Here is a 227,495-nt window from a genome sequence, read left to right on the forward strand (position 1 = left end):
GAACGCCATGACGACGCAACAAAGCAAGAGCGCGAACCCGATCGCCAACATGACCCAATAGCCGTACGGCGCGAACATCAAGCCGGTGTGCGCACCCACGAACGTGATCACCGGCATCGCGAGTGCGAACGCGACGCCCCATCGGAGGCGTTGCACATAGGCGAACGCCGCAGGCGCGGCGAAATACGCGCCAATCACCGCCAGCAGACTGTTCCGCCGGCGCAGGCCGGTGGTCGCGACGACCTCGCTCACAGCGTCGCCCGACGCATGTCGCCGAGCAGTTGCGCCAGGAACGCGGTGAATCGCGCGGCGGCGGCGCCGTCGATCACGCGGTGGTCGTAGCTCAGCGAAAGCGGCAACACCAGGCGCGGCTGGAATTGCTTGCCGTCCCACACCGGCCTGGTCGACGACTTCGACACGCCCAGGATCGCGACTTCCGGCGCGTTGACGATCGGCGTGAACGCCGTGCCGCCGATGCCGCCGAGCGAACTGATGGAGAAGCAACCGCCGCTCATGTCGGCGGGCGAAAGCTTGCCTTCGCGCGCCTTGCCCGCGAGTTCCGCGGTTTCCTTCGCGATCTGCAGCACGCCCTTCTTGTCGACGTCGCGCACGACGGGCACGACCAGGCCGTTCGGCGTGTCGGCGGCGAAGCCGATGTGGAAGTACTTCTTGAGCGTGAGGTTCTCGCCGCTGGCGTCCAGCGATGCGTTGAACGTCGGGAACTTCTGCAGCGCGACGACCGAGGCCTTCATGATGAAAGCGAGCATCGTCAGCTTGAGACCGGCCTTCTCGTTTTCCTTGTTGAGCGCAACGCGCAGCGCTTCCAGGTCGGTGATGTCCGCGTCGTCGTGTTGCGTGACGTGCGGGATCATCGCCCAGTTGCGCGCGAGGTTGGCGCCGGCGATCTTCTGGATGCGCGTGAGCGGCTTGGTTTCGATTTCGCCGAACTTGCTGAAATCGACATGCGGCCACGGCAGCAGGTTCAAGCCGCCGCCCGCGGGCGCGGCACCGGACGACGGTGCGACACCACCGGCCAGCGCACGCTTCACGAAATTCTGGACGTCTTCCTTTTCGATGCGCCCCTTGCGGCCACTGCCCTGCATCTGCGTGAGATCCACGCCGAGTTCGCGCGCGAACAGGCGCACGGCGGGACTCGCATAGGGCACCTTGTCGGGCAGCAGACCATCGGCGTCGAACGCGACCGGCGGCGAACGCGGCGGCTGCGCTTCGGCATCGATGCCGGGCTTGCTGTCGAGCGTGGCGGCCTGGATCGACTGCTGCGCGATGCGATCGGGTTGCGTGGAAGGGGCGACGGGTTCGACACGCTCGCCTGTTTCCGACGTCGCCTTTGTCGGCGGTGGCGTGGCCGGGGCGGGCGCTGCGGGCGCGGGCGCCTTCGCTTCCTCAGGCTTCGCGCTCGCCGCCGCATCCGCGGCTTCGATCAACGCGACGACGCTGCCTTCCGACAACTTGTCGCCCACCTTCACCTTCAACTCGCGCACCACGCCGGCGAACGGCGCGGGCACTTCCATCGTCGCCTTGTCCGATTCGAGCGTGACCAGGCCCTGGTCGGCCTTCACGGTGTCGCCGACGGCAACGAGCAACTCGATGACGGGCACGTCGTCGTAACCGCCGATGTCGGGGACTTTGGCTTCCTGGGTTCCGGCCATGGCTGGCGACTTCCGTGGAGATTGGCCGTCTATTGTGGCCGCCACGGGACAGCGCGCCAACCGTTGCACGCGAGACCAAAAAAAACGCCCGCGGGGGAGGCACGGGCGGTGGGGGAAGCGCCGGGGTCAACCGGCGCGATTGGGGCCTGACGCGAGGTCAGTGGTAGTCGTTGCGAACCTTCATCCTGGCGTCGATCAGGTCCAGGCGGCTGCCGTCGGGCAGGCGATACACGAGCGCGTTGTCGATCGCGTCGAGCGCTTCCATGCGGCGGCACAGGGCTTCGGCGCGCTTTTCCAGCTGGTTCGCACGCGGCTGGACGCGGCGCTCGATTTCCTTGTCGAGGTTGTTCATGCGCTCGATGCGCGCATCGTCGCCGCTGAACGCGGCCGAGATCGCGCCGCCCACGATGTCGCCGATGACCGGCGGCAGCACTTCGGAGATGGCGTGCGAAATGCTGTTGCCGAGTTCGTTGCCGTTGAAACGATTCGCCGACACGGCCTTCGCCATGTGCTTGTCGATGTCGGCCCGCGACTTGGCCAGGGCCGCGCGGGTCTGTTCGGGATGGGCGCTCAGGCCGGTGGCGACTTCGCCCAGCGCGGTGAAGGCGATGTCCGCCGCGTCGCGGCCGATCTGCGCGGCCAGCGGCAGCGTGGCGCGGACGTGCTTCTCGTAATCGGCGATGCGCCGGCTGTCGTCCTTGCTGAGGTTGACCCAGGCGTTGTCGATGAACATGCGTCCATCGCGCATGACGATCGCCTTGGGCGTGCCCGTTTCCTTCGTCAGGATCACCGACTTGTCGGTGACGTTGAGGTCGTAGTCGCTGTCGACATCGCACTGCAGGTCTTTCGCCGCTGCACTGCCGCAGGCCATGGCGAGCGCCAGTGCCAGGCCGCTGTTCAACGCAAGCTTCATGCCACGCATCGGTCCATCTCCTCGTCGATGGGGCGATCATGCAACCGTCGTGCCGGAACTTCACGTGCCGGTGGGAGCCATGACTGACGTCATGGTGGCGCATGGGACTGCAACCATCCGCAAGGAAGGCGCATCTTCCCTACCGTGGCAAGCAAATCCCCCTCCTGCCACGGTGCGAGGTCCGTCATGTATTCCGTTCAACATGTCCTGTGGCGCGGCGTAATGGCACTCAGCCTGCTGGTCGTCGGTGGCGTTGGCGCCGGCGTGTCCGAGCAAGCCGCCCCCGCTGCTTACGATGAAGTCGCTTGCGAAGACGCCGCGTTCGTCTTCCATGGCGTGCAGGGTTCGATGAAATCCGAATTCGTGTTCGTGCAACCGCAACAGTCGTTGCAGGTGTTCGACACGGTCGTGATCCAGGCCATCCACCCGGTGCCCGAAAACGCGTGAGGCCGATGTCGCGCGACGCGGTGCGTCGCGCGCGAAGCTGAACGCTTGCGTCATCGAGTTGCGTTCGCGGTGAAATTCCGCCACTGATCGCGCGGCGCGCGCACGCCGCATCCGTTGTGGTTCATGCAGGCCTCGCAAGGATGGCCTCGCCCCATCTCCCCGGGGCCCAGAACACAACGAGGAGATTCCATGCGCAAGACTTATCAGGCCCTCGCCATCGCCGCCGCATTTGCGGCCACGTCGATGGCTTTCGCACAAGACACCAGTTCCACCGAGACCACGACGACGACGTCGACCACGACGCCCAAGCGTTTCAGCGTGGTGGGTGGTTACGCACACATGGTGCCGAAGTCGAATCCGGGCACGATCGCCGGGCAGTCGGCGGACCTGGATGGCAACGGCGCCGCGACGCTGAGCGGTGCATGGCACGTCGACGATCATTGGGCAGTCGAGCTGTGGGGCACGCCCGACAAGTTCAAGACGGACGTCAATCTCGCAAACGGTGGGCGCGGTTCCTACAAACAGCAGCCGATCGCGGTGAGCGGCCAGTATCACTTCGGGCAGGCATCGCAGCCGATTCGCCCGTTCGTGGGCCTGGGTTACTACGAATCGAACATCGACGATGAGCGTTTCGACCCCACGGTCGCGGGCGGCAACCATGTCGGCATGGACACGCCGAAGGGGCCGATCGCGACGGTCGGCGCGGACTTCAACATCACCGATCGCGTGTTCGCGCGTGCGGATGCGCGTTACCTGAAGAGCGATTCGGAGGCCAACGTGGCCGGCGTGCCCGTGGGTGAAGTGGACCTGGATCCGTGGGTCGTCGGCGTGGGTGTCGGCGCGCGCTTTTAAGCAACGATCCCGTACCCGGACCCTCTCCCCAACCCCTCTCCCGATGGGAGAGGGGCTTTTGCGTCACGGGTGCTCGGATTCGGCGTGCACCTTTTCGCGACGCAGCAGATACAGGCCGCTCGCGATGATGATCGCGGCACCGATCCACGTGACGGTATCGGGCAGCACGCCCCAGAAGAACAGATCCAGGCACACGCCCCACACGAGCGCGGTGTATTCGAGCGGCGCGATCAGCGAGGCTTCGCCCCATTTGAACGCGAGGGTGATCGCGTACTGCCCGAAGGCGCCCGCGACACCGAGGAATGCGATCAACGGCCAGTGCTCGCGCTGGACCGGCACCCAATCGGGATACGCGAGCGCGCCGGCACCGATCGCCATCATCGCGAGCAACCACACCATCATCGATTGCACCGAGTCGGTCTTCGCGAGCAGGCGCACGGTGATCGCCGAAATCGCATACGCCAGCGCGGACAACAACACGGCCATGCCCGCCAGGCTCAACACGCCCTGCCCGGTCGGACGCAACACGACGAGCACGCCGACCAGGCCGATCGCGATCGCGGTCCATCGCCGCGGGCCCACCTTTTCCTTGAGGAACGGCACGGACAACGCGGTGATCAACAAGGGCGCGACGAAGAAGATCGAATACGTCGTCGACAACGGCAACGACTTCAACGCATAGACGAAGGCCACCATCATCACGATGCCGAGCACGCCGCGCAGCAGATGCAGCGACCAGCGCACGCGGAACAACGGTATCAATCCAACCGTCACCAGCGCCCATGTGAGCACGAGCGGGAGCGAGGCGAGGCCGCGGATCGCCGCCACCTGGAACGGTGGATAGTGGACCGACAGCATCTTCAGCGCCGAATCCATCAACGCGAACATCAGCACGGCGATGAGCATCAGGCCGATCGCGCGCAACTGTCGGCGGCGATCGGTGTGGGCGGGGGAGTCCATCGCGCAAGCTTGGGGCAAGGCGGCGTCGGACGCCACCCATCGCGCATCCGGTAACCTTGCGTCATGAACTTGCCCAATGACAGCCGTCCCGCAGACCCCATCGCCGACACCCGCCGCTGGCTCGAACGCGCCGTCATCGGGCTCAACCTGTGCCCGTTCGCGAAAGCCGTGCACGCGAAGGGCCAGGTGCGCTGGGTGTTGAGCGATGCGTCGACGCCCGAGGCCTTGCTCGCCGAATTGGGCGAGGAACTCGCGTTCCTGCGCGATGCCGATCCTGCGGATGTCGACACGACGCTGATCGTGCATCCGGAGGTCTTGCAGGATTTCGTGGACTACAACGATTTCCTCGGCGACGCGGACAACCTCGTCGAAGTGATGGAGCTCGACGGCGTGCTGCAGGTGGCGAGCTTCCATCCGCAGTATCAATTCGCCGACAGCCATCCCGACGACATCGAGAATTTCACCAACCGCTCGCCGTATCCGACGTTGCACTTGCTGCGCGAAGACAGCGTGTCGCGCGCGGTGGAAGCCTTTCCCGATCCGGACGTGATCGTGGAGCGCAACGTGGAAACCCTGCAGAAGCTGGGCCGCGCGGGTTGGGACGCGCTATTGAAAGAGTGAGCTCGCGCGCTCTTCGTCGCTCACCAGGCGCCATTCGCCCGGCGCAAGTTCGCCCAGGGTCAAACCGCCGACGGCGCTGCGATGCAACGCCTCGACGTGATTTCCCACGGCCGCGAACATCCGACGCACCTGGTGATAGCGCCCTTCGGTCAACACCAGGCTTGCGTGGCGTGCATCGCGCACGTCCAGCGTCGCCGGCTTGAGCGGCGTATCTTCGGATTCGAGCATCAGCGTGCCACTGGCGAAGACGTCGGCTTCGTCGCCGCGCAGGTCCTGCGCGAGCGTGGCGTCGTAGCGCTTGGGCAAGTGGGCCTTCGGCGAGACGATGCGATGCAGCAGGCCGCCGTCGTCGGTCATCAGCAGCAATCCGCTGGTGTCGCGATCCAGGCGGCCCACCGTCGACAGCAACGGGGAGCGCAACCGGAAGCGCGGCGGCAGCAGGTCGTACACGATGCGGCCCTTGTCCTTCGTCGAGCACGTGTAACCGACGGGCTTGTTGAGCATGAGCAGCAGGCCGGCGGGCGGATCGAGCCGTTCGCCATCGACGCGGATCGCCTCGTGGTCGACTACGTCGTCGGCATACAGCACCTCGCCATCGGCATCGGTGATGCGCCCCTCGCGGAACATCCACTGCACTTCCTTGCGGCTGCCGTAGCCGAGGTTCGCGATGTGCTTGACCAGTTTCATGCGCGCACCCCTTCGAGCACCTTGAAGCCGCCTTCGTCGGCGAGCACGCGCACTTGCGCGAACCGTTCGCCGAGGATCGCTTCGTACGGCAAATGGCGATTGGCCACCATGATCAAGCGCCCACGCGCGCGCAGCGCCTGCGCGGCGACTTCGATGAAGCGACGGCCGAGATCCGGCCGATCGGCGCGCGACTGCGCATGGAACGGCGGATTCATCACGATGAAGTCGTATTGCTTCGACAGGCCTTGCGTGACGTCGTGCCAATGGAAGCCGACGTTCGCGCGGCCCGTGAGGTTCTGCCGGGCGAGCGCGAGCGCGCGTCCTTCCGCTTCGTACAGATCGATCGCCTGCACATGCTTGCAGCGCGCGAGCACATCCATGGCCAGCACACCGATGCCCGCGCCGAGATCGGCGCCCTCGCCCGCCAGGTCGGTCGGCAGGTGTTGCATCAGCAGGGCGGACGCCTTGTCGACGCGATCCCACGCGAACACACCCGGCCGGCTCAACAGCGTGTCGCCGGCGACGAAGCGCGGCGCATCGAGCACGCGCCATTCTTCCAGCAACGCAAGATCGGTCGAACGCGCGCCGGTCCAGAACACGCGGCAGTGCGACTTCGACAACACGTTGACCTGCCCCGCGAGACGCGCGAGATCCGCCTGCCCGGTCTTGGCACCTTCATCGTTCGGCATGCAGGCCACGACGACGCCCGACGGGCCCGCATGCATGAGCGCACGCGCGAACAGGGCGCGCGCTTCTTCACGTTGACGCGGTGGCAGCACGAGCACGAGCGGAAACGTGCCTTCGACGTCGTCGCCGTGGGTCGTGATGCCCGAGCGCTGCAACGCATCGAACGCAGGCTTGTAGCTCTGCTCGGCGACCAGGCCCGGCAGCGGGCGCGCATGCAGCGGCCAGCCATCGCGCGCGCGCAGGAACAGCGCACCGCCTTCGCGCGGCCACGCGAGCGCGCCCGTCGCGAAGGGATGGAACAGGGTTTCGAGCGCGGCGTCGGTGTCGCGCGGTCCGGAAATGTTCGACATGCCGCCAGTTTACGCGGCGTGTACCGCCTGTTCCCGGTGACGGCGCAATTGGTCGGTCAGCCACGTGGCGCCGACGCAGGCGCCGAGCGCCAGCGCCCAGTTCACCGCGACGGCCGAATCCAGGTGCAGGAACGCCGCCATCGGCGCGATCCACTCGGGGCCGTAAACGCCCACGACCACCGCGCTGCCGAGGCCGAAGATGCCGATCGCGGCACGCAGCAGCTTGCCTTCCAGCACGCCCGACCGCGCGGACTGCACGATCTCCGGCGCGCGCGCGTTGGCTTCGGCGCGTTGCGCGACCTGCGATGCGAAGTCCGCGGGCAGCAGGTCGGGCAAGGGCGCCCGCAGCGCGTCGGTCACTTTGCGATAGCGCAGCGCGAGCGGATCGGTCGACGGCACGCCGTCGCGCGCATCGCGCAGCGCGCGTTCCTGTGCCTGCCATTCGCGTTCGTCGATCGCGTTGCGCGACGGGTCGTTGTGGTTGGTGTTCATGCGGCGACTCCCATGCGTCCTTCCAGCACCTGGCGAAGGCGCTGGCGGCTGCGGAACAGGTGACTCTTGATGGTGCCCTCGGCGAGCCTGGTCAACTCGGCGATCTCGCCGATCGGCATCTCGTCCAGGTGATACAGCGTGAGCAGCGTGCGCTGCAGCGGCGGCAGTGTTTCGATCGCCGCGTGCAGGCAGCGTGCGGATTCTTCGTCGGAGACTGCGCCTTCGAGGTCGAAGTGGTCGCCGACGTTTTCCAGCAGGGCCTGATGCTCATCGGCGTCGGCGGCATCCTGCAACGGAATGCGCTTGCGCTCCAGGTGCCGCTTGGCGACCGAGTACGCGACCTGGCCGATCCACGCCTGCAGCGAGCTCTCGCCGCGATATTGGTGCAGATAGCGATGCACGCGCAGGAAGGCGTCCTGGCACAACTCGCGCGTGTCGTCGGGCTGGCGGACCATGCGCTGGATCACGTGGAAGCACAGGCCCTGGTATTGCTTGACGAGGCGTTCGAAGGACCCCGGTTTCTGGGCGAGCACGTCCGCCACCAGCGCGCGATCGGCTTCCCGATCAGGCGCTTCGGCGGGTGGGGTCGCGGCAGCGGGCGCGGGTCGTTCCAGGGGTCGGCCTCCATCCATGCCCATTCCAGATACGCCCGGTGGGCCATCGGTTGCAACCCGGGGTCGGCGACGAACGGTACGCCCGGCTGCAACCGGTCCCGCGCCGCCGGTATCTCCTGCTCCGTCACCCCAATCACGAACCCGACCCAGGCCCACCGGAGCACCCCATGAATTCCTTCGAGATGCTGATCCCCATCACCTTCTTCCTGGTCATCGCCTACATCGTCAAGGTGTTGGTCGATGCACGCACCAAGCGCGCGCTGATCGGCGCCAATGGCTCGGAGGAACTCGTCCGTTCGATCATGGCGGGCGAAGAGATCCGCCAGAAGCACAGCTCGCTGCGCTGGGGCGTCACGCTGCTGGCCATCGGCGCGGGCTTCGGCCTGATCGAAGCCGGCGGCTGGAACGAAGTCACGCCTGGCGTGATCGCGGTCCTCGCGGCCGCCACGGGCCTGGGCAACCTCGCCTACTACTTCATGTCGCGTCGGATGTCGGCTGCCTGAGTTTCGCGGGAAACGCGGCAACCCCTCCCCAACCCCTCCCCTGCAGTCGCAGGGGAGGGGCTTTGTTTTGTCCCGCAAGATGGGTTTGTTACGAGCGCGATAACGCCGGTTTGATCGGATGTCCACGGCCGCTGGACCATTGTGGGGATCGAACAATCTCTGCGGGAGCAGCGCATGCGAGCACTCTTCGTCGGTGGCACGGTCGACAATGCGGAACTCGACCTGGACGGCACCTCGCCGCCGAAGCACTACCCCGAGAACACAGGCGCGGGCCAGTCGCGCTACAACCTGCACCACGTCGGACAACGCAACGGCGGCGAGATCGCGTACGCGGTGTACGCCGCGCCGGATCTCGCGTCCTCTGAAGTCCAGCGTGTCGCGACGGAACGCGATTACGCGCGCAGGTTCGAAGCAGAACCCAAAGAAGTCGCTTGATTGCAGACAGCGCGTGGCGCTTACGGCGCCACGCGCCACACCGCATTGCCGACGTCGTCGGCGACCAGCAACGCACCATCCTTCGCCATCGCCACGCCCACCGGGCGTCCGCGCGCGTTGTCCTGCGCATCGAGGAAACCCGTGAGCACTTCCTGTTGTTCGCCCGCGGGCTTGCCGTTGGCGAAGGGAACGAAGATCACCTTGTAGCCACTTTGCGGATCGCGATTCCACGAGCCGTGCAAACCGATGAAGGCACCGTTGCGCCACGCGGCCGGCATCTTGTCGCCGGCGGAGAAGGTGAGGCCCAGTGACGCGACGTGCGGGCCGAGCGCGTAATCCGGTGCGATGGCTTTGGCCACCATGTCCGGGCGTTCGGGCTTCACGCGCGTATCGACGTGCGCGCCGTAGTAACTCCACGGCCAGCCGTAGAACGCGCCGTCCTTCACCGAGGTGAGGTAATCGGGCACCAGGTCGTTGCCCAATTCGTCGCGTTCGTTGACCACCGCGAACAGGACCTTCGACGACGGTTCCCACGCGATGCCGACGGGATTGCGCAGGCCACTTGCGAACACGCGCGACGCGCCCGTCTTCGCATCGATTTCCAGGATCGCCGCGCGGTTGTCTTCGATGTCCAGGCCGTTTTCCGCGACGTTGCTGTTGGAACCCACGCCTACATAGAACTTCGATCCATCCGGCGAGGCGATCAGGCTCTTCGTCCAATGATGGTTGCGCGGCGCGCCGGGTAACTGCGCGAGGCGCTGCGGCACCATGGTGATCTGCGTATCGCCTTCCTTGTAAGGCACCCACACCAGCGCATCGGCGTTCGCGATGAACAACCTGTCGCCGACCAGCGCCATGCCGAACGGCGAGAACAGGTTCGCGACGAGCACCGTTCTTGTTTCCGCAACGCCGTCGCCGTCCGTGTCGCGCAGCAAGGTGATGCGATTGGGGCTCGGCACGTCGGCGCCGGCCTTCGCGAACGCTTTGTTCATGAAGGCCGCGCGGATGGGATTGGCCGGTTCGTCGGGTGTCGGGGGCCGATTGGTTTCGGCGACGAGCACATCGCCGTTGGGCAGCACGTACAACCAGCGCGGATGCACCAGCCCGCTCGCGAAGGCGTTGACCTGCACGCCCGTCGCAGGCGTCGGCGTTTCGCCCGCCTTCCAGCCGACGACGGGGGAGATCTTCACCGTGGGCAGGAGCGCCTTGTCCGGCGCTGCAAGCGTTGGCGAGGGACCACTGACGGATTCGGGCGCGATTTCCGATTTCTGCGCGCACGATGTCGCGATGACGGCCGCGACGCACGCCGCAAGGATCGAGAACGCAAGACGCACGCGCATGGGTGACTTCTCCGAGGCAAGCCACCGAAGCGTGCGATGCGTGGCGTGAGGTTGATGTGGTCTAGCGCCAGTGCAACTCGACGCCCACGGTGGCGCCCCGCCCCGGCGCCGGTTCGTAATAACGACGATTGGCTTCGTTGACGATTACCGAACCCGCGTAAATACGATCGCCGAGGTTGTCGAGCGCGACGAACACACGGCCGTGTTCGAATCCATAGCCGACGCTCGCATTGAAGACTGCATACGACGGCGCGGACTCGTCACCGAAGTTGTTCACCGGCACCGCGTCGACATACACCCCTTCCACGCGCGCATGCCAGCCGCTTGAAACCTCGCCCCAACGGACCGCGGCCTGCGCCTGCGTCCGCGGAATCCCGGGGATGCGCGTGCCTGCCGCGACCGGCAGCGTCGGCACGGTGCAAGGCGCAGCCGTGCAGGCGAGAAAGCCATCGACGAAGTGCGCATCCAGCCACGTCACGGCAAACTCCGCGAGCCACGCATCGGCGAGCGGCAACGCGCCCGACAGTTCCAGTCCGGTGCGTTGCGCGCGCCCGGCGTTCTGGAACGTCGTGCGGCCGCCGGCGCTCGTGCCGACGGTGAGTTCGTCGTCCGTGCGCGCCTGGAACAACGAAAGCTCGGTGCGCAAGCGTCCGCGCGAGACCTTCATGCCCACTTCGGCACTGCGCGTACTCGCCGCCTGCAAGGCGAAGTTGAGGCCGCTGCCGCCGTCGCTGCGATATTGAAGTTCGTTGAATGTCGGTGTTTCGAAGCCTTCGCCGTAGGCCGCGTAGAACTGCAGCGCATCGTTCGCGCGCCAGCGCACGCCGAGCACGGGGGACGTCGCCGAATACGTGACACGCCCGCTGTCGTCCGGATTACCGGGGCGGATGTAGTGATCTTCGGAACGAAAGCGCACGCGGCTGTGGCGCGCGCCGGCGGTGAGTTGCCACGCATCGTTCGGGATCCAGGTGGCTTGCACGTAGGGATCGAGCGCATCGACGCGATCCACCTGGTCGGCGCGCAACGCACCGCGCACGCCGAGCGTGCCATCGACGAAGTTCTCATAGCCGCGGCGATCCTGGCGCAGGGCGTCGTACGACACGCCGGCGGTCCAGGACCACGCCGCGCCGATCGCGCCGGTCCAGCGCGCATCGACACCCGCGTACGGCGAATGCAGGTCCACCACGCCACCGTTGCTCAGCGGATTGCGCTGCGTGGCGACGGGGATCGCGAGGAACTGTTCGACCTCGCGTCGGCCTGCATACGCCGTCGCGCGAAACGCACCGTGTTCGACGACCGCGCCGAGTTGCCGCTGCGACACCGACTTGCGCGTATCGAAGATGAGCGCCTGCGGCGCGGCCTGCGTCGGATCGGCGACGAACTGCGCGCGATCCAGCCCCAACGGGTCCTGCGCGTTCGGTGCGTCGAGCGTATCGAGCACGAGGGTCGCGGTGGTCGCCTCCGATTGGAATCGAAACTTTCCATGCAGCAGGTTGCGCTCCGCGGCCGAGTGTTCGCGAAAGCCATCGGTGCGGAAATGCTGCGCGCCGAGCAAGCCACCGAAGTGTTCGCTCGCACCTTGCATCGCCAGCGACACGCGACGCGACGCATCCGGCCCGACATTCGCGCCGGCATCGATCGCCAACGCCCCTTCGGGATCTGCGGTGAACACCTGGATCACGCCACCGGCCGCATTGCCGTACAGCACCGAGAACGGCCCGCGCAGCACTTCGATACGTTCCGCGAAAGCGAGCGGCAGGTGCGACACCTGCCCTTGCCCATCGGGCATCGTCGCGGGCACGCCGTCGATGGCGAGCCGCACACCGCGAATCCCGAAGCTCGCGCGCGTACCGAATCCCCGGATCGAAATCTGCTCGTCCTGCGCGTAATTGCGCCGGTCGCGCGCGAGCAGCCCGGGCACCGTGGTCAAGCGTTCCGACAAGGCCGCACCGAGCGAATCGGTCCGCCCATCGTCGCGATCGATCACGCTCACCGAGGCCGGCACGTCGCGCGCTGCAGCCGGCGCATGCGTTGCGGTGACCTGCACACGATCGAGTTCGACCGGTGCCGTCTGCGCCCACGCGAACGCAGGCGCCAGGCTCGTGAGTGCGATCAGGGATTTCGAAGCGGGCATGCCGACGATGGTGGCATGCCCGCGTGAGGCGGCCGTAGATCAGGATGGAAGTGGATCAGGCGGGCACGAGGGTCTTCGCTTCGGGGCCACGCGCCGCCGCACCCGACACCACGTCGGCGACCGGCGCCGCCTGTCCGATGAGATAGCCCTGCGCGTAACGCACGCCCATTGCGCGCAGGCGTTCGAGTTGTTCGTGCGTCTCGACGCCTTCCACGACCACGCTCGCCTCGATCCCGTGGGCCATCGCGACAATTGCCTCGACGATCGCCATCGCGCGCTGCGAATCGAACATGTGCCGCGCGAATTCCTGGTCGACCTTGACGAACTCGAAGTCGAGTTTGTGCAGGTGCGTGAGGTTCGAGTACCCCGTGCCGAAATCGTCGAGCGCGAACGGAATGCCTTGCGCCCGGCAATGCTGCATCACCGCCGCGACGGGCGCGTAGTCGAGCATGCGGCTTTCGGTCACTTCGAGTTTCAGCGTGCCGGGCGGCAATTGCGCGCGCTCGACGCGCTGCACGATCTGGCGCGCCATGCCCGGCTCGACGAGTTGCCGCGCCGAGAGATTCACCGCGATGCTCGGCAACGGCAACACGCCCGCCTCGCGCAGGGCGACGAGTACTTCGATCACGCGATCGAGGACGTATTCGCCGACCGGCACGATCAGCGAGGTCTCTTCGGCGAGCTTGATGAACTCGGCCGGCGACACGGCGCCGCGATCGGGCAATTGCCAGCGCACGAGCGCTTCGTAACCACGCACGCGACCTTCGACGATGTCGAAGATCGGTTGGTAGCGCACCTCGAGCGTCTTCGTGTCGAGCGCATCGCGCAGTCTCGCTTCGAGGCGGATCTTGTCCAGGCCGGCGCGTTCTTCGTTCGATTCGGTTGCCAGGTCTTCGGCGGGCAGCGTGACGTCTTGCGGCAACGCGGCCAGGATGCTGCGCGTGCGGCGCAACAAACTCAGGACCAGCGTGCGCACGATCGCGTCGCCGCCGTCGAGGCGTTCGAGGAATTGGTCGTGGTCGATCGCGAGCAACGTAGTGTCGCCGTGCGCAGTGGCCGTCGCGCTGCGCGGTTGGCCATCGAGCATGCCGAGCTCGCCGATCAATTCACCTGGGCCCAGCGTGCCGTGGTGTGTGGTGCGACGACCGTGTTCGGAGTGGAGCTCGATTCCGCCGCGTTCGATCAGCCAGGCGCAATCGGATGGGTCGCCCTGCCGATACAGGACTTCGCCCGCGAAGAGTTCGCGGATCACGGTGCTCATGCCTCTTCCCCCTGTGGAAGACATGATGGATGTGAGAGGAGGATACGAAGATCGGGCGCGCAACCGGCCGACCCCGCGCCTCATCCCCCTTCCAAGGGGGATCGAGCGCGCAGAGCGCGCTCGAGGGGGATACCGCTCGCAGCGACTCCCTACTTCACGTACGTATTCGTCCCCAACTGCACCCGCACCTTCTTCGGTGGATCCTGCGTGCCATCGGCATGCGTGATCGTGACCGTGTAGATGCCGACCGGAATGCGCTCGAAGCGGTAGCGCCCATCTTCGGTGAGCGTCTGGTCCTGCTTGGTGCCGGTCTCGGGGTTTTCGATGTGGATCGCATCGCCGGCCTTCGCGCGGCCCCAGAGGCCGCCGCCGGATTGCTGCGCGAATGCGGAGGAAATGAACAGGCCGAGCGCGAACAACGCGACGGCGAAACGATGGACAGGCTTGGCCATGGCACCCTCCCGATCAAAGGAAACTGCCGCCAGTGTATGACGCAAAAAATGAAGGGCGCCTCGCGGGAGGCGCCCTTCACGACGAACGGTGCGGCGCGCTTACTTGATGCGCGCGGTCGTGCCGGCCTTGACCGCGATGCCCTTCGGCGCGTCGGCCGTGCCGTCGGCGTGCTTGACGACGATGTGGTACGTACCGATCGGCACCTGGCGGATCATCCACTTGCCGGTCTCGGCTTCGACCGTGATTTCGCGGTGGTAACCGGTGCCCACGCCCGACACTTCGACCGTGTCGCCGGGCTTGTTGTAGCCCATGAGGTTGCCGGCGGACTGCTGCGCCTGCGCGGAGAAGGCAAGGAGGGAGAACGCCGCGACGGCGAAAATGGAACGCTTCATGATGGTTCGTGCTCGTGGGGTGGGGTTTTCGAGCGCAATTTTAACGATCGCGGTGTGTCGGGGGACCGTGCCGGAGGTCACCGGATTGATGCACCGTTCACACGCAGTGTTGATTCGAACGGCAGTTGCGCGAACGTGCCGCCTTGCGCTAGCGCATCCGGGCCGAAGCGCCGTTCGGCGAACGTCAACCCGTCGTCATCAACCAGCAATACGGTGCTGCAACGCGTGCCGTAACGCGCGCCGCGCACGAACGGCGGCGACAACACGCGCTCCATGTCCAGGCCGACGCCCGTGTCGGGTAGGCGCGCATCCGGCGCGGGCGTGGTATCGGCGAGCGCGGCGAACAAGGGTTCGAGCGAGGCTTCGTCGACGCGATCTGGCGCGTGCGCCAGCCAGTGTTCGAGCGCTTGCGTGGCGCGCCCACTCTTCGGCCAGGGCGCATCGAAGGCGCCGTTCGACATCGCGTGGAGACCATCGCTCACCAGGCGCGTTTCGAAGCGCGGATGGTTGGTCGCGAAGTGCAGCGCATCGCCATCCCAGCACAACAGATTGAATCGGCCGTACTCGCTGGCCGTGTCGGCGAGCGATGCGGTGTAGCGATCCGCAGCGCCCTCGCCCGTCGCGAAGCCACGCACGAGCGCACCGCGCGAACGCGGCGCGGCTTCGGGATTCAAACCGGCGCGCACGTTCGTCACCGCGGTGAATCGATTGCGCGTGGACGCGAGCAACCAACTTCCGCCCGCCTCCAGGTCGCGTCCGCCGAACACGTGCGGAAACTCGGGATCGGGCCCCGCAGGCGCGGTCGGACGCCCATGGAATTCGTCGCGATTGGCGATCACCGCGAGCTTCCAACGCGGGTGCGCATGGAATCCGACGGCGATCAGGCACATCAGTCGACCGTCTCGAGTTCGCGCTGGCGTTCCTGCTGCTGCAGGTCCCACATCTGCGCGTAATGGCCCTGCATCGCGATGAGCGCGGCATGCGTGCCGCGTTCGATGATGCGACCCGCATCCATCACCAGGATCTCGTCGGCGCGCATCACCGTCGACAGGCGATGGGCGATGGTGAGCGTCGTGCGGCCCAGCGCGATGCGGTCGAGCTCGCCCTGGATCGCCTGCTCCGAGCGCGAGTCGAGCGCGGAGGTCGCTTCGTCGAAGATCAGGATCGCCGGGTTCTTCAACAGCGCGCGCGCGATGGCGACGCGTTGCTTCTCGCCACCGGACAACTTCAGGCCGCGCTCGCCGACTTCGGTTTCGTAACCGTCCGGCAGACCGGCGATGAGATCGTGGATGTGCGCGGCGCGCGCGGCGTGTTCGACTTCCTCGCGCGTGGCGCCGGGGCGTCCGTACTCGATGTTGTAGTAGATGGTGTCGTTGAACAGCACCGTGTCCTGCGGAACGATCGCGATCGTCGCGCGCACCGATTGCTGCGTGTAGTCGCGCACGTCGTGCGCGGTGCCGCCCGCGTCGGTGATCGTGATCCGCCCACCGTCGACGTCGTAGAAGCGATACAGCAGCCGCGCGAGCGTGGACTTGCCGGAACCCGAATGCCCGACGACCGCGACCGTCGCGCCGGGTCGAATGGTGAAATCGACATCGCGCAGGATCTGCCGCCGCGCGTCGTAGGCGAAGCGCACGCCTTCGAACCGCACTTCCGGCTGCGTGGCGTGCAGCGCCACCGAACCGGGGCGATCCTGCACGTCCTGGCGTTCGTCGAGCAGGCCGAACAGGCGTTCGAGGTTGGTCATCGCCTGCTTCACTTCGCGATACATCATGCCGAGCATGTTCAGCGGCGCGGAGAGCTGCAGCAGATAGGCATTGACGAGCACCAGATCGCCGACCGTCATCTCGCCGGCGACGACACCTGCTGCCGCGCGCCACATCATCGCCGAGACACCCAGAGCGACGATCGCCGTTTGCCCGAGATTGAGCACAGCCAGCGTCTTGCGGCTCATGACCGACGCGTTCTCCAGGTGCTGGAGGTTTTCGTCGTAGCGGCGCGCTTCGTGTTCTTCGTTGCCGAAGTACTTGACGGTCTCGTAGTTGAGCAGCGAATCCACCGCGCGCTCGTTGGCCTTCGTGTCGGCTTCCACGGCGGCGCGGTAATAGCGCGTGCGCCACTCGGTGATCGACACGGTGAACAACACGTACGCGACAAGGGTGATGCCCGTGATCGCGACGAAGCCCCAGTCGTAGGCCCACGCGAGCACCGCGGAGACCATGACGATTTCCAGCGCCGTCGGGATGATCGTGTAGATCGTCCAGTCCAGCAGGTCGGAGATCGCCGTGCCGCCGCGTTCGACGTCGCGCGCCACGCCGCCGGTCCGGCGCGCCAGATGGAAGCGCAGCGACAGCGCATGCAGATGGCGGAAGACCTGGAGCGTCACGCGGCGCGAGATGCGCGCCATCACGCGGGCGAAGACGACCTGCCGCAATTCGGTGAACAAGGTGACCGACACGCGCGAGGCGCCGTAGGCCAGCAACAGCGCGACCGGCAACACCAGCATCGTCGGCGCGACGTTGAGCGAGTCGACGATCTTTTTCAGCACCAGCGGCACGACGAGGTTCGCCAGCTTGGCCAGCACCACCAGCAACAACGCGAACGAGATGCGGCCGACGAAGGGCTTGAGGAACGGGACGAGCGAGCGCAGCACCTGCCAGTCGGCGCGCGCGCCCTTCGGCCGCGCGATGGGCGCGCTGCCGGCCACGGCGTCGGGCGCCGCGGCGATCTCGTCGGAGGCCTGCGTGGGCTGCGCTTGAGCTTGCTCGTCGGGGGTCTGCATGGGGCTTCACATGGAGGCGCGATGGACAGGATGCAACGCCAGCGGCGATCCTGCGTCCATGACTGTGTACGTGGACGACGCAGTGACCCTCTGGCGCGGCCGTCGCTGGGCGCACCTGATGGCCGACACCCTCGACGAGCTGCACGCGATGGCGGCCGCGATCGGCCTGCCGCGCCGTGCGTTCCAGGACAAGACCAGCGGCGCGCACTACGACGTGGACGCCGACATGCGCGAAGCCGCGCTGCGCCTGGGCGCCACCCCGATCTCCCGCCATGGCGACCGCGCGCTGGTCCGCCGGGTCATCGCGCGCGCCAAGGCGCAGGGCCGCCACGAGGCACCGTAGAATGCGCGCTCCACCGATCCACGCCCCGAGCACGCCATGACCGACACGCCTCCCGACCGCCTCTCCAACGATCCGAGCAGCAAGTTCTACGACGAGCAGGCGCTCGAGCGCGGCATCGGCATCAAGTTCAACGGGACCGAGCGCACGAACGTCGAGGAATACTGCATCAGCGAAGGCTGGGTGCGCGTGCCCGTGGGCAAGTCGCTCGATCGTCGCGGCATGCCGATGACGATGAAGGTGAAGGGCACCGTCGAAGCATGGTTCCGCATGCCGGAAGATGAACAAGACAGCCAGGCGTGAGTGATCGCGCGCAGGTGACCGCGGGCAACCGGGTGACCGTGACGCAATTCCGGGTCGACCGTCGCGTCGATCCGTAAACTCCGCGCTCCAAGGGGACGCAAGTACAGGGGAAGGCCGTCGCGCAACGCGACGGGGTCGTACGCATGCTCAATGAAACGCAAGCCCGCGAGTACATGCACAAGCTGCTCGCGGCAATGGCCAAGGCCGGTGGCTCGGATCTGTTCATTTCGCACGATTTCCCGCCCAGCATGAAGGCGCACGGCGCGATGACGCCGCTGACGCAGCAGAAGCTGACGGGCGATGTCACCGCCGTGCTCGCCAACGCGCTGATGAACGAGAAGCAGCGGGCGGAGTTCGCGCAGGAGATGGAATGCAACTTCGCGATCGCCGTGCCCGGCGTGTCGCGCTTCCGCGTGAACGTGTTCGTGCAGCAGGGCCACGTCGGCCTGGTGTGCCGCACGATCGCCGCGGAAATCCCGAACTTCGAAAAGCTGCGCCTGCCCGAGGTCCTCAAGGACGTCGTGATGGAAAAGCGCGGGCTGGTGCTCGTCGTCGGCGGCACCGGTTCGGGCAAGTCGACGTCGCTCGCCGCGATGATCGACCACCGCAACCGCACGCAGGCCGGCCACATCATCACGGTCGAGGATCCGGTCGAGTACGCGCACACCTCGCACAAGTCGCTGGTGACGCATCGCGAAGTCGGCGTCGACACGCACTCGTGGCACCACGCCCTGAAGAACACGCTGCGCCAGGCGCCCGACGTCATCCTCGTCGGCGAAATCCGCGACGCCGAAACGATGGAACACGCCATCGCCTTCGCCGAAACCGGACACCTGTGCCTGTCCACGCTGCACGCCAACAGTGCGTCGCAGACGATGGAACGCATCATCAACTTCTTCCCGGAAGAACGCCGCACGCAGTTGCTGATGGACCTGTCGGCCAACCTGCGCGCGATCGTTTCCCAGCGCCTGGTGCGCACCGAAGACGGCAAGGGCCGCGTGGCGGCGATCGAAATCCTGCTCAACACGCCGACCATCGCCGAGAAGATCTTCAAGGGCGAGTTCAACGAGCTCAAGGGGATCATGAACAAGTCGCGCGAGCTCGGGATGCGCACGTTCGACTGGGCGCTGTTCGAGTTGTACAACGAAGGGCAGATCGCCTACGAAGAAGCGATCCGCAACGCCGATTCGGCGAACGAGCTGCGCCTGAACATCAAGTTGAAGAGCCGCCGCGGCGAGCCGTCGTCGATTGCGGGCTCGGCCTTCGAGCTCAAGCACGAACCGAGCGCGCACGAGACCGAGCTGATGCGCCGCGAAGAACTGCGCAAACAGCAGGACAAGCGCGACCAGATCGAACTCGAACGCCTGCAGGCCCTCAAGCGCCAGTCGCAGGAAACGCAGGCGGCGAACGGCTGACCGGCGCGGTCTGCTGCGCTAGCATCGGGGCTCCCCACCGCGCAGAGCCCCCGCATGCAATACCTGCTGCTCGTCTATGCCGACCCCGCCCTCATGGACGCCCTGCCCGCCGGGCAGTTCGACACGATGATGAAGGGCTGCCTGGAACACGCCGACGAACAACAGCGCGCGGGCAAGCTGGTGTCGTTCTCGCAACTCGAGGACGTCAAGACCGCGCGCTCCGTGCGCATCCGCGACGGCCAGACGCGGGTGAGCGACGGGCCTTTCGCCGAGACGAAGGAATTGCTGGGCGGCTTCAACCTGATCGAAGCCGACAGCATCGAAGACGCCGTGCGCATGGCCGCCGAACTGCCGTGGGCGACGACGGGCTGCATCGAAGTCCGCCCCGTGCGCGACATCGCCCTGGTGCGCAAGCAAGTCGGCGCCTGAGGCAACGGCGATGCCCAACAACCACAAGCTCCGGCGTTTCCGCAAAATCGCTGCGCGAAAGCAGCAACACCGCTGCCATTACTGCGATGCGCCGATGTGGACCAAGAATGCCTGGGCGTTCGCGGAGCAACACGGGCTGCGGCTGGAGGATTGCGTCCACTTCCAGTGCACGGCCGAGCATGTGATCGCACGTCGCGATGGCGGCGCGGAGGTGCGGAATATCGTTGCGGCATGTCGGCATTGCAACTTGACGCGGCACGAGACGGAAAACCCATTGCCTGCGGACGTCTATCGCGACCTGATCCGGAAAGACGTCACCGAGTTGCGATGGCTCACGACGGCGTTGCTGCGGAGCGCCAACGCCGGCGCATGAAAAAGCCGCCCAAGGGCGGCTGTGTCGACCGAAAGCCAGGCGGCATGGCGGCTGCCGTTCTGGCCTGCCTACGGGGGGCGCACCTGACCGAAGGACTTCAGCCCGGCGAACCGGGGACGGCGGCAAATTACGCCTTGCACCGTCACCATGCAAGCGATCTACCACGGATGTCCCAACGAAGAGAGAACGCCTCCGCGAATGCGGCGAAGATCTTCGAGCGACACTCGCAATTTCCGATACTCCCGACGCCCGTTCCACCGCCTGTGATAGTTCGACAGGCGAGCGAACGAAACGACGTTCACCATGTCGCACTTCGCCCAGACATCACTGGAACCGCCGTGCGGAAGCGGGTCCTGCGAAAGGCGTACATGCCACGGCCGGATCACTTCGGGCGGCGTCGTGCTGACAGGAACGACCGTGGCGATTCGCGCACGCTGGCAAGCCTTCGGCGTGAGCACCACGGCGAGCCGACGCTTGATCATCTCCGGCGCCAAACCCTCGTACTCGCACCACAGGGCCTCGCCGAGATCCGGGTGATATTGAATGGGCATGCGCCGAACTTAGCGCGCCCGACATCCCACTCCATGCGACCTCCATCGGGATTCGGTGAACCCGAGGCTTGATGGAGAAATCGCCAACAGCAGACTGTCGCAATTTCCTCAGGCTTTAATCTTGTAGCCCGTCTTGAAGATCCACGAAACCCCAATCAGACACGCAATCAGGAACGCAACGATCGCCCCCGCGCTCAACCACACGTTGACGTCGGCGATGTCGTAGAAACTCCAGCGCATCCCGCTCACCAGGTACACGACCGGGTTGAACAGCGTGAAGGTGCGCCACGGTTCGGGCAGCATGTCGATCGAATAGAACGCGCCGCCGAGGAACGTCAGCGGCGTCACGATCAGCAGCGGGATCACCTGCAGGCGCTGGAAGCTGTCGGCCCAGATGCCGATGATGAAACCGAACAGGCTGAAGGTCACCGCCGTCAACACGAGGAAGCACAACATCCAGAACGGATGCGCGATCTGGTAAGGCACGAAAATGCGCGCCGTCACCAGGATCAGCAGGCCGAGCATCAGCGACTTGGTCGCCGCCGCGCCGACGTAGCCGATCACCGCTTCGAAATACGACACGGGCGCCGACAGCAATTCGAAGATCGTCCCCGACCATTTCGGCAGGTAGATGCCGAACGAGGCGTTGGAAATGCTTTCGTTGAGCAGCGACAACATGATCAGGCCGGGGATGATGAAGGCCCCGTAGCTCACGCCGCCCAGGTCGCCCATGCGCGAGCCGATCGCTGCGCCGAACACGATGAAATACAGCGAGGTCGACAGCACCGGCGAGAGGATGCTTTCCAGCGCCGTGCGAAACGTGCGCGACATTTCGAAGCGGTAGATCGCCCTGATCGCATGCGTGTTCATGCTCATGCCGGCGTCCTCACCAGGCTGACGAAGATGTCTTCCAGCGAACTCTCGCTGGAATGCAGGTCCTTGAAATCGATGCCCTGCTCGTGCAACCGGCGCAACAACGGCGCGATGCCCGTTTCTTCGGATTGCGTATCGAAGGTGTAGACCAGCGAATGCCCGTCTTCGGACAAGGACAACGGAAGGTCCGCCAACTCCGCGGGCACCTGCGCCAGCGGTGTTTGCAGCGAGATCGCGAGCTGCTTGCTCCCGAGCTTGCGCATCAGGGTCTTCTTGTCTTCGACGAGGATCAGCTCGCCCTTGCGGATGACGCCGATGCGGTCGGCCATCTCCTCGGCTTCTTCGATGTAATGCGTGGTCAGGATGATCGTCGTGCCGTGTTCGCGCAGGCGGCGCACCATCTCCCACATGTCGTGGCGCAACTCGACGTCGACGCCCGCGGTGGGCTCGTCGAGGAAGAGGATCTGCGGTTCATGCGCGAGCGCTTTGGCGATCAGCACGCGGCGCTTCATGCCGCCGGAGAGCGTCATGATCTTGTCGTTGCGCTTGTCCCACAGCGAGAGGTCGCGCAACACGCGTTCCAGGTGCGCGTTGTCCGGTGGCTTGCCGAACAGGCCGCGGCTGAAGCGCAGTGTCGACCACACCGTTTCGAACGTATCGGTCGACAACTCCTGCGGCACCAGCCCGATCTTGCTGCGTGCGCCGCGATAGTCCGAGATGATGTCGTGTCCGTCGGCGACCACCGTGCCCGAACTCGCGTTCACGATGCCGCAGATGATGCTGATCAGCGTCGTCTTGCCCGCGCCGTTGGGGCCGAGCAACGCGAAGATCTCGCCGCGCAGGATGTCCAGGTCGATGTGCTTGAGCGCCTCGAAGCCCGAGGCGTAGGTCTTGCTGACGTTGCGGATCGCAACGACCGGCTCGCGGACGGGATGCTCTCGAACAACAGGATCGCGTGGGCCCATGCGCGGCGCCTCGGCTCGATGGCGGGGGAGGTGACCATCGTAGCCGTGCGCCGCGCGGCCTGCGTCGTTCATGCGTTCAACCAAGCTCGCCCATTTCGCGAACGGCGATCCGGGGTCGTGCGAACAGCGTGCCGAGGGCACGGGCCAGGGCGTTGAAGAAACTGCGCTTGCGACGTCGCATGGGCCTCACCGGGGGTCGTGGGGGAGGCTCAGGGTAGGTGGGATATGCGACGGCGATAAGACGCCGAATGACGGAATCAGTGTCCCGGATTCGGGGCAATGCGCTGGATCAATCGACCTGCGCGGCCACCACGCGGTTGCGCCCCTGCGCCTTGGCCGCATACAGCGCGCGATCGGCCGCGGCGATCAGGCGGTCGGGCGAACGGGCCGCGGTCGGCGTCACCGCGGCCACACCGATGCTCACGGTGACATACGGCGCGATCGCCGAGTTGTCGTGGCGCATCGCGGCCGCTTCGACATCGCGACGCAGCGCCTCCCCCAGCGCCACGGCCGCTTCGAGGGAGCGATCGGGCAGCAGCAACACCAGTTCCTCGCCGCCGAAACGCGCGACGAGGTCATCGGTGCCATCGGCGAATCGCGTGCACAGGCGCGCGAGTTCGCGCAGGCATTCATCGCCGTACAAATGCCCGTGCGCATCGTTCAAGGGTTTGAAGGAATCGGCGTCGACGAGCACGAGCGCGAGTTCGCGATGCTCCACCGACTGCCATTCCCACTCGGCCGCGAGGCGTTGGTCGAAGCAGCGGCGGTTCGCGATGCCGGTCAGGCCGTCGATCATCGACAGCGTTTCCAGCTTGCGATTGGCGGCTTCCAGCTCGGCGACCACGCGCGCGAGATGGATCGCGCCCGCGACCTGGTCGGCGATCGCGTCGAACACTTCGCGCGCCTCGGGATAGAAGAAATCCGGTTGCGTGCTTTCGATGTTGAGCACGCCATGCAGGCGCGCGCGATGGCGGATCGGCACGAGGTATTCCGAACGCACCTTCGTGTTGCCGGGCACGTAATCCGGATCGGATTCGACGTCGGTGATCAGTTGCGCTTCGCCCGTGCGCGCGCAGCGGCCCGCGGCGCCCACGCTCACCGGCCAGCCATGCGCGAGCTCGGCCGGATACAGGTCGAGGTCGCCGGCCCAGACTTCCTGCACGAAATGCGTGCCGTCGTCGTCGAGCAGGATGATGCTGGCGATGGCGACCGGCAGGTTGCGCACCAGGCAATCCACGATGCGCCGCAACACGGCTTCGAGATCCTCGCCCTGCAGCGCTTCGCGCGAGACTTCGGCGAGCAGGCCCGCCAGCCGCGCATGCCAAACGGGCGCGACGGGAACCTCCCGTGCGCCCGCAGGCTGCTCATCCAATTCGACGATCTCTGGCCCGTGCATGTCGCCCCCGAGGCGCCCCGGGGGCCGAGTCTAGCGCGGCGCCGGGGACCGCGTCGGGTTAGTCCTTCTCTTTGCCGATGACGGCGCCGGTCTTGGCGTCGATCTTCACCTCGACGTCCTTGCCGGCCGGGTCGTCGGCCTCGGCGTTCCAGACGCCATCCTCGTAATCGACGTCATGGACGTTGGTGTAGCCGGCGGCCGTGAGCTTGGCGGTCACCGAGGCCTGGTTGAGGTTGGCGACCTGCTCGTCGGGATAGACCGCGCCGGTCTTGGCATCCAGGCGCACGTCGACGTGGTTGCCGTCCGCGCTCTTGGCGTCGGCCTTCCACACGCCGTCTTCGAACTTCACGTCGTTGACCTTCGTGTAGCCCTCGGCTTCGAGCTTGGCGCGGATCTGCGGTTCGGTGAGCACGGCTTGCTGCGCGAAGGCGGTGCCGGTGGCGCAGGCGAGCACCAACAGGAAAAGGGTCTTGCGCTTCATCGGGCGACTCTCGTTGTTGTTGGAAACGGCCGCCAGTCTCGGCATCGCAACGCGAATCGAGGATGAAATGCGCGAAGTGCGATCACGCAGCGTTGCGATAGTTGCACGTGGCGTGAAGAATGCAGGCATGTGGTCCTTCCTGATTCCCGCGCACGACGAAGCACCGTTGATCGGCGCCACGCTCGATGCGATCCACGCGGCCGCGCACGATTGCGGGGTCGCGTACGAGTTGATCGTCGTGGACGACGACTCGACGGATGCCACGGGCGATGTCGCGCGTGCGCATGGCGCACAAGTCGTTCGCGTTGCCTTCCGCCATATCGCGGCGACGCGCAATGCCGGAGCCGCGGCGGCAACGGGCACCCGGCTGTGCTTCGTCGATGCGGACACGCTGATCGATGCACGCTTGCTGCGTGCGGCGATCGCAGCGCTCGATGCCGGCGCAGTGGGCGGCGGTTGCGCGGTCGAACTCGACGGCGACGTGCGCGGGTCCGTGCGCCTGTTCACCGCCGCGGTGATGCACGTGTTCCGATGGATGCGCGTGACGCCGGGCTGCTTCGTGTACTGCACGCGCGCGGCGTTCGACGCCACCGGCGGCTTCGACACGAACTACTACGCAGGCGAAGACGTCGCCTTCAGTCGCGCCCTGGCCACCGTCGGCCGCGTGCGCATCCTGCGCGAAGCGGTGCGCACGTCGGATCGAAAGCTGCGCACCTTCGGCGTGCTCGACCACTTGCGCCTGATGTTCCGCTTCGCCCTGCGCGGGCGGCGCATCCTGCGGTCACGCGATCACCTGGCGCTCTGGTACGACAAGCGCCGCCACTGACGATCAACCGCCGCCGGATTTCAGTTCGCCCAGGTCGAGCGTCCCGTCCTTGCTGGTGTCGAGCAGTTGGAAGGCTTGCTCCGCGCCGCGCGTGAGTTCTTCTTCGGTGAGTTCGCCGTCGGTGTTGACGTCGACGCGGCGGATGCGATCGGCGGGCGACAGCATGCCGTCCTGCTGCGGGCCGCTCGCGCTTCCCAGTTCGTCGGCGCTGACGCGGTTGTTGCGGTCGGCATCGAGGTCGCGGAACGCGCGGGTCATCGCGTCTTCGTATTCGTCTTCGCTCAGGGCGCCGTCTCCGTTCGTGTCGATCGCGGCCATGCGCTGCTCGGCGTTCTGCGGCAGGCGCGTGGACGCGGGGACGGGGTTGTTGGTGCGCGGCGTCGCGTCGGGCGCCGTGTTCTGGTACTGCGCCAGGCAAGGGGCTGCGCACAGGGCACCGATGAGCAAGGTGCCGAAAACAGCGGGCGAGCGGTTCATGGGGGACGCTCCGGCGAGGGGTGGTGCGACGCTGCGGCGTATCGCATTAAGCGGCCGTCAAGACCGACATTGAACCCACGCGCGCGCAGTCGCACACTCACCGATGAGCCCCCCGACCCCGAGCGCCGCCATGTCCACACGCCCTGTCCTTCTCGCCCTGCTGCTGGCGCTGACGGCATGCGCCACGGGTGGGCCTCGCACCGTCACCGATCAAGCGCGCCCACGCGCCGTGGGCCAGGACAGCGCCGTCTCCGTGCGCTGGGGCGATCCCGCAGAGTTCGCCGAACTGCGCTACAGCCAGAATCGGCGCCTCGCCGCGCAAGGCGACTGGGTCGTCGAACTCGCCGATTACATGCAGGAGCGACTCACGAAGGTCGTTCCCGCGGGTGAACGCGTGGACGTCGAAATCCTCGACATCCAGCGCGCCGGCCAATACGAGTGGCTGTACAGCCAGACCGACGACGTGCGCGTGTTGCGCGATGTGTATCCGCCGCGCATGACGCTGCAGTTTTCGCGCAAGGATGCGAGCGGCGCGGTGATCGCGGAAGGCGAGCGCAAGATCGCCGACCTCGCCTACCTGCAGTCGCCCGCGCCGTTCCCGTCGAGCGATCCGCTGCGCTACGACAAGCGTTTGATCGACACGTGGATCCGCCGCGAGTTCAAGTAACTCAGTCCGCTTTCTGCGCTTCCAGCCGCCCGAGCGCGGCGGACAAGCCTTCGATCGTCAGCGGCTTGGTGAGATGTTCGCGGAACCCCGCGGCGTGCGTCGAGTCGCGATCCTGTTCCTGTCCGTAGCCGGTCAGCGCGATCAGTCCGATCTTCTCGCCGAATTCTTCGCGGATCGATTTCGCCAGCGCGCGCCCGTCCATGTCGGGCAGGCCGATGTCGAGGAACGCGAAATCCGGTTGCGATGCGCGCACTTCGGCCAGCGCGCTCGCGCCGTCGTATGCGGTGCGCGCCCGATAACCGAGGCGATCGAGCAGCGCCGCCATCGTGTCCGCGGCGTCGCGGTTGTCGTCGACCACCAGCACGCTGTGCGCGCGCGGCGCGAGTGACTCCAACTCGGGCGCGGTGGTCGGCACGGGCGCTTCGATCAACGGAATGCGCACGACGAACTCCGATCCCTTGTCGATGCCCGCGCTGTACGCGGCGACATCGCCGCCATGCAGCGCCACCATCTGCTGCACCAGGCTCAATCCCAGTCCGAGGCCACCCTGCGAGTGCGCCAGATCCTGTTCGCCCTGGACGAACAGGTTGAAGATGTCCTGCAGGCGCCACGGCGCGATGCCGGGCCCGTTGTCCTTGATCGCGATTTCCGCGAACGCGCGATTGCGGCGCAGCACGACCTGGATGCGCCCGCCGCGGTCGGTGAACTTCACCGCGTTGTTGAGCAGGTTGCCGACGATCTGCTGCAAGCGTGCCGGATCGCCCGATACCCACGTTTGTCCGCCCGGCCGCTCGAGCGTCACGGTGTGTTCGCGGCTGCGGGCTTCGGGTTCGCAACCTTCGATGGCCGCGGACAACACCGCGCCGATTTCGACCGGCTTCATGTCAAGGTGGATCTTGCCGGCGGTGATGCGACCGACGTCCAGCAGATCGTCCACCAGCCGCGTGATCTGCACCAACTGGCGCGAGATCACGTCGCGGCACATGCGCAGGCGCTCGGTTTCCATCGGCTCCAGTTGCATGAGCGAGACGGCGTTGGTGATCGGCGCGAGCGGGTTGCGCAGTTCGTGCCCGAGCATCGCGAGGAAGGTGGTGACGCGCTTGCCCTCGTCCTCCAGCGCGCGCACGCGGCGGCGGTCGGTGAGATCGCGCGTGACTTTCGCAAAGCCGATGTGCGTGCCCGCTTCGTCGTGCAACGCGGTGATCACCACGCTCGCCCAGAAACGCGTGCCATCCTTGCGCATGCGCCAGCCTTCGTCTTCGCAGCGGCCGTCCTCGAGCGCGATTTCGAGTTCGCGCTCCGGCCACCCTGCCGCGACGACTTCCGGCGGATAGAACACGGAGAAGTGGCGGCCGATGATTTCGTCCGCCCGGTAACCCTTGGTGACTTCCGCGCCCGCGTTCCAACTGGCGATGTGCCCGGCGGGATCGAGCATGAAGATCGCGTAATCCACCACGCCTTCGACGAGCAACCGGAAGCGTTCCTCGCTCAGTCGGATCAGTTCTTCATGGCGGCGGCGCGTGGTGAGGTCGCGCGTGATCTTCGAAAAGCCGATCAGGCGCCCGTCGTCGTCGAGCATGCGCGTGATCACCACGTTGGCCCAGAACAGCGTGCCGTCTTTGCGCACGCGCCAACCTTCGTCTTCGAAGCGACCGGTTTCGGCTGCCACGCGCAGCTCATGGTCCGGCCACTTCGCGTCGATGCGCTCCTGCGGATAGAAGCGCGAGAAATGCTGGCCGATGATCTCGTCGGCGAGATAGCCCTTGATGCGCTGCGCGCCGGTGTTCCAGGTGCGCACGATGCCCTCGGGATCGAGCATGAAGATGGCGTAGTCCGGCACGTCGCCGACCACGCGGCGATACAGGGCGTTGTCGTCGTTCCAATGCGTCGTCGACGCCGGAACGAGGGCGGGCTTGTTGCCGGTGTCCACTTGCGATGTCCCCTAGCCGGCCTGGCCGGACTGCTGCATCGCGCGGCTCGTGCGCGCGCGACGAATCATTGGACCATCGCGCACGTTAATCGGTCTTCACACCCGAACCGCGCCGACCCCGGAGACCGGGGGCCGGCGCAGCGCAGGCTTGAGGCTTCAGCCGCCGTTGTCGTCGGCGGGCGGCGTCGAAGTCGAAGCAGCCGAGTCATGGCCCGCGTGATCCGAAGCATCGGCCGACGTGCCCTTGTCCTTCGTGCCCCAATCGTCCTTGCCGGGCTTGTCCTTGGTCATCATCTTGTCGTGGCCGGAATCCATTTCGGTGCGCGAGAGCATGCCGTTGCCGTCGGCGTCCATCTTGCCGAACATTTCCTTCGCACCACCGCCGTACTCGGCGGCCGACAACTTGCCGTCCTTGTCGGTGTCCATCTTGGCGATCTTGTCGATGGACTTCATGTCCATGCCGTGCTTCTCGCCCTTGTCGGCGGTCTTCATCGACGCGTGCCTGGCATCCATCTCGGCGGACGTCACGAAGCCGTCCTTGTCGGCATCCATGTCGCCGAACATCTTGGTCACGGCGGCGTCGTGTTCGGCGGCGCTGACCTGGCCGTCGTTGTTGGTGTCCATCATCTTGAACTTGTCCTCGCCGCCATGGTTCGCCGAGGCGCCGAAGGCGACGCTCGAAAGAACGGCGACGAGGCACATGTGCAGTGTCTTGCGGGTCATGGGGTGGTGCTCCATCAGGGGAATCCCGAGCCTGCGCCGCGCTTGGTGACCGGGGCATCAATGGGGATCGACAAGCTCATCGGTGGACGATGGGATGGTTCATGGTTGTGCAAGCGGGTGTTCGACGCGGCGCTCACGCGCGCCTGATAGCGTCGGCGCATTCGCAAAGGAGCCCCACCATGCGCCTGCTCGTGTTGTTGTTCGCGATCGCGATGCCCGTCGTGGCCTGGCTCACGGAACGGGGCACCTTCGGCCCGTCGTCGGCCGCGGTGTCGGCGCAGTTTCCGAACCTGCTGTTGCCGGCGGGCTGGGCGTTTTCGATCTGGGGCGTGATCTTCGTGTTCGACCTGCTCTACGGGATGTGGCAGGCAGGCAGCTCGCGTCGCGACGATGCGACGCTGACGCACATCGCACCCTGGACCGCGGCGGGCTTCGCGCTCACGACAGCCTGGATGCCGCTGTTCTCGATGGGCCTGTACTGGTTGAACCTGATCGTGATCTTCGGCGCGCTCGCGTGCCTGCTGCGCGCGGCCTTCGTGCTCACCGACGATCGCCAGCGCCTGCCGCAGCAATGGCTGTGGGCGTGGACGCCGATCTCGCTGCATGCCGGTTGGTTGTCGCTGGCGGCGTTCGTCAACATCGCGCAGGTCATCGTCGCGTATCGACTGCTGTCCACGACCGACATGCTGCGTTGGAGCCTGATCCTGTTCGCCGTGCTCGCCATCGTCCTGTTGGCCGTGAACCACCGCATGCGCGGCAACGCCGATTACGCGGGCGCGGCGACCTGGGGCCTGATCGGCGTCTACGTCATGCAATCGGATTGGGGCGTGCGCGGCGCGGTCACGGCGGCGTGGTGCGCGCTGGTGCTGATCGTCGCGCTGGTCGGGCAGACGGTGTACTTGCGCTTCAAGCATCGCGGCGGCTGGGTGACCGACGCACCCGATCACGCGTAGTCCGCAAAGGCGCTGCAAGACTGCCGGCATGCCGGCATCGAACGACCTGATCGTCCTGCGCCCCGAAGGGCTGTACTGCCCCGCGGGCGGATTCCACATCGATCCCTGGCGCCCCGTTCCGCGCGCGGTGATCACCCATGGCCACGGCGACCATGCACGCGGCGGCATGGGCGAATACCACGCCACGCGCGCGGGATTGCCGATCCTGCGCTGGCGCCTGGGCCTGGAGGAAACCATCCACGCCTACGAGTACGGCGAAACCTTCGTGCTCGGCGATGCGCGCGTGTCCTTCCATTCCGCCGGCCACGTGCTGGGCTCGGCGCAGGTGCGGATCGAAGTCGACGGTGAAACATGGGTCGCGTCGGGCGACTACAAACGGCAGCCCGATCCGACTTGCGCGCCGTTCCAGGTCGTGCCGTGCGATGTGTTCATCACCGAAGCGACGTTCGGCCTGCCAGTGTATCGCTGGCCGGAGACGTCGGACGTCGCGCGCGAGATCGTCGAATGGCGCGAGGAATGCGCGGCGCGCGGCGAGGCCGCGGTGCTGTTCTGTTATGCGCTCGGGAAGTCGCAGCGCGTGCTCGCGGAACTGATGGCGCACACCGATCGGCCCGCATGGCTGCACGGCGCGATCGCCGCGGGCGTGCAGGTGTATCGCGAATGCGGCGTGCCCTTGCTCGACACGCGCCTGGTGAGCGACGAACAGCGTGGCGCGGACTTCGCCGGCGAACTCGTGCTCGCACCGCCGTCCGCCGCAGGCAGTGCGTGGATGCGGCGCTTCCGTCGCGCGCAGACGGGATTCGCATCGGGTTGGATGCGCATCCGCGGGAATCGGCGGCGGCGCAACCATGATCGGGGCTTCGTCGTGTCCGATCATGCCGATTGGCCGGACCTGCTGCGCACGATTCGCGAAACCGGTGCGCGCCGCGTGATCGCCACGCATGGCAACACCGACGCCCTCGTGCGCGCCCTGAACGAGCAAGGCATCGCGACCGGCACGTTCTCCACCGAATTTGGCGGCGACGATTGATGCGCCGTTTCGCCGCTCTCTATCGCCGCCTGGATCGCAGCACGGCGACCTCCGACAAGCGCGACGCGCTCATCGACTACTTCCGGCAGACGCCGCCCGAAGATGCCGCGTGGGCCTTGTGGTTGCTGTCGGGCGGGAAGATCGGCGGTGCGCGCGCGAAGATCGCGGGCACGAACGAATTGCGCGACTGGATCGCCGAAGCGAGTGGCGATCCGGCGTGGCTGGTGGAAGAGAGCTATCACCACGTGGGCGATCTCGCGGAAACGCTGACGCTGCTGCTCGACGATCCGCCGCCCGAGGCGCGCGACGACACCCCCTTGCACGTGTGGATCGAACAGCGCCTGCTCGCCGTGGCCGGTCACGACGCCGCTGCGCGCCACGACGTGATCGTCGGTGCCTGGCGAACACTGGCCTACGACGAACGCCTCGCGTTCAACAAACTGCTTACCGGCGCGTTGCGCGTGGGCGTCTCGCAACGCCTCGTGCAGCAAGCGCTCGCGGAGATGAGCGGCGTGGACATCGCACGCATCGCGCAACGCATGCTCGGCGCGTGGTCGCCCTCGCCTGCGTTCCTGCGCGACCTGCTCACCGAAGGCGAGTTGCCCGGCGATCGTGCGCAGCCGTATCCCTTCTTCCTTGCTTCGCCGTTGGAGGCAGCGCCCGAAACACTCGGGCCCATCGACGATTGGCTGCTCGAGTGGAAATGGGACGGCATCCGCGTGCAGTTGATCCGGCGCGGGAGCGACATCGCGTTGTGGTCGCGCGGCGAGGAGCGGCTCGACGGACGATTCCCCGAGATCGAACACGCGCTCGCCACGCTGCCGGGTGACGCGGTCATCGACGGCGAACTGCTCGGCTGGCGCGAAGGCGATGCACCCCTGCCCTTCACTGCCTTGCAGACGCGCATCCAGCGGCGCAAGCCCGGCGCGAAGATCCTCGCGGACACGCCCGTGCGCGTGCTCGCTTACGATTTGCTCGAACGCGATGGCGTCGATCTGCGCGCGCTGCCGTTACAGGCGCGACGCGCGGCGCTCGCCGACTTGCTCGCCGCACATGCGGACCCGCGATTGGTGGTCTCGCCGGAAGTCATCGCAACCGATTGGGAGACGGCCGCCATCGCGCGTATCGGTGCTCGCGAACGCGGGGTGGAAGGCTTGATGGTCAAGCGCCGCGCGTCGCCCTACCAGGTGGGTCGACGACGCGGCGATTGGTGGAAGTGGAAGATCGATCCACTGTCGATCGACGCGGTGCTGTTGTACGCGCAATCCGGCCACGGCCGACGCAGTGCGCTCTACACCGACTACACCTTCGGCCTGTGGGATGGCGATGCACTGGTGCCGGTCGCGAAGGCGTACTCGGGCCTGGACGACAAGGAGATCCTGAAGCTCGATCGGTGGATCCGCGCGAACACCATCGAACGCTTCGGGCCCGTGCGTTCGGTGACGCCGTCGCATGTGTTCGAACTCGGTTTCGAGGCGGTGAATCGTTCGACGCGCCACAAGTCCGGCATCGCGGTGCGTTTCCCGCGCATCCTGCGTTGGCGGATCGACAAGCCCGCGGCGGAGGCGGATCGACTCGATACGTTGCGGGCCCTGGCGCGATGAATCCGCTGAACGGTTGGTTCGAATCGCAGGGATGGAAGCCGCTCCCCTTCCAACGCGAGATGTGGAAGCGCTGGAAGGCGGGTGAATCGGGTTTGCTGCACACGCCGACCGGAAGCGGCAAGACACTCGCAGCGTTCGGCGGACCGCTGCTCGACGCGATCGCCGAAGCGCCCCGCACGCCACGCAAGAAGAACGCGACGCGCCCGCTGCGCCTGCTCTGGATCACGCCGCTGCGCGCACTGGCGACCGATACGCTGCGCGCCTTGCGCGAACCGGTGGACGCGCTCGGCCTGGATTGGCGCATCGGTCTGCGAACCGGCGATGCGAGCGCGCGCGACCGTCGCCTGGCGCGCGCGGGCCAACTCGATGCGCTCGTGACCACGCCCGAATCGCTGTCGCTGTTGCTCTCGTATCCGGAATCCGCGGCGCAATTTTCTGAGCTGCGCACGATCATCGTCGACGAATGGCACGAATTGCTCGGCAACAAACGTGGCGTGCTCCTGCAACTGGCGTTGGCGCGCGTGCGTTCACTGGCGCCTTCGCTCCGTCTCTGGGGCTTGTCGGCGACACTCGGCAATCTGGAACAAGCGCGCGACGTGTTGCTGCCGCATGCGCCCGATGCCGCACTCGTGTCAGGCTTGCCGCCGCGGGCGCTCACCCTGGATACGTTGCTTCCGGAAGCCGGTGAACGGTTCCCGTGGGCCGGTCACCTCGGTCTCGTGCAACTCGCGCGCGTGGTGGATCGGCTCCTTTCGAAAGGCACGAGCCTGCTGTTCACCAACACGCGCTCGCAGGCCGAACTCTGGCACCGCGCGCTGTCCGCGGTGTGGCCGGAAGACCAGGGAACGCTGCTGCTGCATCACGGTTCCATCGACGCGAAGCTGCGCCAGGCCGCCGAAATCGGCTTGCGCGATGGCACGGTGCGCTGCGTGGTCGCCACCTCGAGTCTCGATCTCGGTGTCGATTTCCCTGCAGTCGATCAGGTGTTCCAACTCGGCAGCCCGAAGGGAATGGCGCGCCTGCTGCAACGCGCGGGTCGCGCTCGCCATCGACCGGGCGAGCCGGCGCACGTCGTCTGCGTCCCCACGCATGCACTGGAAATGCTCGAATACGCCGCCGCGCGGCAAGCACTCGCACATGGCCGCATCGAACCGCGCCTGCCGCCCCGCCTGTCGCTCGACGTGCTCGCGCAACATTGCGTGACCCTCGCGCTGGGCGGCGGTTTCGAAGCCAAGGCCCTGTTCGATGAAGTGCGCGGCACGCATGCCTTCGCCGAACTCGATCACGCGACCTGGCAGGCGGTGCTGGAGTTCATCGTGCAGGGCGGATCGGCGCTGTCGCACTATCCCGACTATCGGCGCGTGGTCGTCGAGGCCGACGGACGTTACGTGGTCGCCGATCGCAAGGTCGCGTATCGGCATCGATTGTCGATCGGCACGATCACCAGCGACGGCAGCGTGTCCGTGAAGTTCCTGCGCGGCGGTGGGCTCGGGTCGGTCGAGGAGAATTTCATCTCGCGGCTGCGACCGGGCGATCGTTTCCAGTTCGCTGGCCGCACGCTCGAGTTGGTGCGCATGCACGAGATGACGGCGCAGGTGCGCCTGGCCAAGCGCAACGACGGCATCGTGCCGAAATGGCAGGGCGGACGTTTACCGTTGTCGGGCGAGCTGGGGCGCGAGGTCGAGCGCGTGCTCGCGGGCGTGGCGTCGGGCGAAAGCGATGCGCCGGAACTCCGCGCGTTGCAGCCGCTGCTCGCGTTGCAGCAATCGTTGTCGGCCCTGCCCGGCCCGGCGCATCTGTTGTGCGAGTGGGTGAAGACGCGCGACGGCCGCCATCTGTTCGTCTATCCCTTCGCCGGGCGTGCGGTACACGAAGGCCTGGCGGCGCTTCTCGCCTTGCGCTGGGGCCGGCGCGTGCCCAACTCGTTTTCGTTCGCGGCCAACGACTACGGATTCGTGTTGTCCGCGCAGGCGGAGGTCGATGTCGAACCGACGTTGCTCGCGGAGATGCTGCGCCCCGACGCCTTGCTCGATGATCTGACCGACAGCTTCAACCTCACCGAACTCGCGCGCCGCCAATTCCGCGAGATCGCACGCGTCGCCGGCTTGCTGCCGCCTTCGCTGCCTGGTCGCGCGCCGCGCTCGTTGCGGCAACTGCAAGCCTCCAGTGGTTTGCTCTACGACGTGTTGGCACGCCACGATCCCGGCCATCTGCTGTTGACGCAAGCCCAGCGCGAAGTCTTCGCGCAGCAGCTTGATGTCGCGCGGCTCGCGCATACGCTCGATGATTGCGCACGACGCCCGATCGCGCTGCATCGACCGAAGTCCCTGACGCCGCTTTCGTTTCCCCTGTGGGCGGAAAGCCAGCGCGGCCACTTGAGCACCGAAGACTGGCGGGCGCGCGTCGAACGGGTCGCGGCGCAACTGGAACGCCGCCATGGCTGAGGCCATGGATCTCGTCATCGCAGGCGAGCCGATGCGCCTGCTCGCCGATCGCGCGCTTTACTGGCCCGCACGCAACCGCTTGCTGCTGGCCGATCTGCACCTGGGCAAGGCCGACATCTTCCGTCGCTTCGGCATCGCATTGCCCAGTGGCGGCACGCGCCTGGATCTGGCGCGCATCGCAACGCTCGCACGGGTCACCGGCGCGGAGACGGCGTGGGTGCTCGGTGACTTCCTGCACGGCGGCATCGAATCGCCGCAATGGCGTGCAGGGTGGGATGCGTTCCGCGCCGAGCATTCGCAGTTGCGCATCGGCGTCCTCGCCGGCAACCACGATCGCGCGCTCGTGCGCGCCGGGCTCGACATCGATCTGCTCGGCGATGCACTCGACGATGGGCCGTTCGCGCTCCGTCATGCTCCCGATCCGCGCGCATCCGCGCACGTGCTGTGCGGCCATCTCCACCCCACGCTCCGCATCGAAGGATTTCCGGGGCGATGGCCCGCATTCTGGTTGCAGGCACGGACGTGCGTGCTGCCGGCCTTCTCCGCGTTCACCGGCGGGCGCAATCCTGAAACACACCCGGGCGATGGCCTCGTCGCCTGCATGCACGGCGACCTGCTTCGACTGGCGTGATTACTGCCGCGGGCCGAGCGAGGCGAACAGATCGTGGATGTCCTTCTCCTGCGCCGGATCGAACTCGACACCGAGATCATCCAGGCCCACGCGCGTGACATGGCCGCGCAAGGTGATCGATTCCTCCGCGTCGCCATTCTCGAAGTACAGGCGCAGCGTCGCCCCGTTCTCCGGCGACCAATGCTGCGGCAGCGTCACGCGCGCGCCGCCGAGCGACAGATCCAGCAGGTGCGCGTCGAGCTTGTGCCCGTTGGGACGCACCAGGATGGTCCGCACCATGGGTTGGCGCGGATAGCGGCGGCGATCGTCGTGTTGTTCGTCGCTCATGGCCCGCGAAATCTAGCGCCGGGCGCGTGAAGCCGACGCTCAGGCCGGATAGACCAGCTTCCGGCCTTCGATCGTCAGCACGCCGGCGGCTTGCAGGGCCTGCAGCATGGTGTCGATCTGCGCTTCGTCGAACGGCGGGTTGAAGCTCGCCAGCGAGGAATGCATTGTCTTCAGCGTGCGCGGCGCGGCGTGCTTCATCTTCTTCAGCCGCTCGACGACTTCCTGGAAACGCGGCGGCTCTGACGGCTTGCGTGCGGCCACTTTCTTCGCGGGCTGCTTCGCGACCTGTTTTGCCGGCTGCTTGGTTGCCTGTTTTGCCGGCGCCTTCGCGACCACCTTCGCCACCTTCGCGACGGGCGCGGGTTTCGCCGTCGGCAACTTCACCGACGCACCCGGGATCGTCGCCACGCGCTTGCACTGGATGCCGAGCTTGTCGAGGTGCTTGATCAAGGGATCGAAGCCCGTGTCCTTCGACACGATCACGAAGTTTGCGCCCGGCTGTTCCGCCGACACCTTGCCGATGTAGAACGCGATGTGGAAATCGAGCGCGTCCTTGCCGTTGCCGACGATCGGGATGTACTGCGCATTGGGCCCGAAGGCTTGCACCGCCTGCACGAGCCCGAGTTCGAGCCGCGTCTGGTGCTGCCCGAGGAACACGAGGATGCGCCACTCGCTCGGCTTCAGGCCGCCGAGGTTGTCGGGCTGCACGTTCTCGAAATCGACGAGGAGATATTGGTTGGCCATGGGGCGAGTCTAGGCGATCGGCCGTGAGGCGCTAACCCTGCAGTAATCCCAGGAGCCGCGCGCGGCTCACGGCCTGCGTGCGCGTGGTCGCCGACAACTTGGCGAACAGGTTTTTCAGGTGCCACTTGACCGTTTCGCCGCTGACATCGAGTGCGTTGCCGATCGCCTTGTTCGACAGGCCCTGGTCGAGCAGGCGCAGGACGTCGCCTTCCTTCGTCGTCAACAACCGGGAAGTCACCGGCGCAACGGGGGGTTCGGCCGCTGCGAGCGCGGCGACGAGGGGTCGGGTTTCCGCAGCGACGCGCGCATCGCCGCTGAGCGAGGCCATGTCGATGGCTTCGCGCATCAACGCGGCGCCGCCCGGCTGGCCCTGCATCGACGTCGCAATCCCCCGCATCGCGCGGACACGTTGCGTATCGCCGCCGCGATTGAGCGTCGTGGCGAGCCGATCGGCGGTCTCGAGCCATTGCATCGCACCGGCCGCATCCTTCTTCAACAGCGCGACGCTGGCTTGCGCGATGGCCATCGTCAGTCGACAGCCTTCGCGCAGCGGCAGGAAATCGGGCGTGTCCAGCGCGACCGCAACGGCTTCCATCTTTCGCAAGGCACGTTCGGCGGATTCGAAGCGGCCTTGCTCTGCATGCGCACGCGCTTGCTCCGCGAGCGCATGGACGCGCATGCGCGGAATGTCGCGCCGCTTGCCGAGCGCGTCGAAGGCTTCGAGCAACAGCAATCCGCGCTGCACATCGCCTTCGGAAAACGCGATGCGCGCCAGCGTGCGGTACGCGCAGATCAAATGGTCGGGGAATCCGCAACGCTCGATCACGTCGAGCCGGTCGGCGAGCATCGCGCGCGCCGCCGCGAGTTCGCCGCATTCGAACAACGCGCACGCCACGAACGATGAGAGCACGCATGCCAATGCGCCGCGTCGTCCTTCCTGCTCGGCGTCGCGCAGCGGTTCGCGAAGCGATTCCTCCGCCAGGCGCGGATGGCCTTCCAACAACAGCGACAAACCGCGGATGGAACGCCCCAGGCCCGCCGCCCAGCGTTGCGTGCCCGTATCGCCGAACACCGCCTGCTGCGACACCAACGCGCGCGCCTGCGCACCTTCGCCCGCATGCAGCGCGAGCACCGCGCGGAAATTGAGGTTCGAGATGCGGAACAGCGGTGGCAGTTGCGCAAGGTCGAGTTGATCCCAACGAGGGACCAGTTGCTCGACCTGGCCCAGGCGATCGGTCTGCGCCAGGCCACCGCCGGCGATGCGCAGCGCGGCGGCCACGGCCTGCTGCGGCGCTTCGGGATCGTCGAGGACTTCCTTCGCGATCGCGATGGCTTCTTCGTTGCGATCGCCGAAGCCGAGGACCGAACCCACGACCAGGCGCAACTCCATGTCGCGTTCCCACATTTCGCGCGGCAGGCGGTCGATCCATTCGCGCGCTTCAGGCAGATGCCCGCCCGTGCTCAGGGCCCAGAGCGAACGCGCCGCCAACTTCAGCGCCATCGCTTCGTCGCCGGAGGCCAAGGCGTGCTTCGCCGCTTCCGGAAAACGTTCGTGGCCCGCGAACCAGCGGGACGCGGTTCCATGCAATTGCATTTGTTCCTCGCGCGGCAGGCGCTCGAAGCGTTCGAGCAGGAAGTCGCGGGCCAGCGGATGCATGCGCATCCACGTGGTGCCCTCGCCCGTCATCAGGATCGGCGTCCTGCGCCCGAGGTCTTCCAGCAACGGGCCCGCGGGCGAAGCGCCCGTGAGCGCTTCGAACAACGCGACGTCGAACCGCGGCAGGATCGAGGCGCGCACGAGCGCGTCGGCGACGTCCGGGCTCAGGCGCGACATCAGCGATTCGACGAAGTAGGTCTGCAGCGTGCCGCTGCGTCCGCTCGGCGACCATGCGGCGTTGCGCGCGCCCGGCTCGCGTTCGATCGCGGCCAGCGCGAGTTGCAACCCGAGCGGCCAGCCTTCGGTCGCATCGTGCAGGCGCGCGCATTCGTCCGGATCGAGGCGTTGCTCGAGGCGGTGCGACATGATGTCCATCGCTTCGTCGAGCGTGAGACGCAGGTCTTTCACGCCGAGCGTGGCGCCGTGCCCCTTCGCGATCATTTCCGAGACCGGCAACGGCAGGCGCACGCGCGAGCCGATTGCGACGCGGAGGTTCGCCGGCGCGTTGTGCAGCAGGTAACGCAGTGCGAGGGCGACGGTCGGTGCGGGGAGATTTTCCGCATCATCGATGATCAGCACCGCGGGCTCGCCGTGTGCGCCGATGGCGGCGAGCAATTCGGTGATGGCTTCGAATTTCGCCGCGCGGCCCGGATTCACCGCGTTGGGTGCGTGATCGAAGGCGTGTTGCAAGGCCATCGCGAAACGTTCGGGCGTGTCGCCTTCATCGGCCGTGAGCCACGCGACGCGCACCCCTTCAGCCTGCCATTGCAGCCGCCATTGCAGGAGCAGCGTGGTCTTGCCGTAACCCGCGGGCGCTTCCACGACCAGCGCCGTGCAGTCGCGATGCGCATCGCGGAACCGCAGTAACGCCGGCCGCATGCGCGCGTCGCGCGGCATGCGGGGCGGCAGGCACTTCAGCAGGATCTCGGACGCGGACATGGCGGTCGGGTCGCGGAACGGAGGCCTCGCCCGATTCTGCGCCGTTCCCGCCACCACTTCCACGAAGCCCCCCGTGCCCTTACCAGCGTCGGCGCAGCACGACCTGCCCGCCGAAAGCACCGTCGCGCGAACCGCCGTCAAGCCAATGCAGCCCACCGGTCACCGACCAGGCGCCGCGCTGGAAGCCCACGCCACCTTCGACCAGCGCGCTCGTGCCGTTGGTGTCGACCACGCCGGCGAACACATCGTTGACCGCGTAGTCGAACTCCGCGCCGGAGACGTGCACCGCATTGAGCGATGCGTACGGCGTCCAGACCGCGCCATTGCGTTCGATGGCGGTGTCGGCGAGCAGACCGGCGCGCCATCGCGAGACATCGCTGCCCTCCGCGGTGAAGGTCGACAGCGCGCCTTCCAACGGCGAGAGATCGGCGATGCGCGTCCACGTGTATTGCAACTGCGGCATCAGGCGCAGGCCGTTGCCCAGCGTCCACGCATAGCCGCCTTCGACATTGAAGGCCTGCGCGCTGGCGCTCGATTCATGCACGCCGCTTGCAGCGCGCAGCTCCGCATCGACGCCGATCCAGCGATACGACGCATCGACGTAGGCGGCGTCGGTCGGCATCCAGGTCGCGAAAAGACCGAACGTGGTCGCATCCAGGCGATCTTCACCGCCCGCATCGAGCCGCTGCGTCGCATCCGACACCGCAACGAGCGCACCGACGGCGACGGTTTCGACCGGGCGCGCTTCGAGCCCCGCTTCCCAGCCCGTCGTGGATTGATCGAACGCGCCGCCCTGCGTGGGCACGAGCCCCGCATGCGTGGCGTCGATATCGCCGCTCTCGGAGAACCAGCGCACGAACGGCGCGAGCACGCCGGGGCCCGGACGCAACACACCCATGCGTTCGCGCCAAGTGCCGACCTGCGCTTCGACGAGCGCTTGCACGCCCGGCGCCAACGCACTGCCGAGCGCGCCCATCGCGTTGAGGCCATCGACGTGCACGCCGAGCGTGATCAGGTCGGGTGTCGCATTCGATGCATCGACGTGCGAACCCAGTTGGAAGCCCATCGACAGGAAGCCATCGGCGGCCTGCGTCACACGACCGAGTGCGAAGGATTGCGCGTCGGCATCGCCGGTGACGGAGACGAGTTGGATTTCAGTGTTGGTCGAAGTGGGCACCGCGATCAGCGCGACATCCACCACTTGTTGCGTGCCGGCCGCGACGTTGCCCTGCACGGTGAGTGCATCGTGCGCGCCGGTGATGCCGTCGACGTCGAAGGCAAGGCGACCATTGCCGGACAGCTCGCCGACGAGCGTCAGCGCATCGTCGGTGTCGCCATCGACGAAGCCGATGGCCCCGTCGTTGCGAAGCGTGTTGGACGCGCCCAGCAGCAACGAGGCTTCGCCTTCCACCTGCATCATGCCGGCGTTGGTGAAGCGGTTCGCGCCCGCGCCGAAGTCGGAGTCTCCGACCAGGCGCCACGCGCCGCCGGCCGCATTGTTGAAGGCATCGTCCAACGCGCCCGTGCGAATCGCACCCACCAGCACGCCGCCGTTGTTGATCGTCGCGCGCGCATCGCCGACCACCGAGATGGCGATCCGCTCGCCATCGCCGAATGCCGCGATGGTGCCGGTGTTGTGCACGATCGCATCGCCCGTCGCGGACAGGAAGGCCGCCGTGGACGACGCCTGCGCGCCGTATGCGGTCGCAACGATGTTGCCGCTGTTGTCGAGCGTCGCCGCGCCGTCGACGGCGCGCGTGAGGCTGCCGACCGCGAGCGCGTCGTCGGCGTCGACCATGGCGGAGATGCGCCCGGTGTTCGACGTCGCCGCCGCCTCCAAACCGATCACGACGGACCCGTAGGCGTAGCCGATCCCGCCGACCGCCGACGCACCGGCGTGGATGTCGCCCGCGTTGTCGATGCGGGCATCGCCGCCCACCGGCGCGTAATGGCATCCGGTCTCGTCGCACCCCTGGTATTCGAAGATCTGCGCATACGTGTACGCGCCGACCGCGAATGCATTGCCGTTGTCCGAACGCGCGAGCGCCGTGATCGCGCCCGCATTCGTCGTCAGGCCCGCATAGCCGCCCTGGACGAACGTGCCGTACGCCGAGGCCATGCCGAAGTCCGCGCGCGCGCTGACCGCGATGTCGCCGTCGTTGACGATGGTCGAAGACATCGTCGCGCTGTTCTTCGCACCAAAGGCCATGGAAATCGCGCTGCCGGCGTTCTCGTTGGCCTCCACGTGGGTGATGGCATACGCGGTGATCGAGCCGGTGTTCTCGGTCAGGCCGATCTCCGAGCCGTAGAGCGTGGTGCCCGTGGCGAACGAACGCCCCGCGGCGTAGTCGCCCGCCAAGGTACCCACGCTGGCATAGGCGACGATGTCGCCGCTGTTCGAGAAGTGGCCGTAATACTTGCCTTCCGTGATCCCGCCGTAGGCGCTGGCGATGCCGATCTCGGAAATGCCGGTCGCGGTGATCGTGCCACTGTTGTCGATGATGGCGTCGTACTTGGCGTACGTATCGATGCCGACGGCGCGCACGCCCTGGGCGAAGAAGGTCACGCCGTCGACCGCCACCGACGTCGCGGTGATGTCGCCGTTGTTGACGATGGAGATATCGCCGTACACGTTGGCGACGGCCTCGATGCCGGTCGCGCGGCTCGCGCCGTAGTACTGGCCGTAGTCGTGCGCCAGGCCGTAAGCGACGATGTCGCCATCGTTGACGATGTCCACCGCGTGCTTGCCGTAGACGCTGATGGCCGTCGCAAACGCGCCGCCGAACAATTCCGTCTCCGCCGTCGCGAGGATGGTGGCGCCCGCCGCGTTGTTCACCACCGACGTGTCGCCCTGCATCTGGATCGCGCGGCCGAACACGATCGCGCCATGCCCGACGGCGTGCGCTTCGATCTGGCCGTGGTTGTCGATGGTGGACGCACCGTAGAAGCCGTTCGCCGGCGCGCTGATCGCGTTGATGCCGGTGACGTACGCATACCCATCGCCGACCCAGCCGGACGCGACGATGTCGCCTTCGTTCACGACATCCGAGTATCCGGCGATCGTTTGCAGGTACGCACCGGTGGCATACACCAGGCCGATGTCTGCATGGCCGTACACGGAGATGTCGCCCGTGTTGTCGATGGACGCGTTGCCGAGCGGGCCGCGCGATTGCGCCACCGCGCCCCAGCCTTGCGCGATGCCGTACTCGACGGAAGCGACCGATGCGATGCTGCCGTCGTTGTCGACGTGCGCGGCGCCGTAGTCGAAGCCGTAGGTTTGCACGGCTTGCGAGCCGATCGCCGCCGCGTATTGCACGGTCGCGCCATCGCCGCCCTCGACGACCGCCGAAGCGACGATGCCGCCGGTGTTCACGATGGTGGCGTCGTAGACCCACGAGAGGTCGTACGCGCCGACGGCCGCGGCGTTCACCGTCGCGTGTGCGTCGACTTGCACGTCGCCGGCATTCGTCACCGACGCGATGCCGATGTAATAGGTCGCGTTGACGAGGCCGGCGGCGATGGCCTCGTCGCCCTGCGCGAGGACCGAGACGTTGCCGTCGTTGGAGATCGTCGCGTCGAAGTAGTAACCGATCGAGCGCACGCCGGTGGCGTTGGCTTCCCCGCCCGCGGCATCGGCCACGACGGTGATGTCGGCGACGTTCACCGCGCTCGCGCCGTAATAGCCGAAGGCGTCCAGCCCGACGGCATTCGCCAGACCCGCTTCGGCCTGCGCAAACGCGGAGAGGGTGCCATTGTTCTCGATCGCGACATACGAGCCGAACACGTGCGCCGCGGTTGCCTCGGCGGTGCCGCCGGACTGCGCGATCGCGCTGGCGGTGGCGCTTGCGTCGTTGAAGATCGACGCGACGTTCGCATTGACGAGCAGGCCCTGCGCAGTCGCGTCGGTGCCGGTCGCCGTGGCGGAAACATCGCCACCGTTGATCATCAGGCCGATGCCCGCGCCGCCGCTGTAAGCCACCGCGCCGTACGCAGCAGCCTCACCGTTCTCGCTCGCTGCGTGCGCGTCGATCGAACCATAGTTCACCAGCGTCGCCACACCGCCCGCCGCTGCGTACGCGCCGACGGCCATCGCGTCGCCGTCCACCGTGTGCGCGTTGGCGACGATCGTGGCGTCGACCACGTTCGCCAGGTACGCCTCGAAGCCGCCGATCGATTCGACGCCGTACGACGTCGCGTCGATGGCGGCGCCGGTCGCATTCGCGGTGATCGACGACAGATTGGAAACCGACGCGGCGTACGCGTTGTATTCGCTCAATCCGACCGCGTCGCCGTAACCGTCGACGACGATGACGTCGCTGTTGTCGGCCATCGCCACGACGCTCGCCGAAAGCGGCACGCGCGTGAGGTCCACGGGCGCCACGGCCGCACCGTTGCCGGCGAGGGAGGCGACGGGCGCGGAGAGGGCCAGCATCGCGATGCCGATGCGGATCGCGCGCGCCACGGGGGCGATCGCGGGGATCGATCGGCCGTGTGCGCCGTGGCGACCATGGATACGTGCAGGTGCGGACATCGCTCCCTCTCTCGGCGGGCTGTCGTGGATGGAAGGAACGTGGGTGTCAGTTGACCGCGACGGCGGACCATGCGGCCGCGACGCGTGCTGCCTCGGGCGAGGTCGTGCCGAACAGATCGCGGGCCGCGGCGATCGTCGCGACGCGCGCGGCGGCGTAATCGGTCGTGGACGTGAAGTACACCGTCAGCGCGCGATACCAGATGCGCTCGGCCTTCGCGCGACCGATGCCGACGATGATCGTGCCGTTGCACGTCGGCGCCGAATGCACCATGCCGCCGAAGGTTTTCGAAGCGCTGCCTTCGGCGAGCAAGTAGTAGAAGCGATTCGCCACGCCCGAGGAGTAATGCACGTCGAGCGTGCCCAACGTTGGCGACCAGCAGTTGGGCGAACGGCCGTCGGCGATCGGGTTGGACATGTTGCGCAGGAAGCGCTGGTTGGCGCTGTTCGGCACGTTGGCGCGGAAGATCTTTTCGCCGATCAGATAGTCCGGCGGGTCGCTCGGGTTGTTGGCGAAGAACTCGACCATCGTGCCGAGGATGTCGGAGTTGGCTTCGTTCAAGCCGCCCGACTCGCCCTCGTACACGAGGTTGGCCGTGTGCGCGTTCACGCCGTGGCTCATCTCGTGGCCTGCGATGTCCAGCGACAGCAGCGCGCCGATGACGGTGCCGTCGCCGTCGCCGTAGGTCATGCAGAAGCACGCGTCGTTCCAGAACGCGTTCTGATAACGGGTGCCGAAGTGCACGCGGTTGTAGGCACCGCGCCCATCGTTGGCGATGCCGTTGCGGGCATGCCGGCTGAGGTAGTAATCCCAGGTCACCGCGGCGCCGTATTGCGCATCGGCGGCGGCACTGGCGACATCGGTCGAGGCGTTGTTGCCCCAGGTGTTGTCGGCGTCTTTGTAGACCTGGCCCGACGTGCGGCTGTTCGAGCCATCGAGCGTGCGCGAGTTGCCGCGCGCGGGATCGCGCAGTTCAAAACCGCTGGCGAGGCTGTTGGTGCCCAGCGGCACTTCGCCGGAATACAGCGTGCGGCCCTTGCCGGTGGCGGCCGCCGTTTCGAGATTGCTCCAGCGGTCCACGACCTTGCCGGTCTTCGCATCCACGAAGTACGTGCGGTCGTCGCGCAGGTTGACCATGTGCACCTGCCACGCCAGACGCGGCGCCGACGTGCGCGCATGCACCACGAGCTTCGCTTCGGGCGCTTGGGTGAAGTTGGATCCGAACTCGGTCCGGGCCGTTGCGATCGCCGTGGTCTGCGCAACGGTCGGTGCGATCGACGGCGACAGCGGCGCCGCTTGCCGGATCGACATCGAACGCAACACGCCACCGCGCGAATGCACGACCAGGTCGCCGCCGATCACAGGCAAGCCTGCGTGCGTGCGGTCGAAGCGCACGTGCTCGGTGCCGTCGGCGTCGACGATCACGTCGCGGGCGACGAAACGATCGAGCGGCGACAGGCGCGCGGCCGCGGCATTGGCCTGGATCAGCGCGAGGGCGCGATCAACGGAAGGCTTCGCGGCGGGGACCGTCGCTCCCGCGACGGCAATGGAGGCGGCGAGCGCCACCCCAAGCAAACCAAACGTCCGATGCATCGAAGGAAAACTCCCCTTGCACTACGTACAACAAATGAAGTGCTGGATTGGAACAAGGTCTACGCGCCGGCACAGCCCCCGGTTCGGGGGGGCTGGCCTGAGGGCTGGCATTCAGAGCTTCAGCGTCCCCGCTTCGATGATGGGCTTGCCGTCGAGCGTCACCGTGCTGCCGGGGAGCGAGACGATCTGTCCATACGGCACGGTGTTGTCGCCGCCGGCCCATGTGTTGACGCCGGTGCCGACGGTGATCGTGCCTGCGGGCACCCAGTTGCCGACGGTCGCGGTCGCGGGGAACTTGATGCTCGGGTTGATGCCGAGGTCGACGAAGCTGAAGTCGTCCTTGCGTGCGTCGTCGACGGCGTCGTACTCGGCCTTCAACGCGGCGTAGCCCGGGCCCGATCCGGTCATCTCGGTCACCTTGCCGTCCTTGAAGGTCAGCGTCAGGTTGTCGACCTGCTGCCCGCGATAGAACGAGCGCGTATTGACGAGCTTGCCGTTGGCGCTGCCAGCGACCGGTGTCGTATAGACCTCGCCGGCGGGCAAGTACACCGCGTTCGCCGCGCCGCCCGCCTGGATGTCTTCGGCGGAGATCACGCCGTCGCTCACGCCGACCGGGCGTCCCTTGATGTTGACGGTCAGGTCGGTGCCGTTGGGATGCGTGATGTGCATTTCGCTGCCGCCGGCGAGTGCGCCCTTCACTTCCGCGCCGCGTTTGACGAGATCGGCGTAGTCCAGGTTCACGCCGCCCCAGAACAGTTTCGACAACTCGTCTTCGCTGATGCCCAGGCGCGATGCGCGCCATGGCGTCGGATACAGGTTGTTGCCGACATCCAGCGTGCGCACGCCCTTGCGCTGATACAGCGCGCCGATGCCTTCGTTCGCCTTGCCGCGCGCGGCCATGCGCTTGGGATCGGCGCCTTCGAACAGGTTTTCGCTGGTGCCGTTGCCAAGCGAAATGATCACGTCGATGACGTCGGCCAGGTCCGTATCCAGTTGGTCGACCTGCGAGTCCCACTTTTCGGGCACGTCGAAGAACATCCGCTTGGCCAGGCGATCGCTGCTGTAGTTGATCCACGGGAACGCGCCGACCTTGCGCGCGGCGACCGCGATGTCTTCCATCAACTCCGCGTCGTGCACGCGGCCGGTGATCATCACAACCTCGCCTTCCTTCACGGCGGCGTTGGCGACCAGGCGGTCGGCGAGCTGGTTGAAGTCGGTCGGCGCGGCTTTCGTCGCGGCCGCGGTGGTCGCGGTCGATGCGGGCGCGGCGGCGGTCGAAGTCGATGGCGTGGCGCTCGTCGGTGCTTCCTGCTTCTGGCAACCGGCGAGCATGGTGGTTGCGAGCGCGGCCGCCAGGGCGGTCGCAGTCAAATGACGTGTCATGGCGGAGCCCCTCTGCGCCCGGGGGTGGGCGTTACGGGCCAACGTGCGCGCCGTGGTGGGTCGGACACCGCCGGTCGTCAGAGTGAACGCGTGCCGACGCGCGGTTGCCTAGACTCCGCGCATGGCTCGACGCAAACGCTTGCCCCGCGCGTTCTATCGCCGCGACACCGTGCACGTGGCGCGCGATCTGCTCAACAAGGTCCTCGCCATGCCCGACGGCCGCGCGGGCCGCATCGTCGAAGTCGAGGCGTACCTGGCGGGCATCGACCCCGCCGCGCACACCTATCGCGGCCGCACGCCGCGCAACGCGACGATGTTCGGTCCGCCCGGCCACATGTATGTCTACTTCACCTACGGCATGCATTGGTGCGCGAACGCGGTGGCTTGGGACAAGACCCCCGGCGCGGGCGTGCTCATCCGTGCGCTCGAACCGATCGCGGGGTTGGATCTCATGCACGAGGCACGCGGTGGCGTCTCCGAGCGCCTGCTATGCAGCGGCCCGGCGCGATTGACGCAGGCACTCGGCATCAACGGCGATCAGAACGGCGCCGACCTTGTGAAGGGCGATGGACCGCGCATCGTCGACGATGGTGTTGCGCCTCCGTTGCATCCGATCGCGACGCCACGCATCGGCATCAGCGCCGGGAAGGAACATCTCTGGCGTTTCGTCGTGCCGAACAACCTGCATGTGAGCCCGGCGCGCGTGAAGCAGGTGCACGCCTGAGCTAGGCTGGGCGCATGCCCGCTCCTCGCCGGATCCTGTTGCCGATGCTCGCGCTCATCGCGCTGGGCATCGCCGTCCATGGTTGGATCCTGACGCAGCGCAAGGACGCCGCCACCGCACGCGCGACAGCAACCGCGCGGAAGGCGTGGCACGAAACACGCACGCCGCATTACGTGGTCGTTTCGAACGCGCCGCAGGACCAGGTCGCGTTGACCGGCGCGGCCGTCGAACAATTGCACGATGCGTGGTCGCAGGTCTTCCCCGACATGCCGCGCACGCATGCACCACTGCGCCTGGTGCTGTATCGCACGCGCGCCGAGTTCAAGGCCAACAACCGCAGCGTGCCGTGGGCCGAGGCGATCTATCGCACGCCCGAGTGCCACGCCTACGTCGCCGATGGACCGAATCGCGTGCACTGGATGGTGCACGAGGCCGCGCACCAACTCTCGCGCGAAGTGATGGGCTTCAAGCGCGAGCGCTGGATCGACGAAGGCCTGGCCGGTTATTTCGGCGCGAGTCGCATCGATGCACAAGGCTTACATCCGGGCACGCTCGATCCGAACACCTATCCACTTTGGTGGCTGCCGCAATTCCATTGGTCGGGCAACCTCGAACAGGATCTGCGCGACGGCCGGCTGATTCCGTTGCGCGCGCTGCTTGATGGCTCCGGCCCGCCGATCGCCGGCTACGTGAATCTGTACTACATCGAATACTGGAGCCTCACGCATTTCTTGTTGCACGGCGAGAAAGGCAAGTACGCGGCCGGCTACAAGCGGCTGCTCGCGAACGGTGCAACCCTGGCCGACTTCGAACGCGAGATCGGCCCCACGTGGCAAATCCAGGTCGCGTGGTATGCGTGGATGCGCGCGCAGCGTGCGCGCTTGTTAGCCGAAGCTGCGGAAGGCCGCGATGGCGCGCTCGATCCCGGCGTCGTCGATGTCCAGGTGCGTGACCATGCGGATGCGCGGTAGATAGCCGATCGACATGCGGATGCCGGCGGCGTCCATGTGCTTGCGGAAAGCGTCGAGTTTGTCCTTCGGCACGTCGATGAACACCATGTTGGTCTGCTGGCCGGCGACGGTGACGTGCTTCAAACCCTGCAAGCCATCGGCGAGCGTCTTCGCGCGGCGATGATCGTCGGCGAGGCGTTCGACGTGGTGATCGAGTGCGTGCAGACCCGCGGCAGCAAGCAAACCCGCCTGACGCCAGCCACCACCGGCGACCTTGCGCCAACGACGCGCGTCATCGATCAACGCCCGCGAACCGACCAGCACCGAACCAACCGGCGCGCCGAGGCCTTTCGACAAACACACCGACACGCTGTCGAAGTGTTTCGCGATCTCGCGCGGGGCCACGCCATCGGCGACTGCTGCGTTGTAGAGACGCGCGCCATCCAGATGCAGCTTCAATCCGCGGCGATCGCACAGTGCGCGCGCTTCGGCGAGATACGTACGCGGCAACACGCGGCCATGCCACGTGTTTTCGAGACAGAGGATCTTCGTGCGCGCGAAATGCGGATCGACCGGCTTGATCGCACTTTCGACGATTGCCAGCGGCAGCGTGCCGTCTTCCGCCTGCACGATCGGCTGCGGCTGGATCGAACCCAACACCGCCGCGCCGCCGCCTTCGAACTTGTAGGTGTGCGCCTCCATGCCGACGATGTATTCATCGCCGCGCTGGCAATGCGCGAGCAACGCCAGCAGGTTGGCTTGCGTTCCGCTCGGCGCGAACAGGCCCGCTTCGAAGCCGAGGTCGCGCGCGAGACGCTCCTGCAACGCGATGACGGTAGGATCTTCGCCGTAAACGTCGTCGCCGACTTCGGCGTCGAGCATCGCCTCGCGCATGGCGCGGGTGGGCTTGGTGACGGTGTCGCTGCGGAGGTCGATGCGGTCCATCGGCGAAGCTTATCTCAAGCCCCGCTTTCATCACGCCGCTTCGTGCACGATCCCCATCAGTCGCTTGTGCACCGGCTTTCCGTGGTCGGTGATGACCATGTAGCCGGTGAAGCGCAGGTCTTCGGCGAGCGCGGCCAGGTGGTTGTCGACTTCCTTGGCGAGCTCGAACACTTCGGCGTCGTCGGAGCGCCGCCCTTGCGTGGTCATTTGCGCCTGCAGGTCGCTGCGGAAATCGACGAAGGCCGCCAGCCTGCGCACGTCGTCGAAGAACTGGCTGAGGATCACGCGCTGGTCGACGTTGCGGCACAGGGACGTGAAGTGCCCGTGGCTCGCGTACCACACCGCCGTTTCCAGATCGGCGTGCAGCAAGCGCGGACAATGCGTGCTGCCGATCAGTCGCAGGATGCGCTTGGCCTCCGCCGTGTTTTTCACGACGGAGCCCAGGATCGAATCGATCACGCGCTCGTACTCGGCCAGCTGCAGCGCGTCGCGCTCCACCGTGTCCTCGGTCTTGCGCCGGCGCTCGACGATGAGCGCCAGCCAGATACCGACGAACACGGCGACCACGCCGCTCAGCGTCTGGGTGATGAACTCGGCGAACATGGGTGGCTCCGCGCGTTACTCCGCCGTGGTCGGATCGATGACCGTCGCGACCTGGGTGACGCGGGTGACCGGGAAACTGCCCAGGCGCCCGTGTTCGCGGATCATTTCCTCGTCCGGCGCGACGTACACGCAATACAGGGCGTCGCCGGTGACATAGCTGTGGACCCACTGGATCTCGGGCCCGAGTTGACGCAGCACGCCGACCGAGCGGCGCGCCAGGCTCTGCAGTTCCTGCCCGGTCATGTTGGACGCACCGGGGACTTCACGTTCGATCACGAACTTCGGCATGTTGGTGTTACCTCCGTGACTCAAAGAACGCGCCGGAGGTATTGGAGAGGCCGTGTTTCGAACACGGCCGTTGCACTGGCGTTTCAACTCCCTCACGAAAACCGTTGAACCGGTCGCTCAGTCGGCTTTGCGCGTGCGGGTGAAGCACTGGCGGCCGGCGCCGTGCTTCCATTCCTGTGCCGGCCAGCCTTCGTTGGGATGGCGCGCGGTATCGGTGGCGAAGTCCGCGCAGACCAGGAAACGGTTGGCGTCGACGCGCACGTATTCGTAAGGCGCACCGGATTCGGGATCCAGGAGAATCCGCGAACCGGGCTGCCCCTGGAGCTGCGCGAGATCCGCCGGCAGCGCGTTGTTCGCCTTCGCGAACGCGCGGGCCGCCTCGTCCAGTTGCTGGAGATCCTCGATACGACGCTGGTCGATGCGCACCTCGCGCTGCGACGACGGCGATCCCATCAACCAGATCCCCGTGCCGATGGCGAAGACCGCGAGCAATGTCCCGCCGACGGCAAGCCACTTGCCCAATCGATCCGCGGCATGGCTGCTCATGTCTTCCCCGCGGCGCAGGTCGAGCAGGTAATAGCTGAAGATCGAACCCGCGACGACCGCGACGATGAGCACCTTCAACAGGAAGCGCATGTTGAGATCGCCCGCGAGCAGGTTGTTCACCAGCGTGATCATGTCGCCGATCAGCGACACCGCCGCGAGGAACAGCGTGAGATACGTCAGCCAGCGCCGCACGGGCGAAAGCCGCGCGAGCGGATCGCGCGACACCGAGCGCGCGACGATCCGCGCCATCCACAGGAAGACCGGCAACGCGATGATGATCGACGCCGTCGACCAGCGCATGCTCGCGTCGGTGAACTCGTAGGTCCGGGTTGCGTCCGCTGCGTCGGGGAAGGTGCGGTTGAGGATCGTGAACAACAGATCGCACACATGCCACGCGGCCATGTACAGCGCGGCGAACATCAACAGATAGAAGAACGCCTCGCGCGCCGACAACGAAGCACGCGGCCGCGGCACCGGCACGGGGAACGGCACGTCCGCCCAGGCATTGAGCGCGCGTTGCACCTGCGCCTGCGACCAGCCCGCGCCGGTGAGGGTGGAGGCGATCGTCTCGCGCGGCGTGCCTTGCGCGAGCGCGTCGCGCACGAATGATTCGAGATCCTGCGTCGCCGAAGCCATGCGTCCCCTCCCCCGGTTGGTGGACGCAATCTAGCAGCTCGCCGCCATTCCGCCACGTGGTGGAACACGGTGGGCGCGGTGATGCAACGCCGCGACAACACTGGGCGCGCGACCATACGCGGCCGCGTCCCCCACGGATGATGAGATGTCCAAGCCCAAGCTGTTCGAACCCCTGCGCGTCGGCAACGTCAAGCTCGACAACCGCATCGTGATCGCCCCGATGTGCCAGTACTCCTGCGACAACGACGGCCGCGCCAACGACTGGCACGCGATCCACCTGGGGCACCTCGCCCTCTCGGGCGCGGGCCTGCTGACGATCGAAGCGACCGCCGTCCTGCCCGAAGGCCGCATCACCTGGGGCGACCTCGGTTTGTGGGACGACGCCACCGAAACCGCACTGCGCGACGTGCTCCAACGCGTGCGCGCCTGGTCGGACATGCCGATCGCGATCCAACTCGCGCACGCCGGACGCAAGGCGAGCTGCGAAACCCCGTGGGCCGGTGGCCATCAACTTGCGCCGGACGACGCACACGGATGGCAAACCGTCTCGGCGAGCGCGCTCCCGCATTACCCGAAAGAGAACGCGCCGACTGCACTCGATGCCGCAGGCATGCAGAAGATCCGCGACGCCTTCGCCGAAGCGGCAAAGCGTTCCGCGCGCCTGGGCATCGACGCCGTGCAGATCCACGCCGCACACGGCTACCTCCTGCATCAATTCCTCTCCCCGCTGAGCAACAAGCGCGACGACGAATACGGCGGCAGCCTCGAAAACCGCATGCGCTTCCCGCTCGAAGTGTTCGACGCCGTGCGCGCCGCATTCCCGAGCGACCGCACCGTGACCGTGCGCGTCTCGGGCACCGACTGGATGGACGGCGGATGGGATGTCGAACAAACCATCGCATTCGCGAAAGCATTGGAAGCGCGCGGCTGCGACGCGATCCACGTGAGCAGCGGCGGCGTGGCGGCGGAACAACGCCTGCACCCCGTGCCCGGTTACCAGGTGCCGCTCGCGCGCGCAGTGAAACAAGCGGTGAGCATGCCCGTCGTCGCCGTCGGCCTGATCACCGAACCCGAACATGCAGAGGCGATCGTCGCGAACGGCGACGCCGACGTCGTCGCGATCGCCCGCGGCATCCTCTACGACCCGCGCTGGCCGTGGCATGCAGCGGCGAAACTCGGCGCCACCGTGCGCCCGCCGAAGCAATACCTGCGCAGCGAACCGAGACAGGACCGCGGCATCTTTCCGCACGGCCCGTTCAACCCGGCCGCGCACTGGCGCAACGACGCGGGATAGCACTTCCGCTCACGGCGAGAGTTCTGTTCACGGGCTGGCCGAGCCGCCGACGTATCGCCGTATTGGGGAATGTCGACGGCACCGGAAACGGCCATGCATGGGCTCGCGAAAGGCACGATCGCAACGCTGCTGGTGGCGCTTGCGTTGGTGGGATGCAAGCAACCCGCGGAGCCCTCGACCGGCGACGCGGTGATGGAAGAACCGACCACGACCGGAGACTCCACCAAGGACCCCGGCTGGATCTATCAGGATCCGAACAAGCGCCACCCCGTCGCCGTCGTGTTCGTGCACGGCTTGTTCGGCGACGTGCGGGAGTCCTGGTCCAACGGCAACAAATCGTTCTTCGATTACCTGCACGAGTCGGGCATCGGCGACAAGGTCGACATCTACGCCTTCGGCTTCACCTCGAGCATGATCGGTCAAGGCTCGTTGAAGGTGGGCCAGGCCGCGATCAAGCTCGATCAGTTCATGAAGATCGACGGCGTGGACAAGTACGACCAGATCGTCTTCGTCGCGCACAGCATGGGCGGACTGATCACGATGCGCGAGTTGATCAGCAACCCGGCATTGCGCGCGAAGGTGCCACTGGTGGTGTTGTATGCGACGCCGCAGGACGGCGCGGAGCTCGCGAAACTCGGCGCGTACGCGGCGGCGAACAACCTCGCCGTCCGCCAGATGAAACCCGCCGACGACAACGACTACCTGGAGCAATTGCAGGAAGATTGGGTGAACGTGCGCAACACGCCGCGGCACCCGGAAGTGATCTGCGCATACGAAACGAAGGACCTCCCGATCCTCGGCAGGGTGGTGCCGAAATCCAGCGGCACCCGCTTCTGCGACCAGAACGCCGCCGCCATCGAGAACAGCGACCATCTCTCGATCGTGAAGCCGGATCGGCCGAAGCATCCCTCCGTCGTTGCACTGCTGACCGCATTGAATGATTTCGCGATGCCGGCGCTGAGCGATGCCTCGTGGGAGACGAAAAAGTTCGACACCGCCACCGACCCGTGGTCTTACGACATCAAGGATGCGGGCGGGCGCAACACCGTCACCTTCGCCAACCACGCGCAGATCCCCATGCAGTACTCGATCCGCTCGCAGGATGCCGGCCTACTGGCCGACCCGAACGTCATGCCGCGCCTCGCACAGCCCGACGGCAACGAAGCGGTCGACCTGATCCTGCTCAACCCGCTCAAGAAGGAATACACGTTGGAAGTGCGCCTGGGCATGGCGCCGCCGCGCACGGTGATCGCACGCATCGCCGACATGGACCAGGCGATCGCGCAACGCAACGCACTGGAAGCGGGCGCCGCGCAACACATGAGCGGATACCTCGCCACCGGCGACAACCAGGCAGCGTTCAAACTGCTCACGCCCGAACAGCAACAGGAGAAATTCCTGACACTGGCAAGCGAGTCGATCGCCGAACGACAACCCGGTTTGCCCGAGAGCGCGCGACTTGTGCTGGCCGCCGACACCCTCGCCACGCTCGGCCTCTCCGACGCCGCGGCCCACACCTTGTCGACGGTGGAAGCCAAGTATCCCGACGTCGCGAAGACCGCCGGCGTCCGCCACCTCGCGGGCGTGGTCTCCGCACGCACCGGCAGGACCGACGTGCTCGAACACGCCGAAGTCCCGGTGGTGCCCGCCGAGGAAGCCCTCAAACCTGCCGACTTCTCGCGCGCGACCGAAGTCCAACGCCGCGACCTGAGCGTGCTCGCCGACCAACTGCGCACCAACCCCGCGACGGAAGCCGAAGGCTTCGTGCTGAAAGGCGACGTCGCCAAAGCCTCGGGCGACCAGGCCGCGGCGATGCGCGCCTACACCGAAGCGCAAACCGTCGACACCACCCCCAAACCCGTGGTGCGCGCACGCATGCGCGCCGCGACAGATGTCGATCACTGAGGTCCCACGCTAGACTCGCGCATCGTGACGGGGGAACACGATGCAATCAGATTCGATGCGCTTCTGGATCTTCGTGGGCGTCTCGTTGGTGGCGTTCATCGCCATCTTGCGATTCGTCACCCGCCACCGCAGCACGCGCCCGCGACACGCCACGGTGCTGGCGGTCGCGGCTGTCGTCGTGATCGGCGGAATGGTGTTCGCGAAGTACGGCCACAACGCCGGGCTGCCGTGGTGGATTTACTACACGATGCCTGCGCTGGCGACGCTGTTGCTGCCGCCGATGGTTTTCAAACTGCGCGGCGGCGAACTAGCGTGGTATTTGGGCCTGGCGTTTCTCTCATCGCCGGCGATCCACGTTGCGTTCTCCTTCCTGCTGGGGTGGAAGGAATACATGCCGTTTATTGCGGTGCCATCGTGGCGGGATCTGGTGGGGGCGTAACGCACCCCCAACCCTCAGTGCACATACCCCGACTCCTGGCACGAGGCGCGCACCTCCGACTCGACCATCTCCCAAGTCGGCGACCCCTCCTCCCGCAACGCATCCCAACTTTTGTGCAGCACCGGCGACAGCTCGTCCCAGGTGCCGTGCGCGCATTCCTCGCGCGCGACCTTGAGGACGGCTTCGAAGAGTTCCGCATCGATGTCCCGGATCATGGGCATCGGTCCTCCTGGGGCTTGTTGCTCAGGGGGACGATGGGGGAGCGGGCGTCAAAGCAGAGGCTGGAAACTGTGCGGAAGGCTGACTGATTCAGCCTTCAGCGCGAGCCCGGGTAGCACAGCTCTTTCGGTGCCCTTTGTCCGGGACGGCCGGTGCGACGCGTATCCTCCACCGACGCGATGGCGCCGGGGGGAAGCCATGGGAACTCAGATGCGCTCGACATGCGCCGCGGCGATTGCAGTGGCTTTGGTTTTGGGCGGAACGACGGCAAGGGATGCGAGCGCACATAGCGGCGGGCTCGACGCCAATGGCTGCCACCACGATCGGAAGCATGGTGGGTATCACTGCCATCGCGGGCCGGCGGCTAATGCCGCACCGAAAGCGAATGTGGCGCCTCGATCGAGTTTGAACTCGGAGAGCGTGTACTTCCGGAATTGCTCGGAGGCACGGGCGGCTGGGGCTGCGCCGGTTAGGCGTGGTGATCCGGGGTATGCGCCGCATTTGGATCGGGATAACGACGGGGTCGGGTGCGAATAGCGCCCGGCGAGCTGTAGGAAGCCCTGCCAAGTTGTCTCGGCAGGGCTGTGCTACTTAAGACTTTTCCTTCGATTTGGCGCCTTCAAGTTGAAAGACCGGAGTACTCACGTCAGCCCAACGCGATAGCGCCCAAATCGCAATCCTCTGGGAGCGGACTTCAAGACTCTCGGGATTCCAGTCCGAAAACTCATCCAAGAGATGCTTTGTAGTTGCAAAGACCGTCTCATTACCTAGTCGATCACGCGTCTCGCGCCAAGACCGATTGCCTTTGCCGGAGTTCGCTTGAGCTGAGAGGGGAACCAGGTTCGCCCATGTGTCGATCCACCTATTAATCTGGGCCTTGGTGAACTTCGACGCCCAGTCAGCGGTTGGAGATTGTGGAAGAACATGGTCCGCGGTCATCTCAGGGAAGGTCTTGAGAACATCCCCTTTGGTAAACGAACGCTCAAGTTCCAGCATCGCAAAGTTTCGAATCTTGCGCGTGTAGAGCGGAGCGCTATCGATTGCGATCTTGAACTCCTCGTCGTTGGGGAACTTCACGGTCTTGTTTTCGAGTTGGGCGCGTAGCTTTCCAATATTTGTGCCCACCTGCGGCCAAAGGCCTTTGAAAACCGCATGGAGGCCAGTGGGCTCGATGCCAGACATCGCACGTCTAAACAAGAAGGTTTCGACTAACAGGAGCGCCTTGGCCGCATCCTGCTCAGATTCCGCCCCAGATCGAACTGCTGAGTGAAGGGAGAAGATGTAAGGGTAAACAACCGATGGGCAGCGCATTCGGTGCAGCGCGTCTAGACGATCGGTGTAAACACTTCTGGGCAAGCTAACGGACTTGCCTTCGCGCAAGTGGTGATAGACGTCGACGTGCTCGCGCAGATCATCCATCACGGCCGAAATCTGCTCGATCGGGGTCGCCGCCGCCCCATAGGTAGCAGCCCATCGCTTGGACAAGGAAATAAAGGTCCTTGACTTAGTAACGCCGCTATCCCGAGTCAACGCGTGTGGAAAGAAATAACCCTCCATAGTTTCTTGAGAATTGAAACTCTCCTCAAAGGGTCGCCACTGTGTGGTGTACACCTCTTCCGCCGAGGATGCGTCGTCCTTGAGCCGCTTTAAGACCTCATTTCGAATGAGATCAACGATGCCGAGTCGGGCGCCTTCCTTATTGAGACGATCAAAGACCTCGTTGGCGTCATGCTTTTGGCCCAATCTGATTTCAACAAATTCTAGCTTTTCGAGCAGCACTTCTCGCAGGCGGCTCACAAGCTCGACTGATACTTTATTTTCAGCATCTAGACACCTACGACGAACCTCTTTTCTGATTAGTTCATACGCATCAATAAGAGTGCCCGTGGAAGCGCCGGACTCCTGCGCCCGAAAGACCTTCGCCTTCTCTCCTAGCGTCGAGAGTACGACCTGATTGAACTGGCGGGTGTCCTGCAGTGTCGGTGAAAGCTTTGGCTGGAGCCGCGAAGTTGTCTTTCGCGACAACAAGTACTCATCGGAAAGTGCATCGGATAGTTCCGAACTACCTGCTTCCTTCGCAACGAGACTCAAAGCACAAAGACTCAAGTACAGCGATGTCAATCGCTGTTGCCCATCGATGATCCAATAAAGTCCTGGCGAACTAGATGTCGAGGCCGACTCATTGTCAAAAACGAGGGCGCCCAAAAATCTCACATCGCATTGGCCTTCGAGAACTGAGTCAATATCGTCCCAAAGCCTTTTGATGTTATCCGGCTTCCACACGTATGGCCGCTGAAATAACGGGCAACGCAGCGAGTTGTCCGCTGAAAAGAGTTGATGAAGAGTTACAGGATCAGCAGCAAGTTGTTCTGTGGTTGCCATAGCGCCCCCGCGCTTGGTTGATTACATATCACCGCAAGAACGCGGAACGAATGCGGCTGTCCCGCGAGAGTCGTTCGGGCCAATTGGTAAAGGCGTGTTTATCGGTGTTGCGAGTACTTGGTCGCTCTAAGGACTACTTCTCTGCTGCCGCTCTTTCGAGATCGGCAATCATCTTTTCTATTTTTTCGCCTACGTTCGCGCCGACATGCTTTGCTGGCTTTAAGCCGTCTATCCACGAACGCCCCATTGAGGACAGAACAAAGGAGATGTTCTGCATGCGAAATTCGAAGGACTTAACACTTCGACCAAACGTGTTGGACAGCTCCTCGTAAACGTGGCGTTTGACGACAGGCCGCCCCTCTCGTGCATCCTTCTGCATGGCCAGGTATGCGCCCACGGCTGCCCGCAATTCTTCGTCCGTCCAGTCTTCTTTCGGCATCTTCATAAGCTCCCTATCTTGGGACTTATCGCGAAATTTCGCAGAACAAGCAAGCGAAGATCGCATGAGGTTGATGACCTTCGCTCCTTTAGCCAAAGCCGACCTGCAATTCGCGTCTTGAGCGTGTTGACTAAAAGCGAGCAATGACCCCAAGCCTCAACATCTCTATGGGCTTGAGTTGCGTTGGCCACTGAGAATTACGCTTCTCTCGCTTAAGCGCTGCAGCAGATATCCACAGCCGCGCTAACGCGCAAATGAAGCTTCCTCACTTGTCTGATGTGACTCATAGTCCGTCGCCATCCACAAACCACGCTGCTCCAATCTCGCGACCACCCACGCGAGATCAACGATGCACGCGACCTCCGACTACCGCCGCCAGTTCGTCCTCTCCCTCAACGCCCACAACCGCTGGCGCTGGTTCCTCTACGACGTGGGCATGAAGCCCATCGCCAGCGGGTTCGGCACCTATCGGACCTACGACGAGTGCGTCGCAAGCACTCGCCAGGCCATCGGCATCGCGCACGACGCAGCGATCTGGGATGCAACACACCAGCGCTGGGAGGAAGGCGTCGGCGTTAGCGCTTGAGGATCGCCCTGCGCAATCGATGGCGAAGTCTTTCCTCTGAGATGCTTCGAAGGGATTCCGAGATGGAGAACTCCTCCTTCGAGATCCGCTTGGAGCATCTCAGCTTGGAAATTTCCGCCTCCGAGATACGTTCGAGCGATCTCAATTGGGAAATTTCCGGCTCCGAGATACGTTCGACGTATCTCAGCTTGCAAACTTCCCATGTGAGAGCACGTTCGAAGTGCTCCAGTTGGGAATATTCTGCCAATGGAGCACGTTTGAAGTCCTCTGCTGGGGAAAATTCCGCCTTCGAAGCACGTTTGAAGACCTCCAACGCGGAAAATCCCTCCTCCGTTGCACGATTGGAAGGCTTCAATGGACAAAGTTTGTCCATTGAAGCCCGATCGAAGGGCAAAGGAAGGGAAAATTCCGGCATCGGAGCACGTTTGAAGTTCTCGCGAGAAGCCACTTCCTTCTCGCGACACCGATTGAGGTTCTCCCGAGACGAAGATTCGTACTCGTGAGACCGATTGATGGTCACGGGAGAAGACAACTCCTTCTCACGACACCGATCGAAGGTCTTGGGAGAGGAAGATTCGTTGTCGCGAGACCGATTGGAGGTCTCCGATCAGCTCGCGACCTTCTCCGATGAAGAAAAAGCACTCATCCATGAAGTCCGGAGCGCCAACCGGGCGCCGTCCGCGTCGGTGACCCGCTCTCCACCCCACCCCTCCGCCCCCAGGCGTACCCTTCCCCCATGCCCCCCGACTTCGACAACTTCGACCCCGACGACAACTTCGGCGCGTCCTTCTCCGCCTCGACCGATCTCGACGAGGACGCCGCGCTCGAGGCCGTCGTCTGGCAGCTGCTGCTCCTGATCAATCCGGGGGACGAGGATTCGGCGACGCTGCAGTTCGCCGAGATCCGCGAGGCGCTCACCGGCGGGGCGGAGCCCATCGATGCCATCCGCGATGCGATCGACTGGAAGGCGGGGTTCTTCCTCGCCGAGGACGATGCGGGCGGGGTGGTCGAGGCGGTCGATGAGCTCGCGGCGCGGGTCGGGGTGCGGGTGGATTGGGACCTCGACGACGAGGCCGACGACGCGCTCGCCGATGCCGATGCCGGGTCGCTGCTTTCGCGGGCGGCGGTGCAGTTGCGGGAGCGGGGGTATTCGCTCTGGTTGTGGGAGAGCGGGAGCGAGCATGTCGCCGGGTGGATCGCGGCGCGCTCGGACGACGAGGCGTTACCGATGGTCGCCGGGGCGATCGGGTTTCATGTGCGGGCCGCGATCTGACTAACTGCTGATCAGCAATCCCCGCCGGCCTGCACCCAGCCGTTGTCCACGCGTTTCATGCGCTGGCCGTTGATGCAGCGTTCGTTTTCCGCGGGGCGTTCGGCGGCCTGTGCGCGGGCGCGGGCGTCCTGGCGGAGTTTCTGCTGGACCTTGAGGGTTTGTTCGCGCGCGGCGCGGGCGGCGGCGTCGCGGGCTTCGGCTTCATCCATGAAGGTCGCGGTGTGCGCGGCGGCCGCGCTCATGGTCGCGGGTACCGGGGGCGGCAGCGGGACGGGTTGGGCGACGGCGGTAGTGACGACGGGCGCGGCGGTCTCGTGGCCCGGCGGTTTGATCGGCAGGTTCCCTTTCCAATACTGGAAGCCGACATACCCCAGCGCGCCCACGACGACGAGCGCGAGCGTCCAACGCAATCCACTGTTCTTCTTACGACGGCGCCGCATGCCCCTGTCTCCAACCATTCCTGCCCCTGCGCGGAGCATAGCGGGCCGGCTGGCGGGAAACGTGTTGCGGTGCAATGTTTCGTGTCTTGGTCCGACGGATGGGAATGGTTGGAAACCCCGGCCGTCAGGGCGAATGCCGCGACAACGGCAACGTGCCTTCGAGGTCGGCTTCCAGGTATGCAGCGAGGATTGCGTCGCGCAACTCGGGCGGCAATGCCTGGTAGTCCGCGGCGCGGTCGTCGAATTTCAGTTCGAGGTCGGTGTGTAGATCGGCGCCGTCGGCGACGGCTTGCAGGATCAGCAGCGTGCACAACGCGAACTCGCGTTCGTGGCCGGGCTTGAGCGTGTGCGAGGTGAGTTCGACGACTTCGTAGGGATGCCAGGATTGATCGGCTTCGAACTTCCCTTTCTGTTCGAACACTCGGCGAAGGGCGGCCATGTGCGTGTCGATGTCTTGCCCGTAGTCGGCGGACGCGATGAAGCGCAACTCGTCGTCGGTGATTGTGGCAATCAGTTGGTCGAGCACCGTGCGATTCATGCGGTTTCGCGCCCCTTCCACAACCACACCGCGATGCCACCGAAGACCACGTACACCAGCGGCAGGTAAAGCACGTCGTACACGGCGTCGAACTTCGGGCCGATCACGTAGACATCGAGCATTCGCAGCCCGAGTCGCAATGCATTGATCGCGAATGCAGCGCGCGCCCATACGCTCCACGGGCCACGCAACGTCGCGGCCAGCAGCACGCTCGCAATCAGTTGCACCAGGCCCAGCGGGAAATACACGGCGCCTTGCACGGCGTAAAACGTTTCGTGCAAGGCAAGGATGTCGGCGCGGCCTGCAACATCGGCGGCGGCGAATTTCGCCGGCAACGCGAGATACACCCAGAAGAGTTCGATTGAGCGCAGCACCACTTCCAGCAGGCAGAACACGAACAGGCCGACGAACGCGGCGATGCTGGCGATCGGTGCGCGGCGCACGTTCGTCGCGCACGTGATCAGGAATAGATAGAACAGGAAGAAGAACGCGGAGAGCATCGTCATCGCGCGCGCGAGGTTGATCGTCGAGGCGCCTGCGAGCAGCGAGGCTTCGGGTGTGCCTTCTGCCGGCATCACGGAGAAGGCGTACCACTGGAAGGACTGGATCGCGATGTACGCGATGGCGGCCCAGGCGGCGGCTTTGCGATGCGATTGCGAGATCTGCATTGACGTTCCCCTTCGGAAGCGACCCCTCCCCGGCCCTCCCCTGCCTTCGCAGGGGAGGGAGTGTCACAGGGCGGGAATCAAACTCAAGTCAGCGCGATACGACCAGATTTCCGACTGCACTTCATCGACCGTTGCGGCATAGCCTTCCAGCAACTGTTGTCGCACCGTCGCGTCTTCCACCGATGCGAGCACGCCTTCGAGCCCGCCGTTTGCTTCATCGAATGTCGCCCAGCCATCGCGCGACACCATCAGCATGTAACCGGGCGACGACGTGCCGCTGATGCCTTCGTACCAGGTGTACGACGACTTGGGTTCCGTCGCGTCGAGCGTGGCGCGCATGCGTTTGACGATCTTTTCGAAGCGTTCGCTGCGGCCCAGGCGGACCTTGTACGTGTAGACCTGCACCATGCGCGTGGGCTGCCATTGTTCGAGCGGCGTGCCGTTGCTCAGGTCGCGGCGCACCCGGAACACCGCGCGATAGTTCGCTTCGCCGTACGGCAGGAAACTGCGTTCGGCGTCCTTGCCGTCGTCGGCGATCGCGACGCGGTTGTCGAACGCGGCGAAAGGCGCACCGAATGAGCCGTCCATGAACATCCCCATCCGCGGCCCGTGCGTGACGTACCAGCCGTACCAGACCAGCGGATCGTTGTGCGTGCGGTGCCATTCCAGATGGCGTTTGTAGCCGGCGTCGAATTGCGACTCCATGCCGTCCTTCGGGCGATAGCCGAAGAGGTGGGCGGCGTCGCCGCTGTCGCGCAGGGTCGGGGTGGGTTCGGCGGCGCCGGTGGGAAGCGCGGTGAGGGCGATCGCGAGGGCGGCGAAGGCCTGGAGCAGGGACAAACGCGGCATGTGGCGGGGGGGCACGTGTCGGCGGGGAGCGTCGAGTGTATCGCCCGGATGCGGCGAGGCTAAAACGAAGAAGGGCCAATCTTTCGATTGGCCCCTCGGGTAGCTCGCGGCCTTTTGGGCCGCCCGTGCTTCGCGGAATCATGCTGCCCCTGCCAATGGTCGTTGTCAACATGACGCCCGCTTACAAGCACTCTTCTTATCGCAAGGCGAGGATTTGTTGGCAGCGCTGCAAGGTCTGATTCTTTCCCGCGCGGCGAACTCGCTCGCTCGGTTCTAGGGCGAACTACGACATCGAACCGATCGTTAGAGTCGGTTCGCGGTCGAGTTTGGCCCCGGTAGCTCAAGCGGAAAGAGCCCGTGCTTCGCATGCCGGAGGTTGTGGGTTCGAGTCCCACTCGGGGCACTCTTGCGAGGGCCGCAACAACAGGGATAGCAACCTTGGGAGGGCGCCGAGAAGGCGCCCTTTTCGTTTTGGCATTTGCGCGCGGGGGATTCCGACGCACAATCGGCCGCGTGCCCACCCGGAATGCCCCCATGGCGATCGCGAAGTGGCTGTCCCTGCTGGCGCTCTTGCCGTCGATCCCCCTCGCCGCGGACACGGCCACGCCCCCCGCCCTCGCCGACTACGTCGCGCATTGCGACGCCGAAGGTCGCAAGGTCTGGAACGAATCGCTCTGCGCGCCCGTCGTCGTAGTCACGCAAGACGGCACCGTCGTGTGGACCAGCATCACCCCGTCGTCCGCGCCCTTGCCTTCCACGCGCGCCAACACCTCCATCGAATGGGGCGGCCGCAAGTGGGTGATGTTGCTCGCGCCGTTGCCGGGCGACGAGGCCGCGTTGCGTCGCCTCGTGTATCACGAGTCGTTCCACGTGCAGCAGGCGGCGCTCGGGTTCCCCGACAACATGGCCGTCGCCGCGCATCTGGAATCGGAGCAGGCGCGCGTGTCGATGCGCCTGGAGTGGAATGCGCTGGAGCGCGCGCTCGCCAGCATGGGCGCTGAGCGCAAGAAGCACGTCGCGCAGGCCCTCGCGTTCCGTCAGCAACGCCTTGGCGACGCCACCGCGCGCAATGACGAACGTGCGCAGATGCGCCACGAGGGGCTGGCCGAATACACGGGCACGGTGTTGTCGGGCGATGCGAAGGGACTTGCGCTCGAGAGCCTGCAGCGCGGCAACGACCGGCCTTCGTTCGCGCGCAGCTTCGCGTATGTGAGCGGCCCGGCGTGGGGCTTGCTGCTCGACGATCTCGCACCGGAGTGGAAGACGACGATCGCGAAGACACCCGACGCCGACCTGCCCGACCTGATCCCGCTGAAAACCTCGCGCATGCCCAAGCCCGACGCGTACGACGGCGACGCCATCGCGCGCGAGGAAGCCGAGCGCGCCACGCGTCGCAAGCAGATCATCGATGACGCCACGCAGCGCACGTCGGAGGCCAACGGCCTGCACCTTCCGCTCGCGAAGATCCAGCTCGACTTCGATCCCAATCGCGTGACGCCGATGCCCGACGGCTCGCAGGTCTACGACAAGATCACGCTGACCAGCGACTGGGGCACGATCCAGGTGGAGGGCGCGCCGCTGCGCATCGTCAAGGATTGGAACGCGGCGTATGTGCCGTGGCCGCTGCCGGACACGATGACGTTGAAGCTGGCCGATGGTTGGTCGGCGCAACGCGACGCCGACGGGCGGATGGAAGTCGGGAAGAAGGCGACGCCATGACACGTGATCGCATCTGGACGGCTTACGTCGCCGGAATCCTGGCGAGTGCCGCGGCACCGGCGCTGTGCATCGTCGCGTGGATCCTCTCGACGTCGGAAGTCCGCTCCGACCCGACGCGGGTGCCGATGGCGTTCCTGTTCGTCTTCGTCGTCGCGCTCGCACATTCGGTTTTGCTGGGGGCGCCGTATGCGGCCTGGCTGCGGCGACGCGGTTGGTTCGCCGTGCTGCCGATGGTGATGGGTGGGTTCGTCGCCGGCGTGGTGCCCGTCATGCTGATCGCGAGCGGCGCGTCGCTGACGCGCGACGACGGGATGGCGCTGGATTGGATCGTGCGCCAGGCCAAGGACCTGCTGTTGTTCGCCACGCTGGGCGCCACGGGCGCGCTGGCGTTCTATGGCGCGTTCCGTGCCGTGCAACCCGAATCCGCGGCGACCGCCGGATAGAATCGCGCTGTCGCCGGACAACGGATGCGAGATCGAGCGCGGCGAGGATGGCAGGATGCCTCTCACGCGCTGGCGCATCGCCGGCGCAGTCGAACACCAAGGGGCCCCTCATGCAGCAGAAACCAGGCGTACTCGCGATCGTGTTGGCGACGCTCGCGGCGGCCGCCATTCCGACGCTCGCCGTGTCCGCGATGATGTTGTACTTCCGCGAAGAGGACGGTTGGATCCAGTGGCTCGCTTTCGTGGCCGCGCTGACATTCGGCATCGCGCTCGTGCACATGGCCGTGCTGGGATTGCCTGCCGTCGCATGGTTGATCGCGAAGCAGAAGTTCCGCCTTTGGACGATGGCTGCGGTCGGTGCGATCGTCGCGATGGTGCCGGTGGGATTGCTCGCTTTGCCAGGCGCACCGTGGGGCGATCAAGGGGATACGTGGGGCGAGTGGGTGCAGATCCTGGTGGTGTTTGCGCCGATCGGTGCGGTGAGCGCGCTGGCGTTTTATTGCGTGTGCCGTGCGATGACGAAGCCGGCTGCGGCGGGGTAAGAAAAGAGGCCAACCTTTCGGTTGGCCTCTTTGGTAGCTCAACGGCCTTTCGGCCAGCACAGGCTACGCAAGACCAGCGATCGTCGACTCAACTCGCCAACGCCGCAATGCTTCCAGCGGCGACCAAGAAAACGCCTATCTGCAAAACAGCCGCGAACACCGACACCGCCATCCCGCGCCAGAACGTCGTCCCGAGGATCAGCGCCAGCATTCCCGCGCCGGCCACTGCGGATGCGATGAACGCCACGATCGGCCCGAGTCCCAACGTCTGCACGATCACCGCCAGCACGCCCAGGCAGAACACCGCGAGCACCGCGGACCAGAACCCCGTCTTCTCCGCGCCCACCATCCGCGCGCCGATCATCACGGGCACGACGAGCACCAACACGAATACGAACAGCATGACCAGCAAGGTCAGCATGCGACCTTCTCCCCTCGCCGCGGAATGCGGCGTCCCCGGGGGCGATTATGCAGACCTTCGGAGCAGGGGCCAGAAACGAGAAAGGGCCAACCTTTCGGCTGGCCCTTCGGTAGCTCAACGGCCTTGGGGCCGCGCACTCGTTTCGCCAAGACATCGTCTGCGCGGGCGGATCGGTTGTCAAGTCTGACCGAGAGGGGCGAGAAACGAGGATGGATTGGAGGCGTCTCCGTCTGTGGTGTTCGGCGAATTTGCTACAGCTTCTTTCGAGACCGTTGCGGCACGCAGTTGATCGATACAGTCACTCCGCAGTCGACGCCTCGGTAGCTCAAGTGGATAGAGCACTCGTTTCGCCAACAGAAGGTTGTGGGTTCGAGTCCCACCCGAGGCGCTCTGCGATGACTGCAACAACAGGGATAGCAACCTTGGGAGGGCGCCGAAAGGCGCCCTTTTCGTTGCGCTTGAATCCGACAAAAAAGAAAGGCGCCTTCCGGCGCCTTTCATTCGACTCGATCAAGCACTCAGCGGATTCATCCGCTCCACATCGATCTTGTACAACTTGATCGCGCGCGCCACATCCTTCCCGGCCATCTTGCCTTCGGCGGCAAGCGCCGCAATCGCGGCATGTGCGATGTAATAGCGATCGACTTCGAAGTGGCGACGCAAATTCGCACGCGTATCCGAGCGACCAAAGCCGTCGGTCCCGAGCACCGTGTAACGCATCGGCACGAACCCACGAATCTGCTCCGCGAACGTGCGGATGTAATCCGTCGCCGCAATCGCAGGCCCCTGGCGGCCTTCCAACATCTCCGTGACATACGCCTTGCGCTGCTTGTCTTCCGGATGCAGGCGATTCCAACGCTCGGCGTCGAAGCCGTCGCGTGCGAGTTCGTTGAAGCTCGGGCAGCTCCAGATGTCGGCGGTGACGCCGAAATCCTTGTCGAGCAGTTCGGCGGCCGCGATCGCTTCGCGCAGGATCGTGCCGCTGCCCAGCAACTGCACGCGCTGCTCGCCCTTCTTCGGCTTGCCGGCATCCTTCAGCAGGTACATGCCCTTGATGATGCCGTCCTCGGCGCCCGCGGGCATGTCGGGGTGCGCGTAGTTTTCGTTCATCAGCGTGAGATAGAAATACTCGTCGCGCTGTTCTTCGATCATGCGCTTCATGCCGTACTGCAGGATCACGGCGACTTCGTAACCGAAGGTCGGGTCGTAGCTCTTGCAGTTCGGGATCACGCTCGCGAAGACCTGGCTGTGGCCGTCTTCGTGTTGCAGGCCTTCGCCGTTGAGCGTGGTGCGGCCCGCGGTGGCGCCGAGGAGGAAGCCGCGCGCGCGCATGTCCGCCGCTTGCCACGCGCTGTCGCCGATGCGCTGGAAGCCGAACATCGAGTAGTAGATGTAGAACGGCACCATCTGCAGATCGTTGGTGCTGTAGCTGGTGGCCGCGGCCATCCAGCTGGAGAACGCACCGCACTCGGTGATGCCTTCTTCCAGCACCTGGCCGGCCGCGTCTTCGCGGTAATACATCAGCTGATCGCGATCGACCGGCTTGTACTTCTGGCCATGCGGGGCGTAGATGCCCAGCTGGCGGAACATGCCTTCCATGCCGAAGGTGCGCGCTTCATCGGCGACGATCGGCACGCAACGCGGGCCGACGTCCTTGTCGCGCAACACGATCGACAGGCTCTGCACGAACGCCATCGTCGTGCTGATCTCGCGGTCGCCGCTGCTCTTGAGCAAGCGGTCGAACACTTCGAGCTTCGGCGCGGTGAGCGATTCGGTCGCCTTGCGACGGCGCTGCGGCAGGTGGCCGCCGAGTGCGCGGCGAAGCTCCTGCAGGTATTCCACTTCGGGCGACTTCTCGCCCGGGTGGAAGAACGGCACGGCGCTGTCTTTGAGTTGATCGTCGGTGACCGGGATGTTGAAGCGGTCGCGGAAGATGCGCACCGCTTCGTCGTCGAGCTTCTTGGTCTGATGCGTCGGGTTGAGCGCTTCGCCCGCCGCGCCCATGCCGTAGCCCTTCACCGTCTTGGCGAGGATGACCGTCGGCATGCCCTTGGTCTGCGTGGCCTGGTGGTAGGCCGCGTACACCTTGTGCGGATCGTGGCCGCCGCGGTTGAGGCGCCAGATGTCGTCGTCGGAGAGGTTGGCGACCATCGCCTTCGTCTCCGGATACTTGCCGAAGAAATGCTCGCGCGTGTACGCGCCGCCGAAGGCCTTGCAGTTCTGGTATTCGCCGTCGACGGTTTCCATCATGAGCTTCTTGAGCACGCCGTGCGTGTCGCGCGCCAGGAGCGGATCCCAGTAGCTGCCCCAGATGAGCTTGATCACGTTCCAGCCGGCGCCGCGGAAGCCGCCTTCGAGTTCCTGGATGATCTTGCCGTTGCCGCGCACCGGGCCGTCCAGGCGCTGCAGGTTGCAGTTGATGACGAAGACCAGGTTGTCGAGGCCTTCGCGGCCCGCGACGGAAATCGCGCCCAGCGATTCGGGCTCGTCCGTCTCGCCGTCGCCGAGGAAGCACCACACCTTGCGGTCGGTCTTCGGCATCAGGCCGCGGCCTTCGAGGTACTTCCAGAAGCGCGCCTGGTAGATCGCCGAGATCGGGCCCAGGCCCATGCTGACCGTCGGCGTCTGCCAGTAATCGGGCATCAGCCACGGATGCGGGTAAGACGAGATACCGCGCCCGTCGACTTCCATGCGGAAGTTGTCGAGCTGCGATTCGCTGATGCGGCCTTCCAGGAAGCTGCGCGCGTAGATGCCCGGCGAGCTGTGGCCCTGGATGTAGAGCAGGTCGCCCGGATGCTCGGCGGACGGGCCGCGCCAGAAATGGTTGAAGCCCACGTCGTACAGCGTGGCCGCCGAGGCGAAGGACGCGATGTGGCCGCCGAGATCGCCGGGCTTGCGGTTGGCGCGCACGACCATCGCCAGTGCGTTCCAGCGGATGATCGAACGGATGCGCCATTCCATCGCCGAGTCGCCGGGCGACTTGGCCTCGAGCGTCGGCGAGATGGTGTTGATGTATTCGGTCGTCGGCGCGAAGGGCAGGTGCGCGCCCGCGCGACGGGTGAGCTCGACCATGCCGTCGAGCAACTGGTGCGCGCGCTCGGGGCCGTCGTTGTCGATGACCGCCTTGAGCGCCTCGACCCATTCACGGGTCTCGGTGGGGTCCGGATCGTTGGAGAGCAGGTCGTTGAGCCAATTCATGGGGGTCGAAAGCTTGGCGGTTAGAGTCGGGATTCTAGCAGCGGGCCCGTGGGCGCCACCCTTCGCTTTCCGGTGAAACTAACCGGCCGCAACGCAGGGGCCTTAGGATCGACGCAATGACCATCGTCCTCCCCCGCATTTCGGTCGCCCTCTGCGTTCACGACGGCGCCCGCTGGCTTCGCGAGCAGCTCGACTCGGTGCTGGCGCAGGAAGGCGTGCTGCTCGAAGTGGTCGCGCTCGACGACATGTCGAAGGACGACTCGCTCGCGATCCTCCGCGAATACGCCGCGCGCGACCCGCGCGTGCGCGTGGAGGCGAACGAAACCAACCTCGGCCACGTGCGTTCGTTCGAGAAGTGCATGGCGCTGTGCACGATGCCGTTGATCGCGCCCTGCGACCAGGACGATGTGTGGGAACCGCAAAAGCTCCTGACACTCGCGAAGGCCCTGCGCGATGCGGACCTGGCGTACTGCGATTCGGCGTACATCGATGCCGAGGGGCGCTCGCTCGGGCGGCGCTTCTCGCAGGATCTGAACGTGATGCTGTCGGGCGGCGATGCGTTGCGCTTCGCGTTCGGCAACACGGTGTCGGGGCATGCGCTGCTCGTGCGGCGCGATGTGTTCGAAAGCGCGCGGCCGTTCCCGAGCCTGCTGTATCACGACTGGTGGTTGGCGCTGCGCGCGGCGTCCGGCATGGGCGTGGTGTATGTCGACCAACCGTTGGTGCGTTTCAGGCGCCATGCGGGTGCGGCGTCGCCGGCCGGCAAGAATGTCGCCGCGGGCGTGCGTCGCAAACGGTCGTCGTCGCACAACAAGCGGTGGCTGGCGCAGCAGGCGTATGTGTTCGAACAGCTCGGTTACGCCGAGTGGTTTCCGAAGACACTGGCCGCGCGGTGGTTGTTCGCGATGCTGGCGGCGGAAAAAGGACACGTGTGGCCGCTGGCGCAGGCGGTGTGGCGCGATCGCAGGTCCGTGCCGCCGCAGAGTGCGCCGCGGATGATCGCGGCGGCGCGTTACTTCACGCGTGTCGCGAACAAGGTCATGCGCGCCAAGCGCGAGCGTTCGTTCTACGGGCCCTTGTTCAAGTAAGCGCTTCGGGGATTTGCCACGCCGCGTGCAGGCGATCGCGATCGGCGCGTTGGTGATGGCGGCCGAGAAGGCGCGCGATGGTCGAGGGTTCGATGAGGCGCACCGGCAGCGATGACAGCGTGCGGTGCTTCAAACCGCGCAAGCCGATGCGCAGTGCGAGGTCGGCCGTCGCGCAATCGAGGTCGCGATAGGACGGATCGAATCCGCTTGCGCGCAGGAACACGTTGCGACGCGCGGCGATGCATCCCCAGGCGATCGCATGGCTGTCGATCGTTTCATCATTGCGTTGCGGACCGACGAGACCGACGCCCGCTTGTCTTGCGTGCGACGCAAGTTCGGTCAACCACTGCGCGTCGAAGCCCTGGCATCGACTGTCGACGAGCACGACGATGTCGTTGGAGATCGCATCGATCGCACGATTGCACGCGTCGGCGATGCCTGCGTGCGCGGCGCTGGCCCAACGCACGCCGGTGAAGGTCGCGTTGCGCAGCGGCGGCGCGCGCGTGGATGCCACGACGACGTCGAACGGCGCGTGGGCCGTTCGCGTCCGCATTTCATGGAGGCATTGCTGCAGGCCGCCGAGCCCGGCGCGATCGACAATCACGACAGCGATTTCGCGCGCTACCGCAGGTTCGAAGGAGAGCTCGGGGTCCGGAAACGTGATGTCCATCGAATCGCCGCTGTATTGCTGAGAAGGCGGCGCACAAGTTATGCGGCGTTTACCTACGCATCGATGAGAAATTTCTCTGAATAGAGAAATGCAGGACGTACCGTTGCAAACCGGCGGATTGGATGCGTTCGGTGCGGTATCAATCTGCCTTCGAGGCCAATGGGAAAGCGGTTTCAGGGATCGTCGAATAAGTGAAAGCTGAACGCCGTCCGTGTTTTCCCCCAATTCGTGGCCTATCCGTATGGCAAGTCCACGTAACCTTTCAGTCACCTGCCCAGGAAGTACCAGGCCCCCAATGCCGCTAGGAAGCGCATCGTCAGCACGTCGTCGACCGGAGCTACGGCTCCCCGAGGTCGAAGCCGCGCCGCCTGCCCCCCATCTGCCGCGCGTGTCGGTCGCCCTGTGCGTCTACAACGGCGAGCGGTGGCTGCCTGCGCAGCTGGATTCGTTGCTGGCGCAGCAGGACGTCGCGCTCGAAATCATCATCGTCGACGATTGCTCGACCGATCGTTCGCGCGAAATCCTGCGCTGGTATGCGCGGCGCGATGCGCGCATCCAGGTGCATGAAAACAAGTTCAACCTCGGCCATCTGCGTTCGTTCGAAAAATGCATGGCGATGTGCACCTCGCCGTTGATCGCGCCGTGCGACCAGGACGACATCTGGCATCCGCGCAAGCTCGCGATCCTCGCCGACGCCATCGGCAATGCCGACATGGCGTATTGCGATTCGGCGTACATCGACGAAGCGGGCCGTCCGCTCAACCGTTGCATCTCCGACGATCTCGGTCCGATGCACGCCGGCCACGACGCATTGCGTTACGCCTTCCAGAACACCGCGTCGGGCCACGCGATGCTGGTGCGTCGTCGCGTGTTCGACAACGCGCGCCCCTTCCCCGAAAAGCTCTACCACGACTGGTGGCTCGCGCTGTGCGCGGCAAGCGGCAACGGCGTGGCGTACGTCGATCAACCGCTGGTGCAGTTCCGTCGTCATGACGATGCGGCCTCGCCGCTCGGCAAGGATGCGAACGGCAAACCGCAGCCGACGCCACCGGGTGCGCGTTCGCGCAATCGCAAGTGGCTCGAGCAACTCTCGTACATGATGCAGGCGATCGGCGATACGAATTGGTCGGTCGCCGCGCAGGCGCGCGACTGGCACGAAGCACTGCGCACCGGCCTGGAATGCAACTTCCGCGGATTGATGAAGCTGACGTGGCGCGATCGCGCGTCGGTGCCGCCGTGGAATGGCGGCTTTGCGTGGTTGCGCGCGGTGCGCTTCTACGCGCGCTTCCGTCGCAAGGCCAATCGCGCACGTCGCGAGCCGAAGCTCACCACGCCCCTGTTCGGCGGCTGATCCGGATCTTCGAAACGCGCGCCCGAAACGGCGCGCGTTTTTTCATGCCCGGATGCGCGGCGGATGCGCGTACCAATAGTGCCGCGACCGGTTGCCCAGGTTCGGGTTGTAGGCCGGATCCACCATCTTCGACAACGCCCACGTGGCTTCCAGCTTCTGGTTGTCGGCGTCGTTCGTGTCGAACGCGTTCCCGGGCGCATCCACCTGCATTCGCAGCGACGGCACCCATGTGTGGCGCAGGCCGCTGCGGCCGATGCGCAGCGTGAGATCGAGCATCGCGCCGGTGAGCGTTGCGTAGGTTTCGTCCAGGCCCCCTGCGTCGACGAACAAACCGCGCGGCATCGCGACCAGGCCATGCATCAACGCGGTCAGGTTCTGCGGCAGCTTCGCGCGGCCGACGTAACCGACGCCATCCGCGCGCGCGCCGCCGTCCATCGCCGACCACGCGCCATCGACGCCGATGAGCACACCGCTCGAGAGGACGCGACGTTCGGCATCGAACACCTTGCCGCCGATCGCACCGTTGTTCGGACGCGCGGCCCAGGCCACTGCGCGCAGCAGCCATGTGTCGTCTTCGGGCACGCATCGGCCATCGAGGATGACGACGATCGCGCCGGCGCTTTCGCGCACCGCGACGTTGAGTGCAGCGGGCGTTGCCGCGGCGACACGCACGTCGAGTCCGGGATAGCCGGTGCCCTGCACGGCGTCGCGACATGCGGCCAGCGCCTTCGCATCACCGGGATCGGCGATCACGACGGTCACGCTCGGCAGCGGCGACGGCGGTGTGTAATCGACGACGTAATAGCCCGTCGGATGCGATTGCACGTCTCCGGTGAGGCCGTTGCGCGCGAGATGTTCGAGGATCGCGCGACGCCCGGCTTCCAGCGCATACGGCTTCACCGCGTTGCCGGCGGCGGTGCTCGCGTCGTGGATGCGCCAGTGATACAGCACATGCGGGATGTGCACGATCTGCGTCGGCGCGATGCGATCCACGCAGCGCAGCATCAGGTCGTAATCCTGCGCGCCTTCGTATCCCACCTGGAAGCCGCCGACCTCGCGCAGCAACGCGGTCCGGTACGCGCCGAAGTGCGACACCATGTTGTAGGCGCGCGCCAGCTCGGGATTCCAGTCGGGCTTGAAGAACGCTTCGCGGCGATGGTTCGCGTCGTCGATCTTGTCTTCGTCCGAATAGATCACCGCGACCTCGGGCGCCGCCGCGATGGCTTCGGCGACGCACAGCAGCGCGTGTTCAGCGAGCAGGTCGTCGTGATCGAGCAGCGTGACCCACGGCGCGGTGACGATTTCGAGTGCCGAGTTCGACGCCGCGGAGATATGCCCGTTGACGGCGCGATGGATCACACGGATGCGCTTGTCGCGTTGCGCGTAGGCATCGAGCGTCGCGATGACTTGCGGATCGGTCGACAGATCGTCGGCGATGCACAACTCCCAATGCGGGTAGGCCTGCGCGATGACCGAGTCGATCGCTTCGGCGAGCCACGCCGGCGACGGGTTGTACACCGGCATCACGATGGCGATCGGCACCGGCGGCAGCTTGTTCGCGCGTTCGATCAGCGCGGCGCGCTTGGCGTCATCCATCGTGTCGAACTGCGCCACCCACTGCGTGTAATCCGGGCCTTCGCCGCGGCGATCGGCATGGCGAATGCGGCGCGCATCCAGCCGGCGCCGGTTCCAATCCTTGAAACGACCGCCCGCGCGCCCGGCGATGTCGCCCTGCCCGAACGTACTACGCGGCAACACGAGTTTCACCGCGCGCTCCACGCTCTTGCGGCGCAGCCCCGGATGCATCAGCCCGCGCCACAGCGGCGCCACCCAGCGATGCCGCGGCTGGTCGAGCACGGCTTCGCGCATATCGGCTTCCAGCGCATACATCTGCGCGAGTTGCAGCCCGACGACACGCTTGGCTTCCGGGAGATCCGGCCGCGCGGCGACGCACTTGCGCTGGTCGGCCGCGATCTCGCGATACATCTGCAGCACGCGTCGATTGCGACGTTCATACGTGGCCGCGTCGTTGGCGCTGCGGTCGAACACCCAGTCGCCGAGGTTCGCATCGTGCCGGCGATAGCCGATCAACGACTGCTGCACGCAGAAGCAACGGCCCGCGAGCACCGCGCGCAGGGTGAGCATGTTGTCTTCGACCATGCCTTCCATCGGCGGGAAGTCGGTCAGCAAGGTGCGGCGGATCGCCATCGAAGCGCCCAGCACCGCGGCGAGCTTGCCACGTCGCAGCAGCCAGCCCTGGTCGACTTCGAACGGCGTGCCACGCACCGCGAGTTCGATCGGCTTGCCGCGCGCGTCGATGTCGTCCACGAGCGAGCCGACGATCTGCGCATCGGGATATTTGACGAAGGTCGCGAGCAGACGCTCCACGCGCTGCGGATACGAGACGTCGTCGCCCGCCTGGAAGACGAGTACCTCGCCGGTCGCGATGCCCGCCAGTTCCGTGAGATGCGCGCACAGGCCGAGGTTGCGCGGCGTGCTGCGCACCGAGACGCGATGCGGGCCGCTGTAGCCTTCGACCGCCTTGCGCGCGGCGTCCAGCGTGCCGTCGGGCGAGCAATCGTCGGAGACGATGATCTCGCACGGGATCGTTTGCGCCAGCGCGGAGCGGATCGCCTCCGCGATCATCGCCTCCATCTTGTAGGCGATGACGAGGATCGTCGCGGTCGGGTTGTCGGACATCGGGGGGATGCGTCCTGCGAGGCGTGCTTGTCGAAGCCGGCTATCGGGTTTTGCGGATCTGCGCTTCCACGGCGGCGATGGCGGTCATGTTGACCACGCGGCGCGGCGTGCTTGCGGGCGTCAGGATATGCGCCGGCTGGTCGATGCCCATCAGGATCGGGCCGATCGCCACGCCGTCGGTCATCACGCGCACCATGTTGTAGGTGATGTTGGCCGAATCCAGATTCGGCAACACATACAGATTGGCGCGACCCCTGAGCGTGGTGTTCGGCATGATCCGCAGGCGCAGGTCTTCGTCCCACGCGGTGTCGGCCATCATTTCGCCGTCGACTTCGAGCTTGGGCACGCGCGCCTTGAGGATCTCGCGCACCTGGCGCATCTTGCGCGCGCTGGGGTCGTCGTGGCTGCCGAAGTTCGAATGCGAGAGCAGCGCGACCTTCGGTTCGATGCCGAACAGCTTGAGGCGGTAGCTCGCCTGCAGCGTGCTTTCGGCGATCTGCTCGGCCGTGGGATCCATCTGCACGTGCGTGTCGAGGAAGAACCACACGCCCTGTTCGTTGATCACGCCGGTCATCGCCGAAGTGCTGGTCAAACCGGGGTCGAGTTCGAACACGCTGCGCAGGTAGCCCAGCTTCTTGTGATAGCGGCCGACGAGGCCGCAGATCATCGCGTCGGCTTCGCCGCGCTCGACCATCAGCGCGCCGATCAGCGTCGGGCGCGAACGCATCAGGTTCTTCGCCGCCGCCGGCGTGACGCCGCGGCGTTCGGTCAGCGCGTGGTACTGGTGCCAGTAATCGTTGAAGCGCGGGTCGTCGTTGATGTTCGTCAGTTCGAAATCCACGCCCGGGCGCATGCGCAGGCCCAGGCGCTCGATGCGCGCGTCGATGACATCGGGACGGCCGATCAGGACCGGGAACGCCATGTCTTCGTCGATCACCGTCTGCACGGCGCGCAGCACGGTTTCCTCTTCGCCTTCGGCATACACCACGCGCTGCTTGTCGCTGCGCGCGCGGTCGTAGAAGGGCTTCATGACCAGGCCGGTGCGGTAGATGAACTGGCCGAGCTTTTCTTCGTAGGCCTTGAAGTCGAGGATCGGCCGCGTGGCCATGCCCGAGTCCATCGCCGCGCGCGCGACGGCGGGCGCGAGCATCACGAGCAGGCGCGGATCGAACGGACGCGGAATGATGTACTCGGGGCCGAAGCACGGCACTTCGCCGCCGTACGCCGTGGCGAGATCGGAGGCTTCACGACGCGCGAGCGCGGCAATGGCGCGCACGCAGGCGAGCTTCATCGCTTCGTTGATTTCCGTCGCGCCCACGTCGAGCGCGCCGCGGAAGATGTAGGGGAAGCACAGCGCGTTGTTGACCTGGTTCGGGTAATCCGAACGGCCCGTGGCGATGATCGCGTCGGGGCGCACGCGCTTGGCCTCTTCCGGAAGGATCTCGGGATTCGGGTTGGCGAGCGCCAGGATGATCGGGCGGTCGGCCATCGTGGCGACCATCTCCGCCTTGAGGATGCCGCCGGCGGACAGGCCGAGGAAGATGTCGGCGCCATCGACGATGTCGGCGAGCGTGCGCTTGTCGGTGTCGCGCGCGTAACGCAGCTTGTCCGGATCCATGTGGCCGCGGCCGGTGTACAGCACGCCTTCGCGATCGAACGCCAGGATGTTTTCCGGCTTCATGCCCAGCGCGACCAGCATGTCCAGGCACGCGATGCCCGCCGCGCCCGCGCCGGCGGTGGCCAGCTTCACGTCGCCGATTTTCTTGCCGACGATTTCCAGCGCGTTGTAAACGGCGGCACCGACGATGATCGCGGTGCCGTGCTGGTCGTCGTGGAAGACCGGGATGTGCATCCGCTCGCGCAGCTTGCGCTCGACGATGAAGCACTCCGGCGCCTTGATGTCTTCCAGGTTGATGCCGCCGAAGGTCGGCTCCAGCGAGGCGATGATGTCGACCAGCTTGTCCGGATCGCGCTCGTCGATCTCGATGTCGAACACGTCGATGCCCGCGAACTTCTGGAACAGCACGCCCTTGCCTTCCATCACCGGCTTGCCGGCGAGCGGGCCGATGTCGCCCAGGCCCAGGACGGCGGTGCCGTTGGTGATCACCGCGACGAGGTTGCCGCGCGCGGTCATCTCGCTGGCCTGGTTCGGGTCGGCGACGATCGCTTCGCAGGCGTAGGCCACGCCGGGCGAATAGGCCAGCGACAGGTCGCGCTGGGTCACCATCGGCTTGGTGGGAACGACCTTGATCTTCCCGCGCGGCTCCATGCGGTGGTAATCGAGCGCGGATTGCTTGAGGTCGTCGGTCATGCTGGCCGTGGCGCGGGTGGGGTCGTCGATTCTACCTACCGGGCCGGGCGCTGGTCGCTGGCCGGTGCTTAGAATGCGGGCTGTCTTCACGGAACCCCCTTTGATGGCCGCTGCGTCCTCCCCTCGACGCTGGACCGCGCTACTGGACAGCCCGGCCCCCTGGGCCGTCGCGCTCGCCGCGTTCCTGCTCCAGGCGCCGCTCGTGCTGAACCCGGGGTACTTCAGCCACGACGAGCTCCAGTGGGCGTACTACGCCACGCACCTGGGCCATCCGGTCGATTGGTTCGATGTCGCGACGTTCCAGTACCGCCCGCTGACCTTCAACCTGTGGATGACGCTGTCGCGCTGGCTGTTCGAAACGCCGCAGGCCTTCCATGCGGTGCTCGTGGCCTGGGGTGCCGGGAATGCGGCCTTGCTGTATTCGATCGGCCGCCGCGCCGGCATCGAGGCGCGCACGAGCGCCCTGGCGGCGCTCGTGTTCGCGATGAGCCCGTACGCGGTGGTCGCGCACGGATGGATCGGCACGATCGCGGACCTGGCATGGCTGACGTGCGGGCTGGCGATCGCGTGGGCTGCGTTGCGCCTGCGTTCGCTCTGGGCGATCGCGGCGGTGGCGGCGCTCGCGACGCTCGTCGGTTTGCTCGCGAAGGAAGCCGCGCTGTCGATTCCCCTCGTCGCGACCGTCGCGTGGGTCTTCACGCGCGAGAAGCGCTGGAGCGCGGCCGCGATCGGCGCATGGGCCGCAGCCGCGGCGTATCTCGCGGTACGCCTGCCGGTGCTGCTGCACGCTTCGGGCGCGCCGACGCTCTACACCGCCAAGGTGTCGAACATCGCCGTGCGCTGGGTCGAATACCAGTTGTTCTCGCCGATGGTGCGCGTGATCGAAACGCACAGCACGCTGCCCAGTTCGGGTTTCAAGTTCCTGCTGATGTCGGCCGTGCTGTGGTGCGCGTGGCTCGCCGCGATGTGGCGCGGCAGCCCGCGCCTGGCGGCCTTCGCGATCATCGCGGGCGGCGCGGCGCTCGGCCCGGTGCTGCTGCTGGGCTCGGCGTCGAACCACTACGCCTACGGTTTCGCCGCCGTGTATGCGCTGAGCGGCGCGGCCGCATGGGCGCGCACCGCGCGCTGGGGCCGCATGGCGCTCGGCACGATGGCGTTGATGACCGTGCTGCACGGCGTCGTGGTGATGGGCGTGATGCTCGAAGTGGGCCGCGTGCAGTCGGTGTTCTCGCCCGCGCTCGCGGAAGTGCTGCGTGCGCGTGCACCCGATGCGCCGCCAGTGCGCCTGCGGCCGGATGCGGATGCGAAGGAATGGATGTTCGTGCGCCTCACGCACGCGATTCCCGAATATCGCGGCGTCAGGATGGGCGATCGCGTGCGGCTCGTCGGGCCGAACGAACCGGCTGATTTCACGATCGCGCGCGACGGCCAGCTCTCGCCGGCCCGCTGATCACTGCAGTTCGAACAAGCCTTCCGACGCCATCACCTGGTCGAGCCGAATGCGGTTGGCGAACAACGAGAAGGCGAGCATGCCGGCGAGCCCGTTGGCGCGCGCGACCCACTGCGGCAACCAGCGCGGCGGCACCAGCGCGCCGCAATCGAACATCGGCTCGAAGCGCTGCACGTCGGCGAGCGTCATCTTCCCTGCGAACAACATGCGGCACAGGCGCAACTTGCGATTGCGCAGCGCCCAGCGGAAGAACGTGTGCACGCCGATCAGGCCGCGCACGTACACCGTGTCCTTGGTGAAAGCGTAGCCGCCGGTCGTCGGTACGCCGCGGAACACGCGCTGCGCGGAGACGAAGCTTTCCAGCGGCGGGTTCTCTGCGTCGAGGAAGAAGCGGAACACCTCGATGAAATCCGCGCCTTCCAACGCGCGCGCGACCGCCTCGATGCGCAGGCTGATGCGCTTCATGCGCTCGATGTCGATGCTGCCGGTGATCTGTTCGGCGAAGGTCGCCAGGCCTTCCTGCGTCGCGGTGGTGCGCGGCGAGGACAGCGACAGACTCTGCAATTGCGGCTGTTCGCGCCCATTGAGGGCGGTCAGCGAATGGACGAACGCCTCGTGTTCGAGCAATTGGTGGCGGTCGTAGTCGCTGAAGGCCGCGCTCGAACGCAGGCGGATGCGCGTGGCGCCGGCGGCGGCCTTCGCGATCAATTCGGGATCGAGCACGACTTCGATCATGCGCGCGTTGAAGAAATCGTCCAGCGACGCCTGGAGCTGCAACTGCAACGCCGTCGCGGAAATCTGCACCTGTTCTTCCGGCGCGAGCAATTCCTTGTCGAGTTCGTTGGCGATGTCGATGAAGTGGTGCGCGGCTTCGCGCGTCGTCGGTCCGCCGCCGGGCAAGGGCTCGTCGGGGCGGCCGAACAGGCGGATCGAATGGCGCGTCACATCGGGCGTGCCGAGACATTCCAGCAGCTCGCACGCGATGCCCCAGCTGCGCGCGGAATCGCCGACGTAATGGCCGAGCGGGTGGTCGGGGTCGGCGGCGGCTTCGACCGCCGCGAGTTCGCGACGTGCCTCGGTGAAATCGAACTTCGGGTATTCGTGCCGCGGCAGCGAGTATTCGCCGCGGTTGTAGCCCTCCATGAAACGGGCCTGCTCGCTCGCCGCCCAGCTCACCGAGTTCAGGAGGCGGATGCCGCGCGCGGCCTTCACCATGCGCGCGTCGAGCGCGGCGTGATAGAGGACGTCGTCGGCCAGTTCGACCATCAGTGGCGCCCGTATTTGTCGTCGATGCGTTTGTACAAGGCCTTGTTCTGCACCTTGTCGTTGGCCTTCTGGTTCAGGCGCGTGGCGAGCTGGTTCGCGGCGCCGGCGACTTCGTCGCGCAACTTGAGGAAGTTGGCGAAGCGCGCGGCATCCAGCTTGCCGGCATCGATCGCCGCGCGCACTGCGCAACCCGGTTCCTTCGCATGCTTGCAGTCGCGGAAACGACATTGCTCGGCGAGCGCTTCGATGTCGCCGAAGTTTTCCGCGATGTCTTCCTCGCCCGTCGGCTTGAGTTCGCGCATGCCGGGCGTATCGATCATGCACGCGCCGGACGGCAGCGGGATCAGCGCACGATGCGTCGTCGTGTGGCGGCCGCGCGAATCGCTCTCGCGCACTTCGCCGGTCTTCATCTTTTCCACGCCGAGCAGCGTGTTGGTGACCGTGGATTTGCCCGCACCGGACGAACCGACCAGCACGATGCTCTGCCCTGCGCCCAACCAGGGCGCGAGCGCGGCGACGCTGTCGGGGTCCTTCGCGTTCACCGCGACGACCTGCACGCCCTGCGCGACGCCTTCGAGCGCGGCACGCGCATCGTCGATGGCGTTCGCGTTCTCGGCCAGCGCCTTGTCCGCCTTCGTCAGCACGACGACGGGCGTGACGCCGCTGCCGCCGATCAGCACGAGGTAGCGTTCGATGCGCCGCGGGTTGAAGTCCGCGTCGAGCCCGCACACGACGAACACCGTGTCGATGTTGGCCGCGATCAATTGCTGCTTGTAATGCTCGCCCGCCGCGCCGCGCTTGATCGCGGTATGTCGCGGCAGCAGCGCAACGATTTTCTTGCCTTCGAGCAGCACCCAGTCGCCGACGGCCGCGCGATCTTCCGGCGCGATGCCGCCCTTGCGATAGCTGGAGGCGCGTTGCCATTCCGGCGGAGATTCGGCCTTGAAGCCCGCGTCGGGGCCTTCGGCGACGACATAACCGGTGCGATGTTGCTCGGTCACGCGTGCCGGCCGCGCCTGCGGATGCGCTGAAAGCGTTTCCTGCCACGCCGCGTCTTCCACCTGCGCGGCGTAGGGCCAACCGATGGCGCGCAGGGAGGGGGTCACGGGCGGGTGTGGGTCGTCATTGCTCCGGATTCTAGCGCTCAATGTCCTGCTAGGCTTGCGTGCCTCCACGTTTTCGAATCTCCCCCGATGTCGATGCGCAGCCTGAAGACCCGCGAACGCCTGTCCGAAGTCCGATACGAGATCCGCGGAGAGCTGGCACGACGCGCCCGCGAGCTGGAGGCCCAGGGCCGCACGCTCGTGAAGCTCAACATCGGCAATCCGGGCGCTTTCGGCTTCCGCGCACCGGAACACCTGCAGCGCGCGATCGCCGACGGCATCGCCCACACCGATCCCTACACGCACCAGCAGGGCCTGCCCGCCGCGCGTGAGGCGATCGCCGAATTCCATCGCCGCCGCGGCACGCCGAACGCATCACCCGAACGTGTGTTCGTCGGCAACGGCGTGAGCGAGTTGATCGACCTCAGCCTGCGCGCGCTGCTCAATCCGGGCGACGAAGTACTGCTGCCCTCGCCCGACTATCCGCTGTGGTCGGCCGCGACGATCCTCAACGACGGCCGTCCGGTGTACTACCGCTGCCTGCCGGAAAACGGATTCCTTCCGGATCCAGAGGAGATCGCGAAGCTCGTGTCGCCGCGCACGCGCGCGATCGTGCTGATCAATCCGAACAACCCGACCGGCGCGAGCTATCCGCGCGAACTGCTCGAACGCATCGTCGCCATCGCCGCGAAGCACCACCTGCTGCTGATGTCCGACGAGATCTACGACGAGATCCTGTACGACGACGCGACGTTCCAGCCCCTGGCACCGCTCGCCGGCGACCTGCCCTGCCTGTCCTTCGGCGGCTTGTCGAAGGTGCATCGCGCGTGCGGTTGGCGCGTGGGCTGGGCCGTGCTGAGCGGCGATCCGCTCGCCAGCGGCGACTTCCACCATGCGATGGATCTGCTCGGCGCGCTGCGCTTGTGCGCGAACGTGCCGGGGCAATTCGCGATCGAGCAGGCGCTGCATGGCGTCGACACGATCCGCGCATTGACCTCGCCGGGCGGCCGTTTGCACGACACCCGCCAGGCGTTGATCGAAAGCTGCGATGCGAGCGAACACTTGTCGCTCGTCGCGCCGCAAGGGGCGTTGTACGGCTTCCCCGCCGTCGTCGGCGATGCGGCCGAGGGTTTCGACGATCACGCCTTCGCGCTGGAGATGCTGGAAGCCGAAGACGTGCTGGTCGTGCCGGGTTCGAGCTTCAACGTGCCCTTCCGCAATCATTTCCGCGTGACGCTGTTGCCTGAAGCACCGATGTTGCGCGAAGTGTTCGCGCGCATCGAACGCGTGCTTGCCCGCCGCGCCGAAACCGCGGCCGCGCGCCGCAGTGCGGTGGCGTGATGGCCAAGCCCGCCGGCATGCGGTACCTCGCGCTGGGCGACAGCTACACGATCGGCGAAGGCGTCGATGCGTCCCTGCGCTGGCCCGTGCAGCTCGCGCGCGCCTTGCGCGAGGAGCAGATCGCGCTGCGCGATCCGCGCATCATCGCAACCACGGGCTGGACGACCGACGAACTCAACTCGGCGATCGATGTTGCCGAGCCGCTCGGCCACTGGGACCTGGTGTCGCTGCTGATCGGCGTGAACAACCAGTATCGCGGGCGCACCGTCACCGACTATCGCAGCGAGTTCCGCGCGTTGCTGGCGCGTGCGATCGGGTTCGCGAACGGCCGCGCCGATCGCGTGTTCGTCGTGAGCATCCCCGATTGGGGCGTCACGCCCTTCGCGAAGACCGAAGCGCGCGATCGCGTGAATGTCTCCGCAGAGATCGATGCCTTCAACGCCGTCGCGCGCGAGATCGCGCAGGCGCATGGCGTGGTGTTCGTCGACATCACGCCGGCCAGCCGCGCCAACGCCGCGCAGGTCGCCGAAGACGGCCTGCATCCCGATGGCGCGATGTACACCACGTGGACGCAGCTCGCGCTCCCCGTCGCACGCAAGTTGCTCGCGCAATGACCGACGCCGCGCTGCCGTCGGCCGACGCGCTGCGCATCGCCCGCGCGTTCCTGCCGGATCGTTGGTACGGCAATCGTTCGCTCTACTACTACTCGCGCGTGAAGTTGCGCACCGATCCCTTGTATCCGGGCGTGCTCGATGCGTTGCGCGGTACGTCCGCGCCCGTGCTCGACCTGGGCTGCGGCATCGGCCTGCTCGCGCATGCGCTGCGCACGAATGGCCTGTCGATGCCCTACCGGGGCGTGGACATCGATGCGCCGAAGATCGCGCAGGCGCAGCGCGGCGCGGCGCGTGCGGGATTGCAGGACGTCGCGTTCGATGTCGTCGATCTCGCGCTGGGGATGCCCGTGCACCTCGGCAGCGTCGCGGTGCTCGACGTGTTGCAGTTCGTGCCGCCGCAAGCGCAGGACGCGCTGCTGGAGACCGCCATCGCGTGCATCGCACCCGGCGCGAAACTCGTGATTCGCACGGGCCTGGACGACGGCAGCATGCGTTCGCGCACGACGCGGCGCATGGACATCCTCTCGCGTGTCGTGCATTGGATGCCGTCGGCACCGAAGGCGTATCCGGATGCGGAACGGCTGCGCGCGCGATTCGAAGCCGCGGGTCTGCGTGCGACATTCACGCCGCTCTATGGCAGCACGCCGTTCAACAACTGGCGGATCGTCGCAGCGCGCGACTAGTCGGGCAGCACCGCGCGATAACCCCGCGCCTGCAATCGTTCGAGCACCACGCGCAAGACTTCGACATTGCGCCCGTGTTTCGCGCCTTCATGCAGCAACACGATCGCGCCGGGCGAAAGCTGCCCTTCGATGCGATCGGCGACGCGTTGCGGATCCGAGGCGAACGCATCGTAACCACGCGCACTCCACGCCACGCGCGTAAGGCCGTTTGCTTTCAACACGGACGCGACGAAGGGATTGGCCATGCCGACGACGGCGCGGAACCAGTGCGGCGTGGTGCCCGTGAGTTCGCGCAGGGTCGCCTGCGTGCGCTCGATTTCATCGCGCATGCGCGTGGGCGGCAACGCCCAGAACCAGGCCTGCGGATGCGTCGCGCTGTGATTGCCGATGCCGTGGCCGCGGCGCGCGATTTCGCGCACGAGGTCCGGATGCGCGCGGGCGCGTTCGCCGACGAGGAAGAAGGTGGCCTTCGCATCGAAGGCATCCAGCAGGTCCAGCACCGCGCGCGTGTCCGGCGAGGGGCCGTCGTCGATCGTCAGCCAGGCGACCTGCGCCGGCGTCGGCAGGCGCCGCAGCACCGGGCTGAACAGGGCCGAATCCGGCACCAGCGTCGCCCACCAGAAGGGCGCATGCGAGGCGACCATCGCCGGCAACCCGACCTGCCAGCCGAAGCGCCACCACAGCCACACGACGAGCACCTGCGACGCCACGAGGCACCACGCCCAGGCATGCGGGCGGCGCGGGACACGGCGGGGAGCGACGACCTCGGTCATGGGGCCATCTTGCCTCAAGGCTTACAATGGCGGCTCCCCCCAGCAGTCCCGGAATCGCACCATGTCCCTCGACCCCGCCCTCCGCTCGCGCATCGACACGCTGCTCGCGGACAACCGCATCGTCCTGTTCATGAAGGGACAACCGCAGGCGCCGCAATGCGGCTTCTCGGCGAAGGCCGTGGGCGCGCTCAACTCGCTGGGCATCGACTACAAGCACGTCGACGTGCTGGCCGATCCGGAAATCCGCGACGCCATCAAGCTCTACGGCGACTGGCCGACGATCCCGCAGCTTTACATCGGCGGTGAGCTCGTCGGCGGCAGCGACATCATCGAGCAGATGGCGAACTCCGGCGAACTGCACGGCGCGCTCGGCCTGCCGCCGCCGGATCGCACGCCGCCTCAGATCGAAATCGGCGAAGCCGCGATTGCGATGTTGCGCACCGCGATCACCGATGCCGGCGGCGACGTCGTCGTGCGCATGGACATCGATCCGCAATACCGCACGCGCTTGCATCTGGCGCAGCCGGATCCGAACGCGATCACCACGGTGGTCGACGGCATCCGTGTCGAATTCGACCTCGCCGGCGCACGCCGCGCGAAGGGCCTGCGCATCGATTGGGCCGACGACGCTCGCGGCCGCGGCCTGGTCATCGAGAACCCGAATGCACCGCCGGTCGTGAAGTCGATGACGCCGGCCGAAGCCATCGCACGCCGCGCTGCCGGCACGCTGCGCATCGTCGACGTGCGTCCGTCGGAAGAACGCGCGCTCGCGGCCATCGGCGGCGAAGTGCTGAATTTCGACGACGGCCTGGAACCGATCGACGCGTTGCCGAAGGACACGGCGCTCGCGTTCCTGTGCCACCACGGCAACCGCAGCGCGCAGGCAGCGGAACATTTCCGCCAGCAGGGCTTCCGCGAGGTTTACAACATCGCCGGCGGCATCGACGCCTGGGCGGACGTCGAGCCGGGCGTCGCGAAGTACTGAGTCAGCGCCGCGACAGCAGCGTTCGCACGCCGCGCAGGAACGAGACGACGCCGAGCACGGCGAACATCGCATGCAGGACGACGCGCCCGCGGAAGGGCGCGGACGCTCCATTGGCCTGCATGAACTCGGCCATCTGCCAGAAACCCCAGCCCGCCATCACGACGCCGATGATCAGCAGCCCGATCCCGACGCGCACGTCGGGCTTCGGCGGATGTTTGTATTCGCCGAGCGTCATTTCGTGAACGAGACTTCGAACGAGATGTAGAACGGCGCCTTCTGCGGCACGTAGAACATCTGCCGCGAAAGCTTCTCGTCCATGCACTTGGCCAGCCCGGTGTCCTCGCTGCGCCAGTGGTTGGTCGCGCGGCCCTGCGCGTCGAGTTCGAGCACGACCGTGAAGGACTTCGGCGCTTCGTCCGTGCGGCACGAATCGGCGGCGCGATCGAGCACGCCGGCCTGCGAGCGGCGCAGCATGTCGGCGGAGAGTTTCGACATCCCGGCTTCGTCGCGATCGGCGAGTGCCTTGGCGGCGTCGTAGTCGAGCGTTGCAACGTGAGCGGCGGGCGCGGGAGCCACCGTCGCGGGGGCGGCGGGCGTGGTCGCCGTGGCGGCGAGGAGAATGAGCGTGGTGATCATGCGGCGATGCTAGCGCACTAACCGAATCCACCACCCGCATCCAGCCACGCTTGTTCAGCCGCCGTGCTCTCGCGCCCCAGCACGCGATTGCGATGCGGATAGCGGCCGAATTGCGCGATGACGTCGAAATGCTTCTTCGCCCACCCGCCCTGGTCGCCGTCGGGCATCGCCGCGTACAGCGCCTGCGCGCGCACCTGGTCGGCGTGATCCTCGGAGTGTTCGAACGGGAGGTAGACGAAGATGCGCAGCGCCGGTTCGATCTGCTGGTCGAAGCCGGCATCGACGGCATGCCGCGCGATGCTGCGCGCCAGGCTGTCGGTCGCGTACTGGTGCGCGGTGCCGCGGAAGATGTTGCGCGGGATCTGGTCGAGCAGGATCAGCAGCGCGAGCGTGCCGTCCGCCGATTCCAGCCATGCATCGAGCGAGCGTGATGCCGCGCGGAAATGCAGGTCGTGGAAGCGCGCGTCGCACTCGCTGTCGAATTCGGCGCCGCCGCCGAACCACTTTTTCTGCCCGGCTTCGCGCCAGAAATCGATGATGTCGCTCGGTGTCGTCATTCGTCGAACCTCAGGTGCTTCACGCTCTTGCCGTGGCGTCGAATCAGGCGCAAGGCTTCGATGCCGATCTGGATGTGGCGCTCGACGAACTCCGCGCTCACGCGCGCATCGGACGCTTCGGTCTTCACGCCTTCGGGCACCATCGGCTGGTCGCTGACCAGCAACAGCGCGCCGCTCGGAATGCGATTGGCGAAACCCGCGGCGAACACCGTCGCCGTTTCCATGTCGATCGCCATGCAGCGCATCACGCGCAGGCGTTCCTTGAAGGCTTCGTCGTGTTCCCACACACGGCGGTTGGTGGTGTACACCGTGCCGGTCCAGTAGTCGTGGCCGAGGTCGCGGATCATCGTCGACACCGCGCGTTGCAGCGCGAAGGCCGGCAACGCGGGGACTTCGGGCAGCAGGTAATCGTCGGACGTGCCTTCGCCACGGATCGCGGCGATGGGCAGCACGAGATCGCCGAGTTGGTTCTTGCGCTTGAGCCCACCGCACTTGCCGAGGAACAACACGGCCTTGGGCATGATCGCCGAGAGCAGGTCCATCATCGTCGCGGCATTGGGGCTGCCCATGCCGAAGTTGATCATCGTGATGCCGTCGGCCGTCGCGCTGGGCATCGGGCGGTCCAGGCCGACGACTTCCGCGCCCGTGAGCCGCGCGAAGTGTCCGAGATAGCCGCCGAAATTGGTGAGCAGGATGGTTTCGCCGAACTGGTCCAGCGGCACGCCCGTGTAACGCGGCAGCCAGTTTTCGACGATCTGGGGCTTGTCCTTCATGGCCATGATTATGACCAAAGACATGGTGGCGTTCGCATCGGGCAGCGGATAGCGTTCGGGACTTGCGCCATCAAGGGGATCGACCGTGTTGCTCAAGCCCATCGTTGCCGTCATCGCGACGGTCCTCATCGCCGGCTGCGCAAGCTCCGCGACGAAGTCCGACGCACCCGCCGCCGCATCCGCCAGGCCCAGCTGGCTGGACGATCCGTATCCGAGCACCTACCAGCGCGTGCAATCGCCGCCGGTGCTCATCACCGGCGCGACCGTGCTCACCGGCACCGGCACGCGCCTGGAGAATGCGGACGTGTTGTTGCAGGACGGCAAGGTCGTCGCCGTCGGCACGGGCCTGCAGGCGCCCGCGGGTGCCACGCGCGTGGATGCGCAGGGCAAGTGGGTCACGCCGGGCATCATCGACATCCACTCGCACCTGGGCGTGTATCCGAGCCCGGGCATGAGCGCGCACAGCGACGGCAACGAGATGACCGGTCCGGTCACGCCGAACGTCTGGGCCGAGCATTCGATCTGGCCGCAGGATCCGGGCTTCCTCACCGCGCTCGCGGGCGGCATCACGAGCCTGCAGGTGTTGCCGGGTTCGGCCAACCTCATCGGTGGCCGCGGCGCAACGCTGAAGAACGTGCCGTCGACGACCTACCAGTCAATGAAATTCCCCGGCGCGCCGTGGGGCCTGAAGATGGCCTGCGGCGAAAACCCCAAGCGCGTCTATGGCCAGAAGGGCGGCCCGGCCACGCGCATGGCCAACGTCGCCGGTTACCGCGCCGCTTTCATCGAAGCGGCCGATTACATGAAGAAGCAGAAGGGCGGCGAAGGAAAGGACGCCGAACCGGGCAAGCGCGATCTCAAGAACGATACGTTGGCCGGCGCGATCAACGGCGACATCCGCGTGCACATCCACTGCTATCGCGCCGATGAAATGGCGACGATGCTGGACCTGGCGAAGGAATTCGGCTTCAAGATTTCCGCGTTCCACCACGGCGTGGAGGCCTACAAGATCGCCGACAAGCTCGCCGCGGCGGGCACGTGCGGCGCGCTGTGGGCCGACTGGTGGGGCTTCAAGATGGAAGCCTTCGATGGCATCCAGGAAAACATCGCGCTCGTCGACCGCGCGCCCAACGGCTGCGCGATCGTGCATTCCGACAGCGAGGAAGGCATCCAGCGCCTCAACCAGGAAGCGGCGAAGGTGATCGCCAACGCGCATCGCATCGGCATCGACATCACGCCCGAGCACGCGATCGTCTGGATCACGCAGAACCCCGCCAAGGCGATGGGCATCGACGGCATGACCGGCACGCTCGAGCCGGGGAAGATGGGCGATCTCGTCGTGTGGAACGGCAATCCGTTCACCGTGTACGCGCACGCCGAACAGGTCTACGTCGACGGCGCGCGTTTGTACGATCGCAACGATCCATCGCGCCAACCGAAATCGGATTTCATGCTCGGCCAGGACGACTCGCCTGCTCAGAGCGGGCGCGGAGGTGTGCGATGAACGCTGCACTGAAGACACTCGCCGTCGCGTGCGCGCTCGCCCTGTCGGGCACCGCGATGGCGCAGGATTTGCTCGTGCGCAACGCGAAGGTGCACACCGCGACGTCGCGCGGCACGCTCGAACACGCCGATGTGCTCGTCCGCAACGGGCGCATCGCGGCGATCGGCACCAACCTGCAGGCCGGTGATGCAACGGTGGTCGAAGCCAACGGTCGCGCGCTGACGCCGGCCCTGTTCGGCGGCATCACCGACATCGGCCTGGAAGAAGTCAGCGGCGAAAGCGTCACCGTCGACAGCCAGCAATCGCTCGGCGAAGAAAAGGATCCGGCGGTGCGCCCGGAATTCGACGTCACGCTCGCCTACAACCCCGAATCGGTGTTGTTGCCGGTCGCGCGCGTGGAAGGCATTGGCTGGACGATGCTCGCGGCGGGCTCGACGACGGGCGGTTCGATCGTCGGCGGACAGGGCGGCGTCGTGCGCCTGGATGGCAGCCTCGATCCGCTCGGCCCGAAGGCCTTGTTCCTCTCGCTCGGTGCGGCCGCCTCCAACCTCACCGGCAACTCGCGCGCCGCGCAGTGGATGATCCTCGACCAGCTCGTCGCCGAAGCGCGCGGGCGGATGTCGGCCGATTCGAAGTTCGCGATGCTCACGCCGATGGGGCGCGCGGCGTTCGCGAAGTTCCTGGATCGTCGCGGCCTGATCGTCGTCAACGTCAATCGCGCGGTCGACATCGTGCAACTGCTGCGATGGAGCAAGCGCAACAACGTGCGCGTCGCGGTGACCGGAGGCGCGGAAGCGTGGAAGGTCGCCGATCAACTGGCCGCGGCGAAGGTGCCGGTGTTCGTCGACACGCTCGCCGACTTGCCGTCGGATTTCGACCAGCTCGGTGCGACGCTGGAAAACGCGGCGCGCCTGCACAATGCGGGCGTCGAGGTCGCGATCCAGAGTGCAGGCTCGCATCACGCACGCAAGGTGCGGCAGATGGCCGGCAACGCGGTGGCCAACGGTCTGCCGTGGGAAGACGGTCTGGCGGCGCTGACGCGCGTGCCGGCGCAGGTCTTCGGCGTGGATGGCGAGGTCGGCACGATCGCCGTCGGCAAGCGCGCGGACCTGGTGTTGTGGAGCGGCGATCCGCTCGACGTCACGGCGCTGGCCGAAGCCGTGTGGCTCGACGGTCGTGCGCAGCCGATGCGTTCGCGCCAGACCGAATTGCGCGACCGCTACCTGCATTCGCCCGGCGGCCTGCCGCGCGCGTATCCTGCCGGCTCCGACTGAGGAGCCGGGGAGGTTCCGATGCACGCATTGAACTGGTTGGCGATCGTGGCCGCGGCGGTGTCCGCGTTCGTGTTGGGCGGCCTGTGGTACGGGCCGTTGTTCAAGAACGCGTGGTGCCGCGAAGCGGGCGTGGACCCGAGCGCGCCGCCGAAATCGCATCCGGCGAAAACCTTCGGCATCGCGTTCGTCGCGGCGCTGATCGCCGCGTACGGTTTCGCGATGCTGCTCCACCTGATGAACATCGGGCCGGAGTTGTGGAAGTCGGTGCACACCGGCGTGATGGTCGGCTTCTTCTACGTGGCGATGAGCTTCGGCATCAACTACGCCTTCGCCGGGCGCAGCTTCAAGCTGTGGTTGATCGACGCGGGTTACCACATCCTGCAATTCGCGCTGTACGGCCTGATCATCGGCGCCTGGCACTGACATGGGCGCGCCGCTGCGCTGGTACTTCGACTTCCTCTCGCCCTTCTCCTACCTGCACTGGCAGAAGGTGAAGGGCTTGCGTGCGACGCACGTGGTGGAGCCGGTGCCTGTCGTGTTCGGCGCGGTCCTTTCGGCGGCCGGGCAGAAGGGGCCGGCCGAAATCCCGGGCAAGCGCGAGTTCACCTATCGGCACGTGCTGTGGCAGGCACGTGCCGAAGGCGTGCCGATGACCTTCCCGCCGACGCATCCGTTCAACCCGCTCGGCGCGTTGCGCGCATGCATCGCGGCGGGCAGCACGCCCGAGGCGGTCGATACGATCTTCGATTGGATCTGGCGCGACGGGCGCGCGGCCGACAGCGACGCGGCGCTCGCCCCGCTGCTCGATCGACTGGGCATCGCGCCCGAAGCGATCACCGCTGCGGAAACCAAGACCGCCCTGCGCGCGAACACCGAGGCCGCGATCGCAGCCGGCGTGTACGGCGTACCGACCCTGCAGATCGGCGATCAGCTGTTCTGGGGCAACGACGCGCATCCCTTCGCGCTTGCTGCACTGCACGATCCCGCGGTGCTCGACGATCCGCAGATGCAGCGCGTGTCCACCCTGCCCGTCGGGATTTCCCGCCTGCCCTGAGTTGCGGTAGGGTCCGCGAACTCGGTCACAAATGTTCGCGGGGGAGAGCCGGCAATGCGTATCGGTCTGGTGGTGGATTCGGCGTGCGATCTGCCTGGCGACTATCTGCGTCGCAACGGTTTCACGATCCTCCCCATCACGGTCCGCATCGGCGATGAAACCCGCGAGGACCAGCGCGACGAGCGCGAGACGCTCGAGTTCCTGCGCACGCACGTCGCCGAACGCGGCGCCGAAGCCGAGACCGCGCCGTTCTCCGTCGAACAGATCACCGATGTCTTCCTCAAGAAGCTGGTGATCGATTACGACTACGTGTTCTGCATGACGATCACGCGCACGCGCAGCCCGATCTACGACAACGCGCTGCAGGCGAGTTACGCGATCCTCAACGAATACCGCACGGTGCGTTCGGCCGCCGGCCACGACACGCCGTTCGCGCTGCGCGTGATCGATACGCAAACCTTGTTCGCCGCGCAGGGCATCACCGCGGTGGAAGCCGTGCGCCTGGTCAAGGCCGGCGAAGGCGCGCCGAAGATCCGCGCGCGCCTGGAAAACCTCGCGCTGCACACCTACGGTTTCATGATCCCGCGCGACCTGTATTACCTGCGCGCGCGGGCCCGCAAGAAGGGCGATCGCAGCGTGGGCCTGCTCAGCGCGGCGCTCGGTTCGGCGCTCGACATCAAGCCGGTGCTGCGCGGTTATCGCGGGCAGACCGAGCCGATCGCGAAGGTGAAGGGCTTCGACACCGCGGTGCAGAAGCTCTTCGCGCACACCGCCGATCGCGTGCGCCGTGGCCTGATGACGCCGACGGTCTGCCTGAGCTACGGCGGCGACCTGGCCGAAATGCGCGCCCTGCCCGGCTACGAAGACCTGCGCGTGACCTGCCAGAGCTACAACGTCGAATTGTTCGAGAGCGTCATGAGCCTCACGGGCATGGTCAACGTGGGCAAGGGCGCGCTGGTGGTGGGCTTCGCGTCGGAGCCGCACGCGTTCGAAGCCTGAGGCCTTGACGCCGCGCACGCGGCGGACAAGCCAGCATGTGTGCGTCCCGACAGGAGTCGAACCCGATGACCCGTTATTACCTCAGCCTGCCCGATCCGAAGACCGCGCGCGGCGCCGATGCGAACACCTCGTTCCGCGCGCACGGCGCGGCGGAATTCGCGTCGGAGTTGCAGGATGCATTGCGCTCGACGGCCTTGTTCGAACGTTGGCGCGGCGTGCAGGAAGATCCCGACGATGTGGACCAGGCGTTGGCCGCGGTCGATCCGTCCGCGAGCGTCAGCGGCGAACAGAACGACCTGCGCATCGATCTGGTGGCGACGACCACGTTGCCCGCGAGCATCCTGCGACATCGCCTGCGTCTGCTCGCAGGCGATGGTTGGCAACTGCGGGACGTGGGTGCGTAGTTAGCCCGACGTCGTCGCGCGCTCGCCGACATGCGCGGCGAGCAGTGCCATGCGCCCGTGCACGCCTTCGCGTTCGAACACGTGGTGCAGGTGCGTCTTGACGGTTTCCGGGCTGATGCCCAGTTGCCGCGCGATCTGCTTGTTGCTCATGCCGCGCGCGGCCCAATGCACGATTTCGCGCTGGCGCTCGGTGAGCGACGACCAATCGCCGGTGTGGTCGGGCGTGCCGTGCAACGGGACTTCGGCGATCGGCGCCGGTGCGGGCACGCCGGTGCCGGCATGCAGCGCTTCGAGCAGCAGCTCGGGCGCGACGACGAACAGGCCGGACTCGGCCGCGTGGATCGCCCGCATCACCGTGTCGGGGGAATCGTGCTTGTCCAGGCACGCATGGCCCTGGGATTCGACGCAGTGCTGGAGCGCTTCGACATTCGGGTTGCGATAGAAGTACAGGCGGCGCGGCGCGGGGAGTTGCGGCTTGCGGCGTTCGCGCTCGACCTCGGGATCGTCGCCGTCGAGCAGCAGCAGCGCAGGCTGGCCGTTGGGAGTTTCGCGCGGCTGGCCCGGGGCATAGGCGCCCAGCCAGTCGAATTCGCCCCGCATCGCGAGCAGGCGCTGCATGCGCGCGCGCCATCCCGCATCGAGACCGATCACCAGCACAGGCATTGCAGCCATTACGGGGCCCTTGGTTGGACACAGTGCGGCGCGCCCCCCATTAGCTCTCGCCGCTCACTCGTGAACGCCGGTCTCCCCGCAAACCGGACACGCGGCCATTCCCCCCACACGGCGATTGCGCGGAAGGGGCGGCAAGCAGAGTCTCCAAACCGCAGCACGAGTGTCGAAGTCGTGCGCCTCGTCCTCCGCTGCATGTACCCCCTTCATGCAGCCCACTGGCGACGGAGACCCAAGCTCCGTCGCCTTTTTTTGTGCGGAACGTGAGGCCCGGCGACAATGGTGTTGCCTTCGCGTGAGGACGCCGCATGCCATCCGTCAAACGCCAGACCGTGCTGTCCTGGAGCGGTGGAAAGGATGCCGCGTGGGCATTGCACGCGTTGCGTTCGGCGGGCGAGGTCGACGTGGTCGCACTCGTCACGACCGTCACCTCCGGCTACGACCGCATCGCGATGCACGGCATTCGACGCGATTTGCTGCAGGCGCAGGCGCGCGCGGCGGGCTTGCCCGTGATCGAAGCCGTCATCCCACCGCAATGCGACAACGCAACGTACGAGGCGTCGTTCGCGGCTGCGTTGAGTGAAGCGCGCACGCGCTGGCCAGCCTGCGAAGACATCGCGTTCGGCGATCTGTTCCTCGAAGACGTGAAGGCCTGGCGTGAAGCCTTGTGCGCGCGGCTGAGATGGACGCCGCGGTTTCCGTTGTTCGGTCGCGACACGGCGACCCTCGCGCGCGAGATGATCGAGGGCGGGTTGCGCGCGCATCTGTGTTGCGTCGATACACAACAACTCGATGCGACATTCAGCGGACGCGCGTTCGATGCGCGGTTGTTGGCGGACCTGCCGGCGTCCTGCGATCCGTGCGGCGAGCGCGGCGAGTTCCACACGCTGGTGCACGCGGGGCCGATGTTCGCGCAGCCGATCGCCGTCGAACGCGGCGAGTCGGTGCTGCGCGACGCGCGTTTCGCTTATACGGACTTCAACGCCGCCGCGTGATGCGCGATGTGATCGCCGACGAACGAAGCGACGAAGTAGAAGCCATGGTCGTAACCCGGGCGCATGCGCAGATCGAGTGTGTGGCCGCCTTCGATGCAGGCTTCGCGCAACAGATCCGGTTGGAGCTTGTCCTTCAGGAACGGATCCGCATCGCCCTGGTCGACCAGCAAATGCAGGCGATCCTCTGAAGCGCGCAACAGATCGCACGCATCCCACTGGCGCCACGTATCGGGGTTCTCGCCGAAGTACGCGGGGAACGCTTTGCGGCCCCAACCCCGCGACGCCGAGCAGATCGGCGCGAGCGCCGACACGCTGCAGTAGCGTCCCGGATTGCGCAGCGCGCAGATCAGCGCGCCGTGCCCGCCCATCGAATGACCGGTGATGCCGCGCACGTCGGTCGCGGGAAAGGCGGCCTCGATCAGCGCCGGCAATTCCTGCGTGACGTAGCTGTGCATGCGGTATTGCGCGGACCAGGGCGCCTGCGTCGCATCGACGTAGAAGCCCGCACTCAGGCCGATATCGTCGCCTTCCGCATCCGGCACGCCCGCGCCGCGCGGGCTCGTATCGGGCCCGACGATGATCAAACCATGCTCGGCGGCGTAGCGCTGCGCGCCGGACTTGTTGATGAAGTTCTGCTCGGTGCACGTCAGCCCGGAAAGAAAATACAGCACCGGGCAACGCGCGTTCTGCGACTGCGGCGGAAGGAACACGCTGAAGCGCATCTCGCAGGACGTCGAGGACGCCGCATGCGCCCAGACTTCCTGCGTGCCGCCGAAGCACAAGTGCGATTCGAGCTTGTGCATCAGAAGTGAATCACAGTGCGAATCGATTCACCGCGATGCATCAAATCGAAAGCTTCGTTGATCTGTTCCAGCGGCAAGTTGTGCGTGATGAAGGGATCGAGCTGGATTTCCCCGCGCATCGCCTGCTGCACCATGCCCGGCAATTGCGTGCGGCCCTTGACGCCACCGAACGCCGATCCGCGCCACACGCGCCCGGTCACCAACTGGAACGGACGCGTGCGGATTTCCTGCCCCGCACCCGCTACGCCGATGATGACGCTCTCGCCCCAACCCTTGTGGCAGCACTCCAGCGCCGAGCGCATGACATCGACGTTGCCGATGCATTCGAAACTGAACTCCACGCCGCCGTCGGTCATCTCGACGATGACCTCCTGGATCGGCTTGTCGTAATCCTTCGGGTTGATCGTGTCGGTTGCGCCCTGCGCGCGTGCGAGATCGAACTTCGCCGGATTCGTATCGACGCCGATGATGCGCGCAGCGCCTGCGGCCTTCGCGCCCTGCACCACCGCAAGGCCGATGCCGCCAAGTCCGAACACGGCAACGTTGTCGCCGGGTTTCACTTTCGCGGTGTTGTGCACCGCGCCGAGACCGGTCGTGACGCCGCAACCGAGCAGGCACACTTTTTCGAGCGGCGCCTTCGGATCGATCTTCGCGAGCGAGACCTCCGCGCACACCGTGTATTCGCTGAACGTGCTCGTGCCCATGTAGTGGAAGATGGGCTTGCCTTCGTACGTGAAGCGAGACGTGCCGTCGGGCATCACGCCCTTGCCCTGCGTCGCCCGCACGGCCTGGCACAGGTTGGTCTTGCCGGAGGTGCAGAACTTGCACTTGCCGCATTCGGCCGTGTAGAGCGGAATGACGTGGTCGCCGGGTTGCACGCTGGTCACGCCTTCGCCGACTTCGACGACGACACCGCCACCTTCATGCCCGAGCACCGCGGGGAACAAGCCTTCCGGATCGTCGCCGCTCAGCGTGAATGCGTCGGTGTGGCACACGCCGGTATGCGTGATGCGCACGAGCACTTCGCCGGCGCGCGGCGGTGCGACGTCGATCTCGACGATCTTCAGGGGTTGGCCGGGGCCGAACGCGACGGCGGCGCGGGATTTCATCGGGGGCGTCTCCAAAGCGGCTTGCGATGCGCAAACGTTACCGCATCGTGCGCGTCCGCTGCGCCCGCCGAGTTCCGTTATGCCCTTGATGTCCCCCGGAACCGGCGTGAAGCTCATGCGTTACGCACTCCTTGCCGCCGCTGTCGCGGCACTCGTCCTCGCAGGCTGCGAGGCCAACGCACCGAAGCAGGCCGCCACGACCCCGGCGCCCCCGCTGTTCGAGAACTTCGGACAACTGCATCGCGACATCGGCACGCCCGTGCCCGCCGCGCAGCGTTACTTCGACCAGGGCATGCGCCTGATGTACGGGTTCAACCACCAGGCCGCGGGCAACGCATTCGCGTATGCCGCGCAACTGGATCCGCTGTGCGCGATGTGCGTGTGGGGCCAGGCGCTCGTGCTCGGGCCGAACATCAACCTGCCGATGTCGCCCGATCTCGCACCGCAAGCCACGGCACTCGCGAAGAAAGCACTCTCGCTCGCCGACAACGCGAAGCCCGCGGATCGCGCGTTGATCGAAGCATTGGCGAAGCGCTATGCCGATCCCTCGCCCGCCGATCGTGCGCCGCTCGACAAGGCGTACGCCGAGGCGATGGGCAACGTCGTCGCGCAATTCCCCGACGATGATGACGCGCAGGCCATGTACGCCGAAGCGCTGATGGATCTCACGCCGTGGAATTACTGGACCAGCGGGAAGCCGAACGCCGACACGCCGAAGATCATCGGCGCGATCGAAACGGTGCTCAAGCGCAATCCGCAGCACATCGGCGCGATCCACTACTACATCCACGCGGTCGAAGCGTCCGATGATCCGGCGCGTGCCGAAGCACTCGCCGACACGCTGGGCAATCTCGCGCCCGGCTCGGGTCACCTGGTGCACATGCCCGCGCACATCTACATCCGCACGGGCCGTTACAACGACGCGACGCTCGCGAACTTCCGCGCCTCCACCGCCGACAAGGATTTCCTCGCGGTCTGCAAGGGCAGCAACGGCATGTACCCGCTCGGTTACGTGCCGCACAACTGGCACTTCGCCACCTTGAGCGCGGGCCTGATGGGCGCGCGTGCGCTCGCCACGCAGGCGACGGAGCAGACGATCCAGCGCGCGGACATGGCGCAACTGGACGCGCTCACCTTCATGCAGCACTACGTGGTCGTGCCGATGCAGACCGAAGTGCGCTTCGGACAATGGGACACGATCCTGGCGCGCACGCAACCGCCCGCACCGCAGCCCTATCCGACCGGCATCTGGCATTTCGCGCGCGGCATGGCGCAATTGCGCACGGGCAACATGGCCGAAGCGCAGAAGGAACTCGCGGCGCTGCAACAGCTCGCCGACGATCCGGCGATGGCCAAGTTGATGCTCGGCACCACGAACTACGCCGGCGATCTGCTCAAGGTCGGCGCCGGCGTGTTGCGCGGCGAGATCGCCTCATCGCAGGGCAAGCACGATGAAGCCATCGCATCGCTGCGCGAAGCGGCGAAGATCGAGGATCGCCTGATCTACAACGAGCCCGCCGACTGGCCGCTTCCCGTCAGCAACTACCTGGGCAACGCGTTGTTACGGGCCAAACGCCCGGCCGATGCGATGGCTGCGTTCGAAAACGACCTGCAGAAATTCCCGAAGAACGGCTGGGGCCTGTTCGGCCTGGCGCAGGCGCAGGAAGCGATGGGGAACAAGCAGGCCGCGACCGAAACGCGCAAGCAATTCCAGACGGCGTGGCAGTGGAGCGATACGCAGCTGCAGGCCGCGGTGTTCTGACGCCGGTCAGTACTGGAATTCGGAGAACACGCGGTCGATGTTGCCCGCCCACGGGCCTTCGTACAGCGCGAGCTTGCGTTCGGCCGGTGTCTGGTTCGCTTCGGCGCTTTCGATCAGCGGATCGAGGAACACGCGCTCGTCGACGCCGCTCTTGTTGCGGCGATCGCGGCGCGCCAGGCCGGCGGCGGAAATCTTGAGCGCTTCGATGGCGAGCTCGCGCACGGTCGCCTGCGTGTTGCCCAAACGCGCGGGCAACTTCAATGCATGGCGCGGCACGCCGTCGCGCAGGGCGTGGCGTTCTTCGCGCGAGTAATCCTTCATCAGGTCCCACGCGGCATCCAGCGACGCATCGTCGTACAGCAGGCCGACCCAGAACGCGGGCAGCGCGCAGATGCGATTCCACGGGCCCGAATCGGCGCCGCGCATTTCCAGGTACTTCTTCAGGCGCACTTCGGGGAACGCGGTGGTCATGTGGTCCGACCAGTCGCGCAAGGTCGGCAGCGCGCCCGGCGTGACATCGAGCTTGCCGTCCAGGAACTTGCGGAACGACTTGCCCGACGCATCGAGGTATTCGCCGTTGCGATACACGAAGTACATCGGCACATCGAGCAGATAGTCGGTGTAGCGCTCGAAGCCGAAGCCGTCTTCGAACACGAAGTCGAGCATGCCCGTGCGATCGGGATCGGTGTCGGTCCAGATGTGCGAGCGATACGAGAGGAAGCCGTTCGGCTTGCCTTCGGTGAACGGCGAGTCGGCGAAGAGCGCGGTCGCGATCGGCTGCAGCGCCAGCGACGTGCGGAACTTCTTCACCATGTCGGCTTCGCTCTGGAAGTCGAGGTTGACCTGCACGGTGCACGTGCGCGTCATCATGTCCAAGCCCAGGCCACCGCGCTTGGGCATGTAGTCGCGCATGATCTTGTAGCGGCCCTTGGGCATCCACGGCATTTCGTCGCGGCGCCACTTGGGCTGGAAACCCATGCCGAGGAAGCCCAGGCCCAACTCGCTCGCGACCGCCTTGACCTCGGTGAGGTGCGTGTTGGTCTCGCGACACGTGTCGTGGATGGTTTCCAGCTGGCCGCCGGAGAGTTCGAGCTGGCCGGCGGGTTCGAGCGTGACGCTCGCGCCGTCTCGGACGAGCGCGATCGTGCGGCCATGCTCGCGCACCGGTTCCCAACCGAAACGCACCAGGCCTTCGAGCAATGCTTCGATGCCGCGCTCACCGTCGAAGGTGGGCGGACGCAGGTCGTCGGTGCGGAAGCCGAACTTCTCGTGCTCGGTGCCGATGCGCCAATCGGTGCGCGGCCTGCTGCCGGACGCGAGATATTCGACCAACTCGCGTCGGTCGGTGATGGGAAGCTCGGCGACGTTGCTCAGGCTCGACATCCGGGTCCATCCGTAGCAGGCCCGGCACTATAGTCCCCGGAACGTCCACGCAATCCTCACGCAGGCAGGATGCCGTCGTTCCAAACTTGACACTTGTGCGGGGCGATTCCCGCACACGGGGGGATGGCGTCAGACGTCGAGCCAGTGCGAAACCACGGCGCGCGCTTCGTCCACGCCCTGCTTGGATTCGGCCGAGAAGGTCTGCACCGACACGGTGTCGCCGTACACGCGCGACAGTTCCATGCGCACGGCCTGCAAGGTGTTCGCCGCCGCGCCGCGCGAGAGCTTGTCGGCCTTGGTGAGCACCGCATGCGCGGGGATGCCGCGCTGTGCCGCGTAGTCGATCATCTGGCGGTCGTAGTCTTTCAGCGGGTGGCGGATGTCCATGATGACCACCAGCCCCTGCAGCGCATCGCGCGTGGAGAAGTAGCCGTCGAGGAACTGCTGCCAGTGGGACTGCAGGTCCTTGGGGACCTTCGCGTAGCCGTAGCCCGGCAGGTCGACCATGTGCTTGAACGGCGCCACTTCGAAGAACACCAGCTGCTGCGTGCGGCCCGGGGTCTTGGAGACACGGGCCAGGGCGTTCTGCTGGGCGATCGCATTGAGCGCGCTGGACTTGCCGGCGTTGGAGCGGCCGGCGAAGGCCACTTCGCAGCCCTGGTCGGGCGGCAATTGACGATAGTTGTGCGCCGAAAGCACGTAGCGGGCGCGGGAAAGGGGGTTGGCCATGGGGACAAGGATCGCACGCCGGGCGAGCCCCGGCCGATCGCCGGTTTGACCGGTCAGTGGCGCGCCGTCGATAATCCCGCGCCTTCGCGACCGAAAACCGGTCGGCGACCACTCGGCGTCCCCAACCGCCGGACCCAGCAATTTCGGAGCTTTGCATGCGCCACGCACGCGTCCTCGGCTACGTCGGTCTGTCTGCCGCTTTTGCGGTCGCCGCCGTCGCCTTCGCCCAGTCCACGGTGACCCCGGTTGCGCCCGATGCCCAGGTGCAAACCAAGCCGCTGGTCGAGGCCAAGCCGGTGTGGGGCGACGAGAAGCGCGGCGCCCAGAAGGCCGGTACGTGCGCGGCCTGCCATGGCCTGGACGGCAACCCGACCGATCCGCAGTACCCGCGACTGGCCGGCATGCCGGAGCGCTACATCGCGCACCAGCTCGAACTCTTCAAGAACGGCCAGCGCACCACGGGCATGTCCGCGGTAATGAAGCCCTTCGCCGACGCCCTCACCGCGCAGGACATGCGCGACCTCGGCGCGCACTTCGCCATGCAGAAGGCGGGCGCCGGTGTCGCGGACGACACCAAGATCGCCACCGGCCCCAACGCCGGCATGAAGTTCTACGAAGTGGGCGAGCGCCTGTTCCACCAGGGCGACCTGGCGCGCGGTATCCCCGCGTGCATGGCCTGCCACGGTCCGGCCGGCGCCGGTAACCCGGGCCCGGCCTACCCGGCCATCGCGGGCCAGCAGTCGGCCTATGCGCAGCGTCGCCTCGAGGAATACCGCGCGGGCACGACCGCGCAGACCGATCCGCACCAGTTCAACATCATGGCGTCGGTCGCCAAGCAGCTGACGGATGAGGAAATCCAGTCGCTGGCGAGCTACGTGCAGGGCCTGCACAAGCGCTCCGACGACGCCACCGCAAGCAAATAACCAACGGCCGGAACCTGCGCCGGCGGAAGCTGTCGAAGCGTTCACGACCTTGATCAGCACGCCGGTCCCACACTGTGGACCGGCGTTTTTTTTGACCCCCGAAGGACCCGCATGATCCGTCGCGTCGCGCTTCTCCCGGTGACCCTCCTCCTCGCCTTCGTGCTCCCCTTCGCCGCCTGTGCGCAAACCGCACCCGCGGTCGTCGAGGGCACCGATTACGAAGTGCTCGAAAACCCCGGCACCTTCGACAAGGTGGGCAAGGGCGAGATCGAAGTCGCCGAAGTCTTCGCCTACACCTGCCATCACTGCCACGACCTCGCGCCGAAGATCGACGCCTGGCGCGCGAAGCTCCCGAAGAACGTCAAGGTGCGTTACGTGCCTGCCGGCTACGACCTGGACGATCCCTTCGGCCGCGCGTTCTTCGCCTCGCAGCAGCTCGGCACGCTGTCGCGCACGCACGCCGCCACGTTCCGCGCCTTGCACGACGAGCAAGTGCTGCCGATGAATCCCACCGACGCCGAACTCACGGCGTACTACGCCACCCAGGGCGTCGACGCGAAGAAATTCACCGCCGCGCTCGCGAGCCCGCAGGTCGCGAAGAACATGCAGGCCGCGCGCGACTTCTCGCTGCGCATCCAGCTGCAAGGCACGCCGACGATCATCGTCGACGGCAAGTACCGCGTGCTGGGCCGGTCGCTCGACGACATGCTGCGCATCGCAAGTGCGCTGATCGCCAATCCGCCCCGCTGACCTTCCCTTCCACCCATCCGCCCACCTGACATTCAGGCATCCCGCTGGAGGATCGACCCCATGACCCGACGCGTCCTGCTCCCTCTCCTGCTCCTCGCCCTCGCCGCCTGCGGCAAGACCGAAGCGCCGACCCCCACCGCCCCCACCGCGCAGTCCACCGCCGCGATGCCGGCCAGCGCCGACGAGCCCGCCGCGAGCACGTCCGCCGCGCCGGTCTCGGCCTCGACCGCCGCCCCGGCCCCGAACGCCGCCGCCGACGCCGCCGCGCAACAGGCGCTCGCCGGCGCCAACGATCCCTCCGGCCTGGTCGAAGGCACCGACTACGTCACCATCAAGGGTGGCGAACCGTGGAAGCCGCTCGACGGCAAGATCGAAGTGGTCGAAGTCTTCGGCTACGTCTGCCCCGCGTGCGCCTCGTTCGATCCGCTGGTCTCCGCGTGGAAGTCCAAGCTTCCCGCCGACGTGCGCTTCTCCTACGTGCCCGCGCCGTTCGGTGCGGAGTGGAACCCGTACGCGAAGGCCTTCTACGTCGCCGAATCGATGGGCCTGGTCGATCGCTCGCACAGCGCGCTGATCCGCGAGATCCACCTCACGCAGTCGATGCCGGGCGAAGGCGATCCGGTCGACGAGCAGAAGATCGCCAACTTCTACGGCAAGTACGGCGCGAACCCGAAGGAATTCCTGAGCACGATGAACTCGTTCTCGGTGAGCGCGCAGGTCAACAAGGGCCGGCAGTTCATGATCCGCTCGGGCGCGAACAGCACGCCGACGCTGATCGTCAACGGCAAGTACAAGGTCACCGGCCAGAGCTTCGAAGACATGCTGCGCATCGCCAGCGGCCTGATCGCGAAGGAACGCGCTGCCGCCGGTGGTGCACCGGCCGCCGCGGCGCCGTCGCAGGGCTGATGACGCACCGCCGCCTCAAGCTGCTCAGCGCGAACATCCAGGCCGGGTCGAGTACCCGGCGTTACACGGACTACGCGACGCGCAGCTGGTCGCACGTGCTGCCCGCCGGCAACAAGCGCGGCAGCCTCGATGCGATCGCGCAACTCGCGGGCGGCCACGACATCGTCGGCCTCAACGAAAGCGACCCCGGGAGCCTGCGCTCGGGGTTCACCAACCAGACGCACTACCTCGCGCAACGCGGGGGCTTCGCGTACTGGAGCCATCAGCCCAACCGCAACGTCGGCGGCTTCGCCTCGAGCGCGAATGGCCTGTTGTCGAAGCTCGAACCCGTCGAAGTGCACGACCATCCCCTGCCCGGCCGCGTGCGCGGGCGCGGCGTGCTGGTCGCGCAGTTCGGCAACGGCGACGACGGGCTGACGGTGGCCGTCGCGCATCTGTCGCTGGGCGCCGGTTCGCGCGCATCGCAACTGTCCTTCATCGCCGAGCTGCTGCACGACCATCCGCACGCGATCCTGATGGGCGACTTCAACTGCGATCCGGACCGGCCGGAAATGCAGCAGCTGTACAAGCGCACGCGCCTGCAGCCGCCGTCGCTGTGCGTGCCGACTTTCCCGAGCTGGCGGCCGCAGCGCGCGATCGACCACATCCTCACGACGGGCGATTTGCAGGTCGCGCGGATGGAAGCGTTCGCGGCGGCGTATTCCGATCATCTCGCGATCGCCGCGGAGATCGACGTGCCGGAACACGCGCTGCGCTGACGTGGGCGAACTCAGGAATTCCTGACGTCCGTTGAAGGTCTTTCCTGACTGATCGATTCACGAGGGCTCGGCTATAGTCGGCCCAGGTCGTTCGTCTCCCCCAACGGATCGTCCATGCTGCGACATTCCCTGCCGCTCTTCGTCGCCCTTTTGTGTTGTTCGTCTTCGGCGATCGCACAGGAAGGCAAACCCGCGCCCGCCAGCCCGGCCACCGGCAAGATCGTGCCGCCGCCGCTGCGCAACGCGCCGATCAAGGTCGTGCCGCAACGCGACCAGATCCGCGATGCGTTCGCTGCCGCCGAGCGCGGCACGCTGTCGGCGGGGCAGATGGCGGCGCTCGCCAACCATCCGCTCGCAGGCTGGGTCGAGTTCGCGCAGCTCAAGCGCGACATGGACACGCTTCCCACGCCACGCGCGCAGGCATTCCTCGCCAAGTACAAGGGCCAGGCGCTCGAAGGCGCGTTCCGCGACCTGTGGCTCGCCGCGCTCTCGCGTCGCGAGGATTGGCCGGCGTTCCGGAGCGCGTGGTCGTCGTCGATCAAGGACGACGCATTGCGCTGCGCGGAACTCGAAGCGCGCGCAGCGACCGGAAACACCGATGCCATGTGGACGGCCGACGCGCAGGCCATGTGGCGCAGCACCGGCAAGGCGCTGCCGGCGGCGTGCGACGCGCCGTTCGCGGTGTTGGCCTCGAAGGGTGGTTTGACCGACGCGATGCGCTGGGAGCGCATCGAAGCCGCGGCTAACGCGTGGCAACCGTCGGTCATGCGCAGCGCCGCGCGCGGGTTGCCGGCTGCGGATCTCGCACTGGCCAACGACTACGCCGCGTTCTTCGAAGCGGTGCACGATCGCGCGCTGACGTGGCCGAAGACGCCGCGCAGTCGACTGATGGCTTCACAGGGCCTCGCGCGCATGGCGAAGTCGGCGCCGATACTCGTCGACACGCAACTGCCGAAGTTCGCGAGCGCGCTGGATTTCACCGAAGCCGATCGCGCACGCCCGCTGTACCAGGCGGCGCTGTGGACGGTGGCGTCCTACGAACCCGATTCCGCGCGTCGCCTCAACGCCGTGCCCGAAAGCGCGTACGACGACCGCCTGCACGAGTGGCGCCTGCGCGAAGCGATGTCGCGCAGCGATTGGCCGGCCGCGCTCGTCGCCGTCCGCAAGATGGGCGACAAGCAGCGCAACGATTCGCGCTGGACCTACTTCCAGGCGCGACTGACCGAGATCGCCGGCGACAAGGCGGGCGCGCAGGCGCTGTATCGCGAGGCCGCGCGCAAGCCGGAATTCCATGGCTTCCTCGCCGCCGATCGCATCGGCCAGCCGTATGCGCTGTGTCCGGTCGACGTCACGCTGGGCACGCCGCAGCAGGCGGCGATCGCGCGCGATCCCGCCATCATTCGTGCGATGGCGCTGTACCAGGCCGATCGCCCGGGTTGGGCGCAGCGCGAATGGGACGAGGCGCTGTCGCGTTTCGACGACACGCAGCGGCGCCTGGCCGTCGCGGTCGCGCAGGACCATGGATGGTTCGACCGCGCGGTGTTCGCCCTCGGCAAGAAGCCCGAGGAAACGCGGATGTATGGCCTGCGCTTTCCCTTGCACCACGACGCGACGATCCGCCGCGAGGCGACGAAGAACGGGCTCGATCCCGCGTGGGTCGCCGCCGAGATTCGTGCCGAGAGCGTCTTCAATCCGAACGCGCGCTCGGGCGCGAACGCGATGGGCCTGATGCAGGTCCTTCCCGCGACGGGCCTGGCCACTGCCAAGCGCATCGGCCTGCCCTGGAATGGCGTGTCGACGCTGTACGACCCCGACGCGAACATCGCCATCGGCACCGCGTACCTGCGCCAGCTGTACGACAAGTACGGCCCGCCCTACATGGTGCTCGCCGGCTACAACGCGGGCCCCGCGCCGCTCGGCCGCTGGCAGGCGCAGCGGCCCGGCATGGATCCGGATTTCTGGATCGAGACCATCAGCTACAAGGAAACGCGCGAGTACGTCGCGCGCGTGCTGGCCTTCAGCGTGATCTACGACTGGCGCCTCAATGGCGATGCCGCGCCGGTGAGCGATCGCATGCGCGGGCGTGCGGGCACCCGCAAGTCCTTCGTCTGCCCCACGGCGGTCGCCGCGAAGTAGCCCTAGAATCAGGCCGATGGAGACCTATCTCGTCGGCGGTGCGGTGCGGGATCGCCTGCTGGGGCTGACGGCGGGCGATCGCGATTACGTGGTCGTCGGTGGCACGCCCGAGGCGATGCTTGCGCAGGGTTTCAAACCGGTGGGTCGCGACTTCCCGGTGTTCCTGCATCCGAAGACCGGCGAGGAGTACGCGCTCGCACGCACCGAACGCAAGTCCGGCCGCGGGTATCGCGGCTTCGTCGTCGATGCCGATCCCGGCGTGACGCTCGCCGAAGACCTGCAGCGGCGCGACTTCACCATCAACGCGATCGCGCAGGATGACGACGGCGTGCTCGTCGATCCCTGGCATGGTGCGCGCGACATCGAGCAACGCGTGCTGCGGCACGTTGGGCCTGCGTTCGTCGAGGATCCGTTGCGCGTGTTGCGCGCGGCGCGGTTCATGGCGCGCTTCGCCGATCTCGGGTTCACCGTCGCGCCGGAGACGATGGCGCTCATGCGCGAAATCGTGGCGTCCGGCGAGATGGCCGAGCTCGTGCCCGAGCGCGTGTGGCAGGAGTTGGTGCGCGCGCTCGCGTCGAAAACGCCGTCGGCCTTCCTGCGCACCTTGCGCGACTGCGGTGCGCTGGCCGTCGTGCTGCCCGAGGTCGATGCGTTGTACGGCGTGCCGCAGCGCGCGGAGTATCACCCCGAAGTCGACACGGGCATCCACATCGAACTGGTGTGCGACATGGCTGCGACGCTCGCGCCGGGCGATGCGGTGGTCGGCTTCGCCGCGCTTTCGCACGATCTCGGCAAGGCGCTGACGCCGGAAGACGTGCTGCCCAAACACCTCGGCCACGAGCACGCGGGCCTCGCACCATTGCAAGCCTTGTGCGATCGCCTGAAGGTCCCCTATCAACATCGCGACCTGGCGAAGATCGCCTGCCGCGAACACCTCAACGTGCATCGCCTGTTCGAGTTGCGCGACCGCACCGTGCACGAGTTGCTGCAGCGTTGCGATGGCTTCCGGCAGCCGGCGCGGCTCGCGCAGCTCGGCCTGGTTTGCGAATCCGACAAGCGCGGCCGCACGGGGCTGGAGGATGCGCCCTATCCGCAGCGCGAGGAGCTGATGCGCCTGCTCGATGTCGCGCAGTCGGTCCGCGCCGCCGATGTCGCGCGCGAAGGCCTCGAAGGTCCCGCATTCGGCGAAGCGCTCGCAAAGGCGCGCATCCAGGCCATCCACCAGGCCCGCACGCCCGCCTGATTCAGCGCGAATCCCTCCGCACCAGCGCATCGCGCGCCGGCGTCAGCGCAGTCGCCATGCCCAGCAGCACGCCGCAGGTATTCGCGACGGCATCCCACGGATCCATCGCGCGCGTCGTCGTCAGCAGGTCCTGCGCGACTTCGATTCCCACGCCCAACGCCACGAGGAACAACGCCGCGGCGATCAACGCACGCCGCGTCGCGAACACCTGCACCGCCATCCCCGCGAGGATCGCGTAGCCCAGCAAGTGTTCGATCTTGTCGCTGCCCTCAGGCAGGTCCGGCAGCAACAGCGCCGGCAGCAGCGAACCCACCACGACGACGGCGATCATTGCCCACCAAATGCCGAGCCAACGTTGCGGGCGTGCGAAGGCTTTCGTCGCCCCCGCGCCCGGCCAACGCATCACAGGCGCCAGCTCAGATCGCCGACGAGGAAGGCGGTGCCGAATTCGACGTCGCGCTGGAACCCCATCACCTGGAAGCGTTCGCCCATTTCGCCGGGCAAGGTGAGGTGCTTGGCTTCCTGGCGAAGGCGATAGCGTTGGGCTTCGTCGTGCATGCGGGCTTCGGCGGCGGCGAGGTTGCTCTCAAGACCGTTACCGATCAGGAAGCTCGCCTGCGTGCAATAGCCGGAAAGATCGAAGCCCGCTCCGGTGCCCGCTTCGGCGAGCGCGGTGAAATCCACGGAGGCGGTGATGTCCTGCAGGCCCGGCAGGTCGTACACGTTCTCCGCCATGCGATGGCGGCGGAACGCGCGCAACGTGCCGTTCGTGCGTTGCGATGAATAGAACTCGCGTCGCGGATAACCGTAGTCGACGAACAGCATCGCGCCCTTGCGCAAGCCGCCGTTGACGGCCTGCACCCAGTACGGCAATTGCGGCAGCAGTTCGGAACGATAGCCGTCGGGGAAAGGTTCGTCGCGCTGGCGTTCGACATGGCGCACGGCCGCGGCGAGCAAGGCATCGGCCGGGCGATCGGTGCGCACGAAGCGGCCCTCATCGTCGAGCGCCACGTACTCTTCGAACACTTCGCCCTCGCGCAGCGTGAAGCGCGGCGTCGGCAGCGCATCGATCACTTCGTTCGCGAACAACACGCCGTCCCACGCACCCTGCGGCGGTGCGTCGAGCCATTCCACCAGGTCGAAGAGGAGCGGGTTCAAGCGTTCGCGCAAGCGATCCTGCTGGCGTTCGCGCAGGTCGGCGCTCGGTTCGAGGATCGCGTAACGCGCGGGCAATGCATCGGCGGCGAGCAGCTTCTTGAGCGCCACTTCCGCGAACGCGCCGCTGCCGCCCCCGAGTTCGACGACATCCGCCTGCGGCCCGAGTTGCTGCAGCACCGGCGCGAGGCTGTCGGCGACGCACGCGGCGAACAAGGGCCCGAGCTCCGGCGCGGTGACGAAGTCGCCGCTGGCGCCGAACTTGGTCGCGCCCGCGCTGTAGTAGCCCAGCCCCGGTGCGTAGAGGCTCAGCTCCATGAAGCGCGAGAACGGGATCGCACCGCCCGAGGCCTGGATGTGTTCCTGCAGGGCGCGGCGCAGGCGTTCGCTGTGGGCGAGCGCGTCGGCGTCGGGCGCGGGGATGGCTTGGTGTTCCGGCGATGCGGACATGGACGGGCAAATACATCGACAATGCCGGCAGGATAGCCGGAAGGACCGCAAGCGCCCATGACGACCGCCCGTCCCGTTGCCCTGGTCACCGGCAGTGCCCGCCGTCTGGGTGCGGCGATCGTGCGCCGCCTGCATGCGGATGGCTACGACGTGGCGATCCACTGCCACGCCTCGCGGGGCGATGCGGATGCGCTGGCCGGCGAACTCGAAGCCGCGCGCGCCGGTTCGACCCTCGTGTTGCAGGCCGATCTTGCGCAGTTCGATCGCCTGCCCGAACTCATCGCACACACGATCGGCCGCTTCGGTCGCCTCGACGCGCTGGTCAACAACGCGTCGTCGTTCTTCGCAACACCTTTCGGAAAGGCGACGCCCGACCAATGGGATGCGTTGTTCGGCGCGAATGCGCGCGCGCCCTTCTTCCTCGCGCAAGCCGCGGCGCCGCATCTGCGCGCGACGCACGGCGCGATCGTCAACATGGCCGACATCTACGCCGAGCGTCCGCTGCGCACGCACGCGATCTACGGCATGAGCAAGGCCGCGCTGGTGCACATGACGCGCGCGCTTGCGCTCGAACTCGCGCCCGACGTGCGCGTCAACGCCATCGCGCCCGGCGCGATCCTGTGGCCCGACGGCGGCAAGGACGATGCGGCGAAGCAGGCCATGCTCGATCGCACGCCGCTGCATCGCACGGGCACGCCGGACGAAATCGCGAACACCGTGCGGTGGTTGTTGCGCGAGGCCACGTACATGACGGGCCAGGTGGTGCGCCTCGACGGCGGGCGCTTGCTCGAAACCTAAAGCGCGACGGTTTCCAACACGCCGGCGAAGTCCGGATGCGCGCGCCACAACTCGGCCAGCGTCACCTTGCGAACGGGATCGACGAACGACGGCGCGATGTCGGCCAACGGGCGCAATACGAATGCATGCCGCAACTCCGGCCGCGGCAGTTGCAGGTCCGGCAGGTCGAGCACGAGGTCGTCGAAGTAGACCAGGTCGATGTCCAGCGTGCGATCGCTGAACTTCACGTGCCCACGGATGCGGCCGTTGTCGCTTTCCAGCGCACGCAGCCATTCGACCAACGCGAACGGATCCAGATCAGTGTCGATGATCGCCGCGGCGTTGAGGAAATCGGGGCCGTCGAAGCCCACCGCAGGCACGCGATACACCGGCGAGAGGACGATCTCACCGAAGCGCGCGCGCAATGCCGCGATCGCCGCGCGCAGGTGGCGCTCGGGTTCGACGTTGCTGCCGAGGCTGAGATACGCCTGCGTCACGCGCGGCTGCGCTCGATGAGCACGCCCACCGCGCGCGCGCCACGCACCGCGCCGGGCTTGCTCAATTTCAGGCGCACGTGCGAGACGGCGAATTCTTCGAGGATCAACGCGGCGCAACGCTCCGCAAGCGTTTCGACCAAACCGAAGTCCGACGCCGATACGTACGCGATCAGGCGCTTGCTCACCGCCTTGTAATCGAGCGTGTCTTCGATGGCGTCGCTCGCCGCAGGCTTGCGGTTGTCGAACGCCATCTCGATGTCGAACACGAGTGGCTGCCGGATGCGGCGCTCCCAATCGTAGATGCCGATGAGCGTCTCGATCTGGAGGCCTTCGATGAAGACTTTGTCGGTCATGCGGTCGCGGGCTGGACGGCGGGCAACGATGCCATATCCCAGCGCGGCTGCACGTGCACTTCGCGGCCCGCGCTCTGGCCGGCTTCCAGGCGCAGCGCGCCGGCGAAGGCGATCATCGCGCCATTGTCCGTGCACAACGCCGGGCGCGGGAAGCACACGCGGCCGCCGCGTTTGTCGGCGATGGCGTGCAGCTTTTCGCGCAGGCGTTTGTTCGCACCCACGCCACCGGCGACGACGAGCGTGTCGCAACCCGCGGCATCCAGCGCGCGCTGGCACTTGATCGCGAGCGTATCGACAACGGCGTCTTCGAAGCCCCGCGCGATGTTCGCGCGCGTGGCATCGGTGCGATCGCTGTCGCGCCAGGCGAGCAGCACCTGCGTCTTCAATCCGCTGAAGGAGAAGTCGAGCCCCGGGCGATCGGTCATCGGCCGCGAGAATTTGTACGCGCCCGGCGTGCCGGTCTCGGCGAGCTTCGCCAGTTGCGGGCCGCCCGGATACGGCAGGCCCATGAGCTTGGCGGTCTTGTCGAAGGCCTCGCCCGCGGCGTCGTCCAGGGTTTCGCCGAGCAGCCGGTAGCGCCCGATGGCATCCACGCCGACCAGCTGCGTGTGGCCACCGGAGACCAACAGCGCGACGAAGGGCGGCTTGAGGTCCGGATCCTCCAGCAAGGGTGCGAGCAGATGGCCTTCCATGTGATGCACCCCGATGGCGGGGACATCGAGGCCCCAGGCCAGCGAGCGGGCCACGCCGGCGCCCACGAGCAGCGCGCCGACCAGCCCCGGACCCGCCGTATAGGCCACGCCGTCGAGGTCGGCGGTGGTGAGGCCGGCTTCCGCGAGGGTCTGGCGAATAAGGGGCAACAGCTTGCGGACGTGGTCGCGGCTGGCCAGCTCGGGCACCACGCCGCCGTATTCGGCGTGCAGGGCGATCTGGCTGTAGACGGCGTGCGCGCGCAGGCCCTCGGGGCCCGGGCGCGCGGTGTCGTAGACGGCCACGCCGGTTTCGTCGCAGGAGGTTTCGATGCCGAGGACGCGCATGGGGGGCAGATGGGGCCTGCGGATGTGAAAACTAGGCCCGCGGCGCGGTTGCGCCCGCGGAGATGCTGATTACCCTCCCGCGGCGCGGTTGCGCCGACGGAAAGGTCGCGGCTATCATACGCGGCTCCCCGGGTCTGCCCGGTGGTCGTCCACTTGTGCAGCAACCCAACAGAAGACCGAGAAAACCGTATGCCGAGCGTCAAAGTCCGCGAAAACGAGCCTTTCGAGTTTGCCCTGCGCCGCTTCAAGCGCACCTGCGAGAAGGCCGGCGTGCTCGCTGAGACCCGCAAGCGCGAGTTCTACGAGAAGCCGACGCAGGAACGCAAGCGCAAGGCCGCTGCCGCGGTGAAGCGCCAGGCCCGTCGCACCTCGCGCGACGTCACCAAGCGCCAGCGCCTGTACTGAGCCCGCGCCGGCGGCGAGCCTCTCGCCCCAGCGTTTCAGTCAGCACCTCGCGAAGCCGGCCGCGCCCCAAGCGCCGCCGGCTTTTCGCATTTCTGCGATGCCCCCATGTTGATCCGGCACCGACCCACAAGGAACGTCCCATGAGCCTGAAGAACCAGCTGACCGACGACATGAAGACCGCGATGAAGGCCGGCGAGAAAGAGCGCCTCGGCGTCATCCGCCTGATCAATGCCGCGATCAAGCAGAAGGAAGTCGACGAGCGCATCAGCCTGGACGATGCCCAGGTCGTGGCCGTGCTCGACAAGATGGTGAAACAGCGCCGCGACTCGGTGTCGCAGTACGACGCCGCCGGCCGCGAAGACCTGGCGGGCATCGAGCGCAACGAGATCGCGATCATCGAGCACTACCTCCCCGCCCGCATGTCGGAAGCGGAGATCGAGGACGTCATCGACGGCGCGATCCGCGACAGCGGCGCCGCTGGCCCGGGCGACATCGGCAAGCTGATGGGCGTGCTCAAGCCGCGCCTGGCCGGCAAGGCCGACATGGGCGAGGTCTCGTCCATCGTCAAGCGCCGCCTCGCCGGCGGTTGATCCCGTCCCGCGCGCGCGTTCGCCGCGTGGCATCCTGATACCGATGGCCCGCATCCCCGACGCTTTCATCGACGACCTGCTCGCGCGCACCGACATCGTCGAGGTGATCGCCGCGCGCGTGCCGCTCAAGCGCCAGGGCAAGGAATTCGCGTCGCGCTGCCCGTTCCATGACGAACGTTCGGCCAGCTTCACCGTCTCGCCGACCAAGCAGTTCTACCACTGCTTCGGCTGCGGCGCGCACGGCACCGCGATCTCGTTCCTGATCAACTACGACCGCCTCGAATTCCTCGACGCGGTCGACGAACTCGCCAAGCGCGTCGGGATGGAAATCCCGCGCGACACGCAGCAGAAGAACGAGAACCACGACACGGTCGACCTGTTCGCCGCGCTCGACGCTTCGGCGAAGTTCTTCCGCAAGCATCTGGCCGGCAGCGACAAGGCGAAGGCCTACGTCGAGAAACGCGGCATCGCGCCGGAGATCGCCGAGCGTTACGCCATCGGCTACGCGCCCGACGGTTTCAACGCGTTGCGCGACGCACTCGGCACCGATCAACGCCGCATGCAGTTGCTCGAACGCGGCGGGATGTTCTCGAAGAACGACAAGGGCCACATCTACGACAAGTTCCGCGATCGGCTGATGTTCCCGATCGCCGACCGTCGCGGGCGCACGATCGCTTTCGGTGGGCGCGTGCTCGACCCCGAGGATTCGCCGAAGTACCTCAACTCGCCCGAGACGCCGCTCTTCCACAAGGGCCGCGAGTTGTACGGGCTGTGGCAGGCGCGGCAGGTCAACAGCAAGCTCGATCGGCTGATCGTCGTCGAGGGCTACATGGATGTCGTCGCGCTCGCGCAGTACGGCGTGTCGCAGGCGGTGGCCACGCTCGGCACGGCGACCACGCCGGACCATGCCGAGCTGTTGTTCCGCAATGCCGCCGACGTGTTCTTCTGCTTCGACGGCGATCGCGCGGGCCGCAACGCCGCATGGAAGGCGCTGGAATCGGTGCTGCCGCGCATGAAGGACGGCCGCCAGGCCTTCTTCCTGTTCCTGCCCGACGGCGAGGATCCCGACTCCATCGTCCGCAAGGAAGGCAGCGAGGGCTTCGACGCGCGCCTGCGCCAGGCAACACCGTTGTCGGAGTTCTTCTACGCGCAGATGAGCCTGGACGTGAACCTGTCGAGCCTCGACGGCAAGGCGCGCCTGGCCGAACGCTGCAAGCCGTATCTCGCGCAGATTCCCGACGGCGCGTTCGGTGATTTGATGAAGCAGCGCCTGACCGAACTCACCGGGCTCGGTGCGCGTGCGAGCGGGCCGGAAACGCACGTGCCCACGCAGCGCGCGCGCAACGCACCCAGCGTCCCCGCGCCGAAACGGAGCCTGGTGCGCAGCGCGATCGCGTTGTTGCTGCAGCAGCCGTCGCTGGCCCTCGCGCTGGAGCCGCCGTATCGCTTCGCGGCGTTGCGACAGCCCGGCGTGGAGTTGTTGTCCGAACTCGTCGCGCTCGTGCGCGAGCGTCCCGACATCCGCACCGGCGGCGTGCTCGAACACTTCGGCGATCGCGAGGAAGCCGCGGCGCTGCACAAGCTCGCCACGCAGACGCTTCCGGGCGAAGGCGAATGGGAGCGCGAGTTCCTCGACGTGATGGTGCAGCTCGAGGACCAGACGGTGCAGCAGCGCATCGAAGAGCTCAACGCCAGCGAAGCGCCGCTCAACGCGGATGAAAAGAACGAATTGCGCTCGCTGTTGCTCGACCGGCGGGCTGCGAAGCGCTGATCGCGATCAATGCCCCCGCGAAGGCAGGGGAAGGCTGAAAGCGGATGTCGTCCGCGCACGGTCGCGCTTTGGAAATCCTTCAACCCTGCCCCTGCCTGCGCAGGAGAAGCCAGCTCAGGCCGGTGCGCTCGCCAGCGCCCACATCACCGCGGCGCACAGTGCGAAGAAGAGCAGCAAGCGCGCACTGCGCTCGCTGCGGTCGGCGTTCTTGTCGTCTCGCATGATGGAATCCCCTAATTCCGGAGGACCGATATGACGCGCGCCGCCGCCCGATGTTTGGGCAGCGCGTCACATCCCGCGCGCCTGTGGCGCGGACGGTGCGGGGATTGCGGAGTGCGTCGCGATGTAACGGGACGGACGGCGCAGTTTCACGCGAGGTGAAATCAGGCGACCGGCATGAAGTCCAGGGCCGAGCCCGGCTGCAGCCATGGCATCAGCCAATGGTCGATCAGCAGGAAGGCGAACAGCGCCATCAGGTACACGACCGAGTACTGGAACGTGCGCATGGCGAAGAACTCGTCCGGCGGATCGAGCAGGCGCCAGGCGTACCAGAGGAACACGCTGCCCAGCACGACCGCGCCGCCGATGTAGAACGTCCCGCTCATGTGCAACGCCCACGGCAGCAGCGTCGCCAGCACCAGCAGCACCGTGTAGAACAGGATCTGCCAGCGCGTGTAGATCACGCCGTGCGTGACCGGGAGCATCGGGACCATCGCCTTGGCGTAGTCCTCGCGGCGGAAGATCGCCAGCGCCCAGAAGTGCGGCGGCGTCCAGAGATAGATGATCAGCACGAGCGTGAGCGCGTACGCCCAGTCGGCTTCGCCCGTCATGCCGGTGATCGCCGACCAGCCGAGCAGCGGCGGCGCCGCGCCGGCGATCCCGCCGATGACGATGTTCTGCGGCGTCGCGCGCTTCAGCCAACCGGTGTAGACGATCGCGTAGCCGATCAACGATGCGAACGTCAGCGCCGCGCACAACGGATTGACGCGGAAAACCAGGATCGCCATCGACGCCAGGCCGAGCGCGAGCGCGAACACGACGGCCTGCGACGTGCGCAGTCCGCCGGTCGGCAACGGCCGATCGTGCGTGCGCGCCATCAGCGCGTCGATGCGTTGGTCGAGGATGTGGTTGATCGCCGCCGCCGAGGCCGCCGCGAGCCAGATGCCGAGCAGCCCGAACACCGCCTTGTCCAACGGCAGGTCCGACAGTTTCGGTACCGCCAGGAACATGCCGACGAGCGCGGTGAACACGATCAGCGCGACGACGCGCGGCTTGGTCAGCGTCCAGTACTGGGAGAGGCGCGAGCGCACGTGCGTCAGGCCTCCGGCGTGCGCACGCGCGCAACGAGCGTGACGAGCACGAACAACAACAGCGCCGCACCCGCGTTGTGCGCGACGGCGACATGCAGCGGCAGGCCGAGCTTCACGTTGGCGATACCGAGCGCGACCTGCGTGAGCAGCAGCGCGCCGAGCGTGACACCCCACGCAAGCATTCCCGGGATCCGCACCAGGCGCACCGCGAGGATCGCCAGATACACGAACACGATGCCCGCCATGATCCGGTGCGCCATCTGGATCGCGATGCGCGACTGCCCGTCGAGCACGCCGCCTTCGTAATCCACGCCGATGCCGCGCCACAGGACGAAGGCTTCGCGGAAATCGGTGGGCGGCCACCACTGGCCGACGCACTTCGGGAAATCGTTCGCGCAGGCGAGTGCGGCGTAATTGGCGCTGGTCCAACCGCCGAGTGCGATCTGCACCGCGAGCAGCGCGACGCCGATCAACAGCAGCAGGCGAATGCGCTTGCCTTCGGCGAGGCGGATGGGCATGTCGGTCGCGCGCCACGCCATCCACGTCAGCATCGCAAGCGTCAGCAGGCCGCCGAGCAGATGTCCCATCACCACGATCGGCTTGAGGAGCCAGGTGACCGTCCACATGCCGAGCAAGGCCTGGAAGATGATCACCATCAGCGTGAGTGCGGCCGTGCGCGCGAGGTCGACGTTCGACCAGCGCAGTGCGGCGATGAGCAGGATCGTTTCGCCTGCGATCGCGAAGACCGACGCTGCGACGTGTTGCCCGTGCATGTACAGCGGAATGCCGATGCCGACGAGCACCGACGCGCACAACACCTGCGCGATGCCCAAACGACGGCGACGCGCGGCGAGCAGCGCGAGCGCCAGCACGATCAGGCCCAGCGACATTGCGAGCATGCGATGCAACTGCTCACGCCACGCCTTGTGCGGCTCGACGGCGCGGATCGCGGTTGCGGCGTGGTCGACCGCTTCGTTCACATGTTGCGGCCACGCAGCGCGCCCGTAACAAGTCGGCCAATCGGGGCAGCTCAGGCCCGCGTTCGACAAACGCACGAAGCTGCCGAACACGATCACGCCGAGCGCGAGCACGACGGCCAGCCACGCCAGGCGATGGAAGTTGCGATGGATGCCGTGGCGGACAATGGACGAGGCGTTGGACGCCATCTCAGTTCACCTTGAGCAGGCGGGACAGGTCGGTCCGCACGTCGCCGGGATCGGAGCCGGGAGCGTAGCGCAGAACGACGAAGCCGTTGGGATCGAGCACGTACACCGGCATGCCCTTGGCATCGTGCGAACGCGGCAGGCCATCGCGCAGCGCATCGCTGGAACGCAGCACGCGCAGCGTCGCCGGGCGCGGGCCCTGGGCGGGCAACGCGCCGACCCACAACACGTGCACGCGGTCGGCATCCTTGCCCGAGAGTTGCCAGACCTTGTCGAGATCGGTCAGCAGGCGTTCGCACGCGGCGGCATTGGTCGTGTCGCAACGGTCGGTCATCGCGAGGATGCGCCACGTGCGTTCTGCGTCCTTCCAGCGATACGGGGAACCGTCGGCGAGCGTCGGCGTGAGCGTGCGCAGGTCGGCCGGCGGGTCCAGCAGTTCGCCCTTGTTCTTCAGCCCTTCCGGGCGCCAGCCGGAAAACCGCAGCAAACCTGCGAGCGCGAGGCCGCCGAAGAACAGCACGAAGATGCCGACGAGCATCCAGCGATTGCGGTTGCGGGTGGCCTGGTCGACGGGAGCGTTCATGCGTTGGGTTTCGACTTGCGAATGGAGAGGACGAGCGCGGTGATGAAGACGGCGAGCGACAACGCCCACCATTGGACCGCGTAGCCGAGATGGCGTTCGGGCGGCAGCGTGTTCGGGAGGACGTCGAGATCCCGGACGTAGCCGACGGGCAGCTTGGGATCCAGGCGGATCACGCGCGCGGGCACGGCGATGCGGAGGGTCGAGCGGATGGCATCGACGTCCGCGCGCGCCATGAGCCAGCGCATGCCGTCGAGCTGCTGCATCGGCGCGCCCACGCGCAGGCCGCCCGACGGCAGCGGCGTCATCAGGCCGCGCACATGCAGCGGACCCTGGGGACAGGCCGCGCCCGGCATCGTGCGATCGGGCTTCACGGCGATCCAGCCCAGGTCCACGAGGCGATCGGCGACGCCCACCCGCGCGATGCAATACACGTGGACGCCGGGTTTGCCGTCGCGCATCTGGTTGTCGAGCAGCAGCGTGCGCGCGTCGATCGTCGCCTGGCCTTCGACCCACGCCAAGTCGGCCGTGCCGGCCGCGTCGATGTCCACCGCCGGGCCGCGCAACACGCGCTCGACGTTGGCGAGCAACGCCTGCTTCTCCTGCATCCGCGCGTACTGCCAGAACCCCAGGCGCGCGAAGCCCGCCATGGCGACCAGCGCCAGCGCCCAACCGAACCAGAACGTCCCGCGACGGCTCACGCGCGCATCCCTTCGCGGCGCGATAATGCGCACCAGGCGCGTACTTGCGTCACGCCAAGGACCTTCGCCATGAGCGACTCGCTGAAGACCCTGTTGATCATCGCCGTCCTGATACTCATCGTCTGGAACCTCGGCGCCGGCCTGTATTACATGCTCGTCGACAAGGGCACGACCAAGCGCACCGTCAACGCATTGACCAAGCGCATCGCGCTGTCGGTCGGTCTGATCCTGTTCGTCATCCTCGCCATCTACATGGGCTGGATCACGCCGCACGGCATCGGCCGCGCGCCCTGACGGCCAACCACTCCCGAGACGGCACGGGCCGGCGCATGGCCGGCCCGCGACGGGAACAGCTTAGTTGTCCTTGATTCCCGCGTGCGCGCCTTAAAGCACGTACACGAACAGGAACAGTCCCAACCACACCACGTCGACGAAGTGCCAGTACCAGGCAACGGCTTCGAATGCGAAGTGGTTCTCGCGGTTGAAATGGCCCGCGGCGCAGCGGAACCAGATGATCGCGAGCATGATCGTGCCCAGCGTCACGTGCGCGCCGTGGAAGCCGGTGAGCATGAAGAACGTCGAACCGTAGATGCCCGAGCCGAGCGTCAGGTTGAGTTCCTTGTAGGCGTGCATGTATTCCTCGGCCTGGAAGTACAGGAACGAGGCGCCCAGCAACACGGTGAGCCCGAGGAACAGCAACAGCTGCTTGCGGTGACCCGACTTCAGCGCGTGGTGCGCGATGGTGACCGTGACGCCCGAGGTCAGCAGGATCAGCGTGTTGAGCAGCGGCAGGCCCCACGCCGGGATGGTCTGGTACGTACCACCGATCGCGCCCGGGCCGTTGCTCGGCCAGCCGCCGGTGAAGTCCGACCACAGCACCGCGTGCGTGGCGACCTTGTGGCCTTCGCCCTGCAACCACGGCAACGCGAACTGGCGCGCGTAGAACAGCGCACCGAAGAACGCGGCGAAGAACATCACCTCGGAGAAGATGAACCACACCATCCCCATGCGGAAGGAGGTGTCGACCTGCTTGTTGTAGTAGCCGCGCAGCGATTCGCGGATGACGTCGCCGAACCACTTGAACAGGATCGCGGCGAGGAAAGCGAGCCCGAGGAAGAACACCGGCTTGCCCCAGCTCACTTCGTTCAACCACTGCGCGAAGCCGAGCATCGTGAGGAACAGCGCGACCGACGCGATCACCGGCCAGCGGCTGCCGTGCGGCACGTAGTAGACGTTGGTGTCGTGGGACTCGTGGGCTTGGGCCATGACGGGTTTTCCGGGTTTCGTAAGAGGCTCAGGGAGCCGCGTGCGGCAGGCTCGATGCAGCCTTCGGCGCGTTGACCTGCGCAGTCTGGGCATCGTTCTTGAAGAAGGTATACGACAGCGTGATCGTGTTCACGTCGGCCGGCAACGCCGGATCGACGATGAAACGCACCGGCATCGCGCGGCCTTCGCCGGCGTCGAGTTCCTGTGCGGTGAAGCAGAAGCATTCGGTCTTGCTGAAATAGCCCGAAGCGCGCGCCGGCGCCACGGAGGGCACGGCGTTGCCGACGATCGCGCGGTTGCTGGTGTTGCGCGCGAAGTAGCTGGCTTCGTACTGCTGGCCGGGATGGACCTGCATCGTGGCCTGCTGCGGTTCGAAGTCCCACGGCAGCTTGGAGTTCACGCCGCCGTCGAACACGACGGTCACCGTGCGCTGCGTGTTGGCCTTCGCATCCAGCGGTGCGGCGATGGCCTCTTTTTCGAGGCGCACGCCGAACACTTTCTCGCAGGCGATGCGGTACAGCGGCACGAGCGAGAAGGTGAACGCGAACGCGCCGAGCGCGACGCCCACCATCTTGCCGACGCCGAATTTTTTCTTGTTGTTCTCGGGTGCGTTCATTTGCCGAACACGCCCGACAGCAGGAACGCCAGGTACACGGCGAACGCCACCAGACCGATCGCCCACGCAGTACGCAGCACGCGCTTGCGGCGCGCTGCGACTTCTTGGGCGGTCAGGGGCGTGGGGGCGTTCGTCATGGTGTTCACGTCAGGCGCGCGCAGCCGTCAGTCGAAATCCATGTGCGCGAAATCGCCGTGCGCGAGGTCGCCGTCCTTGATGACCGGCGGCGTCGTGAACGTGTGGTGCGGGGCCGGCGACGGCACCGTCCACTCCAGGCCACGCGCGGTTTCCCACACGCGGTCGGTGGCCTTCTCGCCGTTCTTCAGCGAGTGCAGCAACACGCCCAGCATGATGAAGGGCGTCGCGAACATGCCGAACGCGCCGATCGACGAAATCAGGTTCCAGTCCGCGAACACGACGTTGTAATCCGGGATGCGGCGCGGCATGCCGGCCAGGCCCAGGAAGTGCTGCGGGAAGAACAGCAGGTTCACGAACACCACCGACCACCAGAAGTGGAACTTGGCGGCGGCCTGCGAGTACATGCGGCCCGTCCACTTCGGCCACCAGTAGTACACGGCGGCGATGATGGAGAACAGCGCGCCGGTCACGAGCACGTAGTGGAAGTGCGCGACGACGAAGTAGGTGTCGTGGTACTGGAAGTCCGCCGGCACGATCGCGAGCATCAGGCCCGAGAAACCGCCGATGGTGAACAGGATGACGAAGGCGATCGCCCACAGCATCGGGGCTTCGAACGAGATCGAGCCCTTCCACATCGTGGTGACCCAGTTGAACACCTTCACGCCCGTCGGCACGGCGATGAGCATCGTCGCGAACATGAAGTAGAGCTCGCCGCCCAGCGGCATGCCCACCGTGAACATGTGGTGCGCCCACACGATGAACGACAGGAACGCGATCGACGCGGTGGCGTACACCATCGCCTGGTAGCCGAACAGCGGCTTGCGCGAGAACGTGGGGATGATCTCCGAGGCGATACCGAACGCCGGGAGGATCATGATGTAGACCTCGGGGTGCCCGAAGAACCAGAAGATGTGCTGGAACATCACCGGGTCGCCGCCGCCGGCCGCGGTGAAGAAGCTGGTGTCGAAGAAGCGGTCGGTGAGCAGCATCGTCACCGCGCCGGCGAGCACCGGCATCACGGCGATCAGCAGGAAGGCGGTGATCAGCCACGTCCAGCAGAAGATCGGCATCTTCAGCAGGTCAACGCCCGGGGCGCGCATGTTGAGGATGGTGGCGATGATGTTGATCGCGCCCATGATCGAGCTGATGCCCATCATGTGGATGGCGAAGATCGCGAACGCGATGTTGCTGCCGCCCTGCAACGAAAGCGGCGGATACAGCGTCCAGCCGCCGGCGGGCGCGCCGCCCGGCAGGAAGAGCGTGACCAGCAGCATGGTGAAGGCGAACGGCAGGATCCAGAACGACCAGTTGTTCATGCGCGGCAGCGCCATGTCCGGCGCGCCGATCTGCAGCGGCACCATCCAGTTCGCCAGGCCCACGAAGGCGGGCATCACGCCACCGAAGATCATCACCAGCGCGTGCATGGTGGTCATCTGGTTGAAGAACTCGGGGTTCACGTACTGCAGGCCCGGGTGCATCAGCTCGGCACGGATCACCACCGACATCGCTGCGCCGATGATGAACATGACGAACGAGAACAGCAGGTACAGCGTCCCGATGTCCTTGTGGTTCGTGGAGAAGAACCAACGGTCGATGAAGCTTTGCTTGTGACCGTGATCGTCGTGGTGGACGGCGGCGTCGTACTGGGCCATGGCCTACCTCAGGTAATGCGTTCGAGTGCGTGGGAAAGTCGAGAACGAAGCTTGTGCGCGCTTACTGCGTCACGGGCTCGGCTTTCTCGGGCGTCGGCGTGTTGCTCGGATCGGGGGTGGCGGGCTGGGCCGGGGCGATGCCTTCCGGCGAAGCCTTCATCGCATCGACGGCGGTCGCGTGCGCGGCTTCCGGCGAGGGCGCGCCGGCCTTCGCCTTCTGCTCGGCGAGCCAACGCTGGTATTCGACCTTCGAAACGGCCTTCACGACGATCGGCATGAAGCCGTGGTCCTTGCCGCACAGCTCCGCGCACTGGCCGCGGTAGATGCCGGGGGTGTCGATGTCGGTCCAGGCTTCGTTGATGATCCCGGGGATCGCGTCCTGCTTCCAACCCAGCGAAGGCACCCACCAGGCGTGGATCACGTCGTCGGCCGTGATGACGAAGCGGACCTTCGTGTTCACCGGCAGGACGAGCACGTTGTCGACGTCGAGCAGGTAGTTGCGGTCGGCTTCGTTGTTCCAGGACGGCGTCTTGCCGGACTGGCGCATCGCGTCGCTGCCCTTGTCCAGGCGGCTGGTGAATTCCACGCCCTCGCCCAGGTACTCGTACTTCCACATCCACTGGTAGCCGGTGACCTTCACGGTCATCTCGGAATTGCGGGTGTCGTACATCGCGATGAGCTTGGCGGTCGCCGGCCACGCCATGCACACCAGCAGGATGACCGGGACGAGCGTCCACACGATCTCCAGCTTGGTGCTGTGCGTGAAGTTGACATCGGGCTTGGCGCCCTTGGAATGGCGGAACTTCCACATCGCGTAGAACATCGCGCCGAACACGACGATGCCGATGACCACGCAGATCCACAGCGCGACCATGTGGGCGTCGTAGGCCATCCGCGAGGAGTGGGTCACACCCTCGCGCATGTTGAGCTGCCACGGGTGCGGCGAGGACGGCTCGGCGGCCGGCGTCGCGAACGCGGAGGCGGACGCCAGGAGCGCGAACGCCGCGGCGGCGGCACGAACGGCCATCGCCTTGACGCCGGAAGAATTGAAGCCTGCTTTCATCGGTACGAGCCCCGCAGCTGAATGCAATGTCATGTCGTCGGAGGCGAACGGCTGGCTTCGAGCAGCGCCCGAAGACGCGTCGCGAGTTGCCGGCGTTCGCCGGGGCCGAGGAAGGCGCCGACCTCGCAGCGGACTCCGCTGGAGGACAACACGATCGACTCTCCGTCGCCTCCGACCTCCATGCGCACCCAGACCGGGTGTGCGTGGAACGCGGGCGCCGGCTGTGCCGACCGCCAAACCTCGACCGCTTCCGGCCCGATCGAAATGATTTCGCGACGCTCTCCCAGCCGCCACGACCATCGCAGTGCCGCCGCCACGAGCACGCTGTCCAGCAGCGCGAACGCGGGGGCGAAGACGTTGCCGCCCCACCACCCCAGGCCCGCGACCAGCCACATTGCGGCGGCCAGGGAAGCGAACAGGGCGAGGAACTGCCGGGCCGTCAAAGCCCGTGGGGGACGCAACCGGAGTTGCGCACCCGTCCCGACCCCCGACGACACCATCTCGATCATGCCGAACCGCTGCCGGTGTGACGCAAAACCGGCTGCGGAAACCGCGAAATGGTAGCCCCCGGCGACCATGCGGGGCAAGCCGCGCGGCATGTGCGCCGCTACACTATGCGGCTCGCCACGTAACAACGCGGGCCCGATGAATTCGCTTCCCCTCCCCGCGACGGCCGAACGGCCGTTGCTTTCGCCGGAACTGCCGGCGTCCCCCGATCCGCTCCGCGCCGCCATCACGGCCGCCTGGGTGCGCGACGAAACCGAACATGTGCGCGAACTGCTCGCGCAGGCGCGCCAGCCCGACGCCGACCGCGCCGCCATCCAGGCGACCGCGGCCGACCTCGTGCGCCGCGTGCGCGCCCGCGCGCAGGACCAGGGCGCCATCGAGGCCTTCATGCGGCAGTACGACCTCGGCAGCGAGGAAGGCGTGCTGCTGATGTGCGTGGCCGAAGCCTTGCTGCGCATTCCGGACCAGGAGACCGCCGACAAGCTCATCCGCGACAAGCTCGGCGAAGCCGACTGGAAGCGGCACATGGGCCAGTCCGACTCGATCCTCGTGAATGCGTCGACCTGGGGCCTGATGCTCACCGGCCACCTGGTCGACCTGGCCGACGACACCAAGCACGACGTCCACAACGCCTTCAAGCGGCTGATCGGCCGCATCGGCGAACCGGTCGTGCGCCTGGCCGTGCGCCAGGCGATGCGGATCATGGGCCACCAGTTCGTCATGGGCCGCACGATCGGCGAAGCGCTCGCGCGTTCGCGCAAGGGCGACAACGCCGCGTATCGCTATTCGTTCGACATGCTGGGCGAAGGCGCGCTGACGACGAAGGACGCGCTGCGTTATCTCGGCGCGTACCGCGAAGCGATCAAGGCGATCGGCACGAGCGGCAAGTTCGTGGGCACCGATGTGTTCGCCGCGCCGTCGATTTCGGTCAAGCTTTCCGCGCTGCATCCGCGCTACGAACTCGCCAAGCGCGCGCGCGTGATGGCCGAACTCGTGCCGCGCGTGCTCGAACTCGCGCAACTGGCGAAGTCCTACGGCATCGGCTTCACCATCGACGCCGAGGAAGCCGACCGCCTCGAACTCTCGCTCGACGTCATCGGCGCTGCGTATGCCGATGCCTCGCTCGACGGTTGGGAAGGCTATGGCCTCGCCGTGCAGGCCTACCAGAAGCGCGCGCCGTTCGCGATCGATTGGCTCGCCGATCTCGCGCGCCGCACCGGCCGCCGCATTCCGGTGCGCCTGGTCAAGGGCGCGTACTGGGACAGCGAGGTCAAGCGCGCGCAAGTCGACGGCCAGGCGGGCTACCCGGTGTTCACGCGCAAGCCGAATACCGACGTCAGCTATCTCGCCAACGCGCGCCGCATGCTCGATGCTTCCGATGCGATCTACCCGATGTTCGCCACGCACAACGCGCACACGATCGCGGCGATCCACCGCCTCGCGCGCAACGGCACGACGCGGAAGGCCTTCGAATTCCAGAAGCTGCACGGCATGGGCGACGATCTTTACGCCGAAGTCGTGCCGGCCGATCGCCTCGACGTGCCCTGCCGCGTATACGCGCCGGTCGGTTCGCACGAAGACTTGCTGCCGTATCTCGTGCGCCGCCTGCTCGAAAACGGCGCGAATTCCAGCTTCGTCAATCGCATCACCGACGAGAGCGTGGCGATCGACGACCTCGTGAAGGATCCGGTCGAAATCGTCGACGGCTTCGACACCATTCCGCATCCGCGCATTCCGCTGCCGCGCGACGTCTATCGCAGCCAGGCGCACGACATCGCAGACGAACGAGACAACTCCATGGGCCTCAACCTCGCAAACGACGCGCAACTGCGCGCCCTCGCCGAACAGCTCAATTCCGCCGTGACCGGCAACTGGCGCGCGCTGCCGCTCGTGCCGGGTGCGACCCCGGGCGGCGCCGACATCGCCGTGACCAACCCCGCCGACCGCCGCGAACAAGTGGGCACCTGGCGCGCCGCCGATGCGGCGACGGTCGAGCAGGCGCTGCGCAACGCGGTGGACGCGCAGCCGAAGTGGGATGCCACGCCGGCCGCCTCGCGCGCGGCGATCCTCGAGCACGCAGCGACCTTGCTCGAAGCGCGCATGCCGCAGTTCATGGCGATGTGCACGAAGGAAGCCGGCAAGACGATCCCCGACGGCGTCGCCGAAGTGCGCGAAGCGGTCGACTTCCTGCGCTACTACGCCGGCCAAGCGCGCAAGTTGTTCGGGCATCCGGAAAAACTGCCGGGCCCGACCGGCGAATCGAACGAGCTGCACCTCGGGGGCCGCGGCGTCTTCGTGTGCATTTCGCCTTGGAATTTCCCGCTCGCGATCTTCCTCGGCCAGGTCGCCGCGGCGCTCGCCGCCGGCAACAGCGTGATCGCCAAGCCCGCCGAGCAGACCAACCTCATCGGCTATTACGCGGTGAAGTTGCTGCACGAAGCCGGCGTACCCGAAGCGGTCGTGCAATTCCTGCCGGGCGACGGCGCGACCGTCGGCGCGGCGCTCACCAAGGATCCGCGTGTCGCGGGCGTGGCGTTCACCGGGTCGACCGACACCGCGCGCGCGATCAATCGTGCGCTCGCCGCGCGCGATGCGGCGATCGGCGTGCTGATCGCCGAAACCGGCGGCCAGAACGCGCTGATCGGCGATTCCTCGGCGCTGCCGGAACAGTTGATCAAGGATGCGTTGTCGTCGGCGTTCACGTCGGCGGGCCAGCGTTGTTCGGCCGCGCGCGTGCTGTTCGTGCAGGACGACATCGCCGACAAGACGATCGGCATGCTCGCCGGTGCGATGGCCGAGCTGCAGGTCGGTGATCCCGGCTTGCTGTCGACCGACGTCGGCCCGGTGATCGACAAGGATGCGTTCGCGATGCTCGAGTCGCACGGCAAGCGCATGCGCAGCGAAGCCAAGCTGATCGCCGAAGCGAAGATGGATGCATCGACCGAGCACGGCACGTACTTCGCGCCGGTGGCCTTCGAGATCGATTCGATCGACCGCCTGCACAAGGAAGTCTTCGGCCCGGCGCTGCACGTCGTGCGCTGGAAGGCAGAGGACCTGGACAAGGTGATCGATGCGATCAACGCGACCGGTTACGGGCTGACGCTCGGCATCCATTCGCGCATCGACGAGACGATCGAACACATCGTGTCGCGCGTGAAGGTGGGCAATGCGTACGTCAACCGCAACCAGATCGGCGCGGTCGTCGGCGTGCAGCCCTTCGGCGGCCAGGGATTGAGCGGCACGGGCCCGAAGGCCGGTGGCCCGCACTACCTGCCGCGCTTCGGCACGGAGAAGACGGTGACGGTGAACACGACGGCGGCGGGTGGCAACGCATCGCTGCTGACGCTCGGCGAATAAGCTTCTTCGCAGGCATGAAAAAAGCCCCGCTTTCGCGGGGCTTTTTTGTTTTGCCTTGTCGCTGCGCTTAGAACTTGTACTGGCCCGAAAGGCCCCACAGGTTCACGTTCGCGTCGTACGTACCGACCAGCGTCGAGCCGCTGGTGGCCAGCGACGGCGCGAGGTTGACGGTCGGATCGTCCGTCTCGATGCGCGTGTAGCCGGCGCTGATTTCCCAATGTTCGCTCGGGGCCCAGGTGGCGCCGACCGAGAGCCACTGGCGGTCGGCGTCGGGCAGGCGCGGGGTACGCGTTTCATCGCGCGTCGGCGACTGGTCCTGCGCGTAACCGGCGCGGAGGGTCCATTGGTCATTGAGCGCGTATTCGGCGCCGAGCGACCAGAACGAGGTATCCGACCACTGGAACTCCTCGACGGCCGGGTTCGGCTGCTGGCGCGGGTTCTGGAACGCGATCGCGACTTCCTGCAGCGAGGACCACTGCGTGTACGACCAGTCGCCCATGACGGTGAAGTCGTCGGTGATGCCGTAGGTGACCGAGATCGTGTCGACCGACGGGGTCGTCAGCGACGCGCCGCCGCCCGTGTCGACGAACTGGCCCGGCGCGCCGATGGCGAGCAGCGGGGAGACGTTCGCCGGGACGGTGAAGTCGGCCGTGCCTTCGATGTCGTGCTGGATTTCCGAACGGTGCGAGAAGCCCAGCGAGAAGTTCTCGCTCGGGTGGATGTGCATGCCGGCGATCCAGCCGATGCCGGTGTCGTCGCCGGTCACTTCGATCGTGCCGTCGTTCTTCTGCGGGCCGTACGGAGCGGCGACCGGGTTCGGGGTGACGCACAGCGCGACGTTGATCGAGCAGATGCGCGAACCGAAGTCGATGGCCTTCGACAGCGTGGCTTCGGCGCGCTCGTACACCAGGCCGAGGCCGAAGGAGACGTCGCTGCCGAAATCGAACGAAGCGGCGAACGTCAGGTCGACGGTCTTCACTTCCGACTTGATGGCGGTGTAGCGGCCGACCCAGGTGGGTTCGTATTCGGTCTTCAGACCGAACGGCGCGCTGACCATCGCACCGAGCGTCACGCCCGAATCGCCCATCGGGAAGATGGCCGACAGCGCGGGGATCGGGGTGGTGTCGCCAGCGTCGCCGCCGTCGCCGCCGACCAGCGGCTGCTGCAGCGGCGAACCCGCGGCAGCGGAACCGCCGCCGGTGAAGCCTGCCGAGAGGTCGACGATCGTGACGTCGGCCTGCACCGTCGTCTTCTTGAAGGTCGACATGGCGGCGGGATTGTTGGAAACCACGGAGGCGTCGCCGCTGGCGGACGCGCTGCCCGCGAACGCGCGGCCCATCGCCTTGACGCTGTTTTCCTTGAGCTGGAAGCCGGACGCATGGGCCTGGCCGATCGCAAGACCGCCCGCGACGGCGAGCGCGAGTGCGGAGATGCGGATGACGTTGTTCGATTGCATTGCGTGTTGTCTCCGGTGACGAATTTTTTGGTTTTGGGCTCGGGAGGCTCTACGGCCTGCGCCGGCGCGTGCCGGAACCCCTCCCGACGTACGACGCCGTAGGGAAGATACACAAGTCGTTAACTTGTTGCTAACGCCGTGCTGCCGATTTCGTAACGAACGCTCGTTCGCTTTTTGGGCTCGGGTTCAGCGGTTAGGATCGGCCGGCCATGTTCGTCTCCCTCCCTACCCGCCAGAAGCGCGGCCTGCGATGGGCCACGCCGCTGCTGGTTGTCCTGCTGACCGCGGCCTTCCTGTGGGCGACCATGGGGACGAGCGGCGAGCAGCGGGCGCTGGTCATGGGATGGGGCGCGCTGTCGGGCGGCTTCATGTCGCCCGATGCCTGGCCGGCGGCCCTGCAGGACGGGCGGGCGCTGCGGCTGGTCACGGCCCTGTTCCTCCATGCCGACTGGGCCCATCTGGTCGGCAACCTGGTGTTCCTGCTGATCTTCGGCCTGCCCGCCGAGCGGGCGATGGGGCCGTGGCGCTTCCTCGGCCTGTTCCTCTTGGGCGGTGCGGTCGCCAACCTCGCCGCGGCGCTGACCATCGGCGCGCCGGACCGGATCATCATCGGGGCGAGCGGCGCGGTGTCGGCGGTGATCGGCGCGTACCTGGCCTTGTTCCCGCGCGCGAAGCTCGGCGTCGTCCTGCCGCTCGGCTTGTTCCTGGAATTCGTGCGCGCGCCCGCCTCGCTGTTGATCGGCATCTGGGCGTTGCTGCAGGTCGTGTTCGCCTACATCGGGCCCACGCTCGGCGCGGTGGCCTGGTGGGCGCACCTGGCGGGCTTCGCGTTCGGCGTGGTGTTCGCCGTGCTGGTGCGCGCGGCGATCGCGCGGCGTTTGCGGCGGCAGCGCGGGTTCTGAGGCCCGCGCCGGATCAGTTCTTCTTCGGCGCGCTCGGCGACGGCGAGGTCACCGCCACGTTCTTCTTGAGTTCGACCAGCGCGGCCGTGATCGGCGCATCGCCGTCGAGCACTTCGCCCGCGTTGGAGCCCGCGATCTCTTCGTCGCCGCGCAAGTGGCCCGGCAACGTGGCTTCGCTGTAACCGGCCTTGCCGCCGTTGACCGCATCCTTCGCCGGGCGCAACACGACATCGGGCTGGATGCCGAGCGCCTGGATCGACTTCCCGCTCGGCGTGTAATAGCGCGCGGTGGTGAGCTTGACCGAGTCGCCGTTGTCGAGCGGAAGCAGCGTCTGCACCGAACCTTTGCCGAAGGTGCGGCTGCCGACTACGCGCGCGCGGTTGTTGTCGCGCAACGCACCGGCGAGCACTTCCGACGCACTCGCCGAACCGGCGTCGACCAACACGACCACGGGCGCGCCGTTCAAACGATCGCCCGGCGTCGCGCTGAATTCCGCATCGCTCAGCGCCACGCGACCGCGCGTGCTGACGATCTTGCCCTTGTCGAGCAACTCGTCGGCGATCTGGACCGCGGCGGTGAGCAGGCCACCGGGATTGCTGCGCAGGTCGAGCACGAGCCCGCGCAACTTGCCGCCGGCTTCGAGCGTGTCGAGTGCGCGCGAGAAATCCGCGGCCGTGTCGGCCTGGAAGGTCGCGACGCGGATGTAGCCGTAGCCCGGTTCGAGCGCGCGCGAACGCACGCTGGTCACGCGGATCTTTTCGCGCGTGAGCGTGACGTCGAACGGCTTGGGCTTGCTTTCGCGCACGATGGTCAGCACGACCTTCGTGCCCGGCGGCCCACGCAGCGGCGCGGTGTTGCCGTCGGCATCGTCGTCGTCGGCGCTGTCCTCGGCAGTTGCCGAATCGCTCACCGATTTACCGTCGATGGCGATGATGATGTCGTTGGCCTGGATGCCGGCGCGCGCGGCCGGCGTGTCGTCGATCGGCGAGACGACCTTGAGCGTGCGATCGGGCAGCGTCATCAGTTCGACGCCGACACCGGTGTACGCACCCTGCGTCTGTTCGTCGAAGGCTTTCGCGTCGCGCTTGGGCAGGTAGGCGCTGTGCGGATCCAGGTCGAGCAACAGGCCGCGCACCGCCGAGTCCATCAACTTCTTGTCGTCGACCGGATCGACGTAGGCTTCCTTCACCGCGTTGTAGACCCACACGTAACGACGGATTTCGTCGAGCGGGATCCTGGTCGTGCTTTCGGCGGCATCGGGATCGTCGCTGGTCGAGACCTGCTGCTCCGCCTGTTGTTCCGGCGCGGCGGTCGCGGGCGCTTCCTGCGCGAAGGCGCAGCCCGAAGCGAGCAGCAGCAGGAGGGCGTAGGACGGCTTGCGCATGAGAGGGTCCGGTGCGGAGGGGGCGCGGAATACGACTTCGATTATGCAAGCGTGGCGCGTTCGCGCGTTAAGGGCGCGTGGCGTTGGTCATTCGTGGTCACTGGCGTTTCAGCCACGTGTCGGGATTCACGGGCTGGCCGTTGCGGCGCAGTTCGAAATACAGCGCCGCGCGACCCTGCGCACCCGAGTTGCCCACGCTGGCCAGGCCGTCGCCGCGCTTGACCGCATCGCCGGCATCTTTGAGCAGCGCATCGTTGTGCGCGTACAGGCTCATGTAGCCGTTGCCGTGGTCGACGATGAGGATCAGGCCGTAGCCGTTCATCCAGTCGGCGAAGACGACGCGACCGTCGGCCACCGCCTTGACGGTGGTGCCCGCGGGCGCGGCGATGAGGACGCCCTGGCTGGTGCGGCCATCGGGCATCGGGCCGCCGTAGCGCGCGAGCAGGCTGCCGGAGACCGGCCAGCTCAGGCCGCCGACCTGCAGTGCCGGGCCGGTGGTCGTGTTCGGGCGCAGCGGCGTGCCGGGGCCGGGCGTGGTGCTTTTGCTCGCGGCTTTCGCCTTGGCCGCGGCGCGGCGCTCGGCGGCGGCCTGCTCGCGCGCGGCCTTCGCCGCGGCGGCGCGCAACTGTGCGAGCAATTGCTGCAAGGACTTCGCGTCCTGGCCGAGCGCGCGTTCGCGGCTCGCGCGGTCCTTGTATTTCGATTCGATCTGTTCGACCAGCTTTGCGCGATCGGTGCGCGCGTCCTGCAACGACGCCAGTTGCGTGCGTTGTTCGCGACGTGCGGCGTCCAGCGCGGTGCGGCGATCGACGATCTGTTGTTCGAGCACGTCGACTTCGTGGAGTTCCGCGGTGAGCGTGCGGATCCGTTCGGCGCGATCGCGTTGTGCGTACCGGTGATAGGCGAGCGTGCGCTGCGCTTCGTCCACGGTGTCCTGCGCGAGCAGGGCCTTGAGCGCGGAGTCGTCGCCGACGGTGTACGCGGCGCGCACCAGTTGGCGAAGTTCGGTGCGGCGCGCGACCAGCCCGGTGTTGAGCGTGTCGCGACGCTTTTGCAGATCGGCGAGCGCGACCTGGTCGCGGGCGAGCGCACGTTCGGTGTCGCGCACCGCACGGCCGACGCGACCGACTTCCTCGTCGGCATCGCGCAACTTGCGCGACGCATCGCCGCGCTGGCCTTCGAGCTTGCGGCGTTCGGCCGCGACGTCCTTCAGCTCGCTTCGGACCTTCTTGAGTTGTTGCTCGGCGTCCTTGCTGCTTTGCGAAGACGCGGCCCCGGCCGTCAGCGACAGCGCGAGGGCGACGGTGAACGCGGCAAGATATTTCAAGCAGGTCCGATGAGGCTGTGGCCGGTCATCTCGGCCGGTTGCGGGAGACCGAGCAGGGCCAGCATCGTCGGCGCGACATCGCGCAACGCGCCGCCACTGCGCAAAGATTCGACGCGCGGGCCGCCATAGATGGGCGTGCCGACGTAAACGAATGGCACCGGCCCCACGGTGTGGGCGGTGTGCGGCTGGCCGGTGTCGGGATCGCGCATTTGCTCGAGGTTGCCGTGGTCGGCGGTGATGAGCAAGGCTCCCCCGCTGCGGCGCACGGCGGATTCGACGGCGCCGACCGCCACGTCGACCGCCTGCGCGGCCAGGATCGCGGCCGCGATGTTGCCGGTGTGGCCGACCATGTCGGGGTTGGCGATGTTGCAGACGATGACGTCGAAGGCCTGGGAATCGATCGCTTCGACGAGTTTCGCCGTGAGTTCGGGGCAGCTCATTTCCGGTTGCAGGTCGTAGGTGGCGACCTTCGGGCTCGGCACGAGGATGCGCGACTCGCCCGCGTAGGGATCTTCGCGGCCGCCGCTGAAGAAGAACGTCACGTGCGCGTACTTCTCGGTTTCGGCGATGCGCAGTTGCGTCAGGCCGTTTTCCGCGAGGAGTTCGCCGAGCGTGTGGCGAAGATCGTCCGGCGCGAACGCGACGGGCGCGTCGAGCCTGGCGTCGTATTCGGTGAGGCAGGTGAAGCGCGCCAGGTGCGGGCGGCGCGCGGTGAAGCCGTCGAAGTGCGGATCGACGAACGCCGACGCGAGCTGGCGCGCGCGGTCGGCGCGGAAGTTCATGAAGACCACCGCGTCGCCGTCGTGCATCGGCGTGGCGCCTGCGAGCACGGTGGGTGCGACGAATTCATCGGTCTCGCCGCGTTCGTACGCCGCGGCGAGCGCGGCGATCGCATCGGGTGCGCGATGGTCGGCGCGCGCTTCGACGATCGCATCCCACGCGCGGCGCACGCGATCCCAGCGCTTGTCGCGGTCCATCGCCCAATAGCGGCCGCCGACGGTGGCGATGCGGGCGTTGCCCAACGCGTCGCAGCGGCGTTGCAGCGCGACGAGGCTGGTGTGCGCGGATTGCGGCGGCGTGTCGCGGCCGTCGAGGAAGGCGTGGACGCGGACGCGTTCGACGCCCGCCTGCTTGGCGAGGTCGAGCATCGCGAAGATGTGCGTCTCATGGCTGTGCACGCCGCCCGGCGATAGCAGGCCCATGACGTGCAGCGTGCCGCCCCCGTCGCGCGCGGCGGCGCAGCTGGCCAGGAGTTCGGCGTTGGTGAAGAAGCTGCCGTCCTCGATGGCGGCGTCCACGCGCGTCAGGTCCTGGTAGACGATCCGGCCGGCGCCCAGGTTCATGTGCCCGACTTCCGAATTGCCCATCTGCCCGTCGGGCAGGCCGACATGGCGGCCCTCGGTATGGATGAGCGTGTGCGGTTCGGTGGCCCAGAGGCGGCGCCAGTTCGGGATGTCGGCCTGGGCCAGCGCGTTGTCCGTCGGGTCCTCGCGATGGCCCCAGCCGTCGAGGATCAGCAGGACGACGGGCTTGGGACGGGAGGAGACGGCAGCAGGCACGGGGGCTCCGGCATGAACGGGGGACTGTGGAGGATTGTAACGAAGGGGGTTAAACCGAAGTCCTCTTCACCGCATCAGTTGATTGACACCCTGCCCCTTTCCACCAGGACCGACCATGAAGCACGCCCGCCTCACCCTCGCCCTCGCGCTCGCCGTCGCGGCCCTCCCCGCCTTCGCGCAGCACCACGACGAGATCGACAAGGTCAACGGCAGCATCACCGCGCAGCCCGGCGAAACCTACGCCGACCTGAGCACCGTCAACGGCAGCATCAAGGTCGAAAACAGCGCGCAGGCCGACGACGTCGAAACCGTCAACGGCAGCATCTCCGGCGGCGACGCCATCCGCGTGCGCTCGCTAAGCACCGTCAACGGTGGCATCCGCATCGGCACGCAGGCGCAGGTGTCGGACACCATCGAAACCGTCAACGGCAGCATCTTCGTCGACCGCGGCGGCAACATCGGCGACGGCGTGAGCACGGTGAACGGTGCGATCGGCCTGGTCGACACCGATGTTGGCGGCGGCATCGAAACGGTGAATGGCGACATCACGGTCGGCGTCGGTTCGCACGTGCGCGGCGGCATCCACGTGGAGAAGCCGAACAACAACGGTTGGTTCCGGATGAACAACAAGCAGAAGCCGCCGCGCATCGTGATCGGCCCGAATGCGAAGGTCGACGGCGCGCTGGTCTTCGAACGCGACGTCGTGCTTTACGTGCATTCGACCGCGAAGGTCGGCCGCATCAGCGGCGCGACGCCGATCGCCTTCAGCACGCAGACGGCGCCGGACGACCGTCGCTGACGTTTCCCGCCTCGCGGGCCGGCACGGGCCGGCCTGCGATGGCCGTGCTTAAATCTCCGGGTTAGCCCACCCGGAGATGGCGGATGCCGAGCACGCAGGTTCGACCCCTTCTGATCTTGCTCGCCGGCGCGGTCGCGCTGGCCGGCTGCAACCGCGCTTCGGACAGCGCGGCGCCTGTCACCTCGGCGACCTCCGCGCCCGCCGCGGCATCGACCGCGACGGCGCCCGCGCCCGCTTCCACCCATGCGTTCGTTCCCGAGATCGTCGCCGGCGATTTCTCGGAACACGTGCGTGTGCTGGCATCCGATGCCTTCGAAGGCCGTGCACCGGGTAGCCCCGGGGAGCAGAAGACCGTCGATTACCTCGTCGGTCAGTTCAAGTCGATGGGCCTGCAGCCGGGCAACAACGGCGAGTGGACGCAGGTCGTGCCGATGACCGAAACCACTTCGAGCGACAAGACGACGATGCAGGTCGTCGTGAAGGGCAAGCCGCACACGCTGAAGTTCGGCGACGACATGGTGATCGGTACGCGCAGCGGGCAGAAGCACGTGAGCGTGCACGACAGCGACGTGGTGTTCGTCGGCTACGGCGTGGATGCGCCGGAGCAGCAGTGGAACGATTACGCCGGGCTCGACGTGAAGGGCAAGACGGTCGTCATCCTCGTCAACGACCCGGGGTTCCATGCGAACGATCCGTCCTTGTTCGAAGGACGTCGCATGACCTGGTACGGGCGCTGGGTTTACAAATTCGAAGAGGCGGCGCGCAAGGGCGCGGCGGCCGCGCTGATCGTGCATGACGATGCGGGCGCTTCGTATGGTTGGGATGTGGTGCGGGGTTCGTGGTCGGGCGCGCAGTTCGATTTGCGCGCGAGCGACGATCCGGCGCCGCGCTTGCCGGTGCAGGGTTGGATCACGGGCGATCAGGCGAAAGCCTTGTTCGCCGATGCGGGCCTGGATTTCGAGAAGCTCCGCGCGGCCGCCAACAAGCGTGGGTTCAAGGCGGTGCCGCTGGATGCGAAGGCGTCGGTGACGCTGGACAGCACGATCGTCGAGAAGACTTCGCGCAACGTCGTGGCGAAGCTGCCGGGCACCGAGCGGCCGAACGAAGCGGTGGTGTACCTCGCGCACTGGGACCACCTCGGCAAGCATCCCGACGAAACGGGCGACAACATCTACAACGGCGCGATCGACAACGCGACGGGCGTTGCGGGGATCCTGGAGATCGCGGGTGAATTCGCGAAGGCGCCGCCGAAGCGGACGGTGATGTTCCTCGCGGTGACGTTGGAGGAGTCCGGCCTGCTCGGTTCGAAGTACTACGTCGCGCATCCGGCCGTGCCGCTGAAGGACACGGTGGCGGCGATCAACATCGATGCGATGTCGACCTTCGGGCCGTCGAAGGACATCGTGGTGACGGGCCTGGGCAATTCGGAACTCGACGACGTGCTCAAGACGATCGCCGACAAGCAGGGCCGCACGCTGCACGCCGAAGCGACGCCGGAAAGCGGGTTCTACTTCCGCTCGGATCATTTCAACTTCGCCAAGGCCGGCGTGCCGGCGCTGTATGCCGAGGGTGGCGAGGATCTCGTCGAAGGCGGAAGCGCGGCGGGTCGCAAGGCGGCGGAGGATTACACGACGGCGCGTTACCACAAGCCGGCAGACGAGTTCGACGCGAACTGGAACCTGCAAGGCACGATGCAGGACCTCGACACGTTGTACCAAGTGGGCCGCGTGCTCGCCGATGGCACGACGTGGCCGAACTGGCGCGCAGGCAATCCGTTCCGCGCGGCGCGCGATGCTTCGCGCGAAGGCGCGAAGACGCCCTGATCCATCCACCGAAGGAGACCCAACGATGACGATGGCCCTGGCGTATTGGTGCGTGTTGGCGGCGGCGCTGTTGCCGTATGTGTGGACTACGGTCGCGAAGCAGAGTGGTGAGCGTTACGACAACCGGGATCCGCGCGGCTGGATCGCGCGGCAGACCGAGCCGAAGGTGCATCGTGCGAATGCGGCGCAGATGAATGCGTTCGAGGCGTTCGCGCCGTTCGCAGCGGGTGCGGTGATGGCGCATCTGGCGGGCGTGCCGGAAACGCACGTCGCCGGGCTGGCGGTGATCTTCGTGATCAGCCGGGTGCTGCACGGGGTCGTGTACACGCTGGGCATGAAGCATTCGATCCGCAGCCTGGTGTGGTTCCTCGGATTCGCGTGTGCGATGGCGTTGATCGTGCTCGCGGCGCTGCATGTCGGCGACCCGACGCCCGCGGCGGCCCGATGACGTGAGCGGCACGTTCGCCATGGACACGGAGGGTGCGCGCTGCGTCGACGTGGTGCGGGCGCAGGGGTTCTGCTTCGTGCATGGCGATGCGATGCGGACGACGCTCTCGGGTGTCGGCGGGTTGGAGGATTGGCTGGCTTTCGCAGGGAGTTGGGAAGCGCTTGGGCCCGATCCTTATCTCGCGCGGACCGGGCGTGCGCGGAAGCGGCGGCACGCGGTGTTTTCGGCCGCGCGGAATGGTGCGGTGGTGCGTGCGCCGCATCAGCCGCATTTCCAGACGACGGAATACAACGCGCTACAGGGCGATATCGAACGGTGGTTCGACCCGGTGACCGACGCGGTCGCTGATGGCGCTTGTTTGCAGACGATCCTGCGGTATTGCGTGGGGTTCTTCGGTGCGCTGGCGCCCGATGTCGAGCGCTGGAAGGTCGAAGTGCACCAGTTCCGCATCGAGGCGCGGCCCGGCGAAGCGGGGGAGCCGACGCCGGAAGGCGTGCATCGCGACGGCGTGGATTACGTGCTCGTGCTGATGATCGATCGGCGGAACATCGAAAGCGGTACGACGACGATCCACTTGGCCGATGGCACGGAATTGGGGTCGTTCACCTTGCGCGATGCATTCGACGCGGCGCTTGTGGACGATGCGCGCGTGTTTCATGGCGTGACTGCGGTGACGGCACTGGATCCGACGGAGCCCGCGCATCGGGACGTGCTTGTCGTGACGCTCAAGCGGGGCTGATGCGCACGAACTAAGGGTCTGAGTTAGTTCCCGCGGGCCTTTCGATCGCCCAAAGAAAAACCCCGCCATTGCTGGCGGGGTTTTGGTGTAAGGCCCTGGCGATGACCTACTCTTGCATGCGGATGCACACTACCATCGGCGCGGCTGCGTTTCACTTCCGAGTTCGGAATGGGATCGGGTGGTGCCACAGCGCTATTGTCACCAGGGAGAGGGTGGAGGGTCGCGGTTCGATCGCCATGGCAAGCCATGGGGATTGATCGCGCTCACGCTCTCAAGGGGTGGGACGTAGCGAGTTTTGGTGGAGCTTATAGAGACAAATGCCATCGACGTGTTGTCGAGGATAAGGCGGCTTGAGGTGATATGGTCAAGCCTCACGGATCATTAGTACACGTTAGCTCAACGGATTGCTCCGCTTACACACCGTGCCTATCAACCACCTGGTCTTGATGGTTCCTTCAGGGGACTTGTGTCCCGGGAGATCTCATCTTGAGGCGCGCTTCCCGCTTAGATGCTTTCAGCGGTTATCGCTTCCGAACGTAGCTACCCGGCAATGCCACTGGCGTGACAACCGGAACACCAGGGGTTCGTCCACTCCGGTCCTCTCGTACTAGGAGCAGCCCCTCTCAAATCTCCAACGCCCACGACAGATAGGGACCGAACTGTCTCACGACGTTCTGAACCCAGCTCGCGTACCACTTTAAATGGCGAACAGCCATACCCTTGGGACCGACTACAGCCCCAGGATGTGATGAGCCGACATCGAGGTGCCAAACACCGCCGTCGATATGAACTCTTGGGCGGTATCAGCCTGTTATCCCCGGAGTACCTTTTATCCGTTGAGCGATGGCCCTTCCATACAGAACCACCGGATCACTAAGACCTACTTTCGTACCTGCTTGAGCCGTCGCTCTTGCAGTCAAGCACGCTTATGCCTTTGCACACAGTGCGCGATGTCCGACCGCGCTGAGCGTACCTTCGTGCTCCTCCGTTACTCTTTGGGAGGAGACCGCCCCAGTCAAACTACCCACCATACACGGTCCCCGACCCGGATTACGGGCCCAGGTTAGAACGTCAAGCACATCAGGGTGGTATTTCAAGGTTGCCTCCACCGAAGCTAGCGCCTCGGTTTCACAGGCTCCCACCTATCCTACACAGACGAACTCAACGTTCAGTGTAAAGCTGTAGTAAAGGTTCACGGGGTCTTTCCGTCTTGCCGCGGGAACGCTGCATCTTCACAGCGATTTCAATTTCACTGAGTCTCGGGTGGAGACAGCGCCGCTGTCGTTACGCCATTCGTGCAGGTCGGAACTTACCCGACAAGGAATTTCGCTACCTTAGGACCGTTATAGTTACGGCCGCCGTTTACTGGGGCTTCGATCAAGAGCTTCGCCTTGCGGCTGACCCCATCAATTAACCTTCCAGCACCGGGCAGGCGTCACACCCTATACGTCCACTTTCGTGTTTGCAGAGTGCTGTGTTTTTGATAAACAGTCGCAGCGGCCTGGTTTCTGCGACCGCTCCCAGCTATAGCCCGCATGGGCCACCAGAAGCGGTGCACCTTCTCCCGAAGTTACGGTGCCATGTTGCCTAGTTCCTTCACCCGAGTTCTCTCAAGCGCCTTAGAATTCTCATCCTGCCCACCTGTGTCGGTTTACGGTACGGTCTGCGTCAGCTGAAGCTTAGGGGCTTTTCCTGGAAGCGTGGGATCAGTGACTTCGGCCTAATGGCCTGGTCTCGCTGCTCGGCGTATGACCCTCCGGATTTGCCAAGAGGATCCGCCTACCTGCTTTCCCCGGGACAACCAACGCCCGGTACACCTACCCTTCTCCGTCCCCCCATCGCACTGACGCGAGGTGCTGGAATATTAACCAGCTTTCCATCGACTACGCATTTCTGCCTCGCCTTAGGGGCCGACTCACCCTGCGCCGATGAACGTTGCGCAAGGAAACCTTGGGCTTTCGGCGTGGGGGCTTTTCACCCCCATTATCGTTACTCATGTCAGCATTCGCACTTCCGATACCTCCAGCAGACTTCTCAATCCACCTTCATCGGCTTACGGAACGCTCCTCTACCGCGCACATTGCTGTGCACCCCAAGCTTCGGTTTATCGCTTAGCCCCGTTAAATCTTCCGCGCAGACCGACTCGACCAGTGAGCTATTACGCTTTCTTTAAAGGGTGGCTGCTTCTAAGCCAACCTCCTGGCTGTCTGTGCCTTTCCACATCGTTCACCACTGAGCGATAAATTTGGGACCTTAGCTGTGGGTCTGGGTTGTTTCCCTTTTCACGACGGACGTTAGCACCCGCCGTGTGTCTCCCGGATAGTACGTGCTGGTATTCGGAGTTTGCCATGGTTTGGTAAGTCGCAATGACCCCCTAGCCATAACAGTGCTCTACCCCCAGCAGTATTCGTCCGAGGCGCTACCTAAATAGCTTTCGAGGAGAACCAGCTATCTCCGGGTTCGATTAGCTTTTCACTCCTAATCACACCTCATCCCCTACCTTTGCAACGGGAGTGGGTTCGGGCCTCCAGTTGATGTTACTCAACCTTCACCCTGGGCATGACTAGATCACCCGGTTTCGGGTCTACTGCCTGCGACTATGCGCCCTTATCAGACTCGGTTTCCCTTCGCCTCCCCTATACGGTTAAGCTCGCCACAAACAGTAAGTCGCTGACCCATTATACAAAAGGTACGCCGTCACCCTTGCGGGCTCCGACTGCTTGTACGCACACGGTTTCAGGATCTATTTCACTCCCTTCACCAGGGTTCTTTTCGCCTTTCCCTCACGGTACTGGTTCACTATCGGTCGGTCAGGAGTATTTAGCCTTGGAGGATGGTCCCCCCATGTTCAGACAGGGTTTCACGTGCCCCGCCCTACTCAATTTCATCCGTACGGCCCTTTCGCATACAGGGCTGTCACCATCTACGGCCACGCTTCCCAGCGTGTTCTGCTAAAACCGTACGGACTTTTGGGCTGCTCCGCGTTCGCTCGTCGCTACTGACGGAATCTCGGTTGATTTCTTTTCCTCCGGGTACTTAGATATTTCAGTTCCCCGGGTTCGCCTTGCATGGCTATGTATTCACCATGCAATACCCTTGCGGGTGGGTTTCCCCATTCGGACATTGTCGGATCAATGCTTGTTGCCAGCTCCCCGACACTTTTCGCAGGCTGCCACGTCCTTCATCGCCTCTGACCGCCAAGGCATCCACCGTGTGCGCTTATTCGCTTGACCATATCACCCCAAGTCGCCTCAGGGTCATACGTCGTTTGCGAACGTAAAACGACTTATCACTTCAAATAAAGGTGCTCTCGCACCTCGCCTTAGCCTCTACGACACGTCATGGACATTCGTCTCAAAACGCTCGCTACATCCCGATTGTCAAAGAACACGCACAAGGCTTCAGCGCCAGGGGCGTCTCTAATCTTTTTGTGTGCGCAATTGTCATTCAGAGTTGGTGGGTCTGGGAGGACTCGAACCACCGGCCTCACCCTTATCAGGGGTGCGCTCTAACCACCTGAGCTACAGACCCAAATGTCAGGCAGGGCGAGTGGTGGAGCCAGTCGGGATCGAACCGACGACCCCCTGCTTGCAAAGCAGGTGCTCTCCCAGCTGAGCTATGGCCCCGTGTGCCGGGACGCTCTGAATGCAGGTCACTTGTGCGGACGCCTGGACGGGCAATCATGCCGTCCGTTTAGTCTCTAAAGGAGGTGATCCAGCCGCACCTTCCGATACGGCTACCTTGTTACGACTTCACCCCAGTCATCGGCCACACCGTGGCAAGCGCCCTCCCGAAGGTTAAGCTACCTGCTTCTGGTGCAACAAACTCCCATGGTGTGACGGGCGGTGTGTACAAGGCCCGGGAACGTATTCACCGCAGCAATGCTGATCTGCGATTACTAGCGATTCCGACTTCATGGAGTCGAGTTGCAGACTCCAATCCGGACTGAGATGGGGTTTCTGGGATTGGCTCACCCTCGCGGGATTGCAGCCCTCTGTCCCCACCATTGTAGTACGTGTGTAGCCCTGGTCGTAAGGGCCATGATGACTTGACGTCATCCCCACCTTCCTCCGGTTTGTCACCGGCGGTCTCCTTAGAGTTCCCACCATTACGTGCTGGCAACTAAGGACAAGGGTTGCGCTCGTTGCGGGACTTAACCCAACATCTCACGACACGAGCTGACGACAGCCATGCAGCACCTGTCTCACGGTTCCCGAAGGCACCAATCCATCTCTGGAAAGTTCCGTGGATGTCAAGACCAGGTAAGGTTCTTCGCGTTGCATCGAATTAAACCACATACTCCACCGCTTGTGCGGGCCCCCGTCAATTCCTTTGAGTTTCAGTCTTGCGACCGTACTCCCCAGGCGGCGAACTTAACGCGTTAGCTTCGATACTGAGTGCCTAGTTGCACCCAACATCCAGTTCGCATCGTTTAGGGCGTGGACTACCAGGGTATCTAATCCTGTTTGCTCCCCACGCTTTCGTGCCTCAGTGTCAGTGCTGGTCCAGGTAGTCGCCTTCGCCACGGATGTTCCTCCCGATCTCTACGCATTTCACTGCTACACCGGGAATTCCACTACCCTCTACCGCACTCTAGGTCGCCAGTTTCCAATGCCATTCCCAGGTTGAGCCCAGGGCTTTCACATCAGACTTAACGAACCACCTACGCACGCTTTACGCCCAGTAATTCCGAGTAACGCTTGCACCCTTCGTATTACCGCGGCTGCTGGCACGAAGTTAGCCGGTGCTTATTCTTCCGGTACCGTCATAATCCACGGGTATTAACCGCGAACTTTTCTTTCCGGACAAAAGAGCTTTACAACCCGAAGGCCTTCTTCACTCACGCGGCATGGCTGGATCAGGCTTGCGCCCATTGTCCAATATTCCCCACTGCTGCCTCCCGTAGGAGTCTGGACCGTGTCTCAGTTCCAGTGTGGCTGATCATCCTCTCAGACCAGCTACGGATCGTCGCCTTGGTGGGCCTTTACCCCGCCAACTAGCTAATCCGACATGGGCTCATCCAGTCGCGCGACGCCTTGCGGTCCGCCGCTTTCACCTTCCGGTCGTATGCGGTATTAGCGTAAGTTTCCCTACGTTATCCCCCACGACAGGGCAGATTCCCATGTATTCCTCACCCGTCCGCCACTCGCCACCCACAGTATTGCTACTGCTGTGCTGCCGTTCGACTTGCATGTGTTAGGCCTGCCGCCAGCGTTCACTCTGAGCCAGGATCAAACTCTTCACTTAAGTTTTGCGGTTCGGACAAAAGTCCTTGCCAAATTGCTTGAGTGCAGTCGTCGTCCCAGGCTCGAAATCACTCGCTGGCTCGCAATTGCTTGCTTACCATTTGAATTGACTTGTTGCTCTGTTACGAACGTCTGCAAGATGGACAGTTATCCACCCGCCAGACGCCCGCACAAGTCACCTGCGCACACTGTCAAAGATCAATGGGATCGGCCTCAGCGCCTTCTCCCTTCCCCCGCCGCACCAAAGTGCCCGAGGGAGCCGCACATCATACAGGCGTTCCGAAGAACGTCAACACCCGATGAAGATAATTTCTGAGGGAGCGACGTGCGATTCAGTGAAGTCATCGCTTGCGGCGAAACCACTGCCGCACCCGCTCCCTGCGGGCCGCGCATTATGCCGATTCGGCGGAAAGGTTCAACTGTTTTTTCGACTGAATTTACGTTCGATCCAACTCAGTCCGAACAACACGAGCAACGTCAACGCAGTGACGAGCAGCGCGAGCAGGTAATAACGCAGCGCGACGACGATGCCGATCACCGCGACCATCAACAACGAAGCGGCCGTAGTGATGCCGGCGACCTGTTCTTTCGAGCGATGACTGAAGATCGTGCCGGCGCCGATGAACGCAACGCCGGTGATGGTCGCTTCGACCAGGCGGATCGGATCGAGGCGGAGGAATTCACCGCGCCCGGTGAAGGCAGGATCGGACAGGATCAGCGGCCCGAGTCCGACGAGCAAGGCGGCCGCGCCCGACACCAGCATGTGCGTGCGGAACCCCGCGGGGCGATCTTTCATCTCGCGTTCGAATCCAACCGCGCCGCCCAGCACCATGGCGTACATGGTGCCGGCCACGAGGATCCATTGCGGGTGCCAGTCTCCGATCATCGTCCGGAGACTGCCGCAGCCGATCTCACGATGCGGTGATCAGCCTCACCCGCGCGAAGTTGCGCTTGCCGATCGCCAGCACGCCCTCGAAACCGGGCGCGAAAACCCGCGCAGCGTCTTCGACCACCGCGCCATCCACGCGCACGGCGCGCTCTTTCAGCTTGCGATTGGCTTCCGAGTTACTCGGCGCGAGCCCTGCGGCAACTAGCAGTTGCGCGATGCGCAGCCCCTCGGCCGGCACCATCACATCCTGCAATTCCAGTGATGCGATGTCGCCTTCGCCACGCACCGCGGCATTCCATCCGGCGATCGCGACCTCCGCCGCCGGCTCGCCATGGAAGCGCGCGGTGAGTTCGCGCGCCAGGCGCAGCTTCACGTCGCGCGGATTCAACGCACCCGATGCGACTTCGGCATTCAGGCGCACCGCTTCGGCCGCGCCGATGTCGAAACTCAGCAACTCGATCCACCGCCACATCAGCTCGTCGCCGATCTTCATCGTCTTGGTGACCATGTCGATCGCCGGCTCGTTGATGCCGATGTAGTTGCCGAGCGACTTGCTCATCTTCTGCACGCCGTCGAGGCCTTCGAGCAGCGGCATCGTCAGCACGATCTGCGGCGCCTGCCCGAAATGCTCCTGCAGCCCGCGCCCCATCAACAGATTGAACTTCTGGTCGGTGCCGCCGAGCTCGACGTCGGCCTTCAAGGCCACCGAGTCGTAGCCCTGCACGAGCGGATACAAAAACTCGTGGATCGCGATCGATTGCTGCGCGGCATACCGCTTGGCGAAATCATCGCGCTCGAGCATGCGGGCGACGGTGTGCTGCGCCGCCAGCTTGATCATGTCGGCCGCGCTCATCTGCCCGAACCACTCGCTGTTGAAGCGCAGCTCGGTGCGTTCGCGATCGAGCACCTTGAACACCTGGTCGGCATAGGTGCGCGCGTTGGATTCGACGTCTTCGCGCGTCAGCGGTTTGCGGGTGACGTTCTTGCCGGTCGGGTCGCCGATCATCCCGGTGAAGTCGCCGATCAGGAAAATCACCTGGTGCCCCAGGTCCTGGAACTGCCGCATCTTGTTGAGCAGGACCGTATGGCCCAGGTGCAGGTCCGGGGCGGTCGGGTCGAAACCGGCCTTGATGCGGAGCGGACGGCCGATTTTCAGCCGGTTTTCCAGCTCGTCGCGCTTGAGGATTTCGTCGGCGCCGCGGCCGATGAGTTCTAGGGCAGCCTGGATCGACACAAAGATGAACTCGGTGAGGGTTGTTACGAATCCGTGACCCGGATCGTGAAGGTAGCGTTAAAGCGGGGTTAAAACGAAAAATCCATTGCGCTCAAGGGTTTGACGCAGCTTTCTAGCGTGTCTATGGTAGCGCCGTTACGCGCGGCTCACGTCGCGATAACTGGATTTCGTAAGGGGAAGCGACATGGGCAAATCCGGCATCGACAAGGCACGCCGCGCGCGGCTCGACATCCTGCGTGAAGCGGCGCTCCATCGCCATGTGGTCGCGCGGCTGCCCGCTGGCTTCAGCGGCCGCTGGACCCGTCGCCAGTGGGCCCACGTCAGCCTGTTCGCCACGCTGGCCGCGCTGGTGGGCGCCATCGTCCCCGGTTTCGCCGGTTCGCGCCATGCCGACGGCCTCGCGCCGGCGCAGGCCCGCACCACCCTCGCCCTTTCGTTGCCGCCGCTGTCGGTCGCCAAGTTGCGCGGCCAGACCGGCGACAGCTGGCAGATCGTCCACGTCGAACGCGGCCAGACCCTCGGCAGCCTGTTCGAAGACATGGACGTGCCCGCGGCCACCATGCACCAGCTGCTCGACCAGCCCGGCGCGAAGCAGGCGCTGACGCGCATGAAGCCCGGCACCGAGCTCGCGTTCGACCTGCCGGTCGGCGGCCAGCTGCGCGCGTTCCGTTACGACCGCGATGAAACCCACCGCGTCGAATACCGCTTCGACGGCGACCAGGTCCGCGAAAACGTCATCGTGCGCCCGACCGAGTCGCGCACCGTCGTCATCAGCGGCACCGTCGGCAAGTCGTTGTTCCATTCGGCGCGCAAGCTCGGCCTGTCGGGCGGCGCGATCAATACGCTGACCGACGACATCTTCAAGTACGACATCGACTTCAACGAAGACGTCGCCTCGAGCGACCGCTTCAGCGTCGTGGTCGAACAGACCTGGCGCGACGGCGAGCTGATCCGCACCGGTCCGGTGCAGGCGGCCACGTTCACCGTCGGCGGCAAGCTGCACTCGGGCTTCCGCTTCGAGCGCAACGGCAAGGCGGAGTACTTCACCGCCGACGGCCGCCCGCTGAAGAAGAGCTTCATCCGCATGCCGATTCCGTATGCGCGCCTCACCTCGTCGTTCGGCTCGCGCCGCCACCCGGTCCTGGGCACGGTGCGCCAGCACAAGGGCGTCGACTACGGCGCGTCCACCGGCACGCCGATCATGGCCGCGGGCGACGCGCGCGTGCAGTTCGTCGGTTGGAAGGGCGGTTACGGCCGCGCGGTCATCCTCGACCACGGCCGCGGTTACACCACGCTTTATGGCCACATGTCGCGCTTCGGCGACATCAAGAACGGCCAGCGCATTCCGCAGGGAAAGGTGATCGGCTACGTCGGCATGACCGGCCTGGCCACGGGCCCGCACCTGCATTACGAATTCCGCATCAACGGCGTGCACCGCAATCCGCTGTCGGTGACGATGCCGCCGCCGGAACCGCTCAACGGTGCCGCGCTCGCGCAGTTCCGTTCGCAGACCTCCAATGCGCTCGCGCGCATCCAGAGCGTCGAGAAGGTGATCTACGCCGACGCCGGTACGCCGCCGAAGCCGGTCAAGAACAAGAAGGCCTGACGTTCGCGTGGACCCACGCGACGGAGAGCTCCACCTCGGCCTGATCTCCGGAACGAGCGCCGATGGCATCGACGCCGCGCTCGTCCGCTTCGAAGGACCCCACTGCACGCTGGTCCGCGGCGAAACCTATCGCTGGGATCCGGCGCTGCGTGCGCGCCTGGTCGCGCTCGGCCAGGGCGGCGACGCGCGATCGCTCGATGAGATCGGCATGCTCGACGTGCAGGTCGCCGAAGCCTTCGCCGATGCCGCGCTGCGTTTGATCCAATCCGCGCGAATGACACCGGGCGACGTGCGTTCGATCGGTTCGCACGGTCAGACGATCCGCCATCGCCCCGCCGCCGCGCATCCCTTCACCTGGCAGATCGGCGATGCGAACGTCATCGCCGAACGCACCGGCATCGACACCGTCGCCGACTTCCGCCGCCGCGACCTCGCCGCCGGTGGCCAGGGCGCGCCGCTCGTGCCCGCCTTCCACGCCGCGCTCCTGCACGATGCGAATGAAGCGCGCGCAGTGCTCAACCTCGGTGGCATCGCGAACTTCACGTTGCTGCCGAAGCAGGGCGACGTGCGCGGTTTCGACACCGGCCCCGCGAACGCCTTGATGGATGCGTGGTGCGAACAACACCACGGCACGCCGTTCGACGCGCATGGCGCCTTCGCTGCAAGCGGCCGCATCGACGAAGCCCTGCTCGAACGTCTCCTTGCAGAACCCTGGTTCACGTTGCCGCCGCCGAAGAGTAGCGGCCGCGAACACTTCCATCTCGAGTGGGTTCGCACGCAAGTACGCGGTGGCGAATCGCCGGAAGATGTGCAGGCCACGCTGCTCGAACTCACCGCGCGCACCGTCGCCGATGCGCTGCGCGCGCACCAGCCGGACACGCGCCGCGTGCTTGCATGCGGCGGCGGCGTGCACAACCCGGTGTTGCTCGCGCGCATCGCCGCGAACCTGCCGGGCGTGCGCGTCGAATCGACGGCCGCACATGGGCTCGATCCCGACTTCGTGGAAGCGATGGCCTTCGCGTGGCTCGCACGCGAAACGCTGGCCGGACGTCCCGGCAACGTGCCTGCGGTGACCGGCGCGCGCGGTCCGCGCGTGCTCGGTGTCGTGTATCCGCGCTAGCTAGAGATCCTCGACCCAGCGATCCAGGATGTGCGTCGGCGCCGGCGCTTCGGGCGCGCGGCCGATCAATCCGAAGCCCTGGTCGCTCTGCACGCCTTCCATCGCCGCGATCGCCTGTTCCAGCGCACTCGACTCACGGTCGTTGAAGTGCACGTGCACGCCCTGCTCGCACGCCATCAGCCCGCGCTGCAGCAGGTTTTCGAGGGTGACGTGCATGTTCCAGCCCCGCGCGTCGGCGAGCCGTTTGATGCGATCCGCCATGTTCGGATCGATGTCCCGCAATACCAAGTCCGTCACTGCGCCTCCCGGACCAAAGCCGCGAAAGCCTTCCCCGGCCTCAGGTTACGGCGGCCGCCGCCTTGCGTACAGGCGTCCGCATCGCCAGCCACAGGCACAACAGCACGGCCGGTATACCGACCAACGCAGTTCCGAGGAAGAACAGGGCGTAGGCCTCCAGCAGGGTGCGGCCCTGCTCGAGGTGTTCGACCGCCACGCCCGTCAGGCCCTTCAGGAACTTGCCCGGCAGCGCGTAGAAGGAACTGAGCAGCGCGTACTGCGTGGCCGTGTACCCCGCGTGCGTCAGCTGCGACATGTAGGCGATCAGCGCGACGCCGACGAACCCGTTGCAGAAGTTGTCGATCGCCATGACCCCGGCGAACACGCCCGGGTCCGCACCGTGCAGTGCGAGATAGGAGAAGGCCAGGTTCGAGCCCGGCCCGAGGATCGCGCCCGCGACCAGCGTGGGCAGCGTGCCGAACCGAACCGACGAGATGCCCGCCGCCGCGATGCCGACGATCGTGGCCGCAAGACCGATCGACCCGCGCACCCCGCCCACCACGTCCTTGTCCATGCCCAGGTCCGAATAGAACGGATTGGCCATCGGCCCCAGCAGGAAATCCGGCAGGCGATACAGGCTGATCGCCGCGAGCATCAACAGCGCCCACTTGCCGTGGTCGCGGAAGAACGCGATGAACGGCCCGATCACCGCGTCGAACAACCCCCGCGCCGTGAACAACGCCGGATGCGGCGTCGCCGCCGCGCGCACGCTGACCGCCGGCTCGCGCGCCATGAACACCGCGGCGATGCCGACCGTCATCAACACGGCCATGATTTCGTAGGACACCGACCAGCCCAGGTGCCCGGCCAGGATCAGGATCAGCGAATCGGTGACCAGCAGCGCCGCGCGATACCCGAGCGTCGACGACGAGGTCAGCATGCCCTGCTGGTCCGGCGTGTCCGCGCTTTCGATGCGCCAGGCATCGATGACGATGTCCTGCGTCGCCGATGCGAACGCCACCACCAGCGCGAGCCCGCCGAACACCAGCAACTGATTCAACCCGACGCCGGCGATCGTCAATCCGCCGGTGCCCGGCTGCACGAAGGCCATGCCCAGCAGCGCGGCGCCGACGACGATCTGCGCGAGCAACATCCAGCCGCGTCGCCGCCCCAACAAGCGCCCGAGCACCGGTGCATCGATCTTGTCGATCAGCGGCGCCCACAGGAACTTCAGCGAATACGCGACGCCGACCCACGACAGGAACCCGATCGTCGACAACTCGATCTTGTTGTCGCGCATCCAGTAGCCGAGCGTGTTGCCGACCAGGTAGATCGGAAGGCCCGACGAAAACCCCAGCAACAGCATCACGAGCACTTTGGGCTCGCGCAGGTTGCGCACCACGGTGCGCCAGCCGCCTTGCGTCATAGGTTGTAATCCACGACGAAGGGCGCGTGATCGGAGAAGCGTGGCGTGGGATGGATCGCGCAGGCCTTGAGCTTGTCGCGCAGCGACGGCGTGCAGAACTGGTAGTCGATGCGCCACCCGACGTTCTTCGCGCGCGCCGCGCCGCGATTGCTCCACCAGGTGTAGTCCTGCCCTTCGGCATGCAGCGCGCGGTACGCGTCGACCCAACCGCCCTTCTGCGCGCACATGCCGTTGAGCCAGTCGCGCTCGCGCGGCAGGCAGCCGGAGTTCTTCTGGTTCGACTTCCAGTTCCTGATGTCGAGCTCGCTGCGCACGATGTTCCAGTCGCCGCACAGCACATAGTCGCGACCACTGTGCAGCCAGTGGTGGAGGATCGGCCGCAGCCACTCCATCACTTCGAACTTGAAGCCTTGGCGCAGGTCGCCCGACGAGCCGGACGGGATGTAGAACGACACCACGCTCAACTTGCCGAAGCGCGCTTCGATGTAGCGCCCTTCATCGTCGAACGGCGCCCAGCCCAGGCTCGTGCGCACTTCGTCGGGTTCGTGCTTGCTGTAGAGCGCGACGCCGCTGTAGCCCTTCTTCGTCGTCGCATCGCGGAACCACGCCTTGTAACCCTTCGGCAGGAATTCGGGGCCGGAGACCTGGTGTTCCTGCGCCTTGGTTTCCTGGAGGCAGAGGACGTCGGCGCGCTGGTCGGCGAACCAGTCGAAGAACCCCTTGCCCGCCGCGGAGCGGACGCCGTTGGCGTTGAAGCTGACGATGCGCAAATCGTGGGACCCGTAACGAAGGTGCAATGCCAAGCCTAGCCCATTCACGCGCACCGACGGGACCCCTTCGGCGCCGGGCCTTATCATTGGCTTCATCTCAACGCCCCACGGCCCCACGTGACCGACCACCGCGCCCGTTTCCTCACACTCGCGCTCCGTGCGCAGGCTCTGCGCTTCGGCGCGTTCACGCTGAAGTCGGGCCGCGAGAGTCCGTATTTCTTCAACGCCGGCCGCTTCGATTCCGGCGCCGCGCTGGCCGAGCTGGCCGCGTGCTACGCCGACGCGGTCGACGAGGCGGGCGTCGAATTCGACGTTCTCTTCGGCCCGGCCTACAAGGGCATCCCGCTGGCGACCGCGGTGGCCTGCGAATACGCGCGCCGCAGCCGCGACCTCCCGCTGTCCTTCAATCGCAAGGAAGCCAAGGCGCACGGCGAAGGCGGCCTGCTGATCGGCGCGCCGCTGGCCGGCAAACGCGTGCTCATCATCGACGACGTGATCACCGCGGGCACCGCGATCCGCGAGGCGCTCGGGATCATCCGCGACGTCGGCGGCATCCCGGCCGGCATCGTGATCGCGCTCGACCGCCAGGAGCGCGCCAGCGAAGCGCACGCGCAGTCCGCCGCGCAGGCGGTGGCCGATGAACACGGACTGCCCGTCGTGGCCGTCGCGACCCTCGCCGACCTGCTTGCGTTTGCCGGCGAAAGCGCGGACCTTGTCGACCATCGCGATGCCCTGCTCGCCTACCGCGCGCGCTACGGCACCGCCACCGCGCCCTGACACGGCGCTTCGGGACAAACGCAGAACAGGGGCTGCGACCATGCCTGCCAGCAAGACGATCACCACCGCCACATTGTTGCTCGCGCCGTTGTTCGCGCTTGCCCTCGTGTCCGCCGATGGGCACGCGCAGAAGCGCGGCGCGCAGCCGCAGAAGAACAAGAAACTCTATTGCTGGGAAGAAAACGGCGCGAAGGTCTGCGGCGATGCGCTGCCGGCCGAAGCCGCGGGCGCCCGTCGCACGGAGTTCAACGCCAGCGGCCGCCATACGGGCGAGATCGAGCGCGCGATGACGCCGGCCGAACGCGCCGAAGCCGCGGCGGCCGCCGCCGCCGACAAGGTGCGCGCGGAAAACGACGAAGCACGCTTACGCCGCGAGATGGCGATGGCCGAGTCGTACGCCACCGAGGAAGACCTGCGCAAGTCGTTCTCCGAACGCATCCTCCTGTTGGAGGAATCGCTGAAGGCCTCCGAGCTCGGCGTCGTCGGCCTGCGCCAGAGCCTGGTCGCGCTGCTGCGGCAGGCGGGCGAAAACGAACTCGCCGGCAAGCCGATCACGCCGGTCGCGCGCAAGAACATCAACACGCAGCATGCGGAATTGCGCCGCCGCGAGCGCCTGTTCGCGCAGCAGCGCGTGCAGCGCGCGAGCCTCGACGAAGAACTCGATTCGGTCCTGGCGCGCTATCGCGAAATCAAGCAGGGCCAGATGGCGCCGGCGCAGTCCGCCACGGCGCCTGCAACGCAGCCGCCCGCAACGGGCGGCTGATCCACCGAAGAATCAGAACGGCAACACGAGATCCGGCCGCACCGCGAGCAACTGTTCGCGGAAGGCGGCCTGGATGCGCGCGAGTGATTCCTTGCTGTCGCCGTCGAAGCGCATCACCAGCACCGGCGTCGTGTTCGACGCACGCACCAAACCCCAGCCATCCGGCCAGTCGGCGCGCAGGCCGTCGATCGACGACAGGCGCCCACCTTCGAACTTCGCCTTCGCCTTGAACAGATCGACGAACGAATGCGGATCGTCGTTCGGCGCTGGCACCTTGATCTCCGGCGTCGACACGCCGTCGGGCAACGCGTCGAGCACTTCGCTCGGCGAGGCGCTGCGGCTTGCGAGGATTTCGAGCAGGCGCGCGGCGGCGTAGATGCCGTCGTCGAAGCCGAACCAACGCTCCTTGAAGAAGAAGTGGCCGCTCATCTCGCCCGCGAGCTCGGCGTCGGTCTCGCGCATCTTGGCCTTGATCAGCGAATGGCCCGTCTTCCACATCAGCGGGCTGCCGCCGTGGCGCAGGATCTGGCCGGGCAGTCGGCCGGTGCACTTCACGTCGTAGACGATGACCGCGCCGGGGTTGCGTTCGAGCACGTCGGACGCGAACAGCATCAGCAGGCGGTCGGGGTAGATGTTGTGCCCGTCCTTCGTGACCACGCCGAGGCGGTCGCCGTCGCCGTCGAAGGCCACGCCGATGTCGGCGTCCAGGCGCTTGACCATCTTCACCAGGTCTTCGAGGTTGTGCGCCTCGCTCGGATCCGGATGGTGGTGCGGGAAGGTGCCGTCGACTTCGCAGTACAGCGGCATGACTTCCGCGCCGATCGCCGCGAGCACCTGCGGCGCGATCGCACCGGCGACACCGTTGCCCGCATCGACGACGACCTTGAGGCGGCGGTCGAGCTGCACGTCGGACGAGATGCGGTCGATGTAATCCTTCGACACGTCGCGATGCTGCACGTTGCCCGGCGTGGGCGCTTCGTGCAGGCGGTCTTCGGCGATGCGCGCGTACAGGTCTTCGATCGCCTTGCCCGACAGCGTCTCGCCGCCGACGACGATCTTGAAGCCGTTGTAGTCCGGCGGATTGTGGCTGCCGGTCACCGCGACGCAGCAACCCGTGCGCAACTGGTAGGCGGCGAAGTACACCACCGGCGTCGCCGCCAGGCCGATGTCGACGACGTTGCGCCCGGTCTTGCGCAGGCCGCGCACGAGGCCGTCGATCATGTCGGGGCCCGACAGGCGCCCGTCGCGGCCGACGATGATGTCGTGCAGGCCGCGCTCGGTCATCAGCGAACCGATCGACTGGCCGATCAATTCGGCGACGCCCGCATCGAGCGTCTTCCCGACGATGCCGCGGATGTCGTAAGCGCGGAAGATCGATTTGTCGATGAGCACCTGGCCCGCGGGCGCGACCGGATCGACGGCGCGCGGCTTCGGCGCATCGCCGATCGGAACCGCGGCGGCGGACACCACCGGCGCAACGACCACGGCCGCGGCCGGGGCAGAGGCGGGCGCGTTCGACTGCATCTGTTCGAGCGTCTGCGCTTCGGCTTCGTCTTCGGCGGCGACCGCGACGGCAGGCTTGCGTCCGGCACGCAACGCGAGCCAACCCAGCACCGCGAACCCCAGCGCCGCGACCCAGCACGGCATCGCACCGAGACCGAACGGCGCGTTGCCCGCGTCCGGCAAACCGGCGGCGATGCGCCAGCTGGTGCCCTTCACCGGCGTGGCGAGCACTTCGGCGCCGTTGGCGAGTTCCTTGTCGCCGCGTTCGACGACGCTATAGCTGCCCTGGCGCAGCGCGAGGTAACTGTCGTCGCGCACGTTGCCGCGCGTGATCGGGCCCGTCGCGCGATCCAGCGGCAGGCGCACGTACGCCACGCCCACGCGCACCGGCCCGTTGTTCGCGGGCGCGGCAACGGCCAGGCGCGGACCGCCGCCATCGCGCACGATCGCGGCGACCGCCTTGTTCTCGGCGATCGCCGTTTCGGCGACGCCCACCTTGCCGAAGCCGAGCTTGGGCAACGCGCTGTATTCGGCTTCGAACCCGTCGGCGAAGATCTCTGAAGCCTCAGCGCCCGGCCAGCCCTGCCGCAGCGCGGTGGCCGCGCCCGGGAGGTTGCCTTGCGCAAGCGCGGCCTGCACGGCCGGCGACTTCAGGCGGGTATCGAGTTCGGCCAGTTCCTTGGCGACCGATTCGGAAATCTGCCTGGCGGCCTGGTCGCGCGACTTGGTGATCGTCGATTCGCGGCTTTGCGCCTGGTACTGCACCCACCCGCTCCACGCGAGCCAGAGCGCGAGCAGCCCGCAGACCACGGCCACGACCGGCATGAGCGGCTTGATCGCGCCGCCCGCCATGCCGAGTTTGCCCTTCGCCGGTGCGGCGGTGTCTTGTTCGGTCATTCCTGCAAATCCCCCGTTTAACGCACGCCGGTATGGCCGAAGCCACCGCTGCCGCGCGCGCTTTCTTCGAAAGTATCCACTACCTGCAACGTCGCGCGCACGATCGGCAACACGACCAGTTGCGCGATCCGGTCGCCCGGCGAAATCGTGAAGGACTCACGGCTCCGGTTCCACGTGCTGATCATCAGCGGGCCCTGGTAATCGGCGTCGATCAGGCCGGTGCCGTTGCCGAGCACGATCCCGTGCCGGTGGCCCAGCCCCGAGCGCGGCAGGATCACCGCGCACAGCGTCGGATCGGCCAGGTGGATCGCCAGCCCTGAGGGAATCAGCGTCGTCTCGCCCGGTTCCAGCAGCAGCGGCGCGTCGAGCGCGGCGCGCAGGTCCAGGCCCGCGCTGTGTTCGGTGGCGTAGGCCGGCATTGGCCATTCGTCGCCGAAGCGCGGGTCCAGCACCTTCACTTCGAGCACCTTGTGCGTCATGCGTGCAATCGCTCCTCCACCAGGTCCAGCAGGGCATCGGCGAGCGCGGTCTTCGGCGCGGGGCCGAGTGCGCGTTCGCCGAGCGTTGAATGCGTGTCGCGCCAGTAGACGACCAGCGCATTGTCGTCGCTCTCGAAACCGCTGCCGGCCTGGCCGACGCGATTGGCCGCGATGAGATCGACGCGCTTGGCGTCGAGTTTGCGGCGCGCGTAGGTCGCGACATCGTCGGTTTCCGCGGCGAAGCCGACCACCACGCGCGGACGGCGCGCATCGCGCGCGACATCGGCGAGGATGTCGGGCGTGCGCACCAGGCGCAGCACGAGTGCATCTTCGCCGGGCACTTTCTTGATCTTCGACGTCGCCGTGCGCTCGGGCGTGAAATCCGCGACGGCGGCCGCGCCGACATACACGTCGGCAGGCAGCGCATCGAGCACGGCCGCGTGCATCTGCGCTGCGGAACGCACGTCGATGCGCGCCACGCCCTCGGGCGTCGGCAAATGCACCGGGCCGGCGACGAGCACGGTGTCCGCGCCGCGTCGCGCGGCGGCGGCGGCGATCGCGAATCCCATCTTCCCGCTGCTGCGGTTGCCGAGGAACCGGACCGGATCGAGGTCCTCGTAGGTCGGTCCCGCGCTCACGACGACGCGGAGGCCGGAAAGGCTCAAGCGATCGCCCCCGCGAGCGCGGCGACGATGTCGAGCGGCTCGACCATGCGGCCGGGCCCGGATTCGCCTTCGGCGAGCGGCCCGTCGGCGGGGCCGACGATGCGGGCGCCACGTTCGCGCAGCAGCGCGACGTTCGCCTGCGTGGCAGGGTGCAACCACATGCGGTGGTTCATCGCCGGGCACAGCGTGATCGGCGCGGTCGTGGCCAGGCACAGCGTGCTGACCAGGTCGTCGGCGAATCCGTGCGCGAGTTTGGCGAGCGTGTTGGCGGTGGCGGGCGCGACGAGGATGGCGTCGGCCCAGCGCGCGAGTTCGATGTGGCCCATCGCCTGTTCGGCCGCCGCATCCCACAACGAGGTCCGCACCGGCAGGCCCGAAAGCGCCTGGAAGGTCTGCGCACCGACGAAGCGCTGCGCGTTCTCCGTCATCGCGACCTGCACCGTCGCGCCGGCGTCGCGCAGGCGGCGGACCAGGTCGGCGGCCTTGTACGCCGCGATGCCACCGCAGACGCAAAGCAGCACCTTCCGGCCATGCAGGGCGGCGACGGGTTCGGCCTTCATCGGTCGGAAAACCCCCACGACGAAACAGGCATCCAGCTTACCCGAACCCCTCCATTCCCCCGATACACACCCCTCCGCCCGCACGACACCCTGTGGCCATGCGCATCCGCGACTGGCCCACCCTCGAACGCCCACGCGAAAAACTCGCCGCCCGCGGCAATGCCGGCGCGCTGTCGGACGCCGAGTTGATCGCCCTCTTCCTCGGGTCCGGCCTGCGCGGCCAGGACGCGGTGACCACCGCGCGCCACCTGCTGAATACGCAAGGGTCGCTGCGCGCATTGCTGGATCAGCCCTTGCTGCTGATGGAGCAGCTGCCCGGCATCGGCCGCGCACGCGCCTGCCTGCTGCTGGCCGCGCTGGAACTCGGCCATCGGCACTACGCCACCAATCTCGAGCCCGGCGAGCTGATGTCCGGCCCGGGCGTGGTCGGCGAATTCTTCCATCGGCGCCTGCGCGATCACCGCGCGGAAGTCTTCGCCGTGATGTTCCTCGACACGCGCCTGCGGATGATCGCCTTCGAAGAACTCTTCCACGGCACCGTGGACCAGGCGGACATCTATCCGCGCGAAATCGCCAAGCGCGCGTTGGCTCTCAATGCCGCGGCCGTGGTGGTCGGGCACAACCATCCCAGCGGCACGCCCGAGCCCAGCAACGACGATCGCAGGACCACCCTGGAAATGCGGACGTCGCTGCGGCTACTCGGCATCCGCCTGCTCGACCACGTGATCGTCGGCGAAGGCCCGCCGCTTTCCATGGCCGCACGAGGGCTCTTCTCATGCGTGCCGTAGACTATGCGACCGTCGTTTCGGCCTCCGGCAACCGTCGTGAAAGCTTCCATCAACGCCCTCGTCGAACAGGGCATCGCCGCGCTGCGCACCGCCGGCACGCTCCCCCAGGACCTGGACATTCCCGCCTTCGTGGTCGAGCGCCCCAACCAGCGCGCGCACGGCGACTTCTCCACCAATGCCGCGATGGTCCTCGCCAAGGCCGCGCGCACCAATCCGCGCGCGCTCGCGCAGGCGCTCGTCGCCGCGCTGCCTGCCTCGGACGATGTCGCGAAGGTCGAAATCGCCGGCCCGGGTTTCATCAACTTCCACCTGGCGCCGGCAGCCTATGGGCGCGAGTTGCGCGAGATCGTCGCGCGCGGTTCGGCGTACGGCCACAACACCAGCGGCGCGGGCCACACGGTCGGCGTGGAATACGTTTCGGCCAACCCGACCGGCCCGCTGCACGTGGGCCACGGCCGCGCGGCGGCGATCGGCGATTGCATCGCGCGCGTGCTGGCCGCCAACGGCTGGCGCGTGATGCGCGAGTTCTACTACAACGATGCCGGCGCGCAGATCGACAACCTCGCCAAGTCGGTGCAGGCGCGCGCGCTCGGCAAGACGCCGGACGATCCGTCGTGGCCGGAAGACGGCTACCGCGGCGAATACATCCTCGATGTCGCCAACGCCTACCTGCGCGGGGACACCGTCGAGTTCGAAGACCATATCGTCCACGCCGCGAAGGATCCGAACGACCTCGACGCCGTGCGTCAGTTCGCCGTCGCCTGGCTGCGCCGCGAACAGAACGCCGACCTCGCCGCCTACGGCGTGTCCTTCGACGTCTACTTCCTGGAGTCCTCGCTGTACACGCAGGGCATCGTCGAAGAAACCGTCCGCGAGTTGGTCGCCCACGGCCACACGTACGAGGAAGGCGGCGCGCTGTGGCTGCGCACGACCGACTTCGGCGACGACAAAGACCGCGTGATGCGGAAGTCCGACGGCACGTTCACCTACTTCCTGCCGGACGTGGCCTACCACCGCTCCAAGTGGCAGCGCGGCTACGAGCGCGCGATCACCGAGCTGGGCGCGGACCACCACGGCTCGCTCGCGCGCGTGGTCGCCGGCCTGCAGGCGCTGGACTGCGGCATCCCGAAGAACTGGCCGGAGTACGTGCTCCACCAGATGGTCACCGTCATGCGCGGCGGCCAGGAAGTGAAGCTCTCCAAGCGCGCGGGCAGCTACCTCACGTTGCGCGACCTCATCGAGGAAGCCGGGCGCGATGCCACGCGCTGGTTCCTGGTCGCGCGCAAGCCCGACTCGCAGCTCACCTTCGACATCGACCTGGCGCGCTCGCAGAGCAACGACAACCCGGTCTTCTACGTGCAGTACGCCCACGCCCGCGTGTGCAGCCTGCTGCGCCAGGCCACCGAGAAGGGTTTCACCTTCGAGATGTCGAACGGCCTGCGCCACGTGGATACGCTGGTGGATGAACAGGCGCAGGCGTTGCTGGTGGAGCTCTCGCGTTTCCCGGAAGTCGTCGAAACCGCCGCCGTGACGCTCGAGCCGCACGCCATCGCGCAATACCTGCGTGAATTGGCGAATGCCTTCCACGTCTGGTACCACGCGCAGCCCATCCTGGTGGATGATGCGAACCAGCGCGACGCGCGTCTTGCGCTGAGCGTCGGCACCGGCCAGGTGCTGAAGAACGGTTTGGATTTGCTGGGCGTATCGGCCCCGGAGAAGATGTGATGGCGGCACGACGCGGGAAGTCGCAGGCGAAGCGCAACGGGGGCGATTCCAACCCCGCCTGGATCTGGTTGTTCGCTGGGCTTGCGCTCGGTCTCGCGCTGGTCGTCGGCGTGCCCAAGCTTTGGCCGAAGGGCGACGGCGACGGCTTCTTCCGTCCGAAGCCCAATCCGGATGCGCAGCCCAAGTCGACGACGAGCGCCGAAGAGGACGATGCGATCGTCCCCGAGTCCACGCCGTCGCCGGCCAAGGGCGACAAGCCGAAGGAAACGCAGTACGACTTCTACACGCTGCTGCCCTCCAACGAAGTGCCGCTGTCCGACGCCGAGCTCGCGGAAACCGCGCGCGCGGAAGAAGCGCGCGAGGCCGCGGCGACCAAGCAGCAGCAAGCCGCCGCCAATCCCGATGCCGCCGACATCGCGCAGCCGGCCGTCACCAGCAATGCCAACGCCTCGCCCAACACGCAGCCGCCGGCCACCACCGCCGCGTCGGTCACCAAGCCCGAACCGAAGGACGACGGCACGCGCTACCTGCTGCAGGCCGGCGCGTTCCAGGCCAGCGGCGATGCCGAAGCGGTGAAGGCGAAGATCGCGATGCTCGGTTTGAGCGCGCGCGTGGAATCGGCGCAGATCGCCGACAAGACCGTCTATCGCGTGCGCATGGGGCCGTACGGCAGTGCGTCCGAGCTCGCCGATGCCAAGAAGCGCCTGAGCGGCGGCGGCCTGCCGGCGATGGCGATCAAGGCGCGTTGATCGCACGCGGGCGATGACACACGCGCACGTCTTCGTCGCGTCGTGCATCGCCTGGGCCATCAGCCAGTCGTGGATCGGCCTGCGTCGCTCCGGCGACAAGCGCAAGGCGCGCGACCACGGCACGCTCAACATCCTGTTCGTCGTCATCTTCGCGAGCATGGCGCTCGCGCTCTGGCTGGCGATCCGCGACGACGGGCAACTCGCTGCACGCGACGCACGCCTCGCTTGGTCGGGCATGGCCGTGATGGGCGCCGGCATGGCATTGCGCTGGTGGTCGGTGCACACGCTCGCGCGCTACTTCACCGTCGACATCGCCATCCATCCCGGGCAGACGTTGATCCGACGCGGGCCCTATCGCCTGCTGCGGCATCCCGCGTACACCGGTGCGCTGATGACGGTCGCCGGCTTCGGCCTGGGCACCGGCGCATGGCTCCCCGCGCTCGTCGCCTTCGTGCCGACCGCGCTCGCATTCCTGCATCGCATCCGCGTGGAGGAACGCATGCTCGCCGACGCCTTCCCCGACGCGTGGCCCGACTACGCCGGCACCACCAAACGCCTCATTCCCTATCTCTGGTGAAACGATGACCACGCCCCGCACAGCTTTCATCACCGGCGCGACCTCCGGCTTCGGTGCCGCGGCCGCGAAACGGTTCGTCGCGGGCGGCTGGAACATCGTCGCCACCGGCCGCCGCGCCGATCGCCTGCAAGCACTCGTCGACGAACTCGGCGCCGATCGCGTGCATCCGGCCGTCTTCGACGTGCGCGACGAGGCCGCGATGCGCGCATCACTCGACGCCATCCCGCCGCACTTCGCCGGCATCGATTTGCTCGTGAACAACGCCGGCCTCGCGCAGGGCACCTTGCCCGCGCAGAAAGCCGACCTCACCGATTGGCAGACGATGATCGACACCAACGTGCGCGCGCTCGTCGTGCTCACGCACGCGTTGCTGCCGACGCTGATCGAACGCCAGGGCGCGATCGTCAACGTGAGTTCGACGGCGGCGACGTACCCCTACGCCGGCGGCAACGTCTACGGCGGCACGAAGGCCTTCGTCTCGCAGTTTTCGCTCGGCCTGCGCGCGGACCTGCACGGCACGGGCGTGCGCGTCACCGCGCTGGAGCCGGGCATGGCGGAAACCGAGTTCACGCTCGTGCGCACGCACGGCGACCAGGCGGCCTCGGATGCGCTGTACAAGGGCGCGCACCCGATGACGGCGGACGACATCGCCGACACGATCTGGTGGGTGGCGAATCTGCCGCCCCACCTGAACGTCAATCGGTTGGAGATGATGCCTACGCGGCAGTCGTTCGCCGGTTTTCAGATTGCGCGCGACTGACGCAACCCCTCCCCGGCCCTCCCCTGCCTTCGCAGGGGAGGGAGAAGAGCTTCAGACGGGTTCGTCGCTCAGATACGTATACGCAGTGAGCCCGGCTTCGAGCGCATCCTTCATCCGCGCGCTCTCTTCCGCCGGCAATCCCGCGTCGTCGACCTTCTTCGCGTACGCACTTCGCAACGCATCCAGCTTGTACCCGACGTAATCCAGCATCACGTCCGTCGTATCGCCACGACGTTGCTGGCTCATCGCATACCCATCGCCGTCGAGGTGCACTTCCACCGCATCGGTATCGCCGAACAGGTTGTGGATGTCGCCGAGGATTTCCTGGTACGCGCCCACGAGGAAGAAGCCCAGGCGATAGATCTCGCCATGCCGCAAGGGATGCAGCGGCAACGAGCTGTCGAGGCCTTCGTTTTCCACGTACGTATCGATCTTGCCGTCCGAATCGCAGGTCATGTCCGCGATCACGCCGCGGCGCGCGGGCGCTTCGTCGAGGCGTTCGATCGGCACGATCGGGAACACCTGGTCGATCGCCCACACATCCGGCATCGATTCGAACACGCTGAAGTTGACGAAGTACTTGTCGACCAGGCGCTCGTTCAACTCGTCCAGCAGGTCGCGATGCGAACGCTCGCCCACGTCCAGGCGCGCGCGCACGGCATGCGCGATCGCGTAGAACAGATCGTCGATGCGCGCGCGATGCGTCAGGTCGATCTGGCCGAGCGCGTAGAGCGACAGGCCTTCGCCATGGTGGTGCTGCGCGTCGTGGAAAAGCTCCACCGCCGGGCGCGAATCGAGTTCGTCGTGCAGCTCGCGCAAGTGGCGGATCACCGCGGGTTCGTCGTCGTGCATCGGCGGCACGCGGCCTTCCGGTGCTTCTTCCACTTCAGCGACGTTCGCGATCAGCACCGCGTGGTGCGCGGTCATCGCGCGACCGCATTCGGTGACGATGCGCGGCTGCGGCAACGCGTGCGCTTCGCAGGCTTCGGCGAGCGGCTGCACGATGTTGTTCGCGTATTGCGCGACGCCGTAGTTGATCGAGCAATAGCTGCGCGAACGCGTGCCTTCGTAATCGATGCCCAGGCCGCCGCCGACGTCCATGTACTTCACTTGCGCGCCGAGCTTGGACAACTCGACGAAGTAACGCACCGCCTCGCGCATGCCGTTGGCGATGTCGCGGACGTTGGAAATCTGCGAGCCCATGTGGAAGTGCAGCAGGCCCAGGCAGTCGCCGTGGCCGCTGTCGCGCAGCGTCTTCCACAGGTCGAGCACCTGGCGCGGCGAGAGACCGAACTTCGCCTTGTCGCCACCGCTGTTCTGCCACTTGCCCGCGCCGAGCGAGGCCAGCCGCATGCGCACGCCGATGCCCGGCCGCACGTCCAGCGCCTGCGCTTCCTCGATGACCAGCTTCAGCTCGCTGGGCTTCTCGACCACGATGTAGGTCTGCAGCCCGAGCTTGCGGCCGATCAGCGCGAGACGGATGTACTCGCGATCCTTGTAGCCGTTGCAGACGATGAGCCCGCCCGGCCGGCTCATCGCGAGCACGGCCATCAGTTCGGGCTTGCTGCCGGCTTCCAGGCCGAAGCCTTCGCCGTGGTGCGAGGCGAGCGTGCCCGCCACGCCGGCGTGCTGGTTGACCTTGATCGGATAGACCGCCGTGTAGCCGCCCTTGTAGTCCCAATCGGCCTGCGCCTGCGCGAAGGCAGACTGCAGCTTGCGCAGGCGGTCGCCGAGGATGTCGGGGAAGCGCACGAGCAACGGCAGCTTGGCGCCGTTGGCCTTGGCCCGGTCGACGACCTCCGACAGCGCGATCGCCGGGCCCTGTCCGCCGCGAGGCAACACCGTGACGCGCCCGGCGCCATCGACATCGAAATACCCCTCCGACCAATGCGGGATGGAGTAGGTCTTGCGGGCCTGGTCGACGGACCAACCGGTCATCGGCGTGCTTCCTCGTGCTGGGGGATGGAAAGGGCGCGAAGTATAGGCCCCATGGCCCGAACGCACCGCCAAAACGGCCGACGCCCTACAATGCGCGCCCCCACGCCCCGCCGGACCCGCCGCGATGACGCAACCCACCTGGATGTACGAGAACTTCGAGCCCGCCGGTTCGGCCATCGGCTATCGCATCACGCGCAAGCTCGACGAGGTGCAGTCGCCGTTCCAGAAGATCGAAATCTTCGAGAGCACCGACTGGGGCAACGTGATGCTGATCGACGGCGCGATGATGCTCACCACGCGCGACAACTTCCTGTACCACGAGATGATGTCGCACCCGGCGCTGTTCACGCATGGCGACCCCAGGCGCGTGGTCATCATCGGCGGTGGCGACTGCGGCACGCTGCGCGAAGTGCTCAAGCACCCGGGCGTCGAATCGGCCACGCAGTGCGACATCGACGAGCAAGTCACGCGCATGGCGGAGAAGTGGTTCCCCGAGTTGTGCGATTCCAACAACGATGCGCGCGCCGAGTTGTTGTTCGACGACGGCATCGCGTACATGGCCAATTGCCCGGCGGGCAGCGTGGACATCGTGATCGTGGATTCCACCGATCCGGTCGGCCCGGCCGAAGGCCTGTTCAACAAGGCGTTCTACGCCTCGTGCTTCCGCGCGCTGAAGGACGACGGCATCCTCGTGCAGCAGTCCGAGTCGCCGCTGGTGCTGCTCGAGTTGATCAAGGAAATGCGCGGCGAAATGGGCAAGGCCGGCTTCACCACGTTCAAGACGCTGCCCTTCCCGCAGCCGTGCTATCCGACGGGCTGGTGGAGCTGCACGCTGGCGCGCAAGTCCGGCGGCTTCGACTACCGCGCCGTCGATGCGCGCGCGAAGACGTTCAAGACCAAGTACTACACCGCCGACGTCCACCAGGGCGCGATGGCGTCGATTCCGTTCGTGGCCGAAGCGCTCGGCGAATAACGTCCGGCGTTGTTCACGCCGGGGTGTATAACCCTCGGCGTGAGCGACGAAACGGCATGGACGTGCCCGACCTGCGTTCGGGACGTGGCCACCGAGTACTGCCCGACCTGCGGCGAACGCCGCCTGCGGGCGCGCGACCTGCGCTTCCGCGGTTTGCTCGCGCAGTTGTCGCAGTCGGTCACCAACCTCGATGCGCGCCTGATCCGCACCGTGCGCTGCCTGTTCCGGCATCCGGGCCAACTCACGGTGCGCTACCTGCAGGGGCCGCGTAAGCCCTACATCGGGCCGATCGCGTTCTTCCTGCTGACCAACGTCCTGTTCGTCGGCATGGAAACGCTGACCGGATCGAACGTGTTCGCAACGCCCTTGGCGCAGCACCTGCGCAATCAACCGTGGAGCGAGTGGGTGCAGCCGATCATCGCCGATCACATCGCGGCGCGCGGGTCGACGATGGCTGCGTACGCACCCGTGTTCGACAAGGCGGTCGCCGACCATGCGAAGTCGCTCGTCGCGCTGATGGTGCCGCCGTTCGCCGTCATGGCCGCGATCGTCTATCGCCGGAGCCGCCGCCCGTTCGTCGCGCATGCGGCGTTCTCGCTGCACTTCCATGCGTTCATGTTGCTGTTGCTGAGCGTGGCCTTGCTCGTCCCGGCGCTCGACGTGTGGTTCGGCGGACGGGGCCTGTCCTCGCAACTGCTCGACAACGCCCTGGCGATCGCGCACCTGGTGCTGTGCGCGCTGTATCTGTACATCGCATCGGGGCCGGTGTACGGCGCGCGGGGCGCCGCACGCGTCGTGCAGGCGCTGATCCTGACCCTCGGCGCGATGCTCACCTTCCTCGGTTATCGCTTTGCGCTGCTGTGGATCACGTTGTACTTCGACTGAGGCGACTAGAGCGCGTCGCCGTCCAATTCGCCGGTCCGGATGCGCACGACGCGATCCAGTTCCCACACGAAGATCTTGCCGTCTCCGATCTTGCCCGTGCCCGCGGCCTGCATGATCGCTTCGACCACCGCGTCGACCTGGTCGTCGGTGACCGCGACCTCCAGCTTGATCTTGGGCAGGAAGTCGACCACGTACTCGGCGCCGCGATACAGCTCGGTGTGGCCCTTCTGTCGCCCGAAGCCCTTGACCTCGGTCGCGGTGATGCCCGCCACGCCCGCTTCGGACAGCGCTTCGCGCACGTCGTCCAGCTTGAAAGGCTTGATGATCGCCATGACCATCTTCATCACGTCGTCTCCATGTCGCGTCCCCGCAGCATAACCGCGCTTGGAGCGGCTGTAGGAAAATACCCACGGGTCGTTGCCCCATCGCCTGATGGCGGCCGGCCCGGAATTTGGACAAGCTCGCGCAGACCGAGGACTTGAGGGATATGAGCGCCATGATCGACCTGGAAAAACTCGACGACCTCGCGCGGCGCCTGAGCAGCCTCGTCCCGCCCTCCCTCCGCGAGGGGCGCGAAGAGCTGCAGGAGAACTTCAAGTCCGTCCTGCAGACCGGCCTGTCCAAGCTCGACCTGGTCACCCGCGAGGAGTTCGAAGTGCAGCGCGCCGTGCTGCTGCGCACGCGGGAGAAGCTGGACGAGCTCGAGCGCACCGTCGCCGATCTCGAAGCGCAGCGCGACACGCCAGCCCCGCGCCACTAGCGCCACCGTCATGGGCTTATCGCTCGTGCACACGCGTGCACGCGTTGGCGTGCGCGCGCCTGCCGTCCGCGTGGAAGTGCATGTCGGGGGTGGCCTGCCCTCGTTGACGGTCGTCGGCCTGCCGCACGCCGCCGTGCGCGAGGCGAAGGACCGCGTGCGCGCCGCACTGCAGTGCGCGCAGTTCGCCTTTCCCGATGGGCGCATCACCGTCAACCTCGCGCCGGCGGACTTGCCCAAGCGTGGCGGGCGATTCGACCTGCCGATCGCGCTGGGCATCCTGGCCGCGAGCGGGCAGTTGTCGAACGATGCATTGCGCGATGTCGAGTTCCTCGGCGAGCTCGGCCTCACCGGCGAGTTGCGCGGCGTCGACGGCGTGCTGCCGGCCGCGATCGCCGCGGCGGAGGCGAAGCGGCGATTGATCGTGCCGCAGGAGAACGGGGCCGAAGCGGCGCTCGTCGCCTCGGCGGAGGTCGTGGTCGCGCGCACCCTGCTGGAAGTCTGCGCGGCGCTGGCCGGCGAGAAGACCTTGCCGCGCGCGGAAGCCGTGGAGGTCGTTGCACGCCACGCGCCGGATCTGCGCGACGTACGCGGGCAACTGCGTGCGCGTCGCGCGTTGGAAATCGCGGCCGCGGGCCAACATCATCTCTTGTTCGTCGGCACGCCGGGCTGCGGCAAGACGCTGCTCGCTTCGCGCCTGCCGGGCGTGTTGCCGGAAGCGAGCGAAGTCGAAGCGCTCGAATCCGCGGCGGTCGCATCCATCAGTGGCCGGGGTGTCGACGCCGCGCGTTGGCGCCTGCGTCCGTTTCGCGCGCCGCACCACACGAGCAGCGCGGTCGCATTGATCGGCGGTGGGCCCGATGCGCGACCGGGCGAAGTCTCGCTCGCGCACAACGGCGTGCTGTTCCTCGACGAATTGCCCGAATGGGGACACCACACGCTGCAAGTGCTGCGCGAACCGCTCGAATCGGGGACCGTCGTCGTGTCGCGCGCCGCCTCGCGCGCGGAATATCCGGCGCGCTTCCAGCTCGTCGCCGCGATGAATCCCTGTCCGTGCGGATGGGCCGGCGATGCGAGCGGCAAGTGTCGCTGTCTTCCGGAAGTCATCGATCGCTATCGCGCACGCGTGTCGGGTCCGCTGCTCGATCGCATCGACCTGCATGTCGATGTCCCGCGCGTGCCGCCCGAAACCCTGCGCGAAGAAGCGCCGGAAGGCGAAGCGAGTGAATGCGTGCGGGCCCGTGTCGTGACGGCCCGCCAGCGACAGATCGCGCGCGCCGGCATGGCGAACGCCTTGCTCGATGCGCGCGCGACCAACGCCACCTGTCGCCTCGCGCCGCACGACCGCGCGTTGCTCGAACGCGCGATGACCGCCTTCGATCTCTCCGCGCGCTCGCTGCATCGCATCCTGCGTGTCGCGCGCACCATCGCCGACCTGGACGACAGCGATTTCATCGCAACGCAACATCTCGCCGAGGCCATCGGCTACCGCACCCTGGACCGCGGCGCTTCGGCAACCTGAGTTTTCACTCCGTGCGAAGGCGGGCGCTGTTACACCTCGCCCTCCCGCGCCCGAGAAACGCGTCATGCCCGACACCGACAAGGATCTGATCGCGCTGGAACACCGCTTCTGGCAATCGATGGTCGACGGCGATACCGACACCGCGCTCGGCCTGCTCGCCGAGCCCGCGCTGATGGTCTCCAGCCACGGTTCGATGCAGTTCGACCACGCCGGCTACCGCAAGATGGCCGAAGACCCACGCTTCGCGCTGAAGGCCTTCGACCTGTCGAATACGAAAGTGTTGCGACCGTCCGACGACGTCGCGATCGTCACCTACGAAGTCGACCAGACCACCACCGCGGCCGACCGCGAGGAACGCGTGCGCATGTCCGATTCCAGCACCTGGGTGCGGCGCGACGGCAAATGGCTGTGCGCGATCCACACCGAGACGGCGATGACCGACGCCCCGGCGAAACAGATGCAAGGCCACTAGTGCGCGGCGCGCGGCGCCGTCATTCCGTCGGCGCGCCTTCCTGCAACCAGCGCTGCGTGTCCTGCACGCGGTACTTGCCCGAATCGGTCGCGAGCTGGCGCAGCCAGTTGCCGTGGCCGGCGCCGTAGAGCACGAGCACCCGGTCGCCGGGTTCGGTGCGGCGCACGATGTTGTTGAAGATGGTCAGGTTGCGGCCGTACCAGAGCATGTCCCAGTTCGCGCCGATGGGATCGTCCGCCGTGCCGTACAGGCCGATGCGGAAATAGGCCTGCGCATTCGCACGCAGCCACTCGGGTGAATTCAGGCGCACGAGCATGTCGCCGATCGTGCCCGTGTCGAGCACGCGCTGGTCTTCGTCGTTCACCGCCTTGCCGATCGCGTCGTCCTTCGCGCGCTGCGCCTGCTGGCCGTGGCGTTCGATCGCCTTGGGCCAGTCGACGCTCGCCTCGTCCTTGATCGGGCCCATGTCGTTCCAATCGACCGCGACGACGCCATTCAGTTTTTCATCGCAAGCGATGCGGAAGCCGAGTTGCTCGGTTTCGTTGCGCGTCAACGGCCGCTTGCCGTGGCAGGAGGCGGCGAAGGCCTGGTCCAGCTTCGCCTGCGACGCGACGTCGGCTTCGACCATGATCTTCGTCGGCTTGAAGCGCGCGATGAGGCGCGCGACGTCCGCGATCTCGCGTTGGCGCTTCGCACTGAGCACGTCGTCGGCGCGCGTGTTGTGCACGTCGCGGCCCGGGTTGTTCATGTGGAAACTGCCGACGAACAGGAAATCCGCGTCGGGCTGCGTGTCCGTTGCGGGCGCCGCGATGGCGACGGAGGCGACCAGAACCGTGGCGACGAGCGCCAGCGCAAACCGTCCATTGACTGCACGCATCGATCGAATTCCTTTCTTCGTTGGCGGGGGGGTATCTGGATTCGGATGCGTGGCCCGCCGCCAGCGTTTACACGCGGCTGTTAACGCCGGCGCCCCGTCGCCCGTCAGGGAGGTAAAGGGCGCAATGGAGTGGACGATGGGGCAACGCAAACGATGGCGGTGGGTGCTGGCGACGCTGGCTGCGGTGCCGGTGCTGCTCGTCGGGACCTTCGGTTACGCCGCATGGAACGCGCAGCGCGCGGATTACGGGTGGCGGCCACTGCCTGCCCGGCCGGCCTTCGCGAAGGGCACCGGGCCGACGGTCGCGATCGACCACGGCCACCACAATGCGTCGACGGCAAACTGGTGGGGGCGGTACTGGCCATTCGGACAGTTGCTGCGCGCCGATGGCTATCGCGTTCGGTATTCCGATTCGGTGTTCACGCCCGCGATGTTGGCGAGCACGCAGGTGCTCGTGATCGCCAATGCCTCAGGTGGTGCGAAGCCGCAGTTCCTCGGGATCAATCTGCCTTGGGGCGGCGGGCTGGATCGAAGCGCGCCTGCGTTCTCGTCGCAGGAAATCGATGCGCTGAAAACGTGGGTCGCAAGCGGCGGACGACTGTTGCTGATCGCCGACCATGCGCCCTTCGGCGCGGCGAACGCGGCGCTGGCGGCGGCGTTCGGCGTGCGCATGCATGCCGGGTTCGCCGAAGTGCCGGGCGAGGTGTCGGATCCGCTGCGCTTCACGCGCGACAACGGACGACTGGATCCTGCGCATCCCATCGTGTCGGGCCGCGACGGCGGCGCGCCGGTCACCTGCGTGCAGAGCTTCACCGGCCAATCGCTCGACGGGCCACCCGGCGCATCGATCCTGTTGCGCCTGCCGCGCGGTACCGTGGAAACCGTGGACGATCACGGCACGTTTCGCGAAACCCCGGCCGGCGCCGCGCAGGGCCTGGCGTTCGCGTATGGGCAAGGGCGTGTCGTCGTCCTCGGCGAAGCGGCGATGCTCACCGCGCAGGTCGCCGAGCGCAAGCCGTTCGGCATGCAGTCGCCGGATTGCGACAACGTGGCATTTGCGCGCAACGTGCTGCGTTGGTTGAGTCAGCAGACACCAATTGAACCAGGAGACCACCATGTCGGGCGATGAGCTGGTGATGTTCGCGATACTGGTCGTCGGCATCGTGGCCATCGCCACCGTGCAGATCCTGCGGCGCAGATTGCAGGTGCGGCGCCGCATGGCGCGGGATGCAATGACGCTGCGCCTGGCCGAACGTTTTGGGGATGCGGATGCGTTCGTCGATTTCGCACGCTCGCCCGAAGGGCGCGCGCTGATGGAGAACGAGTACGCACCCGCGGCGATGGCGCACCGCATCCTCGGCCTGCTGCAGTTCGGCATCATCGCGTGCGCGATCGGTGCGGCGTTCCTCGTCAACGGCGTCGCGCCGCCGCCGGGCACCGACATCAACTTCGTGCGCGAAGCCGACAACGCGCGCTGGTGGGGTTGGCTGACGATCGGACTCGGCGTCGGGCTGATGATCGCGAGCGGTGTGAGTGCGTATGTCGCGCGTCGATGGCGCGTGCTGGGCGAATGAATGATGCAGGGCGACGAGGGCTTCGCGTCCTTCTACGCGACGCACCATGCGGCGATCTGGGCGTACCTCGTGCGCCTGGGCGCGCCGCATGCGTTGGCGTCGGACCTCGCGCAGGACACCTTCGTGCGCTGGCTGGAGCGCGACGCCTCGGGATTCGATGGCAACGCGCGCGCCTACCTGTATCGCATCGCGCTGCACCTGTTCATCGATCATGCGCGTCGCAACAAGCGCGAGGTGGCGTGGGATGTGGAAACAGACGTCGCTGCGCCGGCTTCGAGCGACGATGCCATCCCGCAACACGTGTGGACGCGGCTGACGATGCGCGAACGCCAGTTGCTATGGCTGGCGTACGCCGAAGGCTTCACGCACGACGAGATCGCATCGATCACGCAACTGGCGTCCGACAGCATCCGCGTGTTGCTGTCGCGTGCGCGGGCCAGGTTCCAGGGGTTGCAAGAGGGTGGCGGTGATGCATGACGACAAAGACATCGCGGCGTTGTTCGAAGCGGACGCGCGCGGGCTTCGCGCGACTGCGCCGACGCCACCTCCGGCGTGGCGCGTCGTCCAGGCGACGCGCGCACGCGCCGCGCATCGCATGGCCCGCCGATTGCGCTGGACATGGCGCATCGCGACGCTCGTGGTCGTCGCCGCCGCCATTCCGATCGCATTGCACGATCCGCGTGCGCTCCCGGGGCTCGTCGCGCCCCTGCTGCTGGGCGCGCTCGTCTGTTGGCGCGACGAACCGGGTGTCCCCGAACGTTAGAACGCGTGGTCGAACGCCACTTCACCCTGCACGCCGACCTGATAGGCCGACACGCGCCGCTCGAAGAAGTTCGTCACTTCCTGCACGTCCTGCAGATCCATGAAGGGGAACGGGTTGCGCGAGCGATAGCGCGGTGGCATGCCGAGCTGCGCAAGTCGCTGGTCGGCGCAGTACTGCAGGTATTCGCGCATGTCGCGGATCGACAGGCCTGCGACGCCGCCCGACAAGGTGTCTTCGGCGAACGCGACCTCGCACTCCACCGCTTCTTCCATCATCGCGACGACCTGCGCACGGAACTCATCGTCCACCAAATCCGGCTCTTCCTCGCGCGCCGTGCGGAAGACATCGAACGCGAACGCCATGTGCCCGCTTTCATCGCGGAACACCCAGTTCGTGCCCGCGGCCAATCCATGCAGCAGACCGCGCGAACGCAGGTAATACACGTAAGCGAACGCGCCGAAGAAGAACAAGCCTTCGATGCAACCGGCGAAGCACGCAAGGTTCAACAGGAACTGCCGCCGCTGCGCGCGCGTTTCCAGGCGCTGCAGGTCGCTGATCGACGCCATCCACTTGAAGCAGAACGCCGCCTTGCGCTGGATCGACGGAATGTTGTCGACCGCCGCGAATGCGCGCGCGCGCTCGGCGGGATCGGGCAGGTAGGTGTCGAGCAGCGTGAGGTAGAACTGCACGTGCAGCGCTTCCTCGTACAACTGGCGCGAGAGGAACATGCGCGCTTCGGGCGCGTTGATGTGCTGATAGAGATTGAGCACGAGATTGTTGGAGACGATCGAATCGCCAGTGGCGAAAAACGCCACCAGACGTTCGACCAGATGCCGCTCCGCCGGCCCGAACTTGTGCCGCAAATCGTTGAGGTCGAGCGAGAAGTCGACCTCCTCCACCGTCCACGTGTTGCGCACCGCGTTGCGGTACATCTCGTAGAAGTGCGGATAGCGCATCGGGCGCAGGGTGAGCTCGAAGCCCGGGTCGAGCAGCAGGGAACGGGCGGCGCTCATTGGCAGGCCTCGCAGGATTCGGGATTTTCGAGCGAGCAGGCGATGGCCTCAGCCGGCGTCGGCGCGGGACCGACCGTTGTCTTCTGGATCTTGGTCGCCGGACGCGAGCGCAGGTAGTACGTCGTCTTGATGCCCTGCTTCCATGCGTGCATGTACATCGACGACAGCGCGCCGATCGCCGGGCTTTCCATGAACAGATTCAGCGACGCGGATTGATCGATGTATGCCCCGCGCGCGGCCGCCATGTCGATCAGCGCGCGCATCGGCAGTTCCCACGCGGTGCGGTAGATGTCGCGCAAGGTTTCCGGAATCGCGGCGACGCCTTGGATCGAGCCTTCCGCAAGCTTGATCGCATCGCGCATTTCCGGCGTCCACAGGCCGAGCTTCTTCAACTCTTCGGCCAGATAGCGATTCACCTGCAGAAAGTCGCCCGACAGCGTTTCGCGCTTGAACAGGTTGCTGATCTGCGGCTCGACGCATTCGTAGCAGCCGGCGATGGAGGCGATGGTCGCCGTCGGTGCGATGGCGACGAGCAACGAATTGCGCAGGCCGTGCGTCTGGATGCGTTCGCGCAACGCGTCCCATCGGCCGGTGTCTTCCGGCGCAACATTCCACGCATCGAACTGCAACTCGCCGATCGATGCGCGCGTATCGGAGAACGACGGATGCATGCCCCGCTCCACCGCCAGTTCGCAGGAGGTATCGAGCGCGTGGAAGTAGATCGTCTCGGCGATCTTCGTCGACAGAGCGCGCGCAGCTTCGCTATCGAACGGCAGGCGCAGCGCGAAGAACACATCCTGCAGGCCCATGCACCCCAGGCCCACCGGACGCCAACGCAGATTGCCGCGACGCGCGGTTTCGATCGGATAGAAGTTGAGGTCGATCACGCGATCGAGCTGGCGCACGGCCAGGCGCACGGTTTCGGCAAGCTTGTCGAAGTCGAATCCGATCTCGGCGTCGACATGCCGCGCCAAATTGATCGACCCCAGGTTGCACACCGCCGTTTCCTCGGCGGACGTGACTTCCAAAATCTCCGTGCACAGATTCGACAAATGGATGACGTTCTGCGGGCGCAGCGTCTGGTTGCTCGCGCGATTGCACTTGTCCTTGAAGGTCATCCAGCCGTTGCCGGTCTGCGCGAGCGAACGCATCATCCGCGCGTACAACTCGCGGGCGCGGATCGTGCGCGTCGCCTTGCCCTGTGCTTCGGCTTGCTCGTAGGCGCGTTCGAACGCATCGCCATACAGATCCACGAATTCCGGCACCACGCGCGGATCGAACAGCGACCACGGCGCGTCCGCTTCCACGCGACGCATGAACAGGTCGGGCACCCAGTTCGCGATGTTGAGGTTGTGCGTGCGGCGCGCTTCCTCGCCGGTGTTGTCGCGCAGTTCGAGGAATTCCTCGACGTCGGCGTGCCACGGCTCGAGATACACGCAGGCCGCGCCTTTGCGCTTGCCGCCCTGGTTCACGGCGGCGACGGACGCATCGAGCGTCTTCAACCACGGCACGATGCCGTTGGAATGCCCGTTGGTCGACTTGATCAGCGAGCCGCGCGAACGCACGCGCGTGAAGCTCACGCCGATGCCGCCGCTGAATTTCGAGAGCTGCGCGATGTCGCCGTAGCGCTGGTAGATCGATTCCAGCGAATCCTGCGGCGAGTCGAGCAGGAAGCACGAGGACAACTGTTCGTGGTTGGTGCCGCTGTTGAACAGCGTGGGCGATGACGGCAGATAGTCGAGATGCGCCATCGCGCGATACAACGCGAGCGCGCCGGGCACGTCTTCGCCAAGCGCGCAGGCGATGCGCAGGAAGAATTGCTGCGGCGTTTCGATGGCCTTGCGCGTGCGCGGGTGGCGCAACAGGTAACGGTCGTACAGCGTGCGCAGGCCGAAATAGTCGAAGCCCTGGTCGAGCATCGGGTCGATGGCGTCGTTGAGCTTGCGCGCATTGGCCTGCACGAATTCCAGCAGGCGATCGTTGATCAAGCCCACTTCGTGCCCGCGCGCGATGGATTGCGAGAAGGCGTGGATTTCCTGGCCCGCGACTTCCTTCGCGATCACCGCGGAGAGCAAACGCGCGGCCAAACGCCCGTATTCGGGTTCTTCGGCGGTGAGCAACGCGGCGGTGCGGATCGAGAGTTCGTCGAGTTCGCGCGTGGTCGCGCCGTCGTAAAGGCCGGAGATCGTGCGCGTCGCCACGCGCATCGGTTCGACCGCATGCAGGCCTTCGGCCGCGCGCGTCACCGCACGGACGATCTTGTTGAGGTCGACGGCTTCGGACGCCCCATTGCGCTTGGTGACGCACATGGTGGTGGCGGTGGGCGGTGGCGTGAGGTCGAATGCGGGCGCGACGACCGGTTCGGCGAGCGTGTCGTGTGACATGGGTGGCTCCGTGATGGCGCACCGGTGTCGTCGCTCCCTCGGCGATCGACAGTCGGTCGTTGGAACCACACGATGGGAAAGCGGTGTCGCAGCGATCGCGACGCGCACGCGATGAAAAGCGGCGGCCGATGCGGCGTCACCAGCCATCTCCCCCCGGAGATTCCGCGGCCGGCACCGCGCGGCGTGCATCGCGCGGTTGTCGGCAGGTCTTCGGGCTCGTGGACACGGATCGGGCGATGCCCGAACCACCTACTCGTCGCCGCTTCCCGGGACCACCGCCCCAGTGCGTGCGCGACTTCGTTTCCACCTACCGCTGCGGGGCAGCGCCGGATTCGGACCGGCTTCCCTTTTCATCCGCGAACCTGCGCCCGCGGAACCGACGACCACAAGATATCGCGGTTGGCAAAGTTGTCAATCGACGATCTTGGGGTGCGACGGCAAGCGACGGTCGCCGTTACACTCGACCACAGCCGACAAGGAGTCCGCTTGGAGCACCTGCACGCCATCGACCTGCGCCTGCTCTTCGGCGCGCTTCTCATCCTGCTGGGCATCGCCTCGTCGCTGCTCGCGCGTCGCTTTGGCGCTCCCTTGCTCCTCGTGTTCCTGTTGCTCGGCGTCGTGCTGGGCGAAGACGGCCCGGGCGGCATTCGGTATTCGGACCTGGGCTTCACGTATTTCGTCGGCGCGCTCGCGCTTGCGGTGATCCTGTTCGACGGTGGCTTGCGCACGCGCGCGGCGCAGGTGCGCGGCGCCGTCCTGCCGTCGGTCGTGCTCGCGACGGCCGGCGTCGTCATCACCGCCGCGCTCACCGCGGTGGCGGCGGTGTATCTGCTGGACCTGCCATGGCTGGAAGCCTCGCTGCTCGGCGTCGTCGTGTCGTCGACCGACGCGGCCGCGGTGTTCTTCCTGTTGCGCGCAGGCGGCCTGCATCTGGAACGCCGCGTCAATGCGACGCTCGAAGTCGAGTCGGGCAGCAACGATCCGATGGCGATCTTCCTCACGCTCGCGATGACGACCTGGATCGCCGGCACAGGCACGCACGATCCGTGGATGCTCGCGCTGCAACTGGGCTGGGCGATCGGCGCGGGTCTCGTTGCGGGTTATCTCGGCGGGCGTTTGATGGTGTGGACGCTCAACACCTTCGAACTTCCACCGGGGCTGCATCCCTGGCTCGCGCTCTCCGGCGCGGTCGCGTTGTTCTCGGTGACCAACCTCGTCGGCGGCAGCGGTTACCTCGCGGTGTATCTGGCGGGCATCGTCGTCGCGAACCGCCCCATGCGCGCGCGCAGCGAAGTGCTCTCCGTGCAGGATGCGGCGACGTGGTTCGCGCAGTTGGTGATGTTCCTGCTGCTCGGCTTGCTCGTCACGCCGCACAACCTGCTCAAGTTGTTGTGGCCCGCGCTCGGTGTCGCGGCGTTCCTGATGTTCGTCGCGCGACCCGCGGCAGTGATCGCGTGCCTCGCGCCGTTCGGTTATCGCCGACAGGAGATCGCCTTCATCTCGTGGACGGGCTTGCGCGGCGCGGTCGGCATCTTCCTCGCGTCGATCCCGCTGCTCGCGGGCCTGCCGAATGCGACGGTCTATTTCAACGTCGCGTTCGTCGTCGTGTTCGTCTCGCTGGTCGTGCAAGGTTGGTCGCTCGGGCGCGCCGCGCACCTGTTCGAAGTCGCAGTGCCACGCGCGGACCCGAACACGCGTCGCATCCAACTCGACCTCCCCGGCCAGCTCGAATACGACATGGTCGGCTACCGCATCGCCGCGGGCAGCGCGGTGTTGCGCGGCGCCGCCCTGCCTGGCCGCGTGCGCCTGGCGATGATCGTGCGCGAAGGCCGCGTGCTGCTGCCCGACGAAGCCGGCGCGTGGCTCGCGAACGATTACGCGTACGTGCTCGCGCCGACCGGCCAGGCACCGCGCCTGGATTGGCTGTTCGCCGAAGGCAGCATGGCGCGCGTGGCCGAGCAGGATCTGTTCGGCAGCTTCACCTTGCCCGGCGATGCGCCGCTCGGCGAGATCGCGTCGTTCTATGGCCTGCAGATTCCGGCGCGCTTCAACCACGCGACCGCGGCGCAGTTGTTCGATGAGCGATTCGATGAGCAGCCGCAGGTCGGCGATCGGCTCGCGCTCGGGAAAGCGGTTTTGGTCGTGCGGTCGTTGAAGGACGAGCGCGTGGCGCAGGTGGGGTTGAAGTTTGCGGGGGTGGGGGAGCGGCTACTCGGCGGGCGGTGACTTGCGCGGCCAGGCTTTGCGGTTCGGATCGAATTCCGACGTCACCATCTCATCGGATCGAATCCCAAAGCCACACACCGCCAACGGGCCTTCGACGAAATGGGTGAGGCCGAAGGCCTGTTCGAGGTCGACTTCGTTGATCGCGGCCGTGATGTAAGCGCCGAGGCCAAGTTCGATCGCGCTGAGGAACAGCGTCTGCGACAAATGTCCGATGTCGAGGATCGTCACCCGGTAGGCCTTCGGGTGGTTGCGGTACTTCCAGAAGTTGCGTTCGAACCGCGGCGCCAACGCCACGAGGACGTGCGCATCGGCGAACCACTGCTGCCCGCCAACCGCATAGAACGCGAGCTTCGCCAGATCGTCGACGGGCGGCAGCGGTTGCAGCGCGTGGTCGCCGGGGCGGTAGTGATACAGGCCCGGTGCGAGGCCTTCGACGTTCTGCACGATCAGATACGCCTCGGTCGGGTGCATCGCGCCACCGGACGGGCTCGTGCGCTTGATGACTTCGAAGTCGTCGGCGGCCTGTACTTGCCCGCGCGCGCCGAACACGCGCTCGAGTACGTTCGCGAACTGCGCGCGAGGCAATGCGCGCGTGGTGTCGAAGTTGCGGCAGGTACTGCGCAAGTCGAGGAGGTCGTCGAAGCCCGTGTACGCGGCGCGTTCGAGCACGATGCGATCTTCCGACGCGCCGCGATCCAGGAACGTCGGCGGCGGCACGCCATAGGCATTGCGCAAACCCAGCGGCGAATAGAGGCCGGCCTCCTGCACTTCCGCCGCCGCGTCGATGCCTGCCCATCGCGAGGCCGCATGGCTCACCGACGACAGGCCATACCACTGCACGTCGCGAAACCGCGTGTCGGCGTGGTGATTGGACGCGTGTTGCGCGTCGTCGCAGACGATGAGGCCAAGCGCCACCAACGCGGCGATGCACGCCGCGCCATGCGCCTGTTCGAGCGCATCGAAGTCCACCCATGCCGTCGCGCCCAGCGCGCCGGCGACCATCGCCTGTTGCGCGTCGATCGCCACGGGTTCCGACAGATGCGGCGCGTGCGCGAACCAATGCACCTGGTTCACCACGCCGGTGCCGCCGCCCAGTAGATCGTCCAGTTCGAAATGGGCGACTTCCCGCGGCTCCAGCCACAACACCGCACAACGCCTTGCCTTCATTCTCGTGCCCCCGCTCGGAGCGACGACCTTAGAGTTGGCGCGCGGGGCCCGCAAGCGCGGATTTGCGTGTCGCCCGGCGCCACGCGCTTGTGACCGGCGTCGAACAACGGTAGCGTCGCGCACCGGGGGTTTCACTCACACAAGGGGTTTCAAGATGGCGATGAAGAAGGGTGGTCCGACCGAGCCGCTCGACCACAAGGTGGTCAAGACGCTGCTCGACCGACTGTCGACCGACGATGATTTCCGCGACCTGTTCCAGAACGACGCGCATGCCGCGCTCGTCGAAGCAGGCTGGAAGGCCCCGGCTTCGGCCGCGAGCAGCCTCGCGCCCGTCGAGGCGTCGAAGATCTCGGGCGGCAGCTGCCTGATGAAGTCCGGTGCCACGCTGGCGTCGAAGGAAGACATCGCCGCCGCGCGTCCGCAGCTCGAGCGCACGCTGGCCGCGATCGTCAATTTCGACGCACCGCGCGCGCTCTACGCCGACTGAAAATCCGATTCGTTGGATCGAAGGGGCGGGATCAGTGCGATCCCGCCCCTTTTGCTTTCTGGAGATCGCGCGAAAGCGCTTCGGTGCGTTGCGCCAGCGACGGCGGCAGGGTCGCACGCGGCCAGGCGCGCTCGAACTGTTGCAGCGACTGGGCCGCATCCGCGGAGTTGCCGTCCGCGTTCGACAGCTCGGCCATCTCGAGCAGTGCCACGTTGCTGTCGGCCAGGTTGAGCATCGAGGGCAGGTAGTCCAGCCCCATTTCGACGTACGCGCGACCGCGATGGGAGGCGATCCAGCGTGCTTCGGCGCGGGCGGTCGTCGTGTCGTCTGCCGCGCGCGCGGCACGCAACAAGGCGGCGTGTACGGGGAACGAGGTTTCGGCGCGCGCGGCCAACGGCTTGAGTCGCGCGACGGCGAGTGCGGGCTTGTTGGCGAGGCGATCGCGCTCGGCCAGCAATGCTTCCCGCATATCCGTCAGCGGCGGATATCCGGCGATGCCGCTGCCGTCGATCTGCGCCAGCGCGCGGTCGAGCACGGACGCCGAGTCGATTCGCGCGGCCAGATAGCCGACTTGCAGTGAGAGCAGTTGGTCGTACTTCGGGTACGCGGCCTGCAACGCCGCTGCGTTTTCGCGCACGTCGGCCAGGCGCGCCAGCAAACGCTTCTCCATGGCGTCCTTCGACGCTTTTCCTGCGAGCGCATCGAGCGCATCGCTTCGCAGCGACGCGGCACGCCCTGCAACGAGCGGCTCGGCCTTGCCGGCCAGCGTGCTGGCCTCCCGCGCAGCCTCGCCCGCGGCCTTCCAGTCGCCGCGATCGATCGCGAACAGCATCCGGTTGTAGGGCCGCGCGATATCGTCGGTCGCAACGCCGCTGCCCTTGCGCTGCGTCATCATTTCGTCGACGCGTTTCCATTGCCGCTGCGCGGCGAAGGGATAGATCTGGTCGAACATGCGCGTGCGGAAGGCGGGGTTGCTGCCTTCTGCGTCCCGGAAGGCGCGGTCCGCGTCGGAATAGTGCTCCAGGCCCAGCTGCAACATGCCCAGGAGGAACATTGCATGCGCGCGGCGCTCGTACTGCGGGACGGCCGCGGCCTTCGCGTGCGGGATGCTGACGGCGTACTCGTTCGCGTAAAACATCCCGTTCTGCGCCAGCCCGAACTGCGCCAGGTGCGCGTCGGGATAGGTTTCGATCATCTGGCGCCAGCGTTGCAGGAGCGGCGCGACCGGACCGAACAACGCGAGGTTTGCGTCCAGCAGGTACTTCTCGCGCGCACTCAGGTGATCGCGGAGTGTGTTCGCGCGCTCCATCGCACTGCGCGTCGCCGGCAGGTCGCCGAACTTCCCGTGCATCTGGCCGATGGCAAGCCAGCCCAGCGCGAACTTCGGGTCCAGCTCGACGGACTTCTCATAGAACGCCAGCGCATCGCGATCATTGCCTTTCGCACGATTGCGATTGCCCAGCGCATACGCCTTGAGTGCATCGAGGTTCGGCGTGCTCACTTCCGGAAGCGGCGCCGATGTCTGTTCGATCGAGGCCACCGCTTCGCCGAGCTTCTCGCGCAATTCGCTGGTGACCTTGTCGATCGACGTGAGCGTCGACCCCGCCCCCACCCCATCGAACGACTCGGCATACACCGTCGTCTGCGTATGCGGATCGATCACCTCGGCGCTCACGCGCACGCGGCCGCCGACTTCGGCGACGGTCGGCAGGATCACCGCGCGTGCGCCGTCGCGGATCGCGATTTCACTGGCGGTCTCGCGGTCGAGCGTAGTCGCGGGGCCACGTTTCATCAGCGCGAGCGTGTCCCTGACCTTGAGGTCGCTCAGCACGTTGACGTAACGCGATTGCTCCAGGCTGATGCGGAAGGCCTGTTCGAGCGATTCATCGAGCACCGGTTGACCGGTGAGATTGCGCAGATCACCGACGACCACCCAATCGCGTTCGTTGAACGCAATTGCGGGCGTCGGGCGCGCCAGGAACCACGCGCCCGTGGCGAGGCCCGCGACGAGGAAGAGTTCCGCGGCGACCGCCGTCGGGCGACGCCACACGGGAATGTCGCGCCACGCCTTGCCGCCGTTCTGTTTCGGCGCGCGCAGCGGTGCGAATCCCGGTTCGCCGACTTCGAAGACTTCCTGGCCATCGGGCACGCCTTTGAATCGCCAGCGGCCGTGCGATTTCCAGATGAGGTGTTCGCTACGATCGCCGAGTTCGCGCGCAGCACGACGTGCGAGCGGTTCTGCAGTCGCAGACAACAGGATTTGACCCGGGCGCGCGAGCGTCATCAGGCGTCCCGCGAGCGGTTTTGCGAGGCCTTCGACTTCCAGCGGTTTCGCACCCGCTTGCACCGCGGCTTCGCTGTTCTGCCACGTCAGCACTTCGCCGACATGCAAACCCGCGCGCGCTTGCAGCAGGAGTTTGCGATCACGCACCTCGGGGCGATCGCCGAGTTCGCGCAGTCCGCGGGTGTAATCGAGTGCGAAACCGAGACCATCGACCGGGCGTTCGAACAACAACAACAAGCCGTCGCTGCGATCGATCAGGCGACCGCGCCAGCGTTGCTGCAAATCGAGGACGAGTCGATCGTGTGCGCGGAACAACTCCGCGGCCGGTTTGTCGCCGAGGCGTTCGACCAGCAACGTGGAGTCGCACAGGTCGGTCAAAAGCAGGGTGCGGACCTGCGGGCTGCTCGCCGGATCGAAGCCGGCTTGCGCGAAGTCATTCATGCACGATCCTTTGCATCACGCGCCTAGGCCGGCGCGAGCGCGTCGTCCTGCCATTCCACACGGTTGCCACCAAGTCGCTTGGCGCGATAGAGCGCGGCATCGGCGAGGGCGTACCAGTCGTCCCATTCGGTGTCGGGAGTGACCAGGCAGGCGCCGACGCTGAGCGTGGCGATCTGCGGCGGCGAAGGCTGCATCTCGTGCAGGGCATGTGCGGTGGTCGTGATGAACTCGGCGACGCGCATGACGTCGTCGCGATGCTCGCCCTTGATCATCAGGCAGAACTCGTCGCCGCCCAGGCGGCAGGCGATGTCGTCCGGGCCGGCGGCCGAGCGCAGGATGTTGGCGACGCCCTGCAGCACGCGATCGCCGACGAGGTGCCCGTGATCGTCGTTGATGTTCTTGAAGCGGTCGCAGTCGATCAGCAGCAGGCCGCGGCCGGGCTGTTCATCGGTGCGACGGCGCTGTTGCAGATGCAGGTGGAAGCCGCGGCGGTTCGCAAGGCCGGTGAGTTCATCCGTTCGGGTGAGTTCTTCGGTCTGCGTGAGGCGGTGCGTGGTCGCGCGCAGCGTGTCGAGTGCGGTCTGCAGGTCGAGGTTGCGGCGGCGCAGGCGGCCGATGAGGCTTTGTTCGTTCAGCACCACGCGCATGATGGCGCGGCGCAGGAAGTGGGCGAGCAGGCGCGGGTCGCGTTCGACCAGCGTTTCGAATTCCTGCTGGCGCAATTCGACCAGCACGCCCGGGCTCGACACGGTGGCGTCCGCACTGCGTGCGTGGTCGCCGATCAGCAGGCCGAGCTCGCCGAAGAACTCGCGCGCGCCGAGGCGCTTGGCGACGAGGTCGTCGCCGAAGTCGAGATCCACCGAACCTTGCGAGATGACGTACATCGTCGTGCCGAGGTCACCACGGCGAAACAATCGCTCGCCAGGCTCGACGCGACGCTGCTGCCCGATTTGCGCGAACAGCGCGTACTCCTCCGCAGTCAGGGACGCGGCGGGTTCGAGAACTTCGATGTCAGCTCGGCGCCGACGAGGCGCACGGTCGCGATTCACACTTCGATCCCCCGACGTGACCGGCGGCCGAGGATACCACCTGAATGAGTTCATCTCTGGAGCTACGGATTGGGGCGACCTGTCCGGCCGCCGCCAACCCTGTTCACCCCGCCACGGTCGATGGCGGGTTCAAGAACTGTGCAGCCTGTCACGCTGCCGCGGCAGGATTCGTCCGGTGGAACTGCTCTTCTTCGGTCGAGCCCTTCAGTGCGACGGTCGAGCTCTGGGCGCCCTGGATGGTCTGCGTCACCGCGTCGAAGTAACCGGTGCCCACCTCACGCTGGTGTTTGACCGCCGTGAAGCCCTTGTCGGCGGCGGCGAACTCGGCCTCCTGCAACTCGACGAAGGCGCTCATCTGGCGGCGCGCATAGCCGTGCGCCAGGTTGAACATCGAATAGTTGAGCGCATGGAAGCCGGCCAGCGTGATGAATTGGAACTTGTAGCCGTAGGAGGCCAATTCCTTCTGGAATTTCGCGATGGTCGCGTCGTCCAGGTGCTGCTTCCAGTTGAACGACGGCGAGCAGTTGTAGGCGAGCAATTTGCCCGGGAACTTGGCGTGGATCGCTTCGGCGAAGGCCTTGGCGAACTTCAGGTCGGGCTTGCCGGTTTCGCACCACACAAGGTCCGCGTACGGCGCGTAGGCCAGGCCGCGCGAGACCGCCTGGTCCAGGCCCTTGCGCGTCTTGTAGAAGCCTTCGACCGTGCGCTCGCCGGTGATGAAGTCGCGGTCGTTGTCGTCGACGTCGCTGGTGACCAGGTCGGCGGCTTCGGCATCGGTGCGCGCGACGACGAGGGTGGGCACTCCGAGCACGTCACTGGCCAGGCGCGCGGCGACGAGTTTCTCGACCGCTTCGCGCGTGGGCACGAGCACCTTGCCGCCCATGTGGCCGCACTTCTTGACCGAGGCGAGCTGGTCTTCGAAATGCACCGCGGCCGCGCCGGCTTCGATCATCGCCTTCATCAGTTCGAAGGCGTTGAGCACGCCGCCGAAGCCGGCCTCTGCGTCGGCGACGATGGGCTGCAGGAAGTCGATCGCGTCATCGCCCTCGGCGTGATGCAACTGGTCGGCGCGTAGCAATGTGTTGTTGATGCGCTTGACGACCTGCGGCACGGAGTTCGCCGGATACAGCGATTGGTCGGGATACATCTCGCCGGCGAGGTTCGCATCGGCCGCGACCTGCCAGCCCGACAGATAGATCGCCTTCAGCCCGGCCTTGACCTGCTGCATCGCCTGGTTGCCGGTGAGCGCGCCCAGCGCGTTGACGAAATCTTCGGTCTGCAGGTAGCGCCACAACTTCTCGGCGCCCAGGCGCGCGAGCGAATGCTCGATGGGCACGGTGCCGCGCAGGCGCACGACATCCTCGGCGCTGTAGGGGCGTTCGATGCCGGTCCAACGCGGGTTGTTGGTCCAGTCCATGCGCAGCTGTTCGGCAGTCGGTAGCGTGTTCGTCTTCATCGTGGTGCTCCTTGTCGTGTGACCCGACGGTCAGTCGATCCGTGCGTAGGCCGGAAGGGTGAGGAAGTCTTCGAGCGTGTCTGCGTGGGTGAGGGTTTCGAGCAACTCGATCGCCTCGTTGATGCGGGCGCCGCCGGGAAGCTGCATGCGGTCGGCGAACTTGCTGGGCAGGCCGATCAGGGCGCGTTCGAGCAGCGCGAAATCGATCGGCGAGCCGTCGTCCAGGTGCAGCGGCGGGTCGCTGTGCAGCCACTGCCAGAGTTGGGAGCGGGAAATCTCGGCCGTCGCGGCGTCTTCCATCAGCCAGTGGATCGGCACGCAGCCGTTGCCGTCGAGCCAGGCGGCGAGATAGCGCACGCAGACTTCGACGTTGTTTTCGAAGCCGGCGCGGCTGATCGTGCCGAGGGATGGCTTGAGCAGCGCGTCGCGCAACTCGGCATCGGATTTCGCGCGCACGTCGTTGCGCAGCACGAATTGTTGGTGCGCGCCGAGCATCCAGGTATCGAACACGTCGCGCGCCAGCGGAATCAGCGCAGGATGCGCGACCCACGTGCCGTCGTGGCCGGCGCCGACTTCGCGCACCTTGTCGGCGCGCACGCGTTCCATCGCGCGGGCGTTGGCGGCTTCGTCGCCGGCGATCGGCACCTGCGCGGCCATGCCGCCCATCGCGTGCGCGCCGCGGCGGTGGCAGGTGTGGATGAGGAGTTCGGAGTAAATCTTGAGGAAGGGCTGCGTCATCGTGACCTGTGCGCGCTCGGGCAGGACGCGGTCGCGATGGCGGCGGAAGGTCTTCAGGTAGGAAAAGATGTAATCCCAGCGGCCGCAGTTGAGCCCGACGATGCGCGTGCGCAGTGCGTGCAGGATCTCGTCCATCTCGAACACCGCCGGCAGCGTTTCGATCAGCACCGTGACCTTCATCTGGCCTTCGGGCAGGCCGAGCGCGCATTCGATGTGCGCGAGCACGTCTTCCCACAGCGCGGCTTCTTCCATCGACTGCAACTTCGGCAGGTAGAAATACGGGCCGCGGTCCATCGCCGCGAGCGCGCGGGCGTTGTGGAAGGCGAACAGGCCGAGGTCGAAGAGCGATGCGGAGATCGGTTGACCATCGACGCGCAGGTGTTTTTCATCCAGATGCCAGCCGCGCGGGCGGACGATCAGCACCGCTTGTTCGGCCCAGGGCTTGAGCACGTAGTGCTTGCTGCCGTCCGGCGCCATCCAGTCGAGCGTGCCGGCCACCGCCTTGCCCAGCGCGCGCTGGCCGGTGAGCAGGTTGTCCCAGGTGGGCGAGGTCGAATCCTCGAAATCGGCCATGTAGCAGTTCGCGCCGGAGTTCAGCGCGTTGATGACCATCTTCGGATCGGTGGGGCCGGTGATCTCGACGCGGCGGTCGAGCAGCGCCTTCGGAAGCTCGGCCACGCGCCAGTCGCCGGAACGGAGGTGCGCGGTGTCGGTGCGGAAGTCGGGGAGCGCGCCGGCGTCGAAGGCGGCCTGGCGGACGCGGCGGGCGGCGAGGCGTTCCTGCCGCCGAGGTTCGAAGGTGCGATGCAACTGGGTGAGGAAGGCGAGCGCGGCGGGGGTGAGGAGGTGTTCCTGCCCCGCGATCGAGCGGGTCGTCGTGACCCCCGGCGAGAGGCTGTCCTGGTCCTGCAGTACTGCCGACATGGTCGAGTCCTTGCGAATGCCTGAGGAGCCGACCGTACGAGCCAGTACTGTATTGGACAAAACAGTTATCGCAATGCTATTGATAAGCCTCGCTTATATGAAGATCGCATGATGGCGAAATCGAAGCCTGATGGCCCGGATTTCGAGGCCGCCGCCCCGCGTTTTGCCTACAAGGCGGACCGGCTGAAGCCCTTGCGGGCCTTTTGCCAGACCGCGCGGCTGGGCTCCGTCTCACGCGCGGCCGAGGCACTCTACGTGTCCCAGCCGGCGATCACCCTCCAACTGCAGGCGCTCGAGCGCGAATTGGGGGTCAAGCTCTTCGATCGCGTGGGCCGCCGGCTGACCCCGAGCCGCGAAGGCCAGGTGCTCTACGAACTGGCCAAGCCCCTGGTCGAGGGCATCGACGGGCTGGATGCGGTCTTCCACGACAAGGTCCAGGGGCTCGATGCGGGCGAACTCAACGTCGCCGCAGGCTCCTCGACGATCCTCTATCTGTTGCCCGGCATCGTCGAAGCCTTCCGCCAGCGGCGGTCCGACGTGCGCCTGACGCTCCACAACGTCACCGGCGCGAGCGGCCTGGACCTGTTGCGCACCGACGCTGTCGACCTCGCCGTGGGCTCGATGCTCGAAGTCCCTGCCGACCTGCGCTACATGCCGGTCTATCGCTTCGAGCCGATGTTGATCACGCCGCTGGACCATCCGCTCGCGCACAAGACCGACCTCAAGCTCGAGGATCTCTCGCCCTACGGCCTGATCCTGCCGCCCAAGCGGCTCACGACTTATCGCCTCGTCGACCTGGTGTTCCAGCAGAACCGCGTGCCCTACACCGTCGCGCTCGAAGTCGGCGGCTGGGAAGTGATCAAGCAGTACGTCGCGATGGGTTTGGGGATCAGCATCGTCACCGCGATCTGTTTGACCGAAGCCGATCGCACGCGGCTCGCGGCGCGTTCGCTCGCGCAGTACTTCCCGTCGCGCAGTTACGGCGTGGTGGTGCGCAAGGGCAAGTTCCTGTCGCCGCAGGCGCGTGCGTTCATCGAGTTGATCCAGCCCGACGAGTTCGCCCAGGGCGGGCATTCCGAACGCTGATCAGGGCGTGCCGTGGTGCTTGCCCTGCCACGGGCGATACCAGGTGCGGATGCGCTGGATGTCGGCGTGCATGTCGTCGCTGAGTTCGAACACCGGCCCGATGCCGATGATGCGATCGGGATAGTGGAAGTACGCGGGCACGACCGGCACGCCGGCGGCCTTCGCGATTTTCCAGAATCCGGGTTTCCAGAGTTCGACCGGTTTGCGCGTGCCTTCCGGCGCGAGGCCGAACCAGAAGCGGTCGCTCGTGGTGATCAGCTGCGCGGCCTGCTCGACCACGCCGGCCGCCGCGCTGCGATCCACCGCGATGACGCCGAGCTTGCGCAGGATCGGGCCCATCGGCCACCAGAAGAGCTGGTGCTTGCCGAGGATGCGGATGTCGAGCCCGAGCGCGAGTTTCGCCGCGAAGCCCCACACGCCATCCCAGTTCGACGAATGCGGTGCGCCGATGAGCACGGCGCGCGGCAAATCCGGGAACGCGCCGACCATGCGCCAGCCGCCCATCCGCAGCAACGTTCGGCCGCACCAGCGCGCAAAGCGATTGTCCTTCACGCGCGGCAACGACGGCGGCAGCGTCAGCACGTGCCCGGGTGGGTCGAGAGGTGGTGGCGACATTCCCTTGTGTCCTGCGCTCTCAGTCGTCCCAGGTGCGGCGCGCACCACGTGAGGATTTGATCGTACTGCGCACGCGCTTTTCGTCCAGCCTGCGCAGCTTCGCGCCGTGCGATGGCTTGGTGGCGATGCGTTTCTTCGGCACGTGCAACCCGCTGGCGATGAAGGCCGCGAGCCGCTCGCGCGCGTCGTCGCGATTGCGGTCCTGCGTGCGGAAGCGCTGCGCACTGAGCACGAGCACACCCTCGCCCGTGAGCCGGCGATCGCGCTTGGCGAGCAGGCGCGCGCGCAGGGGCTCGGGCAACGAGGGCGAGTTCGCGATATCGAAACGCAACTCGACCGCGGTGGCCACCTTGTTGACGTTCTGCCCGCCTGGGCCCGACGAACGCACGAAGCGTTCGACGAGTTCCTCGTCGGGGAGTTCGAGACCGGGCGCGATTTCCAGCATGTCGGCGACTGTATCAGGCGTCGGGTGTGTCGCCGAAGAGGGCGATTGCCCGGGCGAATTCGGCATCGAACGGTGCACGCACGTCGATGCGCGCACCGGTGGCGGGATGGTCGAACGCCAGGCGACGCGCGTGCAGCAGCATGCGGTGGATGCCCAGCATGCGGAACGCGCGATTGTGTCGCCCGTCGCCGTGGCTGGTGTCGCCGATCAGATGATGCGAGACGTGCTTGAGGTGGCGACGGATCTGGCGGAAGCGGCCCGTCAGCGGATGCGCGCGCAGGAGCGCGTAGCGCGAAGTCGGGAAATGCGCGGACGGGAATTCGAGTTCGCAATGGGCGATGCGTTCGAACGCGGTGGTCGCAGGCTTCTTCAGCGGCTTGCCCGGCCCGCCGTCGAGCGGATGGTCGATGGTGAAGCGCTCCTCCGCCGGCCAACCGCGACAGACGGCGACGTAGTCCTTCTCGACATCGCGCGCCATGAGCGTCTTGCCGAGCGCGGAGGCGGTCTCGCGATCGAAGGCGAGGAGCAGGCACCCGCTGGTGGCGCGATCGAGGCGATGGACGAGGAAGATGGGTTTGCCGAATTGCTCGCGCAGGCGATCGGCCGCGAAGTCGGTTTCGCCGCGGGCCAGCGCGGAGTCGTGGACCATCAGGCCGGCGGGTTTGTCGACGACGGCGAGGAATTCGTCGACGAAGACCGTCTGCAGTTCCCCCTCCCCTGCGGAGGCAGGGGAGGGCCGGGGAGGGGTTGCGTCATCGAGCCCGTTCATCACACACCTTGAGAATTACGCCAAGCACCGCGTCGCGTTGTTGCAGCAATGCGTTGTTCCAGAACCGCAGGACACGATACCCGTTTGTCTCCATCCGACGTGTACGCAAGGCGTCGTACGCGCGTGCGTCCGCATGCTGGCTGCCATCCAACTCGACGACGACGCGTGCTTCAACGCAGGCGAAGTCGGCAATGTAGCCGGCGATCGGATACTGCCTCCTGAAACGATGACCACCGAGGCGGCGAGCGCGCAGGTGACGCCAGAGCCTGCGTTCGCAAAGCGTTGCGTTGTTGCGAAGTAGGCGGGCGTGGATCCAGATGGGCTGCATCTGAGCAGCATGGTTGCGATGCGCGATCGTTGTCTGTCGGGGAAAACTGATTTTGCGCGCTGAAGTCGACTCGACCCCTCCCCAGCCCTCCCCTGCCTTCGCAGGGGAGGGAGCACTCCCAGCCCTCCCCTGCCTTCGCAGGGGAGGGGGTACTACTTCCTGCGTGGCCAGGCCGCCAGCAATGCCCACGCGCCGCCGAGCGCGGCGATCCACACGGCCGCGGGCAGGCCCACGATGCGCGGGCCGCCGGCTTCCATGCCGTAGAGCACCGCGGCGACGACCAGCAAACCGGTACCCAGGATCGCGGAGATCGTGCGGCGTTGCGCGCCGCGGATCATCTGCGTGAGGTCGCGGATGTCCTGCGAACGCATCTGCAACGAGTGCTGGCCTTCGACCTGTTGCGTCAACCACGAGTGCAGCAAACGCGGCATCTCCGGCGCGCGCGTCACCATTTCGGGCAGGCGCTTGCGGAACTCGGCCATCAGCTGTTGCGGGCTGTAGCGCTCGACGAGGATGCGTTCGAGCACCGGGCGCGCGACGGCCCAGATGTCGATGTCCGGGTCGAGTTGGCGGCCGACGCCTTCGATGTTCAACAGCGTCTTCTGCAGCAGGATCAACTGCGGCTGCAACGTTAGTTCGTAACGCTGCGCGGTGCGGAACAGCTTGAGCAGCACTTCGGCCAGCGAGATCTCGGACAAGGGCCGCGTGAAGTACGGCTCGCACACGGCGCGCGTGGCGGCTTCGAGCTCGTCGATGCGGATGTGCGACGGCATCCAGCCGGCCTGCACGTGCAGCTCGGCGATGCGGCGATAGTCGCGGTTGAAGATCGCCATGAAGTTTTCCGCGAGGTAGTACTGATCCTCGCTGGACAGCTGGCCCATGATGCCGAAGTCGAGCGCGATGTAGCGCGGGTCGGTCTTGCGGCCTGCATCGACCCAGATGTTGCCGGCGTGCGCATCGGCGTGGAAGAAGTTGTCGCGGAAGACCTGCTGGTAGAACACGCGCACGCCTTTCGCCGCGAGCGCCTTGCGGTCGATGCCGGCGGCGTCGAGCGCGGCGATGTCGTCGCTCGGGATGCCGCGCACGCGCTCCATCGTCAGCGCGCGTTCGGCGGTGTGCGACCAGATCGGCTCGGGCACGTAGAGATCGTTCGAATCGAGCCAATTGCGTCGAAGCACCGACGCATTCGCTGCTTCGCGCTGCAGATCGAGTTCGGCCGCCAGCGTGTTTTCGATCTCCGCGACGATCTCGCGCGGGCGGATCTTGTCGGCGGACGGATGCGTTCGGTCGACGAGCGCGGCGATCGACTTCAACAGCGAGATGTCGCCGCGGATCTGCTTCTCGATATCGGGGCGCAACACCTTGACCACGACTTCGCGCGGCGGCGCATCGCCCACTGCGTGCAGCGTGGCGGCATGCACCTGCGCGATCGACGCGGAGGCCAGCGGCGTCGTGTCGAAACTCGCGAATGCGACGTCGATCGAACGCCCCAGCGATTGTTCGATCAGCACGCGCGCGGTGTTGCCATCGAACGGCGCGACGCGATCCTGCAGCAGCGTGAGTTCCTCGGCCACGTCGGGCGGCACGAGGTCGCGGCGCGTGGACAGGATCTGGCCGAACTTGACGAAGATCGGGCCGAGTTCCTGCAGCGCCAGGCGCAAACGCACGCCGCGCGATTGACACGCGATCTCGCGCGACGCACGCGGCACGAACGGACGCATCAAGCGCAGCCAGCGTTCGGCCGGCGTGTCGTCCAGCAGATCGTCGAGGCGATAGCGCAGCAGCACGCGACCGATGCGCGCGGCGCGCAGCACGGGCGTCATGCGACGCCTCCGCGGACTTTCAGGCGGCGTACGCGTGCGGAGAGACGTTCGACGTCGTCGCGCAGGTGATCGACGTCGTCGAGGAACGCATGCAGTTCGGCCTTCGCGACGACATCGCGCGATTCTTCGGTGACGTATTCGGCCGCGCTGCCGGCGACGCTCTTGCCCGCGGCCTTCGCTTCGCGCAACGCGGCGGCGACGCCCTTGGCGACCTGCACGCCGAGGATTTCGCCGAAGACCGAGACGAAGGGCTGCTGCCAATCCGGATCGAAGCGTTCGGCCATGCGTTGCAGACGGCGCGCGAGATCCGCATCGCCCGACACGCGCACGCGACCGACCGGCGGTGCGTCTTCGCGCTTGAAGAACGGCAGTTGCGAAATCAATCCGCCGATCGTGCCGCGCACGCCGAGGTCGGGTTCGCGCGCCACGTCGGCCGGGCCGACGACCAGGCGCTCGCCTTCCACGCGGACTTCCGCGGCCAGCGCGGGCGCTTCGACCGCGAGCTGGATGCGGCGGCCGTCGAGTGGCTTGAGCGCGGCGCGCGTGTCGGGATCCAGCGCGAGCGCGCGATTGAGCGCAGCCTCGAGCGCACGCCCGGCGTGTTGGCGCCAGTTGAAGCCGTCGGGGGTCGAGGCGGTCATGCCGTCGATTCTAGCGGAGGCGCGCGTGAGCTTCGGCCAGATGGCGCAGGCCATCGAGGATGGTGACCTTGGGGACGTAGCCGAAGTCGCGCGTGGCCGGGCCCATGTCGTACCAGTGCGCGGTGGCGAGCTGTTCGGCCAGGAAGCGCGTCAGCGGCGGCTCGCCGCGCAAGGGGAGCATCGACCAGGCGGTCTCGCACACGGCGCCGATCGCGTAGGCCGTGCGGAAGGACAGGTGTTTATCCACCGTGGGCGCGCCCACCGCGCGCAGCAATGCATTCACCAGCTTGGCCGCCTCCATGGGTTCGCCGTTGCTGATGAAGTACGCGCGGCCCGCGCACGCGGCGCCCGGCACGAGATGGTGGAAGGCATCGATGTGCGCCTGCGCGGCATTGTCGATGTAGGTCGTATCGATCAGGTTCTCGCCGCTGCCGACGATGCGCAGCCTGCCGGCGCGCGCGCGATCGGCCAGGCGCGGAACGAGTTGGTTGTCGCCCGGGCCCCAGATCAGGCGCGGGCGCAATGCGACGGTCGCGAGGTTCGCGTCGTTGGCCGCGAGCACTTCCTGCTCGGCGATCGTCTTCGTCGTCGCGTAGGCGGCCTTGAACCCGGAACCGTAAGGCACGGTGTCGGCGGTACCGCCTTCGACCGGATGCGTTGCGCGATGCGTGACGCTCGGCGTCGAGGTGTACACCAGGCGTGCGATGCCGTGCGTGCGGCAGGCATCGAGCACGTTGCGCGTGCCGAGCACGTTCGCGCGGAAGTAGTCGTCGTACGGGCCCCACGCGCCGGCCTTCGCCGCATTGTGGAAGATCGCGCCGACGCCCTGCGCGGCGTTGACCATCGCATCGCGGTCCGCGAGATCGCCCTGCACCTGGTGCACGCCCAGCGCATCGAGCGCCGGATAGAGCCCGCGATTGAAGCTGACGACGTCGAACCCGCGCTCGACGAGGTTGCGGCACAGCGCCTGCCCGAGGAATCCACCACCGCCGGTGACCAGGACTTTCATGCGCGTCCCTTCAGTTTGTTCGCCGCCCACACGGCCAGCTTCTCACGCCCGATCTTGGCGTTGTGGCGGATGTCGACGGGGAAGCCGGGGTGCGGCAGGAAGTGCTGGATTTTCGCGGTGTGGACGTGGCCTTCGGCGATGTGGCGGAGTTCGTGCGCGACATCGGCGCCGTCGCTGCCGGCGGCAAGCTCATAGCAGAGTACCGGCGTTTGCGCGCCCTTCGTTCCGATGCCGACCAACGCCGTGCGCTTGACGCTCGGATGCAGGTTGAAGATCGGTTCGACCTGTTCGGTGCAGAGCGTCGCCGTGTCGTCGATCACCACGCGCTGCGTCTTGCGCCCGCAGAACCACAGGCGCCCCTCCCCATCGATCCAACCCAGGTCGCCCATGCGATGCACGATGCGTTCACCGCTCGCGGTGACCTCGCGGATCTTCGAAAGCTTCGTCGCGGCGTCGCGCCGGAAATACGTGTCGGTCGCCGTCGGACCGGCGACGGTGATCTCGCCAACCTGTCCCGGCTTCACGAGCAACGCATCGGACCAGTGTTCGATCGCGTCGTCGTCGATCTGGATGATGCGAACTTCGTTCGGCGGCACCGGGCGGCCGACGCAAGTGCCTGCGCCGTGCTCGGTCGCTTCGCGCGTGGCCTGCAATTCGCGGCCTTCGATCACGCTGACGGGCAGGCATTCGGTGGCGCCGTAGGGCGTCCAGAGTTGCGCATCGTCGGGCAACAGTTCGCGCATGCGCGCGACGACATCCGGCGGCACCGGCGCACCGGCGGACAACACGCGCTTCACCGTCGGCAGATGCGCGCCGTGTCTTGCAAGCACTGCGACCAGCGCAGGCGAACCGAACAACTGCGTCACGCCGAAGCGTTCGATCGCCTGCAGCAAGCGCCGCGGATCCGCTTTCGCCGGTCGCGTGGGATCCATGTCGGGAATGATCGACGTGACACCGAGCGCGGGATCGAACAACGCGAACGGCGGGAATGTCGGCAGATCGACACCGCCGGCTTCCAGCCCGAACGCATCGCGCAACATGCCGACCTGCGCGACGAAATGGCGATGGCGATACACCACGCCCTTCGGCACGCCGGTCGAGCCGCTGGTGAAGAGGATCGCGGCGACGTCGTCGGGTTGCGTGTCGGCGAGTTGCGGGCCAGCGTTGGCGCCGTCGCGCTCGATGTCGGCGAGCGTCGCGTCCGACAGGATCGCGCGGCGACCGGTGGTGATGCGGATATAGGCGCTCGGCGCCCAGCGCAGCAACACGCGCGCGAAATTCGCGAGCGGAATGCCGATGAACGCATCGGGTGCGGCTTCGTCCAGGCACTGCTTCAGCGCGCGCTTGTCGATGCCCGGATCCACCAGCACCGGCACCGCGCCCGCCTTGAACAGCGCGAACATCAGCAGGAAAAACTCGGGCGTCGGCCGCACCATCACCACCGTGCGAGTGCCGCGCACGATGCCGCGACGCGCCAGGCCCGCGGCGATCGCATCGCTGCGGCGGTCGAGGTCGGCGTAGGTGATCGCGATGTCGTAACGGCCGTCGCGGCCCGGGCAACGCATCGCCACCTGCTCCCCACGCTCGCGTGCGAGCGCAGGCAGCGATGCGGCGATGTTGCAGGTGGCGCTCACGTCAGCGGATGACGATCCAGGAACGTGCGGATGGCCGGCACGAGGACTTCATGTTTGTCCTCGAGCACGTAATGGTTGGCGTCGTCGAAGGCTTGCACTTCCGCATTCGGCCACGCGCGCGTGAACGTATCCAGGCAGTGCTTGTCGAACACGAAGTCGCGCAGGCCCCAGCCGATGAACGCGGGACGATTGGCGAAGGCCTGCAGCGCGCGGCCGCCGGCGGAGACGAGCTCCCATGCCGGATCGCCTTCGCGCAGCGGGATGTCCTGCACGAAGCGCAGGGTCGCGATGCGGTTGTCCCAGGTGTCGTACGGCGCGACGTAGGCGCGGCGCACGTCGGCCGGCATGCGGCGTTCGACGCCGACATACGACGCGATGCCCGAGAACGCGTTGAAACCTCGGATCGCGAACGCACCGAGTTTCGAATCGCGCCCGAGCGACAACTGCCACGGCATCGGCTTGGCGTCGGGCAGCGTGAACGTCGCGGTGTTGAGCACCACCCAGCGCTTCACGCGCAGCGAGTGGCGCATCGCCCAACCCATGCCGATCATGCCGCCCCAATCGTGGACGGCGAGCGTCACCGGGCCATCGATGCCGAGCGACGTGAGCAATGTTTCGAGGTCATCGACGCGCGATTGCAGCGTGTAGCGATACGCCGCGTCGTCGGGCTTGTCCGACAGGCCCATGCCGACGTGGTCGGGCACGATGCAGCGATAGCGATCGCGCAGGCCGAGCACGAGATGGCGCCAGTAGTAACTCCACGACGGATTGCCGTGGAGCATGACCACCACTTCGCCGTCGCGCGGGCCTTCGTCGAGATACGACAGCGCGATGCCGTCGCGGATGGAGATCCGCTTCGGCGTGAACGGGTAGTCGGGGAACGGCTTGCCGTCCCGCTTCACCAGACGACTTCTGCCATGGAGCAGTTCAGGCCCGAGCCGATGCCGAGCAGCGCGATGCGGCTGCCCTTCTTCAGGCGGCCCATCTCGCGCAGCTTGGACAGCACGATCGGCACCGAAGCCGGACCGATGTTGCCGTGCTCGTTGAAGATGGTCAGCACCTTCTTCGGGTTGATGCCGAAGGCCTTCACGAAGGCCGCCGTGTGCACCTGGCTGACCTGGTGGATGACGAACTCGTCCATCTCGTCGGCGACCCAACCCAGCGCGATCTTCGCCGCGGCCCACGTCTTCTGCGCGAGCTTGAGGCCTTCGATCAGCAGCATGCGGGTGTCGGTGACCATGCGGTCGAGGTTGCCGCGGCACAGCTTGTTCCACTCGGTGGCCGCCCGCGTGACGCCGCCCTTGTAGCGCGGCGCGCCCGGGACGAGTTCGGCGCGCGCGAGCACCATCGCGGCGGCGCCGGAGCCCAGCGTCAGCGTCGCGACTTCATTCTTGAATTCTTCTGCGGTCGTTTCGGCGCGCAACAGGCGCTCGACGGTCCGCTCGTACGCAAGGTCGGCGGTCTCGCCGTCGACGACGAGCGCGTAGTCGATCTCGCCGCGTTCGATCATGCGGCTGGCGATGTCCATGCCGTTGAGGAACGCAAGGCACGCATTGGCCACGTCGAAGTTCTGGCACATGTCGGACAGGCCGAGGTTGCCGCTGACGATCGAAGCGGTCGACGGCTCCAGGAAATCGCGGCTCACCGACGTGTTGACGAGCAGGCCGACCTTGTTCGGGTCGATGCCGGCGTCGGCAAGCGCCTTCACCGCGGCGAGCGTCGCCGCGTCGGAAGCCAGCATGCCTTCATCCCACAAGCGGCGCGCATGGATGCCCGCGACGTCCTTCAACACGTCGGTCTTGATGCCGAGGCGATCGAGCGTGGGCTTGAGGCGGGCGTTGATTTCGTCCGAGCTCAATCGGCGCGGGGCGTCGACGTGGGCGAGGCCGGCGATGGCGACGTGTTGGAACAACATGGGCGATGCCTTGCAGGTTCGGAAGCGGGGCTTTGGTGCGAGTGCTCCGCGTACGGCAGCGTACTGCTGGTTCGCGGAGCCCGTCAGGATACCGGCTTCACCGCCGCTGCACACGGTTCGGGGCTGTCCCCGGGCCGCGATGGACCCGAGGATTCATGAAGTTGAGCGGTTCAGCCGGTTTGGGACGGGGCGGGAACGGCTGTTACTTACCTGCTTTTACTTGCATTTCCAGGCCGCGTAACGCTGGCTGCCGTCGGCGGGCGGGCCGAGCGCCTGGACCGTGTCCGCGCCCAATCCGGGCGCTTCGTTGCGGGCCAGCGTCTCCAACTCGTCCTGCACGCGCAGGGCATTGCGGTCGTAGAAGGCGACGCTGTCCTTCACGGACACCTCGACCTCGCCCCGCTTCTCGCACCCGGCGGGCACGCCCTGCACCACGGTCACCGCGCTCGCGCCCGGTGCCATGTGGACCCACGTGCACGCCGGAAGCGTGCACACCAGGGCGAGCGCCACGATCTTGAGGCGCATCACTTCTTCGCCGCCGGGGCCGTGGCCGCGCCGCCGACCGGCTTGCCGTCGGCATCGACCACCGACACTGCGCCGATGTTCAGCGCGCGCACCGGCTGCTCGATCTTCGACAGATCGCCGACGACGACATAGGTCAGCGCATTCGGATCGATCGCCTTGGCCGCCTGCGCGACCTGCGCGGCGTCGAGGCCTTCGACTTCCTTCATGCGCTGCACGACGTAATCGTCCGGGCGGTCGTAACGCACGATGCCGCCGATGGTCGACATCACCGCGCCGGCGGTTTCGTACGAACCGGGCATGCCGCGGATCTCGGTGTTCTGGATGCGCGTGACTTCCTCGGGCTTCGGCGGTGCCTTGCCGTCGGCGTACTCGGTGATTTCACGGCGCAGCTCGGCGAGCGATTCGGCCGTCTTGTCGATCTGCACCGGCGCGAACGCCATCCACGGGCGCTGGCCCAGCGCGTTCGACGCCATGCTGTACGCGCCGTAGGCCCAGTGCTTGTCTTCGCGCAGGTTCATGTTGAGGCGCGAAGAGAACTCGCCACCCAGCACGCTGTTGGCGAAATCGACCTTCACCGCACCGGCATCCTTGCTCGACGGAATTACCTGACCGACGTAGAGATTGGCCTGCACCGCACCCGGCTGGTCGATCAGGAACACGCGCGGCTGCTTCGGCAGCGCGACGGGCGTCGGCGCGGCGAGCTTCGGCGCGCTGCCTTCGACCTTCCAGTCGCCGAACTTCTTTTCCAGCATCGGCGTGATTTCGGCGAGCGTGGTGTCGCCGACGATCACGAGCGTCGCGTTGTCCGGACGCACCCAAGCCTTGTGGAAGTCGACCAGGTCATCGCGCGTGAGCGAACCGATCGAGGCTTCGGTGCCCGTGCCGCTGAAAGGAATCGCGTACGGATGATGGTCGCCGTACAACAACGGCGGCAACACGCGCATCGCGGCGCCCTGCGGCTTGGCCTTCTCCTGCTTGATGCCCGCGATCCACGTCGCCTTGACCCGATCGATTTCCTTCTGGTCGTAACGCGGATTGCGCAGCATCGTGGCGAACAGGTCGAGCGAGGGATCCAGCTTTTCCTTCAGCGCCGACAGATACGCCGTCGCGCCATCGAGCGACGCCGACGCACCGAGGTTGGCGCCCAGCGCTTCGGCGCGGTTGCCGAACGCGAGCGCGTCCATGTCGCCGGCGCCTTCGTCGAGCATGCCCATCGCGAAGCCCGAGGTGCCGAGCTTCTTGCCCTGGTCGGAGGCATAGCCGCCGCCGAACATGTAGCTCATCTGCACGACCGGAATGTCGTGGCGTTCGGCGAGGATCACCTTGGTGCCGTTGCTCAAGGTCGCGCGCTGCAGCGCCGGGAACTTGAGCGACGGGAAGTCGTCGGTGACCGGCACGCCCTTGCTGCGATCGACCGTGCTGGCGGTGGTCTTGTACTTCGGATCGGCCTTCGGCAATTCGAACGGCGCCGGCGTTCCGGCCGGATCTTCCGGCAGATCCTTGCGCGTGCCCGGCTGCACGACCAGCACGTGGTCGCCCTGCGCGAGCCATTCCTTGCCGGCCTTCTGGATGTCGGCGACCGACGCGGTCTCGATGGTCTTCAGGCTCTCGCGGAAGCAACCGGGGTTGTTGGTGTAGATCGCGCACTCGGCGAGCGCGTCGGCCTTGCCGCCGAAGCCGCCGATGCGTTCGATGCCGCGCACGAAGCCGGCCTTGAACACGGTGCGGGCCTGTTCGAGTTCCGCCGCCGTCGGGCCTTGCGCGATCAGGCGCTTGAGTTCTTCATCGATCGCGGCCTCGACCTTCGCTTCGTCCACGCCCTGCTTCACGTCGGCCTGGATGAGGAAGTTCGAACCCAGCTGCGAGGCGTCGACGTAGGCCGACACGCTGTCGACGGTCTTGTCGTCGAACAGCAAACGCTTGTCCAGGCGCGAAGACTTGCTGCCGCCGAGCACCTGCGCGAGCAACTGCAAACGCTCGACGTCGGGCGCACCGTACTGCGCGACATTCCACACGCGATAGATGCGCGTCTGCGGCACCTTGTCTTCCATCGTCGCGCGCGTGGTCTGCGTGCGCCTGGCCGGATCGACCTTCGGCTGCGCCATCGTCGGGCTGGCCGGGATGTCGCCGAAGAATTCCATGGCCTTCTGCTTCGCCGTGGCCACGTCGATGTCGCCGGCGAGCACGAGCACGGCGTTGTTCGGGCCGTACCAGGTGCGGAACCAGTTCTTGACGTCCTCGAGCTTGGCGGCGTCCAGATCGTTCATCGAACCGATCGTGGTGTGGTGGTACGGGTGGCCGGCCGGATACATCGTCTTCTGCAGCACTTCCCACACCTGGCCGTAGGGCTGGTTCTGGCCCTGGCGCTTTTCGTTCTGCACCACGCCGCGCTGTTCGTCGAGCGTGGCCTGGTCGATCGCGCCGAGCAGGTGGCCCATGCGGTCGGATTCCATCCACAGCGCGGTGTCGAGCGCGGTGGTGGGGACGTTCTCGAAGTAATTCGTGCGGTCGGTGTTCGTCGTGCCGTTGAGGTCGGTGGCGCCGACGGTTTCCAGCGGCGGGAAGAAGTCGCCCTTGTGGTTCTCCGAACCGTTGAACATCAGGTGTTCGAACAGGTGCGCGAAGCCGCTGCGACCCGAGGGTTCGTCCTTGCTGCCGACGTGGTACCAGAGATTGACCGCGACGATCGGCGCCTTTCGGTCGGTGTGCACGACCACGCGCAGGCCGTTGGGCAGCGTGAAGGTCTCGTACGGAATGTCGACGGTGGACGCGGCGGGCGTCTTCGCCTGCACGGGCGCGGGCGCGAAGGCCGCGCCGCCGAGGGCGACGGACAGTGCGAGCGCGAGGGCGCCGGTGGCGAAGGGACGGGTCGGGGTCATGCGGAAGAGGCTCCTGGTCGCAAGGCGATCTGTACGACCTTCGATCCTAGCCCGCCCCCGGCGCCGATACACTAGGTCGGACGGCACACCCGACAAGGACGCGCATGGCCACGCCAGCCCACAGCCTCGTCACCGGCGCCAATCGCGGCCTCGGCCTCGCATTGGTGCGCGGGTTGCTCGCGCGCGGCGACCGCGTCGTCGCCACCGCGCGCCATCCGGGCAAGGCCACCGCCCTGAACACGCTGACCGGTGAATATCCGGGGCGCCTGCATGTCTTGCCGCTCGATGTCGCATCGGACAAATCGCGCGGGGAACTCGCGCGCGAGTTGCCGCTGGTGCTCGACGACGCGAAATTGGGCCTGATGATCAACAACGCCGGCGTGCTCCACAGCGGAGAACGCTGGGGGAAATTGAGCGCGGAGGTGGTCGAGGACAGCCTGCGCATCAATGCGATCGGGCCGCTGCTCCTCGTGCAGTCGCTGGAGCATTTGCTGGAAGACGGCGCGACGGTGGCGAACATCTCGACACAGATGGCGTCGCTGAGTGCGCGCAACGAGTTCCGTTCGCCGAGCTATTCGATGAGCAAAGTCGCCCAGAACATGGCGACGGTGCAGCTCGCCCTCGCGCTGAAACCGCGCGGGATCAAGGTCGTTGCCCTCAGTCCGGGGTGGGTCCGTACCGACATGGGCGGCGCGGGCGGCGAAATCGCACCCGAGGAATCGGCCGCGGGGTTGTTGGAGACGATTGGCGCGTTGAAGGACGCCGACAGCGGCCGTTTCCTCGATTGGCGCGGACAGCCGATGGCCTGGTGAGGGCGCGGACGTCCGCGGACACTCCCTACGCCGCAGGCAATTCTTTTCGAATCAACACGTTAACCATTGGCATATCTCGTGCATCCAAAGGGATATCCGGGCAATGACGTCCGACGATTCGAAAGGAGTTCGCCATGTCCCTCCACACCCAGATCAAGCGCGGCTTGCTCGCCCTCCCCGTCGCCGCCCTGCTGATCCTGTTCGGTGCGATCGCGCCGGCCGGTGCCGCCGCGCCGTCGGAGGATTGCCTGGCCGCCGCGGCCGCCGCCGCTGCCGAGGAAGCGCCGGTCGAGCGTCGCGTCGATTTCCATTCGATGCTGCCGGGTGCGTTGCACGTGCTGCGCAAGGTCGAGATCCCGACTGTTAATGGGTAAAGCAGGCAAGGGTTGATCCGTCGCACAATGTGCGGATGTTCGATGTCGTCCTTTTCCAACCCGAGATCCCGCCGAACACCGGCAACGTGATCCGCCTGTGCGCCAACACCGGCGCACGCCTGCATCTGATTCGCCCGCTCGGCTTCACGCTCGAAGATGCACAACTGCGCCGCGCGGGCCTCGACTATCACGAATACGCCAAGCTCCAGGTCCATGACTCTCTGGACGATGCATTGGCGGCGATCGCGCCCAAACGCCTGTTCGCACTGAGCACGCGCGGCCGCACGCGATTCGACACACCGCACTACGGCGAAGGCGATGCCTTCCTGTTCGGCCCCGAGACGCGCGGTTTGCCCGACGACGTGCTCGCGCAGGTGCCGGAAGCGCAACGCCTGCGCCTGCCGATGCGGCCCGACAATCGCAGCCTGAATCTTTCGAACGCCGTCGCGGTCGTGGTTTTCGAAGCGTGGCGCCAGCACGGATTCGCCGGCGGCGGCTAACCCGACAGCGCTTCGAGGAATTTGTGGCGCCACAAGGTGATGTCGTAACGGCGCAAGCGCTTGAGCAACGCGTTCCAGCGTTCCTTGCGTTCAGTTGCCGGCATCGCATGTGCTTGCGCGAGTGCATCGGCCACGCCGTCGAGGTCGTACGGATTCACGATCAGCGCTTCCTTCATCTCCGCCGCAGCGCCCGCGAACCGGGACAACACCAGCACGCCCGGCGTTTCCGGATCCTGCGAGGCGACGAACTCTTTCGCGACGAGGTTCATGCCGTCGCGCAGCGGTGTCACCAATCCGATGTCGGCGCTGCGATAGAAGCCCGTCAACACACCGTGCGAGAAGTCGCGATTGACGTAGCGCAACGGCGTCCAGTCCGGCGATGCGTGGCGGCCATTGATGTGCCCGGCGAGACCTTCCAGTTCGCGGCGCAGCGCCTGGTATTCCGGCACTTCGCTGCGCGAGACCGGTGCGAGCTGCAGATACGTGATCTGGCCGTGGAGGTCGGGGTAGCGATCGAGGAAGTGCTCGAACGCGCGGAAACGATCGGGCAACCCCTTGGAGTAATCGAGACGATCCACGCCGATGGTCAGCACGCGCGCGCCCAGGCTTTCGCGCAAACGCTGCACCGAGGCGCGCGTGCTCGCGGCCTTCGCCTGTCGCGCGATGTGTTCGGTGTCGATGCTGATCGGGAACACGGCCGCGCGGAACTCGCGCCCATCCGCGGTGCGCATGCGCCCATCCGAGAACGCCTTGCCGCCGATGTACAGGCGCACGTAGCTCTGGAAGCGATCCAGGTCGCGCTCGGTCTGGAAGCCGACGAGATCGTAGGAGGCGAGCGAGCTGAACAACACTTCGTGGTTCGGCAGCGCCGCGAGCAGATCCGATGAAGGCATCGGCACGTGCAGGAAGAAGCCGATGCGATTGCCGACACCCAGTTCGCGCAAGCGCTGCGCAAGCGGAATCATGTGGTAATCGTGCACCCAGACGATGTCGTCCTCGCGCAATTGCGCGGCGAGCTTTTCGGCGAACAAGGCATTGACGCGCCGATACCCATCCTGCGTGTCGCGCCGGTAGTCGACGAGATCCAGGCGGAAGTGCAGCAACGGCCAGAGCGTGCGGTTCGCGAAGCCGTTGTAGTAGTGGTCGAAGTCCTCGACCGACAAATCCATCGTGCAATAAGTCGTATTGCCGTTCTCGGTCGTGTGCAAGGTGCCGGACGCATCCTTCGTCCGCTTGCCGCTCCACCCGAACCACATGCCGCCGTGTTCCTTGAGCGCCGCGCGCATCGCCACGGCCAGTCCGCCCGCGCGATGCTCGTTCGGCATCGCCACGCGGTTGGACACGATGACGAGGCGACTCATCGTCGGCCCTTCATTACGTCGCCTCCTGCCAGGGGCGCGACAAGCGCATCGCGGCGCTGATCAGCCCGACGTGCGAATACGTCTGCGGGAAGTTGCCCCACGCTTCGCCATCCTCGAAGCCGAGGTCTTCCGACAACAAGCCCAGTGGGTTGCGCCGCGCGAGCACGCTCTCGAACAGCGAGCGCGCTTCGTCCGTGCGACCGATCGCCGCGAGCGCCTCGACGTACCAGAACGTGCAGATCGTGAAGCTGGTTTCCGGCGCGCCGAAATCGTCGGGCGCGATGTAGCGATACAACCCGTGGCCGCGCCGCAATCCCTTGCCGATGGCTTCGACCGTCGCGACGTAACGCGGATCGCTCGCTTCGATGAAGCCGGTATCGGCGAGCAACAGCAAGCTCGCATCCAGGCGATCACCACCGAATGCATCGGCGAAGTGACCCGCCTCTTCGTTCCAGGCCTTCTCGATGATCGTCGCGTGGATGCGATCCGCGCGCCCGCGCCAATGTTCGACGCGATCGCCGAGACCGAAGCGTGCGGCGATCTTCGCGAGGCGGTCGCACGCGGCCCAACACATGACCGACGAGTACGTGTGGACCGACGTGCGGCCGCGGAACTCCCACAAACCGGCATCGGGCTGGTCGTGCATCAACCACGCCTGTTCGCCGAGCGGTTCGAGGCGTGCGAAGGTCGACGCATCGCCCGGTTGTTGCAGGCGCTGGTCGAAGAACAACTGCGTCGAGGCAAGCATGACGCTGCCGTACACATCGTGCTGCACCTGTTTCCACGCCAGGTTGCCCACGCGCACCGGGCCCATGCCGCGATAGCCTTCGAGCCCTTCGGCTTCGTCTTCGTGCAGCGCCGCTTCGAAACCGATGCCGTACACCGGCTGCAGGTCGGCGCGCTCGCCCGTGACGAGGTTGAAGATGTAGCGGATGTACTCCTCCATCGTCGCCGTCGCGCCCAGGCGATTGAGCGCGCGCACGACGAAGGCCGCATCGCGCAGCCAGCAATAGCGGTAATCCCAGTTGCGCTGCGTGTGCGGCGCTTCGGGGATCGACGTGGTCATCGCCGCGATGATTGCGCCGGTGTCTTCGTACTGGCAAAGCTTCAACGTGATCGCGCTGCGGATCACCGCGTCCTGCCATTCGAGCGGGATGGAGAGATATCGCGTCCACTCGCGCCAATAGATCGTCGTGCGTTCCTCGGCGTCGCGGATGAAGGCGCCGATCGGTTGCGTCAGCGTTTCGTCGGGGCCAAGGACGAAGTGCAATTCGCGATCGAGCACGAAGGGGAGTTCGTCGCGCAGCAAACGCAGCGACAGGTCGGTGGTCAAACGCAGCACATGACCCGGCAACAGCCAGCGCATGTGGTTGCTGCCCCACGTGCGCTCGGGTTCGCGCGCGCCCCACTCGGCGAGCGGCTGCAGCTTGATGCGGATGCGTGGCGCGCCGGCGAGCGGACGCACGCGCCGATACAAACCGACCGGTCGATAGAGACGGTTGTAATGTCGCCAGCGCGGCGCGAAGTCGGTGATTTCCACCACGCCGCCGCTCCTGTCGCGCAGGATCGTGCGCAGGATCGCGGTGTTGGGAATGTAGTGTTGTTCGCTGTCGGCGAAGTTCTCGATCTCGATGCCCCACATGCCGCCGTCGCGCTTGGGCGAAAGCAGCGCGCAGAACGCGGGGTCGCCATCGAATGCGGGAAGACAACACCAAACCACCGTGCCGCTCGCATCGAGCAGCGCGCCGAAGGTGCCATTGCCGATGACGCCGAGGTCCAGGTTCGCCGGTCGGATCATGCGTGCACTCCATCATGGGCGGTGGCGCGCGCGAGCCAGGCGCGCACCGCGGCGGGATCGGGAAGGCGCCAACGCGCGGCGCTCGGGGCGCGATCGCCGACGAGCACGCTCAATCCCTGGTAGGCGTTGACGATCGAGAACGCATGCTCGTCGGTGAGATCGTCGCCGACGAACACCGGCGTGCGATCGCGGAACGGCGCTTGCGCCATGAAGCCTTCGACCGCCGTGCCCTTGTCGGGCGAGGATGCGCCGCCGGGGCGCAGTTCGAGCACCATGTCGCCGCCCTGCACGCGATAGTCGGGCAACACGCGCAAGGCCGCTGCGGCGAATGCACGGAACGCGTCGCGCGCATCGGGCGCGGCGCGCCAATGCAGCGCGAGGTTGGGGCCCTTGCGTTCGACGATCGCGCCGGGGTAGTTGATCGCGACGTGTTGCGCTTCTGCGTAGATGCCGATGAGCGATTCCGGCGCGACGGGCGGAAACGTGCGGCGTCCATCGGGTTCGCGTCGTTCCAGCCCGTGCATGCCGGCCGCGGGAATCGCGCGCAAGTCGCCGAACACGTCGTCGATCGCATCCAGCGAGCGACCGCTCACGAGCGCGAGCGCGCCGCCCAGCATCTCCGACAAGCGAACGATGTCGCGTTGCAAATGCGCAGGCACGATCACTTGCGAAGGATGCGGCGCGAAGTCCAGCAAGCATCCATCGACATCGAGGAACAAGGCCCAGTCGGGCGCGGGCGACGGCGGCAAGGGAAGCACGCCGTCGCGTTGGGGCGCATCACGCGATTCCATCCCGCTCATTCTCCCGATTTGCCGTGAGGCTCGGGTGGACGTGGGGTGATCGCGTGATGTCACGCGTCCTGTTCGTCGCCCACGTCGCCGATGTCGCGATCGGAGATGTCGACGCGATCGGAGCTCGAAAAACCGCTGCCCTGCTGATCGAAACCGGAACGCACCGCTTCCCCGGGCTTGCCGAACGCAGCGACGGATTCGCCGATCGTGATGCGATTGTGGACATCCTTCACGCCGGCGATGTTCCAGGCGATCTCTTCGGCATCGTGCTTCATCGGCCGCTCGGGAACCCATCCGTTGAGCGTGACGACACCGTCGGTCACCGCGGCGATGACCGCGGTCGCGTTGATCGTGTCTGCGCCGGTGAGGCGTTCGTGCAGCAATTCACCGATGCGCTCGTCGCTGCGCCAATTCTGTGTCGGGCCGACGCCGCGATAGCTGACGGCCCCATCGGCGACGGGTGCGAAATCGCGATTGGTCACCGACGGCAGTCCATCGTAGAGCTCGCGGTCGCGACGATCGATGCGCACATCCTCGTCGCGCGGACGATGCGCCATGCGCGGATCGCGATGTTCGATGGCGTGGCGTTGTGGGGGTGGATCGCCCTGGTGGTCGCGCGGCATGACTCGCTCCTTGTGCTTCATGAACGTGATGAAGCTAGCGCGGCGTTGGGCTGCGCGGCGTGATGGATGATTCATGCCGGTTCGACGCATCGGTCGATAACGTCGAAGCCTTCCTCGACGACAGGTGCGACATGGCCGAGCAGAAAACCGGCAAGGGCGCCGGCGAAGCGACCGCACGCAAGCATCGTGCCGCCCAGGCCGAGCAGGACGCGAAGGATGCCAAGCAATCCAAGGCAGCCAAGCCGGCGAAGAAGCCGACGCAAGCCGGCCTTCGAAAGCAACCGACGCAACTGCCCGCGCAGCACATCGCCAAGCCCGGCAACGAGCATGACTTGCAACTCGAGCCGCGCTTCCTCGCACCGGATTACGTCGGCAGCAACAAGCTGGACGGCATGTCGGCGATCGTGACCGGCGGCGACTCGGGCATCGGACGCTCCGTCGCGGTGCTGTTCGCACGCGAAGGCGCGGACGTGGCGATCGTGTATCTGTCCGAACACGAGGATGCGCGACTGACGAAGGAATGCGTCGAACGCGAAGGCCGCAAATGCCTCTTGATTCCCGGCGACGTGAAGTCCGTGCGCTTCTGCGAACAAGCGGTGGAGAAGACCCTGAAGGCCTTCGGCAAGCTCGACGTGCTGGTCAACAACGCAGCCTTCCAGCTGCACAGCGAGCGCATCGAAGACATCAGCGAAGAGCGCTTCCAGGAAACGCTGCAGACCAACATCGGCGGTTACTTCCACATGGCGCGCGCGGCGTTGCCGCACATGGAAGAAGGCGGGTCGATCATCAACTGCGGTTCGGAAACGGCGCTGTTCGGCAGCAAGCAATTGCTCGATTACTCGGCGACCAAGGGCGCGATCCATGCGTTCACCAAATCGCTCGCGGCGAACCTGCTGGATCGCGGCATTCGCGTGAACGCGGTGGCGCCCGGACCGGTGTGGACGCCGTTGAATCCCGCTGACGCGCCCGCGGAGAAAGTCGCGGAGTTCGGCAAGAAGAGCGACATGGGGCGGCCTGCGCAACCCGAGGAGATCTCGCCGGCGTTCGTGTTCCTCGCATCGCCCGTGACGGCGTCCTACGTGAACGGCGTGATTCTCCCGGTGATGGGTGGGCCGCGCGGTTAGCGACCGTTGCGCGAGCCTGAATGCGACGCACACGCGCGTAAACGCTTGCACGCACGCCTCGTATACGGTCGCGTCGCTAACGTAGGCCCTCGGTCGCCGCTGTCGTGCGGCCCTTGGGAATGCAACTTGAAAATCGCGCAGATCGCCCCGCTCTATGAAGCGGTTCCGCCGAAACTGTACGGCGGCACGGAACGGGTGGTGGCCTGGCTCACCGATGCTTTGGTGGATGCCGGCCACGAAGTCACGTTGTTCGCTTCGGCCGAAGCACAGACGCGCGCCGACTTGGTGTCGGTGCGCGACCAGGCGATCCGCCTGGATCCGGCCGATCTCAAATCCGACCTCGCAGCGCACATGAGCATGTTGCACGACGTGCGGCAGCGCATGGATGAGTTCGACGTGCTGCACTTCCACGTCGACATGATCCAGTTCCCGTTCTTCGCCGATTGCGCGTCGCACACGCTGACGACGCTGCATGGCCGTCTGGATCTGAAGGATCTGCCGGGCGCCTATCGCCGCTGGCATCAGTTCCCGCTCGCGTCGATCTCCAACGATCAGCGCCGCCCGCTGCGCAACGCGAACTGGATAGGCACGGTCCACCACGGTCTTCCGGCGACGTTGTTGCCATTCAATGCCAATCCGCGCGGCGACTATCTCGCCTTCCTCGGCCGCATTTCGCCGGAGAAGCGGGTGGATCGCGCGATCGCCATCGCACGGCGCGTGGGGATGCCGCTGAAGATCGCTGCGAAGATCGACGGCCAGGACAAGGCGTATTACGAGCGCGAGATCGCACCGTTGCTGGAAGGCGCGTCCGATGTCAGCTTCGTCGGCGAGATCGGCGATGCGCAGAAGCCCGAGTTCCTCGGCAACGCGGCCGCGTTGTTGTTCCCGATCGATTGGCCCGAGCCTTTCGGCATCGTGATGATCGAAGCGATGGCGTGCGGCACGCCGGTGGTTGCGTGGCGTTGTGGTTCGGTGCCCGAGGTGATCGACGAAGGACAGACCGGGCGCATCGTCGACAACGAGGACGACGCGGTCGCCGCGACGCGCGAAGTGATGCGCTACGACCGCGCCGCGGTGCGTGCGGTCTTCGAGCGCCGCTTCACCTCGGAAGTCATGGCGGAGCGCTACGTGCGGCTCTATTCGCAACTCGTGCGAGGCCGGTCGCAGGACCTCGGCCTGCGCATGGCCTGATCGCGCATGGATCCGGCGGCGACCGCCGCGCTGTATTCGACCCATGTCCTGAAGGACGGCGACAGCTTCCTCGTCGCCAACGGTTACGGCGATGTCGAGGAAGGCAGCACCGGGTTGTTCCGCGACGACACGCGCTTGCTGTCGATGTTCCGCCTGCGCCTGGGCGAGACGCAACCGGCGTTGCTGAGCGCCGCGGTCACCGCGGACAACGTGTTCTTCCTCGCGCACATGACCAACCGCCAGTTGCCGCCGCTCGGCGAAACCGCGGCGGCAGCGCATGGCCTCATCCATCTGTTGCGCGCGCGGTTCCTGTTCGAAGAACGGTTGTTCGAGCGCATCACCCTGATGAATTACGGCACGAGTGCGTTCGTCGCGCCGCTGCGCATCGAGGTGGCCGCGGATTTCCGCGACATGTTCGAGGTGCGCGGGCAGGTGCGTGCGGCGCGCGGCAAGTTGCTGGATCCCGAGGCGTCCCTGGGTCCGCGCGGCGTGACATTCAGTTACGAAGGCCTCGACAAGCTCGTGCGCAAGTCGGCGATCGCATTCTCGCAGCCGGCGACGCACGTGGACGGCGCGACGTTCGAATTCCTGCTGCAGCTGGTGCCGGGCGTCGATCAATCGCTGTTCATCGAAGTCGGCAGCGAACCGGGCGGTCCCCTGCCCTCGCGCGAACGACATCGCGATGCCGCCGCGAAGGCACGCAAGCGCATGCGCTCGCGCGGTCGCCGTGGCGCACGCGTGCGCAGCAGCGGGCCGTTGTTCGACGCGTGGATGCAGCGCTCGCGCGCGGATCTCGCATTGCTCACGAGCGAGCTGGAAACCGGGCCGTATCCGTACGCGGGCATCCCCTGGTTCTCGACGCCCTTCGGCCGCGATGCAGTAATCACAGCGCTGCAAACCTTGTGGCTGGATCCCGGCATTGCGCGCGGTGTGCTCGGCTTTCTCGCCGCGCACCAGGCGCAGGAAGAGTCGTCGTTCCTGGATTCGGCGCCCGGCAAGATCATGCACGAGACGCGACGCGGCGAGATGTCGGCGCTGCGCGAGTTGCCCTTCGGCCGCTATTACGGCGGCGTGGATACGACGCCGCTGTTCGTGATGCTCGCCGGCGCGTATGCGCGACGCACGGGCGATGCGGCGTTCGTCGACACGCTGTGGCCGGCGTTGCTTGCCGCGACGGGTTGGATCGAGCGCGTGTGCGACGCCAACCGCGACGGGTTCCTGGACTACGCGCGCGGTGAATCCACCGGCCTGTCCAACCAGGGCTGGAAGGACAGCGAGGACTCGGTGTTCCATGCGGACGGGCGCTTCCCGAAGGGACCGATCTCGCTCGTCGAAGTGCAGGGCTATGCGTACGCGGCCTTTCGCGCGATGGCCGAGCTCGCAGAGTTGCGCCGCGACGAGACCGGCATGCAGGTGTGGGCCGGACGTGCGGCGCGGATGCAGGCGGCGGTCGAAGCGAAGTTCTGGATGGAAGATCAGGGCTTCTACGGCATCGCGGTCGATGGCGACGGCGCGTTGTGCGCCGTCCGATCGAGCAATCCTGGCCACTTGTTGTATTGCGGATTGCCGAACGCAACGCGCGCGGCCGCCGTGGCCGGGCGCTTGATGGAACACGATTTCCACACCGGTTGGGGACTGCGCACGCTCGCCTCGGGCCAGGCGCGTTACAACCCGATGAGTTACCACAACGGGTCGATCTGGCCGCACGACACCGCGTTGTGCGCCGCGGGCATCGCGCGCTACGGCCATCGCGATGCCGCCGTTCAATTGCTGCGCAGCGCGTTCGAGGCCGCGGTCAACTTCGACATGCGCCTGCCTGAATTGTTCTGCGGTTTCCGACGCGTGCAAGGTGCGCCGCCGATCGCCTACCCCGTCGCGTGCATGCCGCAAGCCTGGGCCGCGGGCGCACCGTTCATGCTGTTGCAGGCGTGCCTGGGCGTGGAGATCGATGGCCTGCGCGGCGAGATCCATGTCGAACGCCCGCGCTTGCCGGACGGCATCGACGAAGTGCGCCTGCACGATGTGGCGCTGGGTGGCGATCGCGTGGACTTGTTGTTCCGTCGCGTCGGCGAGCGCGTTGGGATGTTCGTGGACGGGAAGAGCGCGGGCACGCCGCCGGTGCGGTTGCGCAGCTGAGTCAGATTTCGTACGCCGATTCGCCGTGCGCGCTGATGTCGAGGCCTTCGCGCTCGCTGTCGTGATCCACGCGCAGCCCGCGCAGGCGTTTGGCGATCTGGAACGCGAGGAACGCCACCAGCCCCGACCAAACGAGCGTGATGCCCACGCCCGCGAATTGCACGGCCACCTGGCGCGCGATGTCGAAGTCCGCTGCGCCCGTGCCGCCGAGCGCCGGTGCCGTGAACACACCGGTCAACACCGCGCCGACGATCCCGCACACGCCGTGGATGCCGAAGACGTCGAGTGAATCGTCGGCGCGCAGATGGCGCTTGAGTGCGTTGACGCCCCAGAATCCCGCGGCACCTCCGCACGCGCCGATCACCATCGCACCACCGACGCCGACCGTGCCGCACGCGGGGGTGATCGCGACCAATCCGGCGACGGCGCCTGAAGCAGCACCCAACATCGACGCGCGTCCGCGCAGCACCGCTTCGATCGCACTCCATACGAGCACGGCAGCCGCCGCGGCGAGCAAGGTGTTGACGAGCGCGAGTGCGGCGACGCCGTTGGCTTCCAGCGCGGAGCCCGCGTTGAATCCGAACCAGCCGACCCACAACAGCGACGCACCGACGTACGTCAGCGGCAAGTTGTGCGGCGAAAGACGCTCACGACCGAAACCGATGCGCGGCCCGAGCATGTACGCACCGACCAGCCCCGCGACGCCCGCATTGATGTGCACGACGGTGCCGCCCGCGAAATCGAGCGCACCGAGCTTGAACAGGAATCCGTTGCCGGCCCACACCATGTGCGCGAGCGGCAGGTAAGCGAAGGTGAACCACAACGCCGCGAACAACAGCACCGCCGCGAACTTCGCGCGCTCGGCGATCGCACCGACCACCAGTGCGCAACTGATCGCCGCGAATGCGCCCTGGAACGCAACGTACGCCAGTTCGGGAATCAAGACGCCCTGCGTGAAGGTCGCCACGGTCGACGAAGGCCCGACGCCCGCGAGCATCGCCTTGCCGAACCCGCCGATCCACGCGTTGCCGCCGTCGAAGGCGAGCGAGTAGCCGTACGCGACCCACAGCACCAGGGCGAGCGAGGCGACGACCAGGACCTGCATCAACACCGAGAGGATGTTCTTCGCGCGGACGAGGCCGCCGTAGAACAGCGCGAGGCCGGGGACGATCATCAGCATCACGAGCACGGTGGAGATGAACATCCACGCGACGTCGCCCTTGTCGACCATGCGTCTTCTCCGAAGCAACCCCACCCCGGCCCTCCCCTGCCTTCGCAGGGGAGGGAGCGCAGCGAATTACAGCGTGTAGTACATCTGGTACTCGAGCGGATGCGTCGCCCCGCGGAAGCGCGTGACTTCCTGCATCTTCAGCGCGATGTAGCCGTCGATGAAGTCGTCGGTGAACACGCCGCCGGCCTTGAGGAACTCGCGGTCCTTGTCGAGCGCTTCGAGCGCCTGGTCCAGCGAGTGGCACACGGTGGGGATGTTCTTCTCTTCTTCCGGCGGCAGGTCGTACAGATCCTTGTCGCTCGGTGCGCCCGGGTCGATCTGGTTCTTGATGCCGTCCAGGCCGGCCATCATCAGCGCGGCGAAGATCAGGTAACCGGAGTTCATCGGATCGGGGAAGCGGATCTCGATGCGGCGCGCCTTCGGGTTGGCCACGTACGGGATGCGGCACGAGGCCGAACGATTGCGCGCCGAGTAGGCGAGCATCACCGGCGCTTCGTAACCCGGCACCAGGCGCTTGTAGGAGTTGGTCGTCGAGTTGGCGAACGCGTTGATCGCGCGCGCGTGCTTGAAGATGCCGCCGATGTACCACAGCGCCATCTGCGACAGGCCGCCGTAGCCGTCGCCCGAGAACAGGTTCACGCCGCCCTTGGCGAGCGACTGGTGCACGTGCATGCCGCTGCCGTTGTCGCCGACGAGCGGCTTGGGCATGAAGGTGACGGTCTTGCCGTTGCGGTGGGCGACGTTCTTGATGACGTACTTCATCGTCAGCAGTTCGTCGGCCTTCTTCACCAGCGAGTTGAACTTGGTGCCGATTTCGCACTGGCCCGCGTTCGCGACTTCATGGTGGTGCACTTCGACTTCCATGCCGACCTGTTCCAGCGTCTTGCACATTTCGGCGCGCAGGTCGTGCAGCGAGTCGAGCGGCGCGACGGGGAAGTAGCCGCCCTTCACCATCGGACGGTAGCCGGTGTTGCCGCCTTCGTATTCGCGGCCCGAGTTCCACGCGGCTTCTTCCGAATCGACGTGGAAGAAGGTGTGGCCCATGTCGTTGGCGAAACGCACGCTGTCGAAGATGAAGAACTCGGGTTCCGGGCCGAAGAAGGCCTGGTCGGCGACGCCGCTGGACTTGAGGAAGGCTTCGGCGCGCTTGGCGACGCCGCGCGGATCACGGCCGTAGGCCTGCATCGTCGCCGGATCGAGGATGTCGCACGTCAGCACGAGCGTCGGGTCGGCGGTGAACGGATCGAGGAAGGCGGTGCTGGCGTCGGGCAGCAGCACCATGTCGGACTCCTGGATGCCCTTCCAGCCCGAGATCGACGAGCCGTCGAACATCTTGCCGTCCTCGAACAGCGCGGCGTCGACGATCGACTTCGGGAAGGTCACGTGGTGCTGCACACCACGCATGTCGCAGAAGCGCAGGTCGACGAATTCGACCTTGTGGTCCTTGATGAGCTTTTCGACGTGTTCGAGGGACATGGCGGATTTCCTGGGACGGGTACGGGGCCGGCACGCAGCCGGGATGTCCTAGGGAGAGCAAGGGCCGTGCCAGCCCCGGAGCCATGCCAACCGATTGATTCGAAAGCAATTCCGCGGGACTGCCGCCGAACGCATGCCCCCAGATGGTGCAGCCGAATGCGATCCTTGCACCAATCCAACGCGAAACCGGCCGTGACGCCGCGCCCCACGCGCGATGCCCTACGATGCGCCCTTCGCCCACTCCCGACCCGACGACGCCTTCCCCATGACCGACTTCCTCGCCGCGCTCCTGCTCGGCATCATCGAAGGCATCACCGAGTTCCTCCCGATTTCCTCCACCGGCCACCTGCTCATCGCCGAGCGCTGGCTGGGACACCGCAGCGATCTGTTCAACATCGCGATCCAGGCCGGCGCGATCCTCGCGGTGGTGCTGATCTATCGCGAGCGCCTGTGGCAACTCGCCGACAGCTTCCTGCATCCGGGCAAGGCGCAGCCCGTGCACGGACAACCGCCGCGCGATTACGCGATCAAGCTCGCGGTGGCGTTCGGCGTGACGGCCGTGCTCGGCGTCATCGTGAAGAAGCTCGGGTTCGAATTGCCGGAGGAAGTCGCGCCGGTGGCGTGGGCGCTGGTGATCGGCGCGGTGTGGATGGTGGTCGCCGAACAACTGGCGGCCAAGCGCGCGCTCACGCTCGGCGAGCGCGCGACGATCACCTGGACGGTCGCGATCCTCGTCGGCGTGGCGCAGGTGGTGGCCGGCGTGTTTCCGGGCACGTCGCGTTCGGCGTCCACGATCTTCGTCGCGTTGTTGTTCGGCGTGACCGACCGCAAGGCGGCGACGGAATTCGCGTTCCTCGTCGGCATCCCGACGATGTTCGCGGCCACCGGCTACGAGTTGCTCGACGTCGCGCGCGACGGCGGCCTGGCCGGCGAAGACTGGGGCTCGCTCGCCGTGGCCTTCGTCGCGTCCGCGCTGACGGCCTTCGCCGCGGTGAAGTGGTTGCTGCGCTACATCCAGACACACACCTTCACGGTGTTCGCCGTCTATCGCGTGATCCTGGGCGTCGCGCTGTTGCTGCTGGTGCCTGCGCGCTGAGCGATCAGAGCGTGCGGGTCTGTCCGCCGTCGACGTCGACGATCGCGCCCTGCATGTAGCTCGCCGCGTCGGACGCGAGGAACGCGACGACCGAGGCGATCTCCTGCGGCGTGCCGAAGCGCGCGACGCGCAACTCGCGTGCGAGTTCTTTCGACGCCACGTCCGCGGCGATCCCGCGTTCGGCCGCAAGGCGATCGATGCGCACCTGCGTGCGTTCGGTGGCGATGCTGCTCGGGTTGATCGCGTTGACGCGCACGCCATCGCGCACGCCGCGGTCGGCGAGCGCCTTCGTGAGATTGAGTAGTGCTGCGTTGACGCTGCCGCCGATGGTGAATTCGGCGTTGCCCGTGCGCCCGCCGATGCCGGCGATATTGACGATGCAGCCGCGCGATTCGACCAGATGCGGCCAAGCCGCGCGAGACAGTCGCACCGCACCAAAGAACTTCAGCGCGAAACCATCGGCCCACGCCGCGTCATCGAACGCGAAGAAATCCCCGCGCGGCGTGGCGCCCGCGTTGTTGACCACGATGTCGATCCGGCCGAACCGCGCGAGCGTCGCTTCGACGAGTTGCGCTGCTGCATCGGGTTGCGAGAGATCGCACGCATGCGCGAGGCCGGACACGGGCAGCGCATCGACCATCGCGTCCAACGCTTCCTGCGAACGCGCCGCCGCGACGACATGACAGCCAGCCTCCGCAAGCGTCCGCGCGATCGCCGCGCCAATGCCGCGACTCGCGCCGGTGACGATCGCGACGCGCGCGCTCAACCCGCGTTGACCTTCGGATTCAGCGAGTAAGTGCCGTAGATCGCCGCTTCGGTGACCTCGTGCGGCTGCAAGGCATGGAAGACATCGGCGGCGGTGAACTTCGCCGGCAAATCGAGCTTCGGCACGCGCAGCGCGAACAGGCGGAAGAAATAACGATGCGTGCGCAGGTCGTTGAACGGCGGATACGGGCCGTCGTAACCGCTGTAATCGCCCTGCATGTCCGCGTTGCCCGCGAACCAACCGGTGTAATCGTTCAGGCCCTGGCGCGAACCTGCGGGGCCCGACGGCGCTTGCTTCCCGTGCGCGGTCACGCCATCGCTGCAACTGCCTGCTTCGATCGAATACACGCTCGCCGGAATATCCACCATCACCCAATGCACGAAGTCCGCGCGCGGTTGGTCGACGGGAATCTCCATGTCTTCGCGGCCGACGGTGCTCGCGATCGTCGGCGCATCGGTGTCGATGCACATCAGCACGAACGACTGCGTCTCCGCCGGCGCGTCCGACCACGCCAGGTGCGGGTTGCGATTGGCGCCGAACCCTTCGGGCGTGCCCATCGCGAATTCGGCGGGAATGCGGCCACGGTGCGCGAAACTCTCGCTGCTCAGGCGCATGTCGAAACTCCTTTGTCGTCAGGCCATGGCCGGCGATGGTGCCATGGCCGGCTCGATCGCGCTGTCGAGTTGCTCGGCGACCCAGCGCTCGGCGAACCCTTCGCAGCGCCAGTTCTCCAGGAAACCGCAATGCCCGCCGTGTTCGGCGATTTCCAGGCGCGCCGTCGGCGGCAGGTGCAATGCGTGGAAGCCCTCGACCGGAATGACCGGGTCGTCGGCCGACATCAGGATGCTCGCGGGCACGCGCAGGTTCGCGAGGCGGTCGCCGGCGATCGAATAGCCCTCGAAGTAATTCTCGAGCGAACCGAACTGCGTGTGGCGTTCGACCATCCACGCCGTCAGCGAGCGCATACGCAGGCCGAGCACCTTGTCGTCGAAGTCGTGCTGCTGCGGGAACAACTTGCGCTTGCGCGCGAGCGAACCGCGCCACTTTCGTTCGAAGTACCACATGTACAACGGCAGGCCGTGCTCCATCGCCTCCATCGTGCGCGCCGGATCCAGCACCGGGCACACGGCCGCGACATGCGCGAGCGGGATGCCGACTTCCTTCGCACGCAATGCCACGCGCAAGGCGAAGTTGCCGCCGAGCGAATAGCCCGCGATGACCATCGGGCGCGTGGCGTAGCGTCGCGAGACTTCGGCCGCCGCAGCGACGACTTCGTCGATGCGGTTGGAATGGAACAGGCCTTCGTTCAGATGATGCGTGTCGCCGTGGTCGCGGAAGTTCAGGCGGAAGATTTCGAAACCGCGCGCGAGCAGGCGCGCCGCGGTGAACTGCATGTAGCTCGAATCCGCGCTGCCTTCCCACCCGTGCAGCAGCAACGCCAGGCCACGCGATGCCTGCCCGGGGGTCGCCGAATGCAGGCCCTGCAGGCGCACGCCGTCGCCGGCATCGATGATGTGGGCATTGGTCACCGCGCCCATCGCCGCGAGGGCCAGGCGGCCGCGTCGACGACGCAACGCGCTCGATCCCAACACCGATTGCAGGTGCGGGCTGCGCAGCAGGACGGGCGGCGTGTAGTCGCTGGCGTGCGGCATGGGGCCGAGGCTAGCGCGATGCGTGTGGAGGCTGCGCTCTATTGACGCCGAGACAGGCGTGGGAGACACCCGGTTCAGGGCGCCTCCATCGCGGCCACGATGCGGTCGCGCGCCAGTTCGGCGATGCGGCGGCGGCCGCCGGCATCGGTCGCGTCGATCGGATCCAGGAACCAGATTTCCGCCACGCGGGGCGGTTCGCCCAGCAAGCGCAGGAAATTGGCGGCAAAACTTTCCCCCGGCCCGAAGGCGACCACCGTTTGCGCGCTCGCCCCGCGCCCGTAACGCAGCGCGACCGGTTGCACGCGCACGCCGGCTTCGACCGCGGCCAGGAAGATGCGCGCGTGGAACGGGCCGATCTCGTGGCCATCGCGCGTGCGGCCTTCGGGAAACACGCCCACCGAACGGCCCGCGCGCAGGCGCGCCAGCATTTCGTGCAACACGCCGCCCATCGATTCGCTGTTGCCGCGCTCGTGGTAGATCGTCTCCCCGCGCGTGGCGAGGTAGCCGACCACCGGCCAACGGCTGATCTCGCGCTTGGCGACGAAGCCCATCATGCGCTGGCTGTGCAGCGCGGTGATGTCGATCCAGCTGACGTGGTTGGCGACGAAAAGCGTCGCGCCCGGCAAGGGCACGCCGCGGCGTTCGATGCGGAAACCGAACACGCGCATCAAACCGCCTTGCCACATCCGGATCAGGCGATGGTCGAGCGGCTCGCCGCGCACGCGGAGTCGGCGCAACGGCGTTGCGATCAGCAGCATGGTCAGTGGCAGATCCACCAACACATGCCACAGCAACAGGGGAGTGCGCAGCGCGAAGCGCAGGGTGTGCGAAGCGTTCACTGCGAAGGTTTCGCCCCGGCAGGCAGCGGGATCACCGCGAGCGTGAGGCGCGAGACGCACACCAACTTGCCGCGATCATCCTCGATGCGGATTTCCCACACCTGCGTCTGCCGGCCGATGTGCAAGGGACGCGCGGTGCCGGTGACCAGCCCATCGCGAACGCCACGCAAATGGCTGGCGTTGATTTCGATACCGACGCAGCCCTCGCCGTCGCGCACGCTGAGCATGCCGGCGGAACTGCCGATGGTTTCGGCGAGCAGCACCGACGCACCACCGTGCAGCAGACCGTAAGGCTGCTTGGTACGGGCGTCCACCGGCATGGTGGCGCGCAGGAAGTCGGGACCGATTTCGGTGAAGACGATGCCGAGCGGCTCCATCGCGGTGCCACGCGACATCGCATTCAGCCCGGGGAGGTGGTCGCCCGGCCGGAAAACCGAATCCCGCGACGGCGCTAGATCGGCCATGCGGGCGGCACGATCAGCCGAACTTGAAGACGCCCGGACGCCAGCCGCGCGTGTACGACTGACGCGAGGACGCGTAGCCGCTGCTGGTGCCGTAGCCGGTGCCGAAGTCGCGTTCGCGGCGCGCGTGCATGCGATCGACGAGTTCGTCGCGGCGCGATTCCAGCCAATCCGTCCGGCCGAGTTCGCCCGGCGCCAGGCCGCGGCGCTTGGCTTCGTGTTCGCGGTAGTCGCAGAAATCGTCGTAGGCCTCGAGCTCATGCTTCAGCTCGCGCACGCACAGCTCGATCATCACCGCGTCGTCGAGGAAACCCAGCACTTCGACGTTGTCCGGGATGATGTCCTTCGGATCGCAGAAGTACACGAGCGCCGAGAGCACGCGCTGGCGGTCTTCTTCCGGCAGGTGCCAGCCCTCGTCGCGCACCATGGCGATCATGTCGTCCAGGCGCAGCAGGCGTTCCTTGATGAAATCGGGGATGTGGACCTTCGCCGCGTCGGCGAGCAGCGTGCCCGAGCAGGCGATGATGTCGTCCGCCGTGCGGTCCTTGGCCGATTCCTTGGCCGCCACCATCGCCTTCTGGAAATGTTCGAGGTCGCGGTCGTTGAGTTCGAAGTTCAGCGAAATCGACATGGCGGCAATCCAGTCCGTAAGCGATGGGGGATGAAGGCGTTCAGCCTAGCAGAGTCCCACCCCGGACCGGAATATTCGGTGGGTGGTGGGCTATGTCGGGGCGATCTCTACAGGATCGGTGCCAAGCCTGCGCCGAAAGCCGTGAAGATGCGGGTCGTCAGGCCTTTCAGGCCCAGGCTGACCTCGGGGAAGTCGCCGACGGGCGTATAGCAACGGCGGAAATTCGGGTCGTCGCGCAGCAGGGGCGCGGGGCAATCGGGGCCGTGGACGAAGTCGTAGCTCGTCGCGTAGCGCCAGGGCCACAGGTCGAACAGCGGCAGCGATTCGGACACCTTGCCGAGCGAATAGTCGATGCCCGGGAACACCGGCGGCTTGTCGCGCGGGGCGATCACCCAGGCGTTCACCGGCTGCATGTCGCCGCGGATGCTGTCGGCCAGCGCGCGCGCGAAGGCCGGATCCTCGATCACCACCATGCTCTCGGTGTTGTAGTTGTCGCCGCGCGGGTCGAAGTTGTGCGTGCCGACCACGCCGATCCGCTCGTCCACCACGATCGACTTGGCATGCAGGCCGATGCGCACGCCCGCGCGCTCCAGCGGCACGGGTGCGTTGGCGCCGCCGCCACCGCTGCCGAAATAGCGCGTCGCCACGCCTTCGCTCTGCTGCTGCGGCGGTTGCTTCTTCCGTCGCTGTTCTTCTTCGGCGCCGGCGAGCAATTCGGCGCGCTTGGCTTCTTCCTCGGCCCCGGCGGCGATCGCTTCCAGATCGATCGGCGCCGCGCCCGGAAACGGCTTGAACTCGTAGATGTGGAAGCCGAACTCGCGCAGGTAGCGGCGTTTGTACTTGTACGACAGCGCGTAGACGATGAACGCGTCGGTGGATGCCAGGCTGTTGGTCGAGATCGTCACGCGCGGCGCCGATGCGCGCTGATGCATGGCGCGGAACATGTCCTGCGCGTCTTCGGAGAGCACGAGATACGGCGTCTGCATCAGCACTTCGGTCTGCGCCGATTCGACGATGTCGCGCAGGCGCTGGCCGGCGTTTTCGGCCGTGTCGTTCTCGCCCTGATGTTTCTCCGGCACGTCGGCGATGAAGTGGACGGTGCCGACGGGCATCGCCGCGTGCGCCAGGGTCTCCACGCGCGTGACGTCGGACGCGTCGTTCGACATTTGCGTCACGCGCTCGGGCGCGATGAACGCGGCGTGCTCCAACGGCGGCGCACCTTCGCGCAGGAGCAGGCGGCCGACATCGTCCAGGCGCTCGGCCGGCACGCTGATCGGCGAGGTCCAGAACGCTTCGAAGTTCTCGCGCATCTCGCCCGCGACCGGCCCGGCGACGAGCACGTCGCGGTCGCGGAAGTCGTACTCCGGGCTCCAGTCGTAGTAATCGTCCTGGTAGTTGCGACCGCCCGTGATGCCGACCGCATCGTCGATCAGCAGCAGCTTGCTGTGCATGCGCTGGTTGAGCCGGTCCCAGCAACACAGCGACGCCATGAGGTACTTGGGGTAGCTCATGCGCGAATCGTTGAACATCGGGTTGTAGACGCGCAGGTCGAAGTTCGCATGCGCGGACGACAGCGAGGCCAGCGTCGACGCCTTCTTGAGCGCGGACAACTGGTCCACCAGCACGCGCACGCGCACGCCGCGGCGCGCGGCGGAGATCAACTCGTCGAGCACCAGGTGACCGGCGTCGTCCTCGTCGAAGATGTAGGTCTGCAGGTCGATCGAGCGGCGCGCGGCGCGGATCAGGTTCACGCGCGCGAGCAGCGCATCCGGCCCGCGGTCGAGCAGCAGCGCGTAGTGGCGAGGCGCCTCGGGCGTGGAGGCGGCGATCGCGCGGTCGCCGAGTTCGCGCAGGGCTGAAGGCGACGCGCACGCATCGGCGGGACGCGGACACAAGACGACGCGATCGCGCGCATCGAACGCCACGCCCTGCGCGCGATCGGCCTTGCCCGTGGACATCGTGGTGCAGCCGCTGCCGAGCAGGAGCGCGCCGACGAGCGCCAGCAGGTGCGTCCAGCGAACCGGCGTCATTGCGCCTCGGTGTCGCGCAGCCGGACGTGCAGCGAGAAGCGGACTTCGTCGCGCATCGCCATGCTCCAGCCGTCGAGGTCGTAGTCGCTGCGACGCACGGCGCCCTGCGCGACGATCGCGCATTCGCGCCCGGGGTTGCTGCATGCCGCGGGAGCGAGGACGAAACGCTCGCGCCGCTCGATGCCGTGGATGCGCAAACGCCCGTGCAGTTCACCGCCGGTCTGCAACAGCCCGAGCGGATAGGGATCGGACAGGAAAGTCACTTCGGGAAAACGCTGGGCATCGAAAAAGCGCGGGCCGCGCGCGAAGCGCGTGTAACGCGCGTGGTCGACGATTTCGAGCGTGTTCGTCGAGAGTTTGAGGTGCACCTGGCGCTTGCCGTCGGGCAACTGCGTCACGTCGCCCTCGCCGTCGGGAAACTTGCCGAGCAAGGTCTGGCCCCAACGCGTCTGCAGCGAGAACTCGAATTTCGACGCAGCGGGTTCGACGACCGAAATGACATGCGGCGCGGCCGCGGCCGCCACGCCGATGCCGACTCCCGCCAGCAGCAGTGTGGCGATCCAGGCGCGCATCTTCAGCCCGTCACGGCCACCAGAACGCGGACAGGCGCGCGGTGCCCGGTTCGAGCGCGGCGTCCTTCGGCAGGGTGAGCACGGCGATGCCCGCCGGCGGCATGCCGCGGTAGTCGCCCGACTGGCCGCTGTGCATCAGCGCGGCGAGTTGTTCGAAGCCCGGGTTGTGGCCGACGAGCAGGAGGCGATCGACGTCCTTGTGGCCATCGGCGAGTTCCATCAACGCGCCGGGCGTGGCTTCGTAGATCGAAGGCTCGAGGCGTTGGTCGACGTAGCCGACGGCGGCGAGGACCGCTTCGAGCGTTTCGCGCGTGCGCCGCGAAGGCGAGCACAGCACGCGATCGGGCACGAGTTGGTTTTCCCGCATCCACCGACCGGCGGCCTCCGCTTCGGCGAGGCCCTCCGGCGACAACGGACGATCGAGGTCGGCCTGTCCCGTGCTGGCGGGTTCGGCGTGGGCGTGACGCAGCAGGATGAGTTCGCGCATAGGGCGTCGAGCTTAGCCGACGCCCGGGGAGGTTTGGGGTGAAGTTTTCGTCTGGCGCATCAGGCGCGCTTGATCCACTTCAAAAGCGGGTCCCAATCCGCCTGGTGTTCGCGAACCTGCTGGGAGTTGTAATCGAAGAGGCTGCGCCCCAGCCCGGCCATCAGCACGTAGGCCTGCGTGTCGCGCAGCTCAGCCACAAGCGGGTACGGCCACTGGCGCAGCGCTTCCATGAATTGCTGGCTTGCGTTGGTCCAGGGGCGCAGGCGGTTTCCGACCAGGCCCACCGGCAAGGTGCCCTTGCGGACGCGCGGATGCTTGGCCAGCGTGTCGAGGAACGGGACGGTGGCCTCGATGTCGATCATCGAAGGCAGCACCGGCACCACGACGGCGTCGGCGACATCGAGGAAGTGCGCGAGTTCGGCGCCATGCGCGCCGGCCGCGGCATCCACCACCACGCGCTGCGCATCGCCGGGCAAATGCTTGTCCCAATCGCGGCGCGTGCCGTCGAGCGGCAGCACCGCGTGGTCCATCAGCGCGCGCTTCTCCGCCCAGTGGCGCGAAGAGCCTTGCCGATCGGCGTCGACCAGCACCGTGCGTTTGCCATCGACCGCGAAATGCGCGGCGAGGTTGGTCGACAGCGTGGTCTTCCCCACGCCGCCCTTGGAACTGGCCACGAGCACCGTCTTCATCCCGACCCCCGGTTGCGTTGCAAACGGCAGCCTACCCAAAAAAGCGCCCCGGCGTTCGGGGCCGGGGCGGTTGGGGCGGAACGGGGCTGGCGATTGCTTACCGCGGCCAGCGCGCTTCCGCCCACAATTGCAATCGGTGAACGGAAGTCACCACATCGGCCACCAGGGGTGGCACGTGCGCGGCGTCCTGCGCGCGCGCCGCGGTTTCCAATGCTTCGGCCGCATGACCGAGTTCACCCGCACCGATGCTGCGCGCGGCGCCCTTGAGCTTGTGCGCTTCGCGCGTCACGCCGGGCAGATCGCCCGCGGCATGCGCGGCCTGCAACGTCGCCATGTCCGTTTGCGTGCTTGCGAGGAAATCGTCGAGCAACGCGCGCGTTTCGACGGGATCGCCGTGCACCAGGCCGGCGAGGACGCGTGCATCGATCGGCGGCGGCCGCTCGGCTTGCGGCAGCATCGCCGCGAGTTCCGCGGCCGGCGTGGGCGGCGCCTGCGTATGCGGCAACCAGCGCCCGAGCATCGTGGCGAGCGCCGGAATGCCGACGGGCTTGGCGAGGTAATCGTCCATCCCCGCCGCAAGACAACGCTCCGCTTCGCCTTTCAGCGCGGACGCGGTGAGCGCGATGATCGGCGTGTGCGCGCGATGTTCGCGTGCTTCCTCTTCGCGAATCGCACGCGCGAGTTGATAGCCGTCGAGCTTCGGCATGTGCACGTCGGTGAGCAGGAGTGCGTAACGACCGGAGCGCCAGCGCGCGAGGCCCTGTTCGCCGTCGTCGGCGGATTCGCTCGCATAACCGGCCAGCGCGAGTTGGCGCGCGATCACCGCGCGGTTGGTCGGATGATCGTCGACGAGGAGCACCAGACTGCGTTCGGCCTCGGCTTCGGCAGGCGTCGGCAGTTTGCGCGGCGCGAGTTTCGCGGCCGCGGGTTGCAAGGGTTCGGTGGGCACTTCCGCTTCGGGTGCGCGGGGCATCACGAAGTCGAAGTGCATCGTCGTGCCCTTCCCCGGCGCGCTGTCCATCGTCACCTGCCCGCCCATCAGTTCGGCGAGGCGGCGCGAAATCGCCAGGCCCAGGCCCGTGCCGCCGAACCGCCGCGTCGTATCGGTATCGACCTGCGAAAACGGTTGGAACAAGCGCGCCTGTTGCTCCGCCGACACGCCGATGCCGGTGTCGGTGACGCGGATGCGCAATCGATCGCCCCCCAATGTGCCGGCACCGGGCGCGGATTCGCGCCACTCCAGCGCCGTTTCCACGCGCCCGTGGTCGGTGAACTTGATCGCGTTGGACAGGAAGTTCGCGAGGATCTGCCGCACGCGCAAACCATCTGCGCGATACGCGGGCGCGACGCGATCGTCGATCGTGCACGACAACGCCAGGCCCTTGCTCGATGCCGAGCCGGTGAAGTTCGCGACCGTCATGCGCACGACGCGGCGCAAATCGACGGGCGAAGACGACAGTTCCAGACGCCCCGCTTCGATCTTCGAGAAATCCAGGATGTCGCCGATGATCTGCAGCAACGATTCGGCCGACGACTGGATGACGTTGAGCGCGCGCCGCTGGTCCACGTCCAGCGACGTATGCGCGAGAATTTCGACCATGCCCGTCACACCCACCATCGGCGTGCGGATCTCGTGGCTCATCGCCGCGAGGAACGCACTCTTGGCGAGATTGGCTTCCTGCGCGCGCGCTTCGCTTTCGCGCAGCGCTTCTTCCAGGCGCTTGCGTTCGGTGAGATCGGTCGCCACCGCGATCAGGCCGCCGGGATGGCCCGCCTCGTCCTTGAATGCCGCCAGCGCGAGGACCACGGGCACCAGGCGTCCATCGCGATGCACGAGCACGGCTTCGTGCGGCGGGCGATCGAGTTCGGCGAGCAGGTACATCGCGCGCCAGTCCGCGGGCACCTCCGTGCCGCGTTGGCGACCGAGCGCGGCGACGATGCGTTCGACTTCCGAGGGCGGCACGAGCATCGGCGAGTCGTCGGGCTGCGGCGCCGTGCCATAGCGCGGGATGCGCCCGAGGATGTCGCTCGCCTGCCAGCCGAGGAGCTTTTCGGCGAAGGGATTGAACATGATCCAGCGCCCGTGCCCATCCATCGCGAGGATCGCCACCTGCGCGGCGTTGAGCAGCGAACGCTGGAATTCGCCGCGACGTTCGAGTTCGGCGCGCACGCCTTCGTTCACGGCGAGCTGGCCGGTGAGATCGGATTCGTAACGCATCACGTCGCGGCGCATGTCGACGAACGCGTCCATCACGTCGCCGAGTTCGCCGCGCGGTCGGAACGCGGGCAGTGGGTCGTCGGGCTGATGCTTGCGCATGTCGCGCGCGAGCATGGTCAGCGACTCCACGCCCTTGTAGACATTGCGCAGGATGCGCCGCGCGAGCCATCCGGCAAGCAACAGCGCGAGAATCGACAGGCCGATGCGCAGCCGGCTCGCGCGCTGCCCGCGCTCGATTTCTTCGCGTACCATGGCTTCGGAATTCAGCATCGCCAGGTTCGACAGCGCTTCCATGCGCGTGGTCACCGGATCGATGGCCGGGTACAGCTCGGTGTCGGCGAAGTGGCCCAGCGCCTTCAGGTCGCGCCGCACGAGGATGCCGCGCAAGGTGTCCATCGCGGCGCGCGATCGCACGCGCGCACCACGCACCTGTTCGAACAACACCTGCTGCTCCGGGCTACGCGGCATCGTCTGCAACGCGGCCCAGCTGCGGTCGATCTTTTCCTGCGCGGCGTCGATCGTCTCGACGCCCCGCTCCCAGGTCATCAGGCCGTTGCGTACGCGGAATGTGGTGTCGACGACGTCGAGCCCGTAACCATCCGACACCGCTTTCAGCGCGCGCAACCGATGCAGCGAGTTGTCGCGCATCTGCTCCAGCGAGGTGCGCGTGTAGGACTGCAGCATTTCGTCGATGACCAGCACCGTCGCGCCGGCGAGCAGCAGCAGGCCGAACAGGCCCCACAACTGGTGGCGCATCCCCAGCGAAAAAGTGCGGAAGCGCATCGGCGACGGGTCAGTTGGGAGCGCGCCAGCGCGAGACGCAATCGACGAGATCGTCCGCCGGCACCGGCGCGCCGACGAGGTAGCCCTGCGCGATGCCGCATCCGAGTTCGGCGAGCATTTGCCAGTCTTCGACGGTCTCCACGCCTTCTGCCACGGTTTCCAGTTGCAGCTTGCGCGCAAGATCCAGGCTCGCTTCGACCACCGCGCGCTTGCGCGGTTGCGAATGCGCGCCGAACACGAAGCCCTGGTCGATCTTCAATTCGGTGAACGGCACCTGCGAGAGTTGCGAGAGCGAGGAGTAGCCGGTGCCGAAGTCGTCGATCGACAGGCCGAAGCCCTTCAGGCGCAGGCGCGCGAGCACACCGAGGCCACGCGCGGCGTCGGCCATCAACAGGCTCTCGGTGATTTCCAGGATGACTTCGCTCGGCGACAGGCCGTGGTCTTCGACGATCTGCTGGTAGCGATCGGCGGCGGCGGGGTCGTGCAGCGTCGCCGGGGAGACGTTGACCGAGAGATTCAAGCGCATCCCGTCGTCCTGCCAGCGGCGTTTCCAGCGGCAGGCCTGTTCGAGGATCGCGTCGGTGAGGGCGACGGCGAGGCCGTCGGATTCGAGCAACCCGACGAAATGATGCGGGCGGATCACATGCCCATCGCCGCGCTCCCAGCGCGCGAGCGCTTCGACGCCGACGATCTTGCCGTTCGCGAATTCCGCCTGCGGCTGGAACCACGGGACGATCTCGCCTTGATCGAGACCACGGCGCAGGTCGGCCAGGTCGATGAAGATCGATTCGTCGACGGGGTTGGATTGCAGGCGTTCTTCGTAACGCGTGAGGACCGCTTCGAGTTTCTCGACGCTCAGGGGTTTTTCGATGCTGCCGAGCACGTGAAGGCCGTAGGCACGCGCCATCATCTGCACGGTGTTGAGCAGCGCCGGATCCAGCGCGCTCACCAGCGCGACGCCGCGCGCCAACCGCCGCTGCGCGACGTGGCCGATGAATTCGATGCCGTCCATGCCGGGCATGTCGAGGTCGACGAGGACGACGTCGGGGGGTGGGCCGCCGTGTTCGAGGATCGCCAGGGCGGCGCCCCCGTCGGCCGCTTCCTGGACCTGGCCGATGCCCAGTTCAGCCAGCAGCCTCAGCGCCAGCCTGCGCTGGAACCCGTGGTCTTCCACCACCATGACCCGCAACGCGGCCAAGCTCATCGGGACGATCCCCCGGAAGGTGCACGCATCCTGCGTGCGCCCCCGTATCGAACGTGTCGGGGGGGCGGGGGCGGCCGCAAGTGGCGCCGCTGCTACAATCCCGCGTCTTTTTCCACGGTTTTGTCGCGCCACTGCGCGGCTGCCCGCCTGCGAGCCAGTCCATGACCAGCACCGCCGAGCTCTCCTCCCCCGCGTCCGCCAACACGTCGCTGACCAACAGCGTCGTCGATGGCGATTACACGCTCGATGACAAGTACACGCGTCAATCCGGGCGCATCTATCTGTCCGGCGTGCAGGCGTTGGTGCGCCTGCCGTTGATGCAGAAGTTGCGCGATGAAGCCGCGGGACTGCATACCGCCGGTTTCGTCAGCGGCTATCGCGGCTCGCCGCTCGGCGGCTTCGATCTCGAACTGTGGCGCGCGCGCAAACACCTGGAAGGCAAGCAGGTGAAGTTCATTCCGGGTCTCAACGAAGATCTCGGCGCGACGATGGTGTGGGGTACGCAGCAGACCAACCTGTTCCCCGGCGCGAAAGTCGAGGGCGTGTTCGGCATGTGGTACGGCAAGGGCCCGGGCGTCGACCGCACCGGCGACGTGTTCAAGCACGCCAATGCCGCGGGCACCGCGCCGAAGGGCGGCGTGCTCGCGCTCGCGGCCGACGATCACGCGTGCCGTTCCTCGACGCTGCCGCACGGCTCGGAACACGAATTCGTCAGCGCGATGATGCCGGTGCTCAATCCGGCGGGCGTGCAGGACATCCTCGATCTCGGCCTGATCGGCTGGGCGATGTCGCGTTACACCGGCCGTTGGGTGGGCTTCAAGACGATCGCCGAAACGGTGGAATCCTCCGCTTCGGTCGACGTCGATCCGCTCGCGCTGAAGATCCTGTTGCCGGAAGACTTCGACATCCCGCGCGGCGGTTTGAACATCCGTTGGCCCGACCCGCCGATGGACCAGGAAATGCGCCTGCACCAGTACGCGGTGAAGGCCGCGCAGGCGTTCGCGCGCGCGAACAAGATCGACCGCATCGTCATCGATTCGCCGAATGCGCGCTTGGGCATCATCACCACCGGCAAGTCGTATCTCGACGTGCTGCAGGCGCTGGAATACCTCGACCTGGATGCGCGCGCGTGCGCCGACCTCGGCATCCGCGTGTACAAGGTCGCGATGACCTGGCCGCTGGAGCCGGTCGGCCTGCGCGAATTCGCGCGCGGCCTGCAGGACATCCTCGTCGTCGAGGAAAAGCACGCCTTCATCGAAAGCCAGATGAAGGAGTCGATGTACAACTGGACGGGCGAGCGCCCGTCGGTGGTCGGCAAGTACGACGAAGCCGGCGAATGGATCCTGCCGTCGACGGGCGAGCTCACGCCGGCGCGCATCGCGCGCGTGATCGCGCGTCGCATCCAGAAATTCCACGACAGCGAACACATCCGCGACGTCATGCGCTGGATGGAAGCCAAGGAATCCGAACTCGCCCTGCCCCGCGCCGCGTTCCCGCGCGTGCCGCATTACTGCTCGGGCTGCCCGCACAACACCTCGACCGTCGTGCCCGAAGGCTCGCGCGCGCTCGGCGGCATCGGTTGCCACTACATGGTCACGTGGATGGACCGCCGCACCGACACCTTCACGCACATGGGCGGCGAAGGCGTGACGTGGGCGGGCCAGGCGTCGTTCACCGAAACGCCGCACGTGTTCCAGAACCTCGGCGACGGCACGTACTTCCATTCGGGCTCGCTCGCGATCCGCCAGTCCATCGCGGCGAAGGTCAACATCACCTACAAGATCCTCTACAACGACGCGGTCGCGATGACGGGCGGCCAGCCGGTCGACGGCATCCTGAGCGTGCCGCAGATCGCGCACCAGGTGCGCAGCGAAGGCGTGCAGACGATCGTCGTGCTCTCCGACGACATCGCCAAGTGGAGCGATCCGGCGATCTTCCCGATCGGCGTGGAATTCTTCGACCGCACCGAACTGGACAACGTGCAGAAGCGCCTGCGCGAAGTGCAGGGCACGTCGGTGCTGATCTACGACCAGACCTGCGCGACCGAAAAGCGCCGCCGCCGCAAGCGCGGCAAGATGGTCGATCCGGCCAAGCGCGTGATGATCAACTCGCTGGTCTGCGAAGGCTGCGGCGATTGCGGCAAGAAGTCGTTCTGCGTGTCGGTGCTGCCGAAGGAAACCGAATTCGGCCGCAAGCGCGACATCGACCAGAGCAATTGCAACAAGGATTACTCCTGCGTCAACGGCTTCTGCCCGAGCTTCGTCACGGTGCATGGCGGTACGTTGAAGAAGAAGAATTCTGGTAAGAGCGGGGGAACCGGCAACGCCGATCGCCTGGCGAACCTGCCGGCGCCGACGCTGCCTTCGCTTGAGCAGCCCTGGAACATCCTGATCACCGGCGTCGGCGGTACGGGCGTCGTCACGATCGGCGCGCTGCTCGGCATGGCCGGCCATCTGGAAGGCAAGGGCGCGAGCGTGCTCGACCAGACGGGCCTGGCGCAGAAGGGCGGCGCGGTGACCACGCACATCCGCATCGCGCGTTCGCCGGCCGACATCCACGCCGTGCGCATCGCCGCGGGCGAAGCCGACCTCGTGCTGGGTTGCGGCATGGTGGTGGTCAACGACTACTGGCCGCTGTCGAAGATCCGCAGCGGCCGCACGCAGGTCGTGCTCAACAGCTACGAAGCGATGCCGGGCACGTTCACCACGCGTCCCGACATGCAGTTCCCCGCGCAGGACATCGTCGCGGCGATCAAGCTCGCGCTCGGCAGCGACGAAGGCATGCACGTCGTCGACGCGACGCAGCTCGCCACCGCGCTGATGGGCGATGCGATCGCGACCAACCTGTTCATCCTCGGCTACGCGTGGCAACGCGCGCTGGTGCCGGTGTCCTTCGATGCGCTGATGCGCGCGGTCGAACTCAACGGCGCGGCGATCGAGATGAACAAGACCGCGTTCGCGTGGGGCCGCCTGGCGGCGATCGACCTGCCTGCGGTGCTGGAAGCGGCGGGCATCGCGCGTTCGGTGCCTTCGCAGGACACGCTGCACGAGCTGCCGATCCTGTCGCCGGGCGAATGGGAAGGCCACGAGTGGGGCGCGAACGTTGCGCCGAAGCCGAACGCGATCGAGGACGAGTCGCGCCACCTGCCCGCGCATGGCGGCAGCGATGCGGCCTTCGCACCGCTCGACGACACGCGCCTGTCGCGTTCGCTCGATGAAGTCGTCGCGCGTCGCGTGGCGTTCCTCACCGAGTATCAGAGCGCGGGCTACGCGAAGCGATACAGCGACCTCGTCGCGAACGTCCGCGCCGCCGAACAGCAGCGCACGCCGGGCCGCACCGACCTGGGCGAAGCGGTCGCGCGTTACGCGTTCAAGCTGATGGCGTACAAGGACGAGTACGAAGTCGCGCGCCTGTACACCAGCGGCGATTTCAAGCGTCGCGTGGAGCAGCAGTTCGAAGGCGATTACAAGCTGCGCTTCCACCTCGCGCCG

At 66.5% G+C, this 227,495-nt stretch carries 209 protein-coding genes, 4 tRNA genes, 3 rRNA genes, 6 pseudogenes and 1 riboswitch (2 of these 223 running past the window's edge); of the genes and pseudogenes, 92 read left to right on the forward strand and 130 right to left on the reverse strand.

Annotated features, from left to right (window positions below; all coding sequences use genetic code 11):
• From lepB to GN331_RS01535, 3 genes are all read right to left on the reverse strand, one after another.
• Positions 1–252 carry the beginning of a signal peptidase I gene (gene lepB, locus GN331_RS16935; protein ID WP_156639689.1) on the reverse strand. The gene continues 609 nt to the left of window position 1, outside the view, so the window shows 252 of its 861 coding nt (coding positions 1–252); it begins with the start codon at positions 250–252; its stop codon lies off the left edge, out of view.
• A complete protein-coding gene (locus tag GN331_RS01530; protein WP_156639690.1) occupies positions 249–1,670 on the reverse strand; it encodes a dihydrolipoyllysine-residue acetyltransferase in 1,422 nt (473 codons plus the stop codon). The genes lepB and GN331_RS01530 overlap by 4 nt, the downstream gene beginning before the upstream one ends.
• A gap of 157 nt (positions 1,671–1,827) precedes the next feature.
• A complete protein-coding gene (locus tag GN331_RS01535) occupies positions 1,828–2,592 on the reverse strand; it encodes a DUF2884 family protein (protein ID WP_156639693.1) in 765 nt (254 codons plus the stop codon).
• A gap of 213 nt (positions 2,593–2,805) precedes the next feature.
• On the opposite strand from GN331_RS01535, the gene GN331_RS01540 reads away from it, so the two are divergent.
• Both GN331_RS01540 and GN331_RS01545 read left to right on the forward strand, forming a co-directional pair.
• Positions 2,806–3,030, forward strand: a complete 225-nt coding sequence (locus GN331_RS01540; RefSeq protein WP_156639696.1) for a hypothetical protein — start codon at positions 2,806–2,808, stop codon at positions 3,028–3,030.
• Positions 3,031–3,219: 189 nt separating this feature from the next.
• Entirely contained in the window at positions 3,220–3,882 is a 663-nt protein-coding gene (locus tag GN331_RS01545; protein WP_156639699.1) for an OmpW/AlkL family protein, read from the forward strand.
• Positions 3,883–3,945: 63 nt separating this feature from the next.
• On the opposite strand, the gene GN331_RS01550 is transcribed toward GN331_RS01545, so the two are convergent.
• Positions 3,946–4,842: a DMT family transporter gene (locus GN331_RS01550; protein ID WP_231734313.1), complete on the reverse strand. Its 897-nt coding sequence runs from the start codon at positions 4,840–4,842 to the stop codon at positions 3,946–3,948.
• A gap of 63 nt (positions 4,843–4,905) precedes the next feature.
• Between GN331_RS01550 and GN331_RS01555 the strand changes: the two genes are divergently transcribed.
• Positions 4,906–5,463: a DUF1415 domain-containing protein gene (locus tag GN331_RS01555; RefSeq protein WP_156639702.1), complete on the forward strand. Its 558-nt coding sequence runs from the start codon at positions 4,906–4,908 to the stop codon at positions 5,461–5,463.
• Here GN331_RS01555 and GN331_RS01560 read toward each other — a convergent pair.
• The 4 genes from GN331_RS01560 to GN331_RS01575 are packed head-to-tail and all read right to left on the reverse strand — an operon-like array spanning position 5,449 to position 8,311.
• Positions 5,449–6,150, reverse strand: a complete 702-nt coding sequence (locus GN331_RS01560; protein ID WP_156639705.1) for a pseudouridine synthase — start codon at positions 6,148–6,150, stop codon at positions 5,449–5,451. The two genes, GN331_RS01555 and GN331_RS01560, sit on opposite strands and share 15 nt — an antisense overlap.
• On the reverse strand, positions 6,147–7,178 hold the full coding sequence (locus GN331_RS01565; protein WP_331713392.1) for a class I SAM-dependent methyltransferase: 1,032 nt from the start codon (positions 7,176–7,178) through the stop codon (positions 6,147–6,149). The genes GN331_RS01560 and GN331_RS01565 overlap by 4 nt, the downstream gene beginning before the upstream one ends.
• A gap of 18 nt (positions 7,179–7,196) precedes the next feature.
• Positions 7,197–7,679, reverse strand: coding sequence for a hypothetical protein (locus GN331_RS01570; protein WP_156639710.1), 483 nt, complete (start codon positions 7,677–7,679; stop codon positions 7,197–7,199).
• Complete coding sequence (locus GN331_RS01575; RefSeq protein WP_156639712.1) at positions 7,676–8,311, reverse strand: RNA polymerase sigma factor; 636 nt, start codon at positions 8,309–8,311, stop codon at positions 7,676–7,678. The genes GN331_RS01570 and GN331_RS01575 overlap by 4 nt, the downstream gene beginning before the upstream one ends.
• Positions 8,312–8,460: 149 nt before the next feature.
• On the opposite strand from GN331_RS01575, the gene GN331_RS01580 reads away from it, so the two are divergent.
• Both GN331_RS01580 and GN331_RS01585 read left to right on the forward strand, forming a co-directional pair.
• Positions 8,461–8,796 (forward strand): DUF6249 domain-containing protein, encoded by a 336-nt coding sequence (locus GN331_RS01580; RefSeq protein WP_156639714.1) that lies wholly within the window; start codon positions 8,461–8,463, stop codon positions 8,794–8,796.
• Between the two features lie 174 nt (positions 8,797–8,970).
• On the forward strand, positions 8,971–9,231 hold the full coding sequence (locus GN331_RS01585; RefSeq protein WP_156639716.1) for a hypothetical protein: 261 nt from the start codon (positions 8,971–8,973) through the stop codon (positions 9,229–9,231).
• 20 nt (positions 9,232–9,251) lie between these two features.
• On the opposite strand, the gene GN331_RS01590 is transcribed toward GN331_RS01585, so the two are convergent.
• The 7 genes from GN331_RS01590 to GN331_RS01620 all read right to left on the reverse strand — a co-directional run bounded on the left by GN331_RS01590 (position 9,252) and on the right by GN331_RS01620 (position 17,593).
• Complete coding sequence (locus GN331_RS01590; protein WP_156639718.1) at positions 9,252–10,571, reverse strand: PQQ-dependent sugar dehydrogenase; 1,320 nt, start codon at positions 10,569–10,571, stop codon at positions 9,252–9,254.
• A gap of 61 nt (positions 10,572–10,632) precedes the next feature.
• The gene (locus GN331_RS01595) at positions 10,633–12,705 is read right to left on the reverse strand and encodes a TonB-dependent receptor (protein ID WP_156639720.1); all 2,073 of its coding nucleotides are present in this window, start codon (positions 12,703–12,705) and stop codon (positions 10,633–10,635) included.
• 55 nt (positions 12,706–12,760) lie between these two features.
• On the reverse strand, positions 12,761–13,966 hold the full coding sequence (locus GN331_RS01600) for an EAL domain-containing protein (RefSeq protein WP_197426962.1): 1,206 nt from the start codon (positions 13,964–13,966) through the stop codon (positions 12,761–12,763).
• Between the two features lie 149 nt (positions 13,967–14,115).
• Entirely contained in the window at positions 14,116–14,418 is a 303-nt protein-coding gene (locus GN331_RS01605; RefSeq protein WP_156639724.1) for a carboxypeptidase-like regulatory domain-containing protein, read from the reverse strand.
• A gap of 99 nt (positions 14,419–14,517) precedes the next feature.
• Entirely contained in the window at positions 14,518–14,811 is a 294-nt protein-coding gene (locus tag GN331_RS01610; protein WP_156639726.1) for a carboxypeptidase-like regulatory domain-containing protein, read from the reverse strand.
• Between the two features lie 77 nt (positions 14,812–14,888).
• Complete coding sequence (locus GN331_RS01615; RefSeq protein ID WP_156639727.1) at positions 14,889–15,701, reverse strand: NRDE family protein; 813 nt, start codon at positions 15,699–15,701, stop codon at positions 14,889–14,891.
• A complete protein-coding gene (locus GN331_RS01620; protein ID WP_156639729.1) occupies positions 15,701–17,593 on the reverse strand; it encodes an ABCB family ABC transporter ATP-binding protein/permease in 1,893 nt (630 codons plus the stop codon). Before GN331_RS01620 ends, GN331_RS01615 begins: the two co-directional genes overlap by 1 nt.
• Positions 17,594–17,651: 58 nt before the next feature.
• Here GN331_RS01620 and GN331_RS01625 point away from each other — a divergent pair, with 58 nt between their 5' ends.
• The 5 genes and pseudogenes from GN331_RS01625 to GN331_RS01645 all read left to right on the forward strand — a co-directional run bounded on the left by GN331_RS01625 (position 17,652) and on the right by GN331_RS01645 (position 20,453).
• The gene (locus GN331_RS01625) at positions 17,652–17,936 is read left to right on the forward strand and encodes a DUF4031 domain-containing protein (protein ID WP_156639730.1); all 285 of its coding nucleotides are present in this window, start codon (positions 17,652–17,654) and stop codon (positions 17,934–17,936) included.
• Between the two features lie 36 nt (positions 17,937–17,972).
• Entirely contained in the window at positions 17,973–18,236 is a 264-nt protein-coding gene (locus GN331_RS01630; RefSeq protein ID WP_156639732.1) for a DUF3297 family protein, read from the forward strand.
• A gap of 143 nt (positions 18,237–18,379) precedes the next feature.
• Positions 18,380–19,489, forward strand: a pseudogene (locus tag GN331_RS01635) (PilT/PilU family type 4a pilus ATPase); the annotation flags it as partial.
• A 216-nt stretch (positions 19,490–19,705) separates the two neighbouring features.
• Positions 19,706–20,080 carry a YciI family protein gene (locus GN331_RS01640; protein WP_156639736.1) on the forward strand — a complete coding sequence of 125 codons (375 nt, stop codon included), beginning with the start codon at positions 19,706–19,708 and terminating at the stop codon, positions 20,078–20,080.
• A gap of 10 nt (positions 20,081–20,090) precedes the next feature.
• On the forward strand, positions 20,091–20,453 hold the full coding sequence (locus GN331_RS01645; protein WP_156639738.1) for an HNH endonuclease: 363 nt from the start codon (positions 20,091–20,093) through the stop codon (positions 20,451–20,453).
• 158 nt (positions 20,454–20,611) lie between these two features.
• Here the strand turns inward: GN331_RS01645 and GN331_RS01650 are convergent, their stop codons facing one another.
• The 5 genes from GN331_RS01650 to GN331_RS01670 all read right to left on the reverse strand — a co-directional run bounded on the left by GN331_RS01650 (position 20,612) and on the right by GN331_RS01670 (position 24,719).
• Complete coding sequence (locus tag GN331_RS01650; protein WP_156639739.1) at positions 20,612–21,004, reverse strand: type II toxin-antitoxin system PemK/MazF family toxin; 393 nt, start codon at positions 21,002–21,004, stop codon at positions 20,612–20,614.
• A 108-nt stretch (positions 21,005–21,112) separates the two neighbouring features.
• Positions 21,113–21,874, reverse strand: coding sequence for an ABC transporter permease (locus tag GN331_RS01655; RefSeq protein ID WP_156641182.1), 762 nt, complete (start codon positions 21,872–21,874; stop codon positions 21,113–21,115).
• A 2-nt stretch (positions 21,875–21,876) separates the two neighbouring features.
• The gene (locus tag GN331_RS01660; protein WP_156639741.1) at positions 21,877–22,842 is read right to left on the reverse strand and encodes an ABC transporter ATP-binding protein; all 966 of its coding nucleotides are present in this window, start codon (positions 22,840–22,842) and stop codon (positions 21,877–21,879) included.
• Positions 22,843–23,131: 289 nt separating this feature from the next.
• Entirely contained in the window at positions 23,132–24,238 is a 1,107-nt protein-coding gene (locus GN331_RS01665) for a sensor domain-containing diguanylate cyclase (RefSeq protein WP_156639743.1), read from the reverse strand.
• A gap of 58 nt (positions 24,239–24,296) precedes the next feature.
• Positions 24,297–24,719, reverse strand: a complete 423-nt coding sequence (locus GN331_RS01670) for a PepSY domain-containing protein (RefSeq protein WP_156639745.1) — start codon at positions 24,717–24,719, stop codon at positions 24,297–24,299.
• Positions 24,720–24,846: 127 nt separating this feature from the next.
• On the opposite strand from GN331_RS01670, the gene GN331_RS01675 reads away from it, so the two are divergent.
• Complete coding sequence (locus GN331_RS01675; protein WP_156639747.1) at positions 24,847–25,545, forward strand: glycosyltransferase; 699 nt, start codon at positions 24,847–24,849, stop codon at positions 25,543–25,545.
• A gap of 3 nt (positions 25,546–25,548) precedes the next feature.
• Here GN331_RS01675 and GN331_RS01680 read toward each other — a convergent pair whose 3' ends face one another.
• Complete coding sequence (locus GN331_RS01680) at positions 25,549–26,022, reverse strand: EF-hand domain-containing protein (RefSeq protein WP_156639749.1); 474 nt, start codon at positions 26,020–26,022, stop codon at positions 25,549–25,551.
• Positions 26,023–26,152: 130 nt separating this feature from the next.
• Between GN331_RS01680 and GN331_RS01685 the strand changes: the two genes are divergently transcribed.
• The gene (locus GN331_RS01685; RefSeq protein WP_156639751.1) at positions 26,153–26,689 is read left to right on the forward strand and encodes a DUF3016 domain-containing protein; all 537 of its coding nucleotides are present in this window, start codon (positions 26,153–26,155) and stop codon (positions 26,687–26,689) included.
• Between the two features lies 1 nt (position 26,690).
• Here GN331_RS01685 and GN331_RS01690 read toward each other — a convergent pair whose 3' ends face one another.
• Complete coding sequence (locus tag GN331_RS01690) at positions 26,691–28,619, reverse strand: PAS domain-containing hybrid sensor histidine kinase/response regulator (protein WP_197426963.1); 1,929 nt, start codon at positions 28,617–28,619, stop codon at positions 26,691–26,693.
• A gap of 156 nt (positions 28,620–28,775) precedes the next feature.
• Entirely contained in the window at positions 28,776–29,342 is a 567-nt protein-coding gene (locus GN331_RS01695) for an EF-hand domain-containing protein (protein WP_197426964.1), read from the reverse strand.
• Positions 29,343–29,521: 179 nt separating this feature from the next.
• Here GN331_RS01695 and GN331_RS01700 point away from each other — a divergent pair, with 179 nt between their 5' ends.
• From GN331_RS01700 to pdeM, 5 genes are read left to right on the forward strand one after another with little or no spacing between them, the layout of a single operon-like run.
• Positions 29,522–30,295 carry a hypothetical protein gene (locus GN331_RS01700; RefSeq protein ID WP_156639754.1) on the forward strand — a complete coding sequence of 258 codons (774 nt, stop codon included), beginning with the start codon at positions 29,522–29,524 and terminating at the stop codon, positions 30,293–30,295.
• 28 nt (positions 30,296–30,323) lie between these two features.
• Positions 30,324–31,325, forward strand: coding sequence for a ligase-associated DNA damage response exonuclease (locus GN331_RS01705; protein WP_156639756.1), 1,002 nt, complete (start codon positions 30,324–30,326; stop codon positions 31,323–31,325).
• Complete coding sequence (locus GN331_RS01710) at positions 31,325–32,929, forward strand: ATP-dependent DNA ligase (RefSeq protein ID WP_156639758.1); 1,605 nt, start codon at positions 31,325–31,327, stop codon at positions 32,927–32,929. The genes GN331_RS01705 and GN331_RS01710 overlap by 1 nt, the downstream gene beginning before the upstream one ends.
• A complete protein-coding gene (locus GN331_RS01715; protein ID WP_156639761.1) occupies positions 32,926–35,373 on the forward strand; it encodes a ligase-associated DNA damage response DEXH box helicase in 2,448 nt (815 codons plus the stop codon). Before GN331_RS01710 ends, GN331_RS01715 begins: the two co-directional genes overlap by 4 nt.
• Positions 35,366–36,004 (forward strand): ligase-associated DNA damage response endonuclease PdeM, encoded by a 639-nt coding sequence (gene pdeM / locus GN331_RS01720; RefSeq protein WP_156639763.1) that lies wholly within the window; start codon positions 35,366–35,368, stop codon positions 36,002–36,004. The genes GN331_RS01715 and pdeM overlap by 8 nt, the downstream gene beginning before the upstream one ends.
• On the opposite strand, the gene GN331_RS01725 is transcribed toward pdeM, so the two are convergent.
• The 6 genes from GN331_RS01725 to GN331_RS01750 form a co-directional block, all read right to left on the reverse strand.
• A complete protein-coding gene (locus tag GN331_RS01725) occupies positions 36,005–36,331 on the reverse strand; it encodes a PilZ domain-containing protein (protein ID WP_156639765.1) in 327 nt (108 codons plus the stop codon).
• Positions 36,332–36,370: 39 nt separating this feature from the next.
• Positions 36,371–37,075, reverse strand: coding sequence for a PIN domain-containing protein (locus tag GN331_RS16870; protein WP_156639767.1), 705 nt, complete (start codon positions 37,073–37,075; stop codon positions 36,371–36,373).
• Positions 37,076–37,106: 31 nt separating this feature from the next.
• Positions 37,107–39,671 (reverse strand): winged helix-turn-helix domain-containing protein, encoded by a 2,565-nt coding sequence (locus GN331_RS01735; protein WP_156639769.1) that lies wholly within the window; start codon positions 39,669–39,671, stop codon positions 37,107–37,109.
• A 79-nt stretch (positions 39,672–39,750) separates the two neighbouring features.
• Positions 39,751–44,202: a beta strand repeat-containing protein gene (locus GN331_RS01740; protein ID WP_156639771.1), complete on the reverse strand. Its 4,452-nt coding sequence runs from the start codon at positions 44,200–44,202 to the stop codon at positions 39,751–39,753.
• A 46-nt stretch (positions 44,203–44,248) separates the two neighbouring features.
• On the reverse strand, positions 44,249–45,793 hold the full coding sequence (locus tag GN331_RS01745) for a M4 family metallopeptidase (protein ID WP_156639773.1): 1,545 nt from the start codon (positions 45,791–45,793) through the stop codon (positions 44,249–44,251).
• Between the two features lie 111 nt (positions 45,794–45,904).
• Positions 45,905–47,176: an aminopeptidase gene (locus tag GN331_RS01750; RefSeq protein WP_156639775.1), complete on the reverse strand. Its 1,272-nt coding sequence runs from the start codon at positions 47,174–47,176 to the stop codon at positions 45,905–45,907.
• A gap of 121 nt (positions 47,177–47,297) precedes the next feature.
• Here GN331_RS01750 and GN331_RS01755 point away from each other — a divergent pair, with 121 nt between their 5' ends.
• On the forward strand, positions 47,298–47,900 hold the full coding sequence (locus tag GN331_RS01755; protein WP_156639777.1) for a DNA-3-methyladenine glycosylase: 603 nt from the start codon (positions 47,298–47,300) through the stop codon (positions 47,898–47,900).
• Between the two features lie 14 nt (positions 47,901–47,914).
• Positions 47,915–48,871, forward strand: coding sequence for a hypothetical protein (locus tag GN331_RS01760; protein WP_156639779.1), 957 nt, complete (start codon positions 47,915–47,917; stop codon positions 48,869–48,871).
• On the opposite strand, the gene ltaE is transcribed toward GN331_RS01760, so the two are convergent.
• The 4 genes from ltaE to GN331_RS01780 form a co-directional block, all read right to left on the reverse strand.
• A complete protein-coding gene (gene ltaE, locus GN331_RS01765) occupies positions 48,785–49,795 on the reverse strand; it encodes a low-specificity L-threonine aldolase (RefSeq protein ID WP_156639781.1) in 1,011 nt (336 codons plus the stop codon). The two genes, GN331_RS01760 and ltaE, sit on opposite strands and share 87 nt — an antisense overlap.
• 30 nt (positions 49,796–49,825) lie before the next feature.
• Complete coding sequence (locus GN331_RS01770; RefSeq protein ID WP_156639783.1) at positions 49,826–50,398, reverse strand: hypothetical protein; 573 nt, start codon at positions 50,396–50,398, stop codon at positions 49,826–49,828.
• 15 nt (positions 50,399–50,413) lie between these two features.
• Entirely contained in the window at positions 50,414–50,686 is a 273-nt protein-coding gene (locus GN331_RS01775; RefSeq protein ID WP_156639785.1) for a DUF4242 domain-containing protein, read from the reverse strand.
• 117 nt (positions 50,687–50,803) lie between these two features.
• The gene (locus tag GN331_RS01780) at positions 50,804–51,868 is read right to left on the reverse strand and encodes a DUF5671 domain-containing protein (RefSeq protein WP_156639787.1); all 1,065 of its coding nucleotides are present in this window, start codon (positions 51,866–51,868) and stop codon (positions 50,804–50,806) included.
• Between the two features lie 145 nt (positions 51,869–52,013).
• Here GN331_RS01780 and GN331_RS01785 point away from each other — a divergent pair, with 145 nt between their 5' ends.
• The 3 genes from GN331_RS01785 to GN331_RS01795 all read left to right on the forward strand — a co-directional run bounded on the left by GN331_RS01785 (position 52,014) and on the right by GN331_RS01795 (position 55,506).
• Positions 52,014–53,162 (forward strand): NADH:flavin oxidoreductase/NADH oxidase, encoded by a 1,149-nt coding sequence (locus GN331_RS01785; RefSeq protein WP_156639789.1) that lies wholly within the window; start codon positions 52,014–52,016, stop codon positions 53,160–53,162.
• A 93-nt stretch (positions 53,163–53,255) separates the two neighbouring features.
• Positions 53,256–55,067 carry an esterase/lipase family protein gene (locus GN331_RS01790; RefSeq protein WP_156639791.1) on the forward strand — a complete coding sequence of 604 codons (1,812 nt, stop codon included), beginning with the start codon at positions 53,256–53,258 and terminating at the stop codon, positions 55,065–55,067.
• 55 nt (positions 55,068–55,122) lie between these two features.
• Positions 55,123–55,506 (forward strand): hypothetical protein, encoded by a 384-nt coding sequence (locus tag GN331_RS01795; RefSeq protein WP_156639793.1) that lies wholly within the window; start codon positions 55,123–55,125, stop codon positions 55,504–55,506.
• Between the two features lie 14 nt (positions 55,507–55,520).
• Here GN331_RS01795 and GN331_RS01800 read toward each other — a convergent pair whose 3' ends face one another.
• On the reverse strand, positions 55,521–55,727 hold the full coding sequence (locus GN331_RS01800; protein ID WP_156639795.1) for a hypothetical protein: 207 nt from the start codon (positions 55,725–55,727) through the stop codon (positions 55,521–55,523).
• A gap of 208 nt (positions 55,728–55,935) precedes the next feature.
• On the opposite strand from GN331_RS01800, the gene GN331_RS16940 reads away from it, so the two are divergent.
• Entirely contained in the window at positions 55,936–56,262 is a 327-nt protein-coding gene (locus GN331_RS16940; protein WP_331713394.1) for an excalibur calcium-binding domain-containing protein, read from the forward strand.
• Between the two features lie 54 nt (positions 56,263–56,316).
• Here the strand turns inward: GN331_RS16940 and GN331_RS01810 are convergent, their stop codons facing one another.
• Positions 56,317–58,107, reverse strand: coding sequence for a DUF262 domain-containing protein (locus GN331_RS01810; RefSeq protein WP_156639799.1), 1,791 nt, complete (start codon positions 58,105–58,107; stop codon positions 56,317–56,319).
• Positions 58,108–58,240: 133 nt separating this feature from the next.
• A complete protein-coding gene (locus GN331_RS01815) occupies positions 58,241–58,546 on the reverse strand; it encodes a hypothetical protein (protein ID WP_197426966.1) in 306 nt (101 codons plus the stop codon).
• 349 nt (positions 58,547–58,895) lie between these two features.
• On the opposite strand from GN331_RS01815, the gene GN331_RS01820 reads away from it, so the two are divergent.
• Positions 58,896–59,132: a hypothetical protein gene (locus GN331_RS01820; protein ID WP_156639803.1), complete on the forward strand. Its 237-nt coding sequence runs from the start codon at positions 58,896–58,898 to the stop codon at positions 59,130–59,132.
• Here the strand turns inward: GN331_RS01820 and GN331_RS01825 are convergent.
• Positions 59,122–59,652: a hypothetical protein gene (locus GN331_RS01825; protein ID WP_156639805.1), complete on the reverse strand. Its 531-nt coding sequence runs from the start codon at positions 59,650–59,652 to the stop codon at positions 59,122–59,124. The genes GN331_RS01820 and GN331_RS01825 overlap by 11 nt on opposite strands.
• A gap of 216 nt (positions 59,653–59,868) precedes the next feature.
• Here GN331_RS01825 and GN331_RS01830 point away from each other — a divergent pair, with 216 nt between their 5' ends.
• Entirely contained in the window at positions 59,869–60,405 is a 537-nt protein-coding gene (locus GN331_RS01830) for a DUF6630 family protein (protein ID WP_197426967.1), read from the forward strand.
• Between the two features lie 11 nt (positions 60,406–60,416).
• Here the strand turns inward: GN331_RS01830 and GN331_RS01835 are convergent, their stop codons facing one another.
• From GN331_RS01835 to GN331_RS01850, 4 genes are all read right to left on the reverse strand, one after another.
• Positions 60,417–60,845, reverse strand: coding sequence for a hypothetical protein (locus tag GN331_RS01835; RefSeq protein ID WP_156639806.1), 429 nt, complete (start codon positions 60,843–60,845; stop codon positions 60,417–60,419).
• Positions 60,846–60,969: 124 nt separating this feature from the next.
• A complete protein-coding gene (locus tag GN331_RS01840; protein WP_156639808.1) occupies positions 60,970–61,383 on the reverse strand; it encodes a hypothetical protein in 414 nt (137 codons plus the stop codon).
• Positions 61,380–62,051: a hypothetical protein gene (locus GN331_RS01845; protein ID WP_156639810.1), complete on the reverse strand. Its 672-nt coding sequence runs from the start codon at positions 62,049–62,051 to the stop codon at positions 61,380–61,382. Before GN331_RS01845 ends, GN331_RS01840 begins: the two co-directional genes overlap by 4 nt.
• A gap of 63 nt (positions 62,052–62,114) precedes the next feature.
• On the reverse strand, positions 62,115–62,900 hold the full coding sequence (locus tag GN331_RS01850; protein WP_156639812.1) for a hypothetical protein: 786 nt from the start codon (positions 62,898–62,900) through the stop codon (positions 62,115–62,117).
• 329 nt (positions 62,901–63,229) lie between these two features.
• On the opposite strand from GN331_RS01850, the gene GN331_RS01855 reads away from it, so the two are divergent.
• The 4 genes from GN331_RS01855 (at position 63,230) to GN331_RS01870 (ending at position 65,604) form a co-directional block, all read left to right on the forward strand.
• A tRNA-Ala gene (locus GN331_RS01855) sits at positions 63,230–63,303 on the forward strand.
• A gap of 131 nt (positions 63,304–63,434) precedes the next feature.
• Complete coding sequence (locus GN331_RS01860) at positions 63,435–64,619, forward strand: hypothetical protein (RefSeq protein WP_156639814.1); 1,185 nt, start codon at positions 63,435–63,437, stop codon at positions 64,617–64,619.
• Entirely contained in the window at positions 64,616–65,062 is a 447-nt protein-coding gene (locus GN331_RS01865; protein WP_156639816.1) for a hypothetical protein, read from the forward strand. The genes GN331_RS01860 and GN331_RS01865 overlap by 4 nt, the downstream gene beginning before the upstream one ends.
• 110 nt (positions 65,063–65,172) lie before the next feature.
• Positions 65,173–65,604, forward strand: a complete 432-nt coding sequence (locus GN331_RS01870) for a hypothetical protein (protein ID WP_156639818.1) — start codon at positions 65,173–65,175, stop codon at positions 65,602–65,604.
• An 88-nt stretch (positions 65,605–65,692) separates the two neighbouring features.
• On the opposite strand, the gene GN331_RS01875 is transcribed toward GN331_RS01870, so the two are convergent.
• Positions 65,693–66,025 (reverse strand): hypothetical protein, encoded by a 333-nt coding sequence (locus GN331_RS01875; RefSeq protein WP_156639820.1) that lies wholly within the window; start codon positions 66,023–66,025, stop codon positions 65,693–65,695.
• A 314-nt stretch (positions 66,026–66,339) separates the two neighbouring features.
• Between GN331_RS01875 and GN331_RS01880 the strand changes: the two genes are divergently transcribed.
• Positions 66,340–66,413 (forward strand) — tRNA-Ala (locus GN331_RS01880).
• Positions 66,414–66,535: 122 nt separating this feature from the next.
• Here the strand turns inward: GN331_RS01880 and aceE are convergent.
• Positions 66,536–69,223, reverse strand: coding sequence for a pyruvate dehydrogenase (acetyl-transferring), homodimeric type (gene aceE / locus GN331_RS01885; protein ID WP_156639822.1), 2,688 nt, complete (start codon positions 69,221–69,223; stop codon positions 66,536–66,538).
• Positions 69,224–69,339: 116 nt separating this feature from the next.
• Between aceE and GN331_RS01890 the strand changes: the two genes are divergently transcribed.
• Positions 69,340–70,311 (forward strand): glycosyltransferase, encoded by a 972-nt coding sequence (locus GN331_RS01890; protein ID WP_156639825.1) that lies wholly within the window; start codon positions 69,340–69,342, stop codon positions 70,309–70,311.
• Here the strand turns inward: GN331_RS01890 and GN331_RS01895 are convergent.
• The gene (locus tag GN331_RS01895) at positions 70,304–70,864 is read right to left on the reverse strand and encodes a glycosyltransferase family 2 protein (protein WP_156639827.1); all 561 of its coding nucleotides are present in this window, start codon (positions 70,862–70,864) and stop codon (positions 70,304–70,306) included. The two genes, GN331_RS01890 and GN331_RS01895, sit on opposite strands and share 8 nt — an antisense overlap.
• A gap of 3 nt (positions 70,865–70,867) precedes the next feature.
• On the opposite strand from GN331_RS01895, the gene GN331_RS01900 reads away from it, so the two are divergent.
• Both GN331_RS01900 and GN331_RS01905 read left to right on the forward strand, forming a co-directional pair.
• A complete protein-coding gene (locus GN331_RS01900) occupies positions 70,868–71,065 on the forward strand; it encodes a hypothetical protein (protein ID WP_156639829.1) in 198 nt (65 codons plus the stop codon).
• 304 nt (positions 71,066–71,369) lie between these two features.
• The gene (locus tag GN331_RS01905) at positions 71,370–72,332 is read left to right on the forward strand and encodes a glycosyltransferase (RefSeq protein WP_197426968.1); all 963 of its coding nucleotides are present in this window, start codon (positions 71,370–71,372) and stop codon (positions 72,330–72,332) included.
• A 42-nt stretch (positions 72,333–72,374) separates the two neighbouring features.
• On the opposite strand, the gene GN331_RS01910 is transcribed toward GN331_RS01905, so the two are convergent.
• Together GN331_RS01910 and GN331_RS01915 are read right to left on the reverse strand one after the other, a co-directional pair.
• Complete coding sequence (locus GN331_RS01910; protein ID WP_156639832.1) at positions 72,375–75,032, reverse strand: glycosyltransferase; 2,658 nt, start codon at positions 75,030–75,032, stop codon at positions 72,375–72,377.
• 40 nt (positions 75,033–75,072) lie between these two features.
• Positions 75,073–77,343, reverse strand: a complete 2,271-nt coding sequence (locus GN331_RS01915) for an NADP-dependent malic enzyme (RefSeq protein ID WP_156639834.1) — start codon at positions 77,341–77,343, stop codon at positions 75,073–75,075.
• Between the two features lie 103 nt (positions 77,344–77,446).
• Here GN331_RS01915 and GN331_RS01920 point away from each other — a divergent pair, with 103 nt between their 5' ends.
• The gene (locus GN331_RS01920; RefSeq protein ID WP_156639836.1) at positions 77,447–78,793 is read left to right on the forward strand and encodes a hypothetical protein; all 1,347 of its coding nucleotides are present in this window, start codon (positions 77,447–77,449) and stop codon (positions 78,791–78,793) included.
• Here GN331_RS01920 and GN331_RS01925 read toward each other — a convergent pair whose 3' ends face one another.
• Both GN331_RS01925 and rsgA read right to left on the reverse strand, forming a co-directional pair.
• A complete protein-coding gene (locus GN331_RS01925; protein WP_156639838.1) occupies positions 78,794–80,059 on the reverse strand; it encodes a flavohemoglobin expression-modulating QEGLA motif protein in 1,266 nt (421 codons plus the stop codon).
• Entirely contained in the window at positions 80,059–81,165 is a 1,107-nt protein-coding gene (gene rsgA, locus GN331_RS01930; protein ID WP_331713327.1) for a ribosome small subunit-dependent GTPase A, read from the reverse strand. Before rsgA ends, GN331_RS01925 begins: the two co-directional genes overlap by 1 nt.
• Before the next feature lie 87 nt (positions 81,166–81,252).
• Here rsgA and GN331_RS01935 point away from each other — a divergent pair, with 87 nt between their 5' ends.
• The 3 genes from GN331_RS01935 to GN331_RS01945 are packed head-to-tail and all read left to right on the forward strand — an operon-like array spanning position 81,253 to position 83,800.
• Positions 81,253–82,503 (forward strand): aminotransferase class I/II-fold pyridoxal phosphate-dependent enzyme, encoded by a 1,251-nt coding sequence (locus GN331_RS01935; RefSeq protein ID WP_156639843.1) that lies wholly within the window; start codon positions 81,253–81,255, stop codon positions 82,501–82,503.
• The gene (locus GN331_RS01940) at positions 82,503–83,117 is read left to right on the forward strand and encodes an SGNH/GDSL hydrolase family protein (protein WP_231734315.1); all 615 of its coding nucleotides are present in this window, start codon (positions 82,503–82,505) and stop codon (positions 83,115–83,117) included. Before GN331_RS01935 ends, GN331_RS01940 begins: the two co-directional genes overlap by 1 nt.
• A gap of 11 nt (positions 83,118–83,128) precedes the next feature.
• Entirely contained in the window at positions 83,129–83,800 is a 672-nt protein-coding gene (locus GN331_RS01945) for a class I SAM-dependent methyltransferase (RefSeq protein ID WP_425489269.1), read from the forward strand.
• On the opposite strand, the gene GN331_RS01950 is transcribed toward GN331_RS01945, so the two are convergent.
• Positions 83,797–84,573, reverse strand: a complete 777-nt coding sequence (locus GN331_RS01950) for a polysaccharide deacetylase family protein (protein WP_156639847.1) — start codon at positions 84,571–84,573, stop codon at positions 83,797–83,799. The genes GN331_RS01945 and GN331_RS01950 overlap by 4 nt on opposite strands.
• Positions 84,574–84,634: 61 nt before the next feature.
• Here GN331_RS01950 and grxD point away from each other — a divergent pair, with 61 nt between their 5' ends.
• Positions 84,635–85,558, forward strand: coding sequence for a Grx4 family monothiol glutaredoxin (grxD, locus tag GN331_RS01955; protein WP_156639849.1), 924 nt, complete (start codon positions 84,635–84,637; stop codon positions 85,556–85,558).
• 1 nt (position 85,559) lies between these two features.
• Here the strand turns inward: grxD and GN331_RS01960 are convergent, their stop codons facing one another.
• Genes GN331_RS01960 through GN331_RS01975 form a run of 4 tightly spaced genes read right to left on the reverse strand, consistent with a single transcriptional unit; the run spans position 85,560 to position 87,524 of the window.
• Positions 85,560–85,793, reverse strand: coding sequence for a hypothetical protein (locus tag GN331_RS01960; RefSeq protein WP_156639851.1), 234 nt, complete (start codon positions 85,791–85,793; stop codon positions 85,560–85,562).
• A complete protein-coding gene (locus GN331_RS01965) occupies positions 85,790–86,194 on the reverse strand; it encodes a hypothetical protein (protein ID WP_156639853.1) in 405 nt (134 codons plus the stop codon). Before GN331_RS01965 ends, GN331_RS01960 begins: the two co-directional genes overlap by 4 nt.
• 17 nt (positions 86,195–86,211) lie before the next feature.
• Positions 86,212–86,751 (reverse strand): DUF924 family protein, encoded by a 540-nt coding sequence (locus GN331_RS01970; RefSeq protein ID WP_156639854.1) that lies wholly within the window; start codon positions 86,749–86,751, stop codon positions 86,212–86,214.
• Positions 86,748–87,524, reverse strand: a complete 777-nt coding sequence (locus tag GN331_RS01975) for an AMP nucleosidase (RefSeq protein ID WP_156639856.1) — start codon at positions 87,522–87,524, stop codon at positions 86,748–86,750. The genes GN331_RS01970 and GN331_RS01975 overlap by 4 nt, the downstream gene beginning before the upstream one ends.
• A 112-nt stretch (positions 87,525–87,636) precedes the next feature.
• Here GN331_RS01975 and GN331_RS01980 point away from each other — a divergent pair, with 112 nt between their 5' ends.
• From GN331_RS01980 to GN331_RS02005, 6 genes are all read left to right on the forward strand, one after another.
• A complete protein-coding gene (locus tag GN331_RS01980) occupies positions 87,637–89,028 on the forward strand; it encodes an amidohydrolase (protein ID WP_331713395.1) in 1,392 nt (463 codons plus the stop codon).
• A 56-nt stretch (positions 89,029–89,084) separates the two neighbouring features.
• The gene (locus tag GN331_RS01985) at positions 89,085–90,302 is read left to right on the forward strand and encodes an amidohydrolase family protein (protein ID WP_231734365.1); all 1,218 of its coding nucleotides are present in this window, start codon (positions 89,085–89,087) and stop codon (positions 90,300–90,302) included.
• A gap of 18 nt (positions 90,303–90,320) precedes the next feature.
• Positions 90,321–90,725 (forward strand): DUF1761 domain-containing protein, encoded by a 405-nt coding sequence (locus GN331_RS01990; protein ID WP_156639860.1) that lies wholly within the window; start codon positions 90,321–90,323, stop codon positions 90,723–90,725.
• Position 90,726: 1 nt separating this feature from the next.
• Positions 90,727–91,356 carry a 2-hydroxychromene-2-carboxylate isomerase gene (locus GN331_RS01995; protein WP_156639861.1) on the forward strand — a complete coding sequence of 210 codons (630 nt, stop codon included), beginning with the start codon at positions 90,727–90,729 and terminating at the stop codon, positions 91,354–91,356.
• A 54-nt stretch (positions 91,357–91,410) separates the two neighbouring features.
• Positions 91,411–92,355, forward strand: coding sequence for a DegV family protein (locus GN331_RS02000; protein WP_156639863.1), 945 nt, complete (start codon positions 91,411–91,413; stop codon positions 92,353–92,355).
• Between the two features lie 65 nt (positions 92,356–92,420).
• Complete coding sequence (locus tag GN331_RS02005; RefSeq protein ID WP_156639866.1) at positions 92,421–92,759, forward strand: hypothetical protein; 339 nt, start codon at positions 92,421–92,423, stop codon at positions 92,757–92,759.
• Here the strand turns inward: GN331_RS02005 and GN331_RS02010 are convergent, their stop codons facing one another.
• A complete protein-coding gene (locus tag GN331_RS02010; RefSeq protein WP_156639868.1) occupies positions 92,760–93,431 on the reverse strand; it encodes a helix-turn-helix transcriptional regulator in 672 nt (223 codons plus the stop codon).
• A gap of 305 nt (positions 93,432–93,736) precedes the next feature.
• Between GN331_RS02010 and GN331_RS02015 the strand changes: the two genes are divergently transcribed.
• A complete protein-coding gene (locus GN331_RS02015) occupies positions 93,737–94,423 on the forward strand; it encodes a Dph6-related ATP pyrophosphatase (RefSeq protein WP_156639870.1) in 687 nt (228 codons plus the stop codon).
• On the opposite strand, the gene fghA is transcribed toward GN331_RS02015, so the two are convergent.
• Positions 94,396–95,226, reverse strand: coding sequence for an S-formylglutathione hydrolase (gene fghA, locus GN331_RS02020; protein ID WP_156639872.1), 831 nt, complete (start codon positions 95,224–95,226; stop codon positions 94,396–94,398). The two genes, GN331_RS02015 and fghA, sit on opposite strands and share 28 nt — an antisense overlap.
• A complete protein-coding gene (locus GN331_RS02025; RefSeq protein ID WP_156639874.1) occupies positions 95,226–96,335 on the reverse strand; it encodes an S-(hydroxymethyl)glutathione dehydrogenase/class III alcohol dehydrogenase in 1,110 nt (369 codons plus the stop codon). Before GN331_RS02025 ends, fghA begins: the two co-directional genes overlap by 1 nt.
• An 88-nt stretch (positions 96,336–96,423) precedes the next feature.
• Here GN331_RS02025 and GN331_RS02030 point away from each other — a divergent pair, with 88 nt between their 5' ends.
• Complete coding sequence (locus tag GN331_RS02030) at positions 96,424–98,097, forward strand: tetratricopeptide repeat protein (protein ID WP_156639876.1); 1,674 nt, start codon at positions 96,424–96,426, stop codon at positions 98,095–98,097.
• A 6-nt stretch (positions 98,098–98,103) separates the two neighbouring features.
• On the opposite strand, the gene GN331_RS02035 is transcribed toward GN331_RS02030, so the two are convergent.
• Both GN331_RS02035 and yihA read right to left on the reverse strand, forming a co-directional pair.
• Positions 98,104–99,480, reverse strand: a complete 1,377-nt coding sequence (locus GN331_RS02035) for a glutamate--cysteine ligase (protein ID WP_156639878.1) — start codon at positions 99,478–99,480, stop codon at positions 98,104–98,106.
• 129 nt (positions 99,481–99,609) lie between these two features.
• The gene (gene yihA, locus GN331_RS02040) at positions 99,610–100,209 is read right to left on the reverse strand and encodes a ribosome biogenesis GTP-binding protein YihA/YsxC (protein ID WP_156639879.1); all 600 of its coding nucleotides are present in this window, start codon (positions 100,207–100,209) and stop codon (positions 99,610–99,612) included.
• Between the two features lie 155 nt (positions 100,210–100,364).
• On the opposite strand from yihA, the gene GN331_RS02045 reads away from it, so the two are divergent.
• The 6 genes from GN331_RS02045 (at position 100,365) to GN331_RS02070 (ending at position 106,925) form a co-directional block, all read left to right on the forward strand.
• Complete coding sequence (locus tag GN331_RS02045; protein WP_156639881.1) at positions 100,365–101,132, forward strand: c-type cytochrome; 768 nt, start codon at positions 100,365–100,367, stop codon at positions 101,130–101,132.
• 111 nt (positions 101,133–101,243) lie between these two features.
• Entirely contained in the window at positions 101,244–101,882 is a 639-nt protein-coding gene (locus GN331_RS02050; RefSeq protein ID WP_156639883.1) for a thiol:disulfide interchange protein DsbA/DsbL, read from the forward strand.
• Between the two features lie 60 nt (positions 101,883–101,942).
• Positions 101,943–102,788, forward strand: a complete 846-nt coding sequence (locus GN331_RS02055) for a thiol:disulfide interchange protein DsbA/DsbL (protein ID WP_156639884.1) — start codon at positions 101,943–101,945, stop codon at positions 102,786–102,788.
• Positions 102,789–102,808: 20 nt separating this feature from the next.
• Complete coding sequence (locus tag GN331_RS02060) at positions 102,809–103,546, forward strand: endonuclease/exonuclease/phosphatase family protein (protein WP_425489270.1); 738 nt, start codon at positions 102,809–102,811, stop codon at positions 103,544–103,546.
• 114 nt (positions 103,547–103,660) lie between these two features.
• Positions 103,661–105,682 carry a lytic transglycosylase domain-containing protein gene (locus tag GN331_RS02065; protein WP_156639889.1) on the forward strand — a complete coding sequence of 674 codons (2,022 nt, stop codon included), beginning with the start codon at positions 103,661–103,663 and terminating at the stop codon, positions 105,680–105,682.
• Positions 105,683–105,698: 16 nt separating this feature from the next.
• Positions 105,699–106,925 carry a multifunctional CCA addition/repair protein gene (locus tag GN331_RS02070; protein WP_156639891.1) on the forward strand — a complete coding sequence of 409 codons (1,227 nt, stop codon included), beginning with the start codon at positions 105,699–105,701 and terminating at the stop codon, positions 106,923–106,925.
• 1 nt (position 106,926) lies between these two features.
• Here the strand turns inward: GN331_RS02070 and GN331_RS02075 are convergent, their stop codons facing one another.
• Complete coding sequence (locus GN331_RS02075; RefSeq protein WP_425489256.1) at positions 106,927–107,256, reverse strand: VanZ family protein; 330 nt, start codon at positions 107,254–107,256, stop codon at positions 106,927–106,929.
• Between the two features lie 71 nt (positions 107,257–107,327).
• On the reverse strand, positions 107,328–108,530 hold the full coding sequence (locus GN331_RS02080) for a class I SAM-dependent methyltransferase (RefSeq protein ID WP_156639895.1): 1,203 nt from the start codon (positions 108,528–108,530) through the stop codon (positions 107,328–107,330).
• Positions 108,531–108,587: 57 nt separating this feature from the next.
• Between GN331_RS02080 and GN331_RS02085 the strand changes: the two genes are divergently transcribed.
• Positions 108,588–109,328, forward strand: a complete 741-nt coding sequence (locus tag GN331_RS02085) for a pteridine reductase (RefSeq protein ID WP_156639897.1) — start codon at positions 108,588–108,590, stop codon at positions 109,326–109,328.
• On the opposite strand, the gene folK is transcribed toward GN331_RS02085, so the two are convergent.
• Genes folK through tsaD form a run of 3 tightly spaced genes read right to left on the reverse strand, consistent with a single transcriptional unit; the run spans position 109,325 to position 111,194 of the window.
• Positions 109,325–109,804: a 2-amino-4-hydroxy-6-hydroxymethyldihydropteridine diphosphokinase gene (gene folK / locus GN331_RS02090; RefSeq protein ID WP_197427042.1), complete on the reverse strand. Its 480-nt coding sequence runs from the start codon at positions 109,802–109,804 to the stop codon at positions 109,325–109,327. The genes GN331_RS02085 and folK overlap by 4 nt on opposite strands.
• A complete protein-coding gene (gene folB, locus GN331_RS02095; RefSeq protein WP_156639901.1) occupies positions 109,801–110,157 on the reverse strand; it encodes a dihydroneopterin aldolase in 357 nt (118 codons plus the stop codon). Before folB ends, folK begins: the two co-directional genes overlap by 4 nt.
• Entirely contained in the window at positions 110,154–111,194 is a 1,041-nt protein-coding gene (tsaD, locus tag GN331_RS02100; RefSeq protein WP_156639903.1) for a tRNA (adenosine(37)-N6)-threonylcarbamoyltransferase complex transferase subunit TsaD, read from the reverse strand. Before tsaD ends, folB begins: the two co-directional genes overlap by 4 nt.
• 189 nt (positions 111,195–111,383) lie before the next feature.
• Between tsaD and rpsU the strand changes: the two genes are divergently transcribed.
• From rpsU to dnaG, 3 genes are all read left to right on the forward strand, one after another.
• On the forward strand, positions 111,384–111,599 hold the full coding sequence (gene rpsU, locus GN331_RS02105; protein ID WP_036170822.1) for a 30S ribosomal protein S21: 216 nt from the start codon (positions 111,384–111,386) through the stop codon (positions 111,597–111,599).
• Positions 111,600–111,739: 140 nt separating this feature from the next.
• Positions 111,740–112,189 (forward strand): GatB/YqeY domain-containing protein, encoded by a 450-nt coding sequence (locus GN331_RS02110; RefSeq protein ID WP_156639905.1) that lies wholly within the window; start codon positions 111,740–111,742, stop codon positions 112,187–112,189.
• A 43-nt stretch (positions 112,190–112,232) separates the two neighbouring features.
• Positions 112,233–113,960, forward strand: a complete 1,728-nt coding sequence (gene dnaG, locus GN331_RS02115) for a DNA primase (RefSeq protein WP_156639907.1) — start codon at positions 112,233–112,235, stop codon at positions 113,958–113,960.
• Positions 113,961–114,343: 383 nt separating this feature from the next.
• On the opposite strand, the gene cyoE is transcribed toward dnaG, so the two are convergent.
• The 4 genes from cyoE to GN331_RS02135 are packed head-to-tail and all read right to left on the reverse strand — an operon-like array spanning position 114,344 to position 117,714.
• Complete coding sequence (gene cyoE / locus GN331_RS02120; RefSeq protein WP_331713328.1) at positions 114,344–115,270, reverse strand: heme o synthase; 927 nt, start codon at positions 115,268–115,270, stop codon at positions 114,344–114,346.
• Positions 115,271–115,275: 5 nt separating this feature from the next.
• Positions 115,276–116,436 (reverse strand): COX15/CtaA family protein, encoded by a 1,161-nt coding sequence (locus GN331_RS02125; protein WP_156639909.1) that lies wholly within the window; start codon positions 116,434–116,436, stop codon positions 115,276–115,278.
• A gap of 1 nt (position 116,437) precedes the next feature.
• Positions 116,438–117,016 carry a hypothetical protein gene (locus GN331_RS02130; protein WP_197426969.1) on the reverse strand — a complete coding sequence of 193 codons (579 nt, stop codon included), beginning with the start codon at positions 117,014–117,016 and terminating at the stop codon, positions 116,438–116,440.
• Positions 117,013–117,714, reverse strand: a complete 702-nt coding sequence (locus GN331_RS02135; RefSeq protein ID WP_331713329.1) for an SURF1 family protein — start codon at positions 117,712–117,714, stop codon at positions 117,013–117,015. The genes GN331_RS02130 and GN331_RS02135 overlap by 4 nt, the downstream gene beginning before the upstream one ends.
• 69 nt (positions 117,715–117,783) lie before the next feature.
• Between GN331_RS02135 and GN331_RS02140 the strand changes: the two genes are divergently transcribed.
• On the forward strand, positions 117,784–118,008 hold the full coding sequence (locus GN331_RS02140; RefSeq protein WP_156639911.1) for a twin transmembrane helix small protein: 225 nt from the start codon (positions 117,784–117,786) through the stop codon (positions 118,006–118,008).
• 90 nt (positions 118,009–118,098) lie between these two features.
• Here the strand turns inward: GN331_RS02140 and GN331_RS02145 are convergent, their stop codons facing one another.
• The 6 genes from GN331_RS02145 to GN331_RS02165 form a co-directional block, all read right to left on the reverse strand.
• Entirely contained in the window at positions 118,099–118,980 is an 882-nt protein-coding gene (locus GN331_RS02145) for a cytochrome c oxidase subunit 3 (RefSeq protein WP_156639912.1), read from the reverse strand.
• Between the two features lie 28 nt (positions 118,981–119,008).
• Positions 119,009–119,596, reverse strand: a complete 588-nt coding sequence (locus GN331_RS02150; protein ID WP_156639914.1) for a cytochrome c oxidase assembly protein — start codon at positions 119,594–119,596, stop codon at positions 119,009–119,011.
• Positions 119,593–119,733, reverse strand: coding sequence for a hypothetical protein (locus tag GN331_RS16475; protein ID WP_197426970.1), 141 nt, complete (start codon positions 119,731–119,733; stop codon positions 119,593–119,595). Before GN331_RS16475 ends, GN331_RS02150 begins: the two co-directional genes overlap by 4 nt.
• A 27-nt stretch (positions 119,734–119,760) precedes the next feature.
• Positions 119,761–121,386, reverse strand: coding sequence for a cytochrome c oxidase subunit I (gene ctaD, locus GN331_RS02155; RefSeq protein ID WP_156639916.1), 1,626 nt, complete (start codon positions 121,384–121,386; stop codon positions 119,761–119,763).
• A gap of 61 nt (positions 121,387–121,447) precedes the next feature.
• Entirely contained in the window at positions 121,448–122,413 is a 966-nt protein-coding gene (coxB, locus tag GN331_RS02160; RefSeq protein WP_156641188.1) for a cytochrome c oxidase subunit II, read from the reverse strand.
• 65 nt (positions 122,414–122,478) lie between these two features.
• Complete coding sequence (locus tag GN331_RS02165; RefSeq protein WP_156641189.1) at positions 122,479–122,958, reverse strand: DUF2244 domain-containing protein; 480 nt, start codon at positions 122,956–122,958, stop codon at positions 122,479–122,481.
• Positions 122,959–123,094: 136 nt separating this feature from the next.
• On the opposite strand from GN331_RS02165, the gene putA reads away from it, so the two are divergent.
• A complete protein-coding gene (gene putA / locus GN331_RS02170; protein ID WP_156639918.1) occupies positions 123,095–126,313 on the forward strand; it encodes a bifunctional proline dehydrogenase/L-glutamate gamma-semialdehyde dehydrogenase PutA in 3,219 nt (1,072 codons plus the stop codon).
• A 67-nt stretch (positions 126,314–126,380) separates the two neighbouring features.
• On the opposite strand, the gene GN331_RS02175 is transcribed toward putA, so the two are convergent.
• A complete protein-coding gene (locus GN331_RS02175) occupies positions 126,381–127,769 on the reverse strand; it encodes an OmpP1/FadL family transporter (protein ID WP_156639920.1) in 1,389 nt (462 codons plus the stop codon).
• Between the two features lie 209 nt (positions 127,770–127,978).
• On the opposite strand from GN331_RS02175, the gene GN331_RS02180 reads away from it, so the two are divergent.
• The gene (locus GN331_RS02180) at positions 127,979–128,671 is read left to right on the forward strand and encodes a rhomboid family intramembrane serine protease (protein ID WP_156639922.1); all 693 of its coding nucleotides are present in this window, start codon (positions 127,979–127,981) and stop codon (positions 128,669–128,671) included.
• Here the strand turns inward: GN331_RS02180 and GN331_RS02185 are convergent.
• The 3 genes and pseudogenes from GN331_RS02185 to gpmI form a co-directional block, all read right to left on the reverse strand.
• Positions 128,557–130,055, reverse strand: a pseudogene (locus GN331_RS02185) (S41 family peptidase); the annotation flags it as partial. The gene GN331_RS02180 and the pseudogene GN331_RS02185 sit on opposite strands and share 115 nt — an antisense overlap.
• Before the next feature lie 97 nt (positions 130,056–130,152).
• A complete protein-coding gene (locus GN331_RS02190) occupies positions 130,153–131,382 on the reverse strand; it encodes a murein hydrolase activator EnvC family protein (protein WP_156639926.1) in 1,230 nt (409 codons plus the stop codon).
• Positions 131,379–132,941, reverse strand: coding sequence for a 2,3-bisphosphoglycerate-independent phosphoglycerate mutase (gpmI, locus tag GN331_RS02195; protein ID WP_331713330.1), 1,563 nt, complete (start codon positions 132,939–132,941; stop codon positions 131,379–131,381). The genes GN331_RS02190 and gpmI overlap by 4 nt, the downstream gene beginning before the upstream one ends.
• A 115-nt stretch (positions 132,942–133,056) precedes the next feature.
• Between gpmI and GN331_RS02200 the strand changes: the two genes are divergently transcribed.
• The 4 genes from GN331_RS02200 (at position 133,057) to GN331_RS02215 (ending at position 136,750) form a co-directional block, all read left to right on the forward strand.
• A complete protein-coding gene (locus tag GN331_RS02200; RefSeq protein ID WP_156639928.1) occupies positions 133,057–133,740 on the forward strand; it encodes a DUF4097 family beta strand repeat-containing protein in 684 nt (227 codons plus the stop codon).
• Positions 133,741–133,823: 83 nt separating this feature from the next.
• Positions 133,824–135,563: a M28 family metallopeptidase gene (locus GN331_RS02205; RefSeq protein ID WP_156639930.1), complete on the forward strand. Its 1,740-nt coding sequence runs from the start codon at positions 133,824–133,826 to the stop codon at positions 135,561–135,563.
• A 25-nt stretch (positions 135,564–135,588) separates the two neighbouring features.
• Complete coding sequence (locus GN331_RS02210; protein WP_197426971.1) at positions 135,589–136,011, forward strand: MAPEG family protein; 423 nt, start codon at positions 135,589–135,591, stop codon at positions 136,009–136,011.
• 19 nt (positions 136,012–136,030) lie between these two features.
• Positions 136,031–136,750 carry a 2OG-Fe dioxygenase family protein gene (locus GN331_RS02215; RefSeq protein ID WP_156639932.1) on the forward strand — a complete coding sequence of 240 codons (720 nt, stop codon included), beginning with the start codon at positions 136,031–136,033 and terminating at the stop codon, positions 136,748–136,750.
• 93 nt (positions 136,751–136,843) lie between these two features.
• Here the strand turns inward: GN331_RS02215 and rrf are convergent.
• The 7 genes from rrf to tyrS form a co-directional block, all read right to left on the reverse strand.
• Positions 136,844–136,956: ribosomal RNA gene (gene rrf / locus GN331_RS02220) — 5S ribosomal RNA — on the reverse strand.
• Between the two features lie 154 nt (positions 136,957–137,110).
• Positions 137,111–139,983, reverse strand: a 23S ribosomal RNA gene (locus tag GN331_RS02225).
• A gap of 221 nt (positions 139,984–140,204) precedes the next feature.
• Positions 140,205–140,281, reverse strand: a tRNA-Ile gene (locus GN331_RS02230).
• Positions 140,282–140,300: 19 nt separating this feature from the next.
• Positions 140,301–140,376 (reverse strand) — tRNA-Ala (locus tag GN331_RS02235).
• A gap of 76 nt (positions 140,377–140,452) precedes the next feature.
• Positions 140,453–141,997: ribosomal RNA gene (locus GN331_RS02240) — 16S ribosomal RNA — on the reverse strand.
• Together the 16S, 23S and 5S rRNA genes with 2 tRNA genes alongside form the textbook arrangement of a ribosomal RNA operon.
• Positions 141,998–142,411: 414 nt before the next feature.
• The gene (locus GN331_RS02245; RefSeq protein ID WP_156639934.1) at positions 142,412–142,882 is read right to left on the reverse strand and encodes an MgtC/SapB family protein; all 471 of its coding nucleotides are present in this window, start codon (positions 142,880–142,882) and stop codon (positions 142,412–142,414) included.
• 25 nt (positions 142,883–142,907) lie between these two features.
• Complete coding sequence (gene tyrS / locus GN331_RS02250; protein WP_331713331.1) at positions 142,908–144,119, reverse strand: tyrosine--tRNA ligase; 1,212 nt, start codon at positions 144,117–144,119, stop codon at positions 142,908–142,910.
• Positions 144,120–144,303: 184 nt separating this feature from the next.
• Between tyrS and GN331_RS02255 the strand changes: the two genes are divergently transcribed.
• Positions 144,304–145,725, forward strand: coding sequence for a peptidoglycan DD-metalloendopeptidase family protein (locus GN331_RS02255; RefSeq protein ID WP_156639936.1), 1,422 nt, complete (start codon positions 144,304–144,306; stop codon positions 145,723–145,725).
• Between the two features lie 7 nt (positions 145,726–145,732).
• Positions 145,733–146,845, forward strand: a complete 1,113-nt coding sequence (locus GN331_RS02260) for an anhydro-N-acetylmuramic acid kinase (RefSeq protein WP_331713332.1) — start codon at positions 145,733–145,735, stop codon at positions 146,843–146,845.
• A 90-nt stretch (positions 146,846–146,935) separates the two neighbouring features.
• On the opposite strand, the pseudogene GN331_RS02265 reads toward GN331_RS02260, so the two are convergent.
• The 3 genes and pseudogenes from GN331_RS02265 to GN331_RS02275 form a co-directional block, all read right to left on the reverse strand.
• Positions 146,936–147,142: pseudogene (locus GN331_RS02265) on the reverse strand (hypothetical protein); the annotation flags it as partial.
• A gap of 40 nt (positions 147,143–147,182) precedes the next feature.
• Positions 147,183–148,547, reverse strand: a complete 1,365-nt coding sequence (locus GN331_RS02270; RefSeq protein ID WP_156639940.1) for an AmpG family muropeptide MFS transporter — start codon at positions 148,545–148,547, stop codon at positions 147,183–147,185.
• Positions 148,544–149,317 carry an exodeoxyribonuclease III gene (locus GN331_RS02275; protein ID WP_156641193.1) on the reverse strand — a complete coding sequence of 258 codons (774 nt, stop codon included), beginning with the start codon at positions 149,315–149,317 and terminating at the stop codon, positions 148,544–148,546. The genes GN331_RS02270 and GN331_RS02275 overlap by 4 nt, the downstream gene beginning before the upstream one ends.
• 117 nt (positions 149,318–149,434) lie before the next feature.
• Between GN331_RS02275 and pyrE the strand changes: the two genes are divergently transcribed.
• Positions 149,435–150,094 (forward strand): orotate phosphoribosyltransferase, encoded by a 660-nt coding sequence (pyrE, locus tag GN331_RS02280; protein ID WP_331713333.1) that lies wholly within the window; start codon positions 149,435–149,437, stop codon positions 150,092–150,094.
• A 40-nt stretch (positions 150,095–150,134) separates the two neighbouring features.
• The gene (locus tag GN331_RS02285) at positions 150,135–150,857 is read left to right on the forward strand and encodes a hypothetical protein (RefSeq protein WP_156639942.1); all 723 of its coding nucleotides are present in this window, start codon (positions 150,135–150,137) and stop codon (positions 150,855–150,857) included.
• Positions 150,858–150,869: 12 nt separating this feature from the next.
• Here GN331_RS02285 and GN331_RS02290 read toward each other — a convergent pair whose 3' ends face one another.
• The 3 genes and pseudogenes from GN331_RS02290 to coaBC form a co-directional block, all read right to left on the reverse strand.
• Entirely contained in the window at positions 150,870–153,257 is a 2,388-nt protein-coding gene (locus GN331_RS02290; protein ID WP_156639944.1) for a phosphomannomutase/phosphoglucomutase, read from the reverse strand.
• A 17-nt stretch (positions 153,258–153,274) separates the two neighbouring features.
• Positions 153,275–153,736, reverse strand: a complete 462-nt coding sequence (dut, locus tag GN331_RS02295) for a dUTP diphosphatase (protein ID WP_156639946.1) — start codon at positions 153,734–153,736, stop codon at positions 153,275–153,277.
• Positions 153,733–154,961 (reverse strand): annotated as a pseudogene (coaBC, locus tag GN331_RS02300) (bifunctional phosphopantothenoylcysteine decarboxylase/phosphopantothenate--cysteine ligase CoaBC). The gene dut and the pseudogene coaBC overlap by 4 nt, the downstream one beginning before the upstream one ends.
• Before the next feature lie 98 nt (positions 154,962–155,059).
• Between coaBC and radC the strand changes: the two are divergent.
• The 5 genes from radC to GN331_RS02325 are packed head-to-tail and all read left to right on the forward strand — an operon-like array spanning position 155,060 to position 159,560.
• Positions 155,060–155,749, forward strand: a complete 690-nt coding sequence (radC, locus tag GN331_RS02305) for a RadC family protein (RefSeq protein ID WP_156639947.1) — start codon at positions 155,060–155,062, stop codon at positions 155,747–155,749.
• A gap of 36 nt (positions 155,750–155,785) precedes the next feature.
• Complete coding sequence (argS, locus tag GN331_RS02310) at positions 155,786–157,474, forward strand: arginine--tRNA ligase (RefSeq protein WP_331713334.1); 1,689 nt, start codon at positions 155,786–155,788, stop codon at positions 157,472–157,474.
• The gene (locus GN331_RS02315) at positions 157,474–158,223 is read left to right on the forward strand and encodes an SPOR domain-containing protein (protein ID WP_156639951.1); all 750 of its coding nucleotides are present in this window, start codon (positions 157,474–157,476) and stop codon (positions 158,221–158,223) included. The genes argS and GN331_RS02315 overlap by 1 nt, the downstream gene beginning before the upstream one ends.
• A gap of 13 nt (positions 158,224–158,236) precedes the next feature.
• Entirely contained in the window at positions 158,237–158,800 is a 564-nt protein-coding gene (locus GN331_RS02320) for a methyltransferase family protein (RefSeq protein WP_156639953.1), read from the forward strand.
• A gap of 4 nt (positions 158,801–158,804) precedes the next feature.
• A complete protein-coding gene (locus GN331_RS02325; protein WP_156639954.1) occupies positions 158,805–159,560 on the forward strand; it encodes an SDR family NAD(P)-dependent oxidoreductase in 756 nt (251 codons plus the stop codon).
• A gap of 51 nt (positions 159,561–159,611) precedes the next feature.
• Here GN331_RS02325 and speA read toward each other — a convergent pair whose 3' ends face one another.
• Entirely contained in the window at positions 159,612–161,498 is a 1,887-nt protein-coding gene (speA, locus tag GN331_RS02330) for an arginine decarboxylase (protein ID WP_156639956.1), read from the reverse strand.
• 124 nt (positions 161,499–161,622) lie between these two features.
• Between speA and speE the strand changes: the two genes are divergently transcribed.
• Both speE and GN331_RS02340 read left to right on the forward strand, forming a co-directional pair.
• Positions 161,623–162,471: a polyamine aminopropyltransferase gene (gene speE / locus GN331_RS02335; protein WP_156639958.1), complete on the forward strand. Its 849-nt coding sequence runs from the start codon at positions 161,623–161,625 to the stop codon at positions 162,469–162,471.
• 39 nt (positions 162,472–162,510) lie between these two features.
• Positions 162,511–163,356 carry a DUF3667 domain-containing protein gene (locus tag GN331_RS02340; RefSeq protein ID WP_197426972.1) on the forward strand — a complete coding sequence of 282 codons (846 nt, stop codon included), beginning with the start codon at positions 162,511–162,513 and terminating at the stop codon, positions 163,354–163,356.
• A 5-nt stretch (positions 163,357–163,361) separates the two neighbouring features.
• Here GN331_RS02340 and GN331_RS02345 read toward each other — a convergent pair whose 3' ends face one another.
• Entirely contained in the window at positions 163,362–163,700 is a 339-nt protein-coding gene (locus GN331_RS02345) for a P-II family nitrogen regulator (protein ID WP_156639961.1), read from the reverse strand.
• A 152-nt stretch (positions 163,701–163,852) separates the two neighbouring features.
• Here GN331_RS02345 and ubiK point away from each other — a divergent pair, with 152 nt between their 5' ends.
• The 3 genes from ubiK to GN331_RS02360 all read left to right on the forward strand — a co-directional run bounded on the left by ubiK (position 163,853) and on the right by GN331_RS02360 (position 166,107).
• Positions 163,853–164,116: a ubiquinone biosynthesis accessory factor UbiK gene (gene ubiK / locus GN331_RS02350; RefSeq protein WP_156641195.1), complete on the forward strand. Its 264-nt coding sequence runs from the start codon at positions 163,853–163,855 to the stop codon at positions 164,114–164,116.
• Positions 164,117–164,126: 10 nt separating this feature from the next.
• On the forward strand, positions 164,127–165,635 hold the full coding sequence (locus GN331_RS02355; RefSeq protein ID WP_156639962.1) for a YifB family Mg chelatase-like AAA ATPase: 1,509 nt from the start codon (positions 164,127–164,129) through the stop codon (positions 165,633–165,635).
• Between the two features lie 64 nt (positions 165,636–165,699).
• Entirely contained in the window at positions 165,700–166,107 is a 408-nt protein-coding gene (locus tag GN331_RS02360) for a nuclear transport factor 2 family protein (RefSeq protein ID WP_156639964.1), read from the forward strand.
• 19 nt (positions 166,108–166,126) lie between these two features.
• Here the strand turns inward: GN331_RS02360 and GN331_RS02365 are convergent, their stop codons facing one another.
• Positions 166,127–166,984 (reverse strand): DUF5694 domain-containing protein, encoded by an 858-nt coding sequence (locus GN331_RS02365; protein ID WP_156639966.1) that lies wholly within the window; start codon positions 166,982–166,984, stop codon positions 166,127–166,129.
• Positions 166,985–167,120: 136 nt separating this feature from the next.
• Here GN331_RS02365 and GN331_RS02370 point away from each other — a divergent pair, with 136 nt between their 5' ends.
• Genes GN331_RS02370 through GN331_RS02385 form a run of 4 tightly spaced genes read left to right on the forward strand, consistent with a single transcriptional unit; the run spans position 167,121 to position 169,321 of the window.
• Complete coding sequence (locus GN331_RS02370; protein WP_156639968.1) at positions 167,121–168,113, forward strand: DUF4350 domain-containing protein; 993 nt, start codon at positions 167,121–167,123, stop codon at positions 168,111–168,113.
• Positions 168,100–168,558 (forward strand): hypothetical protein, encoded by a 459-nt coding sequence (locus GN331_RS02375; protein WP_156639970.1) that lies wholly within the window; start codon positions 168,100–168,102, stop codon positions 168,556–168,558. The genes GN331_RS02370 and GN331_RS02375 overlap by 14 nt, the downstream gene beginning before the upstream one ends.
• Positions 168,559–169,035 (forward strand): RNA polymerase sigma factor, encoded by a 477-nt coding sequence (locus tag GN331_RS02380; protein ID WP_156639972.1) that lies wholly within the window; start codon positions 168,559–168,561, stop codon positions 169,033–169,035.
• Positions 169,028–169,321 (forward strand): hypothetical protein, encoded by a 294-nt coding sequence (locus GN331_RS02385; protein WP_156639974.1) that lies wholly within the window; start codon positions 169,028–169,030, stop codon positions 169,319–169,321. Before GN331_RS02380 ends, GN331_RS02385 begins: the two co-directional genes overlap by 8 nt.
• Here GN331_RS02385 and GN331_RS02390 read toward each other — a convergent pair.
• Both GN331_RS02390 and GN331_RS02395 read right to left on the reverse strand, forming a co-directional pair.
• Positions 169,318–170,334 carry a ribonucleotide-diphosphate reductase subunit beta gene (locus tag GN331_RS02390; RefSeq protein WP_156639976.1) on the reverse strand — a complete coding sequence of 339 codons (1,017 nt, stop codon included), beginning with the start codon at positions 170,332–170,334 and terminating at the stop codon, positions 169,318–169,320. The two genes, GN331_RS02385 and GN331_RS02390, sit on opposite strands and share 4 nt — an antisense overlap.
• Positions 170,331–172,718, reverse strand: a complete 2,388-nt coding sequence (locus GN331_RS02395; protein WP_156639977.1) for a ribonucleoside-diphosphate reductase subunit alpha — start codon at positions 172,716–172,718, stop codon at positions 170,331–170,333. The genes GN331_RS02390 and GN331_RS02395 overlap by 4 nt, the downstream gene beginning before the upstream one ends.
• 184 nt (positions 172,719–172,902) lie before the next feature.
• Positions 172,903–173,114, reverse strand: a riboswitch (cobalamin riboswitch).
• A 90-nt stretch (positions 173,115–173,204) separates the two neighbouring features.
• Here GN331_RS02395 and GN331_RS02400 point away from each other — a divergent pair.
• A complete protein-coding gene (locus GN331_RS02400; protein WP_197426973.1) occupies positions 173,205–174,944 on the forward strand; it encodes a potassium/proton antiporter in 1,740 nt (579 codons plus the stop codon).
• Here GN331_RS02400 and GN331_RS02405 read toward each other — a convergent pair.
• Positions 174,927–176,111 carry a putative peptide maturation dehydrogenase gene (locus GN331_RS02405; RefSeq protein WP_156639981.1) on the reverse strand — a complete coding sequence of 395 codons (1,185 nt, stop codon included), beginning with the start codon at positions 176,109–176,111 and terminating at the stop codon, positions 174,927–174,929. The two genes, GN331_RS02400 and GN331_RS02405, sit on opposite strands and share 18 nt — an antisense overlap.
• A 154-nt stretch (positions 176,112–176,265) precedes the next feature.
• Between GN331_RS02405 and GN331_RS02410 the strand changes: the two genes are divergently transcribed.
• The gene (locus tag GN331_RS02410) at positions 176,266–176,598 is read left to right on the forward strand and encodes an NHLP-related RiPP peptide (protein ID WP_156639983.1); all 333 of its coding nucleotides are present in this window, start codon (positions 176,266–176,268) and stop codon (positions 176,596–176,598) included.
• 31 nt (positions 176,599–176,629) lie between these two features.
• Here GN331_RS02410 and GN331_RS02415 read toward each other — a convergent pair whose 3' ends face one another.
• The 4 genes from GN331_RS02415 to aceB form a co-directional block, all read right to left on the reverse strand.
• Positions 176,630–179,323, reverse strand: a complete 2,694-nt coding sequence (locus GN331_RS02415) for a putative peptide modification system cyclase (protein ID WP_156639985.1) — start codon at positions 179,321–179,323, stop codon at positions 176,630–176,632.
• A gap of 23 nt (positions 179,324–179,346) precedes the next feature.
• Positions 179,347–180,372 carry a GGDEF domain-containing protein gene (locus GN331_RS02420; RefSeq protein ID WP_331713335.1) on the reverse strand — a complete coding sequence of 342 codons (1,026 nt, stop codon included), beginning with the start codon at positions 180,370–180,372 and terminating at the stop codon, positions 179,347–179,349.
• Positions 180,373–180,520: 148 nt separating this feature from the next.
• Positions 180,521–181,828, reverse strand: coding sequence for an isocitrate lyase (gene aceA / locus GN331_RS02425; protein ID WP_156639990.1), 1,308 nt, complete (start codon positions 181,826–181,828; stop codon positions 180,521–180,523).
• Between the two features lie 30 nt (positions 181,829–181,858).
• Positions 181,859–183,490 (reverse strand): malate synthase A, encoded by a 1,632-nt coding sequence (gene aceB, locus GN331_RS02430; protein ID WP_156639992.1) that lies wholly within the window; start codon positions 183,488–183,490, stop codon positions 181,859–181,861.
• A 111-nt stretch (positions 183,491–183,601) separates the two neighbouring features.
• Here aceB and GN331_RS02435 point away from each other — a divergent pair, with 111 nt between their 5' ends.
• Positions 183,602–184,576: a LysR family transcriptional regulator gene (locus GN331_RS02435; RefSeq protein ID WP_156641196.1), complete on the forward strand. Its 975-nt coding sequence runs from the start codon at positions 183,602–183,604 to the stop codon at positions 184,574–184,576.
• Here GN331_RS02435 and GN331_RS02440 read toward each other — a convergent pair whose 3' ends face one another.
• From GN331_RS02440 to GN331_RS02495, 12 genes and pseudogenes are all read right to left on the reverse strand, one after another.
• Entirely contained in the window at positions 184,577–185,191 is a 615-nt protein-coding gene (locus GN331_RS02440; RefSeq protein ID WP_156639994.1) for a lysophospholipid acyltransferase family protein, read from the reverse strand.
• Positions 185,192–185,210: 19 nt separating this feature from the next.
• The gene (arfB, locus tag GN331_RS02445) at positions 185,211–185,636 is read right to left on the reverse strand and encodes an alternative ribosome rescue aminoacyl-tRNA hydrolase ArfB (RefSeq protein WP_156639996.1); all 426 of its coding nucleotides are present in this window, start codon (positions 185,634–185,636) and stop codon (positions 185,211–185,213) included.
• A 13-nt stretch (positions 185,637–185,649) separates the two neighbouring features.
• Positions 185,650–186,455, reverse strand: a pseudogene (locus tag GN331_RS02450) (pseudouridine synthase).
• Positions 186,456–186,466: 11 nt separating this feature from the next.
• Positions 186,467–186,733, reverse strand: a pseudogene (locus GN331_RS02455) (DUF559 domain-containing protein); the annotation flags it as partial.
• Positions 186,734–186,885: 152 nt separating this feature from the next.
• Complete coding sequence (gene ubiB / locus GN331_RS02460) at positions 186,886–188,556, reverse strand: ubiquinone biosynthesis regulatory protein kinase UbiB (RefSeq protein WP_156640001.1); 1,671 nt, start codon at positions 188,554–188,556, stop codon at positions 186,886–186,888.
• Positions 188,553–189,197 carry a ubiquinone biosynthesis accessory factor UbiJ gene (locus GN331_RS02465; RefSeq protein WP_156640004.1) on the reverse strand — a complete coding sequence of 215 codons (645 nt, stop codon included), beginning with the start codon at positions 189,195–189,197 and terminating at the stop codon, positions 188,553–188,555. The genes ubiB and GN331_RS02465 overlap by 4 nt, the downstream gene beginning before the upstream one ends.
• 10 nt (positions 189,198–189,207) lie before the next feature.
• The gene (oleD, locus tag GN331_RS02470) at positions 189,208–190,206 is read right to left on the reverse strand and encodes a 2-alkyl-3-oxoalkanoate reductase (RefSeq protein ID WP_156640006.1); all 999 of its coding nucleotides are present in this window, start codon (positions 190,204–190,206) and stop codon (positions 189,208–189,210) included.
• Entirely contained in the window at positions 190,203–191,840 is a 1,638-nt protein-coding gene (oleC, locus tag GN331_RS02475) for an olefin beta-lactone synthetase (RefSeq protein WP_331713336.1), read from the reverse strand. The genes oleD and oleC overlap by 4 nt, the downstream gene beginning before the upstream one ends.
• Entirely contained in the window at positions 191,837–192,742 is a 906-nt protein-coding gene (locus tag GN331_RS02480; RefSeq protein WP_331713337.1) for an alpha/beta fold hydrolase, read from the reverse strand. The genes oleC and GN331_RS02480 overlap by 4 nt, the downstream gene beginning before the upstream one ends.
• Entirely contained in the window at positions 192,739–193,755 is a 1,017-nt protein-coding gene (locus GN331_RS02485) for a 3-oxoacyl-ACP synthase III (protein ID WP_156640008.1), read from the reverse strand. The genes GN331_RS02480 and GN331_RS02485 overlap by 4 nt, the downstream gene beginning before the upstream one ends.
• A gap of 216 nt (positions 193,756–193,971) precedes the next feature.
• On the reverse strand, positions 193,972–194,280 hold the full coding sequence (locus GN331_RS02490) for a DUF4156 domain-containing protein (protein ID WP_156640010.1): 309 nt from the start codon (positions 194,278–194,280) through the stop codon (positions 193,972–193,974).
• Positions 194,280–197,159, reverse strand: a complete 2,880-nt coding sequence (locus tag GN331_RS02495) for a M16 family metallopeptidase (protein WP_156640012.1) — start codon at positions 197,157–197,159, stop codon at positions 194,280–194,282. The genes GN331_RS02490 and GN331_RS02495 overlap by 1 nt, the downstream gene beginning before the upstream one ends.
• 104 nt (positions 197,160–197,263) lie before the next feature.
• Here GN331_RS02495 and GN331_RS02500 point away from each other — a divergent pair, with 104 nt between their 5' ends.
• The 3 genes from GN331_RS02500 (at position 197,264) to trmL (ending at position 198,845) form a co-directional block, all read left to right on the forward strand.
• The gene (locus tag GN331_RS02500; RefSeq protein ID WP_156640014.1) at positions 197,264–197,971 is read left to right on the forward strand and encodes an SDR family oxidoreductase; all 708 of its coding nucleotides are present in this window, start codon (positions 197,264–197,266) and stop codon (positions 197,969–197,971) included.
• Positions 197,972–198,105: 134 nt separating this feature from the next.
• Positions 198,106–198,345: a hypothetical protein gene (locus GN331_RS02505; protein ID WP_156640016.1), complete on the forward strand. Its 240-nt coding sequence runs from the start codon at positions 198,106–198,108 to the stop codon at positions 198,343–198,345.
• Positions 198,346–198,380: 35 nt separating this feature from the next.
• Complete coding sequence (gene trmL, locus GN331_RS02510; protein ID WP_156640019.1) at positions 198,381–198,845, forward strand: tRNA (uridine(34)/cytosine(34)/5-carboxymethylaminomethyluridine(34)-2'-O)-methyltransferase TrmL; 465 nt, start codon at positions 198,381–198,383, stop codon at positions 198,843–198,845.
• Here the strand turns inward: trmL and otsA are convergent.
• Genes otsA through GN331_RS02530 form a run of 4 tightly spaced genes read right to left on the reverse strand, consistent with a single transcriptional unit; the run spans position 198,842 to position 203,418 of the window.
• Positions 198,842–200,206, reverse strand: coding sequence for an alpha,alpha-trehalose-phosphate synthase (UDP-forming) (otsA, locus tag GN331_RS02515; RefSeq protein WP_156640021.1), 1,365 nt, complete (start codon positions 200,204–200,206; stop codon positions 198,842–198,844). The two genes, trmL and otsA, sit on opposite strands and share 4 nt — an antisense overlap.
• A 13-nt stretch (positions 200,207–200,219) precedes the next feature.
• Complete coding sequence (locus GN331_RS02520) at positions 200,220–202,001, reverse strand: glycoside hydrolase family 15 protein (RefSeq protein ID WP_425489271.1); 1,782 nt, start codon at positions 201,999–202,001, stop codon at positions 200,220–200,222.
• A complete protein-coding gene (otsB, locus tag GN331_RS02525) occupies positions 202,001–202,795 on the reverse strand; it encodes a trehalose-phosphatase (protein ID WP_156640025.1) in 795 nt (264 codons plus the stop codon). The genes GN331_RS02520 and otsB overlap by 1 nt, the downstream gene beginning before the upstream one ends.
• A gap of 59 nt (positions 202,796–202,854) precedes the next feature.
• A complete protein-coding gene (locus GN331_RS02530; RefSeq protein ID WP_197426974.1) occupies positions 202,855–203,418 on the reverse strand; it encodes a BON domain-containing protein in 564 nt (187 codons plus the stop codon).
• Positions 203,419–203,480: 62 nt separating this feature from the next.
• Here GN331_RS02530 and GN331_RS02535 point away from each other — a divergent pair, with 62 nt between their 5' ends.
• The 3 genes from GN331_RS02535 (at position 203,481) to GN331_RS02545 (ending at position 207,869) form a co-directional block, all read left to right on the forward strand.
• Positions 203,481–204,542: an SDR family oxidoreductase gene (locus GN331_RS02535; protein WP_197426975.1), complete on the forward strand. Its 1,062-nt coding sequence runs from the start codon at positions 203,481–203,483 to the stop codon at positions 204,540–204,542.
• A gap of 126 nt (positions 204,543–204,668) precedes the next feature.
• Positions 204,669–205,733 (forward strand): glycosyltransferase family 4 protein, encoded by a 1,065-nt coding sequence (locus GN331_RS02540; protein WP_156640031.1) that lies wholly within the window; start codon positions 204,669–204,671, stop codon positions 205,731–205,733.
• 6 nt (positions 205,734–205,739) lie between these two features.
• Positions 205,740–207,869: an amylo-alpha-1,6-glucosidase gene (locus GN331_RS02545; protein ID WP_156640033.1), complete on the forward strand. Its 2,130-nt coding sequence runs from the start codon at positions 205,740–205,742 to the stop codon at positions 207,867–207,869.
• A gap of 1 nt (position 207,870) precedes the next feature.
• On the opposite strand, the gene amt is transcribed toward GN331_RS02545, so the two are convergent.
• Together amt and glnA are read right to left on the reverse strand one after the other, a co-directional pair.
• Positions 207,871–209,148 carry an ammonium transporter gene (gene amt / locus GN331_RS02550; RefSeq protein ID WP_425489272.1) on the reverse strand — a complete coding sequence of 426 codons (1,278 nt, stop codon included), beginning with the start codon at positions 209,146–209,148 and terminating at the stop codon, positions 207,871–207,873.
• Positions 209,149–209,166: 18 nt separating this feature from the next.
• Positions 209,167–210,576: a type I glutamate--ammonia ligase gene (gene glnA, locus GN331_RS02555; RefSeq protein WP_156640037.1), complete on the reverse strand. Its 1,410-nt coding sequence runs from the start codon at positions 210,574–210,576 to the stop codon at positions 209,167–209,169.
• A gap of 265 nt (positions 210,577–210,841) precedes the next feature.
• On the opposite strand from glnA, the gene GN331_RS02560 reads away from it, so the two are divergent.
• Complete coding sequence (locus GN331_RS02560) at positions 210,842–211,672, forward strand: undecaprenyl-diphosphate phosphatase (RefSeq protein WP_156640039.1); 831 nt, start codon at positions 210,842–210,844, stop codon at positions 211,670–211,672.
• Positions 211,673–211,676: 4 nt separating this feature from the next.
• Here the strand turns inward: GN331_RS02560 and GN331_RS02565 are convergent, their stop codons facing one another.
• The 12 genes from GN331_RS02565 to GN331_RS02620 all read right to left on the reverse strand — a co-directional run bounded on the left by GN331_RS02565 (position 211,677) and on the right by GN331_RS02620 (position 224,004).
• Positions 211,677–212,438: an SDR family NAD(P)-dependent oxidoreductase gene (locus GN331_RS02565; protein ID WP_156640041.1), complete on the reverse strand. Its 762-nt coding sequence runs from the start codon at positions 212,436–212,438 to the stop codon at positions 211,677–211,679.
• Complete coding sequence (locus tag GN331_RS02570) at positions 212,435–213,052, reverse strand: YbhB/YbcL family Raf kinase inhibitor-like protein (RefSeq protein ID WP_156640043.1); 618 nt, start codon at positions 213,050–213,052, stop codon at positions 212,435–212,437. Before GN331_RS02570 ends, GN331_RS02565 begins: the two co-directional genes overlap by 4 nt.
• A gap of 18 nt (positions 213,053–213,070) precedes the next feature.
• Positions 213,071–214,090, reverse strand: coding sequence for a YheT family hydrolase (locus tag GN331_RS02575; RefSeq protein ID WP_156640045.1), 1,020 nt, complete (start codon positions 214,088–214,090; stop codon positions 213,071–213,073).
• 74 nt (positions 214,091–214,164) lie between these two features.
• Complete coding sequence (locus GN331_RS02580) at positions 214,165–214,989, reverse strand: lysophospholipid acyltransferase family protein (RefSeq protein ID WP_425489257.1); 825 nt, start codon at positions 214,987–214,989, stop codon at positions 214,165–214,167.
• A complete protein-coding gene (locus tag GN331_RS02585) occupies positions 214,926–215,393 on the reverse strand; it encodes a hotdog fold thioesterase (protein ID WP_156640047.1) in 468 nt (155 codons plus the stop codon). The genes GN331_RS02580 and GN331_RS02585 overlap by 64 nt, the downstream gene beginning before the upstream one ends.
• Before the next feature lie 13 nt (positions 215,394–215,406).
• Entirely contained in the window at positions 215,407–216,021 is a 615-nt protein-coding gene (locus GN331_RS02590) for a YkvA family protein (protein WP_156640050.1), read from the reverse strand.
• A 107-nt stretch (positions 216,022–216,128) separates the two neighbouring features.
• Positions 216,129–218,051 (reverse strand): phospholipase D-like domain-containing protein, encoded by a 1,923-nt coding sequence (locus GN331_RS02595; protein ID WP_156640052.1) that lies wholly within the window; start codon positions 218,049–218,051, stop codon positions 216,129–216,131.
• A complete protein-coding gene (locus GN331_RS02600) occupies positions 218,048–218,623 on the reverse strand; it encodes a YceI family protein (protein ID WP_156640054.1) in 576 nt (191 codons plus the stop codon). Before GN331_RS02600 ends, GN331_RS02595 begins: the two co-directional genes overlap by 4 nt.
• 10 nt (positions 218,624–218,633) lie before the next feature.
• Positions 218,634–219,110: a SixA phosphatase family protein gene (locus tag GN331_RS02605; RefSeq protein WP_156640056.1), complete on the reverse strand. Its 477-nt coding sequence runs from the start codon at positions 219,108–219,110 to the stop codon at positions 218,634–218,636.
• Between the two features lie 59 nt (positions 219,111–219,169).
• The gene (locus GN331_RS02610) at positions 219,170–219,799 is read right to left on the reverse strand and encodes a ParA family protein (protein WP_156640058.1); all 630 of its coding nucleotides are present in this window, start codon (positions 219,797–219,799) and stop codon (positions 219,170–219,172) included.
• 97 nt (positions 219,800–219,896) lie between these two features.
• Complete coding sequence (locus tag GN331_RS02615; RefSeq protein WP_156640060.1) at positions 219,897–222,800, reverse strand: ATP-binding protein; 2,904 nt, start codon at positions 222,798–222,800, stop codon at positions 219,897–219,899.
• 10 nt (positions 222,801–222,810) lie between these two features.
• A complete protein-coding gene (locus GN331_RS02620) occupies positions 222,811–224,004 on the reverse strand; it encodes an EAL domain-containing response regulator (protein ID WP_156640062.1) in 1,194 nt (397 codons plus the stop codon).
• 161 nt (positions 224,005–224,165) lie between these two features.
• Here GN331_RS02620 and GN331_RS02625 point away from each other — a divergent pair, with 161 nt between their 5' ends.
• Positions 224,166–227,495, forward strand: partial view of an indolepyruvate ferredoxin oxidoreductase family protein gene (locus GN331_RS02625; protein WP_156640064.1) — the 5' portion only. The gene runs 354 nt beyond the window's last position; the window shows 3,330 of its 3,684 coding nt (coding positions 1–3,330); the start codon lies at positions 224,166–224,168; the stop codon falls past the right edge of the window.

The organism is Noviluteimonas gilva (assembly GCF_009740395.1).
GTDB classification, from domain to species: Bacteria; Pseudomonadota; Gammaproteobacteria; order Xanthomonadales; family Xanthomonadaceae; genus Noviluteimonas; species Noviluteimonas gilva.

Coding starts and splice junctions, on each gene's coding strand:
- GN331_RS02380 (WP_156639972.1), top strand. CDS start 168,559: ATGATGCAGGGCGACGAGGGCTTCGCGTCCTTCTACGCGACGCACCAT.
- aceE (WP_156639822.1), bottom strand. CDS start 69,223: ATGAATTGGCTCAACGACCTGCTCTCCAACGATCCGGACCCCACCGAG.
- GN331_RS01845 (WP_156639810.1), bottom strand. CDS start 62,051: ATGCAGATCTCGCAATCGCATCGCAAAGCCGCCGCCTGGGCCGCCATC.
- GN331_RS02545 (WP_156640033.1), top strand. CDS start 205,740: ATGGATCCGGCGGCGACCGCCGCGCTGTATTCGACCCATGTCCTGAAG.
- GN331_RS02010 (WP_156639868.1), bottom strand. CDS start 93,431: ATGGCTGCAATGCCTGTGCTGGTGATCGGTCTCGATGCGGGATGGCGC.
- GN331_RS02495 (WP_156640012.1), bottom strand. CDS start 197,159: ATGACCCCGACCCGTCCCTTCGCCACCGGCGCCCTCGCGCTCGCACTG.
- GN331_RS01820 (WP_156639803.1), top strand. CDS start 58,896: ATGCACGCGACCTCCGACTACCGCCGCCAGTTCGTCCTCTCCCTCAAC.
- coxB (WP_156641188.1), bottom strand. CDS start 122,413: ATGGCCGTTCGTGCCGCCGCCGCGGCGTTCGCGCTCCTGGCGTCCGCC.
- GN331_RS02045 (WP_156639881.1), top strand. CDS start 100,365: ATGCGCCACGCACGCGTCCTCGGCTACGTCGGTCTGTCTGCCGCTTTT.
- GN331_RS01605 (WP_156639724.1), bottom strand. CDS start 14,418: ATGGCCAAGCCTGTCCATCGTTTCGCCGTCGCGTTGTTCGCGCTCGGC.
- GN331_RS01995 (WP_156639861.1), top strand. CDS start 90,727: ATGGGCGCGCCGCTGCGCTGGTACTTCGACTTCCTCTCGCCCTTCTCC.
- GN331_RS01790 (WP_156639791.1), top strand. CDS start 53,256: ATGCATGGGCTCGCGAAAGGCACGATCGCAACGCTGCTGGTGGCGCTT.
- GN331_RS01935 (WP_156639843.1), top strand. CDS start 81,253: ATGTCGATGCGCAGCCTGAAGACCCGCGAACGCCTGTCCGAAGTCCGA.
- GN331_RS02005 (WP_156639866.1), top strand. CDS start 92,421: ATGACCCGTTATTACCTCAGCCTGCCCGATCCGAAGACCGCGCGCGGC.
- GN331_RS02110 (WP_156639905.1), top strand. CDS start 111,740: ATGAGCCTGAAGAACCAGCTGACCGACGACATGAAGACCGCGATGAAG.
- GN331_RS02535 (WP_197426975.1), top strand. CDS start 203,481: ATGGATGATTCATGCCGGTTCGACGCATCGGTCGATAACGTCGAAGCC.
- GN331_RS01585 (WP_156639716.1), top strand. CDS start 8,971: ATGCGAGCACTCTTCGTCGGTGGCACGGTCGACAATGCGGAACTCGAC.
- GN331_RS02600 (WP_156640054.1), bottom strand. CDS start 218,623: ATGCGCGCCTGGATCGCCACACTGCTGCTGGCGGGAGTCGGCATCGGC.
- GN331_RS02025 (WP_156639874.1), bottom strand. CDS start 96,335: ATGAAATCCCGCGCCGCCGTCGCGTTCGGCCCCGGCCAACCCCTGAAG.
- GN331_RS02165 (WP_156641189.1), bottom strand. CDS start 122,958: ATGATCGAGATGGTGTCGTCGGGGGTCGGGACGGGTGCGCAACTCCGG.
- GN331_RS01665 (WP_156639743.1), bottom strand. CDS start 24,238: ATGCACGGGCCAGAGATCGTCGAATTGGATGAGCAGCCTGCGGGCGCA.
- GN331_RS02440 (WP_156639994.1), bottom strand. CDS start 185,191: ATGTCGCCACCACCTCTCGACCCACCCGGGCACGTGCTGACGCTGCCG.
- speE (WP_156639958.1), top strand. CDS start 161,623: ATGACGCAACCCACCTGGATGTACGAGAACTTCGAGCCCGCCGGTTCG.
- GN331_RS01710 (WP_156639758.1), top strand. CDS start 31,325: ATGCGCCGTTTCGCCGCTCTCTATCGCCGCCTGGATCGCAGCACGGCG.
- GN331_RS01595 (WP_156639720.1), bottom strand. CDS start 12,705: ATGCCCGCTTCGAAATCCCTGATCGCACTCACGAGCCTGGCGCCTGCG.
- GN331_RS01560 (WP_156639705.1), bottom strand. CDS start 6,150: ATGAAACTGGTCAAGCACATCGCGAACCTCGGCTACGGCAGCCGCAAG.
- GN331_RS01920 (WP_156639836.1), top strand. CDS start 77,447: ATGGCCGCTGCGTCCTCCCCTCGACGCTGGACCGCGCTACTGGACAGC.
- GN331_RS01670 (WP_156639745.1), bottom strand. CDS start 24,719: ATGAAGCGCAAGACCCTTTTCCTGTTGGTGCTCGCCTGCGCCACCGGC.
- GN331_RS01910 (WP_156639832.1), bottom strand. CDS start 75,032: ATGTCCGACAACCCGACCGCGACGATCCTCGTCATCGCCTACAAGATG.
- GN331_RS01830 (WP_197426967.1), top strand. CDS start 59,869: ATGCCCCCCGACTTCGACAACTTCGACCCCGACGACAACTTCGGCGCG.
- ctaD (WP_156639916.1), bottom strand. CDS start 121,386: ATGGCCCAGTACGACGCCGCCGTCCACCACGACGATCACGGTCACAAG.
- radC (WP_156639947.1), top strand. CDS start 155,060: ATGCGCATCCGCGACTGGCCCACCCTCGAACGCCCACGCGAAAAACTC.
- GN331_RS02150 (WP_156639914.1), bottom strand. CDS start 119,596: ATGAACGCACCCGAGAACAACAAGAAAAAATTCGGCGTCGGCAAGATG.
- GN331_RS01540 (WP_156639696.1), top strand. CDS start 2,806: ATGGCACTCAGCCTGCTGGTCGTCGGTGGCGTTGGCGCCGGCGTGTCC.
- GN331_RS01770 (WP_156639783.1), bottom strand. CDS start 50,398: ATGTTCGCCGAGTTCATCACCCAGACGCTGAGCGGCGTGGTCGCCGTG.
- GN331_RS01715 (WP_156639761.1), top strand. CDS start 32,926: ATGAATCCGCTGAACGGTTGGTTCGAATCGCAGGGATGGAAGCCGCTC.
- GN331_RS02390 (WP_156639976.1), bottom strand. CDS start 170,334: ATGAGCGCCGCCCGTTCCCTGCTGCTCGACCCGGGCTTCGAGCTCACC.
- fghA (WP_156639872.1), bottom strand. CDS start 95,226: ATGCACAAGCTCGAATCGCACTTGTGCTTCGGCGGCACGCAGGAAGTC.
- GN331_RS02315 (WP_156639951.1), top strand. CDS start 157,474: ATGGCGGCACGACGCGGGAAGTCGCAGGCGAAGCGCAACGGGGGCGAT.
- GN331_RS01645 (WP_156639738.1), top strand. CDS start 20,091: ATGCCCAACAACCACAAGCTCCGGCGTTTCCGCAAAATCGCTGCGCGA.
- GN331_RS01600 (WP_197426962.1), bottom strand. CDS start 13,966: ATGAGCACCGTGATCCGCGAACTCTTCGCGGGCGAAGTCCTGTATCGG.
- GN331_RS02375 (WP_156639970.1), top strand. CDS start 168,100: ATGTCGGGCGATGAGCTGGTGATGTTCGCGATACTGGTCGTCGGCATC.
- GN331_RS02605 (WP_156640056.1), bottom strand. CDS start 219,110: ATGCGCGAACTCATCCTGCTGCGTCACGCCCACGCCGAACCCGCCAGC.
- putA (WP_156639918.1), top strand. CDS start 123,095: ATGAATTCGCTTCCCCTCCCCGCGACGGCCGAACGGCCGTTGCTTTCG.
- trmL (WP_156640019.1), top strand. CDS start 198,381: ATGTTCGATGTCGTCCTTTTCCAACCCGAGATCCCGCCGAACACCGGC.
- GN331_RS01660 (WP_156639741.1), bottom strand. CDS start 22,842: ATGGGCCCACGCGATCCTGTTGTTCGAGAGCATCCCGTCCGCGAGCCG.
- GN331_RS02595 (WP_156640052.1), bottom strand. CDS start 218,051: ATGACGCCGGTTCGCTGGACGCACCTGCTGGCGCTCGTCGGCGCGCTC.
- GN331_RS16870 (WP_156639767.1), bottom strand. CDS start 37,075: ATGGCCAACCAATATCTCCTCGTCGATTTCGAGAACGTGCAGCCCGAC.
- aceB (WP_156639992.1), bottom strand. CDS start 183,490: ATGTCGGCAGTACTGCAGGACCAGGACAGCCTCTCGCCGGGGGTCACG.
- GN331_RS01675 (WP_156639747.1), top strand. CDS start 24,847: ATGTGGTCCTTCCTGATTCCCGCGCACGACGAAGCACCGTTGATCGGC.
- GN331_RS01740 (WP_156639771.1), bottom strand. CDS start 44,202: ATGTCCGCACCTGCACGTATCCATGGTCGCCACGGCGCACACGGCCGA.
- GN331_RS02435 (WP_156641196.1), top strand. CDS start 183,602: ATGGCGAAATCGAAGCCTGATGGCCCGGATTTCGAGGCCGCCGCCCCG.
- GN331_RS01815 (WP_197426966.1), bottom strand. CDS start 58,546: ATGCCGAAAGAAGACTGGACGGACGAAGAATTGCGGGCAGCCGTGGGC.
- GN331_RS02070 (WP_156639891.1), top strand. CDS start 105,699: ATGGAGACCTATCTCGTCGGCGGTGCGGTGCGGGATCGCCTGCTGGGG.
- GN331_RS02065 (WP_156639889.1), top strand. CDS start 103,661: ATGCTGCGACATTCCCTGCCGCTCTTCGTCGCCCTTTTGTGTTGTTCG.
- GN331_RS02370 (WP_156639968.1), top strand. CDS start 167,121: ATGGGGCAACGCAAACGATGGCGGTGGGTGCTGGCGACGCTGGCTGCG.
- GN331_RS02405 (WP_156639981.1), bottom strand. CDS start 176,111: ATGAAGGCAAGGCGTTGTGCGGTGTTGTGGCTGGAGCCGCGGGAAGTC.
- GN331_RS01950 (WP_156639847.1), bottom strand. CDS start 84,573: ATGACCGAGGTCGTCGCTCCCCGCCGTGTCCCGCGCCGCCCGCATGCC.
- GN331_RS01755 (WP_156639777.1), top strand. CDS start 47,298: ATGGCTCGACGCAAACGCTTGCCCCGCGCGTTCTATCGCCGCGACACC.
- GN331_RS01975 (WP_156639856.1), bottom strand. CDS start 87,524: ATGAAGGACAAGCCCCAGATCGTCGAAAACTGGCTGCCGCGTTACACG.
- GN331_RS01610 (WP_156639726.1), bottom strand. CDS start 14,811: ATGAAGCGTTCCATTTTCGCCGTCGCGGCGTTCTCCCTCCTTGCCTTC.
- GN331_RS01725 (WP_156639765.1), bottom strand. CDS start 36,331: ATGAGCGACGAACAACACGACGATCGCCGCCGCTATCCGCGCCAACCC.
- GN331_RS01985 (WP_231734365.1), top strand. CDS start 89,085: ATGGCGCAGGATTTGCTCGTGCGCAACGCGAAGGTGCACACCGCGACG.
- dnaG (WP_156639907.1), top strand. CDS start 112,233: ATGGCCCGCATCCCCGACGCTTTCATCGACGACCTGCTCGCGCGCACC.
- GN331_RS01625 (WP_156639730.1), top strand. CDS start 17,652: ATGACTGTGTACGTGGACGACGCAGTGACCCTCTGGCGCGGCCGTCGC.
- GN331_RS01990 (WP_156639860.1), top strand. CDS start 90,321: ATGCACGCATTGAACTGGTTGGCGATCGTGGCCGCGGCGGTGTCCGCG.
- GN331_RS01570 (WP_156639710.1), bottom strand. CDS start 7,679: ATGAACACCAACCACAACGACCCGTCGCGCAACGCGATCGACGAACGC.
- folB (WP_156639901.1), bottom strand. CDS start 110,157: ATGACCGACAAAGTCTTCATCGAAGGCCTCCAGATCGAGACGCTCATC.
- GN331_RS02410 (WP_156639983.1), top strand. CDS start 176,266: ATGGCGATGAAGAAGGGTGGTCCGACCGAGCCGCTCGACCACAAGGTG.
- GN331_RS02485 (WP_156640008.1), bottom strand. CDS start 193,755: ATGTTGTTCCAACACGTCGCCATCGCCGGCCTCGCCCACGTCGACGCC.
- GN331_RS02325 (WP_156639954.1), top strand. CDS start 158,805: ATGACCACGCCCCGCACAGCTTTCATCACCGGCGCGACCTCCGGCTTC.
- GN331_RS01760 (WP_156639779.1), top strand. CDS start 47,915: ATGCCCGCTCCTCGCCGGATCCTGTTGCCGATGCTCGCGCTCATCGCG.
- GN331_RS01795 (WP_156639793.1), top strand. CDS start 55,123: ATGCGCTTCTGGATCTTCGTGGGCGTCTCGTTGGTGGCGTTCATCGCC.
- GN331_RS01735 (WP_156639769.1), bottom strand. CDS start 39,671: ATGTCCGCGTCCGAGATCCTGCTGAAGTGCCTGCCGCCCCGCATGCCG.
- GN331_RS01850 (WP_156639812.1), bottom strand. CDS start 62,900: ATGCCGCGTTTGTCCCTGCTCCAGGCCTTCGCCGCCCTCGCGATCGCC.
- GN331_RS02505 (WP_156640016.1), top strand. CDS start 198,106: ATGTCCCTCCACACCCAGATCAAGCGCGGCTTGCTCGCCCTCCCCGTC.
- GN331_RS02180 (WP_156639922.1), top strand. CDS start 127,979: ATGTTCGTCTCCCTCCCTACCCGCCAGAAGCGCGGCCTGCGATGGGCC.
- GN331_RS01630 (WP_156639732.1), top strand. CDS start 17,973: ATGACCGACACGCCTCCCGACCGCCTCTCCAACGATCCGAGCAGCAAG.
- GN331_RS02585 (WP_156640047.1), bottom strand. CDS start 215,393: ATGGCCGATCTAGCGCCGTCGCGGGATTCGGTTTTCCGGCCGGGCGAC.
- GN331_RS02050 (WP_156639883.1), top strand. CDS start 101,244: ATGATCCGTCGCGTCGCGCTTCTCCCGGTGACCCTCCTCCTCGCCTTC.
- arfB (WP_156639996.1), bottom strand. CDS start 185,636: ATGCTGGAAATCGCGCCCGGTCTCGAACTCCCCGACGAGGAACTCGTC.
- GN331_RS01650 (WP_156639739.1), bottom strand. CDS start 21,004: ATGCCCATTCAATATCACCCGGATCTCGGCGAGGCCCTGTGGTGCGAG.
- otsA (WP_156640021.1), bottom strand. CDS start 200,206: ATGAGTCGCCTCGTCATCGTGTCCAACCGCGTGGCGATGCCGAACGAG.
- GN331_RS01705 (WP_156639756.1), top strand. CDS start 30,324: ATGCCGGCATCGAACGACCTGATCGTCCTGCGCCCCGAAGGGCTGTAC.
- rpsU (WP_036170822.1), top strand. CDS start 111,384: ATGCCGAGCGTCAAAGTCCGCGAAAACGAGCCTTTCGAGTTTGCCCTG.
- GN331_RS02215 (WP_156639932.1), top strand. CDS start 136,031: ATGGACACGGAGGGTGCGCGCTGCGTCGACGTGGTGCGGGCGCAGGGG.
- GN331_RS02130 (WP_197426969.1), bottom strand. CDS start 117,016: ATGAACGCTCCCGTCGACCAGGCCACCCGCAACCGCAATCGCTGGATG.
- GN331_RS16475 (WP_197426970.1), bottom strand. CDS start 119,733: ATGACGAACGCCCCCACGCCCCTGACCGCCCAAGAAGTCGCAGCGCGC.
- GN331_RS01960 (WP_156639851.1), bottom strand. CDS start 85,793: ATGACGCTCGGCGAATACAAACATCCGCCGAAGCCCGACGTGCGCGTC.
- GN331_RS01550 (WP_231734313.1), bottom strand. CDS start 4,842: ATGGACTCCCCCGCCCACACCGATCGCCGCCGACAGTTGCGCGCGATC.
- GN331_RS02245 (WP_156639934.1), bottom strand. CDS start 142,882: ATGATCGGAGACTGGCACCCGCAATGGATCCTCGTGGCCGGCACCATG.
- GN331_RS01900 (WP_156639829.1), top strand. CDS start 70,868: ATGGAGGCATTGCTGCAGGCCGCCGAGCCCGGCGCGATCGACAATCAC.
- tsaD (WP_156639903.1), bottom strand. CDS start 111,194: ATGCGCGTCCTCGGCATCGAAACCTCCTGCGACGAAACCGGCGTGGCC.
- otsB (WP_156640025.1), bottom strand. CDS start 202,795: ATGGAATCGCGTGATGCGCCCCAACGCGACGGCGTGCTTCCCTTGCCG.
- GN331_RS02500 (WP_156640014.1), top strand. CDS start 197,264: ATGGCCACGCCAGCCCACAGCCTCGTCACCGGCGCCAATCGCGGCCTC.
- ubiK (WP_156641195.1), top strand. CDS start 163,853: ATGATCGACCTGGAAAAACTCGACGACCTCGCGCGGCGCCTGAGCAGC.
- GN331_RS01615 (WP_156639727.1), bottom strand. CDS start 15,701: ATGTGCCTGATCGCCGTCGGATTCCATGCGCACCCGCGTTGGAAGCTC.
- GN331_RS01545 (WP_156639699.1), top strand. CDS start 3,220: ATGCGCAAGACTTATCAGGCCCTCGCCATCGCCGCCGCATTTGCGGCC.
- GN331_RS02200 (WP_156639928.1), top strand. CDS start 133,057: ATGAAGCACGCCCGCCTCACCCTCGCCCTCGCGCTCGCCGTCGCGGCC.
- GN331_RS01575 (WP_156639712.1), bottom strand. CDS start 8,311: ATGGATGGAGGCCGACCCCTGGAACGACCCGCGCCCGCTGCCGCGACC.
- GN331_RS02490 (WP_156640010.1), bottom strand. CDS start 194,280: ATGCGCCTCAAGATCGTGGCGCTCGCCCTGGTGTGCACGCTTCCGGCG.
- GN331_RS01810 (WP_156639799.1), bottom strand. CDS start 58,107: ATGGCAACCACAGAACAACTTGCTGCTGATCCTGTAACTCTTCATCAA.
- GN331_RS01640 (WP_156639736.1), top strand. CDS start 19,706: ATGCAATACCTGCTGCTCGTCTATGCCGACCCCGCCCTCATGGACGCC.
- GN331_RS01860 (WP_156639814.1), top strand. CDS start 63,435: ATGGCGATCGCGAAGTGGCTGTCCCTGCTGGCGCTCTTGCCGTCGATC.
- GN331_RS01840 (WP_156639808.1), bottom strand. CDS start 61,383: ATGAATCGCACGGTGCTCGACCAACTGATTGCCACAATCACCGACGAC.
- GN331_RS01555 (WP_156639702.1), top strand. CDS start 4,906: ATGAACTTGCCCAATGACAGCCGTCCCGCAGACCCCATCGCCGACACC.
- GN331_RS01700 (WP_156639754.1), top strand. CDS start 29,522: ATGCGCCTGCTCGTGTTGTTGTTCGCGATCGCGATGCCCGTCGTGGCC.
- GN331_RS02570 (WP_156640043.1), bottom strand. CDS start 213,052: ATGCGCCTGAGCAGCGAGAGTTTCGCGCACCGTGGCCGCATTCCCGCC.
- GN331_RS01925 (WP_156639838.1), bottom strand. CDS start 80,059: ATGGTCGAACTGGCCGACGACGTCCTCTATCACGCCGCGCTCGACGCG.
- GN331_RS01865 (WP_156639816.1), top strand. CDS start 64,616: ATGACACGTGATCGCATCTGGACGGCTTACGTCGCCGGAATCCTGGCG.
- grxD (WP_156639849.1), top strand. CDS start 84,635: ATGTCCCTCGACCCCGCCCTCCGCTCGCGCATCGACACGCTGCTCGCG.
- GN331_RS01655 (WP_156641182.1), bottom strand. CDS start 21,874: ATGAACACGCATGCGATCAGGGCGATCTACCGCTTCGAAATGTCGCGC.
- GN331_RS02355 (WP_156639962.1), top strand. CDS start 164,127: ATGGGCTTATCGCTCGTGCACACGCGTGCACGCGTTGGCGTGCGCGCG.
- GN331_RS02140 (WP_156639911.1), top strand. CDS start 117,784: ATGAGCGACTCGCTGAAGACCCTGTTGATCATCGCCGTCCTGATACTC.
- GN331_RS01620 (WP_156639729.1), bottom strand. CDS start 17,593: ATGCAGACCCCCGACGAGCAAGCTCAAGCGCAGCCCACGCAGGCCTCC.
- aceA (WP_156639990.1), bottom strand. CDS start 181,828: ATGAAGACGAACACGCTACCGACTGCCGAACAGCTGCGCATGGACTGG.
- GN331_RS02365 (WP_156639966.1), bottom strand. CDS start 166,984: ATGCGTGCAGTCAATGGACGGTTTGCGCTGGCGCTCGTCGCCACGGTT.
- GN331_RS02530 (WP_197426974.1), bottom strand. CDS start 203,418: ATGCCGCGCGACCACCAGGGCGATCCACCCCCACAACGCCACGCCATC.
- GN331_RS01745 (WP_156639773.1), bottom strand. CDS start 45,793: ATGCATCGGACGTTTGGTTTGCTTGGGGTGGCGCTCGCCGCCTCCATT.
- GN331_RS02360 (WP_156639964.1), top strand. CDS start 165,700: ATGCCCGACACCGACAAGGATCTGATCGCGCTGGAACACCGCTTCTGG.
- GN331_RS01915 (WP_156639834.1), bottom strand. CDS start 77,343: ATGACCGACGACCTCAAGCAATCCGCGCTCGATTACCACCGCATGGAG.
- GN331_RS02030 (WP_156639876.1), top strand. CDS start 96,424: ATGTCCCCCGGAACCGGCGTGAAGCTCATGCGTTACGCACTCCTTGCC.
- GN331_RS02000 (WP_156639863.1), top strand. CDS start 91,411: ATGCGTATCGGTCTGGTGGTGGATTCGGCGTGCGATCTGCCTGGCGAC.
- GN331_RS02175 (WP_156639920.1), bottom strand. CDS start 127,769: ATGCAATCGAACAACGTCATCCGCATCTCCGCACTCGCGCTCGCCGTC.
- GN331_RS01785 (WP_156639789.1), top strand. CDS start 52,014: ATGTCCAAGCCCAAGCTGTTCGAACCCCTGCGCGTCGGCAACGTCAAG.
- GN331_RS01970 (WP_156639854.1), bottom strand. CDS start 86,751: ATGACGACACCGAGCGACATCATCGATTTCTGGCGCGAAGCCGGGCAG.
- yihA (WP_156639879.1), bottom strand. CDS start 100,209: ATGGCCAACCCCCTTTCCCGCGCCCGCTACGTGCTTTCGGCGCACAAC.
- speA (WP_156639956.1), bottom strand. CDS start 161,498: ATGACCGGTTGGTCCGTCGACCAGGCCCGCAAGACCTACTCCATCCCG.
- GN331_RS02615 (WP_156640060.1), bottom strand. CDS start 222,800: ATGCGCTTCCGCACTTTTTCGCTGGGGATGCGCCACCAGTTGTGGGGC.
- GN331_RS02610 (WP_156640058.1), bottom strand. CDS start 219,799: ATGAAGACGGTGCTCGTGGCCAGTTCCAAGGGCGGCGTGGGGAAGACC.
- GN331_RS02035 (WP_156639878.1), bottom strand. CDS start 99,480: ATGTCGAGCCTGAGCAACGTCGCCGAGCTTCCCATCACCGACCGACGC.
- GN331_RS02125 (WP_156639909.1), bottom strand. CDS start 116,436: ATGGCGTCCAACGCCTCGTCCATTGTCCGCCACGGCATCCATCGCAAC.
- GN331_RS02320 (WP_156639953.1), top strand. CDS start 158,237: ATGACACACGCGCACGTCTTCGTCGCGTCGTGCATCGCCTGGGCCATC.
- GN331_RS02055 (WP_156639884.1), top strand. CDS start 101,943: ATGACCCGACGCGTCCTGCTCCCTCTCCTGCTCCTCGCCCTCGCCGCC.
- GN331_RS01680 (WP_156639749.1), bottom strand. CDS start 26,022: ATGAACCGCTCGCCCGCTGTTTTCGGCACCTTGCTCATCGGTGCCCTG.
- GN331_RS02205 (WP_156639930.1), top strand. CDS start 133,824: ATGCCGAGCACGCAGGTTCGACCCCTTCTGATCTTGCTCGCCGGCGCG.
- GN331_RS01580 (WP_156639714.1), top strand. CDS start 8,461: ATGAATTCCTTCGAGATGCTGATCCCCATCACCTTCTTCCTGGTCATC.
- GN331_RS02290 (WP_156639944.1), bottom strand. CDS start 153,257: ATGACCGAACAAGACACCGCCGCACCGGCGAAGGGCAAACTCGGCATG.
- GN331_RS01685 (WP_156639751.1), top strand. CDS start 26,153: ATGTCCACACGCCCTGTCCTTCTCGCCCTGCTGCTGGCGCTGACGGCA.
- GN331_RS02385 (WP_156639974.1), top strand. CDS start 169,028: ATGCATGACGACAAAGACATCGCGGCGTTGTTCGAAGCGGACGCGCGC.
- GN331_RS02210 (WP_197426971.1), top strand. CDS start 135,589: ATGACGATGGCCCTGGCGTATTGGTGCGTGTTGGCGGCGGCGCTGTTG.
- GN331_RS02620 (WP_156640062.1), bottom strand. CDS start 224,004: ATGAGCTTGGCCGCGTTGCGGGTCATGGTGGTGGAAGACCACGGGTTC.
- GN331_RS02145 (WP_156639912.1), bottom strand. CDS start 118,980: ATGGCCCAAGCCCACGAGTCCCACGACACCAACGTCTACTACGTGCCG.
- GN331_RS01695 (WP_197426964.1), bottom strand. CDS start 29,342: ATGACCCGCAAGACACTGCACATGTGCCTCGTCGCCGTTCTTTCGAGC.
- GN331_RS02465 (WP_156640004.1), bottom strand. CDS start 189,197: ATGACCGCCTCGACCCCCGACGGCTTCAACTGGCGCCAACACGCCGGG.
- GN331_RS01750 (WP_156639775.1), bottom strand. CDS start 47,176: ATGACACGTCATTTGACTGCGACCGCCCTGGCGGCCGCGCTCGCAACC.
- GN331_RS01870 (WP_156639818.1), top strand. CDS start 65,173: ATGCAGCAGAAACCAGGCGTACTCGCGATCGTGTTGGCGACGCTCGCG.
- GN331_RS01875 (WP_156639820.1), bottom strand. CDS start 66,025: ATGCTGACCTTGCTGGTCATGCTGTTCGTATTCGTGTTGGTGCTCGTC.
- ubiB (WP_156640001.1), bottom strand. CDS start 188,556: ATGACGCCCGTGCTGCGCGCCGCGCGCATCGGTCGCGTGCTGCTGCGC.
- glnA (WP_156640037.1), bottom strand. CDS start 210,576: ATGTCCCTCGAACACGTCGAAAAGCTCATCAAGGACCACAAGGTCGAA.
- GN331_RS02415 (WP_156639985.1), bottom strand. CDS start 179,323: ATGAATGACTTCGCGCAAGCCGGCTTCGATCCGGCGAGCAGCCCGCAG.
- GN331_RS02560 (WP_156640039.1), top strand. CDS start 210,842: ATGACCGACTTCCTCGCCGCGCTCCTGCTCGGCATCATCGAAGGCATC.
- oleD (WP_156640006.1), bottom strand. CDS start 190,206: ATGAAAGTCCTGGTCACCGGCGGTGGTGGATTCCTCGGGCAGGCGCTG.
- GN331_RS01890 (WP_156639825.1), top strand. CDS start 69,340: ATGACCATCGTCCTCCCCCGCATTTCGGTCGCCCTCTGCGTTCACGAC.
- GN331_RS01530 (WP_156639690.1), bottom strand. CDS start 1,670: ATGGCCGGAACCCAGGAAGCCAAAGTCCCCGACATCGGCGGTTACGAC.
- GN331_RS01535 (WP_156639693.1), bottom strand. CDS start 2,592: ATGCGTGGCATGAAGCTTGCGTTGAACAGCGGCCTGGCACTGGCGCTC.
- GN331_RS02075 (WP_425489256.1), bottom strand. CDS start 107,256: ATGATCGCCGTCGTCGTGGTGGGTTCGCTGCTGCCGGCGCTGTTGCTG.
- GN331_RS02255 (WP_156639936.1), top strand. CDS start 144,304: ATGGGCAAATCCGGCATCGACAAGGCACGCCGCGCGCGGCTCGACATC.
- GN331_RS01775 (WP_156639785.1), bottom strand. CDS start 50,686: ATGCCGAAGTTCGTGATCGAACGTGAAGTCCCCGGTGCGTCCAACATG.
- GN331_RS02395 (WP_156639977.1), bottom strand. CDS start 172,718: ATGTCACACGACACGCTCGCCGAACCGGTCGTCGCGCCCGCATTCGAC.
- GN331_RS02345 (WP_156639961.1), bottom strand. CDS start 163,700: ATGAAGATGGTCATGGCGATCATCAAGCCTTTCAAGCTGGACGACGTG.
- GN331_RS02015 (WP_156639870.1), top strand. CDS start 93,737: ATGCCATCCGTCAAACGCCAGACCGTGCTGTCCTGGAGCGGTGGAAAG.
- GN331_RS01965 (WP_156639853.1), bottom strand. CDS start 86,194: ATGATCACCACGCTCATTCTCCTCGCCGCCACGGCGACCACGCCCGCC.
- GN331_RS02085 (WP_156639897.1), top strand. CDS start 108,588: ATGACGACCGCCCGTCCCGTTGCCCTGGTCACCGGCAGTGCCCGCCGT.
- GN331_RS02285 (WP_156639942.1), top strand. CDS start 150,135: ATGCCTGCCAGCAAGACGATCACCACCGCCACATTGTTGCTCGCGCCG.
- pdeM (WP_156639763.1), top strand. CDS start 35,366: ATGGCTGAGGCCATGGATCTCGTCATCGCAGGCGAGCCGATGCGCCTG.
- GN331_RS02270 (WP_156639940.1), bottom strand. CDS start 148,547: ATGACGCAAGGCGGCTGGCGCACCGTGGTGCGCAACCTGCGCGAGCCC.
- GN331_RS02080 (WP_156639895.1), bottom strand. CDS start 108,530: ATGTCCGCATCGCCGGAACACCAAGCCATCCCCGCGCCCGACGCCGAC.
- GN331_RS01780 (WP_156639787.1), bottom strand. CDS start 51,868: ATGGCTTCGGCGACGCAGGATCTCGAATCATTCGTGCGCGACGCGCTC.
- dut (WP_156639946.1), bottom strand. CDS start 153,736: ATGACGCACAAGGTGCTCGAAGTGAAGGTGCTGGACCCGCGCTTCGGC.
- GN331_RS01800 (WP_156639795.1), bottom strand. CDS start 55,727: ATGCCCATGATCCGGGACATCGATGCGGAACTCTTCGAAGCCGTCCTC.
- GN331_RS01590 (WP_156639718.1), bottom strand. CDS start 10,571: ATGCGCGTGCGTCTTGCGTTCTCGATCCTTGCGGCGTGCGTCGCGGCC.
- GN331_RS01895 (WP_156639827.1), bottom strand. CDS start 70,864: ATGCGGACGCGAACGGCCCACGCGCCGTTCGACGTCGTCGTGGCATCC.
- GN331_RS01940 (WP_231734315.1), top strand. CDS start 82,503: ATGGCCAAGCCCGCCGGCATGCGGTACCTCGCGCTGGGCGACAGCTAC.
- GN331_RS01835 (WP_156639806.1), bottom strand. CDS start 60,845: ATGCGGCGCCGTCGTAAGAAGAACAGTGGATTGCGTTGGACGCTCGCG.
- GN331_RS02590 (WP_156640050.1), bottom strand. CDS start 216,021: ATGTCGATTTCGCTGAACTTCGAACTCAACGACCGCGACCTCGAACAT.
- GN331_RS02575 (WP_156640045.1), bottom strand. CDS start 214,090: ATGCCGCACGCCAGCGACTACACGCCGCCCGTCCTGCTGCGCAGCCCG.
- GN331_RS16940 (WP_331713394.1), top strand. CDS start 55,936: ATGCGCTCGACATGCGCCGCGGCGATTGCAGTGGCTTTGGTTTTGGGC.
- ltaE (WP_156639781.1), bottom strand. CDS start 49,795: ATGGACCGCATCGACCTCCGCAGCGACACCGTCACCAAGCCCACCCGC.